Source organism: Alteromonas hispanica, assembly GCF_010500915.1.
Taxonomy (GTDB): Bacteria; Pseudomonadota; Gammaproteobacteria; order Enterobacterales; family Alteromonadaceae; genus Alteromonas; species Alteromonas hispanica.
In genome coordinates, this window is record NZ_JAAAWP010000002.1 from 115,344 (window position 1) to 346,029 (window position 230,686).

Annotated in this window: 199 protein-coding genes, 5 tRNA genes, 1 other RNA gene, 1 pseudogene and 1 riboswitch (2 of these 207 only partly in view); of the genes and pseudogenes, 164 read left to right on the forward strand and 42 right to left on the reverse strand. The window is 43.3% G+C overall.

Going from position 1 to position 230,686, the window contains the following annotated elements; translation table 11 throughout:
* A protein-coding gene (gene syd, locus GTW09_RS03450; protein WP_163110124.1) for a SecY-interacting protein crosses the window boundary here: on the forward strand, positions 1-367 show its 3' portion. Its footprint begins 188 nt before the window's first position; 367 of the gene's 555 nt are visible here — the last part of the coding sequence; its start codon lies off the left edge, out of view; it ends in the stop codon at positions 365-367.
* Between the two features lie 66 nt (positions 368-433).
* Here syd and GTW09_RS03455 read toward each other — a convergent pair whose 3' ends face one another.
* A complete protein-coding gene (locus tag GTW09_RS03455) occupies positions 434-727 on the reverse strand; it encodes a hypothetical protein (protein ID WP_163110126.1) in 294 nt (97 codons plus the stop codon).
* 315 nt (positions 728-1,042) lie between these two features.
* On the opposite strand from GTW09_RS03455, the gene GTW09_RS03460 reads away from it, so the two are divergent.
* From GTW09_RS03460 to GTW09_RS03470, 3 genes are all read left to right on the forward strand, one after another.
* The gene (locus tag GTW09_RS03460; protein ID WP_071978830.1) at positions 1,043-1,408 is read left to right on the forward strand and encodes a DUF3192 domain-containing protein; all 366 of its coding nucleotides are present in this window, start codon (positions 1,043-1,045) and stop codon (positions 1,406-1,408) included.
* A gap of 257 nt (positions 1,409-1,665) precedes the next feature.
* On the forward strand, positions 1,666-2,313 hold the full coding sequence (locus GTW09_RS03465) for a GNAT family N-acetyltransferase (RefSeq protein ID WP_163110127.1): 648 nt from the start codon (positions 1,666-1,668) through the stop codon (positions 2,311-2,313).
* Between the two features lie 221 nt (positions 2,314-2,534).
* Positions 2,535-3,233, forward strand: a complete 699-nt coding sequence (locus GTW09_RS03470) for a response regulator transcription factor (RefSeq protein WP_163110129.1) — start codon at positions 2,535-2,537, stop codon at positions 3,231-3,233.
* Positions 3,234-3,293: 60 nt separating this feature from the next.
* Here the strand turns inward: GTW09_RS03470 and GTW09_RS03475 are convergent, their stop codons facing one another.
* Positions 3,294-4,451 (reverse strand): AMP-binding protein, encoded by a 1,158-nt coding sequence (locus tag GTW09_RS03475; protein WP_163110130.1) that lies wholly within the window; start codon positions 4,449-4,451, stop codon positions 3,294-3,296.
* Positions 4,452-4,615: 164 nt separating this feature from the next.
* Here GTW09_RS03475 and GTW09_RS03480 point away from each other — a divergent pair, with 164 nt between their 5' ends.
* The 5 genes from GTW09_RS03480 (at position 4,616) to GTW09_RS03500 (ending at position 11,039) form a co-directional block, all read left to right on the forward strand.
* Positions 4,616-5,353 carry a PAS domain-containing protein gene (locus GTW09_RS03480; RefSeq protein ID WP_163110132.1) on the forward strand — a complete coding sequence of 246 codons (738 nt, stop codon included), beginning with the start codon at positions 4,616-4,618 and terminating at the stop codon, positions 5,351-5,353.
* Between the two features lie 17 nt (positions 5,354-5,370).
* Complete coding sequence (locus GTW09_RS03485) at positions 5,371-5,718, forward strand: PAS domain-containing protein (RefSeq protein WP_163110134.1); 348 nt, start codon at positions 5,371-5,373, stop codon at positions 5,716-5,718.
* A 77-nt stretch (positions 5,719-5,795) separates the two neighbouring features.
* The gene (locus GTW09_RS03490; protein ID WP_163110136.1) at positions 5,796-7,100 is read left to right on the forward strand and encodes a methyl-accepting chemotaxis protein; all 1,305 of its coding nucleotides are present in this window, start codon (positions 5,796-5,798) and stop codon (positions 7,098-7,100) included.
* A gap of 18 nt (positions 7,101-7,118) precedes the next feature.
* Complete coding sequence (locus GTW09_RS03495; RefSeq protein WP_163110138.1) at positions 7,119-8,792, forward strand: aromatic amino acid ammonia-lyase; 1,674 nt, start codon at positions 7,119-7,121, stop codon at positions 8,790-8,792.
* A 12-nt stretch (positions 8,793-8,804) separates the two neighbouring features.
* Positions 8,805-11,039 carry a PAS domain-containing protein gene (locus tag GTW09_RS03500; RefSeq protein ID WP_163110139.1) on the forward strand — a complete coding sequence of 745 codons (2,235 nt, stop codon included), beginning with the start codon at positions 8,805-8,807 and terminating at the stop codon, positions 11,037-11,039.
* A gap of 833 nt (positions 11,040-11,872) precedes the next feature.
* On the opposite strand, the gene GTW09_RS03505 is transcribed toward GTW09_RS03500, so the two are convergent.
* Positions 11,873-12,175: a DUF3301 domain-containing protein gene (locus GTW09_RS03505; protein WP_071978847.1), complete on the reverse strand. Its 303-nt coding sequence runs from the start codon at positions 12,173-12,175 to the stop codon at positions 11,873-11,875.
* Between the two features lies 1 nt (position 12,176).
* The gene (locus GTW09_RS03510; RefSeq protein ID WP_163110141.1) at positions 12,177-13,235 is read right to left on the reverse strand and encodes a DUF3549 family protein; all 1,059 of its coding nucleotides are present in this window, start codon (positions 13,233-13,235) and stop codon (positions 12,177-12,179) included.
* 351 nt (positions 13,236-13,586) lie between these two features.
* Here GTW09_RS03510 and GTW09_RS03515 point away from each other — a divergent pair, with 351 nt between their 5' ends.
* The 3 genes from GTW09_RS03515 (at position 13,587) to GTW09_RS03525 (ending at position 15,253) form a co-directional block, all read left to right on the forward strand.
* Positions 13,587-13,925 (forward strand): YqcC family protein, encoded by a 339-nt coding sequence (locus tag GTW09_RS03515; protein ID WP_100971112.1) that lies wholly within the window; start codon positions 13,587-13,589, stop codon positions 13,923-13,925.
* Between the two features lie 62 nt (positions 13,926-13,987).
* Entirely contained in the window at positions 13,988-14,761 is a 774-nt protein-coding gene (locus GTW09_RS03520; RefSeq protein ID WP_239059281.1) for a pseudouridine synthase, read from the forward strand.
* A gap of 42 nt (positions 14,762-14,803) precedes the next feature.
* Complete coding sequence (locus tag GTW09_RS03525) at positions 14,804-15,253, forward strand: flavodoxin domain-containing protein (RefSeq protein ID WP_071978850.1); 450 nt, start codon at positions 14,804-14,806, stop codon at positions 15,251-15,253.
* 81 nt (positions 15,254-15,334) lie between these two features.
* Here GTW09_RS03525 and dapD read toward each other — a convergent pair whose 3' ends face one another.
* The 3 genes from dapD to map all read right to left on the reverse strand — a co-directional run bounded on the left by dapD (position 15,335) and on the right by map (position 20,002).
* Entirely contained in the window at positions 15,335-16,159 is an 825-nt protein-coding gene (gene dapD / locus GTW09_RS03530; RefSeq protein ID WP_071978851.1) for a 2,3,4,5-tetrahydropyridine-2,6-dicarboxylate N-succinyltransferase, read from the reverse strand.
* On the reverse strand, positions 16,156-18,807 hold the full coding sequence (gene glnD / locus GTW09_RS03535) for a [protein-PII] uridylyltransferase (protein WP_163110144.1): 2,652 nt from the start codon (positions 18,805-18,807) through the stop codon (positions 16,156-16,158). The genes dapD and glnD overlap by 4 nt, the downstream gene beginning before the upstream one ends.
* Positions 18,808-19,207: 400 nt before the next feature.
* Entirely contained in the window at positions 19,208-20,002 is a 795-nt protein-coding gene (map, locus tag GTW09_RS03540; protein ID WP_163110146.1) for a type I methionyl aminopeptidase, read from the reverse strand.
* A 355-nt stretch (positions 20,003-20,357) separates the two neighbouring features.
* Between map and rpsB the strand changes: the two genes are divergently transcribed.
* The 17 genes from rpsB (at position 20,358) to tilS (ending at position 40,033) form a co-directional block, all read left to right on the forward strand.
* Positions 20,358-21,089: a 30S ribosomal protein S2 gene (gene rpsB / locus GTW09_RS03545; RefSeq protein ID WP_071978853.1), complete on the forward strand. Its 732-nt coding sequence runs from the start codon at positions 20,358-20,360 to the stop codon at positions 21,087-21,089.
* Between the two features lie 116 nt (positions 21,090-21,205).
* Positions 21,206-22,078 carry a translation elongation factor Ts gene (gene tsf, locus GTW09_RS03550; protein ID WP_071978854.1) on the forward strand — a complete coding sequence of 291 codons (873 nt, stop codon included), beginning with the start codon at positions 21,206-21,208 and terminating at the stop codon, positions 22,076-22,078.
* Positions 22,079-22,357: 279 nt separating this feature from the next.
* Positions 22,358-23,098 carry a UMP kinase gene (gene pyrH / locus GTW09_RS03555; protein WP_071978855.1) on the forward strand — a complete coding sequence of 247 codons (741 nt, stop codon included), beginning with the start codon at positions 22,358-22,360 and terminating at the stop codon, positions 23,096-23,098.
* Positions 23,099-23,119: 21 nt separating this feature from the next.
* Positions 23,120-23,677 (forward strand): ribosome recycling factor, encoded by a 558-nt coding sequence (gene frr / locus GTW09_RS03560; protein WP_071978856.1) that lies wholly within the window; start codon positions 23,120-23,122, stop codon positions 23,675-23,677.
* A gap of 9 nt (positions 23,678-23,686) precedes the next feature.
* The gene (gene uppS / locus GTW09_RS03565) at positions 23,687-24,469 is read left to right on the forward strand and encodes a polyprenyl diphosphate synthase (RefSeq protein WP_163110148.1); all 783 of its coding nucleotides are present in this window, start codon (positions 23,687-23,689) and stop codon (positions 24,467-24,469) included.
* Positions 24,470-24,523: 54 nt separating this feature from the next.
* On the forward strand, positions 24,524-25,387 hold the full coding sequence (locus GTW09_RS03570) for a phosphatidate cytidylyltransferase (protein WP_071978858.1): 864 nt from the start codon (positions 24,524-24,526) through the stop codon (positions 25,385-25,387).
* The gene (ispC, locus tag GTW09_RS03575; protein ID WP_163110150.1) at positions 25,387-26,574 is read left to right on the forward strand and encodes a 1-deoxy-D-xylulose-5-phosphate reductoisomerase; all 1,188 of its coding nucleotides are present in this window, start codon (positions 25,387-25,389) and stop codon (positions 26,572-26,574) included. Before GTW09_RS03570 ends, ispC begins: the two co-directional genes overlap by 1 nt.
* Positions 26,568-27,920, forward strand: a complete 1,353-nt coding sequence (rseP, locus tag GTW09_RS03580; protein WP_163110151.1) for a sigma E protease regulator RseP — start codon at positions 26,568-26,570, stop codon at positions 27,918-27,920. The genes ispC and rseP overlap by 7 nt, the downstream gene beginning before the upstream one ends.
* A 58-nt stretch (positions 27,921-27,978) precedes the next feature.
* Positions 27,979-30,456 (forward strand): outer membrane protein assembly factor BamA, encoded by a 2,478-nt coding sequence (gene bamA, locus GTW09_RS03585; RefSeq protein WP_163110153.1) that lies wholly within the window; start codon positions 27,979-27,981, stop codon positions 30,454-30,456.
* 72 nt (positions 30,457-30,528) lie between these two features.
* A complete protein-coding gene (locus GTW09_RS03590) occupies positions 30,529-31,044 on the forward strand; it encodes an OmpH family outer membrane protein (RefSeq protein ID WP_163110155.1) in 516 nt (171 codons plus the stop codon).
* A gap of 172 nt (positions 31,045-31,216) precedes the next feature.
* The gene (gene fabZ / locus GTW09_RS03595) at positions 31,217-31,666 is read left to right on the forward strand and encodes a 3-hydroxyacyl-ACP dehydratase FabZ (protein WP_071978863.1); all 450 of its coding nucleotides are present in this window, start codon (positions 31,217-31,219) and stop codon (positions 31,664-31,666) included.
* A gap of 1 nt (position 31,667) precedes the next feature.
* Positions 31,668-32,438, forward strand: coding sequence for an acyl-ACP--UDP-N-acetylglucosamine O-acyltransferase (gene lpxA, locus GTW09_RS03600; protein WP_071978864.1), 771 nt, complete (start codon positions 31,668-31,670; stop codon positions 32,436-32,438).
* A gap of 2 nt (positions 32,439-32,440) precedes the next feature.
* The gene (gene lpxB / locus GTW09_RS03605; protein WP_163110156.1) at positions 32,441-33,589 is read left to right on the forward strand and encodes a lipid-A-disaccharide synthase; all 1,149 of its coding nucleotides are present in this window, start codon (positions 32,441-32,443) and stop codon (positions 33,587-33,589) included.
* Positions 33,582-34,157, forward strand: a complete 576-nt coding sequence (rnhB, locus tag GTW09_RS03610) for a ribonuclease HII (protein WP_100971129.1) — start codon at positions 33,582-33,584, stop codon at positions 34,155-34,157. The genes lpxB and rnhB overlap by 8 nt, the downstream gene beginning before the upstream one ends.
* Before the next feature lie 45 nt (positions 34,158-34,202).
* On the forward strand, positions 34,203-37,667 hold the full coding sequence (dnaE, locus tag GTW09_RS03615) for a DNA polymerase III subunit alpha (protein WP_163110157.1): 3,465 nt from the start codon (positions 34,203-34,205) through the stop codon (positions 37,665-37,667).
* 68 nt (positions 37,668-37,735) lie between these two features.
* Positions 37,736-38,692 carry an acetyl-CoA carboxylase carboxyl transferase subunit alpha gene (gene accA, locus GTW09_RS03620; RefSeq protein ID WP_163110160.1) on the forward strand — a complete coding sequence of 319 codons (957 nt, stop codon included), beginning with the start codon at positions 37,736-37,738 and terminating at the stop codon, positions 38,690-38,692.
* Between the two features lie 30 nt (positions 38,693-38,722).
* Positions 38,723-40,033, forward strand: a complete 1,311-nt coding sequence (gene tilS / locus GTW09_RS03625; RefSeq protein WP_163110162.1) for a tRNA lysidine(34) synthetase TilS — start codon at positions 38,723-38,725, stop codon at positions 40,031-40,033.
* A 152-nt stretch (positions 40,034-40,185) separates the two neighbouring features.
* Here tilS and GTW09_RS17735 read toward each other — a convergent pair whose 3' ends face one another.
* Positions 40,186-41,085: a diguanylate cyclase gene (locus tag GTW09_RS17735; protein ID WP_163110164.1), complete on the reverse strand. Its 900-nt coding sequence runs from the start codon at positions 41,083-41,085 to the stop codon at positions 40,186-40,188.
* A gap of 264 nt (positions 41,086-41,349) precedes the next feature.
* On the opposite strand from GTW09_RS17735, the gene GTW09_RS03635 reads away from it, so the two are divergent.
* Complete coding sequence (locus GTW09_RS03635; protein ID WP_203565618.1) at positions 41,350-43,281, forward strand: monovalent cation:proton antiporter family protein; 1,932 nt, start codon at positions 41,350-41,352, stop codon at positions 43,279-43,281.
* 110 nt (positions 43,282-43,391) lie between these two features.
* On the opposite strand, the gene GTW09_RS03640 is transcribed toward GTW09_RS03635, so the two are convergent.
* On the reverse strand, positions 43,392-43,625 hold the full coding sequence (locus tag GTW09_RS03640) for a hypothetical protein (RefSeq protein WP_163110168.1): 234 nt from the start codon (positions 43,623-43,625) through the stop codon (positions 43,392-43,394).
* A 519-nt stretch (positions 43,626-44,144) separates the two neighbouring features.
* On the opposite strand from GTW09_RS03640, the gene tadA reads away from it, so the two are divergent.
* Positions 44,145-44,684 (forward strand): tRNA adenosine(34) deaminase TadA, encoded by a 540-nt coding sequence (gene tadA / locus GTW09_RS03645; RefSeq protein ID WP_163110170.1) that lies wholly within the window; start codon positions 44,145-44,147, stop codon positions 44,682-44,684.
* Between the two features lie 271 nt (positions 44,685-44,955).
* Here tadA and mltF read toward each other — a convergent pair whose 3' ends face one another.
* Positions 44,956-46,338 (reverse strand): membrane-bound lytic murein transglycosylase MltF, encoded by a 1,383-nt coding sequence (gene mltF / locus GTW09_RS03650; protein WP_163110172.1) that lies wholly within the window; start codon positions 46,336-46,338, stop codon positions 44,956-44,958.
* Positions 46,339-46,510: 172 nt separating this feature from the next.
* Here mltF and purL point away from each other — a divergent pair, with 172 nt between their 5' ends.
* Positions 46,511-50,398 carry a phosphoribosylformylglycinamidine synthase gene (gene purL, locus GTW09_RS03655; RefSeq protein ID WP_163110174.1) on the forward strand — a complete coding sequence of 1,296 codons (3,888 nt, stop codon included), beginning with the start codon at positions 46,511-46,513 and terminating at the stop codon, positions 50,396-50,398.
* A 183-nt stretch (positions 50,399-50,581) separates the two neighbouring features.
* On the forward strand, positions 50,582-50,722 hold the full coding sequence (locus GTW09_RS17440; RefSeq protein ID WP_198033550.1) for a hypothetical protein: 141 nt from the start codon (positions 50,582-50,584) through the stop codon (positions 50,720-50,722).
* Positions 50,723-50,863: 141 nt separating this feature from the next.
* Here the strand turns inward: GTW09_RS17440 and smrA are convergent, their stop codons facing one another.
* The 3 genes from smrA to GTW09_RS03670 all read right to left on the reverse strand — a co-directional run bounded on the left by smrA (position 50,864) and on the right by GTW09_RS03670 (position 53,193).
* Positions 50,864-51,451 (reverse strand): DNA endonuclease SmrA, encoded by a 588-nt coding sequence (smrA, locus tag GTW09_RS03660; RefSeq protein ID WP_163110176.1) that lies wholly within the window; start codon positions 51,449-51,451, stop codon positions 50,864-50,866.
* Positions 51,452-51,871: 420 nt separating this feature from the next.
* Positions 51,872-51,947 (reverse strand) — tRNA-Arg (locus GTW09_RS03665).
* Positions 51,948-52,011: 64 nt separating this feature from the next.
* Positions 52,012-53,193, reverse strand: coding sequence for a flagellar assembly protein T N-terminal domain-containing protein (locus GTW09_RS03670; protein WP_163110178.1), 1,182 nt, complete (start codon positions 53,191-53,193; stop codon positions 52,012-52,014).
* Between the two features lie 359 nt (positions 53,194-53,552).
* Here GTW09_RS03670 and GTW09_RS03675 point away from each other — a divergent pair, with 359 nt between their 5' ends.
* Positions 53,553-54,050, forward strand: coding sequence for an LPP20 family lipoprotein (locus tag GTW09_RS03675; protein ID WP_071979708.1), 498 nt, complete (start codon positions 53,553-53,555; stop codon positions 54,048-54,050).
* Between the two features lie 75 nt (positions 54,051-54,125).
* On the opposite strand, the gene flgN is transcribed toward GTW09_RS03675, so the two are convergent.
* The 3 genes from flgN to flgA form a co-directional block, all read right to left on the reverse strand.
* Complete coding sequence (gene flgN / locus GTW09_RS03680) at positions 54,126-54,557, reverse strand: flagellar export chaperone FlgN (RefSeq protein ID WP_163110180.1); 432 nt, start codon at positions 54,555-54,557, stop codon at positions 54,126-54,128.
* 159 nt (positions 54,558-54,716) lie between these two features.
* Positions 54,717-55,046 (reverse strand): flagellar biosynthesis anti-sigma factor FlgM, encoded by a 330-nt coding sequence (flgM, locus tag GTW09_RS03685; RefSeq protein WP_071979706.1) that lies wholly within the window; start codon positions 55,044-55,046, stop codon positions 54,717-54,719.
* A 103-nt stretch (positions 55,047-55,149) separates the two neighbouring features.
* Entirely contained in the window at positions 55,150-55,878 is a 729-nt protein-coding gene (gene flgA / locus GTW09_RS03690; protein ID WP_163110182.1) for a flagellar basal body P-ring formation chaperone FlgA, read from the reverse strand.
* Between the two features lie 216 nt (positions 55,879-56,094).
* Between flgA and GTW09_RS03695 the strand changes: the two genes are divergently transcribed.
* The 13 genes from GTW09_RS03695 (at position 56,095) to flgL (ending at position 68,952) form a co-directional block, all read left to right on the forward strand.
* Positions 56,095-57,024, forward strand: a complete 930-nt coding sequence (locus tag GTW09_RS03695; protein WP_071979704.1) for a chemotaxis protein CheV — start codon at positions 56,095-56,097, stop codon at positions 57,022-57,024.
* 15 nt (positions 57,025-57,039) lie between these two features.
* Positions 57,040-57,870 carry a CheR family methyltransferase gene (locus GTW09_RS03700; RefSeq protein ID WP_071979703.1) on the forward strand — a complete coding sequence of 277 codons (831 nt, stop codon included), beginning with the start codon at positions 57,040-57,042 and terminating at the stop codon, positions 57,868-57,870.
* A 180-nt stretch (positions 57,871-58,050) separates the two neighbouring features.
* Positions 58,051-58,482 carry a flagellar basal body rod protein FlgB gene (gene flgB, locus GTW09_RS03705; RefSeq protein WP_163110183.1) on the forward strand — a complete coding sequence of 144 codons (432 nt, stop codon included), beginning with the start codon at positions 58,051-58,053 and terminating at the stop codon, positions 58,480-58,482.
* 2 nt (positions 58,483-58,484) lie between these two features.
* The gene (flgC, locus tag GTW09_RS03710) at positions 58,485-58,907 is read left to right on the forward strand and encodes a flagellar basal body rod protein FlgC (protein ID WP_163110184.1); all 423 of its coding nucleotides are present in this window, start codon (positions 58,485-58,487) and stop codon (positions 58,905-58,907) included.
* A 31-nt stretch (positions 58,908-58,938) separates the two neighbouring features.
* The gene (locus GTW09_RS03715; RefSeq protein WP_163110186.1) at positions 58,939-59,625 is read left to right on the forward strand and encodes a FlgD immunoglobulin-like domain containing protein; all 687 of its coding nucleotides are present in this window, start codon (positions 58,939-58,941) and stop codon (positions 59,623-59,625) included.
* A 14-nt stretch (positions 59,626-59,639) separates the two neighbouring features.
* Positions 59,640-61,025 carry a flagellar hook protein FlgE gene (gene flgE / locus GTW09_RS03720; protein ID WP_163110188.1) on the forward strand — a complete coding sequence of 462 codons (1,386 nt, stop codon included), beginning with the start codon at positions 59,640-59,642 and terminating at the stop codon, positions 61,023-61,025.
* Positions 61,026-61,270: 245 nt separating this feature from the next.
* A complete protein-coding gene (flgF, locus tag GTW09_RS03725) occupies positions 61,271-62,014 on the forward strand; it encodes a flagellar basal-body rod protein FlgF (protein ID WP_163110190.1) in 744 nt (247 codons plus the stop codon).
* 56 nt (positions 62,015-62,070) lie between these two features.
* Complete coding sequence (gene flgG / locus GTW09_RS03730) at positions 62,071-62,859, forward strand: flagellar basal-body rod protein FlgG (protein WP_071979697.1); 789 nt, start codon at positions 62,071-62,073, stop codon at positions 62,857-62,859.
* A gap of 11 nt (positions 62,860-62,870) precedes the next feature.
* Positions 62,871-63,563, forward strand: a complete 693-nt coding sequence (gene flgH / locus GTW09_RS03735) for a flagellar basal body L-ring protein FlgH (RefSeq protein ID WP_163110192.1) — start codon at positions 62,871-62,873, stop codon at positions 63,561-63,563.
* Positions 63,564-63,579: 16 nt separating this feature from the next.
* On the forward strand, positions 63,580-64,695 hold the full coding sequence (locus GTW09_RS03740; RefSeq protein ID WP_071981255.1) for a flagellar basal body P-ring protein FlgI: 1,116 nt from the start codon (positions 63,580-63,582) through the stop codon (positions 64,693-64,695).
* 12 nt (positions 64,696-64,707) lie between these two features.
* Positions 64,708-65,664 (forward strand): flagellar assembly peptidoglycan hydrolase FlgJ, encoded by a 957-nt coding sequence (flgJ, locus tag GTW09_RS03745; protein WP_163110194.1) that lies wholly within the window; start codon positions 64,708-64,710, stop codon positions 65,662-65,664.
* A 14-nt stretch (positions 65,665-65,678) separates the two neighbouring features.
* Positions 65,679-67,721: a flagellar hook-associated protein FlgK gene (flgK, locus tag GTW09_RS03750; protein ID WP_163110196.1), complete on the forward strand. Its 2,043-nt coding sequence runs from the start codon at positions 65,679-65,681 to the stop codon at positions 67,719-67,721.
* A gap of 7 nt (positions 67,722-67,728) precedes the next feature.
* Positions 67,729-68,952 carry a flagellar hook-associated protein FlgL gene (flgL, locus tag GTW09_RS03755; RefSeq protein WP_163110198.1) on the forward strand — a complete coding sequence of 408 codons (1,224 nt, stop codon included), beginning with the start codon at positions 67,729-67,731 and terminating at the stop codon, positions 68,950-68,952.
* A gap of 111 nt (positions 68,953-69,063) precedes the next feature.
* Here flgL and GTW09_RS03760 read toward each other — a convergent pair whose 3' ends face one another.
* Positions 69,064-70,047: a hypothetical protein gene (locus GTW09_RS03760; RefSeq protein WP_163110200.1), complete on the reverse strand. Its 984-nt coding sequence runs from the start codon at positions 70,045-70,047 to the stop codon at positions 69,064-69,066.
* A 240-nt stretch (positions 70,048-70,287) separates the two neighbouring features.
* Between GTW09_RS03760 and GTW09_RS03765 the strand changes: the two genes are divergently transcribed.
* From GTW09_RS03765 to GTW09_RS03800, 8 genes are all read left to right on the forward strand, one after another.
* Positions 70,288-71,124 (forward strand): flagellin N-terminal helical domain-containing protein, encoded by an 837-nt coding sequence (locus GTW09_RS03765; RefSeq protein WP_163110202.1) that lies wholly within the window; start codon positions 70,288-70,290, stop codon positions 71,122-71,124.
* A gap of 884 nt (positions 71,125-72,008) precedes the next feature.
* A complete protein-coding gene (locus tag GTW09_RS03770) occupies positions 72,009-72,848 on the forward strand; it encodes a flagellin N-terminal helical domain-containing protein (protein WP_163110204.1) in 840 nt (279 codons plus the stop codon).
* A gap of 774 nt (positions 72,849-73,622) precedes the next feature.
* Positions 73,623-74,459 carry a flagellin N-terminal helical domain-containing protein gene (locus tag GTW09_RS03775; RefSeq protein WP_163110206.1) on the forward strand — a complete coding sequence of 279 codons (837 nt, stop codon included), beginning with the start codon at positions 73,623-73,625 and terminating at the stop codon, positions 74,457-74,459.
* Positions 74,460-74,543: 84 nt separating this feature from the next.
* Positions 74,544-75,026 (forward strand): flagellar protein FlaG, encoded by a 483-nt coding sequence (locus tag GTW09_RS03780; RefSeq protein WP_239059268.1) that lies wholly within the window; start codon positions 74,544-74,546, stop codon positions 75,024-75,026.
* A gap of 12 nt (positions 75,027-75,038) precedes the next feature.
* Positions 75,039-76,469: a flagellar filament capping protein FliD gene (gene fliD, locus GTW09_RS03785; protein ID WP_163110211.1), complete on the forward strand. Its 1,431-nt coding sequence runs from the start codon at positions 75,039-75,041 to the stop codon at positions 76,467-76,469.
* A 13-nt stretch (positions 76,470-76,482) separates the two neighbouring features.
* Entirely contained in the window at positions 76,483-76,911 is a 429-nt protein-coding gene (fliS, locus tag GTW09_RS03790) for a flagellar export chaperone FliS (RefSeq protein ID WP_163110213.1), read from the forward strand.
* Positions 76,908-77,228: a hypothetical protein gene (locus GTW09_RS03795; RefSeq protein ID WP_163110215.1), complete on the forward strand. Its 321-nt coding sequence runs from the start codon at positions 76,908-76,910 to the stop codon at positions 77,226-77,228. The genes fliS and GTW09_RS03795 overlap by 4 nt, the downstream gene beginning before the upstream one ends.
* Positions 77,225-80,572 (forward strand): 6-hydroxymethylpterin diphosphokinase MptE-like protein, encoded by a 3,348-nt coding sequence (locus GTW09_RS03800; RefSeq protein WP_163110217.1) that lies wholly within the window; start codon positions 77,225-77,227, stop codon positions 80,570-80,572. The genes GTW09_RS03795 and GTW09_RS03800 overlap by 4 nt, the downstream gene beginning before the upstream one ends.
* A 98-nt stretch (positions 80,573-80,670) precedes the next feature.
* On the opposite strand, the gene pseG is transcribed toward GTW09_RS03800, so the two are convergent.
* A complete protein-coding gene (gene pseG, locus GTW09_RS03805; protein ID WP_163110219.1) occupies positions 80,671-81,735 on the reverse strand; it encodes a UDP-2,4-diacetamido-2,4,6-trideoxy-beta-L-altropyranose hydrolase in 1,065 nt (354 codons plus the stop codon).
* Between the two features lie 385 nt (positions 81,736-82,120).
* Here pseG and pseI point away from each other — a divergent pair, with 385 nt between their 5' ends.
* The 18 genes from pseI (at position 82,121) to GTW09_RS03895 (ending at position 101,511) form a co-directional block, all read left to right on the forward strand.
* The gene (pseI, locus tag GTW09_RS03810) at positions 82,121-83,170 is read left to right on the forward strand and encodes a pseudaminic acid synthase (protein ID WP_163110221.1); all 1,050 of its coding nucleotides are present in this window, start codon (positions 82,121-82,123) and stop codon (positions 83,168-83,170) included.
* Complete coding sequence (locus GTW09_RS03815; protein WP_163110223.1) at positions 83,170-83,742, forward strand: GNAT family N-acetyltransferase; 573 nt, start codon at positions 83,170-83,172, stop codon at positions 83,740-83,742. Before pseI ends, GTW09_RS03815 begins: the two co-directional genes overlap by 1 nt.
* A gap of 1 nt (position 83,743) precedes the next feature.
* Positions 83,744-83,995, forward strand: a complete 252-nt coding sequence (locus GTW09_RS03820; protein ID WP_163110225.1) for an acyl carrier protein — start codon at positions 83,744-83,746, stop codon at positions 83,993-83,995.
* Positions 83,995-84,741: an SDR family NAD(P)-dependent oxidoreductase gene (locus GTW09_RS03825; protein ID WP_163110227.1), complete on the forward strand. Its 747-nt coding sequence runs from the start codon at positions 83,995-83,997 to the stop codon at positions 84,739-84,741. The genes GTW09_RS03820 and GTW09_RS03825 overlap by 1 nt, the downstream gene beginning before the upstream one ends.
* On the forward strand, positions 84,738-86,147 hold the full coding sequence (locus GTW09_RS03830) for an AMP-binding protein (protein ID WP_163110229.1): 1,410 nt from the start codon (positions 84,738-84,740) through the stop codon (positions 86,145-86,147). The genes GTW09_RS03825 and GTW09_RS03830 overlap by 4 nt, the downstream gene beginning before the upstream one ends.
* Positions 86,141-87,217, forward strand: coding sequence for a LuxE/PaaK family acyltransferase (locus GTW09_RS03835; protein WP_163110231.1), 1,077 nt, complete (start codon positions 86,141-86,143; stop codon positions 87,215-87,217). The genes GTW09_RS03830 and GTW09_RS03835 overlap by 7 nt, the downstream gene beginning before the upstream one ends.
* A 2-nt stretch (positions 87,218-87,219) precedes the next feature.
* The gene (locus GTW09_RS03840; RefSeq protein WP_163110233.1) at positions 87,220-88,410 is read left to right on the forward strand and encodes an acyl-CoA reductase; all 1,191 of its coding nucleotides are present in this window, start codon (positions 87,220-87,222) and stop codon (positions 88,408-88,410) included.
* 258 nt (positions 88,411-88,668) lie between these two features.
* A complete protein-coding gene (locus tag GTW09_RS03845; RefSeq protein WP_163110236.1) occupies positions 88,669-89,619 on the forward strand; it encodes a thiamine pyrophosphate-dependent dehydrogenase E1 component subunit alpha in 951 nt (316 codons plus the stop codon).
* Positions 89,606-90,670, forward strand: coding sequence for an alpha-ketoacid dehydrogenase subunit beta (locus tag GTW09_RS03850; protein WP_163110238.1), 1,065 nt, complete (start codon positions 89,606-89,608; stop codon positions 90,668-90,670). The genes GTW09_RS03845 and GTW09_RS03850 overlap by 14 nt, the downstream gene beginning before the upstream one ends.
* Positions 90,670-91,848, forward strand: coding sequence for a DegT/DnrJ/EryC1/StrS family aminotransferase (locus tag GTW09_RS03855; protein WP_163110240.1), 1,179 nt, complete (start codon positions 90,670-90,672; stop codon positions 91,846-91,848). The genes GTW09_RS03850 and GTW09_RS03855 overlap by 1 nt, the downstream gene beginning before the upstream one ends.
* On the forward strand, positions 91,848-92,786 hold the full coding sequence (locus GTW09_RS03860; RefSeq protein WP_163110242.1) for an NAD-dependent epimerase/dehydratase family protein: 939 nt from the start codon (positions 91,848-91,850) through the stop codon (positions 92,784-92,786). The genes GTW09_RS03855 and GTW09_RS03860 overlap by 1 nt, the downstream gene beginning before the upstream one ends.
* A complete protein-coding gene (locus tag GTW09_RS03865; protein ID WP_163110244.1) occupies positions 92,779-93,717 on the forward strand; it encodes a GDP-L-fucose synthase family protein in 939 nt (312 codons plus the stop codon). The genes GTW09_RS03860 and GTW09_RS03865 overlap by 8 nt, the downstream gene beginning before the upstream one ends.
* On the forward strand, positions 93,711-95,021 hold the full coding sequence (locus GTW09_RS03870; protein WP_163110246.1) for a glycosyltransferase family protein: 1,311 nt from the start codon (positions 93,711-93,713) through the stop codon (positions 95,019-95,021). Before GTW09_RS03865 ends, GTW09_RS03870 begins: the two co-directional genes overlap by 7 nt.
* A gap of 16 nt (positions 95,022-95,037) precedes the next feature.
* Complete coding sequence (locus GTW09_RS03875; protein ID WP_163110248.1) at positions 95,038-96,561, forward strand: glycosyltransferase; 1,524 nt, start codon at positions 95,038-95,040, stop codon at positions 96,559-96,561.
* Positions 96,536-98,272, forward strand: a complete 1,737-nt coding sequence (locus GTW09_RS03880; RefSeq protein WP_163110250.1) for a methyltransferase domain-containing protein — start codon at positions 96,536-96,538, stop codon at positions 98,270-98,272. Before GTW09_RS03875 ends, GTW09_RS03880 begins: the two co-directional genes overlap by 26 nt.
* 29 nt (positions 98,273-98,301) lie before the next feature.
* Positions 98,302-99,810: a B12-binding domain-containing radical SAM protein gene (locus GTW09_RS03885; protein WP_163110253.1), complete on the forward strand. Its 1,509-nt coding sequence runs from the start codon at positions 98,302-98,304 to the stop codon at positions 99,808-99,810.
* Positions 99,800-100,510, forward strand: coding sequence for a sugar phosphate nucleotidyltransferase (locus GTW09_RS03890; RefSeq protein ID WP_163110255.1), 711 nt, complete (start codon positions 99,800-99,802; stop codon positions 100,508-100,510). The genes GTW09_RS03885 and GTW09_RS03890 overlap by 11 nt, the downstream gene beginning before the upstream one ends.
* Positions 100,511-100,518: 8 nt before the next feature.
* A complete protein-coding gene (locus GTW09_RS03895) occupies positions 100,519-101,511 on the forward strand; it encodes a GHMP family kinase ATP-binding protein (RefSeq protein WP_163110257.1) in 993 nt (330 codons plus the stop codon).
* Between the two features lie 75 nt (positions 101,512-101,586).
* On the opposite strand, the gene pseF is transcribed toward GTW09_RS03895, so the two are convergent.
* From pseF to GTW09_RS03920, 5 genes are all read right to left on the reverse strand, one after another.
* The gene (gene pseF / locus GTW09_RS03900) at positions 101,587-102,279 is read right to left on the reverse strand and encodes a pseudaminic acid cytidylyltransferase (protein ID WP_163110259.1); all 693 of its coding nucleotides are present in this window, start codon (positions 102,277-102,279) and stop codon (positions 101,587-101,589) included.
* A gap of 53 nt (positions 102,280-102,332) precedes the next feature.
* Positions 102,333-103,499, reverse strand: a complete 1,167-nt coding sequence (gene pseC, locus GTW09_RS03905) for a UDP-4-amino-4,6-dideoxy-N-acetyl-beta-L-altrosamine transaminase (RefSeq protein WP_163110261.1) — start codon at positions 103,497-103,499, stop codon at positions 102,333-102,335.
* Positions 103,496-104,497 carry a UDP-N-acetylglucosamine 4,6-dehydratase (inverting) gene (gene pseB / locus GTW09_RS03910; protein ID WP_163110263.1) on the reverse strand — a complete coding sequence of 334 codons (1,002 nt, stop codon included), beginning with the start codon at positions 104,495-104,497 and terminating at the stop codon, positions 103,496-103,498. The genes pseC and pseB overlap by 4 nt, the downstream gene beginning before the upstream one ends.
* Positions 104,498-104,571: 74 nt before the next feature.
* Positions 104,572-105,543 (reverse strand): glycosyltransferase family 9 protein, encoded by a 972-nt coding sequence (locus tag GTW09_RS03915; protein ID WP_163110265.1) that lies wholly within the window; start codon positions 105,541-105,543, stop codon positions 104,572-104,574.
* A 28-nt stretch (positions 105,544-105,571) separates the two neighbouring features.
* Positions 105,572-106,684: a hypothetical protein gene (locus GTW09_RS03920; protein WP_163110267.1), complete on the reverse strand. Its 1,113-nt coding sequence runs from the start codon at positions 106,682-106,684 to the stop codon at positions 105,572-105,574.
* A 529-nt stretch (positions 106,685-107,213) separates the two neighbouring features.
* Here GTW09_RS03920 and GTW09_RS03925 point away from each other — a divergent pair.
* From GTW09_RS03925 to ppnP, 36 genes are all read left to right on the forward strand, one after another.
* On the forward strand, positions 107,214-108,008 hold the full coding sequence (locus GTW09_RS03925; RefSeq protein WP_163110269.1) for a flagellin: 795 nt from the start codon (positions 107,214-107,216) through the stop codon (positions 108,006-108,008).
* A 195-nt stretch (positions 108,009-108,203) separates the two neighbouring features.
* Positions 108,204-109,676: a sigma-54 dependent transcriptional regulator gene (locus tag GTW09_RS03930; RefSeq protein WP_163110271.1), complete on the forward strand. Its 1,473-nt coding sequence runs from the start codon at positions 108,204-108,206 to the stop codon at positions 109,674-109,676.
* Positions 109,677-109,813: 137 nt separating this feature from the next.
* Positions 109,814-111,016: a sensor histidine kinase gene (locus GTW09_RS03935; protein ID WP_163110273.1), complete on the forward strand. Its 1,203-nt coding sequence runs from the start codon at positions 109,814-109,816 to the stop codon at positions 111,014-111,016.
* An 18-nt stretch (positions 111,017-111,034) separates the two neighbouring features.
* A complete protein-coding gene (locus GTW09_RS03940) occupies positions 111,035-112,378 on the forward strand; it encodes a sigma-54-dependent transcriptional regulator (RefSeq protein ID WP_163110275.1) in 1,344 nt (447 codons plus the stop codon).
* A gap of 281 nt (positions 112,379-112,659) precedes the next feature.
* Entirely contained in the window at positions 112,660-112,989 is a 330-nt protein-coding gene (gene fliE, locus GTW09_RS03945) for a flagellar hook-basal body complex protein FliE (RefSeq protein ID WP_163110277.1), read from the forward strand.
* A 12-nt stretch (positions 112,990-113,001) separates the two neighbouring features.
* Complete coding sequence (gene fliF, locus GTW09_RS03950) at positions 113,002-114,699, forward strand: flagellar basal-body MS-ring/collar protein FliF (protein WP_100971218.1); 1,698 nt, start codon at positions 113,002-113,004, stop codon at positions 114,697-114,699.
* Between the two features lie 12 nt (positions 114,700-114,711).
* Complete coding sequence (fliG, locus tag GTW09_RS03955) at positions 114,712-115,752, forward strand: flagellar motor switch protein FliG (protein WP_163110279.1); 1,041 nt, start codon at positions 114,712-114,714, stop codon at positions 115,750-115,752.
* Positions 115,753-115,813: 61 nt separating this feature from the next.
* Complete coding sequence (gene fliH, locus GTW09_RS03960) at positions 115,814-116,596, forward strand: flagellar assembly protein FliH (protein WP_071979661.1); 783 nt, start codon at positions 115,814-115,816, stop codon at positions 116,594-116,596.
* Positions 116,589-117,926 (forward strand): flagellar protein export ATPase FliI, encoded by a 1,338-nt coding sequence (gene fliI, locus GTW09_RS03965; RefSeq protein ID WP_163110281.1) that lies wholly within the window; start codon positions 116,589-116,591, stop codon positions 117,924-117,926. Before fliH ends, fliI begins: the two co-directional genes overlap by 8 nt.
* Positions 117,927-117,958: 32 nt before the next feature.
* The gene (gene fliJ / locus GTW09_RS03970) at positions 117,959-118,405 is read left to right on the forward strand and encodes a flagellar export protein FliJ (RefSeq protein WP_071979659.1); all 447 of its coding nucleotides are present in this window, start codon (positions 117,959-117,961) and stop codon (positions 118,403-118,405) included.
* Positions 118,406-118,748: 343 nt separating this feature from the next.
* Positions 118,749-121,091 carry a flagellar hook-length control protein FliK gene (locus GTW09_RS03975; protein ID WP_163110283.1) on the forward strand — a complete coding sequence of 781 codons (2,343 nt, stop codon included), beginning with the start codon at positions 118,749-118,751 and terminating at the stop codon, positions 121,089-121,091.
* Between the two features lie 149 nt (positions 121,092-121,240).
* Positions 121,241-121,777 carry a flagellar basal body-associated protein FliL gene (gene fliL / locus GTW09_RS03980; RefSeq protein WP_163110285.1) on the forward strand — a complete coding sequence of 179 codons (537 nt, stop codon included), beginning with the start codon at positions 121,241-121,243 and terminating at the stop codon, positions 121,775-121,777.
* A gap of 75 nt (positions 121,778-121,852) precedes the next feature.
* Positions 121,853-122,917, forward strand: a complete 1,065-nt coding sequence (gene fliM / locus GTW09_RS03985) for a flagellar motor switch protein FliM (RefSeq protein WP_163110286.1) — start codon at positions 121,853-121,855, stop codon at positions 122,915-122,917.
* A gap of 16 nt (positions 122,918-122,933) precedes the next feature.
* The gene (gene fliN, locus GTW09_RS03990) at positions 122,934-123,341 is read left to right on the forward strand and encodes a flagellar motor switch protein FliN (protein ID WP_071979655.1); all 408 of its coding nucleotides are present in this window, start codon (positions 122,934-122,936) and stop codon (positions 123,339-123,341) included.
* A gap of 28 nt (positions 123,342-123,369) precedes the next feature.
* Positions 123,370-123,804 (forward strand): flagellar biosynthetic protein FliO, encoded by a 435-nt coding sequence (gene fliO / locus GTW09_RS03995; RefSeq protein ID WP_163110288.1) that lies wholly within the window; start codon positions 123,370-123,372, stop codon positions 123,802-123,804.
* The gene (gene fliP / locus GTW09_RS04000) at positions 123,797-124,555 is read left to right on the forward strand and encodes a flagellar type III secretion system pore protein FliP (RefSeq protein WP_163110290.1); all 759 of its coding nucleotides are present in this window, start codon (positions 123,797-123,799) and stop codon (positions 124,553-124,555) included. The genes fliO and fliP overlap by 8 nt, the downstream gene beginning before the upstream one ends.
* 8 nt (positions 124,556-124,563) lie before the next feature.
* Complete coding sequence (gene fliQ, locus GTW09_RS04005; protein ID WP_163110292.1) at positions 124,564-124,833, forward strand: flagellar biosynthesis protein FliQ; 270 nt, start codon at positions 124,564-124,566, stop codon at positions 124,831-124,833.
* 33 nt (positions 124,834-124,866) lie between these two features.
* A complete protein-coding gene (gene fliR, locus GTW09_RS04010; protein WP_071979651.1) occupies positions 124,867-125,646 on the forward strand; it encodes a flagellar biosynthetic protein FliR in 780 nt (259 codons plus the stop codon).
* 63 nt (positions 125,647-125,709) lie between these two features.
* Positions 125,710-126,834: a flagellar biosynthesis protein FlhB gene (gene flhB / locus GTW09_RS04015; protein WP_163110294.1), complete on the forward strand. Its 1,125-nt coding sequence runs from the start codon at positions 125,710-125,712 to the stop codon at positions 126,832-126,834.
* A gap of 222 nt (positions 126,835-127,056) precedes the next feature.
* Positions 127,057-129,156: a flagellar biosynthesis protein FlhA gene (gene flhA / locus GTW09_RS04020; RefSeq protein WP_163110296.1), complete on the forward strand. Its 2,100-nt coding sequence runs from the start codon at positions 127,057-127,059 to the stop codon at positions 129,154-129,156.
* Between the two features lie 30 nt (positions 129,157-129,186).
* On the forward strand, positions 129,187-130,692 hold the full coding sequence (gene flhF, locus GTW09_RS04025; protein ID WP_163110298.1) for a flagellar biosynthesis GTPase FlhF: 1,506 nt from the start codon (positions 129,187-129,189) through the stop codon (positions 130,690-130,692).
* Between the two features lie 5 nt (positions 130,693-130,697).
* The gene (locus GTW09_RS04030) at positions 130,698-131,564 is read left to right on the forward strand and encodes a MinD/ParA family protein (RefSeq protein WP_071979647.1); all 867 of its coding nucleotides are present in this window, start codon (positions 130,698-130,700) and stop codon (positions 131,562-131,564) included.
* Positions 131,561-132,292 carry an RNA polymerase sigma factor FliA gene (locus tag GTW09_RS04035; protein ID WP_071979646.1) on the forward strand — a complete coding sequence of 244 codons (732 nt, stop codon included), beginning with the start codon at positions 131,561-131,563 and terminating at the stop codon, positions 132,290-132,292. The genes GTW09_RS04030 and GTW09_RS04035 overlap by 4 nt, the downstream gene beginning before the upstream one ends.
* 35 nt (positions 132,293-132,327) lie before the next feature.
* Positions 132,328-132,711: a chemotaxis response regulator CheY gene (cheY, locus tag GTW09_RS04040; protein ID WP_025254383.1), complete on the forward strand. Its 384-nt coding sequence runs from the start codon at positions 132,328-132,330 to the stop codon at positions 132,709-132,711.
* Positions 132,712-132,745: 34 nt separating this feature from the next.
* The gene (locus GTW09_RS04045) at positions 132,746-133,501 is read left to right on the forward strand and encodes a protein phosphatase CheZ (protein WP_163110300.1); all 756 of its coding nucleotides are present in this window, start codon (positions 132,746-132,748) and stop codon (positions 133,499-133,501) included.
* A 12-nt stretch (positions 133,502-133,513) separates the two neighbouring features.
* Positions 133,514-135,757 carry a chemotaxis protein CheA gene (locus GTW09_RS04050; RefSeq protein WP_163110302.1) on the forward strand — a complete coding sequence of 748 codons (2,244 nt, stop codon included), beginning with the start codon at positions 133,514-133,516 and terminating at the stop codon, positions 135,755-135,757.
* A 47-nt stretch (positions 135,758-135,804) separates the two neighbouring features.
* The gene (locus tag GTW09_RS04055) at positions 135,805-136,935 is read left to right on the forward strand and encodes a protein-glutamate methylesterase/protein-glutamine glutaminase (protein WP_163110304.1); all 1,131 of its coding nucleotides are present in this window, start codon (positions 135,805-135,807) and stop codon (positions 136,933-136,935) included.
* A gap of 29 nt (positions 136,936-136,964) precedes the next feature.
* Positions 136,965-137,729 carry a ParA family protein gene (locus GTW09_RS04060; RefSeq protein WP_163110306.1) on the forward strand — a complete coding sequence of 255 codons (765 nt, stop codon included), beginning with the start codon at positions 136,965-136,967 and terminating at the stop codon, positions 137,727-137,729.
* A gap of 6 nt (positions 137,730-137,735) precedes the next feature.
* Positions 137,736-138,581, forward strand: coding sequence for a chemotaxis protein CheW (locus GTW09_RS04065; RefSeq protein WP_163110308.1), 846 nt, complete (start codon positions 137,736-137,738; stop codon positions 138,579-138,581).
* A 16-nt stretch (positions 138,582-138,597) separates the two neighbouring features.
* A complete protein-coding gene (locus GTW09_RS04070) occupies positions 138,598-139,089 on the forward strand; it encodes a chemotaxis protein CheW (protein ID WP_071979640.1) in 492 nt (163 codons plus the stop codon).
* Between the two features lie 71 nt (positions 139,090-139,160).
* Positions 139,161-139,595 (forward strand): DUF2802 domain-containing protein, encoded by a 435-nt coding sequence (locus GTW09_RS04075; protein WP_163110310.1) that lies wholly within the window; start codon positions 139,161-139,163, stop codon positions 139,593-139,595.
* Positions 139,596-139,775: 180 nt separating this feature from the next.
* Positions 139,776-140,714 (forward strand): homoserine O-acetyltransferase MetA, encoded by a 939-nt coding sequence (gene metA, locus GTW09_RS04080; RefSeq protein ID WP_071979638.1) that lies wholly within the window; start codon positions 139,776-139,778, stop codon positions 140,712-140,714.
* A 3-nt stretch (positions 140,715-140,717) separates the two neighbouring features.
* A complete protein-coding gene (locus GTW09_RS04085; protein WP_163110312.1) occupies positions 140,718-141,785 on the forward strand; it encodes a homocysteine S-methyltransferase family protein in 1,068 nt (355 codons plus the stop codon).
* A 9-nt stretch (positions 141,786-141,794) separates the two neighbouring features.
* The gene (metH, locus tag GTW09_RS04090; RefSeq protein WP_163110314.1) at positions 141,795-144,419 is read left to right on the forward strand and encodes a methionine synthase; all 2,625 of its coding nucleotides are present in this window, start codon (positions 141,795-141,797) and stop codon (positions 144,417-144,419) included.
* Positions 144,420-144,468: 49 nt separating this feature from the next.
* The gene (locus GTW09_RS04095) at positions 144,469-145,053 is read left to right on the forward strand and encodes a DUF938 domain-containing protein (protein WP_163110317.1); all 585 of its coding nucleotides are present in this window, start codon (positions 144,469-144,471) and stop codon (positions 145,051-145,053) included.
* A 161-nt stretch (positions 145,054-145,214) separates the two neighbouring features.
* The gene (ppnP, locus tag GTW09_RS04100; protein ID WP_071979637.1) at positions 145,215-145,499 is read left to right on the forward strand and encodes a pyrimidine/purine nucleoside phosphorylase; all 285 of its coding nucleotides are present in this window, start codon (positions 145,215-145,217) and stop codon (positions 145,497-145,499) included.
* A 53-nt stretch (positions 145,500-145,552) separates the two neighbouring features.
* On the opposite strand, the gene GTW09_RS04105 is transcribed toward ppnP, so the two are convergent.
* Positions 145,553-146,458 (reverse strand): LysR family transcriptional regulator, encoded by a 906-nt coding sequence (locus tag GTW09_RS04105; protein WP_163110319.1) that lies wholly within the window; start codon positions 146,456-146,458, stop codon positions 145,553-145,555.
* 11 nt (positions 146,459-146,469) lie between these two features.
* A complete protein-coding gene (locus GTW09_RS04110) occupies positions 146,470-147,411 on the reverse strand; it encodes a hydrogen peroxide-inducible genes activator (RefSeq protein WP_163110321.1) in 942 nt (313 codons plus the stop codon).
* A gap of 153 nt (positions 147,412-147,564) precedes the next feature.
* On the opposite strand from GTW09_RS04110, the gene GTW09_RS04115 reads away from it, so the two are divergent.
* The 3 genes from GTW09_RS04115 (at position 147,565) to betI (ending at position 150,716) form a co-directional block, all read left to right on the forward strand.
* Positions 147,565-148,227: a carbonic anhydrase gene (locus GTW09_RS04115; RefSeq protein WP_163110323.1), complete on the forward strand. Its 663-nt coding sequence runs from the start codon at positions 147,565-147,567 to the stop codon at positions 148,225-148,227.
* 12 nt (positions 148,228-148,239) lie between these two features.
* Positions 148,240-149,883 carry a SulP family inorganic anion transporter gene (locus tag GTW09_RS04120; protein WP_163110325.1) on the forward strand — a complete coding sequence of 548 codons (1,644 nt, stop codon included), beginning with the start codon at positions 148,240-148,242 and terminating at the stop codon, positions 149,881-149,883.
* A gap of 254 nt (positions 149,884-150,137) precedes the next feature.
* Positions 150,138-150,716, forward strand: coding sequence for a transcriptional regulator BetI (betI, locus tag GTW09_RS04125; protein ID WP_071979632.1), 579 nt, complete (start codon positions 150,138-150,140; stop codon positions 150,714-150,716).
* Between the two features lie 241 nt (positions 150,717-150,957).
* Here betI and GTW09_RS04130 read toward each other — a convergent pair whose 3' ends face one another.
* Together GTW09_RS04130 and GTW09_RS04135 are read right to left on the reverse strand one after the other, a co-directional pair.
* Positions 150,958-153,036, reverse strand: a complete 2,079-nt coding sequence (locus tag GTW09_RS04130) for a M13 family metallopeptidase (RefSeq protein ID WP_163110327.1) — start codon at positions 153,034-153,036, stop codon at positions 150,958-150,960.
* A gap of 19 nt (positions 153,037-153,055) precedes the next feature.
* Positions 153,056-154,264 carry a GNAT family N-acetyltransferase gene (locus tag GTW09_RS04135; RefSeq protein WP_163110329.1) on the reverse strand — a complete coding sequence of 403 codons (1,209 nt, stop codon included), beginning with the start codon at positions 154,262-154,264 and terminating at the stop codon, positions 153,056-153,058.
* A 205-nt stretch (positions 154,265-154,469) separates the two neighbouring features.
* Between GTW09_RS04135 and GTW09_RS04140 the strand changes: the two genes are divergently transcribed.
* From GTW09_RS04140 to GTW09_RS04180, 9 genes are all read left to right on the forward strand, one after another.
* Positions 154,470-154,919, forward strand: a complete 450-nt coding sequence (locus tag GTW09_RS04140; RefSeq protein WP_071979629.1) for a regulatory protein RecX — start codon at positions 154,470-154,472, stop codon at positions 154,917-154,919.
* Between the two features lie 225 nt (positions 154,920-155,144).
* Positions 155,145-157,742, forward strand: coding sequence for an alanine--tRNA ligase (gene alaS, locus GTW09_RS04145; RefSeq protein ID WP_163110331.1), 2,598 nt, complete (start codon positions 155,145-155,147; stop codon positions 157,740-157,742).
* 132 nt (positions 157,743-157,874) lie between these two features.
* Positions 157,875-158,066: a carbon storage regulator CsrA gene (gene csrA, locus GTW09_RS04150; protein WP_032094439.1), complete on the forward strand. Its 192-nt coding sequence runs from the start codon at positions 157,875-157,877 to the stop codon at positions 158,064-158,066.
* A gap of 351 nt (positions 158,067-158,417) precedes the next feature.
* A tRNA-Ser gene (locus tag GTW09_RS04155) sits at positions 158,418-158,507 on the forward strand.
* 39 nt (positions 158,508-158,546) lie between these two features.
* Positions 158,547-158,623: transfer RNA gene (locus GTW09_RS04160), tRNA-Arg, on the forward strand.
* Positions 158,624-158,675: 52 nt separating this feature from the next.
* Positions 158,676-158,752 (forward strand) — tRNA-Arg (locus GTW09_RS04165).
* A gap of 189 nt (positions 158,753-158,941) precedes the next feature.
* Complete coding sequence (locus tag GTW09_RS04170; protein ID WP_071979627.1) at positions 158,942-159,241, forward strand: OadG family transporter subunit; 300 nt, start codon at positions 158,942-158,944, stop codon at positions 159,239-159,241.
* Between the two features lie 15 nt (positions 159,242-159,256).
* Entirely contained in the window at positions 159,257-161,161 is a 1,905-nt protein-coding gene (gene oadA, locus GTW09_RS04175) for a sodium-extruding oxaloacetate decarboxylase subunit alpha (RefSeq protein WP_163110333.1), read from the forward strand.
* 3 nt (positions 161,162-161,164) lie between these two features.
* The gene (locus tag GTW09_RS04180) at positions 161,165-162,295 is read left to right on the forward strand and encodes a sodium ion-translocating decarboxylase subunit beta (RefSeq protein WP_163110335.1); all 1,131 of its coding nucleotides are present in this window, start codon (positions 161,165-161,167) and stop codon (positions 162,293-162,295) included.
* 106 nt (positions 162,296-162,401) lie between these two features.
* On the opposite strand, the gene GTW09_RS04185 is transcribed toward GTW09_RS04180, so the two are convergent.
* Genes GTW09_RS04185 through pspF form a run of 6 tightly spaced genes read right to left on the reverse strand, consistent with a single transcriptional unit; the run spans position 162,402 to position 168,956 of the window.
* Positions 162,402-163,208, reverse strand: coding sequence for an ATP-binding cassette domain-containing protein (locus GTW09_RS04185; protein ID WP_071979624.1), 807 nt, complete (start codon positions 163,206-163,208; stop codon positions 162,402-162,404).
* Positions 163,205-164,200, reverse strand: a complete 996-nt coding sequence (locus GTW09_RS04190) for a peptide ABC transporter ATP-binding protein (protein ID WP_071979623.1) — start codon at positions 164,198-164,200, stop codon at positions 163,205-163,207. Before GTW09_RS04190 ends, GTW09_RS04185 begins: the two co-directional genes overlap by 4 nt.
* Position 164,201: 1 nt before the next feature.
* On the reverse strand, positions 164,202-165,095 hold the full coding sequence (locus GTW09_RS04195) for an ABC transporter permease subunit (RefSeq protein ID WP_163110337.1): 894 nt from the start codon (positions 165,093-165,095) through the stop codon (positions 164,202-164,204).
* Positions 165,082-166,113 (reverse strand): ABC transporter permease subunit, encoded by a 1,032-nt coding sequence (locus GTW09_RS04200; RefSeq protein ID WP_338024919.1) that lies wholly within the window; start codon positions 166,111-166,113, stop codon positions 165,082-165,084. The genes GTW09_RS04195 and GTW09_RS04200 overlap by 14 nt, the downstream gene beginning before the upstream one ends.
* On the reverse strand, positions 166,110-167,843 hold the full coding sequence (locus tag GTW09_RS04205) for an ABC transporter substrate-binding protein (RefSeq protein ID WP_163110339.1): 1,734 nt from the start codon (positions 167,841-167,843) through the stop codon (positions 166,110-166,112). Before GTW09_RS04205 ends, GTW09_RS04200 begins: the two co-directional genes overlap by 4 nt.
* A gap of 3 nt (positions 167,844-167,846) precedes the next feature.
* Entirely contained in the window at positions 167,847-168,956 is a 1,110-nt protein-coding gene (gene pspF / locus GTW09_RS04210) for a phage shock protein operon transcriptional activator (RefSeq protein ID WP_163110341.1), read from the reverse strand.
* A 319-nt stretch (positions 168,957-169,275) separates the two neighbouring features.
* Here pspF and pspA point away from each other — a divergent pair, with 319 nt between their 5' ends.
* From pspA to maiA, 7 genes are all read left to right on the forward strand, one after another.
* On the forward strand, positions 169,276-169,959 hold the full coding sequence (pspA, locus tag GTW09_RS04215; protein ID WP_071979618.1) for a phage shock protein PspA: 684 nt from the start codon (positions 169,276-169,278) through the stop codon (positions 169,957-169,959).
* 71 nt (positions 169,960-170,030) lie between these two features.
* A complete protein-coding gene (gene pspB, locus GTW09_RS04220) occupies positions 170,031-170,270 on the forward strand; it encodes an envelope stress response membrane protein PspB (protein ID WP_071979617.1) in 240 nt (79 codons plus the stop codon).
* The gene (pspC, locus tag GTW09_RS04225) at positions 170,267-170,716 is read left to right on the forward strand and encodes an envelope stress response membrane protein PspC (RefSeq protein WP_163110343.1); all 450 of its coding nucleotides are present in this window, start codon (positions 170,267-170,269) and stop codon (positions 170,714-170,716) included. The genes pspB and pspC overlap by 4 nt, the downstream gene beginning before the upstream one ends.
* Before the next feature lie 190 nt (positions 170,717-170,906).
* Positions 170,907-171,707, forward strand: a complete 801-nt coding sequence (phhA, locus tag GTW09_RS04230; RefSeq protein WP_163110345.1) for a phenylalanine 4-monooxygenase — start codon at positions 170,907-170,909, stop codon at positions 171,705-171,707.
* A gap of 235 nt (positions 171,708-171,942) precedes the next feature.
* Positions 171,943-173,499 (forward strand): transcriptional regulator TyrR, encoded by a 1,557-nt coding sequence (gene tyrR / locus GTW09_RS04235; RefSeq protein ID WP_163110347.1) that lies wholly within the window; start codon positions 171,943-171,945, stop codon positions 173,497-173,499.
* 254 nt (positions 173,500-173,753) lie between these two features.
* The gene (locus GTW09_RS04240) at positions 173,754-174,764 is read left to right on the forward strand and encodes a fumarylacetoacetate hydrolase family protein (protein ID WP_163110349.1); all 1,011 of its coding nucleotides are present in this window, start codon (positions 173,754-173,756) and stop codon (positions 174,762-174,764) included.
* A gap of 49 nt (positions 174,765-174,813) precedes the next feature.
* On the forward strand, positions 174,814-175,467 hold the full coding sequence (gene maiA, locus GTW09_RS04245) for a maleylacetoacetate isomerase (protein WP_163110351.1): 654 nt from the start codon (positions 174,814-174,816) through the stop codon (positions 175,465-175,467).
* A gap of 110 nt (positions 175,468-175,577) precedes the next feature.
* On the opposite strand, the gene GTW09_RS04250 is transcribed toward maiA, so the two are convergent.
* A complete protein-coding gene (locus tag GTW09_RS04250; RefSeq protein WP_032094572.1) occupies positions 175,578-176,045 on the reverse strand; it encodes an Lrp/AsnC family transcriptional regulator in 468 nt (155 codons plus the stop codon).
* Positions 176,046-176,239: 194 nt separating this feature from the next.
* On the opposite strand from GTW09_RS04250, the gene GTW09_RS04255 reads away from it, so the two are divergent.
* On the forward strand, positions 176,240-177,298 hold the full coding sequence (locus GTW09_RS04255) for a Glu/Leu/Phe/Val dehydrogenase (protein ID WP_163110353.1): 1,059 nt from the start codon (positions 176,240-176,242) through the stop codon (positions 177,296-177,298).
* Positions 177,299-177,381: 83 nt separating this feature from the next.
* Positions 177,382-177,478: signal recognition particle sRNA small type (ffs, locus tag GTW09_RS04260), an RNA gene on the forward strand.
* 29 nt (positions 177,479-177,507) lie between these two features.
* On the opposite strand, the gene GTW09_RS04265 is transcribed toward ffs, so the two are convergent.
* A complete protein-coding gene (locus GTW09_RS04265) occupies positions 177,508-177,813 on the reverse strand; it encodes a late competence development ComFB family protein (RefSeq protein ID WP_071979610.1) in 306 nt (101 codons plus the stop codon).
* A 300-nt stretch (positions 177,814-178,113) separates the two neighbouring features.
* On the opposite strand from GTW09_RS04265, the gene GTW09_RS04270 reads away from it, so the two are divergent.
* From GTW09_RS04270 to GTW09_RS04325, 12 genes are all read left to right on the forward strand, one after another.
* Positions 178,114-179,211 (forward strand): tryptophan 2,3-dioxygenase family protein, encoded by a 1,098-nt coding sequence (locus tag GTW09_RS04270; protein WP_163110355.1) that lies wholly within the window; start codon positions 178,114-178,116, stop codon positions 179,209-179,211.
* 324 nt (positions 179,212-179,535) lie between these two features.
* Positions 179,536-182,817, forward strand: coding sequence for a TonB-dependent receptor domain-containing protein (locus tag GTW09_RS04275; RefSeq protein WP_163110357.1), 3,282 nt, complete (start codon positions 179,536-179,538; stop codon positions 182,815-182,817).
* Positions 182,818-183,168: 351 nt separating this feature from the next.
* Positions 183,169-186,066, forward strand: a complete 2,898-nt coding sequence (locus GTW09_RS04280; RefSeq protein ID WP_163110359.1) for a TonB-dependent receptor domain-containing protein — start codon at positions 183,169-183,171, stop codon at positions 186,064-186,066.
* Positions 186,067-186,132: 66 nt separating this feature from the next.
* Entirely contained in the window at positions 186,133-187,047 is a 915-nt protein-coding gene (locus GTW09_RS04285) for a class I SAM-dependent methyltransferase (protein WP_163110361.1), read from the forward strand.
* A gap of 4 nt (positions 187,048-187,051) precedes the next feature.
* Positions 187,052-188,866: a putative 2OG-Fe(II) oxygenase gene (locus GTW09_RS04290; RefSeq protein ID WP_163110363.1), complete on the forward strand. Its 1,815-nt coding sequence runs from the start codon at positions 187,052-187,054 to the stop codon at positions 188,864-188,866.
* Between the two features lie 24 nt (positions 188,867-188,890).
* Complete coding sequence (locus GTW09_RS04295) at positions 188,891-189,589, forward strand: 2OG-Fe(II) oxygenase (protein WP_163110365.1); 699 nt, start codon at positions 188,891-188,893, stop codon at positions 189,587-189,589.
* A gap of 308 nt (positions 189,590-189,897) precedes the next feature.
* A complete protein-coding gene (locus GTW09_RS04300) occupies positions 189,898-190,659 on the forward strand; it encodes a DUF3450 domain-containing protein (protein ID WP_071979608.1) in 762 nt (253 codons plus the stop codon).
* A gap of 6 nt (positions 190,660-190,665) precedes the next feature.
* On the forward strand, positions 190,666-192,024 hold the full coding sequence (locus tag GTW09_RS04305; protein ID WP_163110367.1) for a MotA/TolQ/ExbB proton channel family protein: 1,359 nt from the start codon (positions 190,666-190,668) through the stop codon (positions 192,022-192,024).
* 1 nt (position 192,025) lies between these two features.
* Entirely contained in the window at positions 192,026-192,550 is a 525-nt protein-coding gene (locus GTW09_RS04310; protein WP_071979606.1) for a MotA/TolQ/ExbB proton channel family protein, read from the forward strand.
* Positions 192,551-192,561: 11 nt separating this feature from the next.
* The gene (locus tag GTW09_RS04315; RefSeq protein WP_163110369.1) at positions 192,562-192,960 is read left to right on the forward strand and encodes an ExbD/TolR family protein; all 399 of its coding nucleotides are present in this window, start codon (positions 192,562-192,564) and stop codon (positions 192,958-192,960) included.
* A gap of 1 nt (position 192,961) precedes the next feature.
* Complete coding sequence (locus GTW09_RS04320) at positions 192,962-193,573, forward strand: energy transducer TonB (protein ID WP_071979604.1); 612 nt, start codon at positions 192,962-192,964, stop codon at positions 193,571-193,573.
* Between the two features lie 2 nt (positions 193,574-193,575).
* Positions 193,576-194,841, forward strand: coding sequence for a tetratricopeptide repeat protein (locus GTW09_RS04325; protein ID WP_163110371.1), 1,266 nt, complete (start codon positions 193,576-193,578; stop codon positions 194,839-194,841).
* Between the two features lie 48 nt (positions 194,842-194,889).
* Here GTW09_RS04325 and GTW09_RS04330 read toward each other — a convergent pair whose 3' ends face one another.
* Entirely contained in the window at positions 194,890-197,280 is a 2,391-nt protein-coding gene (locus GTW09_RS04330) for a GNAT family N-acetyltransferase (RefSeq protein WP_163110373.1), read from the reverse strand.
* A 60-nt stretch (positions 197,281-197,340) separates the two neighbouring features.
* On the opposite strand from GTW09_RS04330, the gene GTW09_RS04335 reads away from it, so the two are divergent.
* From GTW09_RS04335 to GTW09_RS04375, 9 genes are all read left to right on the forward strand, one after another.
* Positions 197,341-197,766 carry an acyl-CoA thioesterase gene (locus tag GTW09_RS04335; protein WP_071979602.1) on the forward strand — a complete coding sequence of 142 codons (426 nt, stop codon included), beginning with the start codon at positions 197,341-197,343 and terminating at the stop codon, positions 197,764-197,766.
* A 155-nt stretch (positions 197,767-197,921) separates the two neighbouring features.
* A riboswitch (TPP riboswitch) is annotated at positions 197,922-198,026 on the forward strand.
* Positions 198,027-198,082: 56 nt separating this feature from the next.
* Positions 198,083-200,194 (forward strand): TonB-dependent receptor, encoded by a 2,112-nt coding sequence (locus GTW09_RS04340; protein ID WP_163110375.1) that lies wholly within the window; start codon positions 198,083-198,085, stop codon positions 200,192-200,194.
* A gap of 12 nt (positions 200,195-200,206) precedes the next feature.
* The gene (locus GTW09_RS04345; protein ID WP_163110377.1) at positions 200,207-200,470 is read left to right on the forward strand and encodes a hypothetical protein; all 264 of its coding nucleotides are present in this window, start codon (positions 200,207-200,209) and stop codon (positions 200,468-200,470) included.
* Entirely contained in the window at positions 200,470-201,117 is a 648-nt protein-coding gene (pnuC, locus tag GTW09_RS04350; protein ID WP_163110379.1) for a nicotinamide riboside transporter PnuC, read from the forward strand. The genes GTW09_RS04345 and pnuC overlap by 1 nt, the downstream gene beginning before the upstream one ends.
* Entirely contained in the window at positions 201,074-201,916 is an 843-nt protein-coding gene (locus GTW09_RS04355) for a phosphotransferase (RefSeq protein ID WP_338024920.1), read from the forward strand. The genes pnuC and GTW09_RS04355 overlap by 44 nt, the downstream gene beginning before the upstream one ends.
* Positions 201,917-202,030: 114 nt before the next feature.
* Positions 202,031-202,107: transfer RNA gene (locus GTW09_RS04360), tRNA-Trp, on the forward strand.
* Between the two features lie 267 nt (positions 202,108-202,374).
* A complete protein-coding gene (locus tag GTW09_RS04365) occupies positions 202,375-202,929 on the forward strand; it encodes an alanine acetyltransferase (protein ID WP_163110383.1) in 555 nt (184 codons plus the stop codon).
* A gap of 6 nt (positions 202,930-202,935) precedes the next feature.
* Entirely contained in the window at positions 202,936-203,427 is a 492-nt protein-coding gene (gene rimI / locus GTW09_RS04370) for a ribosomal protein S18-alanine N-acetyltransferase (RefSeq protein WP_163110385.1), read from the forward strand.
* 206 nt (positions 203,428-203,633) lie between these two features.
* The gene (locus GTW09_RS04375) at positions 203,634-204,560 is read left to right on the forward strand and encodes a DMT family transporter (RefSeq protein ID WP_163110387.1); all 927 of its coding nucleotides are present in this window, start codon (positions 203,634-203,636) and stop codon (positions 204,558-204,560) included.
* Positions 204,561-204,892: 332 nt separating this feature from the next.
* Here the strand turns inward: GTW09_RS04375 and GTW09_RS04380 are convergent, their stop codons facing one another.
* Positions 204,893-207,877 carry a TonB-dependent receptor plug domain-containing protein gene (locus tag GTW09_RS04380; RefSeq protein WP_163110389.1) on the reverse strand — a complete coding sequence of 995 codons (2,985 nt, stop codon included), beginning with the start codon at positions 207,875-207,877 and terminating at the stop codon, positions 204,893-204,895.
* A 190-nt stretch (positions 207,878-208,067) separates the two neighbouring features.
* Positions 208,068-208,955 (reverse strand): LysR family transcriptional regulator, encoded by an 888-nt coding sequence (locus GTW09_RS04385; RefSeq protein ID WP_163110391.1) that lies wholly within the window; start codon positions 208,953-208,955, stop codon positions 208,068-208,070.
* Between the two features lie 161 nt (positions 208,956-209,116).
* On the opposite strand from GTW09_RS04385, the gene GTW09_RS04390 reads away from it, so the two are divergent.
* From GTW09_RS04390 to GTW09_RS04410, 5 genes are all read left to right on the forward strand, one after another.
* On the forward strand, positions 209,117-210,292 hold the full coding sequence (locus tag GTW09_RS04390) for an MFS transporter (protein WP_163110393.1): 1,176 nt from the start codon (positions 209,117-209,119) through the stop codon (positions 210,290-210,292).
* A gap of 275 nt (positions 210,293-210,567) precedes the next feature.
* Complete coding sequence (gene prfC, locus GTW09_RS04395; RefSeq protein ID WP_100971234.1) at positions 210,568-212,157, forward strand: peptide chain release factor 3; 1,590 nt, start codon at positions 210,568-210,570, stop codon at positions 212,155-212,157.
* Between the two features lie 9 nt (positions 212,158-212,166).
* Positions 212,167-213,897: an arginine--tRNA ligase gene (gene argS, locus GTW09_RS04400; protein ID WP_163110395.1), complete on the forward strand. Its 1,731-nt coding sequence runs from the start codon at positions 212,167-212,169 to the stop codon at positions 213,895-213,897.
* A gap of 238 nt (positions 213,898-214,135) precedes the next feature.
* Positions 214,136-214,711 (forward strand): NADPH-dependent FMN reductase, encoded by a 576-nt coding sequence (locus tag GTW09_RS04405; RefSeq protein WP_071979595.1) that lies wholly within the window; start codon positions 214,136-214,138, stop codon positions 214,709-214,711.
* A 295-nt stretch (positions 214,712-215,006) separates the two neighbouring features.
* Positions 215,007-215,228, forward strand: a complete 222-nt coding sequence (locus GTW09_RS04410; RefSeq protein WP_163110397.1) for a hypothetical protein — start codon at positions 215,007-215,009, stop codon at positions 215,226-215,228.
* A 441-nt stretch (positions 215,229-215,669) separates the two neighbouring features.
* Here GTW09_RS04410 and GTW09_RS04415 read toward each other — a convergent pair whose 3' ends face one another.
* Positions 215,670-216,830 carry a DUF2891 domain-containing protein gene (locus GTW09_RS04415; RefSeq protein ID WP_163110399.1) on the reverse strand — a complete coding sequence of 387 codons (1,161 nt, stop codon included), beginning with the start codon at positions 216,828-216,830 and terminating at the stop codon, positions 215,670-215,672.
* A gap of 42 nt (positions 216,831-216,872) precedes the next feature.
* The gene (locus GTW09_RS04420; RefSeq protein ID WP_163110401.1) at positions 216,873-217,919 is read right to left on the reverse strand and encodes a PLP-dependent cysteine synthase family protein; all 1,047 of its coding nucleotides are present in this window, start codon (positions 217,917-217,919) and stop codon (positions 216,873-216,875) included.
* 280 nt (positions 217,920-218,199) lie between these two features.
* On the opposite strand from GTW09_RS04420, the pseudogene GTW09_RS04425 reads away from it, so the two are divergent.
* The 6 genes and pseudogenes from GTW09_RS04425 to GTW09_RS04450 all read left to right on the forward strand — a co-directional run bounded on the left by GTW09_RS04425 (position 218,200) and on the right by GTW09_RS04450 (position 225,889).
* Positions 218,200-219,419: pseudogene (locus GTW09_RS04425) on the forward strand (endonuclease/exonuclease/phosphatase family protein).
* A gap of 152 nt (positions 219,420-219,571) precedes the next feature.
* Positions 219,572-222,466 (forward strand): ligand-binding sensor domain-containing protein, encoded by a 2,895-nt coding sequence (locus tag GTW09_RS04430; protein WP_338024921.1) that lies wholly within the window; start codon positions 219,572-219,574, stop codon positions 222,464-222,466.
* Positions 222,417-222,893 carry a hypothetical protein gene (locus GTW09_RS04435; protein ID WP_163110405.1) on the forward strand — a complete coding sequence of 159 codons (477 nt, stop codon included), beginning with the start codon at positions 222,417-222,419 and terminating at the stop codon, positions 222,891-222,893. The genes GTW09_RS04430 and GTW09_RS04435 overlap by 50 nt, the downstream gene beginning before the upstream one ends.
* A gap of 90 nt (positions 222,894-222,983) precedes the next feature.
* Positions 222,984-223,847 carry a type 2 periplasmic-binding domain-containing protein gene (locus GTW09_RS04440; protein ID WP_163110407.1) on the forward strand — a complete coding sequence of 288 codons (864 nt, stop codon included), beginning with the start codon at positions 222,984-222,986 and terminating at the stop codon, positions 223,845-223,847.
* Between the two features lie 62 nt (positions 223,848-223,909).
* Positions 223,910-225,403, forward strand: a complete 1,494-nt coding sequence (locus tag GTW09_RS04445) for a methyl-accepting chemotaxis protein (protein ID WP_163110409.1) — start codon at positions 223,910-223,912, stop codon at positions 225,401-225,403.
* Between the two features lie 36 nt (positions 225,404-225,439).
* Positions 225,440-225,889 (forward strand): DUF2177 family protein, encoded by a 450-nt coding sequence (locus GTW09_RS04450; protein WP_163110411.1) that lies wholly within the window; start codon positions 225,440-225,442, stop codon positions 225,887-225,889.
* Between the two features lie 60 nt (positions 225,890-225,949).
* On the opposite strand, the gene GTW09_RS04455 is transcribed toward GTW09_RS04450, so the two are convergent.
* Positions 225,950-227,002, reverse strand: coding sequence for a fatty acid desaturase (locus GTW09_RS04455; RefSeq protein ID WP_163110692.1), 1,053 nt, complete (start codon positions 227,000-227,002; stop codon positions 225,950-225,952).
* Positions 227,003-227,094: 92 nt separating this feature from the next.
* On the reverse strand, positions 227,095-228,237 hold the full coding sequence (locus tag GTW09_RS04460; RefSeq protein WP_338024922.1) for a flavin reductase family protein: 1,143 nt from the start codon (positions 228,235-228,237) through the stop codon (positions 227,095-227,097).
* Positions 228,238-228,499: 262 nt separating this feature from the next.
* Here GTW09_RS04460 and prfB point away from each other — a divergent pair.
* Both prfB and lysS read left to right on the forward strand, forming a co-directional pair.
* Positions 228,500-229,598, forward strand: a protein-coding gene (gene prfB / locus GTW09_RS04465) for a peptide chain release factor 2 (protein WP_163110413.1) whose coding sequence is annotated in 2 segments (ribosomal slippage) — positions 228,500-228,574 and positions 228,576-229,598 — 1,098 coding nt in all. Because the reading frame shifts where the segments join, the coding sequence is not laid out codon by codon here.
* 23 nt (positions 229,599-229,621) lie between these two features.
* Positions 229,622-230,686: the 5' portion of a lysine--tRNA ligase gene (gene lysS, locus GTW09_RS04470; RefSeq protein WP_163110415.1), read on the forward strand. Its footprint extends 486 nt past the window's final position; 1,065 of the gene's 1,551 nt are visible here — the first part of the coding sequence; its start codon is at positions 229,622-229,624; its stop codon lies beyond the right edge, outside the window.

Genomic DNA, 230,686 nt, shown 5'->3' on the forward strand with positions numbered 1-230,686 from the left:
TGTAGCAGCGGCGCTCGAACTCGAATTGGATGAGGCTTACTGCAATTATTTTACGCGTTATTTTAGCAATAACCTCATAGCCCACGCGCCTCAGGGGAAATGTGAATTGCTGCAGGTGTGGAACGAAGACGATTTTGAGAGGCTACAGCAAAACCTTATCGGTCATTTATTGATGAAGCAACGTTTGTCGCAGCAGCCTACCTTGTTCTTTGGTCTGACTGATGAAGACGATTTTATTTTAACTGTTATCAATAGCACCGGTGAGGTAGCGCTTGAACAAGTAGGTCAGGAACCAAAAGAAATTTTAGCGCCCTCATTAGCCGAGTTTCTGAGCGTATTAAAGCCCGCACCACCGCAAAATTCATAATAGCTGAATATAAAGTCTGAAATAAAGCCCGGTATTAGAGTTATCCCTTTTCTTGTAATACTTGAGCTAGCGCGCCTGCAATATCCGAGCTAGCGCAGTCTTCAGTTCACTTACCTCTTGCTCAAGAATATCGACACGGTTTGCAAGGGATACTCGCTCATTTTCAGTAGATGAATTTGACTTTGTCTCAACATTGCTCGTACTTGGCTTGCTGGCGTTAAACCGCTTAATAGCCTCGATTGCTTCAGTAACGGATGTTTTGAAAGGCGCTTTAGAACGAAGAATTCCAACAGTAGGTGTTTTTCCATCTTCGTACATTTTATGGCAAAGAATAATCAGTTGGTTGATGTTGTTGCTCATAATTGAGTGCTTAATACCTTAAAACTAGAGTTTTGCGCAGCGGTTGATCATCAAAATGACTTTTCTTACTGCACAATAATATAAATGAAAAATACTAATAAGTTGTGATAGTTACTAATTGTTGCGGCTTTTAGCATGCCTTCGATTTTTAAAATTTAACAAAAACAAAGTCTTACATATTGGCGTCAATTTTGATTATCAGTTCATAGTTATCAACCTGAGACCATCGTTCACTCGTCACAAATAACTTATACACCCATTCGTTGATCTTGGGCGAACTGATGGAAAAATGCTAATAATAATTAAGGAATATACATGAAAACACTCATTTTATCTGTTGCAGTTGCATCCTCTCTTTTGCTTTCTGGCTGTGTGGTGTCGGTAGGGGGAGGATCAGACAGTCACTATGGTAGTGACTGGGAAGACAGAGAGTTTAATAATCGTAAACACATTGCAAATTTAGAAACAGGTGTGGGTTATGAGTCAGTTCTCAGAAAAATGGGAGTAGCTGATTTCAATGAACTTTTTGAAAAGGCAGATGGTACATATCGAGTACTCTATTATCGCACGCAAAAAACAATGGGTGATGGCGTCACAACGAAAGATGAATGCACGCCTTTGGTATTCAAAAATGGTGATTTGGTTGGGTGGGGCGACAGCGCTTACAGTTTAATGCGTTAGTCGTCACGGATAACTAGCATAGATAGGATACACTTGTTAATAAAAGGTTAACAGTTGGCTGGTTTTCGCGTAGGCTAATCATTATTCAGTCGGTCAGCGTAATAATTAGTAAATGTTGTTAATGATTTATCGAAAGGGTTATTCATTTGCGCTTTTGATCGCGGTTTATAATTCTTTTCACGTCGTAGAATAATAATGATATTCCAGACTGATTCTTAAATTAGCCTGCTTAAATTAGCCTAAATGGAGGCCTGCTTATGGAAATCGAATCGAACGATGTTGCTTTAGTACCTTCAACTGAAAGTGTCAAAGCAATTTACCTTTCAGTTGACGATTTAAAAGTGGCGGCGTCTATTCTTTACAATGCCTATGTTGACGACCCGCTGTTTATAGATATCTTCCAAGCAGAAAAAGAAGGCTATGAAAGCAGGCTGCGCTCAGCTATACGCGAAGAAATTAATGCGTTCTGGGTTGCTGAGCAACCCATGATCGGTTTATTTCAGCAAGAACGCCTAATTGCTGTGGCGTGTCTTACTGCTCCCGATGCAGCTTTCGGAGCTGGGCGATACTGGCACTGGCGTTTACGCATGCTTCTAACAGCTGGGCTCTTTGGTACCAAGCAAATGCTTGAAAAAGAAGAGAAGGTAAGAACACTTGTACCGGCGAAGAACTTTCATATGCTCAGCTTTATCGCTGTCCATCCAGATTACCAAGAGCATGGCTTAGGCCACATATTGCTCGGTGCCATCGACAGTGTGGTTGAGGATGATGAAAAGAGTGAAGGAGCCGCGGTGTTTGTAACAGTTGAGAAGCACAAATCATTTTTCGGCGACGACAAATACCGCGTTGTCGGCAACTTGTCTCTATCGCACGTCAGTGGGGCGGTCATGTTCAGAGGCAAATAGTGTTCCGCGCTAGTACTCCTTATTTCATGTAGCTGTAACGCCTTTTTGTTTAAGAGATGGAGGTTCTGCTTTTAAAACGCAGATAGGCTCAATGTATATGCTAGATGGCGAGACGTTATTTATCGGAAATAAAAGCATTTGCGTCTCTGGATTCGCTAAATGTTTAAAAGTAGCCTAAACCTTCTAATATTCATATTGCCTCATATTGGCGAAACAGAGCAATGATTCATTCTATTTTATACGTTGAAGACGACTATCAACTGGGTGATGTGGTTGAGGCGTATTTGGACGCGAATGGTTATCGAGTGACACATTGTAAAAATGCTCAACAAGCACTTCAGGAAGCCAAGCACAGAGAATTTCACTGTGTAGTTTTAGACTTGACGCTACCCGATGAGGATGGCTTGGTTGTGCTTCGCAAAATTAAGGGATTACGGCAGATCCCAATAATTATTTGCTCGGCGAGAAGTAGTGTTGAAGATAGGGTATCAGGCTTAGAATTTGGTGCTGATGATTACCTAAGCAAACCCTTTTCATCTAAAGAGTTGTTGTTGCGTATTAAGAAGCTAATTGAACGATGGTCGTTCACTCAGAAACAGAGCGACAGCTTCAAAGTTGGGAAATTTACTCTTGATACAAGCCGAAAAGCGTTGATTGGCTCCCAGCCCAGCGAAAATATTTCCCTTACCATTGGCGAGTATGTATTGCTTGCTCTACTTGCAAGAAAGCCGGGTACGGTATATTCAAGAGAGCAGATAATTGACAGTGTCTCAGGCGTTGAGGGCCCAGAGAGCACAAGGGCTGTCGATATCTGTATTTCTAGATTGCGAAAAAAAGTTGAAGCCGACCCAAAAAAACCAGCGGTGATAAAAACATCTGTTGGTTTTGGTTATTATCTCGAAAATAGAACTCCTGAATAAATAGACGTTCAAAAAAATAACGTTTTAACAAGGTCGCTCCTAATATCCATCAGAGCTATGTTAATCCCAGTCGCATAGTTTCCCCATTTCATTCTTTGGTATCTGTCGGCCAAATGTAACGTTATGGACGCTAACTAATGCACCCAGTTTACGAATAAGGCTATCCATTACATTGGAGCTATTTGCAGTATTATCTAATGCAACAAAAAGCTTCACTTCATTATTAATGTTTGATTGGATAACACGAACAGCAACGTCATTTACCTCAGGTATTAGTGATACTTCGTATTTGATATCGTTTGGACAAACGTTGTAGCCATTAATTTGAATTTTACTATCAAGTCTTCCGTCCACCCTAAAATGTCGGTTGTCTGAGAAAGACAGGTTATCTTGAACTGCTAAGCAAACATCTTTATTAAACACTTTGTTATTAACACGACAAAGAGTGGGTCTAAGGGAATATTCTGGCGAGTCGCCCGCTCTCAACCCAATTCCCCCTGTTTCGGTAGCTCCATATATTTGAAGTGCTGTTTTATACTCACTATTGTGAAGATGCTGCAGTATGTCAAAGTCTAGCGGAGCGGTGGAGAGAACTAAGTGCGTACTACTTTTACTTGTGTCTGGAAGCCTGTCAAGTAAGTGAGTCATTGCCGGCACGCTTATCATTAACGTTGAATCAGTGATTTCGAGGCTATGAATCATTGTTTTTTGAACGGTGCAAGCACTGACATTGGCTACTTTAGGTAAAATTACTGTCCATATGAAACCATATATATGTTTAGTAGGCACAGTGCTTAATATGTGAGAGAAGTCGGGCAGCATACATATCCAATCCTCTGCTTCACGGATTAATGAGCTTAATGAATGAATAACCTTTTTGGGTTTTGACTCTGAGCCTGACGTGTAAAAAGTTATAGCTGCATCATCATCGTTCATCGCTTGCGCACAAAGATCAGCTAGCCCACTGATATTTGGAGAAGCCAAGAGGCTATTGATTTTGTCTTCATCATGAATATTAAAAAATTCGCAAATGTAGCTTAACGCTTGGTATGTCGCCAATGAGTCGAGAAGCCATCTGTTTCGGTTATCAACTTGTGTTGCACAGTCGACAATATCTTTTTCGCTGAAATCACGATACATACAAGCTTGAATTATCAGTTCGATAATAAGCCGCTTTATTCCTTCATCCTCTCTACTCCAACAATATCTATTATTCATTTTCTCAACCCCCAGCTCAGATTTAACTGAAAGTATAGACCGCTTTAAACGCTAAATTTGCATCGAAACATGTTTGAAACATCGAAGAAAAAACATTGAAAAATCTATCAGCCATGCTCCACCTATCGCAACACGGTAAATTTATTTTGCTATAGGAGATGACGATGAATGAAGAACAGCTTTTAGAGTTTTTATACATAGCGCCTGTCGCCCTCATCAAATTTGATGAGGGCGGAAATGTCAAAATGGCTAATCCACGGGTAGCACAGCTGTTTAATCGCTACGCACCTGGCGGCTATTTTGCCAATTTTTTCCAATTTCTAGATGATGAGTTACCGGATCTCAAAGAGGCCATTGCTAGCTATGGTGCTGAGCACGGACAAGTGATGGAAAACCAGCGATATTGTATGAAGGCTCCAGCTAGCGACGATGGAATTGCAAGCGATGAGTTATGGATGGATGTTACGGTCGTAAGGCAGGATAAAGACGAATTTATCGCTTCGTTAAACAACGTAACGAACCAAGTAAAAATTGAATCTGAAAAGTTTATTGCGGAACAAAAACTGTCTCGTGTTTTTGAGTCGGTAAAACAACATGTCATCTTCACAATGACCTCGTCAGGCGTAATAGACAGCTGGAATACCACGGGTGAAACCTATATCGCTAAACGTGATGGGGCTATCGGTAAGGTGCTTTCGCAATTATTCCCACTTTCAATAGCAAAAAACGCAGAATTGTTAAGTCAAACCCTCGAGGCTGGCGAGATCGCCGAGCCCATTTCGTTTAAAGACCTTGAAAATAATACTCATGATGCACGTTTGTGTATTTCAACTATTCGAGACCAAAGAGGAGCTCATAGAGGCTTTTCTGTGGTATTGACCTTTGGCGCACAGCCACATTAATTCTATTGGAGATAATTATGAACTTCGCGAGTGTAACAATCGACCAACTCAATGCTGCTTCATCACCAAACTTCAACGCTGCTAATTTTGGTGTCGTGAAAATGTCACATGACGGAAAAGTGACGGGGTATAACGAGAACCAGGAAAAGCATACTGGAATGTCTAAATCTGCTGTTTTGGGTAAGCACTTCTTTACTCAAGTAGCGCCCTGTACAAATAACTTTATGGTGGCACAGAAGTTTGAGAATGAGCGTACGTTGGATGCCAAGATCCCGTACACCTTTACGCTGAAAATGGCACCAACGCCAGTGACACTTCGAATGCTAAAAGATGATCAAAATCAGTATTTGCTGTGTGATTGGTAGCTTTGTGATTGGTAATAGTGTTGGGCGCCTTAGCGGCGCCCACTAAGCCAATTCGCGAAATGCGAACGGAGGTTTACATGTCTAAGATCTATAGAATTTTAATATCATCATTTATCACTTTTGTTGCCTTAGCAATAGGGTGCGTGTTGTTTGCGATCGGAAACGATATGTTTGGCTTTGTCTTATGCGGTGCTAGCGCAATTTCACTAGCGATATCTGGGTGGCTACACTACTCACAGGTTGTAAAACCCATAGCGCACTTAAATACACTGATTGAAAAAAATGTTGATGGGTTTAATACCATTTGTAAAAAACAGGGTTTCAATATCAACGATGACTGCGTGATTGAGAAAATCACTGAACTGTTAAGAGAGACTAATCGAGATAACGGTGAAATTTTAGAGGCTTACCGAGCCGACCACTCTATCGTTGAAAAAGTGAATAAAGAGATGGAAGCAATGGTGATGTATAACGACCACGTTATTGCCATTGACGAGGAGCATTCGTTTGATCCGGAGTCTGTGAGAGGCGCCTTTGAACAATCAGAAAATGCTGCAGATTACGCTACCAGTACTTTTGAACAAATTTACATGTCTATTAACAACCTTGGCACCAGTTATTCAAATATTAATGAGCACTCACAAACGCTAAAATCAAGCACCGCAGAGAGCGTAGAGCTTGTAGATTCAACGCGTCAAAGTATTAGTGAATTAGCCGAAAAAGCGAGTGAAATTACAGAGTTTACCAACTCTATCGCAGACATCGCGAGAATGACCCAGCTTTTAGCGCTGAACGCGTCAATTGAGGCCGCGCGAGCGGGAGAATTAGGAAGAGGGTTTGCCGTCGTCGCCGACGAAGTGAAAAAATTAGCCGAGCAAACTGACCAGGCGACAGCAAAAATCTCCCAAATTTCGGCATCAATTTTGGAAAGTAGCGCTCATTCTGCATCATCGATGGTGCTTATTGATGAAAAAATAAATACGGTAAGCAGTACGCTTTTCTCAGTGGTTGACACAGTTGAAAGCCAATGGAGTGACGTTCAAATGCTGCTTGGTCAGATGGGGCAAACTGCGGGTACTGTTAGTGGTTTAAAAGGTATTTTGCAAAGCTCATCCGCCGAGCTTGAATCGCATTTTGTGATGCTGGATGGTTTATATAATTTTGCCCGAGAAAGCGCGGTGTCTATAGTCAATCTAAGAGAAATTCTCGGGTTGGAGAATAGCGCAAATAGCGATGAAGCAAATCCGATATTGGAGCTTAATGCGGAGGGCGAGCATCAAGAACAAGAAGATGAACTCGCGAGTAACGATTTAGATGTTTCTGAATCAAATGACTCCTCCGAAAGCTCGCCAAACACAAGTTCGTCTCCCGTATGTGCGTAACCAAAAAGAGTATAGACAATGTCCAATCTTGCTAAAGCGATAAACAGTGACTTAATGACTTCTCATTGTGGGCGATTCTACATCGATGGAAAAAATATTACTCTGAATACGTTTTCAGACTTTGTAGATGGGCGTTCGTCGGCGCATGTAGCGCCTCAATTAGATGACACCTTTTTTAATGAAAGTATCAATATCCTGAATCATTCATTAGCAAGCGGTCGAAAAATCTACGGAGTAAATACACTTTTTGGCGGCATGGCTAACCAAGAATCATCAGATGCCATTACGCTGCAAAAACAGCTCATCTTGTCTCACTTAAGTGGTGTAGGAAATGCACTCCCTGATGAGGACATTAAAGGGGCCATGTTACTAAGAGCTAACTCACTGTGTCACGGTGTTTCCGGAATTAGAAAAGAGATTGTTGAGCGTTATTTAATGCTAGCTAACAACCACGTTTTACCACTAGTTCACGAGTTTGGTTCTATTGGAGCTAGCGGCGACCTTGTTCCTTTATCTGCTATGGCGGCAGCTGTGTGCGGTATATCAGAACAAAGCAAATTGAAAGTGAAAGGTGAGTATAGCAACTCGATAGCAGTGCTTAATAAACTTGGCCTAACTCCTTTTGAATTAAGACCGAAAGAGGGGCTTGCGCTAATCAATGGCACTTCAGTATTAACAGCAATAGCGGCAAATAACTGCAATAAGCTATCTAATTTGTTTGCGCTGCACGTAAATATTCAGACGCTCATTGCCGAAATTATGGAGTGTGATGTCAATCCATTTAGTGACTTTATTCAGAGAAACCGGCCTCATCCAGGTCAAATAGCAATAGCAAAATTATTGAGGGAGTCTCTTTCGAAATCGAAAATGGTAAGAGAGAAGTCTCAAATTGAAGCTGATCTAATGAATAATGATCTCATTCAAGATAGATACTCGATTCGCTGCATGCCCCAATATTTAGGCGCAATTATCGAAGACTTGTTTGCTATTGAAAAAACAGTACAAATAGAAATGAACAGCGCGACGGATAATCCGCTTATTGATACAGAACGACAAACACACGTTCACGGCGGTAATTTTCTAGGCCAACACATCGGTATGGCGATGGACAAACAACGTATATGCGTTGCTTTAATGGCAAAGCACAATGAAGCTCAGCTTGCCATGTTGGTAGAGCCTTCTTTTAGCAGAGGGTTGAACCCCTCGTTATTAGATGAAAAAGGGAAGGGAGTTCATGTTGGTATAAAGCCATTACAAATATTAAGTAATTCGCTCACGCCGCTGCTAGAACACAAAGCTAACCCTTTATGTACGCACTTCCCTATTCACGCAGAACAATTTAATCAAAATTTAAACTCTCAAGGCTTTGGCTCAGCACAGTTAACAAGAGAAAGTATCACCATTTTCACTAAGCAAGTGGCTGTAATGTGCATTGTAGTGGCGCAAGCAGCCTGCCAGAGATCGAATCAAAAAGGCGACTGGAAAAAGGACCTTTATTCGCAACGCTCAAAAGATCTACTACAGTCTATAAGTAAAGTTCTCGATGTTGACCTTTTCTCATCAACCTCGCCAGTAGAGTCTTCATCGAGTGGAAATTATAGTGCTTGGTTAGAGCGTTTAACTTTTGCAATTGAACATAACAAACTTCCAGGTGCTAAAAGTATTGACTGGGAAAATATCGAGTTAACTTAATGGGGAAAGATAGTGAAATCCAACAGCTTGGCGCATTTACTATCCCAACATAATGTAGGTTGCTTAAATTTTACAATTTCTCGCCTATTAGACTATTTAGCCTATAGCGATGAGCAGTTTGCCTTAAACAATGATGACAACTTGTGTCGGCGCATAGTTCATACTGCTAAGTGGTGTTTATTGCATAATAGTTCTCATCACTATGATGAGATTTTTTTTGATTGTACCCCTGATGTATCAAAGATTTTCTCTCGACAGTTTTCTTTTTCTGTCCTTGAAGGGCGTGTTTTATTAGAAGTGTCTGACTTACATAATTACTCCCAGCGTATTCTCACTGGTCATTTTGAATCTACTCTGTTTAATGCCATTTCTGATGCCATAGTGCTAACCGAAGCCGATTGCATAAGTAGGCCGGGCCCTCGAATTGTTTTCTGCAATGATACATTCCTTGAAATGACAGGATATGACAGGCATGAAGTATTGGGGCGGTCTCCACGTTTTCTCCAAGGAGACAAGACTAGCACAGCTATCACATCCGCAATTAGAACATCGCTTTCTGAGTGGAAGAGTTTTAAAAAAACTCTTACTAACTTTACAAAAAGTGGAAGCCCTTTTGAAGTTGAGTTGCATATATCCCCGGTTAAGGATGACACGGGCTGGTATTCTCATTGGATCAGCGTTCAGCGGGATGTGTCAGGCCATAAGCAGGTGCTGGACTATATACACAAAAGCAACATGATCCTTAAAACATCAAAGATTGGGTGCTGGTATTTTAACTTTGAGCATAACTATCTGTTTTGGGACGAGCAGATGAAGAAGATTCACCAGAATACACACGCAAAAACACCCGCAAATATAGAGGAATGGGCGGCGCTTGTTGCTACGCAACATACAGATCGGTTTAACATGAATGTCATTCGAGGGATGTCTGGAGAGTCAAATATTGATTTTGAGTATGCCATCTCCACTTGCGAAGAAGATTTACGCTGGTTACGAATAAAAGCCGAGAGAATGAAAGCCGACGATGAGAACTATCAGTCACTTGCCGGCGTGTGCTTTGATATTACTGATGAAAAAGCATCGCTACAGGCAATAGAAAATCACAGAAAGATTGCAGAAAAAAAAGCAAAGTTAGCACTGCTCGGCGAAGTGGCTGCCGGTGTTGGCCATGAGATTAATAACCCTCTGTGTGTTGTCACCACGTCAATAGACTTACTTGAACTAGACTTAGCAAGAGGTATTCGTACGCAGAGTCATTTTGAAAGCCTCACTTCGAGAATGAAGGACGCGTGCACAAGAATTGCAAAAATTGTTGATGGGTTAAGAAATATAACATCGGTAACAAGAGAAAGCGGTGAACTTACATCAGTCAATATAGTTAAATGCATTAAAGAAACTATAGAAATGCTAACTAAACTTTATGCATTGGAATCTATTACGTTAACGCTAGTTGTCGACTCTCCCATTAGTGAGTATGAGGTACATGCGGACTATTCTGGTTTACAACAAATTTTAATAAATCTACTTTCAAATGCTAAACACGCTGTGCAGGAATTAAATGATGATCGCAAAGTTATTCAGGTCGTAGTGCGTTCGCATAAAAGTTACTGTCAGTTGGATGTTAAAGACATGGGGCTGGGGATAAAAACCGATATGCGCGCCCGGCTTTTTGAACCATTCTCAACTAATAAACCCGTTGGCGAAGGGTCTGGACTCGGACTTTCGATATCGAAAAATTTGATTGAAAGCTATGGAGGCAAAATAAGTTTTACAACAGGGAAAAATGGCACTTGTTTTTCTTGTCAATTTATTAAAGGTCGTATCCATTTGGCCCACAAGGATGAAGCGGTTACTCAATATCGCAAAGATCATGTACTCGTTGTTGAAGATGATCCTGCCGTGGGGGCAAGCATAAAAGCACTAATCTTAGCTATTGGAGGCGAATGCACCCTCGTTGAAAATGGAGCAGATGCATTGTCGCTAATAGCATCGACGAGTGATGCTGAATACGACGTAATACTCACTGATATTAAGATGCCAATACTCGATGGGGTGCACTTTCTCCAAACAATCAAGCACAAAAAACTCGCGCCTAAAGCGAGAAAATACATTATGACAGGCGATGTATTTAGTATATCAGAAGAGAGTGCCACTCATATATCTACCCTAGCGAATGGTATTCTTAAAAAACCGCTAACTCTTTCCGATATGACTCAAGTTCTCTCTGGCTTGGACGCTATTGCTTAGGCATAACCATTGTCATGAGTATTTTTCACCAAAGTCAAAAACGGCTCAAGCAAATGTAAGATATCTCCTACAAAATTTGTGAGCATTACTCCTTTTTTTATGAAGTAATTTTTTAGACTAAAGTCTAAAGCGCATGATTTATAATAATTTTTTTGTTTTTATACAAAAGTAGCAAACGATCACTTCTTAAAACTTTGTAATTTCATATAGCAGTAATATGCAAAGCCTATATTATTTGTCTCGTCACAAGGAAACACGATGAGTCAGGATGATTTACACGGATGACCTAGGACAACTTAAGGATAAGATTCTTGCAGGGCAGTAAGAAAAAGGAAATGGAAAAAGCGACGGATGCTTTTACAGGATGTAAGGGACTTAAGGATATACGCAGAGAGAAGGACCACAGTTGGACGTGGGCAAGCAATTGATTATTGTTTGTATTTGAAAAGGACAAGCGGACAGGGATAGGTAAAATTAGGGAATTTATCAGGAAAGTATCAGGGATGACACTCGCTACAGCAGGATGTGTAGCTTATAAGGATTGATGGAAAGGATGTCGGCGGAGTCCGACAAGGACAGCCCTAGGAATGGGGAACGCTGCAGAATGGATTTGCAGTTTAGAGGGAACAAAGGAAAGGGACCCACGAAGGGATTTGTGGCTCACAAAAGGTATTGTGAGAAAAGATGGAAAGGGGCGAAGACGGATTCTGATCGGGAAGATTTTTATCGCAAGGGATCGCGGAGAGGGATGCTCAAAATTCTGGAAAAGGGAAAGTTTTATGACTTTCCCTTTTTTATGTCCGATTCAAACATATGAAGCCGAATGGCCTGCATTAAACACGATGCGGCGGCAAATCAGTTCGCATAATTCGACTTCCTACCAATTCTACTTCTCCACTGTATCTGTCTTCTCCGTTGCTGGAAAACTCGAACATAAAAACACTATTCCAATCTGGTTTTCCGTACTTCAATGAAATTCGTGTTTTCACCCTCGCGACGCTTAACAGCTGAAGCTGGTGTTTGTCACAGTATTGTCTTAAATACGTATTGGTCTTTTCCGAGATTTCTCTTATTCGCCAAAATTGATAGCTTACGAATGCGATACTTAGCCACAACACGAGTTCTAAAAGCGTCATATTATTTTCCCGTTTGCGCAAACAGTTTGTTGAATGCAGAGGCTAATTCTGCGGGCCTGTCAGGTGAACGAAGAAGTGATAAAACTTGCCGACGTAACTTTGGAATCTGTACCAAGTCAGAAAAGAAACCGGAAAATAATGCGCCGGCATGTTCGCTTTGATTATCTGCTTTGGCTGCCTGTGTTAAAAACAATGTAAGGAGTGAGTCATCCATTTGTTCATAATGGCGAGCGGCGATGACACTCAGGATATCTAAGCGAGCACAGCTCTCGTTCTCGAGCACTCTTTGTAAGACGCTGTGCACATCTTGGTCAAATGAACCGGTAGATAGAGCACGTAAAGCGGCAAGATTAACTTCACTTGTGTGATTACTGCTGAAAAAGCGTGTGGTAATAAATTCTTTCATGGTAGCGCTTAAAGGCACATATTCGAGCATCTCCATGAGCGTATTCAAAAATACTTCAGAATATAAGGTCGAGTTTTTGGCAACAGCTTTTTCTAACATGTCTTGCTTGCTGTGTTTTGGTAAAGAAGAGGCAAAGTCTGCAACGCTTTGCATTGACAAACGCTGCCAATCTACTAACTGCGGCGCTTGAATATAGGCTTCTACTTGCCTTGCTTCATCACTCAATGGTTGTAACAGTGCTTGCTTAACCGCTGCGTTGAACTGGGCGAGTAGGGATTGATTGGGCACAAAAGAGTAGGGGTTGTCCGGCAGCTTTTGGGCCTTTTCTGTGTCTTCTAAAATTGACTGACCTAATGCATCTACAATTATATCAAGAAAGTGATTTCGAGCTGCCGAAACTACCAATCCTTGCTCATCTGTAGGAAGTTTAACAAACCAAATGTAGTGCTCTGACGATGCGTTTTTATTCCAAAAAACAATTCCAAACCACGCGTGTTGCTGTCGAGGGAATGGCACATAGGCTTTGCCATTCTCAATATCTAAGAATGTTTGATTGTCGGTCAGTGTTAGCCTTCGCCCGATATCAAATACCTTGTATTCTGTACCAGCGTGGAGTAAAAACTCGCTGATGGAATTAATTGTGTTTGCGCTCATCAAAACATCCTAAATACTGCAAATTACCACTGGGTTCTCGTTAAAGCTCTGTAAATGAACTCTATAATAACGTTCTAGCACACCGACCTGCACTTCGATCTCAAATACCGAGCAGACAGCAGCGCCGAGAAAATAGCACCGCCCCAAAATCAATAGCGATTAGTTTATCACAGATAAATTATTGTCTGTCACGCGTCTATCTCTAGAATCATTGCGGTGACAGTAATTTTTGAAGGCTGGTATACTGATAACTCTTAAAAGTGCCTAACAAGGCCGAGCGTTTTGGCTTACTCTAATTTATGCTGCTCGTTGGAAAAATTCACTTAAAAACTCCTCGTTGGAAACTGACATATGACACCCGGTAAACAGGCTATTCTAAATGCCCTTGAAGCATTGGCATTATCGATGAGAAAAGAGGGGGTATGGCCTTCAACTAGTCCTTCTAATGAAGCGCTAAATAGCACTGTTCCTTTTGCGGTTGATGCTATGGATTTTGAGAGCTGGCTAGCTTTTATATTTATTCCAAAAATGTCGCAACTAATTCATTCTGATGCCGCACTGCCTGAGATGGAAATCACGCCGGCGGCTCGGCTGTATTTGGAAGACAGGTCAACCCCTATCATTAAGCAGATAGCGGCTATAGATGGTTTAGTTCAGACAGCGAGAGTTGAGCAAGGAATGGCCCAATGAGAGAGGACTCGCAAGAGAAGCTTGGAGAGAAAGATACCGGCCAAGGCGAAAGTAGAGAAGGCATGTCTGCCAACAGTCGCTCCGTTGAAATAAGTGCAACACCTCATCCGTTAAAAATTTTGTATCAAGACCAGGATATTGTTGCTATTGAGAAGCCGCCTGGCATGTTGGTGCATAGAAGCCCAATAGATAAACACGAAAAAGTATTCGCTGTACAAACCTTGCGAGACCAAATTGGTAAGCGCGTTTTTCCTGCACATCGGTTAGACCGACCTACGTCTGGCGTTCTTCTATTTGCCTTCGATGGTCAGTTAGCTGGTGAGCTTGGACAGCAGATGATGCAAAAACAGGTGCATAAGACCTATCATGCTGTGGTGAGAGGGTTTGTGCATAATACTGGATTCATTGATTACGCACTTAAATACAAGTACGACAAAATAGCAGACAAGCACAAGCGGCCACAGCAGCCACCGCAAATAGCGACAACAGTGTATGAATCTGTAGCTTGTTATGAAGTACCACAGCCTGTCGGAAAATATCAAAGTGCGCGATTTTCATTAGTAAAATTATCACCAAGTACGGGCAGAAAGCATCAATTACGTAGGCATTTAGCACATATCCGTCACCCTATTATAGGTGACACGACCCATGGCGACGGAAAGCAGAATAAATTCGCTAAGTCGCACTTTAGTTTTAATAATTTGGCCTTAAACTGTACAGGTATGGGGTTCTATCATCCAACTTCTCAAAAGTGGGTGACAATATCTTCAGATTTTCATCATGAAATGGCGATGTTTATACGTCGTTTAGAAAACTTTCGCGTTGTTCCTTCGTAAAACGTTGTAGCAAGGTTTATAAAACAGTTAGTAGGGGTAGTAATGAGTACATTGAAGATAATAGCGGGCACAGTGTATGGGAACGCGCAGCATGTCGCTGAACAGGTAGAAGAAAACTTAGCTGAACAAGGCGTAGATTGCGAGCTTGAAAGCGACCCGTCGGTTGAAGATTTTACTGATGCAGACGCTATATTAATTATCACCTCTACAACAGGGCAAGGGGATGTTCCACCTAACCTTGAGTTTGTTTTTTCAGACTTAAAGGACGACGCGCCCCTGCTGAAAGACAAACCCTTTGCTGTTGCCGCCCTTGGCGATAGCAGCTATGGGGAGAGTTTCTGTGGTGCGGGTAAACAATTTCAAGCGCTTCTTGTTGAGCTGCAGGGCAAGCCAGCTTCTGAGATGCTAGAGGTGGATGCAATGGAAACCCTTGAGCCTGAAAAAGATGTGGTTGATTGGGTAAACAGTATAAAAGACAAACTTTTGTCATAAATTGTTGAGGCAAAGGCATTAAAAAGGGGCGCTAAAGAATGTTAGCGCCCCTTTTTTATTTATTTTTCAGAACAGTTTTAATTACTCTACGCCGCGCAACAGGGCATTGATTCCTACTTTAGCGCGGGTTTTGGCATCTACTTTCTTAACGATTATGGCAGCGTAAAGGCTGTATTTACCATCTGCACTGGGTAAGTTTCCAGATACCACTACCGAACCTGCAGGTACGCGTCCGTAGTGGATCTCTCCAGTTTCACGGTCATAAATACGCGTACTTTGACCAATATAAACACCCATTGAGATAACCGCGCCCTCTTCAACAATAACGCCTTCTACAATTTCAGAGCGAGCGCCGATAAAGCAGTTATCTTCTATGATGGTAGGGTTTGCTTGTAATGGCTCTAGTACGCCACCAATACCTACACCACCAGAAAGGTGAACGTTTTTACCGATTTGTGCACATGAGCCAACAGTTGCCCATGTATCTACCATAGTACCCTCGTCAACGTAGGCGCCAATGTTGACATAAGACGGCATTACTACTGCGTTTTTGCCTACAAATGTACCGGTACGAACTGCTGCTGGTGGCACTATACGAGCGCCATCTGCAACAAATTGTTCATTTGTGTAGTTGGTGTATTTTAATGGCACTTTATCAAAATACTTGCTCTCGGCGCCGTCAATCATTTCGTTGTTGTGAAGTCGGAAAAAAAGCAACACAGCTTTTTTCAACCACTGGTGAACTACCCATTCCCCTGCAATTTTCTCGGCGACTCGAGCTTGACCGCTGTTTAGCAGTGAAATTGCTTCTGCAACGGCGTTTCTTACCTCGTCAGGAGCTTCATTTGGGCTAATGGCATCGCGGTTTTCGAAGGCGTCTTCAATAATGGCTTTCAATTCATTCATGGTATTGTAATATCTTCAAGTTGGTCGAGTTTAAACAAGATACGCTTTTTCAAGCTAACTTGTTGTTCTTGGGTTAATGCGGTGCCAGCCTCGTTGCTGACGATAAAAATGTCTTCGGCGCGTTCGCCGATGGTTGCTATTTTAGCAAGCTTTAATGTCATGTTGGTGTCAACAAACGCGTGGCCAATTTTAGCTAAAATGCCGGGCGCGTCTAGTGCTTCAAGCTCAACAAGTGTCGCCTCGTCGTTTAAGTTAAAAAAGCGCACCTTGGTAGGAACGTCTAATTGCCTCATCTGACGGGGTAGCTTTCGCTTATTTTCGTGGGAGCGGCCAGGTTTTTCTAACTGAGTAGAGACGGCTTTTTCTAGCGACATGATACGAGACTCAGATGAAAGACGTGTACCGTCATTTTCTAACACTATCATGCTGTCGAATACGTAACCGTCTCGTGTAACGGTAACGTGTGCATCGTGGATAGAGCAATTTCTGCTATCTAGTACAGAGGCAACCTGTGCGAATAATGCCTTTCTGTCTTTGCCATAAACGAATAGTTCCGTTCCACCCTTGGCGCTATTGTCATTGGCTCTAACTAATAAAGCGTCGTTATCTGGCGTTAACCAATCTTCCTGAGCCGTTATAATTTCTTCCGTATGCCAGGCCACCTGTGTTGGCTTAAAACGCACAAAGTAGTCATCGTCCAAACGCGCCCAGAGAGCGTCTACAGAAACAGGGCTGATAGCCCGCTCTTGCAATATTTGTCGCGCTTGATGTTTGTGCGTGGCAACTCGTTCATTAAGCGTCACCTGACACTGAAGACCGTTATCTAAAGCCTTTTGCGTCATGAGATATAATTCTCTTAGCAAAGATGCTTTCCAGTCATTCCACAAGTTATCATTGGTGGCACGAATATCTGCAAGCGTTAATGTATAGAGCAGGTTCAAGTGGTTGTGGCTTCGTATTGCGCTGGCAAACTCACTGATGACATCCGGATCGTAAATATCTCTTCGCTGAGCGACTACAGACATCAGCAAGTGATTTTCAACAAGCCAAGCAATCATCTCTGCATCGGACGATGGAACATTATGAAGTTCGCAAAATGTGGCTACATCCTTGGCACCAAGTTTCGAGTGATCGCCATTGCGGCCTTTCGCTATATCATGAAAAATAGCGGCGATATACAACACTTCTGGTTTATCGAGATGTCGGCAAATTCGGCCACATCGGGGAAAGTCTTTATTCTCTTTCGAAAAAAAGTAATTAACATGCTTAACAAGCCTATGGGTGTGCTCGTCAACAGTGTAAGCGTGAAACAAATCAAACTGCATCATGCCCACAATAGCGTCCCACTCAGGTAAGTAGGCCTGAATAATTCCATATTGATGCATTATGTCCCAACCAAAATTAAAAAAGTCGGGTTGTTTCATCAGCATCATAAATTTCTCACGACACGCTGGGCGCTCGACATAATAGGTACTTTCAAATTCCCTATGGGCATTGCGCAGTTGGCGAATACACGTGGTGCTGAGGCCCTTTACATCTGGTGTATTGGTTACCAGATGTAAGAAATCGAGAATGGCTTCAGGAGTCGAGAACACCCGCTCATGGCGAGGAGAAATCATGTAATCAAGAAGCTCGAAGTCTTCATTGATAACTGCACTGTGTTGAACGCTTTGATTCAGCATGTCGTATTTAAAACGCTGAAGCAGCATTTGGTTGAGCTCTGTTACACGAGCCACAGTGCGAAAGAAGTCTCGCATCATCTTTTCTACTGATGATTTACCTTCTTCACCGTAGCCCATCATCTCCGCTACATCTGGCTGATAATCGAATAATAGACGGTTTTCGCTTCGCTGGGCAACCAAGTGGAGTGCGCAGCGCATTTTCCAAAGGTGCATGCGGCAGGCGATGAGCTCACTGTGTTCTTGTTCAGTGAAGTAACCATGACCTACCAAGTTCCAACCATCATATTCTTTAAAATGTTTCTTAGCTACCCAGCCAATAGATTGAATGTCTCGAAGACAACCAGGATTCTCTTTTATGTTGGGTTCTAAGTTGTATGCAGTGCCGTTAAATTTGGCATGTCGTTTTTTCTGTTCTTCGTATTTAGCAGAGAAAAACGCTTTACTACTCCACGAATTTCTTCCATTCGCTTCTTCCCAAAGCTTCTCAAAGGTTTCTTCGCTACCGGATAGAAGGCGACTTTCAACCAAATTAGTGGCAATGGTAATATCATCTTTTGCGAGCTTAACGGTCTCTTTAATCGTTCGCACCGACTGGCCAACATCTAATTTGATGTCCCACAACAGAGTAATAAAGCGACCGACTTTGTCTTGTGCATCGGCGCTAAGCTTCTTCTTACTAACAATAAGTAGATCGATATCTGAATAAGGCTGTAAATGACCACGACCGTACCCACCGACGGCACAAAGCGATAAATCGTTGATAGAACCTAGGCCGAACAGTTGCCACAAATGACAAAGCAGTGCATCGACAAATTGTGCTCTGCCTGTCACTAGTTGATTGACAGGAGCGGAATTAAACGAGTCTGTAATCCACGCATAGTTTTTCTCAACGCATGTTTTGATTTTAGGAATGTCATCAACACTACTAATACTGTCTATTTCTTGGATTAGAGATTGGAGCGTCAAACTGCACCTTTGGATTGCTTAAGTGTAAACGCTATAAACTTTATCACGATTTAGCACAAAATCGCAGTATCGATTGGGTGCATATTTTAGGTCTATTTATGAATAAATATGGAAAAACGTTATAGCGTGGTGAATGATTGTCTAAATCGTCGTTTTTGTTCCGTGAGCAATATCGAAAAAAGTGGGTAGAGAGCAGCACTAAACGCTATTTCATAAGGCAATTTCACCTGCACAAAATAGTAAAAGCAGGAACGAGACGAAGCCCAAAACTAAGCGCTAATTAAGCGCTAATATAGGTTCCAAAAAAAGCTTGGTTATCAAAAAGCTTGGTTATCGTCGTCAATAGCCAAGCTCTTAACTCGTATGAAACTTTTATTGAAATGGCTCGAAAGCGTAACAGCTATTTGTGAGAAATAACGCGAGGTAATGTTTCTTCTTCTCTCAACGTAAGTACCTCAACGCCGTCTTCAGTAACTAGCAGCGTGTGTTCCCATTGAGCGCTTAAGCTTCTATCTTTCGTTACCACAGTCCACTGGTCTGGAAGTACTTTGGAATAGCGCTTACCTGCATTGACCATAGGTTCGATAGTAAAACACATACCCGGTACTAACTCTTCGCCTGTTCCTGGTTTGCCGTAATGCACTATTTGTGGTTCTTCGTGAAAACTGGAGCCAATACCATGACCGCAATATTCTCTAACTATTGAATAGTTATGCGCCTCTGCATGAGTTTGGCAGATATGCCCAATATCACCTAAACGCATGCCAGGTTTAACTTGTTCAATGGCTTTGTATAAAGACTCTTGCGTTACACGAATAAGACGCTCAGCCAGAATAGTAGGTTTGCCCACAGTAAACATCTTTGATGTGTCGCCGTGATAACCGTCCTTAATAACAGTTACATCTATATTAATGATGTCACCATCTTTTAGCTTTTTGTCAGACGGAATACCATGACATATACAATGGTTCACCGAAGTACACACTGATTTAGGAAAAGGTGGGTTGCCATAGTTTAGCGGCGCAGGTATCGCTTTTTGTTCGTTCACAATAAAGTCATGACAAAGCGTATTGAGCTCATCGGTCGTTACGCCTTTTTTTACATGGGGCGTGATCATAGTAAGAACTTCGGCTGCTAGCTTACCAGCAACGCGCATTTTTTCGATTTCATCAGGGGATTTGATAATTGCTGCCACAATGCCTCTCAATAATCGTCTTTTGATTAATAAACAGTTTTACGCAGTATATCACCAATATGACCACTATTGGATATGCAGTAAACATGCGTTCAACCGTCTTTCAGAAAATAATGACAAACAACAGGCAAGCAGGGCTGAAAACTTGTTACCACTAAAGCTTTATGGTATAAAGCGCGCGCCCTGACGGAAAGCTCGTATTTCTTTGTGAAAGCGAAGTCGTCGTAGAGGGTATATTTCTTATTAAAACACACATATACCGACACTTGTTATCGGGGTGTTCACACTATCGTTTTTCGCTAGGGTGAATCGATACAAGGGGTATATGGAGGCCTAACCCCAAGAGGAAAATAAAATGGCTAATGTTTCTATGCGTGACATGCTGAAAGCCGGTGTGCATTTCGGTCACCAAACTCGTTACTGGAACCCAAAGATGAAACCTTACATCTTTGGTGCTCGTAACAAAGTTCATATCATCAACCTTGAAAAAACAGTTCCACTGTTTAACAACGCTTTGAACTACATCTCAAGTGTTTCAGCAAAAAAAGGTAAAATCCTTTTTGTTGGTACTAAACGTGCCGCTGGTGATGCGATAAAAGATGCTGCTGTAAAATGCGACCAGTTCTACGTAAACAAGCGTTGGTTGGGCGGTATGTTGACTAACTGGAAAACAGTGCGCCAGTCAATCAAGCGTCTTAAAGAGCTTGAGCAAAAGAGCCAAGACGGAACGTTTGAAAAGCTAACCAAAAAAGAAGCGCTTATGCTTCAACGCGAAATGGATAAGCTTGAGAACAGCCTTGGTGGTATCAAAAACATGGGCGGTCTTCCAGACGTAATCTTTGTTGTTGATGCAGACCATGAGCACATTGCAGTTACAGAAGCACGTAACCTTGGTATCCCTGTTGTTGGTGTTGTAGATACTAACTCTAACCCAGACGGTGTTGATTACATCATCCCTGGTAACGACGATGCTATCCGCGCTATCCAACTTTACTTGGACGCTGCTGCAGACGCTGTTAATTCTGGTCGCGAGAGCAACCTTGAAGTACAAGCTGAGCAAGACGACTTCGTAGAAGCAGCAGAGTAATTCTGTACACTCGCTGCCAATTTAAATTGGAAGCGAATTTGCTACGAGACGTATTGAGAGGGGCGATTAGCCCCTTTTACCTAACGAATTTATATTTATTGCTGAGGAATTGAAAAATGGCAGTGACTGCAGCACTAGTTAAAGAACTGCGCGAACGTACTGGCGCAGGTATGCTGGATTGTAAAAAAGCGCTTGTTGAGACAGATGGTGACATTGAATTAGCCATTGAAAACATGCGTAAATCAGGTCAAGCAAAAGCGGCTAAAAAAGCAGGTCGTATTGCAGCTGAAGGTGTTATCCTAACTAAAGTTGAAGCGGGTCGCGCGACTATGCTTGAACTAAACTGCGAAACAGACTTCGTTGCTCGCGACGAGAGTTTCCTTAAGTTTGGTAATGACCTACTTGAATTAGCTTCTGCTAACAACATCAACGACATCGAAACACTTAACGACGCTGAACTAAACGGCTCAAAAGTTAGCGATGCACGTGACACGCTTGTAGCAAAAATTGGTGAAAACATTTCACCTCGCCGCGTTATCAACGTTGAAGGTGACACACTAGGTGCTTACGTTCACGGTGGTCGTATTGGCGTTATCGCTATTCTTACTGGTGGCGACGAAGAGCTAGCTAAAGACGTTTCTATGCACGTTGCAGCGGCAAGCCCTCAATATGTTAAGCCTGAAAACGTTCCGGCTGAAGTTGTTGAGAAAGAAAAAGAAATCCAAATCGATATCGCAATGCAGTCTGGTAAGCCAGCAGACATCGCTGAGAAAATGGTTGCAGGTCGTATGAAGAAGTTCACTGGTGAAGTGAGTCTTACTGGCCAACCTTTCGTTAAAGATCCGTCGATCACAGTTGCTGAACTTCTTAAGAACAACAGTGCAGACGTTATCAACTTCGTGCGTTTTGAAGTAGGCGAAGGTATCGAGAAGAAAACTGAAGATTTCGCAGCAGAAGTAGCTGCGCAAATGGAAGCCGCTAAGAAATAATTGAGCGTTTTTCTTTTGCATTCAGAGAATGTCAGATAAACTAAAAGCACCTCTTCGGGGGTGCTTTTTTATAGTCGAATCTCTTTCTATTGCAGCGGTTTCACGTTAGTGTGAGTGACGTTTTTGCAAGTCATTTGAAAATACGGCTTTGAAGCGGCGCTGGGTTAATAAAGCATAAACCTTTCAAAAAACTAACGCGATTTGTTCTATGTTTTTTCATGCTAAGGCATGTATTTAAAATACATAGCACAAACCGGGTTTACGAGGACATATCGAATAATGAGTATCACACCTAAATCAGCATATCGACGCATTCTGTTAAAACTTAGCGGTGAAGCCCTTATGGGTGAAGAAGGCTTTGGCATAGACCCCAAAGTGCTAGATAGAATGGCACAAGAAATTAAAGAGTTGGTTGAACTTGGTGTTCAAGTGGGCCTTGTTATTGGTGGCGGTAACTTATTTCGCGGCGAAGGTTTAGCAAAAGCGGGTATGAATCGCGTAGTAGGCGATCATATGGGTATGCTAGCTACTGTGATGAACGGTTTGGCAATGCGAGATGCACTACACAGAGCATTTGTAAATGCACGCATGATGTCAGCAATTCCTTTAAACGGCGTTTGCGATGCGTATAATTGGGCAGAAGCAATTAGCTTACTGAAGTCTGGTAGAGTCGTTATTTTTTCAGCAGGTACCGGAAACCCATTTTTCACAACGGATTCCGCTGCGTGCTTACGCGGAATTGAAATTGAAGCAGACGCCGTATTAAAAGCGACTAAAGTCGACGGTGTTTATAGTGACGACCCGGTTAAAAATCCAGACGCTACCCTGTACGAGCACCTCAGTTATAATGAAGTGCTGGATAAGGAACTAAAAGTAATGGATTTGTCAGCGTTTACTTTGGCTCGTGACCACAGCCTTCCAATTCGCGTTTTCAATATGAACAAACCCGGCTGTCTTAAGCGTGTTGTAATGGGCGAGAAAGAAGGCACCGTAATTAGCCACGCTGGCAATGATAAGTAAAGACATATAGGACACACAACAGTGATTGATGAAATTGAATTAGATGCGCAAGAGCGTATGGAAAAAAGCGTAGTGGCGCTCAAAGGCCAATTTAGCAAAATTCGCACGGGGCGCGCGCACCCAAGCCTGCTAGACGGTATTATGGTGCCGTACTACGGTGTAGATACACCGCTAAAGCAAGTGGCTAATGTAATTGCTGAAGACAGCCGTACGCTTGCCTTAACTGTGTTTGATAAATCAGCTATCCAAGCAGTTGAAAAAGCTATCATGCAGTCTGATCTTGGGTTAAACCCTATGAGCGCTGGCGGTTCTATCCGTATACCACTTCCGCCGTTAACTGAAGAGCGAAGAAAAGATCTTATTCGCGTAGTTCGCAATGAAGCGGAAGGTGGGCGGGTTGCTATCCGCAATATTCGCCGCGACGCAAACAGCGATATCAAAGAGCTGTTGAAAGAAAAAGAAATCAGCGAAGACGAAAGTCGTGCAGCTGAAGAAAATATCCAGTCGATCACTAACGAAATCATTAAGAAAGTTGACAGTCTACTGGCTGACAAAGAAAAAGAATTAATGGAAGTATAAGTTAGTATTATGATTGGAAAGCGTTTAAACGCAGCCAAAAAGACTAGCGTGATAGGGCCAGCACCAGTTGCTGGCCCTAAACACGTTGCTATCATTATGGATGGCAATGGTCGATGGGCGCAGAAGAAAGGGAAAATTCGTACTTTCGGTCATAAAGCGGGTGTGGAATCTGTAAGAAATGTGGTGCGCTTTGCGAGAAAAAACGCCATTGAATCGCTTACTTTATTCGCATTCTCAAGTGAAAACTGGAAACGGCCGGAAGAAGAAGTAAGCGTACTTATGGAGTTGTTTAACCTTGTGTTAAATAGCGAAGCGAAGCGGCTCCATAAAAATGGTGTACGCCTCCAAGTTATTGGCGATTTAAGTGCTTTTGACTCTAAATTAGTCGAAAAAATTCGCAAAGCGGAAGAGATGACGCAAGACAATGCGGATTTAATACTTAACATCGCAGCGAATTATGGCGGGCGCTGGGACATTGTAAATGCGACTAAGCAGTTGGCAAATCAAGTCAAAGCTGGCGACATAGATGCAGAAGACATTGACGAAGCCATGTTTACCCGGTTCACGTCTACCGCAAACCTCCCCGAATTAGACCTTCTTATTAGAACTGGTGGCGAGCACCGTATTAGCAATTTCCTTTTGTGGCAATGTGCTTATGCCGAGCTTTTCTTCACCGATGTTCTTTGGCCAGATTTTAATGAAGACGAGTTTCAACGTGCTGTTGACGATTTTAACGTTAGGCAACGTCGCTTTGGCCTTACTGGTGAACAGGTTATCGTTTCTGATGATTAACCTCATTCAGAAGATTGTCGGCTTCATCCTGATTATCACAGCCAAGGGCAAATTATGCTAAAACAACGAATAATAACTGCATTAATTCTTGCGCCAACAGCGTTATACGCCATATTGTTCCTACCTATTTTTTGGTTCGAAATTGCTATTGCCGGTGTTGTAGGTATTGGCGCTTATGAATGGGCAGCCATGGCTGGCGTTTGTGAACGTCCTAAAAAGCTTCTTTTTATGGCTGGCGCTTTTGCTATATGTATCGCGCTTTCTTTTGTTGTCGATGCTAGCGTGATCTGGTATCAGGGACAGTTACATAGTTTATATACCAGTATCCTTAGCGTGGCAGTGATTTGGTGGGGGGCCTCGCTTGCTATGGTGTTAGCTTACCCTAAATACTCCAAATTTTGGCGAGACAGCAGGGTTGTTCGTACCGTTTTTGGGTTGTTAACACTTATTCCAACTTGGGTGGCGGTGATAGCACTGAGAACAAGTCTGCACGACGTAGACCCTTTCTACGGCGCGTCCCTTATTTTTTATGTGCTTGGCATTGTATGGGCAGCCGATATTGGCGCCTTTTTTGTGGGCGTGAAATTTGGTCGACACAAGCTTCGTCCGAATGTATCACCCGGGAAAAGCCTTGAGGGACTACTAGGTGGAATTGCTGCATCGTTTGCCATTATCGCATTCGCGGCGCTGCACTATCAGGTGGAGCCTTCTCGCATTTGGCTGCATTTAGCCATTGGTGGAGTAACCGTGGCAGTGTCTGCTCTTGGCGACTTGAACGAAAGTATGCTCAAGCGCTGTGCCGGTATTAAAGATAGTGGAAAAATTCTACCTGGGCATGGCGGTGTGCTTGACCGCATAGACAGCCTTACGGCTGCGTTCCCTGTCTTCGCGTTTTGTTATGTTACTTGGATGGCGTAATGCAGACAGTCACCGTTTTAGGGGCCACGGGCTCCATTGGTTGCAATACTCTTGATGTAATTAATCGTCATCCTGATAAGTACCGTATTTTCGCCATAACCGGTAACAATCAGCTGAAGCTGCTTATGGAGCAGGCCAACAAATGCTCCCCACGCTATGTGGTTATTGCCGATCCATTGCACTACAGCGCGGCACTAGAGCTAGCAAAGCAGTATCAAGTTGAAGCTGAAATTCTGTGTGGACAGCAGGCATTAGAAGACGTTTCAAGCGCTCCTGAAGTTGACTCAGTTATGGCCGCGATTGTGGGAGCCGCGGGCTTGCTACCTACTATGGCTGCGGTGAAAGCAGGAAAGCGCGTGTTGCTGGCAAATAAAGAAGCGCTCGTGATGTCTGGCGCACTCTTCATTGACGCCGCGAACAAAAGCGGTGCTCAAATACTGCCAATTGACAGTGAACATAACGCGATTTTTCAATGCTTACCCCACAATTTTACCTACGGCGACTTAGGTAACTCAGGTATTGAAAAAATTCTACTTACAGGGTCGGGCGGCCCTTTCAGAGAAAGAGCGCTTGATACGTTTGGCAGTATCACGGTTGACGAGGCCAGCACTCACCCCAATTGGTCAATGGGGAGAAAGATTACAATAGACTCTGCCACCATGATGAATAAAGGGCTTGAGTTTATCGAAGTATGTTGGCTGTTCGGCGTTAAGTCCAAAGATATAGACGTCGTTATTCACCCTCAAAGTATTATTCATTCCATGGTGCAATATGTTGATGGCTCTGTGATCGCTCAGATGGGAAATCCAGACATGCGCACACCTATCGCCTATGGATTGGCTCACCCTCAGCGTATAGAGGCTGGCGTCAAGCCGCTCAATTTTAAAGAGATTGTTGATTTTAGCTTTAAAACCCCTTGTTATGAGCGTTATCCAAACTTGAAGTTAGCCATAGCAGCCTGTGAAGCTGGCCAATGTGCCACCACTAGTCTCAATGCGGCTAACGAAGTTGCTGTAGAGCACTTTTTGCACGGAAATATTAGTTTTTGTGACATCGCAAAGGTTAATGAAGCAACGCTTAACGCGATGTCGATGGTAGAAATGAACTCCATTCAGCAATTATTAGAACAAGACTCGTTGGCAAGAGTAAAAGCAAACGAGTTAATCAGAGGTAAATTTCAGTGCTAGCATTTTTTTGGAGCCTAGGCGCATTTATTCTTGCCCTTGGTATTCTTGTTGCCGTACACGAGTGGGGCCATTTTTACGTGGCCCGCAAATGCGGTGTGCAGGTAGAACGTTTTTCAATTGGCTTTGGCAAGCCTATTTGGCGCAGGCAGGGTAAATCAGGTACCGAGTATGTTATTGCCATGATCCCATTAGGTGGATACGTGCGCATGCTCGATGGGCGTATAGACGATGTCCCTCCAGAACTCGAAGAAAAAGCGTTTAATCACAAGCCGGTGCTGCAGCGCATGGCTATTATTGCGGCCGGCCCTGGCGTAAATTTTATATTTGCGTTCTTTGCCCTTTGGCTTATGTACTTAGTTGGGCTAGAGACAGTAAAGCCGGTGGTAAAAGCTGTCGAAGATAACAGTATTGCGGAAATTGCAGGCGTAAAAGCGGGCGATGAAATTATTAGTATCGATGGCCGACGCACACCAGATTGGGAAGCCGTTAATTTGGAAATGGTTTCCAACATCGGTGGTGAGAATACGGTAGTAACGGTCAGAAATGCATCAAATAACGAAAAAGAAGTGACATTTAACCTGACTACTTGGAACTTTGATCCAGATATTGAGTCTCCACTAAGCAGTTTGGGTTTAACGCCATTTCGACCCGACCCAACATTAACCGTGGGTTTTGTTGGAGAGAGCAGTGCAGCGCAAGAAGCCGGCCTTTTGCCAGGTGATAAAATTACTGCGTTAAATGGCGATGAGCTTTCATCGTGGAATGCGTTAGTAGATGTGATTGTTGATAATCCCGGTGAGACTATTTCTCTTGCAATTGAAAGGGATGGACAACAACGCACCCTACGTGCCACGATAGCGCGCCGCGATACAGCACAGGGGCAAAGTGGGTATCTCGGTGTAAGCCCAACGTTTGAGCCTTGGCCTGAGGGGTATGTGTTTACGCATCAGTATGGCATTATAGAGGCTATAGGAATTGCGCTAGATAAAACATGGCGCTTAATGACACTCAGTGTCGAAATGATAGGAAAGTTACTTACTGGCGATGTGTCAGTTAAAAACTTAAGTGGGCCTATCTCAATTGCTCAAGGAGCAGGTACAAGTGCCGGTTACGGGCTTGCGTACTTCTTGAGTTTTCTTGCCTTAATAAGCGTAAATTTAGGCATTATAAATTTATTACCCCTGCCTATGCTCGATGGTGGTCATTTGATGTTTTTCATCGTGGAATGGATCACCGGCAAGCCTGTGCCTGAAGCGGTACAGGAATGGGGTTACCGAATAGGTGGCGTGCTTCTGTTTATGATTATGGGTATCGCTATTTTTAACGATATTGCTCGCATAACCTGATGAGAGTCAGGAAGTACAAAACAGCAAATATGAAACGCGGCCAGGAAAAGAAAAATAGATGAAGTTAAAACAGTTAGTAGCAGCCGGATTAGTATTATCCAGTGCTAGCTTTGCCAATGCTGCGGCGCAAGACAGTGAATTCGTAGTACAAGATATTCGAGTTGAAGGGTTACAGCGTGTAGCACTTGGTGCGGCGTTAACCTATCTACCTGTACAGGTAGGTGATGAGCTAAATACATTTCGTGTAACACAGCTTATCCGCTCGTTATATTCTTCCACTCACTTTGAAAACGTTGAAATTTTACGAGATGGTAATACTCTTGTTGTTCGCGTATCAGAGCGCCCAACCATTAGTAATATCATCTTTGAAGATAACGATGATATTAAAGATGAACAATTACAAGAGAGTCTAGACGGTAACGGTGTGAGAGTGGGTGAACCGCTCGATAAAACGGTACTCACTTCAATTGAAAACGGGCTTAAAGATTTTTTCTACAGTATTGGTAAATACAACGCTGATGTAACCGCTATTGTTACTCCATTGCCCCGTAATCGCGTCGATTTAAAGCTTCTTTTTGAAGAAGGCGACGCAGCAGAGATTGAGCAAATCAATATCGTTGGTAATGAGTTGTTTTCCGATGAAGAGTTAATGGAGTCGTTTGAACTTCAATACGATACTCCATGGTGGGACTTTTTATCTGAAACGCGCTATCAACAGCAAACGCTGCAGGGCGATATGGAGTCGTTGAGAAACCATTATCTCGACCGTGGTTATTTGCGTTTCAATGTCGATTCTACACAGGTGTCCATGACGCCAGAGAAAAGCGGCATTTACGTTGCCATGAACGTGACAGAGGGCGAGCAGTACACTATTTCCGAAGTGGAGCTTGTCGGTGATGTTCTTGGGCACGAAGAATATATAGAGCGTGTGTTACCGCTTACGCCTGGTGAACTTTATAACCAAGCAGAAGTGACTTACACAGAAGAGTTTATAAGTAAGTACCTTGGCCGATTTGGTTATGCGTATCCTACTGTGACTACTGTTCCTGATATAAATGATGAAGACAAAACGGTAAAACTGACTCTGTCCGTTGATCCAGGTAAGCGTATTTACGTTAACCGTATTAAATTTAACGGAAACGTAGTTACTGCCGATGACGTCCTTCGCCAAAATGTGAGTCAGATGGAAGGTACTTGGTTATCCAATAGTCAGCTTGAGGTATCAAAAAGCCAACTGTCTCGTCTTACTTATATGGAAAACGTAGAATTTGAAACAGTACGAATTCCGGGATCAGAAGATAAAGTAGACGTTAACTTTAACGTTAAAGAGCAGCCTTCTGGCTCATTTAACGCAGGTATCGGTTACGGCGACAGAACGAAATTGAGTCTGCAAGCGGGTATACAACAGGACAACTTCCTAGGTACCGGTAAACGAGTAGGCCTTAACCTAAGTACAGTTTCTTATCAGAAGTCAGCGCAAATAACCTATAACGACCCTTATTTCACGATAGACGGCATCAGTTTAGGTGGAAGTATCGGGTACAGCGAATTTGACGGTTCCGACTTTAACGTTATTCAATACAACTCGAAACGTTGGTCTGTAGGCGCAAACATTGGTTATCCAATTAACGAAGTAAACCGTATTAATTTTGGTCTTACATACAGCAATGTAGAGCTTTTCAACCGTGGATTTTACGAGCAAACCGAACGTTTTTATAATCAGTTCCCTGATGGCAACGATCCTGACGCGGCGGTAAAATACGACAGTTACTTAGCTAGCGTAAGCTGGAGTAGAGTGACTTTGAACCGCGGTTTGTTTCCAACTGCAGGTTCATCACAGCGCGCTTCGTTTAGTGCAACAACACCAAATTCAGATGTAACCTATTTTAAGTCTGTGTTTGACGGTAAGTGGTACTTCCCACTATCACGCAATCAGCGCTGGTCGTTCCTTGCCCGAATTCGTTTGGGGTATGGTAACGGTTATGGCGACATTGACGGCAATGAGCAAATTCTTCCGTTCACCGAAAACTTCACCGCAGGTGGTGCAGATTCACTTCGTGGGTTCGAAAACAATACCGTGGGGCCTAGAGGTTTGCTAGTGTCATCACCGGGTAATATCGTTGGTCCAGACGGCGAGACATTCCCGAGCGACCCTGCCGATGCCGTGATATCTTGGTCTCGACAGAGCCTTGGTGGTAACGCAATGGCACTTGGTGGTATAGAGCTTATTGTACCGACGCCATTTGTTGAAGCTGATATGGACAACTCAGTACGTACAAGTTTGTTTGTGGATGTGGGTAACGTATGGGATACTGAGTTCGATTTCGACCGATTCAGTCAGTTAGAGGTGAGCCCGAATCAGCGTGGTGAGCTATTGGACTATTCTGATTGGACTCTGTATCGTAGTTCAGCAGGTGTGTCTGTTCAGTGGGTATCACCCATGGGGCCGATGGTATTTAGCTTCTCTAGAATGATACGAGAGCGTGACGGTGATGATGCGAGATTCTTTACCTTCAACATCGGTCAAACTTTTTAAATACTTTTTAATTAGAAAAGCGGGCTCGCACTTCGTGTGTCCCAAACAAGAAGATACAAAAAGGAGTTCCCTTTGAAACAGTTGGTTAAACATATCGTTGCAGGTGCAATGTTAAGTAGTGCACTAGTCAGTACGTCAGTAATGGCAGAACAGAAAATGGCCGTGGTGGACGTGCAAGGTATTTTCCAAGCTATGCCTCAAGCTGCTGAGATTCAAAACGCTATTCAGTTAGAGTTTAAAGATCAGTTAGAAGAAGTTAATCAACTTCAACGTGACGGCCAGTTCTATGCAGAGCGCCTTCAGCGCGATGCGGCTACAATGAGCGATGCAGAAAAGAAAGAACTAGAACAAAAGATCTTATCTGTTCGTGAAGAGCTTTCTAAAAAGGGTCAGCCTCTTCAGCAGGACATTCAGCGTCGCAGCAACGAAGAGCGTAACAAGTTGTTAGGTCTTATTAAGCAGGCTATCGATTCAGTAGCGGCTAAACAGGGTTACGACCTTGTTCTTAATGCTGGTGCTGTTGCGTTTGCAAAAGAAGAGCACGACTTGTCTGAGCAAGTTCTAGAACAGGTTAGCAAAGCTAACTAAAACATTGCCACGGCTGGTAGTGTGTGACAATTCATCAGACCAACAACCGAAAGGTGTTGGTCTGATTTGTTTTTCGCGTTTAACAGCGTATGGTTGCCGCCGAATTTAGTTTTTACGGCGAGTTTGACCATAAATCAGTTGCTAGGTCATGCTTGAATACAGGAGAAAGTTTTTGGCCAATTCACTTAATACCATCGAAATACAGGAAATAATGGCACTTTTGCCTCATCGTTATCCTTTTCTGTTAGTCGATCGTGTCACCGACTATGTACTCGGTGAATCAATAAAAGCTTATAAAAATATTACGATAAATGAACCTTGCTTTACGGGGCATTTTCCTGGCCAGCCTATTTTTCCAGGCGTACTTATTTTAGAAGCAATGGCCCAAGCGGCAGGCGTTCTTGGTTTTAAAACCATGGGGAAAAATGACAGTTTGTATTTATACGCGGGAATAGATAATGCGCGTTTTAAGCGTCCTGTTGTGCCTGGTGATAAGCTTGAGTTTGACGTGGCATTAGTGAAGGAAAGAAGAGGGATCTGGAAGTTTAAAGGTACTGCAACTGTCGAGGGAGACTTAGTTTGCAGTGCAGAATTTATGTGTGCGATGAGAGAGATAGCATAACGTGATCCATCCAACTGCGGTAATTTCAGATAGCGCAACCATTGGTGAAAATGTCACTATTGGCCCGTTTTGTGTGGTAGACGATAACGTAACCATTGGTGATGGTTGCATATTGAAATCACACGTAGTTGTTCGCGGTAAAACGCGAATAGGCAAAAACAATAAGTTTTTCCAATTTTCGTCAATTGGCGAAGATTGCCAAGACAAAAAATATGCCGGCGAACCCACGGAACTTATCATTGGTGACAATAATGAGTTTCGCGAGGGCGTGACTGTTCACCGCGGTACGGTTCAAGATGAAGGTATTACAAAAATAGGCTCTAGAGGCCTATTTATGGTAAATGCCCATATCGCACACGATTGTGTGTTAGGCGACGATATTATTGTTGCCAACAATTGTGCAATCGCAGGTCATGTGCACATTGACGATTTTGTTATTGTTGGTGGTGCAGTGGGTATTCATCAATTCTGTAAAATTGGTGCTCACGCTTTCCTCGGCGCCGGAGGTATCATTTTAAGAGATGTCCCTCCTTTTGTGATGGTGAGTGGGCACAAAAACATTCCCCAAGGTATTAACTCCGAAGGCCTCAAGCGTAGAGGCTTTGAAAAAGATGAAGTGCTGGCGATAAAACGTGCGTATAAGGTTATTTACCGAGCAGGCAATACTATCGAAGAAGCCATAGAGGCACTTGAATCTCCAGCGAAAGACCACGAAAGCGTAGCCCGTATGGCTGACTTTCTTCGTCATGCCGAGCGGGGCATTATTCGATAATTATGACCAAGCCATTACGTATCGGTATGGTGGCCGGAGAGCCCTCTGGCGATGTACTCGCTGCCGGAATGGTGGCTGAACTGAAACGCCAATACCCTGGTGCCATCATTGAGGGAATTGGCGGGCCAAATATGCAGGCCCAGGGTTTTAAGACATTATTTGACATGGAAACCCTGTCGGTAATGGGGCTTGTCGAAGTTATTTCTCACCTTCCCGCAATTCTAAAAGTTAAAAAGCAGTTGCTCGCGCATTTTGAACAATACCCACCTGATATTTTTGTCGGGATAGATGCCCCAGACTTTAATTTGCGTGTTGAAAAAGCGTTGAAAGCTCGAGGTATAAAAACACTTCACTATGTCAGTCCTACAGTATGGGCATGGCGAGAAAAGCGTATCCACAAAATAGCAAAAGCTGCTAATCGCGTTCTCGGACTGTTCCCTTTTGAACAGAAAGTGTATGACAAGTATAAGGTACCTTATACCTTTGTTGGCCATACAATGGCAGATATCATTGCCATAGAGCCAAATCAAAAAGAGTCGAGAATAGCGCTGGATCTTGAGCTTGATAAACCCGTGTTAGCTGTGTTGCCAGGCTCGCGAAGAGGTGAGGTAGAAACGCTTCTTCCAGTATTTCTAGAAACGATTGAAGCTATCCACAAAAAGCGCCCCGATATCCAATTTGTGATACCCGCAGCAAATGATCATCGCTTTGAGCAAATCGAAACGTTTTTATCACAGACTAATGATGCATTAGCGCGATTACCTATCCATATTACGAACACAACGTCACGAGATGCCATGATTGCCAGCGACGTAATATTGTTGGCTTCGGGTACAGCCACCTTAGAGGCAATGCTGTGTAAACGCCCTATGGTGGTTGCTTATAAACTCGCCCCGCTTACACATAAAATAATGCAGCGTCTTTACAAAGCACCTTACTTCGCTTTACCTAATCTATTAGCTAACGATGAAATCGTGCCTGAACTTCTTCAAGAGCAGGTAAATGCTGAGAATATGTGCAGCCAGCTTCTTGAATTTTTCGAAAGTGATAATTCAGCGCTTATTTCCCGTTTCACCGAACTCCACCATACGCTAAAATGTGACGCTGATAAGACAGCAGCAAAAGCGGTAGTGGAGGAGTTAGTTGGATAAATTAATAGCCGGTGTAGATGAGGTAGGCCGCGGTCCGCTGGTGGGTGATGTTGTCACCGCAGCCGTTATCCTTGACCCTTCAAATCCTATTGAGGGCCTGAACGATTCTAAAAAACTAAGTGAAAAAAAGCGCGTTGCTCTAGCACAAGAAATTCGAGAGAAAGCGCTTTACTGGAATATTGGCCGAGCTAGCCCCGCTGAAATTGACAACCTCAATATTCTACACGCCACTATGCTGGCTATGGTTCGCGCAGTAGACGGACTGCAAGTTACTCCAGATTTTGTTCGAGTGGACGGTAATCGCTTGCCTGATTGGAACTACCCATCAGAAGCGATTGTAAAAGGTGATGGCCTACATCAAGAAATATCGGCTGCATCCATCATTGCGAAAGTGGAGCGCGATAATGATATGCTGGCACTTCACGAAGCTTATCCTCAATATAACTTTGCAGGTCATAAAGGCTATCCTACAAAAGCACATTTTGCGGCGTTAGCCGAATTTGGTGTGTTAGATTGTTATCGTAAGAGCTTTAAGCCGGTCAAGGCAATGCTTACGGGTAATAGTTAGTTTCGTAAAACAGATAAAGCGCCGCAAAATAAAAGAGAAAAAATCATGTCTTCGCCATTTATTCATTTACGTGTACACAGCGACTATTCAATGATGGATGGGCTTAATAAGGTTAAGCCTATTTTGAGTAAGGTTGCCGAGCTAGAGATGCCAGCGGTGGCCATTACCGATCAAATGAATATGTGTGGCTTGGTGAAGTTTTACTCAGAAGCTCACTCCCGCGGTATCAAACCCATAATTGGCACCGATTTTTGGGTAACCAACGAAGTATTTGGTGACGAACCATTCAGGTTGACACTGTTAGCTATGAATAACGAGGGCTATAAGAATATTACCGTTCTTATCTCTAAAGCCTATTTACGCGGTCATCTTTCCCACCGTGCGGTGATTGACCAAGAATGGCTTGCTGAACATAGCGAAGGTATTATCGTGCTATCTGGTGGTTTGCATGGCGATGTTGGCGTAGGGCTTACCAAAAATAACATCAAGCTGCTTGATTCCTCTTTGCAATTTTATAAAACCCATTTTCAAGATCGTTTCTATTTAGAGTTAGTGCGCACTGGCCGCCCGGGCGAAGAAGACTATTTACACCGAGCAGTGGAATTTGCCCAACAGAAAGACTTACCGGTTGTTGCGACTAATGAAGTTTGCTTTATCGATAAAGAGGGCTTCGAGGCGCACGAAATTCGGGTGTGTATTCACGATGGCTACACGTTAGATGATACCCGCCGACCTAAACGCTATAGCGAGCAGCAATATCTTCGTACCGCAGATGAAATGATAGAGCTGTTTAGCGATATTCCCGAAGCCATAGAAAACACCGTTGAAATAGCAAAGCGTTGTAATGTGACGGTTCGTCTCAACGAATATTTCTTGCCCCAGTTTCCAACAGGAGGCATGACAACCGAAGACTTCTTGGTCAAGGTCTCTGAAGAAGGACTTGAGGACAGGCTTGAGTTTTTGTTCCCTGATGAAAACGAGCGAAAAGAAAAGCGCCCAGAGTATGACGACCGTCTTCGCGTAGAGCTTGAAGTGATTAACCAAATGGGTTTTCCCGGTTACTTCCTCATCGTGATGGAATTTATCCAATGGAGTAAAGATAACGGAATACCCGTTGGGCCAGGTCGCGGTTCAGGTGCCGGTTCGTTAGTGGCTTATGCGTTAAAAATTACCGATCTCGACCCCCTTGAATTCGATTTGCTTTTCGAGCGATTTTTGAACCCCGAACGTGTATCTATGCCCGATTTCGACGTTGACTTCTGTATGGACAGACGAGATGAGGTTATCGATCACGTTGCTGAGCTTTATGGCCGCCAAGCAGTATCACAAATTATCACCTTTGGAACGATGGCGGCAAAAGCCGTGGTGCGTGATGTCGGCCGCGTGCTAGGTCACCCCTATGGGTTTGTTGATAGAATTTCAAAGCTTATTCCTTCCGACCCCGGTATGACACTAGAAAAGGCGTTCAAAGCAGAGCCGCAATTACCTCAAGTATACGAGCAAGACGAAGAGGTAAAAGACCTCATTGATATGGCGCGTATTTTAGAAGGTGTTACTCGTAACGCAGGAAAGCATGCCGGTGGTGTGGTTATCGCACCAACAACTATCACTGATTTTTCGCCGCTTTACTGCGATGATGAGGGTAAAAACCCGGTCACCCAGTTTGATAAAAACGATGTAGAGACCGCGGGGCTGGTCAAGTTTGACTTCTTAGGGCTTAGAACTCTGACCATCATTCAGTGGGCTATCGATATGGTCAAAGAAGGCAAAAATATCGATATCGACATTTCTGCTATACCTCTCGCCGATCCTAAAAGTTTTCGTACTCTTCAAAATGCTGAAACCACCGCAGTGTTCCAGCTTGAGTCTCGGGGCATGAAAGAGTTAATCAAGCGCCTTAGACCAGACAGTTTCGAAGATATCATTGCACTGGTGGCGTTGTTCCGCCCCGGCCCACTGCAGTCGGGCATGGTAGATAACTTTATCGATCGTAAGCACGGCCGGGAGGCTATTTCATATCCCGATAAAGATTATCAACATGAGTGTTTGCAAGAAATTCTAGAGCCAACCTACGGCATTATTTTATACCAAGAGCAGGTTATGCAGATTGCCCAGGAAATGGCAGGCTATTCCCTTGGCGGCGCTGACTTACTTCGTCGGGCAATGGGTAAGAAAAAGCCAGAGGAAATGGCTAAGCAGCGAGGCGCTTTTGCTGAAGGGGCAAAGGGAAATAATATTGACCCCGACTTGGCCATGAAAATTTTCGACTTGGTTGAAAAGTTTGCAGGTTACGGGTTTAACAAATCTCACTCTGCGGCATACGCTTTGGTGTCATACCAAACTTTATGGCTAAAAGTACACTATCCGGCTGAGTTTATGGCCGCTGTTATGTCTGCTGATATGGATAATACAGACAAAATAGTGACCCTAGTAGACGAATGCGAGCGCATGGGTATTGAGATTTTACCGCCAGACCTTAACGCCGGAAAATACAAATTTACGGTAGATAGCAAAGGCCGCATTGTTTACGGAATTGGCGCTATTAAAGGTGTGGGTGAAGGTCCTATTGAGGCCATCATTGAGGCCCGAAATAGTCACGGTGCGTTTAAAGATCTGTTCGAGTTTTGTGCAAAAATAGACACCAAGAAAGTAAATAAACGAGTTTTAGAAAAGCTAGTATTGTCTGGTGCAATGGACAATTTAGGGCCGCACAGAGCGACGCTGATGGCAACACTGCCAGAGGCTCTTGCTGCTGCTGGGCAGCATGCGAAAGCTGAGTCTTTCGGTCAGTCAGATATGTTCGGGCTTTTAACCACAGAGCCCGATGAGGTAGAGCAGGCATTCGCCGATGTACCAGAGTGGCCTGAGAAAGTCTGGCTTGAGGGTGAAAAAGACACTCTAGGTTTATACCTTACTGGGCATCCAATAAATCAGTACGCCGATGAACTTCGTTATTACACCGATGGTCGCCTTGTGGATTTAAAACCGACAAATAAAGATCAAATGGCTAGTGCCGTTGGTCTGGTGCTTGGTGTTAGAGTGATGACAAACAAGCGCGGACGCCGGTGGGCAATAGTGACACTGGATGATAAGAGTGCCAGAATGGACGTACGTTTTTTCCCCGATACTTACGAACAGTTCGAAAGTGTGTTGGAAACAGACAAAATATTGCTCATAAAGGGACAGGTCAGCTTTGATGATTTCTCTGGGGGCAATACAATCACCGCCCGTGATGTTATGGACATTGTTCAGGCACGAGAGAAAAACGCGAAAGCGCTGGCGATAAAAGTAGATACCCAGACGCTTGAAACGAAAAAAATGAGTCAGATGCAATCTATTCTACAGGCATTTAATGGCGGCAGTTGTCCCGTTCAAATGGCGGTTACACACCCAGATGCTGAGGTAACGTTAGCATGTGGTGCTAAATGGTATGTAACGCCGGAGGATCAACTATTGCACGACCTCAAACAGTGTTTGGGAGAAAAAGCCGTTTCAATTCTCTACCATTAATGGTCAGAGTTCGATAGATTGGACAACTCGCGTTTGTATAAACGAGCGTAGAAAGAATAGGACATAAAATGAGCATACAGTTTTTGGACTTTGAGCAACCCATAGCCGAATTAGAAGCAAAAATAGAAGAGCTAAGGTTGGTTAATCAAGGTGGTGAGTTCGACGTAGGTATTGAGGAAGAAATAAATAAGCTGCGTGGCAAAAGCGCAGATCTGACTAAAAAGATTTTTTCTGACCTCGGGGCATGGCAGGTTTCTCAACTAGCCAGGCATCCAATGCGTCCTTACACGCTAGATTACATTCCACGAATTTTCACCGAATTTGATGAGTTGGCGGGCGATAGAGCCTTTGCTGACGACAAAGCTATCGTTGGCGGACCGGCCATGTTAGACGGCCAACCGGTTATGGTTATTGGTCATCAGAAAGGTCGTGATACCAACGAAAAAGTCAGGCGCAACTTTGGTATGCCTAAGCCTGAAGGTTACCGCAAGGCACTACGCCTGATGAAAATGGCTGAGCGCTTTAATTTACCTATTATTACCTTTATCGATACTCCGGGCGCGTATCCGGGAGTTGGCGCTGAAGAGCGCGGTCAAAGTGAAGCCATCGCTAAGAACCTATTTGAGATGGCGGAGTTAACGGTTCCGATCATTTGTACTGTTATCGGTGAAGGTGGATCTGGCGGCGCGCTAGCTATTGGTGTTGGCGACAGAGTGAACATGCTTCAATACTCAACCTATTCGGTTATTTCACCCGAAGGCTGTGCGTCTATTTTGTGGAAAAGCGCAGAAAAGGCACCATTAGCTGCTGAGGCAATGGGTGTAAGTGCACCGCAGATAAAAGAACTTGGGCTTATCAACAGCATTGTTGAAGAGCCTTTAGGTGGCGCGCATCGTGATCATGACGGTATGGCCGCCAACTTAAAAGCAGTGTTAAAGCAGCAGCTAAGCCAGCTTAAAGAGCTTGATAACAGCAAGCTGTTGGATGAGCGCTATCAGCGCCTTATGTCATTTGGCTATTGCTAATCAAAGTATGAAAACGATGTTCCCTCAACAATGACGAATGTCATTGTGCAGATTAGTGATGCTATTGCTGCAAGTCTTTTAGAGGCTAACCAACCATTAGATGCTCCCCTCGTTATCGCGTATAGCGGGGGCGTTGACTCCTCAGTACTCCTTCATGCCGCATTAGAATACCGAGAGCAGCATCACTGTGATTTACACGCAGTGCACGTTCATCACGGCCTTAGTGATAACGCAGATGCCTGGACTAAGCATTGCGACCTGCAGTGTCGAATAAACGATATTGAATTCCATTCTAAAAAAGTCGACGTAGATACTTCAGCGAGAAAAAGCATCGAGGCCGAAGCAAGAAAAGCGAGATATCATGCTTTGCTCGATGTTTGCCAACAAATTGGCGGTGTTTTGCTACTTGGACAACACAGTGAAGATCAGCTAGAAACCGTGCTGCTGCAGCTTAAACGAGGAGCAGGACCGCATGGACTCGCGGGAATGGCAGAAGCCCAGTGGCGAAATAACACCTTGGTTTTACGACCAATGCTGAATCTAAAAAAGCAGGATATTGTGAGTTTTGCCCGAGAGGAAGGTTTAAGTTGGGTTGAAGATGAGTCTAACTTTGAAACAAGTTTCGATCGCAACTTTCTGCGAAATGACATCATTCCCCATTTAGTTGCCCGCTGGCCAGAACTGGCAAAAACCGTGAGCCGTAGCGCGCTTCTGTGTGCCGAGCAATCTCATTTAATTACTGATGCAGCTGCAAGTTATTTAAAGCATTGTCAGTTATCACCCACACAGCTCGATGGTGCAGCGTTAGCGGAGTTATCTGTATCCTGGCGTAAGGCGGTTATTCGACTGTGGTTTACGCAAAATGGGCAGTTAGCGCCATCAAAAGCGCAGCTTGAAGAATTACTCTCTATGTTAAATGCAAAGCAAGATGCTACACCTGAGATGACGTTTAAGTGGGGCAAAGTAGCGCGGTCGAACGGTGATTTATATTGGGTACCAAAGCGCACCCTAGACATTCCTAAAACGCTCTCTTTTGAAAATAATAAGCCTGTTCTTCTTCCGTGGCTCTCGCTTGAGGTGACTGTGAAGGTTGACGATGCCCAATCGACAATATCACTTAAGACTGATATGCGTAGCCTCAAAATTAAACCAGAACACTCTGGTGTGTCTAAAGAGTTAAAAAACTGGTTTAAAGTCTGGAAGATACCTCGTTGGGAGCGAGAGGGGGTACCTGTTATTTTTGTTGGGGAAGAGCCTGTTGCTTTAATCGTACATGGCGAGTGTATGTATTTAAACAATAATCTTGGTGTCGACACGCAGGTGCACATAGAACATAAATAGAACGCGTTTTTTGCGGTGATAAGCAAAATAAGCCTTGGCACAGAGCATCAAAAAAGACACGTCTTCCTTAACGGCAAATTATTGCCTCTAGCCAAAGCGATAATTACTTATTCAGCCTAAGTTTTTATACTCTTTATGTTTATTTGTTCTTGTTAGGCCGCTTGATAATCATTCTTTCCTGAATTTTTAACCTTATACAATGCGCTATCGGCACGGTCGAACATGCTGTTGGTACTGTCGCCTATACGATAAAGGGCACCGCCTAAGCTGCATGATACGCCAAGTTTGGCCAAATACTCAGAGGTGCTGATGCTCGTTTTAATGCGTTCCGCTGCGCACGACAGCTGTTGGTCGGTCTGACAATCTAAGATACAGCAGAATTCATCGCCGCCAAATCTAAAGGGTTCGTCCTCATCACGCAATACGTTAACCAAGTGTGTAGCGACATGAGCCAGAACTCTATCTCCCTCACTATGACCGAAGTTGTCGTTAACTTGCTTGAAATTATCAAGGTCGAGCACCAACAGTGAAAACGGTTCGTCTCTGCGTTGGGCCCAACTGCGCTGCCTCATCATTGACTGCTCAAAAGCGATACGATTTCCCAAGCCCGTTAGTGCGTCCTTCGTTGCCATTCCTTTCATGCGCAAATGTGAAACCGCATGTTTTGCTTGTTTCCCAAATAAATCATGTAGTTGGAATAAAATTTCTCGTTGCGACAAGGATAGGGGTGAGCTAATGTAATAATAAGCGTGAGCTTGTTCGCCGCTGCTTGATGCAGAGCCTTGTAATGGTAAATCGATGAGCGTTGAAGATATTTTTGCGTTACCGAACACCCAACGAGAGTCGAAGTCGGTCAAACTTAGACCGGCAACGGGAAGCAGTGCATTGAGCTGTTGAAAATATAAGGTTCCAAGCTCTTCAAGCTCAAGCGTCGAAAGTAGCCGATTGATAAACAAGGTCAACTCAGCAACAGAAAGTCCATGTGCTTGTGACTCTCTTGGATAAAAGCTGCTATGGTGTGTGCTATCGTATACTGTCGTTGAAAATTCCACGGCGTACCCTTTTTCGCAATATTTTGCATCGGTTGTGTGTCAAATCACTGACACAAAAGCTAGGTTTGCCGTCATGCGTAGCCAAAGACGGCAAAGATCGTCATAAACTAGAGCCTAATTGCTCTGAAACGTCGTCATTCGAGACATCTAACTATGAATTAGCAAACTAAGTGCCAATTCTTTTTTGACGCTGCTGTGCTCTTAAATTTAACAACAAATAACGGAGTTAACGTGGGAACGAGCTTTATAAATATAGTTATTCTAATGTTTATATCTGTGTGTGCTGTTGCCATCTTTAAGCGCGTACATCTACCACCAATTCTCGCTTACCTTTTTGCGGGCGTTCTCGCCGGGCCACAAATCTTATCTGTTTTTGCTCATCCCGAGCAGATGCATCTTCTTGCTGAAGTCGGCATTGTTTTTCTGCTATTTTCACTGGGTCTGGAGTTCTCCTTACCCAAATTGCTTGCTATGCGCTCCTTAGTTTTTGGTGTGGGCTTAGGTCAAATGGTTATTACGACTGCTGTGTTTACGTGTATTCCCTATTTTTTTGGCTTATCCCTTAGCGCATCAATCATCGTAGGGGGCACACTTGCGTTAAGTTCCACAGCCATTGTTATCAAGCAAGCCACGGAAATGGGAATTCTGAATAACAGGCGCACGCAACTCGCTATTAGTATTTTGCTTTTCCAAGATCTTGCTGTGGTGCCATTTCTTATCGCTATTCCATTGCTGGCACAAACAGGAGAGGTCAGCATCGCGTTAGCGCTCGGTGAAGCGTTGCTTAAAGGCGTTTTCGTCATCGCTTTTCTGATGTCGGTGGGTAAGTGGGTGCTTCCTTGGGTGTTCAGGGAGGTGGCGAGAACACGAACCGATGAACTGTTTGTGCTAACCACTATTTTAATTGCGCTATTGGCAGGTGGGTTAACCTACTATTTTGGTCTATCAATGGCGCTGGGTGCGTTTTTAGCGGGAATGATGCTGGGAGAAAGTCAATACAAGTATCAGCTAGAGGCGGATATTCGACCCTTTAGAGATATCTTAATGGGTTTGTTCTTCGTTACGGTTGGTATGCAGCTCGATCTCACCGTGTTGTGGGACAGTCTATTCGAAATTGTTTTTGGCGTGTTTGCATTGATGCTAGTGAAAGTCATATTAGTTAGAGTGGCGTCAATGCTGGTAAAAACAGATCCTATCGACGGTTGGTCTGCTGGCGTTAAACTCTGCCAAATTGGCGAATTCAGCTTTGTTATTGCAGCCCTTGCGACAACCCACGGTGTGCTAACCACCCAGCAGTCCTCGCTTATTATAAGTATGGGGGTCATTAGTATGGCCTTAACGCCATGGTTAATGAGTAACAGCGTAGTGATTGCGAAACGTATCGTGAAAAGCGATATGACGCTAACTGACGATGACTCTCCCACAAGGCATGATACGCTGAGTAACCACGTTATTATTTGCGGCTTTGGGCGTGTCGGACAATCAGTCGCGAGAATGTTGAAGATGGAAGGCATTAAATTTGTGGCCATTGATATGGACCCTGTTCGTGTGCACGAGAGTCGTAATGCCGGTGAGCCTGTCGTGTTTGGCGATGCCAGCCAGAAAGATATTTTAATTAGTGCTGCTATTGAGCAAGCTAAATTAGTGTTAGTTACGTTCGACCAAGTCGATAAAGCTAAGCAGGTGATTACGCAGGCAAGAACTATTTCAACAACAGATGTTATGGTGAGGACTAAGCGAGATTATCAGCTAGACAGTCTCTATTCTGCAGGTGCAAACCAAGTTGTGCCTGAGTTGCAAGAGGGCAGCCTTATGCTCGTTTCCCAAGTGCTGCATTATGCCGGCGTTCCTATGTCTAGGATCCTAAAACGAGTGCGCGCAGAGCGTAAAGGACGTTACGACCATATGCACGGCTTCTACCCTGGTGAAACCACTGAGATAACTTATGGCACAGAGGATAAACTTGAGTTTATTCACGCTGTTGTATTATCTGAGCACGCGGCATATGTCGGCAAGCCCATAAAGGATATTGATTTTGCGCGAATGCGCGTAACGGTGAAAGGATTACGCAGAAACGGTAAAGAAGTAAAAGAGCCCGATGAAAACGCAGTATTACAGGCGCACGATGTGCTCGTTATTGCGGGCAAGCCTAGACGCGTAGAGCGAGCAGAGCGCAAACTTCTCGAGGGCAATTAGCCCTCGATGATAAGTAGCGCAGTCAGCCCTCGTTTATAAATAAAGCAATTAGCCGACGCTTGTGAATGCCGGCGTTTGAAAATATAGGGTAGTGCGAGTTAGATAGCTTTCTATGCAACGCGGTCTTTTTCTAGGTCAGTAAACTGCTTTTTCAGGTCATACTTTTCGTCTGTAACTATTTTTTCTAACACAGAAACTCGCTCTTTCAATTCGGCAATTTCTGCTTTGTACGTACCTAACTCCTTGTCATTAATCTTCTTTTTACTTTTGTCTTTTGCAGTTTCAATAATACTCACAAGCGCCCAAGCACAAATAGCAACGATAGCAATAGCAGTTAAATTCACAGTGTGATCCCTCTCAAACAGTTTTAAAAAAGTGTAGTCGATAACAAGAAACTTGTCTCGTTTAACTAATTTAGCTAGCCAACCAGTACACGCTTTTTGTTACTATACGCAAAATTTTGACGCCTTTAGTAGAAAACGCAGCACGTAATTTTTTGGTATTAGGCTGATAGTTGGCAGATTATAGGCAGATAGAAATCTATCAAACATTGGCCTTCCACAGTTTCATTGTGCTATCAGCGTCTACATGCTTTGCCGTGTCTAGGGTGAAAAGCGTGTATCTACGTTTTAATAATTACTAAGCAAGCTTACTGCCATTTTTAGAAAACTCATACTTATTAGTGGGTTAAGAAGTATTTTTGAATTTTAGCAACCTTGTCATTGATGAAACTCACCAATCTAAATAGTGAGTTTAACGAACTAGTAACTAAAATCGTCAAAATAATGAGTATCAAAATAGTAGTCAGTTTGAGCCTTGAAGGTATGTTGCCGCAAGTAAATGAAGAAACGGTAAAAGAATAAATGGTTAACGAAAAAACGATGCTGTCTGTTAATACACCTACAGAAGAGAACGATGTTTTCTGGATGAAACATGCCTTATCGCTAGCAGACAAGGCTGAAGCTATTGGTGAAGTACCTGTGGGAGCCTGTGTTGTCATCAATGGAGCCGTGGTCGGAGAAGGATGGAATACGCCGATACGAGATCACAATCCTACAGCACATGCAGAAATACATGCGGTTACTCAAGCGGCGAAACATATCCAGAATTACAGACTTATCGATGCTACGCTTTACGTTACGCTAGAGCCCTGTTCAATGTGCGCAGGCATGTTAATACATGCAAGAGTCAAGCGGGTGGTTTTTGGTGCGTGGGACGCAAAAACCGGCTCAGCAGGCTCTGTTATGAACTTGCTCCAGCATCCGGCGTTAAATCACCAGGCTGAAATTGTTTCGGGAGTGCTTGCCGATGAATGCGCAGAGAAGATATCAGCTTTTTTTAAAAAGCGAAGGCAGGAAATTAAAGCGGCTAAAAAAGCAAAAAGAGCACAACAACAAGATTAGTCTGTGCTTCGTGTTAACTGTGTGAACATGTCGTTGGTAACGTATAGTCTGCGTCTATGCAATACTTTCTGGTGACTGCGTTTTATAAGCAGTCTGCGTCTGTTAGTGTTTTTCAATCTAACTCCTTTTTTCATAAATCTATTTTTCTTCATATAAACTTCCTTAATTAACAATGCTGGGAAGTTAAATGACGGATATGTCATTCTAATTTCGCAATTAACCTACGGTACAGAGATGACATTTAAATGACATATTTCAATAGCCAATAGACTTATATTTTATCTTGTTCATCGAGCCACACTAAGCTGTCGTAGTAACGACGAATATTTTCAACATACTGGAGTGCTTCATCGCCACGAGCATAGCCATAGCGAGTGGTACGGTAATACTTCTTCTGTCGCAGTTGAGGCAACCTCCTCTTTACATCTACCCACAAATCTGGGTTGCCACCTTGACGTTCGGTAAGCACCCTCGCATCTTCTAAATGACCCATTCCTATGTTGTAGGCGGCCATTGCCATCCAAGTTCTATCTGGGCTGCCAATTCGCGCAGGAATTCGACTTAATAGACTAGCAAAATAGCGAGAGCCTCCGCGAATGCTCTGCTCAGGGTCAACTCTGTCGCTAACATCCCAATCGCTTGCAGTATCTAGTGTGAGCATCATTAAGCCTCTCACACCAGTACGAGAAACCGCGTTGGGTTCCCAGTGACTTTCTTGATAGCTCATCGCGGCGAGAAGACGCCAATCTAAGTCGCCAGAATATTTTTTGAATAAGGGCAGATATTGCTTGAGCGTAGACTCTGCTGCGTTCTTAAATGCTCGACTGTCGACGTAATCAAACTGTCGAATATGGCCGAAATACTTATCTTCTAAAACAGTAAACCAACCGGATTGATGTACAGTTCCAAAATATTCGATAATGGCGGCTTTCACAGAGTCGTCTTGGTTAAGGGGCATTGCCCACGCCATTGGCATCTCGCTTTGAAGTGTTTTTGCAACAGCCAGACTAGGGTAACGCCTGCGCTGAAGTGCAAGACGGTTACTATCGGCGATAGTGTAATCGATGTCACCTAGCGCCACTTGTTGTAGCAACTCTTCAGAATCAGAATCTTCGGTAGTGACTATAGCTGTTTGTGAATCTGGTTTTTGCTGATCAGCCAGTAATTGATTGAGTATGTGAACCTGACTACTTCCAGATACAGCGACAATGGGGGATGAGAGGGTTTGAATATCTCTTGGTCTGTCTGTTCCCGCCTTGAAAACAAGCTGCTGCTCAACATACTGATATGCTGGTCCGTAGGCGAAACGTTGCTGCAAATCTGATGTCACTGCATCTCCTGTTGCAACAATGTCGAGGTTGCCTTCTTCAAGCTGCTCAAGCATGACCTCGTAACTGTAAAACGGATATAAATCTAGCGTTACGCCAAGAAAGTCTGCAAACCCTGCCAGCAGTTCATATTCGAACCCCTGTGGCCCACCTGCGCCATTGTAGAATGTGCCAGCACCATAAACAGTGCCCACTTTGATAGAGTTCCTATCGAGTAGTTGTGACAGTGCAGTGGGCACAGAGGGGGCACTGCAGCTGATAGATATAATAGAAAGTAGGAGTAGGGCATATGTACGAATGTGCTTTTTATAGCGTTGTGCCTGCATAGCGCTTTTCTTATTGTTAGTTAAAAAATTTTCAAAAAAAATTCATGTATGGGCGTATTGAGGTTACCAAGTGACCATAATTGCTCTATAATCCGCGCCGAATTACTCATCAATCTAAGAGGCAACGCGTCGCATTGGTGGTCGTTGTTTCCAAACAACCAGGTAAAGCACTATGTTGGTCCTTCGAGGCGCTCCCGCACTATCAGAGTTTAACCAAACTAAACTGATTGCAAAGCTGGGTCAATCCGGCGTTAAGGTTAAAAACCTTTACAGTGAATATGTTCACCTAGTAGATTCTCAAGGTGGTTTGTCTAAACAGCAAATAGAAATACTAGAGAAATTGCTCACTTATGGGCCCGCAAGGCAGACGCAGTCGCCTTCTGGAACTCTTTTCTTTATCACTCCTCGCCCCGGCACTATCTCTCCTTGGTCTTCAAAAGCCACCGACATTGCTCACAATTGCAGCCTTGAAAATATTAACCGCATTGAACGTGGTTGTGCATATTACGTAGATACTGAAGAAGCGTTGAGTGAAGCGGACTTTGCTTTGATTGCCAGTTTCTTGCACGATCGCATGACAGAGTCTGTATTCACACATACCGATGACGCCAACGTATTATTTGCTCAAGCAACAGCAAAAAGTTTCACTTCGGTTGAAATACTAGAACATGGAAAAGGTGCGTTGATAGCAGCTAATGTGTCTTTAGGATTAGCCCTTGCTGATGATGAGATTGATTACCTGTTTGACAGCTTTACCACATTGGGAAGAAACCCAACCGACGTAGAACTTTATATGTTTGCTCAAGCAAACTCTGAACATTGCCGTCATAAGATATTTAACGCTAGCTGGACGATTGATGGAGAAGATCAGGAAAAGTCTCTTTTCAAAATGATCAAAAACACCTATGAGATACTGCCAGATAATGTGTTTTCTGCTTACAAGGACAATGCTGCAGTAATGGAAGGATGGCAGGCTGGCCGATTTTTCCCTAACCCCCAATCTCATCAATATGAATACCATCATGAGAATATCGATATTCTTATGAAAGTGGAAACTCATAACCACCCTACAGCCATTTCTCCCTTCCCCGGCGCCGCAACAGGTTCAGGTGGAGAAATTCGCGACGAGGGCGCCACAGGTCGCGGCTCTAAACCTAAAGCAGGCTTAGTGGGTTTCACTGTTTCAAACCTTCGTATTCCTGGGTTAGAGCAGCCATGGGAAACCGAATATGGTAAACCTCAGCGCATTGTTAGTGCACTCGATATTATGACGGAAGGTCCGTTAGGTGGCGCTGCGTTCAACAACGAATTTGGCCGTCCAAACCTTTTGGGTTACTTCCGTACCTACGAACAGGAAGTGAATAGCTTTAATGGCGTAGAAGTGCGTGGTTATCACAAGCCAATCATGCTAGCCGGAGGTTTAGGGAACATCCGCCGCGATCAAATTGAGAAAGGTGAAATTACTGTAGGCGCTAAGCTTATTGTTCTAGGCGGTCCAGCAATGAACATTGGTTTAGGTGGCGGAGCAGCGTCATCTATGGCATCGGGTCAATCTAACGAAGATTTAGACTTTGCTTCAGTTCAGCGCGAAAATCCTGAAATGGAACGCCGCTGTCAAGAAGTTATCGATGCGTGTTGGCAGCTAGGTGAAAATAATCCAATTCAGTTTATTCATGATGTCGGTGCAGGTGGTTTATCAAATGCCTTACCTGAACTTGTAAGCGATGGGGGGCGTGGCGGTAACTTTGAACTTAGAAAAGTGCTGTCTGATGAGCCAGGGATGACACCACTAGAATTATGGTGTAACGAGTCTCAAGAGCGATATGTAATGTCTGTGGCGCCGGAAAATATGCCTGTTTTCGAGGCAATTTGTCATCGCGAGCGAGCGCCTTTTGCAGTTGTGGGTGAAGCTACAGTTGAGGAGCACTTAAACCTTAACGACAGTCAATTTGATAACAAACCTATCGATATGCCTTTAGATGTATTGCTAGGTAAGCCGCCGAAAATGCATAGAGATGTTACTTCGGCCACATCACATTCTCCTGCATTCGATGACAGCGGCATCAGTATAAGTGAAGCAGTATCACGTGTGTTGTCGCTTCCTACTGTGGCGGAAAAAACCTTTCTTATCACAATTGGCGATCGCTCAGTAACAGGGTTAGTTCATCGCGACCAAATGGTTGGCCCTTGGCAAGTACCTGTAGCCGATGTAGCGGTAACGGCGAGTGCTTTCGATACGTACCACGGCGAGTCAATGGCTATGGGTGAAAGAACCCCTGTTGCCTTGTTGTCTCATGGCGCCTCTGCGCGTTTGGCCGTTGGCGAAGCGCTAACCAATATTGCCGCGTCTTACATTGGCGATATCAAGCGTATTAAGCTATCAGCAAACTGGATGACAGCGGCAGGGCATCCTGGTGAAGACGCCGGTCTTTATGAGGCTGTTAAAGCGGTGGGTGAAGAACTTTGTCCTGCGTTAGGACTCACTATTCCGGTAGGTAAAGACTCCATGTCGATGAAAACAGCATGGCAAGACGATGGAGAAGAAAAGGCAGTAACGTCGCCGCTATCTTTGGTAATTACTGCTTTTGGCGCGGTGAAAGATATCCGCAAAACGCTAACACCTCAGCTTAGAACAGACAAGGGCGAAAGCAAGCTTTTACTTATCGACCTTGGGGAAGGCAATAACCGCTTAGGTGCAAGTTGCTTAGCGCAGGTTTACAATCAGTTGGGTGATAGTCCAGCAGATGTTGTTTCTGCTCCTAGGCTAAAAAGCTTTTTTGACGCCATGCAGAGATTAATTGGCCAAGACCTGGTCCAGGCTTATCACGACCGTTCAGACGGTGGTCTGTTTACAACTGTGGCTGAGATGGCTTTTGCAGGCAAAACTGGAGTAACAATAGCTCTCGATAAATTGTCTGGTAGTGATATCTCTGTCTTGTTTAACGAAGAGCTTGGTGCTGTTATCCAAGTGCTAGACCGCGACATTGAAAAGGTGAGTGCTGTATTAGCTGAAAACGACATTGCTGCTATTACGCACGAAATTGGCACTGTTAATACCACCGACATGATTGAGTTTAATCGCAATGGGGTGGCAGTATTCGCTGATAGTAGAGTCGCAATGCGAACTACATGGGCTTCAACCACCTTTGAAATGCAAAAACTGCGTGATAATCCGCAATGTGCTGAACAAGAACATATCGCCAAGCAGGATGCAAAAGATCCGGGGCTACATGCTGTTTTATCTTACGATGTAAACGAGGATATTGCTGCTCCATATATTGCTAAGGGCATTAAACCGAAAGTTGCGATATTAAGAGAGCAGGGCGTGAATTCTCATCTTGAAATGGCTGCTGCTTTCACTCGAGCAGGTTTTGATGCGATTGATGTTCATATGAGCGATATTTTGTCCGGACGACGCTCTCTTGAAGATTTCGCTGGGTTAGCAGCATGCGGCGGTTTTTCATATGGTGACGTGTTAGGTGCCGGTGAAGGCTGGGCAAAATCAATCTTGTTTAACAGCATGGCAAGAGATCAGTTCGAGAGTTTCTTTACTCGAGATAACACGTTTAGCTTGGGTGTATGTAACGGCTGTCAGATGTTGTCGAATTTGAAGTCACTTATTCCTGGTACCGAACATTGGCCACACTTTGTTGCGAATCAGTCGGCTCGTTTTGAAGCTCGTGTCGCTATGGTGGAGGTGACTAAGTCTAATTCTGTACTTCTCGACTCAATGGCCGGCTCTCGTATGCCAATTGCGGTTTCGCACGGTGAAGGACAGGCTGAGTTCGCGTCTGAGGATATGCTGAAAGCCGCTGGTGAACATGTTGCGCTTCGATACGTGGACAATTATGGTAACCAGACCATGCAGTATCCAGCTAACCCGAATGGATCGCCACAAGGGATCACGGGGTTAACATCAGCAGATGGGCGAAGCACTATTATGATGCCGCATCCTGAGCGTGTATTCAGAGCGGTAGCGAATTCATGGTGCCCTGATGATTGGCAGGAAGACGGAGCGTGGATGCGTATATTCAGAAACGCCCGTAAGTTTGTGGGGTAATCATTTAGGGGGAATTAGTGTCAAACCATTGGCTTAGGTGTCAAAAAGTTGTTTTTAACCCTTGTCATAGGTTTGTCACTGATCTATTGTAGTGCAGCACGGAACGCTATTAGGTTACAGGAGTTGAATTGGGTTGCACTAGCAATTGGTAACAATGCTAGTTTAAATAATAAGAGACGAACAATGAATCGTTCCTCAAAAGGGTTTGGCTTGACTGGAGTCGCAGTGGCAGTGGTGTTGATGTTTATCACTGCTGTATTTAGTACTTCTGCGAAATCTGCTGAAGCTCCAACAACGCTAAGTGTGCAATCTTCAGTTAAGTAGTCTGAAAAATTAATAAAGCCCGCAATGAGGTCACTCACGGCGGGCTTTAATCATTCTGAGCAAACCTACTTATTTACTTCAAAGAACGTATCTAGGTTCTGTTTTAGTCGACTTTCATAGTAAATCAATCCAGTAAACATCTCAGCCTTTTCTGTTTTTTTCTCTATTTATTAGCTTTTGTTGCGGATGCTTTTTTAGCAGAACATAGGTAGCGCCAAAACCTCCGTGCATAGGCTGTGCAGTGTGAAACGCAATAACCTTCTCAAGTTCACGCAACCAATGGTTTACATAGCTTTTCTTTAAACCGGGGAAAGGCTTACTGTTTTCACCTGTTCCATGCTTCACAATGAGTGCCCGTATACCCCGTTCATGACCTGCACAAATTTGCTTGTAAAGAAGCTCTCGGCTTTCTTGCAGTGTTTTACCCGCTAAACTGACAGCCAGCTCGAGAGGGTATTTACCTAGCCTTAACTTTTTAAATACGCCGTCTTGAATTCCCGGTTGCTGAAACTGAATAAATTCATCGGGAGGTACTGGCTTTACACCTTCCATACTTAATGGATTTTTGAGCGTATCGCGAACCTGTATTTGCTGAGAGGCTCGCTTTTGTTTTTCAGCCAGCGCTGCGTCGGGGTCATGCAGTAACGCTTTGTCGTTAGAGGTAATGGGTTTTACATCTTGCATTTCAGCAAAAAAAGAATCTAGCTCTTCGCGTTCGAAATGGCTCATTAACATTCCCCTTGTGAATACCTTGAATCTGCACCGAGCGAATAAAAAGACTCATAATGCTTACTAAGGATAGTTTTATACACTAAAACACAATGTAGGGATTAGCTAATAACATTTAAATAGGAAGCTAAAAAATAGCGCCCGGTTCATTGAGCATTTCTATCACGTCCCAGACGTCTTTTGTGCCATCCTCTGTTTCTGATTCATTACTTTCAGATGAACAGCACTCACTTAAGTTATTCATATTATTCTTTCGGTTCATAAAGCTACTTTTTATTAAAGTATTACCCACTTTATGCAAATAACAAAAAATAATGGGGGCCAGACAAGTTTTACCTAAGAGACAATGGATGAGATTCTTTACAATGAAATGCATTCACGCTGAAAAGATGAGTACTATGGCTTAATACCCTTCGGTGGTGGCGTCCCCACGAGGACTCGAACCTCGATCAGCGGCTTAGGAGGCCGCAGTTTTATCCTGTTAAACTATAGGGACACAGCACAACATTATACTTAGATAAGATGAATACGGAACCCTTTGGTTTACTTACTTTTTATCTTCATTTTTTCACTACAAAGTCATTTTCTTGAATGTTGGCTACAAGTCCAGACTGTTTGTGAATAATAGTAGAAGAATTAGCAAACGTATTTTCGACAACAAATGTACCGGGGTAGAGCGAGTATTGGAGGAATTTTTTACCCTTGTTGTCCATTATCTCTTTTGCCTGATATAGCATTAGCTCATCATTTTCTTCTATACCATTATCCCTTCCAAGAGAAATAGAAATGATATCTCCTGCTACATTGATTACACGTCCGGTCGTTGGCTGACACGCAATCGATTCTTTAATATCTTGAATAGCGTCAAGTAATAAATCTTGAGTTTTTCGGCCGTAAATAGACTGCCAAAAATAATTTGAATGCTCGTCAATTTGCTCAAATCGGTCGAAGGTCCACTCTGCATGTGTATTATATGATTTGGTAAATAATCTTCCGCCATTGATGCCATCAAAGACTTCTAATGTAATAGCAAAGTATCTATCTACTTTGTCGTCGCTCCATGGGGTGAATACTGAGGCGGGTTGTCTATCAATACTCAAGTCATCGATAGTGCCGATGATAGCGAACTGTGAATTACCATATTGTGCTAGCGAGCGAACATTTTGTTCAGTGTACTCGCTTTTAAACTTCGCAGTATGAGGAGCAATATAGGCAAGCCTGAGGTTATCAGTGGTTTCAGACATAAGCTTGGCAAACTTATTCGTTACAGCCTCATCAAAATGTCTAATATTACCTTCTGTTAGTTGCTGCCTATTTGGGATTAAAAAGTATGTAGTGGCGAAAAGTTTTTTATCATTACCTGCATTACATGTTCTGGTTGCTGGAAATATATCTGCTCTAATACTGACAGTAAAAATCTCGCCATTGTATCTTTCATCGATAATTTCAATTTGTTCTACTTCGCCATTACTGCGAATTGTCAGTTCTTCGTTTTCTAGAAGCCCATTTGTGAGCTGTTGAACACTATTCACTGATGCTCCGGAGAAAAGCATGGCTTGCTTGAGCGCTTCTTCAATAGCTTCTCGCTTCGCCGCTTCTTTATCGCCATTTAAGATAATTGCCTGACCTTTGGCTTCATACCACATGGCATGCGCCTGCCCATGTAAAAAGGCCACTAGGCAAACCAATGCCACGACCGCATTAAGCAGCATGACATAAACTTTCGATTTGTTACTTAACATGTCGACCTCTTGATATTACTTAGGTGCTAATCCAGAAGCATGTTTAGCTAGAATTGGCTTTAAAAGAAAGTAAACGTAAAGCGAAATTCAAACTTTGCGCTGAGATACCAGAGCACATGACCTAAGTTATGCTAGAACAATGCCATATCTTTACTGAGAAGTGCCTTAATGCAATTAGGTGGAAATATTGGAAGGGGTTTACCAGTGTAAAGATGTTTAGGTACAAATTTTGCTTTTCTTTTTTGTCACATACGTTAAAACGCAAGCTAGGGTGCTAAAGCACTTCACTCTTGTCAGAGTTCTAAAGCAATACGAGAAGTGGCAACCAAAAGGCAATAGCTAAGACAGGAATATGTGTCATGAAGTTACTAACAGTCCATACATCAACAGTGAGTGCAATAGTGAGAACAATCATCCTATTTATTGGCGTTACTATGGGGCTTACAGGTTGCGGTGTTATTGATAAACATATTGAGTGGGAAAGTGTCGAGCCAAATACGTATCCTGTGCTCACCGCTGTTGGTTATGCGCCCATCGAGTCTCAGCAAGGTAGCAATGCAAATGTAAAGCGACTAATGGCAATGAAGGCGTCAAAGCTAGAAGCTTACCGAGAGCTTGCAGAGCAAGTTTATGGCCAGCGTATCGAAGGTTCGCAGTCGCTTTCAAGCTTAGTAGTGAATAGCGAGTCTTTACGAGCTTCTGTAGACGGCGTTATTCGAGGAGCAAAAGTGGTAAAAACGTATCCAGTGGGAGAAGACACTTATGTCACAGAATTGACGCTGGATATGAAAAGGGTTTACGACATCTATCTGACTACAGCAAAACCCCGTAGAGTTAAAAACGTCACTTATTACTAATTGCTAAATCACTTTAAAAACAACATCGCACCATTATGCGCTTAGCTAGTTATCTACTAGCTATGTAACTACTAGCTAAGCACTTACTCCTGAACCCAAAGTACCGCCTTTAGGTTTTCCCTTCTTATCATAGGTGAGTGATTCTTTTGCGCGCAATTCCATCATTAAATTACGAAGGTGGGTTAGCCGAAGTTGACCCTGCTCAACGGCTTTTTGATTTACCTGTGTGCGGTACTTGCAATCATCGAGAAGAGCCTTTGCTTTTTCTGTAAGCACCTCATCTTCCTCACTATATGTTTGCCCTTGGTCAATTAAGGCTTCGGCCGCTGCATCTATCTTTTGGATGTCTTCTAACAACTGAGCTTTTTCGTCTAACAAAGCCATGAGGGATTCAGCTTCGCGAGAGCTAATTAACTGTAGCTCTCTTTCTAATAGTGCCGACAACGCAGTTAACTTGTCCACTTGGTTTTGAAGTATCGATGTTAAGTTTACTGTTTGCTCGCTCACTGAAAGCTCTCTTTTAAATACGGTGCGTTGAAAAAGATGTTACAGATAGCATAGCACTGTGACTTTCTTTGTAAATGCTGCGGCATATTTCAAGAATACTCACTTGCACCCTCACTACTGAGCACTGAGTGTATTCGCAAAAGTCATCAGCAACGCAAATCACTTAGAACCGAAAATTTCAGCTTCTGCTTTCGCGATCTTGTTCGCCAGTACTTCAGGATTAATTTGGTAGTCACCGCTTTGAATTGCTTTTTTCAAACGGTCCACTTTTTCCTGATTCACTGGTGCTTCAGTACCTTTCTTCTGAACTTGGTTTAACTGCTGAGCAGATTGCGTTAACGAAACGGAATCTTGACGGGGTGCTGGAGCTGCCGTTGCAGTTTTTGACGCAGCTTGCTGCTGCGCTTGTTGTGTCTGATTTTGCTGAGACACCTTACCATTATCAACGGGATTTTTCGGTAACCCATTGTTTATATTGTTAATAGCCATAATAGTTCCTCACTACCTTTTCACCTCTGTATAGGGTATCGGCGAAAGCCCCGTTATCTTTAGCTTTAAATAGCGCAAAAAGGATAGTTTTTCTATGCTAATTTTATAATTGTATCACGACTTTCTCTGTACTGGCGACTCTGGCTATAACAGTCTTTTTAGAGCTTGCGTTAAGTACCTGAATACTATCGCCAACCACGCCATCTTGCTGTGCGATACCCGCAGTTCTCACTTTCATTTTACCTACTTCGGCAGAAATGGTGATCCGGTCACCTTTGCATACAAAGCAAAGCATATTTGCTTGGATTGCTTGGCCATTTGTCGCTCGCCTCTTCATTCTAGCGCCTACCAGCGAGTCAATTTCTGTGAACGTCGTGTAACGGAGTTGACGAACATCCACGCTCGCCATTGTTAAATTCGACGACGATAAAACTGTACCAGGGCTTACTGCCCCGCTGGTAACAACAATATCTTTTGTTCTCGATACTTGGCCGCTAGTAAACAAATACCAATCATTGGTTTCACAACTCACGCGCACCGATATGTAGGACTGCTTCAGTGCGTCTTCTGAAGTGTGATAGCGGTATCCGGCAGAGCACTCAGGGATATTTATCCTATCGTCTATTTTTACTATGGCAACATCGATGTTAGTATCCTGCGAATTTTCAGATAGTTGCGTGATTAGATATTCACGAGCGCCGTTTTCTACAACGCGATGCAAATTTTCCATCGCGAAAGTGGAAAATGACATTACACTCGTTGCGGCACTTGATACTAAAAGTGCACAAACAGCGAGTTTTCTTACATGACTTTTACTATTTTGTTTTTTCATTGTGACTTTTCGTGTTCAGTTCGTGAGTTATTGGCTATGCTTAAGAGGTAAACGCGGGTTTTACCGACAGTTGCTTTTGAGAGTTGTTAACGCTACTGTCATTTTTTTGTCGTTTAATCTGCAAAAACCAAATGATATTGTCTATTTTGTATAGAAATACAAAGATGTAATGTTCATGACGCAATGTTCATGCCCAGAATTACCTAGAGGTGACTTATGTCGGGGATCTTAGATTCAGTTAACCAGCGCACACAGCTTGTGGGGCAGAATCGTTTAGAGTTATTGCTATTTAGATTAAACGGTCGCCAGCGTTTTGGTATAAACGTATTTAAAGTCCGAGAGGTTCTTCAATGTCCTCCGTTAACCTCTATGCCAAAACTCAATCCTTTAGTGCGCGGCATTGCGCACATTCGTGGTCAGACTATTTCGGTAATCGATTTGAGTATGGCAACGAAGGGGCGAAAAATTGAAGATTTATCTAACGCGTTTATCGTTATCGCGGAATACAATCGTTCGGTTCAAGGGTTCTTAGTGGGCGCTGTTGAGCGCATAATTAATACTAATTGGGATGCCATCATGCCGCCCCCGCAAGGCAGCGGAAGAGCAAGCTATCTTACTGCGGTAACTGAAGTCGAAAACGAACTTATTGAAATCCTCGACGTTGAAAAAATACTCAATGAAATTTCTCCGTTAAACGCAGAGGTAAGCTCTGAGGTTGCCGAAGGGTTAACCACTGAAGGGCAAGAAAATAAGATTATTTTCATAGCTGATGATTCTACAGTAGCCAGAAATCAGGTTAAAAAAGCGCTAACGTCACTGGGTCTCGAAATCGAGCTAGCTAAAAACGGGCTTGAAGCACTTAAGCGATTGAAAGAGATTGCCGAAGAGTATGGCGATATTACCAAGCGAGTGGGGGTTTTAGTCTCGGATATTGAAATGCCAGAGATGGATGGATATACGCTTACTGCCGAGATTAAAAACACTCCAGAACTGCAAAAGCTACATGTTGTTCTTCATACATCGCTAAGTGGTGTATTTAACCAAGCTATGGTTCAAAAAGTGGGAGCAGATGACTTCATCGCTAAATTCCATCCTGACGAGTTGGCTACTGCCGTTCAAAAGTGGTTAATGACTGAATGCGAATAACGGAGCACCAACGGATTGATTAACAAAGATGTTTCGCCAGAAAGCTACCTGAAATTTAGACAGTTTTTAGAGAAACAATGCGGGATTGTGCTTGGAGAGAACAAGCAATACCTGGTGCGGAGCCGACTTGCCTCATTACTCTACAAGTTTAAATATAACTCTGCCGACGAGCTGATCAATGTGGTTGTGCGTGGGCACGACCGTGCATTGCTTCAAAGCGTTATTGACGCTATGACAACTAACGAGACCTTATGGTTTCGCGACAACTATCCCTTTGATCTTTTGGTCAAAGAATTATTGCCCAGCCTCGCCAAAACAAATAGACATATAAAAATTTGGAGCGCGGCCTGTTCGTCAGGGCAAGAACCCTATTCGATTGCTATGTCGATTTTAGAGTTTCAACGACAGCGACCTGGTATTTTACGTGGTAGTGTTGACATTGTTGCCACCGACCTATCGTCTGAGATGCTTCAAAAATGCGAACTTGGCGTTTACGATGAGCTTTCTTTAGCTCGCGGTTTATCTCCTCAGCGGCGACAGGCATTTTTTCAGCAACATGAAATGGGCAGAATGCAAATAAAGCCTGAAGTCAGGCGCATGGTAACGTTTAAAAGCTTCAATCTGTTATCGAGCTACGCGGCCTTGGGGCGTTTTGATATCGTTTTTTGTCGTAATGTATTGATTTATTTCTCTGCTGATGTCAAACAGCGGATCCTGCAACAAATTGCCGGTCAACTGCAGCCCAAAGGTGTCCTTTTCCTTGGCGCTTCCGAGTCGATAAGTTCGGCAAGCGAAATATACTCTATGGTGAAATGTCAGCCAGGTCTCTATTATCAGAAAAAATAAAAGTGCTTTATTGCTGAAATTTAAGCACTTTTATCCTTTCCTATCACTTCTTATTCTACTTTTTATATCGTCAATTATTCAACATGGCATTCTGTTTGCTAATTCTTTCACTAAAACGCTAACTGACAATCGATCACAATTTAGTTAGCAGAGGTGTTTGAACAGCAGGGGTCATTTCATATGGCGATCAATTTAGACAAATTAGTTGGGTTCCATGAATCAGCACTGAAAATACGTACTGAGCGGATGGAGGTCATATCTGGCAATCTCGCCAATGCAAATACCCCTGGTTATAAAGCAAGAGACATAGACTTTAACAAAGCAATGCAGTCGGCCATGAACGAAGGTGTTCAAGGCAAACATAAGAGTAGTGGTGGGCTGGTACGCACCAATGAACGCCACTTAAGCGGCAATCCTTCGTCGGTAGCGGCAAATTTCGACATGCAGTATCGCATTCCAACCCAGCCTGACACAGGCGATGGCAACACGGTTGAAGTTCAGTCTGAGAGAAACCGTTTTTTAGACAATGGGCTTCGTTATCAAGCCAGCCTAGAATTTTTGAATGGAAAGGTTAAAGGCATGAAAAAAGCACTTGGCTCAGGAGGGCAGTAGCAATGAGTTTATTTAATGTTATGCAGATATCAAGTATGGGAATGGAGGCGGAAAACGTCCGTCTTAATACCACTGCAAGCAATATTGCCAACGCAAATTCAGTGAGCAGTAGTTACGAAGAAACTTATCGTGCTCGTCATCCAGTTTTTGCCTCTGCGTTACAAGATGCAATGAGAGACCAATCAAAAGGCGTGGGCGTTGAGGTTAAAGGTATTGTAGAGAGTGACGCACCGCTACAAGTGGAATATTCGCCAAACAATCCGATGGCTGATGCTGAAGGTTATATCTATAAACCAAATGTAAACATTGTCGAGGAGATGGCTAACATGATGTCAGCCTCGAAGGCTTACGAGACGAATGTTCAGGTAGCTGATACAACGAAACGCATATTCCGCCGTGTTTTACAGTTAGGGCAAGGACAGTAATGTGCCGTTTGGTTAACGTGAGGAAAAACCAGTGAACACAATTAATAATACCGGGCTTAACACCGACCTCTACTGGCAAGAAGAGAAGGTAAAAATTGCGGATGGCACCGAGCAGCAGCTTAATCAGGAAGACTTTTTCGCAATGCTTACAGAGCAGCTTGCTAATCAGGACCCGACTAAGCCGGTTGATAACGATCAAATGGTAGCGCAGATGACGTCGTTCACTATGGCCGACGGGATTTCTCAGCTCAATGAGAAATTTGAATCGTTTGCCTCTTCTATGACGTCAAACCAAGCACTCCAAGCATCGAGCCTTATAGGTCAGAACGTGCTTGTACAAGGCAATGTTGGCTTTATGGCGAATGATTCAAGTGGGATTTCTGGTGTCGTGGTAAATGAAGAAACGGTCCAGAATATGACTATCACTATCCAAAACCAATTTGGTGAAGTTATAAAAACCATTGATGCTGGTACTCAGACCGCCGGTAATATTCAGTTTGACTGGGACGGCAGAGATCAACGTGGCAACCCTATGCAGCCTGGTGAGTATGTTATTAGCGCCACGGGCGAGGTAAACGGTGAGGGTGTACAGCTTAATACAGCAGTAAACCGTCACGTAGGTAGCGTAAGTCTGGCCGGTAGCGGGCAGGGCGTAATTTTGAATTTGGATGGTGATGTCAGTATTAATCTCGACGACGTCATTCAAATCGGCAGTTAGTAGGAGAACAAATAATGTCTTTTAATATTGCACTGAGCGGCGTTTCGGCCGCGCAAAAAGATTTGGATGTCACAGCCAATAACATTGCAAACGTGAATACTGTAGGTTTTAAAGAATCCAGAGCTGAGTTTGGGGATGTGTATGCAGCATCACTGCTTGCTGGCGGTAAAACCAAAGTCGGTGATGGTGTACTCACGCAAGAGGTTGCGCAACAGTTTTCACAGGGCAGCTTACAGTTTACCAATACATCTCTTGATTTAGCTATAACAGGGAATGGCTTTTTTGCCACTGTGCCAGAGATTACATCTCGAGACTTCTCTTTTACTCGCGCGGGCCAATTCAAACTAGATGACGATAACTTCGTTGTAAATAGTAATGGTGATAACCTGCTTGGTTTTCCAGTAAACGCCGACGGAACAAGCGCTTCAGTTGCGTTGAGTACCACCGAGCCTGTTCGGATCCCTGATTCATCTGGTTCGCCTCAACAAACCTCAGAGGTGGATATTCGAATGAATTTACCTGCAGGAGATGTTGGTTTGGATCCTCAGGATTTTGATCCACAGGATCCACTGACGTATAACGCAGCAACGTCTGTTACTGTCTATGACTCATTAGGCGATAGTCATGTAATGACGTATTACTTCATTAAAGATAGTGCGCCTACCGCAGATAATGAGTGGTATGTGGTAACAGCTGTTGATGATCAATTGGTAGATATGACCGACTCAACAGGGGCAGATACCGACCCTGCCACCGCGGTAAACTCTGTTGGCGGAAATACAGGTAATGCAGTAACTGCTTCAAAACTGTTGTTTTCTCAAGGTGGTGACTTCAACGGAATGGAGACGCCTGACGGACTTCCAACCCTAGACTTTAAAATGCAAACTGAGGCACTAGGGCCAATAATTCTTGCTAACGGTTCTGACCCGAGTCAACAGATAAGCATAGATTTTAATTTAGATGTGAATAACGCCACGCCAAATGAGCCAACTCAATTTGCTTCTGCTTTCGAAGTAACGTCACTTGAGCAGGACGGCCTGCCGGTTGGACGTCTAACCGGTATTGATATTGGTCCCGATGGCTTGGTACGAGCGACATTCTCAAACGGTACATCAGAGCCTATTGTACGAGTTGCACTAGTTCGCTTTTCCAACGAGCAAGGTCTAACGCAGGAGAGTGGAACTCAGTGGAAAGAGAGTATTTTGTCGGGCGAAGCGTTAGCGGGCGAAGCCACCACGGGAACATTTGGTGAAATTAATTCATCTTCTCTTGAGCAAGCAAACGTTAACTTAACCACCGAACTTATCGATATGATCATTGCTCAGAGGAACTTCCAGGCAAACTCTAGAGCGCTTGAGATTAACAACTCGCTCAACCAGACAATTCTGAATATTAGATAATCGCCTAATCTATGATTTGCTGATTTCTAACTCTGAAGAGAAAAGCTTTTGTGGGTTGCTTTTCCTAAGTAAGTTGCTCTTCCAAAGTAAAAAAAGCCGTAGATATCATCTACGGCTTTTTTACAAAAATCTCTTTGTAAAACAATGTGACCTCTTCCTGTTTGTCACTCCTTATCTAAAGTAAAACAAAGTGGCACTTCCTTTGCAATATCTGTGTATGGTTTGAACAGAGTCAAAAGTCAGTCATGGATAAACTTCTTTATATTGCAGCTAGCGGTGCGTCTCAAGACCTTATGGCAACGGGGATTCGCTCTAATAACTTAGCCAATGCGCAAACGACAGGTTTTCGTGCTCAGCTAGAGCAGGCTAGAGCAATGCCGGCGTACGGCGAAGGTTTGCCTACCCGCGTTTTTTCAATGACAGAGAGTCCGTCAAACAATTATGAATCAGGTCCGATGATTAAAACCGATCGCGATTTAGATGTAGCGATACAGGGCGACGGTTGGTTTGCAGTTCAAGATGAAAACGGTCAAGAAGCCTACTCTCGAAACGGCAACTTCAAATTGGGTAGTGACGGAATATTGACAGACGTAAACGGGCGGGCTGTGTTAGGTGATAACGGTCCACTTTTTCTTCCGGTGCCATTAGATAACCTTACTATTGCAACGGACGGTACACTATCTATGAGACAGGTTGGGGCGCCGGCTAACGTTATAGAAACGGTAGGCAGAATTAAACTTGTTAGTCCTAACTATGCCGATATGGAAAGAGGCACAGACGGTTTATTTCATATGAAAGACGGTTCGGTTGCAGACCCGTCAGCCAATGTAAAAGTCATGTCTGGCATGTTAGAGGGTTCTAACGTTAACGCCGTTGAAGAAATGGTAGATATGATCAGTCTGCAGCGTCACTACGAGCTGCAAGTTAAAGTAATGAAGCAAGCGGAAGAACTCGATACCCGCGGCAACATGATGTTGCGAATTTTATAGTCACTCTTATTTTTGATAAATAATGGCGCGCAATGTCGCGTTGTTTGGAGGTTAACATGCACCCAGCACTGTGGATTAGTAAAACCGGATTAGATGCCGCTCAAACCGATGTGTCTGTGGTTTCTAACAACTTAGCAAATGCTTCTACGGTAGGTTTCAAAAAAGATCGCGCCGTGTTTGAAGATTTACTTTATCAGAACATTAACCAGCCTGGCGGACGTTCATCTGCGGATACCGAGCTGCCTTCAGGCCTCATGCTAGGCTCTGGGTCGAAAGTTGTTTCAACACAGAAGGCTCATACACAAGGAAACCTGCTTACCACAGATAATGCGTTAGATTTATCTATTCAAGGACGTGGTTATTTCGAAATTTTGCAGCCCGATGGCACAACAGCGTACAGTCGTAATGGACAGTTTGGTCTAAATGATCAAGGACAAATTGTAACGTCTGGCGCCGGTTATTTGCTTCAACCTCAAATTACAATTCCGCCAGATGCACAGCAGATTACTATTTCTCAAGATGGTCAGGTAAGCGTGAGTATTCGCGGGCAAGCGCAACCTCAACAGTTAGGTCAGATAAATATCGCTGATTTTGTGAACCCCACGGGATTACAGCCTATAGGTCAGAACCTTTATGCAGAAACAGTATCTAGTGGGTTTCCGGTGCGAGGCGTTCCTGGGCTTCAGGGGCTTGGAATGTTAGCGCAAGGTGCGCTTGAAACGTCTAACGTAAATGTGACTGAAGAATTGGTTAACTTGATTGAGAGCCAGCGTCTGTATGAAATGAACTCGAAAGTTATTTCATCAGTGGATCAGATGCTCGGACAAGTTATTCAGCAGTTGTAGGAGTGCTTATTATGCATCGTTTTGGCTTCTTATTATTTGCTCTTGTTGTATTAGCTACGCTATCTGGGTGTGAGAGTACTCCAGAGCAACCAGTACAAGCGAATGATCCTTTTTACGCCCCTATTATTCCAGACTATCCGAAAGAAACTATCATAGAGGATGGTTCCTTGTTCCGTGGACATTTAGCGAGAAGCCTTTATTCAGATGTTACTGCGCGCCAAATCGGTGACATTATCACCGTTGTGCTGAGTGAAAATACTGCTGCTACAAAGTCCGCAAATACCACAACGTCGAGAGAAACTTCTGCCGAGCTTGATCCCATCATTGGTCTTGGAGGCAATGCGGTAAATATTGGCTCCGAATCAATTCAACTTGGCATTGATGGCTCTAATGACTTTGCTGGAGACGCCGCAGCTAATCAAACTAACAGTCTTCAAGGTAGCATATCCGTTACTGTGGTAGATGTATTACCTAACAGTAACCTTGTAGTAAGGGGAGAAAAGTGGATGACCCTAAACCACGGAGATGAATACATTCGACTTACTGGAATAGTCAGACCTCTCGACATAGACCCCGATAACCAAGTGCAGTCTACTCGTATTGCCAATGCAAGAATTCAATATAGCGGTACTGGTTCATTTGCTAGTGCGCAAGAAAAGGGCTGGTTAGCGAAGTTTTTCTCTTCTCCTTGGTGGCCTCTTTAATATGGTGGGTTTTGTTATGCGCTCTTTAGTGGTTCTCATTATTGCATTATGTCTTTCAGGTCTTTCAGGCGCGGCGAGTGCGCAAAGAATAAAAGACGTTGCGTCTATCCAAGGCGTCCGTTCTAACCAGCTTATTGGCTACGGTTTGGTTGTAGGACTTCCAGGTACCGGTGAGCAGAACCCGTTTACCGAGCAAAGCTTTAGAACGATGCTGGCTAATTTTGGCATTAGGATGGACCCTAATATTCGGCCAAACGTCCGAAATGTGGCAGCCGTTGCCGTGCATGCCGAACTACCTGCTTTTAGCAAGCCAGGCCAAACCATTGACGTGACAGTGTCGTCGGTGGGTGAAGCGAAAAGCCTTCAAGGTGGCTCTTTATTACAAACATTTCTTCGCGGTGTAAATGGCGAAGTTTATGCGGTAGCGCAGGGTAGCCTTGTGGTTAGCGGCTTTGGTGCCGAGGGTGGAGACGGTTCACGAATTGTCGTCAATACGCCAACCGTGGGACGAATCCCAAATGGTGCAATGGTGGAGCGAGCAGTTCCAAGTGGTTTTGCCAACGGCGATTCATTAACACTCAACTTACATTACCCTGATTTCACTACGGCTAAGTCTTTGGCAGACACAATTAACGAGCGTTTAGGCGCAAGCCCTGAAAGTGGGTACGTTATTGCTACTCCCATTGATGCTGCATCGGTAAGAGTAACAGCCCCTCGCGATGCCGGTCAGAGAGTTGGCTTTTTAGCCACATTAGAAAACTTCGAGTTCACACCAGCAGATGCTCCCGCCCGCGTGGTGATAAATAGCCGTACGGGAACCATCGTCATTGGCAGTGAAGTCAGGCTTTTACCAGCGGCTATTACACATGGCGGGCTTACTGTAACTATTTCTGAAAATCAGCAAGTAGCTCAGCCTAATGCATTTGCCGACGGCGAGACAGCAGTTACCACACAATCCATTGTAGACGTAGATTTAGCGGATAGTCGCATGTTTAAGTTTGAACCTGGGGTAACGCTTGATCAGCTAGTGCGAGCGGTTAATGAAGTAGGCGCAGCGCCGGGCGACTTAATGGCAATCCTAGAAGCATTAAGACAAGCCGGCGCGTTGCGCGGTGAACTGATTATCATTTAAGGGTAATAGCTAATGGATTCACTCAGTACGAAAGGCCAGCTAGATATGGCTCGCAACGTTCACGACATGGGCAGTATCAATAAGATGCGCGAAGCCATTGCGTCGGGCGATGAAACTGTTTTGCAAGAAGCAGCAGAACAGTTTGAAGCGATTTTTGTACAGATGATGCTTAAGTCGATGCGTAAGGCGCAAGATGCGCTAGCTGATGAAGACAGCCCATTCAATTCTCAGCAGGTAAAGTTCTACCGTGATATGCACGACCAGCAGTTAGCCACCGACCTTACCGCAAACGGTGGTATGGGATTAGCAGATGTAATTGTAAAACAATTAGGGCGCACTGAAGATAGCTACACGCCAGCAAGCGTTATCCGTAGTGATGGCAACCTTTCATCGCTAAATACAGATAGAGCAAAATTTGTTGCACATGCTCAAGACATAGCCCTAGATTCGCACTCAGTAGGTACAAAGAGCGCACATAAAGATGCGATGTTTGACAGTCCTGAGCAGTTTGTAAAGTCGCTAATGCCTCATGCGGAAAAAATAGCAGCAAAGTATGGTTTAGATGCGAAAGCCATTGTGTCTCAAGCTGCAGTTGAGACTGGGTGGGGAAAATTTGTTATCCATTCGGCAGACGGTAAAAGCTCGCACAACCTTTTTGGAATAAAAGCGAGCAGCGATTGGAAAGGCGAGCAAGCCGTTGTTGATACCCTTGAATTTAATGGTTTGATACCGCAAAAGCAAAAAGCGGCATTCAGATCATACGAGTCTATAGGGGAGGCAATGGATGACTACGGTAGATTTATTGCCAGCCAACCACGTTACAGTGATGCGGTGAAAACTGGTCACAACGCACAAGGGTATACAAGAGCGCTGCAAGAAGCAGGTTACGCTACGGATCCGCAATACGCGGATAAGATTATGGCTGTTTATAACAGCGAACGACTTAACACCCTCGTACCGCCGAAATAAGGGAGATAAAACATATGAGTTCAGTAGATTTATTTTCCCTTGCCACTAGCGGTGTTAATGCCAGCGGAAAGTTGCTGCAAACAACCAGTAATAACATTGCAAATGTCAACACACCTGGCTATGTTCGCGAGCGCACTGAGCTAAATAACAGTCAAGTTTTTGGTGTTGAAATTGGAAACACAGAGCGAGTTATCAACGTCTTTGCGCAAAATCAGCTACGCAGAGATATTACTGCGGTAGGCGAATTAGAGGCGTTTTCTTCAAAAGCTTCAGCAATCGATACTCTCCTTGCTGGAGATGCTAATTCAATTTCGAAAGGCTTGAGTGAATACTTTTCAGCACTGCAAACTGCTGCTGATGATCCAACAAATTTAGCATCTCGAGAGCAAGTATTGGGCAAATCTGAATCTCTACTTCAGCGTATGAGAACACTTTCCGATTACATGATTGAAAAAGAGGAAGAGCTAAATCTAGAGTTCACGTCTTTAGTAAACAGAGCAAATACCCTAATTGGCAATATTGGCGACCTAAATGGAAACATTGTAATTGCCAACGGTAACAGTACAAGCGACCAACCCAGCGCGCTTCTTAATGAACGCGATAAGGCAGTTGATGAGTTGTCATCAATAATAGGAATTAATGTAAAAGAGAGTCAATCGCAGAACGGTGCTATAACAATTAATCTCACCTCAGGGGAGTCGTTGGTATTAGATAACGGGGCATTCAATTTATTTGAAGTCAACACAAATGCAGATTTATCGCTAAAGCAGTTAGCTCTTGAGACTAATTTTGGTTCTCAGACCAAAGGCGATGCCTCTTTGCGAGTACAAGAAAGTGATTTAGGCGGAGCCTTAGGCGGCCTGTTCAAATACAGAAATGAAGTGCTTGGGCCAACGATGCGTGATGTAGGGCAACTATCCGTAGCGTTTGCTGACTCGATGAACCAACAAAATAAACTTGGTATGGACCTAGATGGCCAGTTGGGTGGCAATATTTTTGATATTCCTACATTCAGAGGCTTAGCATATGAAGACACTAATGGTGATTATATTGTCACTGCACAAGTCACCGAGGGAATGGGCTCGCAATTAACGGATGCAGATTACAAGGTTGAAGTAAGAGCGGTATCGGCTGGTGTCCCTTCAGAAATTGAAATCACGCTGTTAAACGCTGACGGTACGCCAAAGAAAGATGGCTCAGGCAACGATGTCGTATTTTCCAATTTTGCGGTGTCGTCGGGCTTTAATGAGCTACCTGGTGGAATAGAAGTAGATTTCTCAGGACCTTCTAGTTACACGGTTGGCAACGAGTTCTTGATTCAACCTACGAAAACTATAGCGTCAAAAATCGACTTTAACACTACTCGACCTGAGGATCTTGCGTTCGCTACACCCGTTCGCGGCCAAGCCGATAATACAAACCTCGGTGATGCCAATGTTGTGAATGTTTCGGTGAACAATACAGAGGTTGGAAATTCAGCTTTTGACGGTGCAGGTGGATTACTAAGTACTGCCCCTGCGCAGATTCGTTTCACTGCTGCGGACGCCTATGACGTAATTGATGGCACAGGTTCTGTAGTAGCATCGGTGTCGGGCATTTCTGATTTAAACAACCTTATAAGCCAAGCTGGCATAACCCCTGCCCCCGGTTATGACCTAAGTTTAGATGGTGTGCCAAGAGCAGGGGATAGCTTTTCGATGGAGTACAACACGGATGGATTTAACGATAACAGTAACGCATTAAATTTAGCAGCACTACAAAACGAGAACCTTGTTCAAGTGAGTAGCGAGGCATCGAATACACAACGAACCTTTCAAGATGCCTACGCGTCAATGGTAGGAAGAATTGGTCAAGATGCATCTATGGCAAAAGTGTCCTTAGCTTCTGCAGAGGCAATGCAAGTGCAATCAGAGAACTGGTTTCAGTCTGTCTCTGGGGTAAGTTTAGATGAAGAAGCTGCTAACTTAATAAAGTATCAGCAAAGCTATGCCGCTGCAGCCCGCATTCTCACGACAGCACAAGAGCTTTTTAACACCATATTACAGTCTGCGAGGTAGTTAAAAAATGCGCATTTCGACAAACCAAATTTATGATCAAAATATCCGCTCTATCATGAATAATCAGGGAGAGCTATCTAAGACCCAAGAGCAGTTGGCGTCGGGAAATCGTATCATTACACCCAGTGATGACCCTGTAGGTGCTGCGAAGGTGCTTCGCTTGACGGAAGAAATTGATGAACTTACTCAGTTTCAACGAAATAATGACTTGGTGACTGGTTCTCTTGAACAACAAGAAGCTGTGCTTACCAATATTACAAACTCAATTAACAGAGCTCGAACCCTTATTGTTCAATCTGGTAATGGTATTTTAGCCGATCCTGATAAGCGAGCTATTGGCGCTGAGTTAGAGCAAATAAAGTTAGAAGTGTTTGATTTAATGAACACACAAGATGCTGATGGTAATTACCTATACGCAGGATACCAATCTGGAAATCAGGCATTTACATTTAATCCAGCGGCTAGCGGAAACGCAATATCCTTTTCAGGAGATGCTGGTGTGAGTTTCATTCAGTTATCGAATAGCTCTAAAATCCAATCAACAAGTAATGGGTATGAAGTATTTGAAAATGTACTTTCTCGTTTCAAGTTTTCTGTAACCGGTAATTCTGTTACGAGTTTAGAAAGCGCCTCTGTAAAAGAACAGGGTACCTTTGATACGTTTTTTGATAAGAATTATGACCCTGTAACACCCGCAAATAATAATTATCGCGTTAATTTTTTAGCTAGTGGGCAAGCAGAGCTCGTTAATCAAGGAACGGGAGCCGTGGTGGATACAGTTGGTTTTTCCTCTGGTCAGCCCTTTACCATAAAAGGCATGGAATTTAATGCCACTGCTGTGCCAGGCAATAGCATAGATTTCTCACTCGATACGCCAGAAAAGAAAAGCATGGCACAGTCTATCCATGAAATTCAGGAAATCCTGCTTGATAGCACAATCGATAATAGCGCTTTACAAGAATCGATAGCAGATGCTCTCGTTGGGCTAGATAATGGTCTTGAGAGGTTGTCTCTTGAAAGAGCGTCAATTGGTAGTCGTTTGAATATTGCACAATCGTCTTATGAGACGAATCTCGACATGGAAATAGCCGCAAAAGCATCGCGCTCTTCAATTCAAGATGTTGACTACGCGGAAGCGTCTTCTGAGTTTGCTAAGCAAGAAACTGCACTTAATGCAGCGCTAGCTACTTTCCCTAAAGTGAGTAACCTATCGCTGTTTAACTTCATCTAGCGAGAGCCAACATTTTAAGCAAAATGAACTAAGTGATAAATCAATAGCTATATCATTAAATAGCGTAAAAGTTATGCTTATTTAGGCAATTTGCCTAGTTTCTAACCAGTGTCATATTGTAGTATTCAGTGACTTGACTCCGCACAACTTTGCGAGATAAACACGTGATTGCCCATCAATATGACTAGAATAATACGAGGCATAAAGAATATCGTCGTTAATAACCAACCCTGGATAGCTAGTGTCTCCACCGCTTGGCAGAGTGACTAACTCTGACAATGTTTTCGTTTTGGTATTAAAATGCCATAACCTTGTAGAAAAACTTTCACTGTCCCAATCGACGTGTCTTCCGGCCACCAAAAAGTTTCCGTTTTCCAGTTTTGCCGCTGCCGGACCTCCAATATAAACTCCTAAATCATGCCATTCCCAATCAGAATAGGGAGGTGGAGAAAATCCAAATTGTGCACTGAAAGTATCTGCATCGCGTCGTAAAAAAACATTGGCGTTTCCTTGACCGTCGAATAACAGCGCGCTCTCGTTGGGATAGCCCTTTCCGGATTTTTCTAAGCCAAACACATTTTCTCTATAGCAATGCATAGAGTTATCAAGATTACCCCTGTATAAGCTGATTGATTCAGCTGCTCGGTTGTAGGCAAAGCCGTAAAAATATGACTTATACCTATCACAATTCCAAATCCACCAAGCATCATCTCCAAAGTGATTAGGGGCAGACCAGGTCTTACCATTTGTGGAGCTATAACTCACCATGTGGCGAGAGATACTTCCATTGTCTAGCAAGGTTTTTGCGTAAGCGGTGATGAAAAGGCATTCTCCATCAAACGAGAACTTGGGATCTCGCAGGTCACTTCCTGGTATTTGCAATTCTTGTAGGGTGTTAGACGTCATAGATTTTTTATCAATCTCGCACAACACTATTTTACCGTTGGGGCTGACATGTGTATCTGCTTCTCTGTAAACGCAAAGTAATGATGAAGAAGTACTATCAAACGGGTTTTCACATAAATCTGTAAATGCTGCGTGTTCGGCTGAGCGCGATATGCGTTTTATATTTTTTGTTTTCAAGTTATTTATCACATCGATTCTCTTATCAAAACTCTCTGATTTATATTGTTAAAACCATAGCATTGACGGCAACTAATTTCCTCCTATCGGCAATAATCGTAATTTTTTCTAAAGGGAATTTACATAGTGTCGATACAGTTTGTGAGAGAGCCAGTTCATCAATTACCCCTCAGGTGTTGATGGCTACTAAAACAAAACGTCGGAAAATCCGACAGCCAGCGCACGCTGGACTGAGAGTGTAGGAGAGACTTTATGTCTATGTTCGTCAATACCAATGTATCCTCATTGAATGCCCAGCGTCAGTTATTTGATGTTAGCAATTCTTTGAATACGTCATTTGAGCGTTTGTCGTCAGGCTTTCGCATCAACAGTGCTGCTGATGATGCTGCAGGCTTACAGATTTCAGAGCGAATGACTTCACAAGTTCAAGGTCTGAACCAAGCGGTTCGAAATGCAAACGATGCAATCTCACTATCGCAAACAGCGGAGGGGGCGCTCGAAGAAACAACAACAGCACTTCAAAGAATACGCACCTTGGCAATCCAGTCACAAAACGGTATAAACAGCGATTCTGATAGAGAAGCACTTCAAAAAGAAGTTGCGGCCTTGAGAACCGAAATTTCACGTATTGCAACTGATACAGAATTTGCAGGTGTGGATGTCCTGAGTGGAAGCTTCTCTGCGGCCTTCCTCGTTGGTGCAAATGAAGGCCAGACAATATCAGTGAATTTGTCTTCAGCGAAATTGGATGTAGGTGGTTTTAGTGCTACTGGTCTAGGCATTGCTACGGGGGATGTCTTGGACGCCGGTAATGCTTCTGCGCTAATGGCTGCTGTAGATACTGCTATATCAGGTATCGGAAGCGTACGCGCGACTTTAGGTGCGCTTCAAAACCGTTTTCAGTCAACCATTCGTAACTTGAGCAACATCTCGGAGAATGTTTCTGCTGCGCGTTCGCAGATTAGAGATACTGATTTTGCGACGGAAACTGCTAACCTGACGCGTAATCAGATCTTACAGCAGGCTAGTACTACTGTATTATCTCAGGCTAATCAACGTCCACAAGCCGCGTTACAGCTTCTAGGGTAATCTTTATCATCCGCCGACTTAGGCGAGGATGAAGCCAGGGGGTAGTGACCCGGTGCTTTATATCTTTGTTACAAGCCAGTAATTAAACATAGTTTGATCACTGGCTTTTTTGTAGCCAGTCAAAAAAAGGTTATCGAACACAACACCATATTTGTACTTTCCTCTGAAAACCCTTTCTGCCATTTCCAGCTTGTATTTAGCTTTCCACTAACTTTGATTATTGATACCCCTTTTTTACTGTCGCGCCTAATTAATACACGGGGTGTAAGAACCAAAATCCATATTTCCCTGCAGTTGGATAACATTTTTTTGTTATTGATTGTTTGTAAAAATGTGAAAAGTAGAGGTTTATTTTAATCTAGCTATTTTTTTATCCAAGAATGAAAAAAAGGCTAAAGGAAAATCGTGAATAGGACGATAACTATTACAAAGGGAAGGTAAAGAGTGTTTTTGCTTTCCAAGTGCTAATAAAAACAATATTAAGGCACTAAAAAAGACTCTATTTACGTAAAGCAGATAAAGTAATTTTAATTAAAGGTTAGGAAAATCAATGTTTTGATATGTTAAATTCGCAATTTAAAAAGTTCTAAAGTAATTGCGTTTTAATGTCGATAAATATAAAGGTTTGTTAGCAAGGTGGAACTGCTGACTGGCGAGAATGAAGCCAGGAGGTAGTGAGAGGTTTGAGGTCTGGAACATCAATCTCACCAGCCAGCAAAGAGAAGAGAACTTCTCGTTTAGCAAACTTTATCAGTAGTGTGCTGATAAAGCGTCAGACAAAGTCTGATAATGCTTTTGAAGCACTTAATGTGCCAAGAATCTAATACAACGCGCAGATAAAAAAACCAATAGCGCAATCACTCGAAACTGTTAGGAGAGACCCCATGAGTCTATTTGTAAACACGAACGTGTCATCATTAAATGCACAACGTCAACTATTTAATACTGGGAATAATTTAAATACCGCATTTGAACGTCTTTCATCAGGCTTTCGAATTAACAGCGCTGCAGATGATGCAGCTGGCCTTCAAATAACGGACCGTATGACATCTCAAGTTCAAGGACTTAATCAAGCTGTACGCAATGCAAACGACGGGATTTCCCTTGCTCAGACAATTGAAGGCGCTCTTGAAGAAACAACGACTGCTTTGCAAAGAATGAGAACTTTGGCTATCCAGTCTCAAAATGGTATAAATTCTGAGTCTGACAGAGAAGCACTGCAGAAAGAGGTGACAGCACTTCGCACGGAGATCTCGAGAATAGCTACAGATACTCAGTTTGCCGGAGTTGATGTACTCTCTGGTGATTATTCATCTGTCTTTCTTATTGGTGCGAACGAAGGGCAAACCATATCAGTGAATTTGTCTTCAACAAAATTGGATGTAGGAGGGTTTAGTGCCACTGGTCTAGGCATTGCGTCAGGTGACGTATTAAGTGAAGGCGCTGCTTCAGCATTAATGGCGGATATCGATAGCGCGATTTCTGGTATAGGAAGTGTTCGGGCAAACTTAGGTGCGATACAAAATCGCTTTCAGTCAACTATTCGAAATTTGAGTAACATCGCAGAAAATGTCTCAGCGGCAAGATCTCGCATCAAAGACACGGATTTTGCCACAGAAACGGCAGAACTAACCCGCAACCAGATTCTACAACAGGCAACCACAACAGTATTATCGCAGGCAAATCAGCGTCCACAGGCCGCGTTATCACTGTTAGGTGGTTAACTTTGATTTTAGGCGTAAGTTTGGGAAGGAGTTGAGAGGCCATTCCCTAGGTTAGGATGCGACCAAGAGGTCGCACCTTTGAGAAAGCGCCGACTAACAGGACTGAGAGTGTAGAAGCGTTGGTTGAGAGGCCAGTGTGTCCTACTAAACCCTGCCAGCCGACATAAACTAATTTTGCTCAATCTCCTAACGTGAGCAAATTGGCCGAGACAATATGTTTCGGCCTTTTTTTATAATCGCCGAAATACCCCATCAATTTCAAGTTTCAGTAGAGCAATCCCGTAACTCAAGTATTCATAAGCATGCCCCATGCCATGTTCGTAAAGCGAAGCCTAATACCTATCGCTACATAAACAGGGAATACTTAAAATGTTATTTATTTTCATAAATTCTTTAAGTCATTCATTCCCATTTCGTTCAAAATTTGGTCTTAACACCGACATAGACACGCGCGAAATCAATACCTCAGTTGTATTTACGAGCAGGTTAAATCGGCAATCGATTCGTAATACTTAAAGCGTCAAATAAATATTTTCTGAGTTCTGCTATTTTATAACTGGATAAAAATCAGAGGGTTAAAGCTATCATTTGAAATTTTTAAAAGAGAAATAAAAAAAACGCTAAAGAACCTAAAGGTTCAGCCGATACAAATTGTCGAGGGGTAATTTAATTTACTTTTACAAGAGTTTTGGCGGGGGGTAGTGACTCAGCCAATTTGAACTGGATGAGTTTGAGTGTAAGAACTGACACATCGAACTTATAGGAGGTAATGCAATGTCTTTATTTGTAAATACTAATGTGTCGTCGCTGAATGCGCAGCGTCAATTGGCAGGTGTAAGTGATAATCTCAACACTTCATTTGAGCGCTTATCGTCAGGGTTCAGAATAAATAGTGCATCTGACGATGCTGCTGGGCTTCAGATTTCTGAGAGACTTACGTCTCAGGTTCAGGGGTTAAATCAAGCAGTAAGAAATGCGAATGATGCTATTTCGTTGTCACAAACCGCAGAGGGAGCAGTTAGTGAAATTACAACTAACCTACAACGAATACGTACATTAGCAGTCCAATCACAAAATGGTATAAACAGTGAATCCGATAGGGAGGCTCTTCAAAAAGAAGTGGTCGCATTAAGGACAGAAATATCACGGATTGCAACCGATTCCGAATTCGCAGGCGTAAACCTTTTAAGTGGTAGCTTCTCTGCGGCCTTCCTCGTTGGTGCAAATGAAGGCCAGACAATATCAGTGAATTTGTCTTCAGCGAAATTGGATGTAGGTGGTTTTAGTGCTACTGGTCTAGGCATTGCTACGGGGGATGTCTTGGACGCCGGTAATGCTTCTGCGCTAATGGCTGCTGTAGATACTGCTATATCAGGTATCGGAAGCGTACGCGCGACTTTAGGTGCGCTTCAAAACCGTTTTCAGTCGACTATTCGCAATTTAAGTAACATTTCAGAGAATGTGTCGGCTGCGCGGTCGCAGATAAGAGATACTGACTTTGCTGTGGAAACGGCTAACTTAACCAGAAATCAAATTATCCAACAGGCATCTATCTCAGTGTTAAGCCAGTCAAATCAAAGACCGCAAGCAGCGTTGTCCTTACTTGGATAAGCTATAAAATGAGTATAGACTAAATGGTATAGGACTCTCATACAAATGAGAGTCCCTCTATTTTTTGAGTCGGAGGACAAAATTTTGGAAATTTCTAAAGATCCAATTGGACAGCCAAGTTCATATCCTTCAGTAAATCCAACCAAAAGTTCTGAATTACGCGGCACGAATTTTTTAAACGCTGAAAACCCGACCACCACAGAAACACTTGTAGTTATAGGGAAAGGGCTAAAAAGTTCTCCATCAACTGAGCTGGTATCAAGGTTGCAAAGTTCTACTCAAGCTTCTGAGGACAATGCCGATAAACAGTCAAGTAGTCCAGAAAGGACCACTCTTGACAACGCTGTTTCAAACGTAGACTTGTTTCTCAAAGCGCAAAATCGCGAATTGACCTTTTCTATCGATGAAGAAACAGACCGCTCTATCGTTACCGTTGCTGATGCGGAGTCAGGTGATATAATCCGACAAATTCCTTCTGAAGAGGTGTTGAAGCTTGCTGAACGCATTCGGGATTTACAGAAGGATGTTGGAAAAAATCTTGGGGTATTCATTGATAACGAGGTTTAAGGGGAATTTATTATGACAATCCAGTCTCTTGGTGTGGGTTCCGGTTTAGCGTTAGACGATCTGGTACAGCAACTTCTGGAGGCTGAAAGAAAGCCCAAACAAGATCGTTTAAATATCAAAGAAGAGCGTATAGAGGCTGAAATTTCTGGTATCGGACAAATTAAATCTAAATTTTCTGCCTTTGAGGAATCTCTGGATGAACTTCGCAGCGATAATAACCTAAATGGGCGCGAGCCTACAGTAACTAACCCTTCAGAAGATAATGATATATTAAGTGCGGACGCTTCTAATTCTGCTTTGAAAGGAATTTATGAAATCTCGGTAGAGCAACTCGCTTCAGGAAGTCGAATAACCACTGACGCTGGTGCATTTGCTTCAAGCTCTGACGCAATATTATCTTCTGGAAATAGTTCTCTCACGTTTAGTGTAAGCGATGAGAAAACATTTACATTAGAAATCGCGTCTGGAACTACGCTGGCTGCATTTCGTGAACAAGTTAACAGCGCAGAAAACAACTTCGGTGTCACAGCCAATATTATTGACACAGGAACTAGTGCTGGTCCCAGATTAGTTTTCACTTCTAGTGAGTCAGGTTTAGGTAACGACCTCGTTATCAGTAATGATAATGGGGCCCCCGAGCTAGATCGTCTGTCGACTTCAGGCGGAACAAGCAATATTTCTAACGACAATATTCAACAAGCTCGCAATGCTATAGCCTACGTCGACGGCATTGAAGTACAGAGTAGTACAAATAAATTTGAAAATACTATTCAGAACGTTGAATTCGAAGTAAAAGAAGTTTCACCAAAAAATTCAGTAGGTGAAATGCTCACTTCAAAACTCAATATAGGATTTGACAAGGAAGGTTTAGAGCAAAAAATAAAGGATTTTGTCGATAACTACAATTCGCTAATGGAAGAGATTGATACGCTGTCTAGTTATGGAGAGTCTGAACTAGAGGAAGATGGCGCTCTAGCCGGTGATTCGCTTTTGCGTGGAATTCAAACAGGCCTTGCATCAATAGTCGGTGACAACGTAGTTAATTCAGCGCTAGGTGGCCTATTTCAGATAGGAATTGAGTTAGATAAGGATGGAAAGTTGGAGATTGGAAGTTCAGATTTTGGTCTCGGCAGTGGTGAGGACCGCCTCAATGATGCATTAGAGGACAATTTCGATGAGATTGCGAAGTTGTTTACTGATTCCGAAGGTGGCATCGCTACTCGTCTCTATGAATTTACAAGAGAGTATACTTCCTCAGGCGGTCTGTTAAGTTTTCGTGAAAAAGTGGCAAAAGACTCCAGAGATGACGTTTTTAGCGAACGTGAAACTTTAGAGTTAAGAATGCTAAATTATGAACAAGTATTACGGGATAAATATCTCAATTTAGATCAAACAGTCGCGAGATTAAATCAAACGGCCTCTGCGCTTCTGTCATCATTATAAAGTAGGGGGATCTATGTCACTTAAGGGCATAAACGCTTATAAAAAGGGGAATCTCAAAGAAGAGGTTGCGACCGCTGATCCGCATAAATTAACATTGATGTTAATGCAAGGAAGTTTGGATCGTATAGCCTATGCGAAAGGAGCGATGGAACGTAAGGACTTCGTTTCCAAGGCTGAGTATATTTCAAAAGCTAGTTCAATTATTTTACATCTTCGTGATACGTTAGACAGAGAGATAGGGGGAGAGTTTGCTGAGAACCTCTTCGCTCTATACGACTATTTTATAGATAGGCTTAATTATGCTCACGTAAATAATGAAATTCGATGTTTGGACGAGGTTTATAACCTACTATCACCGATCAAAGATGCTTGGGCTCAAATACCTCAAGAAGCTAAGTTAGAAGCTTTTGAGAAGCAGGGTCGAGATAGAGCCGCAATGTGAGTATCCAAAAGGTATCTGAATTAAACCATACCCATACATCTCCTTTCATCAGGGCTCTAAATCTCAAACTAGTCGAGACTCTCCATGAAGACAGCAGTAACTATGAGAAAATTGAAAGATTGGTAGCCCTGAGGCATTTTTTGGTAATTCGGCAATTGAAAAGGCTTGGTGAGGCTGAACAAAAGCTTTTTGCTGAGAAGGAGTTAAGAATCAATGATGACCTGGTTAAGCTTATGACTGATTTGCTTGAAAACGCAAAAGAGGACCTTGTAGAGTTTAAGCGTTCCCATAGGGCGGTGAAGAGATATAAAGAATGATGCTCAAGAATATTAACTTTTACTTAGCTGAGAATGAGAAGCATCAAAATTTTATAGAGAATAAAGTCTCTACCAATTTAAAACAAAACGAGATAAAAAGTTTAAGTGTTTTCAGAAGGCTTATGCCTGCGTTACATGCCAGGATTATCGAGAAAAAAACTAGCTCCAAATCTATCTTTGTAAATAAGGATGAAGAGCTTGATATCGTTGACTTATCGACTGGTACAGCGTTATACGGCGACGATGTTTCTAACAGCATCAAAACTCACCTTCAAATGTTCATTGAGAATCCTCCTAGGTTGACGCACGAAAGTAAGAGCATCAAGAGCCAAAAGTTACCAGAGAACGTTGATGTGCTAGTAATCTTTGGAGTCGGGTTAGGGCTTCACATTTTAGACGTTGTTAAGGCTTTTAAAGTCAAGCATTTAATTATCTACGAACCAAATATTGATTATTTAAGGTGCTCTCTTTATAGCAATATATGGCCCCAAACCTTTAATGTCGCTAAACAAAAAGGAACCATGATTTACCTTCAAAGCGAGATGGACGGTACCAGCATCTTTGAAGATATATGTTCCTTAAATCGCACAACAAACTTTGATTCAGTCTATTACTACCAACACTACCACTCCTTAATTTTTGACGACGTAATAAAGCATCTTAATGAGATGACATTGACTGGTCTCGAAAAAGCACTTGTGACGACACGAAAGCAATTATCATTTATAGATTTTATCACAGAGTGGCCGCCTCTCGTAAGAAGTAATAACTGGTGTGAATCTAATTTGGACCTCAATAGATTCGAAAAAAACTTGAAAGCGTTCGAGCGTTATTTTCCGAATATTGCACAAGATTTTTCTGAGTACACTGCTAATAAGTGGAAGCCATTAGCTAATAGTAATGGAGAGGTTAACGTTTTTCATGTTCAGACAATGGTTCCGTTGTACAGTGAGGAGCCTAAAAGAGACAGTGAGCGCGCAAACGCCCTTTTCAAAAAGCGACCAAACAAAGAAAAGCTCATCTTAGGGTATTCAGGGGGAAAGCTCTCACATTATTCACACTATAAAATGGTAAAAAAAATTCAAGATAACTTATCTGATATTTCAGAAAAAGCCGAAGAGCTCCCCGAGGTGGTGAAATCGTTATTAGTTTTCGGGGTCGGTGTCGGATATCAAATTGAAGAGTTATTAAATGATAGAAAGGTAGAAAAGTTATTCGTTTGTGAGCCCAACAGAGACTTTTTTTATGCATCTCTCTATGCCATTGATTGGAAAAGCTTGTTGGAGAGAATAGATAGAAACCAGCAGCGCGTGTACCTTAACATTGGTGACGATGGAACTAATTTGGTGAGGGATTTGTTAGGCCAGTTTCATGCAATAGGAACTCATACGATAGCGAATACCTATTTGACAATAGGTTATGAAAACCAAGCTCTGTTGCCAGCTATTAATAGGTTGAGAGAAGATCTTAGATTAATTGTTGCCATGGGAGAATATTTTGAGCATTCTCGTTTTAATCTTTCACATACAGAGTGGGCTATAGAGAATGGAATAAGGTTTCAACACAAGCCGAAGGTTATTGCAGGGGCTAGAAACATACTCGATGTTCCTGTATTTGTTGTTGGAAATGGACCGTCGCTAGACAAGCTTTTTAATGTAATTAAATATGAGCGCGAAAACGCCATTATCATATCATGCGGTACAGCTTTACAGGCGCTATACTCAATTGGAATTGTTCCGGATTTTCATGCTGAGATCGAAATTAATCGAGATTCCTTTGACTGGTTAAATCGAATTGATGATCCAGAGTACCTTCGTAAAATTGCTTTAATTAGTTGTGCAGGTGTTCATCCAGATACTTCCTCCTTATTTAAGAGTACATTATTAACACTTAAAAGCGGCGAATCATCTACTTTCTTAACACAAAAAACCTACCGAGAAGATAACCTAATTAGCCTTAGGCATGCATACCCAACAGTTTCAAACTTTGCTGTTAATTGGACTTTAGAATTAGGTTTTAAACAATTATATTTGTTTGGGGTCGACCTGGGTTTTGCAGATAGATCTCAACATCATTCAATGGCTTCAGGTTATTACTCTCGCAAAAAAGGTGAGCTTTATGATTACTTTTTGCATAACGATACATCGTTGCTTGTAAAAGGTAACTTCCAACCACTCGTTAATACAAAGTATGAGTTTAAAATGTCAAAGCTTGTAATGGAAAACTGTATTAATAGTTATCCGAGGGTAGATGCATATAATTTAAGTAATGGTGCTTTTATTCACGGATGTAAGCCGCTTCATAAAAAAGATTTACTTATCACGAGTTCCGATTCAGAAAAGAAAAAGGCTTTAGAGTGGGTTCTAAATTGTAACTTCGCTCAATTGGATACGGTCAATGGAAAAATACTTTACTCAGAATCTTTCTCTGATGAAGATTTGATAAATGATATTGACTCGTTGAAGTTACTTTCGGTGAAAAGCATAAAAAGCTATAAGGATTTAGAGCATTTAATAGAAGAGCATCGAGTTTTATTAAACCAAAGCTACTCTGACCAGAGGTCTAAGTTTTATTTTTTGTTCAACGGTTCCGTAAATTATTTAAACAGCATCCTTACAAAGCTAATGTATGTCTCTGATTTAGAAATAGTGGTCGAAAAATCTTCTGCTGTCATGGCTTTTTGGCAAGAATTTATTAACGCTGCAACTTTAAGCCTGTCAATTTATCCCAGTGAACTCGACTCAATGTCAAGCGCACCTAGAGATCGTCAAGAAGCTCTGTTGAGGCGTTACTTTTCTCAAAATGAAATAGTTCTAGAGTCTAATACGAATAAACACGAATTAATAGAATTTAACAAAACATTGAATATTAAATTTGATGCTGATCAATTCCGACATCACTATCGGGTTGAAATTGTAAAAAACATTTATGACATTAACAACATAACTTCCAAAACTGGTAAAACAGCTTTTATCGTCGATGATGTTTCTACTTTGGAAATGTGTTTAAGCCGCAACGTTTTCATTGATAATAATGTAGTTGTATTCTTTCCCGCTGACAAAACAAAGGAAGGGCATCTTTCAAAACTATTTTATGTTTCTGTTTTGGCTCTAGTTAGCACAAAGAAAGTGCAATTAGTTGTTCCAAAACTCGATGATTTGTCTTGGCTTTATAATTTTGAGGAAAAAACGTTTTCAATTAATCAGAGCAACACTATGACTTATGAAACAAGGGATATGGTCGTTTTTACTTCTGAAGTATTGGAATCAGAAGACTTAGTTAATGGCGCGGGAGATCGATTTTGGTTGTCTTTTGATTATAATTTATCTAATTTGTCCTCCTGAATTCAGCCTGCTACTGGCAGCTTGATACGGAAACAATTGCGTCATGTTGGATTTAGGCTTGTTGATAAACACCACATTATCTGATTGATAAACACACCTCAACTATGCGGCGCCAATTGAAAAGTGTGAATTATTTCCTCACATATTTTTGGTGTGCCTTTCCCTGAAGGTATAATGGATTTGGCGTTATTGCTCATATCATGAAGGATAGTAGGTAAGCGCAATAAATCCGCCATCCGCCCAGCGAGTTGTTTGATTCCTACCTCATCGAAGTGCCCTATATAATCACACACGTTTTTATCTGCTAAACATTGAGAAGTTTCTCTTTGGTTGTCTGCAACACTGATGATTATGGCGGGGAGCCCTGTTACGCACCGTTCCCAGTGCATACTTCCTCCTGCACCTATCATTAGCGTAGCTGTTTGCATTAAGTGAGACATATTTCTGCTATTGATATGAAGATGAACCTTATGAATGGTCTTATTATTGATACACCGGATTTGTTCGCTAATTTCGTTCCGAGCTTTATGGTTATCGTTTATCACCACATTTGCTTCAATACAATTATCGTCCAGTAATCGTAATGCATTAAGCGCAAACATTGTCATATTGTGGGGATCGCTTCCACCAAAGCAGATTAGTATTTGACGAGGAGCTTTACATTGTACTTCTGATAAAGCGTAAAACTCCTCTCTAAGAATTGCGTAGCTTGGCCCTAATAACAAGCGACAACTCTCGTTTACTAACTCGTTGTAGCGATCTTTATAGTTTTCTAAAAAGTTAGTATCAAGCAATAAATGGCAGTCATGCATACGATTCGCTAAATCATCAATAACCATAACTTTGAGGTTACGATTGGTAAGTGTTTGCTCGAATACCCTGTCCAATTGATAGTGGTCAACAATCCAGACATCAGCCTTGATATGGTCAACAGAGCTCTCGACAGTATCAACAACACTGTGCAAGAAGCCATTCTGGCGATACAAGCTAACCAGTAGCTGAGCGGATTTTGTACTGACGAAGTGAAAATCGGCTTTAATTCCTAGTTGTTTCAACCGTTGTTTAAGCCCTATGGCTAAAGTTACGCATCGCATTCCATGCCCTGCGCCTATTGTCTCTGAAGCATCAACACGAAACGCGATGTGCAATGACCTGGTTACCATTGACGTAATAGTCCTTATATTCCTATGTTCTATAGAAAGTGTAACACAGCGGATAGCGAGCATACCTACTTAGTAATATTCAAAAAAACGCAGCAATGAAGAAATTGAGCAAGAAATGGGTGAATTTACACTATTAAGGTAACTGTCAGTATGTGGTGGCAATATATACGGCTAGTTTGGCTGATATGGCTTACTGGGAGCTAAAGTTTTCATACTAATGTACCGATAAAGACACTGTGAATCAGCAGAGAAAAGACGCACTCTGCAAACAAATGAAGAGTTTTTTGCATACGGTAAGTCTTTAAAAGTAAGATACCGGCAAAACAATAAAAAAGCAGTGGCGAATCGTTAATACGTCATTGCGCAATTAAATGGTATTCGTTTTATGAAAAAAGTAAAACTCGGACATCGGTTAGTAGGCGCCTCTCACCCACCTTTTGTTATCGCTGAGTTATCAGGCAATCATGGGCAGTCATTTGATAAAGCTATCGAACTCGTTGATTTGGCCGCTGATTCGGGTGCCCATGCCATAAAGCTCCAAACCTATACACCAGATACGATCACCCTCAATATTCATGAAGGCGAGTTTTTTATTAGTGATCCCAATAGTCTCTGGAAAGGGAATTCTTTGTATAATTTATATGCTAAAGCAATGACCCCATGGGAATGGCATAAAGACATTTTTGAACACGCAAAAAGCAAAGGTTTAATTGCGTTTAGCTCTCCTTTTGATCTTACAGCAGTAGAGTTTTTAGAGTCTTTAGATGTACCTTGTTACAAAATAGCTTCGTTCGAAAATACAGATCATGGGTTGCTGGAAGCCGTGGCAAAAACGGGCAAGCCTGTGATTTTGTCTACGGGTATGGCTAGTCAATCTGAGCTCGCCGAGTCGGTGGAAGTACTACGAGAGAATGGCTGCTCCGAATTGGTATTATTGAAATGTACTAGCAATTACCCGGCCCGTCCGCTAGATGCCAATTTACGCACCATCCCTCATTTGACTGATTTGTTTAATTGCCCAGCTGGACTTTCTGATCATACCGAAGGTATAGGTGTAGCTGTGGCATCGGTAGCCTTGGGGGCAAGTGTTATCGAGAAACACTTTGTTTCAAATAGGAACGAAGGCGGCGTTGACGCAGAATTTTCTCTTGAGCCATTCGAATTGAAAATGTTAGTGGATGAGGTACGGCGTGCATACGACGCTTTAGGGGAGGTTTTCTATGGCTGCACAGATAAAGAAATAGTGTCAAGAATGGATAGACGGTCGCTGTACATTTCGAAAGATATGAAAGCCGGAGAAATTTTAACAAAAGAAAATTTGAGGTCGGTAAGACCTGGGCTAGGGTTACCTACCAAATATTTACCGTTGTTACTCAGCAGAAAAATATTGAAAGATGTTAAAGCGGGCACGGCAATGTGTTGGGAACTGGTATAGTGAAAAAGTTGCAGACAATGTGGCACCAAGAAACAATCAATGCATTTAACGTTGTGTTAAAACCGGTGATGATTGACGACCTTGAATTATTAAGGGAATGGAGAAATAGACCTGATATACGTCAGTATATGTTTGAACAAAATGAAATTTCTTCAGTACAGCAGCGACAATGGTTTTCAAAAGTCAGTGTCGATAAAACACAATTGCAATTCGTAATCTGCTACAAAGAAAAACGAATTGGCGCTTGCAACCTAAAAAGCTCGAATTCGGTTGCGATTGACGCATGTATAAGTGCTGAGTCAGGAATGTATATAGCAGATAACAAGTATCGCGGTACTATACTCGCTTTTTTCGCGGCGCTCGCATTAAATGAGTTTGCCTTTTTAAGCCTTGATTTACGCGCCATTGTTGCAAAGGTGAAGAGAAGCAATGTAGGCGCATTGCGTTTTAATGAGCAACTAGGTTATGTCACCGATGATTACCAGTCGAGTGAAGAGGTGATCAGTTTAACGCTAGTCTCTGAAGCACATCAGCGAGCCGCTAGAAACTTCGCAAGATTTATTAGGAATTAAGATGAGTAATGAACCCACAAATAACGAGAAGCTGATTTCATCATTCGCCACATCATTAGTGATCCCCGAATCGCAAGTAAGCGAAAGTCTCGCGTACAATACGATTAACGAGTGGGATTCAACGGCACATATGTTATTGATTGCAGAGTTAGAGAACACATTCAATGTGATGTTGGATACTGATGATATTATTGACTTAAGTTCGGTGAATAAAGCGAAAGAGATATTGGCTAAGCATGGAATAACATTTTAATGAATACCAGTGCACCCATCACTCTTATCACGGGCGCGAGTAAGGGAATTGGTCGGGCGTGTGCGTTAATGTTTGCTGAACAGAAACACGAATTAATACTCGTAGCAAGGGACGGCGAAAAACTCGCCGAGGTTACTGAAGCATGTAAGAATTTTGGAGCGATAGCGCACTACTTTGTGACCGATCTTAGCGATAGCCAATCAGTAGTTCAACTTTTCAAAAATATCCAATGCTTACTGGCAAATCGGCCTTTAAGCAATGCTATTCATTGTGCTGGGCAAATGCGAGACGCTATGTTGAGTATGACACGTGTAAACGATGTAGAGAGTCTATTGACGATCAATGTAGCAGCGTCTATACAAATTTGCCAACTTGTGAGTCGTTTGATGATCCGTTATAAAACAGGTCATCTTCTATTAGTGTCATCAAAGGTTGCTGAAGTTGGTTCCCCTGGCCAATCTGTATATGCAGCAACAAAAGGTGCTATTTCTTCGTTTGTAAAATCACTAGCAAAAGAACTTGGTCCAATAGGTATTAGAGTTAATGCGATTTCACCTGGATTTATTGAAACAGATCTTACTGCTCACTACTCTTCACAAAAAAAGGAGCAATTGAAAGAAAGCATTAGCTTACGACGTTTGGGGCAGGCGGAAGATGTAGCTTCTGTCGCTAAATTCTTATGTTCAAAAGAGGCTGCTTATGTAACCGGACATATAATGTCGGTCGACGGCGGATTAAGCTTGTGACTGATGCAGCCCGGCCTTACACCTTTGTACATCGACTAGATCGATTTGGTGAACACCCAGCCTATTACTTACCGAGTGGTGAAGTGATAAGTTACGCTTATTTGGAAAAACTTGTTGAGAAAAAAGAAAAGCGGCTTGATGAAATTATTCCTGTGGGTTCATTAAGTGCATTGTCGTTTAGTACAACACTAGATAATGTGGTCACCTATATCGCAGCATTGCGTTTAGGAAGAGCGTTGCTTTTGTTGTCTCCTAGGCTATCTGAAGAAGGCAGGACTCGGCTCCTAAAAAAACTAAAGATTGCGATCTTCATAAACGCAGATGGCACTGTGGTAGAAACAGGCTATACCCAAAATGTACGCAGGGATTGCGCATTAATGTTAAGCACTTCTGGCAGCTCAGGTTCACCTAAGTCGGTTATGCTAACATTAGATAATTTACACGCGAATGCCTGCGCTATCTCTCAGTATTTACCTATTGTAAATGAAGATAGAGCCATTACTTCGCTGCCACTTTTTTATTCATATGGTTTGTCTATATTAAATAGCCATTTGTATAAAGGAGCGTCAGTTTTACTGACTGAAGCGCCGGTTCTAAGTAAACTGTTTTGGAATCAATTTAGCAAGTTTGCAATAAGTAGTTTATCCGGCGTCCCTTTCCACTATCAACTCTTTCGTCAGTTGCGATTAGAGCGACAGGCATACCCGCATCTTCGTTACTTCACTCAGGCAGGCGGAAAGCTAACGCAAGTTCAGGCTGATTATGTGAAAACCCTGTCAAACCAGTTCAAAATACCCGCATTCCTCATGTATGGGCAAACCGAAGCAACGGCACGTATTGCTTATTTACCGCCGCACCTACTCAATACCTACTCAGATTGTATTGGGCGTGTAATCCCGGAGGGCGAATTGCTTATCCGTGATTTGGACACTAATAATAAAATTACCGCCCCTTATGTGGCGGGTGAGCTGTGTTATCGTGGACCAAATGTGATGCTAGGGTATGCAAGTTGTGCGAGAGATTTATCTTTGAACGAGCGCGTAAGTGAACTTAGAACGGGGGATATTGCAGAGCAACTACCGAATGGTTTATTCCGTATTGTCGGTCGATTGAGCAGAATGATTAAGATTCAAGGCCAGCGGTTGCAACTCGATGATATTGAAGTGATATTATGCAAATTTAATGTGCCACTATGCTGCTATGGAATGGATGATCTACTGATTATTGGTTACGTAGGAGGTGACAATGATCTCGCAGAGCAGATAACGCATTATCTTAGGGAGTCTTTAGCTATTCATCCTTCATTTATTAAAGTTGTCAAACTGGATTCAATCCCGTTACTGGCAAATGGCAAAGTAAATTATCAGAGCCTGCTTCTAGCTGCTAAAGAGTCATTATCATGTTGATAGAGCAAGCCCCCTATGAGTTAACGGTAGCAAAGAAAGCGCCTTTGCTATTAGCTCAACTAAATAGTTTAACTGCCCATCACCGTGAATTCTGTAGCGAATATGAATCTGTTGTGACTGCTCAATGGCCTAACTATGCAGTGGCGAACCAACTAGCAGCAGTTCCATATCTCGCGGTTAGTCTTTTTAAGCATCTCTCGTTAAAGTCTATTCCAGACAGTGAAGTGTTTAAAACTCTTTACTCTAGCGGTACGACAGGGAATCCGTCAAAAATTGCCTTAGACAGGGAGACGGCCGGACTCCAATCGAAGACACTAGTAAAAATTATGCAACATTGGTTGGGGAAAGAGCGCAGACCGATGCTAATTATAGATAAGCCCTCCATATTAGATGCACGTAATAGCTTTTCCGCACGCGCGGCAGGGATTAAAGGTTTGTCATTCATGGGGCGAAACCATTGCTACGCGCTAAATGAAGACATGAGTGTAAATATTGATGCCGTGCAGCAGTTTTGTTCCGAGTTTGCGGCTAAACCAGTACTTGTGTTTGGTTTCACTTTTATGGTTTGGCAGTATTTCGTCGAGCAGCTGAAACAATCGAAACAGCGAATATCGCTACCCAATGCTATTCTACTCCATAGCGGGGGATGGAAAAAACTTGAAGATCGCGCTGTTGATAATGCTACGTTTAAACAAGCCGTGTTGGAACACACAGATATTCCAAAAGTGCATAATTTTTACGGATTGGTAGAGCAAGTTGGGTCAATTTTTGTGGAGTGTGAACAAGGGCACCTACATTGTTCGAGTTATTCAGATGTATTAGTGAGAGATGCTGAAACCTGGCACCCATTGCCGCTAGGTAAAGAAGGTATTTTGCAACTGATGTCAGTTTTGCCTAAGAGTTACCCAGGACACAGCCTACTAACAGAGGATAGAGCAGTAATATTAGGGGAAGACGATTGTCTTTGTGGCAGAAAAGGGAAGTATTTCAATATTAAAGGGCGACTACCTAAAGTTGATATGAGAGGTTGTAGCGATACTTTTACTCCAACAGTTAGGGAACGAAGCTGACTATGTCATGGACCACATTCAATCCGCCTAGCGTAAAAGCAAAGCTATTTTCAAGTTTTTCAGAACAGGACATAGCGTACTGCGATGCACTATCTGCTCTTATTCTCAAAGAGCCCCAAATAAGAGAATTTCCAGATTTGGTTGCCTTGGGCTTCTGGTTAAGAAAATCTAATCTATACAATTTACTTAAACCCTATCAATACGCTAGCTTCAATAGACAGCCCCTAGGCATGCTCTATCACAGCGCGCCGGCGAACGTAGACAGCCTATTTGTCTATTCGGGGATCCTTAGTCTGCTGTGCGGAAACAAAAATGTCATTCGTTTGTCTAGTCGCAGGGGCACAAGCTCAAATATTCTAATTGAGAAAATTTGTCAGCTTGCCGACGATTTTCCGGAACAAAATGCACGATTTCAATTGATTCAGTGTGACTATGACAACAGTGAACTTATTGCCCTGATAAATAGTGTTGAGGGTAGGGTATTATGGGGCTCCGATGAAGCGATTATTGCGCAAAGAGCAATCCCCATGCCCGCCCACGCGAGAGAGATGTGTTTCGGTAATAAATTTTCGCTGTGCCTGCTCGATGCAAAAACAATAATGGCTGAGCCTGAAGCTAAATTTGGACAGTTCGTTCAATTCTTTTACAAAGATCAAATGACCTTTTCGCAACAGGGATGTTCGTCAGCAAAGGCCATTGTGTGGCTTGGAAGTAAAGAGCAAATAGGCGATGCTAAAAAGCGTTTTTGGCCTGCACTGATAGAGTTAGTTCGGCTAAAGCAGCCATTTTCTGATAGTGAGCACTATCAAGCGCTTTTGGCTGCACAGCAAATTGCAGCAAATGCAGGAAATGCGTTCGAGCTTATCCAAGAACGAGGCATAACCCGTTTGGGGGTGTCATCTATAAGCCCTTTTTGTACTAACGCCCATAAGGGTAGCGGCTTATTTCTAGAACTGAGTTTAGCCTCTTTTGAGCAACTGAATCCGATGCTAAAACCCGCTAATCAGACACTCTCTGTATGGGGAGTGGAGCCTAAGTTATTACACGAATGGTTAACCACAGTTCAAACAGGGGTTGATAGAGTCGTGCCTGTTGGTGAAGCTTTAACCTTTAGTATAAATTGGGATGGCGTTGATCTCATCGATCAATTTAGTAGAAAAGTCAACTTACACAAGAGTTTCTCTTTGGAATAACGCTGCGATTAAAGAAGTTGCGGAAACAGTCGATTAATATTGATTGAAGCACAATAGGGAAGCTGCGTTTATTTGAGAAATATATAGGCTACAAATTGGCTGAGTACGGGTGTAGGTATTAATTTCAACGCGAAACCTACATAGTACTGTTTAGGCTATGAATGATTTTAATAATGACGTGCACATTTTTACCTACGGTAAAAATGTGCACGTCTAGGTCACTAGATTTAGTTATTTAGCAACGAATTGGTTTCAAATATGAATGAGTATAAACCTGTAGATGTGCGTCTTTATGAAAAAGTTGCGTTAATACGAAGAGTAGAAGAAGCCATAGCGGAAATCTATCCGAGCGATAAAATTAAGAGCCCTGTACATTTAGCTATTGGGCAAGAGTACATTTGTGCCGCAATAATAGAAGAGTTGTTGGCCACGGATTATGTCTGTGGGACTTATAGGGGGCATGGTGTCTATCTGGCTAAAGGTGGTGATCTTAATGCCATGATGGCCGAACTCTATGGTAAAAAGACAGGGTGTGCCGAAGGACGCGCTGGCTCTATGCACTTAGTTGATGCTAAGCAAGGAGTTATTGGTATGTCAGCTGTTGTAGGAACAGGAATCCCAGTGGCTGTTGGTCATGCCTTGGCTATAAAACAAAAGAAACAGAATGATGTAGTTGTGGTATTTATGGGGGATGGTGCAACGGAGGAAGGGTGCTTCAGTGAAAGTATAAACTTTGCAGCCATCCATAAATTACCCATTTTATTTGTTTGCGAGAATAACCAATTAGCAATTCATGAACCGATAGAAAAGCGATGGGCAACGCCTAAAATCAAAGAAAGAATGGCAACCTACGGTATCCCGGCCCATCAGTTCTCCGAGCCGGACATATTTTCTATTTACGACTATGCAAAAACCCACATAGAAAGAATGAGACAGGGAGAAGGCCCTGCTTTCATGGAATGCATCACCCACCGTTGGAGTGAACACGTGGGCCCAAATGAAGACTACGATCAAGGCTATCGCTCTATTGAAGAGAGCATAGCTTGGCGAAAAAAAGACGTGTTTTTGTCGTTAGGACAATCCCTAGATCCTGAAGTTCGCGCGATGGTTGACAAGCGAATAGAGCAAAAAATCGCAGCTGCAATCGACTTTGCCGAAAATAGTCCGTTTCCCGAGCCAGAGGAGTTGTACAAGTATGTCTACGCTTGATAATAATCGTTTGCTTAAATACTACGAAGCGGTGAATGAAGGTTGTGAACAGGCAATGCAGGAAGATGATAGTGTCTTCCTGATGGGTCTTGATGTCGATGATCATAAAGGCATTCAAGGTTCTACTCTTGGCTTAGTGGATAAATTTGGGCCCGAACGAGTGTTTACGACGCCCTTATCTGAAGATGCGATGACTGGCGTCGCTATCGGTGCAGCCATGGCCGGGCAACGACCTATCCATGTTCATATACGTATGGATTTTTTGATGCTTTGCATGAACCAGTTGGTGAATATTGCTGCAAAAAGTCACTACATGTACGGCGGCACGGTACAAGTACCTTTAGTCGTGAGAACGATTGTGGGGAAGTCATGGGGGCAAGGTGCACAGCACTCTCAGGGCTTGCATTCAATGTTTGCTCATATTCCTGGATTAAAAATTGTTGCTCCATCGAATGCTTATGATGCAAAAGGGTTGATGATTCAGGCAGTTAGAGATAACAATCCTGTAATTGTTATGGAGCACAGATTATTGTATGGCACGGAAGCTTATGTGCCTAAAGAACCTTATTCCGTTGAGTTTGGAAAATCAAGAGTTATTAAAAACGGTAACGACATCACGATTGTCGCTATTTCAAGCATGGTAGCAGAGGCGATAAAAGCAGCCGAACTGTTAGCCGAACAGGGTATGAATGCGGAAATTATTGACCCAGTTACGATTTCTCCATTAGATTCTACAACTATAGAAAAGTCAGTGAAAAAAACCGGACGTTTATTGATCGTCGATAATGCTTGGTTGAATTGTGGTATCTCTGCTGAAATATCTGCAAGGGTGGCGGAAAGCGATATAATAACGCAAAAAGTAAAAATAAGACGGTTAGGTTTCGCCGCAACCACGTGCCCAACTACGCCGAGCCTAGAAAATGTTTTCTATCCCTCACCCAAATCAATTGCCATTGCTGCAAGCCTCCTTTGTGATCCATCAAACACTTGGGAACCTACAGAGCAACAATGTGAATTAGCGTATCAGAAAAATTTTAAAGGACCATTTTAATGTCATATAGTTTAGCTGCCCCAACATGGGGAGATGAAGAGCTTGCTGCGTTACAGAAAGTTATCGATTCGGGCTTTTTTACTATGGGGCCGATTGTCTCTGAATTCGAGAAGCAATTTGCTGATTACCACGATAAAAAGCACGCTATCATGGTCAATTCGGGCTCTTCAGCAAATCTCCTTTCAGTTGCGTCTTTGTTTTTTAAGCAAAATAATCCTCTTCAAAGAGGTGATGAAGTCCTTGTGCCTGCGCTCAGCTGGGCAACCACCTATCATCCGCTTCAGCAGTATGGTCTTAAAGTTCGTTTTGTTGATATAGAGTTAGACACATTGAATATTGACCCAACGTTATTGCGAAGCGCTATTACAGAAGATACGCGAATGATTCTTGGTGTTAGCATTTTAGGCAATCCTGCGGCTCTCGACGTAATGAGAGAGATAGCTGACGAAAATAATCTCTATTTCATGGAAGACAATTGCGAATCTATGGATGCGGAGATAAATGGTAAAAAAGCCGGTACCTTTGGTGATCTAAACACCTTTAGTTTCTTCTTTTCACACCATATTTCTACGATGGAAGGTGGGATGATCTTAACAGACGATGATGAACTTGGTGAAATTTGTCGCTGTTTAAGGGCGCATGGATGGACTCGAGATCTTCCTGAAGACTCTAAGTTATTCAATAAAAAAGAAAACGATCTTTTTGAAGCATATCGCTTTATTTTGCCTGGTTACAACGTGAGACCGACTGAATTAAATGCAGCCGCCGGTATTGAACAGCTACAGAAGCTTCCAGAATTTACTAAAGCAAGAAGAAAAAATTTAGCCACTTTTACGTCGCTATTTGCCGATGATGAGAGGTTTATCATTCAACGAGAGAACGGTGCGAGTTCTAGCTTCTGTTTTACCATAATTTTAAACCCAGAAATGAAACTGGACCGCAGTGCTATTTTTAATGCGCTTAAAGATGCAGGCATCGGATTTCGTATTATCACCGGCGGTAACTTCTTAAGGCATGATGTAATCAAATATTATGACTACTCTGAAGCATCACCTATTATAAATGCTAACATTGCCCACGATTACGGCTTTTTCGTAGGGAATCACCCCTTTGATCTAACTGAAGATATTAAGAAGCTTTACATGGTACTGGATAAAGCAGCAAAGGAGACGCGCTAATGGCGTTTAATGTTTTAGTCACCGGCGGAGCAGGATACCTTGGTTCAATATTGGTTCCAGAGTTATTGAGTAGAGGGCATAAAGTTACTGTTTTAGATAATTTTATGTTCGCCCAAGACTCACTTAATGCAGTGTGCTTCAATCCTAATTTTTCGGTAGTTAGAGGGGACTGTCGAGATAAAAATTTACTGGCCCAATTAATTAAAACTCAGGATGTTGTCATACCTTTGGCTGCACTAGTAGGGGCGCCTTTATGTGCTCGAGATGAAATAGGTACTATAACAACAAACCGTGATTCGGTTGTTGCGTTAAGTAAAATGCTAAGCAATGAGCAAATGTTGTTAATGCCAATAACGAATAGTGGATACGGTATTGGAGAAGAAGGTAAGTTCTGTACTGAAGAAAGCCCTCTAAACCCCATTAGTTTATATGGTACGACCAAAGTTGAAGCTGAAGAAGCGGTGTTAAGTCGTTCGTCTTCCATTAGTTTCAGGTTAGCAACTGTTTTTGGTTTTGCCCCTAGAATGCGTCTTGACTTACTGGTGAATGATTTTGTTTACCGAGCGGTCAAAGATAAAGCACTAGTTTTATTTGAGTCGCATTTTAAACGAAACTATATCCATATTCGAGATGTAGCACGCGCGTTTATCCATGGTATTGACAATTTTGAAGCGATGAAGGGCGAAGCCTATAATGTTGGCTTGTCCGATGCGAATTTATCCAAATTAGAACTTTGTCAAAGAATTCAGCAACAAGTACCGAAGTTTACTTTCTTGGAAGCCCCTATAGGAGAAGATCCAGATAAGCGTGATTACATAGTGTCCAATGAAAAAATTGAAGCTACAGGCTTTCAGCCACAGTTTTCATTAGACAAGGGAATTGCTGAACTTGTTAAGGGGTACGAAATGATTTCAAATACCCGATACAGTAATGTCTAAATTTTTTGATCTAAATAATAAAAAAGTTTTTATTGCGGGACATACAGGGCTAGTTGGTAAGGCACTTACCAGAGCGTTTGCTTACTTTAACGTCGAAATAATAACGGCTAACAAAAGTAATCTAGACTTAAGAGCTCAGGCGGATGTCTGGGAGTTTATTGCTGAAAAAAAACCTGATGTAGTCATCTGTGCGGCAGCAAAAGTGGGCGGTATCGAGGCCAATCGCACCCAGCCAGTTGAGTTCTTGTACGATAACTTAATGATTGCAACAAACTTAATACGTTCATGTGCCGAGTTAGGGGTTGAGCGGTTTCTTAACCTTGCATCTAACTGTTTCTATCCGAGGCTTGCAGAACAGCCAATTCAAGAGGCAAGCTTACTAACTGGACCACTTGAACCTACAAACGAAGCATATGCTATTGCTAAGGTAGCAGCTACAAAACTAACAGAGTATTATGCTCGGCAGTATGACCTTAAGTATTTCACACTAGTACCCACTAGCCTCTATGGTCCCGGTGATCACTTTAATGATAAGCGAGGTCATGTAATTCCGGCTTTGTTAAATCGGTTTCATAAAGCAAAGTTAGATGAGAGAGGTGAGGTTACTTTGTGGGGGAGTGGAGAGCCAACTCGAGAGTTTTTATATGTGGATGATGCTGCAAAAGGAATGCTGCACTTTTTACAGCATTATGAGGGGGTCGAGCCCGTTAACTTATGCGGCGGAGAGATCATCTCCATCAAGGAGCTAGGCTCAGCAATTGCTGCCGTGACCGGGTACTCTGGAAAAATCCTGTGGGACTCTTCTAAACCTGATGGGATGCCCCACAAGTCACTTGATAAAACACTTTGCCAGCAATTTAAATGGCGACCTGAAGTTGACCTTACAACAGGTCTTACAATGACATACCAAGACTACTTAAAACAATGTTAGAAAGTCCAAGAACTTTTTTTGCCATCCATTTGTTTGAAACAAAGCCTTATGAAGATTCCTCTGGCAAATTAGAGGTTAGGGAGCCTATGGTTCAGTCTGGCTTACTTGGTGAACATGAAACCTATGCATTTGGTTGGCAAGAGGCAGATAGTGAAGATCTAGTAAGTCAATCTGTAGACTACTGCTTGTCTAAAACTGGTCAGGCTCCTGTCGTGGTTTATGGCGCTGGAGCTCATACAACACAATATTGGAAGTTTATCAGTCGTCTTAACGTTGTTGCTATTGCTGATAAGAATGAAAGACTCTGGGGTAAAAAGCTAAATGATTTACCCATAATACCACCTCAAGATATATGCTCTTTTAGTTTAAATGTACTGATTTCTAGTCGAGCTTACGAAGATAATATACATACAGAGTTATCCCAACGATACCCGGCGGCAGCGCTTTTCAAGCTTTATGGATCTGAGTTTATGGCTGCTGCGTTGGGAAGGTGGTGCGAAGAACTAGAATCACGTATTTTGATATTTAAGCCAGACCTTTTAGTGCATACACCTACCCACGTAAAAGAAAATATCCCCAAATCATTTTTCCTTAAATTAAAAAAATATCTACCTCAGTTGAGAATTTTAACCATCTGGTGGGATTATGATGAAGAGAATGAAGAGTCGGGATATTTGGATTACGAAAGAGATGTATTAGATTATGCGGACTTGGTCATTGAAAACTCTAATGCCAGTCGCTTAGAAAAAATGTATCAAAGACTAGTCCCATACTGTAAGCATACCAATCCTGAGCGAGTCATTTTTCATCCAACGTGGTTTGATCCATCAATTTTCTATTATGACGATAAAAAAACTAGATCTTATGCGGTTTCTATGTTTGGTAGTATTGTTGGAGAAAGAGAGTTTTGGCTAAATATATTAAAGGAGTCTTTTGGCTCAGATTTCAATCATTTTGGGGGAGTTTCAGGGAAACATAGGAAGCCTATATCAACCTATGAATACGCTGAGTTGCTCAGAGAAACTAAAGTTGTCATCAACTCTCAAACATACAGCTTTAGGTCTCAGTGCAAAGGGAAAGTTAGAGAGGCTCTACAGTGTGGTGCAATTCTACTTGAGCAACAAAATGACGAAACAAAGGCATTTAATGACTTATTCGGTCCTTTCAATATACATTACTATAATTCAAAGGAAGAATTAATTAATAAGGTTGATAGCCTGTTAAAATCAAAGGAACAAGCAGCTAGAGTCGGGGCAAAAGAGGTATGCTGTAAGTGGACTATGAAAGTCCTAGAGCTTTTATAATACTTTAGGAGAGAGTGTGGAAAATAGATATGACATAACAGACCTGACTGTTGTTATACCAACAATAGGAAATGAGCCCTCTAGGTTGCTTCGTCTTCTAAAGCACTTAAGGAATGCAAATGAACTGATTAAAATTTGTGTTGTTTGGGATGGTCATAAGCCTCCTACAACAGAATTAACTAAAAAAGTTCAATTTTTATATCATTGTAAACTTATAGTGCATGATAGTAATAAGGGGCTTTCTGCCGCAAGAAATACAGGTCTAGATCATATTTACACTAAACTTGGTACTTTCATTGATGATGATATATTTCCTGATCCAAAATGGTACGAACATGTTTTATCGTTTCATAATAAACATACAAATGAGGAAGAAGCCTTAGTAGGGAGAGTTACTTGGGAAAAGACTGATTTTGAAAATACTCTAACTCGTTGGTATGAGGAGGTTGGAGGGTGGAGTATTTTCACGAGCTCTAGAAGCCTAAATCAACTATCCAACTTTTGTGGGGGGGTTACTTCTTTTAAAACACTCTTTTTTAAAAATATTAAGTTTAACGAGGGTTTCACTAGGTATGGCTGTGAAGATATTGAGTTTGGTACACGTTTTTTTTCAAACGGTGGCTCACTTTATTTAAATAGGGAGCTTGTTGGTAGACACTATAAGGTTTTAACCTTAGAAAGATATATTAATGAACATATTTCTGCTGGGTTTTCGAAAGGATTATTAGCTCACCTCCATCCGGATGATTTTTTTGACTATAGTTTTCATAAAAAAGCCTGTGAGAAAAAAGAGCAAATAAATTTCATAAATCATTTATCTGAAATAATTAAATATATTGATTGCAGGGAAGGTGGTGGTTTTAATTTGGATTATAATTCCTTTATGGGTGTTCTAACCAATGCATGCCTTCTACATGGCTACTTTGAATTTTTTAAACTTGATGTGTTTGAAAATGATGAATTTCTTCTTAACAAAAACAATGAAAAAGAATACATACCATATGCATTAACTTTTTTTCTAAATGAGATTCTTGCGGAGAATGATTTAGAGTCTATCAAAGTGATGCAGAAGAAAATGCCGTATTATTTTGAGCCCTTCCTTGTCGAGTCTAAAGTTATAAAAAGTAAGGAGCCAATAACGAGGTTTTTGCGAATAAACTCCAACAAAACTTTATCGAATAATGTAAAAGGTACGATTAATTCTATTAAAGATAAGAATGTCTTCTCTTTATCCGAAAGCCTAAATGCAAGAGAGCTTTTCAAAACACTGATGTCCACCCAATATAAACTCTCTATACGGGAACAGATCGATCTAATATGCCAAATCCTCAATAAAGACCCAACTTTTGTCAGTGCTTATCTACTACTATTAAAAGTTAAGGAATTAGATGAACCTACAAAAAAAATTATTGGCTCGGTTTGTGCACACTTTGCATCTATGAGACCTGAAGCTGAAAAACGTAGACATTTGAAAGAACTTAGCTTATTGATGGATCAAAATGGAGAGCAGAGAATTGAAAGTTTTACTAGTACCGATTGAGTTTTCAACTTGGAATCAAGCGCGGGCTTGGTCTTATACCGGTGCATACGCATTTATCGATGGTTTAAAAGCTAATGATATAAATTACACGTTCGCACCATTAATAGTAGGGCAAGATGGCAATGTTAATACTGCTTGTTTAGATTTTGTGCGTAACAAAACCGCCGAACATTATGATCAAGTCTGGGTTTGGTGTGTACATGGTACGCTTCCAGATAGTTATTGGGAATGGTTTTCAAAAGTAGCTGATCTTTCTGTAGGGGTTTTGATGGAATCACTTACATTTGAAAGTTACGAGCTCACTGAGTTCCCTCATCTTAAAAATAGAAGGGAAATTGTTCTAGAACAATTAAAAAATTTTGATAAAGCACTTGTTTGTAGTGAATCAGATGCAGTTATTGTACATGAAGAATTAGGGATTGAGGCGACTTGGTACCCGCCAATGATACCTGAAGAGTATGTTAATTTCCGAGAACCTCCTACTTCTGACTCCGCTGTATTTGTTGGCAGCAACTATGGTAAAAGAAGGGAGTACCTAAATGACTCTAAACTAAGCGAATTGTTGACAAGGCCTCACTTGCCTGAAAGAGATACAGATCTACCTTTTGTATTTGACAATATTCTAAGTGAATTGCCTCACGCTTTCAAAAACCATCAGGAGTTCGAATCCTTCCGATTAGACCTAATTGCTATACGTAAAACTTTGTTTGAGCTGCACTTAGAAGGCCTTAGAATGGGTTTTGCCAATGTTAATCTTCCTTCAATTCTAAAAGGGTTTGCTGGAAGGGTTGTTGAGTCAATGTGTGCGTCTGTACCAGTTGTTTCGTGGCTTCCTCCCGGTAAGGAGCAAGGCAATTTGTTTGAGAAAAATGAAGATATTTTGTTTTTTTCATCAATAAATGAGTGCATTGAGTCACTTGATTTACTGAAAAATAACTTAGAGTATCGCGACAGAATCACTACGAACGCTAGAAACAAACTTCTAACCAGGCACACTAGCAGAATACGAATAAGGCAGCTTTTGATTTGGATACAAAATGGAAAACGTATTAACTACAATCGTAGCCAAGCTTATTGCCCTTCATTAGAAGAGTCTTTGTACTACAAAGAACTATTTGTTAAAAACCAATCATGGAATCGCCTTGAGCCTAACTCAGATGAGCTTTCAAGATGGCAAGTAATTAATAAATTTCTTGCTGAAACACACCCAATTGCTAATGAACGTTTAAACATCGCAGAAATTGGATGTGGGCGTGGCTGGTTGTCGAAACTTATGTGCAAATATGGTGAGGTCACAGCATTAGATCCAATAGGGGATGTCATTCATTATGCAAAGTCAAACTATCAGGGTATCAACTTTATTACAGGCAGTGCAGAACTACTGGAGTTTTTAGGTTTAGATAATTCATATGATGTAGTCGTTTCGTCTGAAGTATTAGAGCATATAACTGACAGCCAAAAGCCAAACTTTATAAAATCTTTGGTCAACATATGCAAGCCGGGGGGAAGTATAATAGTATCTACTCCAAGAAGAGATATTTTAGAAGACTGGATAAATGAGTATGGTGTACCTAATCAACCTACTGAGGAATGGATTTTTGAAGCTGACTTGACAGAGCTATTTATTGAGGCCAACTGCACTAGTCTAAAATTAGAAAGAGCATTTTTAATGGATATTTATCAAATACACTTATTCAAAAAGAAGCCTTAATAATTATACCTATCGATATGGTGATAAATATGAGCAATCTTATTGTAGTTAACCCAGGAGGAAGAGATAAAATCTATCAGTCTCTTGGAGAAAAACTTACGGCTATCGAACCACCTCTTTGGACCAGACTTGTTGCTGGTTATTTAATTGATAGAGAGGTTCCTGTGCAGATTATTGACACTGAAGCAGAAGCTCTGGGTGTCAAAAATGCGGCGCAAAAAATTAATGACTTAGCCCCTAAACTCGTTGTAATAGTCGCTTTTGGCCACCAACCATCCGCATCAACTCAGGTTATGACTGGTGCTTCAGATCTAATTGACGAGCTAAAACTTATTAACTCTGAGGTTAAAACGCTTTTAATTGGCGGTCATGTTACAGCCTTACCCCAAGATACACTTGATAAAACGCAGGTCGACTATGTATGCCAAGGCGAGGGTACTGTTACCTCTTTTGAGCTTTGGCAAGCGCTTGATAATCAGATTCGTATTGAGGAAGTCAAAGGGCTTGTGTATAGAGAGCAAGGTGGGGAGTATTATTACGGTCCTAAGGCAAAAATCTCTGATGACTTAGACACAGATTTGCATGGAAATGTCTGGCATTTACTACCGATGGAAAAGTACCGAGCTCATAACTGGCAATGTTTTGGTCAGTTTGAGTCAAGGCAGCCATATGCCTCTATTTACACTACACTCGGCTGTCCTTACAAGTGCGTTTTCTGTTGTATTAATGCCCCATTTGATACAAATAAATATCGTACTCGTAGTCCAGCAGCGGTTGTTGAGGAAATAAAGTATCTTTACGAGGAGTATGGGGTCAAGACATTCAAAATTATTGACGAAATGTTTGTCCTAAAAAAGAACCATTATATTCCGATTTGCGAGATGCTCTCTGAACTTCCCTTTGTTGATGAGCTCAACATATGGGCTTATGCGAGAGTGGATACTGTTAGGGAAAACACGTTACCATTGCTGAGAAAAGCGGGGATAAGATGGTTAGCTTTAGGAATAGAATCTGGAAGTGAAGTCGTTAGAGATGGCGCGAAAAAATCTTTCTCTCAGGATGATATAAGAAATATCGTGAAGCAGATTCAAGAAGCTGATATTAATGTTATGGGGAACTTCATTTTTGGTTTGCCCGATGATGACATGCAAGCCATGCAGCAAACATTGGATTTAGCTTTGGAACTGCAATGTGAATTTATCAACTTTTACTCAGCAATGGCGTACCCAGGTTCAAAACTCTTCATAGATGCGAAAAAATTAGGGTGGAAGCTGCCAGCATCTTGGGCTGGCTTTTCTCAACACAGCTACGACTGTCTACCTCTACCTACTAATCACGTATCCGCTGCTGATGTACTCGCTTTTAGAGACAATGCATTTCACTATTATTTTCAGAATCTCGACTATCTGAGGTTTGTAGAAAGCAAATTCGGTGTGGAGACACGGGCGCATATTGAAGATATGGCAAAGACTCGGCTTCGTCGGAAGATAGTTGAAAGGGAAGCAAACAAAATTTCTGTTATAACTGATGAAAGCTGAAGGAACCGTCATACCCACGGTTGTAGTACTGGCGGGAGGATTGGGAACAAGGCTAAAGAAGGTTGTTAGCGAAACACCTAAGGTTTTAGCAAAGATTAACAGCAAACCTTATATTGAACACCTACTTAATTGGTGTGAGAGTCAGAAAGTTAATCATGTTCATTTTTGTCTCGGTTACAAAGCGCAACAAGTGATTGAATGGTTAGAGACGTTTGATAGTAATTTGGTGGTTTCGTGGCAAGTGGAAGCTCAGCCTAAGGGGACTGGTGGTGCAATATGCAATGCTATCAATTATTTGAGCGAAAATGCCCAGGCTAAAGAGCTTCTTGTATGCAATGGAGATACATTTGTCAGCTTTCAACTTGCAAAATTCGTTTCTTTAAGTCGCGACATTGGTGGTGGCATGCTCACTACTAATGTATCGAATGCTTCGCGTTATGGCTCGGTAAAGATAACAGACGGGCTGCTCTCTTCCTTTTATGAAAAACAACAGATAGATTTTCCCGGGGTAATAAATGCCGGCTGGTATTATTTAGGGGAATACCACTTGTCCCATTTAGCCTCCCAACCCCTCTTTTCATTTGAAAAAGAATATTTAATGAGTTCTTCTCGTCCGCCGATAAGGTGTGTTAACGAAGGGGTCAATTTTTTAGATTTTGGTACGCCAGAGAGCTATATTCGCGCTCAAGAACTTTTTTAGAGGTAGCAATGATAATTACTAGAACTCCATTTAGGGTCTCTCTATTCGGAGGTGGCACCGATTACCCTGCCTGGTATTTAGAGAATGGAGGCGCGGTGGTTGGCACTACCATTGATAAATACTGCTATTTAAGTGTTCGTAAGTTGCCCCCTTTTTTTGAACATAAACATAGAATCGTTTACTCGAGAATAGAAAATGTTAGTAATGTTTCAGAAATTAAACACCCAGCAGTTCGTGGTGTTTTGGAAGAGTACCCAGTAGATTATGGCGTGGAGATACATCACTTTAGTGATTTACCAGCGCGTTCAGGTCTTGGTTCAAGTTCAGCCTTTACAGTGGGGTTAATAAACGCAATGAGGGGGCTAGAGGGACGTATTTCTTCAGCGTCATTTTTAGGTAAAGAAGCAATAAGGGTTGAGCAGAATGTTATAGGTGAAAAGGTAGGTTCACAGGATCAAGTGTGGGCTGCGAACGGCGGTACTGGTTATATTTCATTTAATCAAAATGGTACCATTGATGTTTCGAAACTAATTATGAGACCTGGCAATCACTCAATACTAAACGATCATATTCTATTGTTTTTTACCGGCTTCACTCGCATCGCTGAGACTATTGCAACCAAAAAAATAAATAACGTGTCGAAGAAAGCGGGGCAGTTGAAAACACTTCATCAAATGGCTACCGAAGCAAGGAGTATTCTAGAGTCAAAAGCCCCTGATTTCGATAATATTGGCTATATGTTAAATGAGGCGTGGCAGCTAAAACGTGAATTAGCAGACGGCGTATCTACTACAGCAATTGATGGAATTTACGAACGGGGTAGAAGAGCTGGAGCCCTAGGCGGCAAGCTCTTAGGCGCAGGGGGGGGCGGCTTTATGATGTTTTTTGCACCACCCCATAAACATAATGCTATTAAAGCTGCGTTGTCGGAATTTATCCATGTTAATTGTAATATTGGAAGTGAAGGAAGCAAAGTAGTGAGCTATGAGCACTATGAATAGTGTTCAAGCCGAATAACTGATTAAGGAATACTGGGCAGTGAGATAGCTGTATCGAATGGGGAGGTGCTCTATTGACTAAGTTTGCAGTAGTTTATACAGCAACTCAGCTCTTTTCCAGTCAGCCTCTGTATCTATGTCCTGAACTAAATGATCCGGCAATACCACCATTCTAGATTGCAAGCCAAAGACTTGTGACTTTTCGTCAAGCCACCTACTATAATGGCCGCAATACAGCTGGCCAGCATCGTGATAAGTGGTCTCAAGATCTTGAGATCGCTTCGTAATCGCGATTTTATCAAATGCTGTAACTCCGCCATCCGGCATTTGAAGCAAAGCTCTCTGGATAGGAAATGAAAACCGAGCGGCAGTGAAGACATATTCCAAATCGTCAGATTTTTTCAATTTTTCAATGCAAGTATCAATGAGCTGTGAAGATAAAAGGGGCGAGGTTGCGTATATACAGGCGCAATTATCGAGTGTCCACCCATCTTCTAATAACATGGAGATGGCATGACGGACAACGGGGGCTGTCCCAGTATAGTCATCTGCCAAAGCTGCGGGACGCATAAAAGGCACATCTGCACCATACTCAATGGCAATATTAGCAATTTCTTCGTCATCGGTTGAAACAACAACTCGTTGAATATGCTCACTTCTTAGCGCATTGTCTATAGCGTGAGCTATCATAGGCTTGCCACAAAAGGGTTTTATATTTTTTCGAGGAATACGCTTACTTCCTCCCCGAGCCGGTATTATCGCTATGTTCATATTATCCTTCGCTAGCAAAGCAATCGATTGGCTTATTGAATTGAAACTATTTATTACGTTTGAGAATTAATTAACGCTATTAATGTATCGGCAATGAAGTCTGTTTGTTCAGGCTTTAAATTTGGAAAAATGGGAAGCGTAAGTGCATCTCTGTAATAGTTTTCTGCATTCGGAAAGTCTCCCTGCTTAAACCCTTTAGCGATATAGTAAGGCTGCATGTGAATAGGGATATAATGCAGATGAGCGAATACACCTTGTTCTCTCATCTTTTCTACAAGCACACTTTTTTGATGTTGAGACAAATTAGCAACACGTACTACGTATAAGTGATAACTGCTGAATGATACTGCATTAACTAAAAGCGGATTAACCAAATCGCACGCTTCAAATCTTTTGTTATAAAGATCAGCCACTTTGTTACGCTTATCAATAAAGGAGTCAAGCTTTTTTATTTGGCTAAGCCCAAGTGCGGCTTCAATATCATTCATTCTGTAATTGAAGCCTAATGTAATCTGTTGGTAGTACCAAGGGCCATGAGGTGGATTACTCATAAGCTCTGGGGCATTAGTAACGCCATGACTACGAAGCAACCGCATCTTGTCAGAAAGTGACTTTCGATTTGTGACCGCCATACCGCCTTCCATTGTGGTAATTATTTTCACTGGATGAAAGCTAAAAACGCAGATGTCAGAGTGTTCACAACTACCAATAGCATTATTTCGATATTTTGCACCAATAGCATGAGAAGCATCTTCAATTACCTTAAACTGATATTTTTGGGCGAGTTCTGCAATGCGAGCCATGTCACATGGTTGGCCTGCAAAATGAACGGGAATAACTACCTTGGGAAGGCGGTTTTGGACGGCAGCATGGGCTAATTTATTTGCCAACTTTTCAACGCACATGTTTCCTGTACTAATGTCGATATCAACAAAATCGATATTAGCGTTACAGTAGAGTGCACAGTTGGCAGAGGCTACAAAAGAATTTGGCGATGTCCAAACTATATCGCCATGACTAACATCTAGCGCTAGACAAGCGATATGTAATGCAGATGTTGCACTGTTAACCGCGATGCCGTATTTCGCTCCGCAGTATGAAGTTAAAGCACGTTCAAACGCTGGTACGCGGGGGCCTTGTGTTAGCCAGTCTGATTTTAATGTCTCGACTACGGCGTTAATATCAGCATCATCTATAAGCTGGCGGCCATAGGGGATCACTTTCTAGCTTCCTCATTGAATGCTGAAATTTCGTCTACAGAAAGAAAGTGAGGATTAGAGTTTGAAACATATTCAAAAATTTCATCAACAGACTTTCCTTTTTCGTTTAGAGCGTTGCTAGTAAAGTCGTTACTACGCTGAAAAAATTTAATGGCTGGCGCTATAACGAAATGGTCTTTAAATTCAAATGTGTGAAACGCCATATCACCAGGACACATCATCTCGTGTAATTTTTCACCGGGGCGAATACCCACTATTTTAATAGGTATATCTGGTGCCATTGCTTTGGCTAGATCTGTGATCCTGATCGATGGAATTTTGGGAACGAAAATTTCCCCCCCCAGCATACGTTCGAAATTTTTTAATACAAAATCGACACCTTGCTGGAGAGTAATCCAAAACCGAGTCATGTCTTGGTGTGTGACAGGAATGTGGTCTGTACCGTTTTCTATAAGGCTTCGAAAGTAGGGGACAACCGACCCTCTTGAGCCCACAACATTGCCATAGCGAACGACTGAAAATCGAGGCTTATTTGCACCAACCATATTGTTTGCGGCAACGAATAATTTGTCGGATGCTAGTTTGGTTGCGCCGTATAAATTAATGGGATTTGCGGCTTTATCGGTAGAAAGTGCGATTACTTTTTCAATGCCATTATCGATTGCAGAGTTGATAACGTTTTCAGCACCGTCAATATTCGTCTTGATGCATTCAGTGGGGTTATATTCTGCTGCAGGGACCTGCTTCATCGCGGCTGCGTGTATAACGAAGTCGACATCCTGCATGGCGCGTGTCAATCGTTCTTTGTCTCGAACATCACCAATAAAAAAACGCATACACGGAGCATTGAATCTCTGCTGCATCTCAAACTGCTTTAGTTCATCACGCGAATAAATGATCAGACGTTTTGGCTTGTAGCGTGATAACAAGGTTTCGGTATACTTATGCCCGAAAGAACCTGTTCCGCCCGTTATTAATACTGACTTATCGTTAAACATAATTCATCCGCAATTTTCTATAGTTATCATACTATAATACCACTTTTAGACTTTGTTACTCTAAAACGTTATTTTTATGACAAAGCTCTCATTATATCTTCTACTAATTTTTTAGGTTCAATATGAGCAGAACTCATTGGTGTGTGAAAGTCTGGCTTAATGGTTCTGGGGTCTACAGTGCCGGATATAACAAATGATTTGCAACCTACCGATTTTCCAAACCATTGAGGAGCTGAAGGGACGGTTACCAATAGGTTGGATGCTCTGAGTTTTGAAAGTGTTTCTTCCAAAGGCACAGAGCCATCGAAACCAGTCCATATGTATACTCCTTTCTCCTCTAAGGCATTGCGCAGTTCTTTTCCATAGGGGTAATTGCGTTCGCTGGTTCTAGCATTTAATGCCAGTGCGATAACCGGTTGATTTTGTCTCTTTTCTTTTAGTTGGTGGCAGGGTTCCACTTGTATGCTCATATCAAAATCTATATCGTGAAATTCACAGCATGTTCTTAAGAAGAACTCTGGGTATCCATTTTGCGGTGACAACCCCTGCATCCACCAATAACTGTTCCATTTTTTCATAGAATCCCAAGAACTCTCAATATAGTTTCCCGGTTGATTAACATACGCAGGGTTCAATGTTTTGTTTTGAAGTCTTTTGACTAGTTCTGATATGGAGATGTTGATGAAGTTACCGACAACATTTTGTCCTGAATCATATAGGAAGCGAGCTAAAAAACAGGGCATAAACCATGTATCTAAATTGATTATTTTTGTGTATTTAGAAGATATTATATCTTCTGCTAGGGTCAGGAAAACATTCATCGCGCTTATTATATCATCAGGCCATTCATCTTTTTCTAAGCTTATAACATTGACACTTTCTTCGGCGAGTGTGATGACTTCTTTTCCTGCAGCGAAGGTTAGGAAACTAAATTGCGAGCTGCTAGGGTGGGTTGCCATCAAATGTCGCAATGCTGGAATGCCAATAGATGTCACATCTCCTAAACCTAACATACGGATTATTAATATTTTTTCCTTTTTTAACACTGGGAGATTCCTTAACATTGATTGTTACTTACTCAAGTGAGGCATTTTCTAACGGTGCAGAAAACAATGAGGATAGCCTTTGTGTCAACGTATGATGAGATTGTACTTCTAGCTTTCCTTCAACAATTATCTGAGAATAACGAGCCTCATCTTCGAAATGTTGAGTGAGTGTAACGTCGACAACGCCCTTTTTTCGCATTGCTTGATTAACGTAAGGGGATTTAAAGGTCATCACAGGGGGTCCACACACCAAAGGATAGATAACACGCTCGTGTATACCTTCCTCAAACCCTGGCGACTGATGTAAAACCCACTTTGACAAGGATATTTCTTTACACAGTTTTGTAAAGTCAATTGCTTCGTAATATTGGTGGTAGTCAGTTACCTTGGAAAATTTCTGAGAATCGCGCCCTATCACTTTTAGTTTGGTCCTACGTGATGCAAACTCAAGTAAACATAATTCACGGTCACGTGCACGAAGGTACTGGTCGACCAACACAGCTATACGTCTAATATTTTCATTGAACCTTGTTCTGGCAGGTGAAAAGGCCGTTGAAACCACACCTATCACTCTCAAAAAGTCTGTAACGTTTGTTGATGCTTCAATCGCTTCACCCAATTGGTCCCAAACTGGTCTCAATGAATTTTTTAAAAGTTCGCTACTCATGAAAGATATGGGAAAAAGGATTTCCTGATATTTTCTGTCATATCTCGTTTTCGGATAGATTTTTTCGCAGTCCATAACTGCATGTGGAAAAAAGTATGCACTATGCCCTAACTGCTGCATCAATGAAACATGCTCCTTAGAAACGCATAGTATATTGACTGGATGCCCGAAAAAGCGCGGTAAAACGTGAATTGGGTTGTCTACGCAAAAGACAAAAGCAGGTTTGTTTTTGGCGAAGTCAAGAGTGTTGAACGACGAGGATATTTTTCCTAATCCGTTACCATTAAAACTAAATAAATGTTCGTACGCTTCAATAGGTGCTAATTCCTTATAGCCCTCAGAGATAGTTTCGGCGCTATCACAGTATAGAACGTCAACTAAATAACCCATAGTTTCCAACGCTCTTTGAATGCCATTGAAAAAGTGCGTAACCACGGAGTATTGGTTTTTGGTCATCAATAACAAGCTTCTCACTGTTTTTATTCCTTTTTGCACACTTATAATTGTCGCTTAACTCTGCATGAACAATTGTGGCGTTGTCCTATTACCATCTCGTAAAATATCAAACTCTTCACACATTTATTTGTAGTTATACAGTTTTCGAAATATTTTTGTTTATCTTATATTTTCCTTAAAATATTGCCACTATGGAGTTTGAAAATTGAGATTTGATCTCGAATGGGTACGCTTTGTGCTTTTAGCTCAATTGGTGGAACGATAACCAAACTACTAGTAGATATATTAACGTAAAAAATCGATTTATAATTCTAATCGCTCATAGGTGAAAGAATTTGATTTATTTGTTAATAAACTGCGCCTCGCAGTGGTGCGCATAAACTTTTCTAAAATTCTCCAAACAACGATTCTACCTCATTGACAGAGCAAATATTTTTTAAGGTATAACTTGGCGTGTAAAGTTATCAACTGATATGCGAAAGAGTGATTATATTTTATTCAGTGTTCTGCTATACTTCATAACTATTGCGATGTTGAGGGAAATCCCATGAAAGTAGATAATTTATCTTCGTTCACTTTAAGCCAAGTGCAAGAAAAACAAGAGTCTTTGTTTGAAAAACTCGCCTCTGGCAAGAAGGTCAATAACGCGCTGGATGATGCTTCTGCCCAACAAATCATCGACCGCCTAACCTCGGAAGTTGAAGGCAATCGCCAAGCTGTCAATAATGTGTATAACGGCATCTCAGTTGCACAGGTAGCAGAGGGCGGGCTAGGTAGCATTAATTCCGACGTTGATAGAATTCGTGAGCTTACTATTCAGTCAGGTAATGGCATTTTAAGCTCAGGCGATCGCCGCGCAATTCAGTCTGAAATTACTCAGCTTCAAGAAAATATCTCGCAAACTATCGAGCAAACCAATTTTGCTGGTAAGCCTCTTTTGTCAGACAACGGCTCGCTAAATTTTCAAGCTGGTGCAAGCTCCGAACAATCTATCAGTGTGCAAACGCAAGATATAGCGGCTCAGTTAGGTGGCGTGCTCAATATTGATATTACATCGGGAACCAGCGTTAATGATGCTTTATCGGCAGCTGATTCTGCGCTTGAAATAATTGGTGGCGCTAGAGGCGACCTTGGTGCAACCCAAAACCGATTTGAAAGTGCAGCGAGAACGCTAACACAAGCTAATGTTAACACCGCTGAAGCGCGCAGCAGAATACAAGATCTTGATTTTGCACAGGCTTCCTCGCAGCGTGCATCGAACGATGTGCAGTCGCAAGCTGCCCTAGCTGTTCAAGCCCAAGCTAATCAGCAGGAAGGTCAGGTACTGGCGTTACTTAATTAATCAACGTTGCATTTGATGCTGCATTTTAAGTATCGCCAACAGCGATATTTTCTACAAATTAACCAAAAGAAGCAGGGTAACCTGCTTTTTTTATTGCTATATTTCCGAAAACATTGGTTGCAGAGTTATCTTTTACCGTTACAATTTGCTTATGCGCTACACTATAAATAATAACAAAGCGTCATTGGGGAATAGATGAAGGACATATTGCTGGTTAGTGATAATCAGGAACTTATTCAAAATTTAGAAACTATAGTGACCTTCATGGGAGAATCGTGTTTATCACGAGGACTCAGTGATTGTCATGAGTATCTTTCTAAATCCGGCGCAGACGCTGTACTCATCGAGTATGCGTGTGAAACCACTGTCTCACAATTAGTTGAAAATTTTCCTCACATACCTTTTGTTGCGCTGGTTCAAAATGAAGGGCAGGCCAACGTTAACTGCAATATGGTGAGCGTGTTAAGTACGCCACTCACCTATCCCGTTCTTACTCAAGCTATCCACCGCTGCCAAGAGTATTCAAGCCGTAAACCTAACTTATCAAGAACAGCAGGTACAAAAACACGCTTGTTTCGAAGTCTCGTGGGTAAAAGCGACCAAATACAAATTGTTCGCCGCCTGGTGGAGCAGGTTGCACCCACCGACGCCACAGTGCTAATCCTTGGTGAGTCAGGCACTGGTAAAGAAGTGGTTGCGCGAAACGTTCATTTTTTCTCTGAACGAAAAGACGGCCCGTTTATACCCGTTAACTGTGGTGCTATTCCGGGAGAGCTTTTAGAAAGTGAATTGTTCGGTCATGAAAAAGGCGCTTTCACTGGAGCCATCAGTGCTCGAAAAGGGCGCTTTGAATTAGCCGAAGGCGGCACCCTGTTTCTTGATGAAATAGGCGACATGCCGCTTCAAATGCAGGTAAAGTTACTTCGGGTTCTGCAGGAGAAAACCTTTGAGCGAGTGGGCGGGAACAAGCCTATCAAGTGTAATGTTCGTATCGTTGCTGCTACACACCGCAATTTAGAAACGATGATCAGCGAAGACAAATTTCGCGAAGATTTATATTATCGCCTCAATGTTTTTCCAATAGACAGCCCAGCTCTTCGCCAGCGAAAAGACGACATTCCGCTTTTGCTGCAAGAAATCAACAGTCGAATAAAGGGCGATGGAGTTGATGGGGTTCGCTTTACAGAAAGAGCTATATCGTCCCTGATGGAACACGAGTGGGCGGGTAATGTGCGCGAGTTGTCTAACTTGGTTGAACGCCTTACTATTTTGTACCCTGGTCAGATTGTGGATGTCAGCGACCTTCCGCCGAAATATCAATATGGTGATACGGCAGCCTACGAACCGGATTATCCGGAGGAAATTCTTGAGCGAGAAGCATTTAATGATTTATTTGCCGAGTCTGCTGCACAGGAAAGATTAGAGGAAGAAGCGTCTCAAACAGCGTCTGAAGAGACAACTTCAGAGAGTGTGGTGTCGTCTACATTGCCTGAAGAAGGTGTTAACCTGAAAGAATATTTGTCAGAGCTTGAGGTAACGCTGATAAAACAAGCGTTGGAAAGTCAAGATTGGGTTGTCGCAAGGGCTGCAGATAAATTAGGGATGCGCAGAACCACACTAGTAGAAAAAATGCGGAAATACGATATCCAGCGCACGGAAGAAGCGTAACGTCATCTATTTGACGTTTCTCAAATTCCCGTTTTTTCTCTCCTATCATTTTGAAATTTATAGAAAAATAAAACTGGCACATCTTCTGCTTGAGTAAGTTCATATTTCGTTAACGTCTGCATTTTGACGAGGGTAATATGGCTTACGACAGCTCACAATCAATATCCGAATACGCGGCCTCAAGCTTTGTTTTTCACGGTGTGAAAAACAAGCGAGAGCATACATTCACATCAACTGATTACAGCGCACCCAATAATAAGCTCTCTTCTTCAGAAGAGTTAACCTCTTTACGATTGCAAGCTAGCCGCCTCGAGCATCTTTTACAGGTGATGCCAGCAGGCGTTATTGTTCTAGACGGTAAAGGTATTGTCCGCCAAGCCAACGATCAGGCTAAAGCGTTACTCGGTGAGCCTCTCGAAGAAGAGGTGTGGCGGAGTATCATTACGCGCTCTTTTAAGCCACGAGCAGATGATGGCCATGAAGTATCACTTGCTGATGGGCGAAGGGTAAAGCTATCTATTACTCCACTTGAGAACGAGCCGGGCCAGCTAATTGTTATCACCGATCTTACTGAGACTCGTGAACTTCAAGCGCGTGTAAGTCATATGCAGCGACTATCCTCATTAGGTAAAATGGTAGCTTCTTTAGCGCATCAAATACGTACACCTTTATCAGCAGCGGTTCTGTATGCATCTAACCTCAAGAGAAAAAACCTACCAGAGAGTGCTTCTCAGCAATTTGCCCATAAACTTACCGACCGCCTTAAAGATCTTGAAAGCCAAGTGAACGATATGCTGCTCTTTGCCAAATCAGGCGAGCAGCAAGTAGTTAGTCAAATTTCTCTTTCTGAGTTATTTAACGCCATTGAGCCAAGTGCCACTGCCATGGCGACACAAGAACAGCAAGCATTGTCATTTAAAGGTTTCGACACTCCATTAACCTTAACCGGAAACTTAACGGCTCTCCAAGGTGCAATATTGAACCTTATCCACAACGCCAGCCAGGTAACACCGAAAGGGTTTGAGATTATCGTTCAAGCGAATCAGATTAATGGTGCTTTGGTGATAGAGGTCATCGATAGAGGGGAAGGCGTGCCCAATGCGATAAAGTCGAAAATATTTGAGCCGTTTTTTACAACCAAGACTCACGGAACAGGTTTGGGGTTAGCTGTTGTTAAGTCAGTGGTAACTGCACACGATGGCTCAATACATATTAGTGATGCGGAAAATGGGGGCGCGTGTTTCAGCATCAGTTTGCCTTGCCAGCCTTCATCGGGCGATAAGTTATCAGAAAATGCTGAGCTTGGAAGAAAAAGTACTGTGATGACGAATGTCGCGTAATACAACGGGAGAACTCCAATGTCTAAAACTACTATTTTAATTGTTGAAGATGACGCAGGTCTTCGCGAAGCGCTCCTCGATACGCTATTGCTTGGCGATTACGACGTCATAGATGCCGATTGTGCGGAGTCTGCACTTATGATCCTTTCCGCTAGAAAAGTAGACTTGGTGGTGAGTGATATTCAAATGGGTGAAATGAGCGGTCTTACTCTGCTAAAGAGCATTAAGGCGAAGTATCCAAGTATGCCAGTGCTACTAATGACAGCCTACGCCACAATCGATGATGCGGTGCAGGCCATGAGAGATGGCGCTACAGATTACCTATCGAAACCTTTTGCACCGGAAGTGTTGCTGAATTTAGTGGGGCGTTATGCACCTGCACAAAAAATAGAGTCGCGCACACCAATTGTTGCAGATCCCTCTAGCATCAAGCTTCTTGAGCTATCTCGTAAGGTAGCAAAATCAGAGGCCACCGTTATGGTACTTGGGCCTAGTGGCTCAGGAAAAGAGGTGATATCACGCTACATACACGATCAGTCAAATCGCAGTGAGTCGCCTTTTGTCGCTATTAACTGTGCCGCTATTCCTGAAAATATGCTTGAAGCAACCTTGTTCGGTTATGAAAAAGGTGCATTTACTGGCGCTGTACAAGCCTGTCCTGGAAAATTCGAACAAGCGCAAGACGGCACATTACTTCTCGATGAAATCACAGAAATGGATTTAGCTCTGCAGGCCAAGCTGCTACGGGTATTGCAAGAGCGAGAGGTAGAGCGATTGGGCGGTCGAAAAACAGTAAAACTGAATGTGCGAGTTATTGCAACGAGTAACCGAGATTTACGTAAAGCGGTTGATAATGGTGAATTCAGAGAAGATTTATACTATCGACTTAACGTGTTTCCTATTGAATGGCGTCCGCTAGCGCAGCGTCCAGGCGATATCGTGCCACTTGCTGAGCACCTCATTCAGCGCCATGCAAGTCAGCAAGGACTGGGTAACATAAGGTTGAGTGCAGCAGGGCGAAGCAAGTTGTCTCAATATCAATGGCCTGGAAACGTACGTGAGCTTGAAAATGTTGTACAACGAGCGCTTATTTTGTGCGAGAACGGTGAAATTGATTCAAGTGATTTGATGATTGATGAAAGCGTAGCACTGTCAACAGACACGAATAGTGCTATTGAACAAAATGAGGATAGCCACCTCGGCTCAGAGTTGCGCTATCAAGAGCACCAGATAATTTTGGATACGCTAGCTTCCTGCAACGGCAAACGAAAAGATGTAGCAGAAAAGTTGGGAATTAGCCCAAGGACACTTCGTTATAAGCTTGCTCGTATGCGCGACGACGGCATTGAAGTGCCAGCCTAACGTTAGAAAGATTATTTACTCAAAAGCCACCGTCATATCGGCTTAACAATTTAGGTACACTAACCGTCATCAACATAACTTTTTGATGACGGTTTTTTTGTTGTCTTCAGTAACTGCACATATCACTCTCAGCCGCCATTATTTTGGCTCTCTGCTCTTATTCTTTGCAACTATCTGATTTTATTTGTTTTTACAAGTTGGCAAGCCCTTTGCAAAACCTTCTTTATATAATGAACATGCGACCAAAAGTTGTCGCAACGCACTGATTCTTAGGAGTGGTTATGGACGTTAAAGCCAACAGTTTGTATCAAGAAATGCAAAATATGATTGGGCAAACTCGTCTTCCAGTAAACGAGCTGCAACCAACTAACGAAGTCAATACATCGGCAAGCGAATTTTCTACCTTGCTAAAAAATGCAGTAGATGGCGTAAATAGCATGCAGCTGGAATCAAAAAATATGACGCAAAGGTTCGAAATGGGCGATCCTAACCTGAGTCTTGCTGAAGTTATGCTGGCGAAAGAGAAATCAGGTATTGCCTTTGAGGCAACGGTTCAGGTGCGCAATAAAGTGCTTGAAGCATACAAAACAATAATGAATATGCCGGTTTAGGTGGAGTAGGTTATGGCTGAGGCTACAGGCACAAATTTATCTGTTCCAGATCAGGGCGTTGGAATGGACAGCGAGCCGGAAAATAAATCTGGCTTTATGGATACACTAGGTAGCGCAGACATGATGCGCCAGATGGCGCTGGTTGTTGTGTTAGTTATCTGTGTGGCCATTGCTATCTTTATTCTAATCTGGTCACAAGAAGCGGATTATCGTCCTCTTGCAAAAATGGAAACTCAGGAGCTGATTGAAACTCTTGATTACATGGATGCAAATCAAATTGAATACAAGCTTGAAGGTAACACCATTTACGTGAGAGCCGACGAATTTCAAAACATCAAACTTGGAATGACACGCCAAGGCTTAAATAACCCTACGGAAACTGGTACCGACATTATCATGCAAGATATGGGGTTTGGTGTCAGTCAGCGGGTTGAAATGGAAAGACTAAAACATGCCCGCGAACAGCAAATAGCATCCACAATTCAAGATATGGCAAGCATTCAAAAAGTACGTGTGTTACTTGCGATGCCGAAAGAAAATGTTTTTGCTCGCAGGGAGAAAAAAGCCTCTGCAACCGTGGTTCTTACTGCGAAACGGGGCTCTGTGATAACCGGCGAAGAAGTGGATGCCGTTGTTGATATTGTTGCGTCTGCGGTACAAAATTTAGATCCATCAAAAGTCACAGTTACAGACAGCAACGGTCGTTTACTTAACTCAGGCTCACAAGATTCATTAAGTGCAAGAGCGCGTAAAGAATACGAAATTGAACGCCAACGAGAGCAAGAGTATTTAGAAAAGATTGATGCCATTCTTATTCCTGTACTAGGAATTGGTAATTACACTGCCCAAGCAGATGTTTCAATGGATTTCACCGCTATGGAGCAGACACAGCGCAGCTACAATCCAGACTTGCCAGCAGTTCGCAGTGAAATGATTGTAGAAGAAAACAGCGTTGGAGGCGGTGTTGGTGGTATTCCAGGCGCACTGTCAAATCAGCCACCGTTAGACTCAAATATTCCTGAGAACGCTACAGGCGGCGCAGCTCAACAAACAATGCCGGGCAGAACGGCAAAAGAGTCAACACGAAACTATGAACTTGATACCACTATCAGCCACACTAAAAAGCAGTCTGGCGTTATTCGTAGGTTAAGCGTCTCTGTTGCTGTCGATTACACGCAAGTAGCGGGCGAGGACGGCACTATGGTTCCTGCGCCACGTAAGCAGGAAGAAATTTTGAATATTCGCCGCCTCTTGCAAGGTGGTGTGGGCTTTGATGTCACTCGCGGAGACTCTCTAGAAGTTGTTAGCGTGCCCTTTATGCGCATGGACACCGGGGAAGTTGAAGATGTGCCATTATGGGAGCAGCCAGGCTTTTTACCTATTCTCAAGCTTGTCGTCGGTGGATTGGTTATAATTGTATTAATTATCTTTGTCATTCGCCCCATGTTGCGCCGTCTAATTAATCCAGACGAGACCAAAGAAGTTGAAGATTTTGATGCAGACGAAGGCTTAGATTTAGGTGATGATACCATTAGTATGTTATCTACTGACTTTGATGAGGGTCAAGTTGGGTTTGCCGCCGATGGCTCGTTAATGTTACCTGACTTACACAAAGATGAAGATGTATTAAAAGCCGTGCGTGCCCTAGTTGCGAACGAACCAGAATTGTCAGCCCAAGTTGTAAAGGGCTGGTTGATGCAAGACGAGTAGTGAGAAATTATTATGGCTGAAGAACTTGCCAATGTTGAAGAACAATCTTACGACGTTAGTAAACTAGAAGGCGTTGAAAAAGCTGCAATATTGCTTTTGAGCTTGTCGGAAGAGGACGCTGCGCAAATACTTAAGCACTTAGAGCCGAAGCAAGTGCAAAAGTTAGGCACCGAAATGGCTAAAGTCGATGACATGACGCAAGCCAAGATCACAGCGGTGCACAAGCATTTCATCGAAGAAATTCAGAACTACAGTACCATTGGTTTTCAAAGCCAAGATTTCGTTAAGCGAGCACTTACTGCCGCTCTTGGCGAGGATAAAGCCGCCAATCTTATCGATCAAATCCTTATGGGAAGCGGAGCGAAAGGTCTCGACTCGCTCAAGTGGATGGATTCCAAACAGGTTGCTAGCATTATCAGAAACGAGCATCCACAGATACAGACAATCGTACTGTCTTATCTAGAGCCAGAGCAAAGTGCAGAAATACTCGCCCAGTTCCCAGAAAAAGTACGCTTAGACTTACTCATGCGCATAGCAAATCTTGAAGAAGTGCAGCCAGCAGCATTGCAAGAGCTTAACGAAATCATGGAGAAACAGTTCGCGGGACAAGCCGGAACGCAAGCAGCGAAAATGGGCGGCCTGAAGTCTGCAGCGAACATCATGAACTACTTAGATACCTCTATTGAAGGTCAGTTGATGGATGCAATTCGCGAACAAGATGAAGAAATGAGTCAGCAAATTCAAGATCTTATGTTCGTGTTTGACAATCTTATTGATGTGGATGATAAAGGTATTCAAGCTATTCTTCGTGAAGTTCAACAAGACGCCCTGCTTAAATCAATCAAAGGCGCAGATGAAGAACTTAAGGATAAGATCATGCGCAATATGTCCAAGCGTGCGGCTGAAATGCTCCAAGACGATCTTGAAGCGCTCGGGCCTGTGCGCATATCAGAAGTGGAAGTGGCACAAAAAGAAATACTTTCTGTGGCTCGCCGACTTTCTGATTCTGGTGAAATTATGCTTGGTGGCGGAGGCGGCGAAGAGTTCTTGTAAGCTCAACGCCCTAACTTAACTTTACAGCCTACGCTTAATATTTTTAAATTTGAGAACCGTAATGTCTACAAACAAAAGTTTCAGTGAAAGCGAAGCAAATGATGCTAAAACATGGGACTTACCTTTTGTTGAAGATGCAAACGCTCGAAAAAAAGATGCGACCACCAACGCACTTAACCGCCGTTCTGATTGGAAATATGAACCGCCTGAAGAAGTTGAAGAAATTTCTCCTCCTACCGCTGACGAAATAGAAGCCATTCGACAAGCGGCCTTTGATGAAGGACACAGCGAAGGCAAAGCAACAGGTTATGAAGAGGGTAAAGCCCAAGGGTTAGAAGAAGGGCTTGAAGAGGGGCGCGAAAAAGGACATGAAGAGGGTCTTGCAAAGGGCTTAGAAGAAGGACAGTCTCAAATCGCGAAGCAGACCGAGCAGTGGCAAATGTTGGTGGAAAAACTTCACGACCCGCTGTCTCAGGCTAACGACGATACTCGCGATCAACTGGTAAAGTTAGCAGTCACGCTTGCTAAAGCCGTTATCAAAACTGAAATAAGTACCAATAATGACGTCATTGTTCAGGCACTGAGCGAAGGCATTAAAGCGCTTCCTATTAATCAAAACGAATACCAGATACACCTGAATCCAGATGACATATCGATTATTCAAGAGCATTTTTCTGAAGAAGAAATGACAAAAAAAGGTTGGAATTTGGTAGCGTCTCCTAACATGGAACGTGGCGGATGCGACATTGTTACTACGCAAAATGCGGTGGATGTTTCTGTGGAGCGGCGTTGTCGTGAAGTGATTGAGCGCTTTTTATTAAATCAAGGGCTCAACGATGACTAGCCCTTGGCACACGCATTTTGAATCTTTAACCAAACAAGTCACTACGGTGCCAATTGTTGCAGCGGGAAAGCTAGTGCGTGGAATTGGCCTTACATTAGAAGCCGTAGGGTGTCAGCTTCCAGTAGGCAGTCAATGCTTAGTACAAACGATTGAAGGCGAAATTGAAGCAGAGGTAGTTGGTTTTGGTGATGATATTACCTATTTAATGCCTACTGAAGCTGTAAGGGGCATTGTGCCTGGTAGTAGGGTTATGCCGCTAAGTCGCCAGAGTGGATTGCCTGTTGGCATGTCGCTATTAGGGCGCGTGGTTGACGGGAATGGACAGCCTCTCGATGGATTGGGAGAAATAGAAGCAGAGCACCGCGCACCTACCACCCGACCACCCATGAATCCATTAATTAGACGACCAATCAACGCCGCTATGGATGTTGGTGTAAGAGCGATAAATGCACTTAACACTGTGGGTGTCGGCCAACGGATGGGACTATTTGCTGGCAGTGGCGTTGGTAAAAGTGTTCTTTTAGGCATGATGACACGGGGCTGTGAAGCCGACGTGGTTGTTGTTGGGCTAGTTGGTGAACGTGGTCGCGAAGTAAAAGAGTTTATTCACGATATCCTTACAGAAGAAGAGCGCAAGCGTGCTGTTGTGGTTGCCGCTCCGGCAGATACGTCGCCGTTAATGCGTCTAAAAGGATGCGAAACCGCGATGACAATAGCAGAGTACTTCCGTGATAAAGGGTTGAAAGTGTTGCTTCTTATCGACTCTCTCACTCGTTATGCCATGGCTCAGCGGGAAATAGCGCTGGCGGTAGGAGAGCCGCCTGCAACGAGAGGTTACCCGCCATCAGTGTTTGCGCGCCTTCCAGCTCTTGTAGAGCGAGCGGGAAACGGGAGTGAAAAGCAGGGTTCCATTACCGCCTTTTTTACAGTGCTTACAGAAGGTGATGATTTACAAGACCCGGTTGCCGATGCTGCTCGCGCAATACTAGACGGTCACGTAGTGCTTTCTCGCTCTTTGGCAGATAGTGGCCACTACCCAGCTATTGATATTGAGTCGTCGATAAGTCGAGTAATGCCGCAAGTGGTCAGTGAAGAACACCAACTCATGGCTAGACGAATTCGCCAGGTATATTCTCACTACAAGCAAAACCAAGATCTTATATCTATTGGCGCATATGCAAAGGGGTCAGATCCACGTATCGATCTTGCAATAAGAGCAGAGCCTGCCATTAATGCATTCCTACAGCAGGGGATGAAACAGGTATTACCCTATGATGAAAGCTTAGAGGGTATGGCTGCGTTGGCCAAAGGCTTAGGGCAGGGCCAGTGAATATGAACCAAGCATTGAAAGGCGATTAGATAATGTCTAAACAACTAGAACGTTTAGCTGAATTCGAAAAAGAGAAAGAACAACGTGAGTCACGCTTTTATCAACAGGCGCAGCTTAACGTGAATCAGCATAAACAAAAGCTAGCGAGTTTAGAGCAATATCGCGTTGATTATATAAAAGGTATTCAGCAAACCGGACAATCGGGTGTAACAGCTACTTATTACCAACAACACCTTTCTTTCGTGGGTAAGCTCGATAAGGCGTGCGAACAACAAATGCAAGTCATTGCTCAAGCAAAGATGGCAGCAGATCAGCGCAAGCAAATGTGGCTTAAACAACAACAAAAGGTTAAGGCCGTTACGCTTCTTCTCGACAAAAAGCGTTTAGCGAAAGAGAAAAAAGAGGCAAAAGCTGAACAAGCCATGCTCGATGAGTTCGCTACGCAACGTTTCATAAGATCTAAAAGCTCCTCTTTTTAGCACGTCTTAATTCCGTGCTTCCCCATTAAAATTACGCAGTTCATGTAAATTTAGTACTCGCTAACAAATCTTCTTTTTAAATAATTGGCGCGGCCTTTGCAAAGTTCTCACTGTCTTTGAATGACGTTTAACAAAGCGGTTGGTTTTGACGGCGTTTTTCAGAAATTGCGACACGCTTTTAAACCGTTGTAGATGCAAAAAAGATACTAAAAACACAGTAGTAATATAAATATAGATTAAAAAGTATTACTAATCAGTTGGTTAAAGTTTGCCTTGCATAATTACAGCGATACAACAAATTTATCACCCATTTGATGGTGGAAGTGTAGGATGGTAGAGAATTATGCAACAAGTTGCCGCAAATAAAACAGACATTGCCGCATTGCCCTTTTCGGCGACATCTACGGCTAAAGCCGTGGGTAACGGTTTAGATAGCCACTCGCAAGGACAAAATAGCGAAGCATTTAGCAGCCTTTATCAAGAAGCAAAATCTGGTGGCCGTGATTTTGTATTAAATGAAAACGCCGGTCGAAACCACAGCGAAAGCGCACATAATATAAAAGCCAATACAAATAGGCGTGAAAATAGCGTTAATAACCGCACTGAAGCCAATTCAAGTGCGGCAAGTGACGAAACCTCTTCTCATGAACGCATTCCGTCTGAAGGGCAAACCTCTAACGCTCGAGAGTCAAAAAGACAAGACGTTGAATCTACTCGTGAGGGCGAACTTAAAAGTAATAATCATTCTAAAGAAGCATTCTTTGATAAAAATACAGCGCCAAAAACCGGAACTGTCTCTTTGAGAGAAAAGGAATACTTAATCGGTGGTATGGACAATAAAACTTCAAATACTGATTCAGATGCAGAACTTTCAGCTTTGGATCTTCACGGAAATTTGAGTTTTTCACAAGAAGTCCTGTCACAAGATTTTCTGTCACAAGATCCGTTGTCAAAAGAAGCCATGCCCAATAGTACAGACTGGATTGCATTAGTGGAGGGAATTACCAAAGGTGGAGTAGGAAAAGCTGCTGGAGAACTTGAGGCCCTAACTAATGGAAAGATGCCCGCTGAGTTTAGTGCAATGGATAACAGCGAAATTACTGACGTTTTATCTGATCTAATAACCCAGTTGAAATCTCTAGAAGATGAAAATGTTAAAGTCAATCCAGCGATCACAGACAAGTTAAGCACTCTAAGCAACCTGTTAAATAAACAGGTTGAGAGTGCTGAAGCAAAAGGCGGAGTGAGTAATGAAAGTGAAGATAACCTCAGTGTACTTCTAGCACAACTCACGAATTCAGAGTCCTTAGCTGAACAGAAAGGCAATGAACGCTCAAGCCTCGAACAAGGAAGCGAAGAAGCACAAAATCTGGCATTGTCCGACCTAAGTGATGAAGAAAGTACGCAGAACGAACTTCTACTAAGCTTAATAAACGATGCTCTTAAAGAAAATGGGAATGACAGACTCAGTCAAGCATTGTCGGCAGCCAACGCGGGTGAAAAAGCAACAGTGCAACATGGCGCTAATCTTGACAAGCTTCACGAGGGCATTCAAAACATAGGCGAAGAAACTCAAGGTTCAATGTCAGTGTCTGGTGGTCTTACTCAAGAGCTAACACAAGAACTAACTCAAGAGCTTGAGCTAGCAACAGTTAATGAGGGAGAGTCTATTGCCGCCGATTTGACCGGTGTTACTGGAAAGATAAGTTCATCATCTGCGGCCGTTGATGGAGAAAGTATCACAGCATCAGGTATGAAGCCTTCAACTGAAAAAGCAGTAGAAGGTCAGCAAATTGAAACGGGAGCACTCGAAACACAAGACGATTCTCTTTTAATGGCTATCAGCAAGCTAAGCCCTGAAAGTGCTCAGAAGGCAACTGAAGCCCTTGCCGAACGTATGGTTGCGCTCGTGCCTAATAGTCAACAGCAGCAGGCTGTGAAGTCGAACATAATTGCTGGTATCAACGAGTTTCAAAAGCAGGTAGAGCAGGGGCATCAGCCGGGCATTGACCTTTCGGCCATTGTTGCAGATGCAGCAAAAGACGCTTCGCTGTCTGCTGAAGTATCAAGCGCCCTTAATGCAAGAGTAGAGACTCAGGCTGGTCAGTTTATGCAGTTGATGACCAATGCACAAAATAGTATTCAGCAAATGGTTCAACAGCAGTTTACGCACGCAGATGCCGCCATTAATGAAAATAACCAAATTCGTTCAGAATCGTCAAAATCTCAACAGCAATTCGATGGGTTCGATAAAGCTGTCAATATTCATAAGCCAGAGGGGCAGCAGCAACTAGGCGAAAAAATTCGTTGGATGGTGAATGCCAGAAACACGATGGCAGAAATTCGACTCGACCCGCCTGAATTAGGCAGTATGCAGGTGAGGGTTAATGTACAGGGCGAAGCGGCCAGCGTGAGTTTTGTTGTACAGTCTCAACAAGCTAAAGATGCGCTTGCTGAATCTATGCCTAAGCTTAGAGATATGCTGTCTGAGCAAGGAATTGAATTAGGCGATGCGCAGGTAAGAAAAGATAACTCATCAAATAGCGAAAGTGGTCAGCAACTTGCAGGGCAAAATGGAAATAGTGGTAGTCAGCGTTCAGAAAATGACGTTGAGCTAGATAATGGGCATGTAATAGAGCAGGCCGTTACCCGAGAAGCGAAAGGCGGTATAGATTTTTACGCCTAGGCTTCATTTAATTAAGCATAGACTTTTTGGCCAACCAATCACTGAAAAGTGAAAAAACAAAAATATGTCAAAATATGACTAAGGCAGCATTGCGATTTTGACATGAAGCTTGATAATACAAGTTTTAACGTATTTAAGAAGAGATACACATGGCTGATGAAGAATTACAAGTAGAAGAAGGCGGCAAGAAGAAAGGTAAAATGATGCTTATCATCATTATCGCGCTTGTACTTGTTGGCGGTGGAGCAGGTGCTTACTTTTTCCTTTTTGCCGGTGACGATGAGCCTGCGGCAGAGCAGCTGCCCGAGGCTGCAGAGACAGCATCAGCGCCTGCAGCAACGGGCGCTAACGCTGAAATTGGAACCGCATTGTATGTCGCCATGCCGAGGCCTTTTGTATTTAATGTGCCCAGTAGCAGCGGTCGAGATAGATTAGTGCAAATTAAAGTACAGCTTCTTGTGCGTGGGTCAGACAATGAAGAGCTAGTAAAAACACACATCCCTTTAATTGAGGGAACCTTGTTACAAGCCTTTAGTATGTCTAACGCAGATGACTTAGTGACGGAAGCCGGCAAAATTGAGCTACGTGAGCTGGCGGTCACCGAGGTTAAAAAGGCACTTCAGGAAAATGACATTGGTAGCAACGTGGTGGAGCGAGTGTTATTCACTGGCTTTGTAATGCAGTAGTTGCATGTGTAATTTTCATGCAGCAGTTTATGCAATAATTTACGCAGCAATTTATGCAAATATGGGTAGAGCACTGTGAGCGATTTATTATCTCAAGATGAAATCGACGCCCTTTTACACGGGGTTGACGATGTAGAGGAAGAAGAGGTTAGTGCGGGTGGTGCTGACTCTGACGCCTCAACGCTCGAATACGATTTTTCCTCGCAGGATAGAATTGTTCGTGGGCGTATGCCTACCCTCGAAATCGTTAATGAACGGTTCGCTCGTCATATGCGCGTTAGCCTATTTAACATGATGCGCCGTTCTGCTGAAGTGTCGATTAACGGCATTCAAATGATTAAATTCGGCGAATACATTCACACCTTGTTTGTTCCAACCAGCCTGAATATGGTGCGCTTTCGTCCTTTAAAAGGCACTGGCCTTATTACAATGGAAGCGCGTTTAGTATTCATTCTCGTTGATAACTTCTTCGGTGGAGACGGTCGCTATCATGCAAAGATAGAAGGTAGAGAGTTTACTCCCACAGAGCGTCGTATTATTCAAATGCTTCTCAAGATTATCTTTGAAGATTACAAAGAAGCATGGGCGCCTGTAATGGACGTTTCTTTTGAGTATTTAGACTCGGAAGTAAATCCCGCTATGGCGAATATTGTAAGCCCCACAGAGGTGGTAGTAATAAGCTCGTTTCATATAGAGCTCGACGGCGGCGGTGGCGATTTCCATGTGTCCTTGCCATACTCAATGTTAGAGCCAATTCGCGAGTTACTCGACGCGGGTGTACAAAGCGACAAAGAAGACACCGACCTGCGCTGGAGTAAAGCGCTTCGCGATGAAATCATGGACGTTAAGGTGGCGTTAACCACGCACATGCTAGATGTAGACGTTCCGCTAAGAGACGTTATGGAGTTCCAACCAGGTGATATTATTCCAGTTGAGATGCCAGAAACTATCACAGTGCTAATAGAAGATTTACCCACCTTTAGGGCTAAGCTTGGTCGCTCAAGAGACAACTTAGCGTTAAAGATTGTAGAAAAAATCGCAAGGCCGACTTCAGTGAAGTCTGAGCTGCAATTATTAACCCGTGGCGGGCGCATTATCGATAATGATGCTGAGCTACAAGTACTCGAAGAAGACCTGTAAGGTAAGGGGAGTTCCCATGAGTGAAGACGGTATGGACGATTGGGCTGCGGCCATGGCTGAGCAGGCTGATGCTGAGGCAGAGCAAGAAGAAGGTGAGAACGATGATGTTCAAGTTGCCGAACTAGATGAACTGACCGATGATGCGCCGATAACACAGGAAGAGAAAAAGAAGCTAGATACTATTCTCGATATTCCGGTTACTATCTCCATGGAAGTAGGCCGTAGTCAAATTAGTATTCGAAATCTGCTACAGTTGAATCAGGGTTCTGTGGTGGAACTGGATCGCGTAGCCGGTGAGCCACTAGATGTATTAGTAAATGGCACGTTGATTGCTCATGGTGAAGTAGTAGTAGTCAACGACAAGTTCGGTATTCGATTAACGGATGTTATTAGTCAAATTGAGAGAATCAAGAAGCTCAGATAAAACTTCTTACAAAGTAAGGGGTTGCGCAATGCTGCCCCTTTTTATCAGCCAAATTGCTGGCGCACAAACTACCCAATCTATTACCAATCCCACATCGGTACTGTCAATTTTCCTCTCTTTGTTGGTGGTGGTTGGCGTTATTTTCGCGCTTGCTTACGTTATGCGTCGATTTAATGTCACTGCAATGGGAAGCAATCACATGAAGGTGGTGGCGAGTATGGTGGCGGGCACTAAAGAAAAAATCATGGTGATACAGGTAGGCGATGAACAGCATCTCATTGGTGTAACCAGTCACAATATTTCCCACCTTAGCAAGCTAGACAAAAATCTAGAGGTTCCCCTTAAAGGCACAACAACTAACGGCCATGACGCCTTTAAACAAAAGTTAGTGGCGGCTATGGCAGGAAAGTTAAATCCACAGACTAATGATAACAAGCAGAAGGAAGACTCAAATAATGCGTAATATCATTCTTTTACTGCTTGCTCTTGGCTCACTAGTCTTGTTTGCAGAGCCAGTACAGGCGCAACAGGGGATATCGGCGGTTACCGTAACCACTAACGAAGATGGCACCCAAGATTACACCATGACATTGCAGGCGCTGTTCATCATGACTGCGCTCAGTCTAATCCCTGCATTTATCATGATGATGACATCGTTCACACGCATCATAGTTGTACTTTCTATCCTTCGCCAAGCTATTGGTTTACAGCAGTCTCCTTCCAACCAAATTCTCATAGGGGTAAGCTTGTTTCTCTCTATGTTCATTATGGCGCCAGTGTTCGACGAAATTAATGAGCGAGCGTTGCAACCTTATTTGAACGAGGAAATGCCAAGTATAGACGCCCTTGAGCAAGCTAAGGGACCAATGCGGGCTTTTATGCTGTCTCAAACCAGAGTGAAAGACTTAGAAACATTCGTGCGAATTGCCGGTGATGAGGGTAAGTATGCCGATACTGATGAAGTTCCGCTTACAATTCTCATACCCGCGTTTGTTACTAGTGAACTTAAAACTGCCTTTCAAATAGGCTTTATGCTGTTTATTCCATTCTTGATTATTGACCTGGTAGTCGCTTCTATTTTGATGGCAATGGGGATGATGATGCTTTCGCCTATGATAGTGTCGCTGCCATTTAAGCTAATGCTCTTTGTTTTGGTTGATGGATGGAATCTTATTTTTGGTACCTTAGCCACTAGCTTCGGTATGGGCGTTTAGGGGGGCGTATGTCACCAGAAGTCTTTGTCGAAATACTCAGAGAAGCCATGTTTATGGTTATTATGCTCGTGTCTGCGGTTATCGTACCTAGCTTAGTTGTGGGCTTAGTCGTTGCGGTTTTTCAAGCGGCTACCTCTATCAACGAGCAAACCATGAGTTTCTTACCCCGTTTATTGGTCACACTTTTAGCGCTGAGTTGGGGCGGTAATTGGCTAGTACAGCAACTGATGGATTTCACGTTTCACATGGTTGAAATGATCCCTCAAGTTGTTGGGTAGCGATATTGTTGCTATGGTTATTCGAGGTTTTTAGTGGAAGTTGAGTTAGCCACAATCAATCAGTTTTTAGCCGACTTGATCCTGCCATTCATGCGAATAAGCGGGCTGTTTGTTGCTATGATTGGTTTAAGTGCAAAGTCTATCCCGCCTCAGGTTAGAGCACTATTAGGGATAATGCTCACATTAATTATAATGCCTGTAGTACCTCCTTCGCCTATCGATAATTTAGTCAGCCTCGGTACTTTCCTTATCATAATTCAACAGTTGCTTATCGGAATAGCAATTGGCTTTATATCCATGATGGTGCTGAATACCTTTGTTTTAGCAGGGCAGATAATTGCTATGCAAACGGGTTTAGGGTTTGCGTCAATTGTCGATCCGGTCAACGGTATAAATGTACCCGCGGTTGGGCAGTTCTATCTCATTTTAGCAACGCTGCTGTTTTGGACGCTAGACGGTCACTTGTCTATGATTCAAATGATAGTGATGAGTTTTGAAGCCTTTCCTATTGGAGAAGCCTGGTGGACAGGAGAGCAGTTTAAGGGAATTGCCCACTGGGGCGGCTGGATGTTTATTTCCGCGGTTACTCTCTCCTTAGCGCCTATCGTATCTTTACTCGTGGTTAATTTAGCCTTCGGCGTAATGACAAAGGCGGCGCCGCAACTGAATATTTTCAGTATTGGTTTTTCTATTGCACAGGTTATGGGGCTGCTAATTATATGGATAACACTCAGTAATTTTACGGCGCACTTTGAAACCCAGTGGATGCGAGCACAGCAATATATGTGTGAATTATTGAGAATTTGCCCATGAATACTTTTTGTTATTGAAGGCTATCTGTTTATGAAGAGCATCAAAAATAGGCGAAGACGTTAAATGGCAGATTCAGCTGAAAAAACAGAAGACCCCACGGGGAAAAAAATTGAGGATGCCCGAAAAAAAGGGCAGCTTGCCCGATCCCGAGAATTGTCTACCACGTTAGTTCTTATCGTCAGCGCGGTTATGTTTTTGTTTGTCGGTGGGTGGATTGCTGAGTCAGTGTTTTCTCTTACCCAGCGCATGTTTATTCTCTCTCGTGATGAGACATACGACACCACACATATGTTTGCAGCGTGGGGTGAAGCATTCACCACAATAAGTGCCCCCGTACTGCTTTATATGATAGTGGCTATGATCGCTGGAATTTACGGGTCTATTGCGTTAGGTGGCTATAACTTTACATGGGATGGCGCGAAACCCAAAGGTTCAAAAATGAGCCCTATTCAGGGTTTCAAGCGTATGTTTGGAACCAACGGCCTGGTAGAGCTATTAAAATCTATCGCAAAGGTAATCACCATTATTGGTATGGCTATCGCGGCGTTACTCTTCTTTCAAGACGAAGCTCTTCACCTTGATATGGAGCTTTATCCAGGCAATATATTTCACGCCCTAGATATGCTCAAGTGGGCGTTTCTTCTCCTTGTGTGCGGCATGATACCCATTGCGCTTATTGATGTTCCCTATCAGATGTATAAGCACAATGAAGAAATGAAAATGACTAAGCAAGAGGTGAAAGACGAACGCAAGAACGCCGAAGGCGACCCCATGGTTAAAGGTCGTATTCGCCGTTTGCAATATCAAGCTGCCACCAAAAGAATGATGCAAGAAGTACCTAATGCTGATGTGGTGGTGACCAACCCAACCCACTTCTCTGTGGCTATAAAATATGACGATAATGGAAACAGAGCGCCGGTGGTTGTAGCAAAAGGTGCTGACGAGTTAGCCATGCATATTCGAAAAATTGCTACGGCCAATGACGTACCCCTTATTCCTTCACCTATGCTAGCTCGCGCTATTTTCTATTCCACAGAAGTCGACGACGAAGTGCCTAACGCATTGTTTATGGCTGTGGCACAAGTACTGGCCCACGTTTATCAGCTTAAAGCTCACAGAGCCGGAAAGGGCAAACGCCCTAAACCGTTAAAACGGGACCTTCCTATACCACCAGAATACCGACGATAACGAAACGCTTAAACTTAAAAGTTGTAGGCTATAACCTTCATTGTGCCCAGATGTTTTGGATATAAGCTTCTGTTTAATAGTGGTTAAAAAACTACTCTGGCACGTTTTCTTCAAATAGCTCTCTCTAAGCAATAAGTAAATTACTAAAGCTGGCACGTTAGTTGTAATGCAACTATCAGATTAACGTTAAGCGTCAATTTTCTGATAGAGAGACACCCAACGATGCAGTTATCCGGTTATCTTCAGCGGTTCGATAAGAATCAGTTACAAAATTTCACCGCTGGCTTAGGTGCACCTGTAGTTTTACTCGCTATTATGGGGATGGTTATTCTCCCCATGCCGCCTTTTCTCCTCGACGTGCTGTTTAGTTTTAATATCGCACTGTCGTTAGTGATTATTCTTGTAGCAGTATTAACACAAAAGCCTGTAGATTTTGGTATTTTTCCACTGGTCTTGCTTATCGCAACCGTTTTAAGACTTGCACTAAACGTCGCCTCTACGCGAGTTGTTTTATTGTATGGTCATGAGGGTGGTGATGCGGCGGGTAAAGTCATCGAGGCCTTTGGTGCTGTGGTAATTGGTGGTAATTATGCCGTGGGTATCGTTGTATTTGCCATTTTGCTAATTATTAACTTTAAGGTTGTTACTGCTGGTGCAGGGCGTATATCTGAAGTAAATGCTCGCTTTACCCTTGACGCCATGCCGGGTAAGCAAATGGCAATAGATGCCGACTTAAATGCGGGTTACATCGACCAAGACCAAGCGCGGGAGCGCCGAGAAGAGATAACAGCAGAAGCAGACTTTTACGGCTCAATGGACGGTGCGTCAAAATTTGTAAAAGGTGACGCCGTTGCCGGTCTATTTATCATGCTTATCAATATCGTGGGCGGATTATTTATTGGCATGATTCAATACGATCTCTCGTTTGGCGATGCCATTGAAATTTATACGTTGCTCACCATCGGTGATGGGTTAGTGGCACAAATACCCTCTCTTTTACTCTCCGTTGCAACCGCAATTATAGTTACTCGCGAAAATGAAACCCAAGAAATGGGTAAGGAAATTCGTGGGCAGCTTGGAAACAATCAAGCTTTATACATAGCATCAGGGGTTTTATTTGTGATGGGTATTATTCCAGGTATGCCCCATGTTGCATTTTTAGGGTTCTCTGCTCTTACCGCTGGAGTAGCCTATCTTCAGACCCACAATGCCAAGAAGAAAGCTGCTGAACCACAGGTGCCGGATACACTCTCTAGAGATGAAACCGTGGCACCAGAAGTTAAAGAACTTGGCTGGGATGATGTTCAGCAAGTCGACACCATTGGGCTTGAGGTAGGTTATAGGCTGATTCCGCTAGTTGATAAATCCCAGGGTGGTGAGCTGTTAACCCGCATTAAAGGCGTACGTAAAAAACTATCTCAAGAACTCGGGTTTCTTATCCCACCAGTACACATTCGCGATAATTTAGATTTAGAACCCAATACTTACACTATCGCTATGCTGGGAGTGACTATTGGAGACTCGGTGATAAGTCACGATGAAGAACTCGCCATCAACCCTGGCCAAGTTTTCGGGAAGCTTGAGGGGAGAGCGACAAAAGATCCTGCGTTTGGCCTAGATGCCGTTTGGATAAAGCCCAATAAACGCGAGCACGCTCAAACTCTTGGGTATACGGTGGTAGACGCGGCCACAGTGGTTGCTACTCATTTAAGTCAACTACTTACCAACAATGCCTATCAACTGCTTGGACACGAAGAGGCCCAACAACTACTCGACATGTTAGCAAAGCAGCATCCTAAATTGGTTGAAGGTTTGGTGCCCGATATATTGCCGTTAAGCACGGTAGTAAAAATACTGCAAACATTACTGTTCGAAGGTGTTCCTATTCGCGACATGCGTACGATAGTGCAAACATTAAGTGAATATGGCACTCGTAGCCAAGATCCAGATGTGTTGGTGTCAGCGGTACGTATTGCGCTTAAACGGCTTATTGTTCAGGAAATCACGCAGGGTGCCAAAGAGATACCTGTCATAACCTTGGCGCCAGAGTTGGAACAGATGTTGCACCAGTCACTTCAAGCAGGTGGTGAAGATGGTGCAGGTATTGAACCTGGTCTTGCAGACAAGTTACAAAAGTCCTTGCAGCAAGCCAGTCAGCAGCAAGAACTAGAGGGAGAGCCCGCAGTGTTACTGACTTCTGGAATGCTAAGGCCGGTGCTATCTCGCTTCTTAAAATATTCTGTTGTTGGGTTACATGTTCTTTCCTATCAAGAAGTACCTGATGACAAACAAATAAAAATAGTCAGTTCGGTCGGTCAATAATCTGACACTGGGGCGAGTGGAGAAGTTGCAATGAAAATAAGACGTTTTTTTGGCAAAGACATGCGCGAGGCGCTAAGCCAAGTTAAGGCTGAGTTAGGTAGCGACGCGGTTATTATGTCCAATCGCAAAGTGGCAGACGGTATTGAACTGGTTGCCGCTTATGACAAAGAGCCAGAAGCAAAGCTCAATATTTCCAAAACCTCGTCAAAAGGGTCAGCTAAAAGTGCTACACCGAGTTTGAGCGAAATCATTGGCGATGATGGTCCAGACAGCTTAAAAGCATTACTGGAAAAACAGCATAGCGGTGCAGCACCTTATAACCAAACTGCAGCGCCAGGTGACTCGTCTGCGCACCTTGGCTCGGCCTCGTTAAATAGAAATTCAGAAGCGAATGTTGACCAGCCGGCTTCAGTAAATGCCCAGCACGCCAATAATATTGCATCACATCTCGACTTCTCAGATGCGTTTATTGACGAGGTGGAAGCGCAGCAACCTGCAAATGGCTATTTTAACAGCCGCGACGCTAATGCCCGAGAATTTAATGCTTCAAAAATGAATGAAGACGATGCGTTCCCCAAGCATCAGGCTTCAAGCATAAAAAATGATGTGCCAACTCAGTCTGCAGAACTCGCTCAAATAAAAGAAGAACTCGCGTCTTTACGAGGTGTTCTTCAACACCAAGTTGCAGACTTAATGGAAGCAAAACAGAGCCGTCAAAAACCCGTCCATCAATATCTTATTGCTCGTTTAACTGAAATGGGGCTTAGCAAAGCATTATCTAAGCAGTTAATCAGCTATACTCCAGGGCATTACAATGAACGAGACGCATGGGTTTATCTTCTTAACCTATTGGCTAATCGCATAAATGTAACAGGAAACGATATACTCACTGCACAAGGTGCGGTGGCATTAGTCGGGCCAACAGGAACGGGTAAAACAACTACTGTGGCGAAACTGGCCGCACGCTATGCGCAAAAGTATGGCGCCGACTCTGTTGCTATGATTACCATAGACACATACAGAATTGCTGCATTTGAACAGCTAGCAACTTACGGTAAAATTATTGGTTGTACTGTGAGAAAAGCGCAGTCGAGTGAAGAACTTGCAGATTTATTGTTTCAACTTCGCCATAAGCGACTAGTATTGATTGATACGGCTGGTTTTAGTCAACGAGATAGCCGACTAATTAAACAAATTAAGCATTTTGACAATGGTCAGATGCCGCCAGTGAAAAAATATTTGGTAGCGCAAGCTAATACACAATATCCTGCGTTACAGAGAATTATTAAGGCCTATGATGACATCGAGCTAAGTGGTTGTATTTTCACTAAGTTGGATGAGTGCTATTCTTTAGGCGAAGTGCTTAGCGCGGCAGTTGAGTACCAGTTACCGGTTAGTTATGTCACCGACGGTCAAAAAGTACCGGAAGACATTAAGATTGCAGAAGCGAAATCTTTAGTTTCCGCTGCTGCAAAGCTTTATAAAAAATATGGTTTGGATCATACTAGTAATAACAACGATATTAAAACAGCATAAGTAGTATGATTGACGACCAAGCGAGTAGCTTAAGAAAAATGAAGCAATCACGGTTAATCAAAGTTATCGCCGTCACCGGAGGCAAAGGTGGCGTTGGTAAAACAAATATCACGCTTAACACGGCAATTGCTATGGCTAAGCAGGGCAAACGTGTGATGGTGCTCGATGCCGATTTAGGATTGGCAAACGTAGACGTCATGTTAGGGCTTCGCGTTGAAAAAAACCTTTCTCACGTTTTGTCTGGTGAATGCACCTTAGACGATGTACTTGTCACTGGCCCTCACGGTATAAAGATTGCGCCTGCTACATCAGGCACTCAGTCGATGGCAGAGTTGTCTACAACACAGCATGCGGGTCTTATTCGTGCATTCAGCGAACTGCGCTCGCCGATAGACGTATTGCTTGTTGATACCGCGGCCGGTATCTCAGATATGGTGCTAAGCTTTGCAAAAGCCTCTCAGGACATCATGGTAGTGGTGTGTGATGAGCCCACATCACTTACCGATGCGTATGCGCTTATAAAACTACTCAACCGCGAACACGGGGTTTTTCGGTTTAAAGTAGTCGCCAACATGGTTAGAGATGTGCGTGAAGGCCAAGAGCTTTTCAGCAAGCTAAGTAAAGTTACCGGGCGCTTCTTAGATGTTGCGCTAGAATTAGTGGCAACCATACCATTTGATGAAAATATTCGTCGTGCGGTGAGAAAACAAACAGCTATTGTTGATGCTTACCCAGGTTCACCAGCATCAGTAGCAATTAGTCAGCTAGCTAATAGGGCGGCATCCTGGCCAATCCCAACTCAGCCTGGCGGACACTTAGAATTTTTTATTGAGCAGTTAATCGCAGAAAAAGCAGTAGGGAATCAACGTTGAATAGTAAGGCGGCCGCTTATCAACAACAAACTGATAAGTCGCAGTTAGTAGAGCGACATGCGCCCCTAGTGAAGCGCATAGCACATCACTTAATGGCAAGATTGCCAGCAAGTGTGCTTGTTGACGATCTTATTCAGTCTGGAATGATTGGCCTGTTAGAAGCTGCACGGAACTTTGACGGTTCGAAGGGGGCAAGTTTTGAGACCTTCGCAGGCATTCGTATCCGCGGTGCTATGCTAGATGAAATCCGCAAAGGAGATTGGACTCCGCGCTCTGTTCATCGAAATGGACGGGCGATTACAGAAGCGATTTCGCAAGTTGAAAGCGAAACGGGCAGAGATGCAAGAGATGTTGATATTGCCACTAAACTTAACGTGAGTTTGCAAGATTATCATCAGATGCTCAATGAGGTAAACGCAGGGAAGTTAGTTGGGATTGAAGATTTAGGTGTCTCTGAGGACGTTATCACTACCGAGCAAAGTCGAGGAAGCGATGCTCCCCTTGAAGACCTGATGCAAGGCGCGTTTCAAAAATCATTGGCCCAAGCAATCACTACTTTACCCGAACGAGAAGCGATAGTGCTTTCCTTGTACTATGATGAAGAACTGAATCTTAGAGAAATTGGTGAAGTTCTTGATGTAAGTGAATCGAGAGTGAGTCAAATTCATAGTCAGGCCATGTTAAAACTCAAATCACGAATGAAGTCGTGGCGAGCTGACGAAGAATAGAAATTAAAACAATTAACCCCTCAATGGAGGCTATTTTGGATAAGAGCATGAAGATTCTTGTGGTAGACGATTTCTCTACCATGAGACGTATCATTAAAAACCTATTAAAAGATTTGGGTTTCGCAAACATCCAGGAAGCGGACGACGGAAGTACGGCGTTACCCATGCTACAACAGGGTGATTTCGATTTTGTTGTGACCGACTGGAATATGCCGGGTATGCAGGGTATCGATTTGCTTCGTGCAATTCGTGCCGACGATAAACTTAAGCACCTGCCGGTACTGATGGTAACGGCGGAAGCGAAGAAAGAGCAGATTGTTGCCGCAGCGCAAGCTGGGGTTAATGGCTACGTAGTTAAGCCTTTCACAGCCGCTACGTTAAAAGAAAAGTTAGATAAAATATTCGAACGTTTAGGTTGATCCAGACGCTCACCAGAGAAACGAGGTTTACTGGATGACAACGAATGCAAACGTTCCATTATCACTAGAAGAAGCTAAACAGCTTGTTGTTTATCTTGAAGCTGGGGATAACGCTTCAGCCAATGCGCTCTTTGAAGCAGCGTCGATGAAAGAAAACGTAGAGCTTTTTGCCGAGGTTGGAAAGCTTACCCGTCAACTTCACGACGCGTTAAACAACTTTCAAATAGATGATCGCATCAAGAATTTAGCCACAGATGATATCCCTGACGCACAAACCCGCCTAACTTACGTTATTGAAGAAACTGAAAAAGCTGCTAATACTACAATGGATGCGGTTGAAGCCAGCATGCCAATTGCCGAGTTGCTTTCATCTCGCATAGAGAATGTGATGCCAGAGTGGAAAAAGCTCATGACAAGGCAAATTGAAGTGGGCGAATTCAAGGCCTTGTGCAAAGATTTAGACGAATTGCTAGAGGAGGGGGCTTCTCAGTCAGCTAAACTTACGCAGTTGTTGACTGAAGTGCTGATGGCACAAGGTTATCAGGACCTTACCGGTCAGGTAATTCGCCGTGTTATCGACTTAGTGAAAGAAGTCGAAGAAAGCTTAGTTAACATGCTTACCATGTTTGGTGAGCGGGACGGTTCAGAACAAACTAAACCATTACCTAGCAAAGCCGATAAGGTTGATGGTGTACAAGCAGAAGGGCCAATTATTGACGCTGAGTCTCGCGATGATGTTGTATCTGGCCAAGATGATGTTGATGATCTTCTGTCTAGCTTAGGTTTTTAGGGGAGCGGGCGCATGTCGTTTGATGTTGACGAGGAAATACTACAGGACTTTTTGGTTGAGGCCGGAGAGATACTTGAACAATTACAAGAACAGCTCGTTGATCTTGAGAACAATCCTGAAGATGCGAATTTGCTAAATGCAATTTTTCGCGGATATCACACGGTAAAAGGTGGTGCGGGGTTTTTGTCCCTCACTGAGCTTGTTGAAATTTGTCATGGTGCTGAAAACGTTTTTGACGTAATGAGAAACGGACAGCGCACACTGACACCAGAGCTAATGGATATTATTCTGCAGGCTACTGATGTCGTTGTTGACATGTTTGAGAAAGTTAAAGCGCAGGAGCCGCTTGAGCCGGCTGATGCACAGCTTGTAGACAAATTGCATAAGTTAAGTCGCCCAGAAACACCAGACGAGGAAATTTTTGATGATGCTCCCGCTCCACAAGCTGCTGAACCTGATTTCAGTTCGGAGCCTGAACTGGAGTTGGTTGAAGCGACGCCATCTTCATCAAGTGACAATACCTCAAAAGGCGACGGTGAAATTGACGAAATCACCGAAGACGAGTTTGAAGCTTTACTCGATGAGCTACACGGCTCATCTGCGCCAGGTAAGAGTACTTCGCCTAAGCAAGAAGCTGCACCAACTCCCAGCGCGGGCAGTACTTCAGCTTCAGACAGCAACGCAGAAGATATTACCGACGACGAATTTGAAGCTCTCCTTGACGACCTTCACGGCAAAGGCAAATTTAGCGCAGCAGAAGAACCTGCAGCGCCAGCCGCACCACCAGCCCAAAATGCTTCATCAAGCGATGATGAAATCACCGATGACGAGTTTGAGGCTCTGTTAGATCAGCTTCATGGTTCAGGACAAGGCCCCACAAACCAAGCATCAAGTGCACCAGAAGCGGCAGCGGCGAAAGCACCAGAGCCTGCTGTGGACAAAGCAGCGACTGACGCGATTCAAAAGGCCAAGCAGGCGTCACCCACTCCAGCGAGCACACCTGCACCAGCTGCTGCCAAAGCAGAGCCAAAAGCGCCAAGCCGTGAAGGCGCTAAAAAAGACGACAAAAAATCACCATCTTCGCCACCTGCTGAAACGACAGTTCGTGTAGATACCAAGCGTCTCGACCAGATTATGAATATGGTAGGCGAATTGGTATTAGTGCGAAATCGCTTAATTAGTCTCGGCATTAACACCAGTGACGAAAGCATGTCTAAGGCGATAGCAAACTTAGACGTTGTTACCGGCGACCTTCAAGGTGCGGTAATGAAAACCCGAATGCAGCCTATCAAGAAAGTATTCGGTCGTTTTCCTCGAGTTGTAAGGGATTTGGCGCGAAGCCTTAAAAAAGAAATTACGCTAGAACTTGTAGGTGAAGAAACAGATTTAGATAAAAATCTGGTAGAAGCATTGGCCGATCCACTTGTTCACTTGGTGAGAAACTCCGTGGATCACGGCGTTGAAATGCCGGATGAACGTGCTGCGGCTGGCAAACCACGAATGGGGACGGTTAAGCTTTCTGCTTCTCAAGAAGGTGACCACATACTGCTTACTATCGAAGATGATGGTAAGGGGATGGACCCAGAGAAGCTAAAAGAGATTGCGATCAATCGCGGCGTACTAGACGCAGACGCGGCAGCACGTATGTCAGATGTGGAAGCTTTTAACCTTATCTTCGCACCAGGTTTTTCTACAAAGACAGAGATAAGTGACATATCGGGTCGTGGCGTTGGTATGGATGTGGTGAAAACCAAAATCAATCAACTCAACGGTACGGTTAATATCGACTCACAGCTTGGTAAAGGTACCCGTTTAGAAATAAAAGTACCGCTGACGCTGGCAATATTGCCAACGCTTATGATCATCGTGGGTAAACAAACCTTCGCTTTGCCCTTGGGCTCAGTAAGCGAAATTATTAATATGGACATCAAAAAGACCAACACAGTTGATGGCCAGCTAACCATGATTGTTCGCTCAAAAGCTATACCGCTCTTCTTCCTTGGCGATTGGCTGATTCGAGGCCAAAAATCAATAGATAGAGAAAAAGGCCACGTGGTTGTGGTTCAGGTGGGCACTCGTCAAGTGGGTTTTGTGGTTGATGCGCTAATAGGTCAAGAAGAGGTAGTCATTAAACCGCTTGATGCATTATTGCAAGGAACACCTGGTATGGCAGGCGCAACAATTACGTCAGATGGCGGTATAGCGCTTATTTTAGATATTCCGAGCCTTCTAAAACGGTATGCTCGTAAGCCCTAACAGTAATCTTAATAACAAAGGCTTACAAACAATAGGAACAGTAATCCATGGTCTTTAAAGTCCTGGTCGTGGACGACTCAACATTTTATCGTCGTCGAGTGAAAGAAATTTTAGACGAAGATAGAGAGTTAGAGGTTGTAGGTGAAGCGAGAAATGGTAGAGATGCGTTAGATAAAATTGACGCATTGTCTCCAGATGTGATCACAATGGATGTTGAGATGCCGGTGATGGATGGTATCACTGCGGTGAAGGCTATTATGGCAAAAAAGCCTATTCCTATTCTCATGTTTTCTTCATTAACGCATCATGGGGCTCAAGCCACGCTTGATGCGCTTGAAGCTGGCGCACTCGATTTCCTACCGAAAAAGTTTGAAGATATATCGCAAGACCGCAAAGATGCCACACGTTTGTTATGCACCAAGGTGAGACTCATTGCGCGTAGAGGGATTGGGTTAAAGCGTCCAACATTTCGCTCACAGGAAACCCGTCGATTACCGCCTAACGCACCTAAACAGGCGTTTTTTAAAACGTCAGGTTTACTTTCTGGGCACAAAGATGCGGCAAAGCAGCCAACTGTGTCCTCGGTCAGAGCGTCAGGGAAGCGGTATAAATGTTTAGCTATTGGTGCCTCAACGGGCGGTCCAGTAGCTCTGCAGAAGGTACTTATGCCTTTGCCAGCAGATTTTCCATATCCAATTCTGCTGGTACAGCACATGCCAGGAACCTTTACCACGGCCTTTGCCCAGCGCCTAGACGCGAATTGTGATATTAGCGTGAAAGAGGCAGAACATGGTGACATCCTCATGCCTGGACAAGCCTACTTAGCGCCCGGCGGAAAGCAAATGCTAATAGAGACTGTGGGCAGTCAGAAAAAGATTTCAATTGTAGATGCAAGCATTGCAGATAAAGTAAATTACAAACCTAGTGTCGATTTGACATTCAGTTCGTTAGAGAGAGCTTTCTCTGGAGATGTTTTAGGCATTATCTTAACGGGAATGGGCGCAGACGGTCGAGAAGGTTGCAGAAAGCTCAAAGAAAAGGGCGCTACAATTTGGGCCCAAGATCAAGACTCTTGCGTGGTGTACGGAATGCCCCAAGCGGTTGCTGTGGCAAATATCTCGACTCAAAATATAAATGTTGATGATATGAGCAGCTGTATTCTTACAGAAATGATGTAGTGAATGGATAGCCTAGTGGGTTTGTTGTCATGAAAGTGTGGACAGTCGCGAATCAAAAGGGTGGGGTAGGAAAAACAACCACCACGGTAAGCTTGGGCGGCTTGCTAGCGCAGCAAGGAAAACGGGTACTGTTGATTGATACCGACCCTCACTCTTCGCTAAGTTACTATTTTGGCATTGATGCTGAGGCGCTAAGTCAATCTGTTTACGATATTTTTATCAAGTCCAGTAGTCTTACTGCCGATAACGTAATGGATTGTTTGTGCCCAACAAAGCTAGATAATCTTTATGTTTTACCGGCAACTATGGCCCTTGCCACTCTCGATAGAACCATGGGAAGCGAACAGGGTATGGGGTTGGTGCTGAAAAAAGCACTCGCGAAGGTCTACCATGAATTCGACGTTGCCATTATTGATTGCCCGCCTGTACTCGGTGTTTTAATGGTGAATGCTCTGGCTGCATGCGATAAGGTGATTGTACCCACGCAAACAGAATATTTAGCGCTAAAGGGGTTGGACAGGATGATCCGCACAATGGAGATAATGGGGCGTTCATTAGGTAAATCCTTCGATACGTGCATTATTCCAACCATGTTCGATAAAAGAACAAACGCCGCTTTAGCATCGCGAAAGCGATTGATGAACGACTATGGTGAACGAGTTTGGCATGGTGTTATTCCGGTAGACACGCATTTTCGAGATGCGAGTTTGGTTCAATTACCAATATCAGCGGCGTATCCCAAAACCAGAGGCGTCGCAGCTTATGGAAAACTGCTCGAAGAGTTGGAGAAATAAATAGCAATGAGTAAGCAATCTCCATTTGCCCGTGAAGACGTTATGGAAGACTACCTAGATAGCCTGCTTAAAGAGCCCGCTGTATCAGTAGGTGTCAGTGCAAATCAGGTAGTGTCCGATAATGTGGAAATGGATGATGCAACAGTAAGAGCTGCCAAACTTTTAGAGCAGGCATCACAGCATATCGCTAATGAACCTCTTGTCAAAAGTGATGTTCCGCTTTCGCAGAATGTTGAAATAATTGAGCCTGCGGTAGCGTCAGAAAAAAGCACTACTGTAGAAGATGAGCTGAATACCGAAGAAGTGCAAATACGAGAAACTCGTGTTGAAGACGATATCACTCCAGCAGATGAAAACGCCGCACATGCGCAAACAAAAATTGCACTAAAGGATAGTCTAGATTTTCGCTTTCAAGCATTATTCTTTGAGGTGGCGGGTTTAACACTTGCGGTTCCATTAACTACGCTTGGTGGTATCCACCAAATTGATAAAATTGCACCACTTTTTGGAAAACCAGACTGGTTTATGGGTGTAATGTTACACAGAGAGTCTAAACTGAATGTAGTAGACTCAGCGAAGTGGGTGATGCCAGAGAAATATAACGAGGCACTTGCTGAATCTCTCGACTATCGTTACCTAATCATGTTGGGAGAAAGTGCATGGGGGTTGGCTAGCGAAAAGCTGGTAAACACCGTTAATTTAACAAAAGATGATGTCAAATGGCGCGAATCTACAGGTAAACGTCCTTGGTTAGCAGGGATGGTTAAAGAAAAGATGTGTGCATTAATTGACGTTGAAGAATTAATATCTATGCTTAACAAAGGCTTAGGCAGCAACGACCAGACGCCATAGTACGGGAGCCAGGTTCATGAGCGATGAAAAAATGAAAAATAACGGTACGGACACCAACGATGAAGTCCTTCAATGGGTGACGTATCGCCTAGGTGATGAGACATACGGTATTAATGTTATGCAGGTACAAGAAGTCCTGCGTTATACCGAGATAGCACCGGTTCCGGGCGCGCCTGACTATGTATTGGGTATCATCAATCTGCGTGGTAACGTGGTTACCGTTATTGATACGCGAGCGCGCTTTGGTTTACCGCCTACGGAAGTTACCGATAATACAAGAATTGTTATTATCGAGTCAGACGAGCAGGTGGTCGGCATACTGGTGGACAGCGTAGCAGAAGTGGTTTACTTGAAATCTTCTGAAATCGACAGTGCGCCTAACGTGGGCACTGAAGAAAGTGCTAAGTTCATTCAAGGTGTTAGTAATCGCGATGGCGAGCTTCTTATTCTTGTTGACTTGAACAAGTTACTAAGCGACGAAGAATGGGATGAACTAAGTAGTATTTAATTTAAAGCGAAGCTGACGCTGATTGCGTCAGCTTTTTCTTTGTATCTCTTCCTCAGTTAGGTGTGTAGCACATGGATTTGCAGCTTGCTGCTCCTTCTCTTGTCGAAATTATCATTGCTGTTGTCCTTCTTGGGCTTATTGCGGTTACTTGCGTGTTATACGCAAACTTACGCCGCACGGCTGGGTTGTTAAAAGAATTGCAGGGTAGCATGACAAGCGAACTTGCAGTGATGTCAACAAAAGTAACCGATGCGAATAATCAACAAACAGAAGCGCAGGCGAGAAGTTTGGTAATAAGCAAGCATTTACAACGCATTGAAGAAAAACAACAAGAGCTGGAAAGTCAGGTTCGCGACCTCAAATTTCAAGATCCTTCTTTAAAGTTATATCAGCGTGCTGCAGATCTAGTTAAAAAAGGTGCGAGTATAGAAGAAATCATAGAGTCTTGTGATATACCTCGTGCTGAAGCCGAAATGTTGGTAATGGTTCACAAGTCGCAAAAATAGTGAATATCACGAATATATGAGCCGTTAATTGCTCACCTTCAGTGCGCTAGCGGATAACTAATTTTTGTAGCACTCTCGGCAGGCACTCACTTTCTGTTTAGACGTCTAGACGTAAAGATGTTGACATATTCATAGTATTCGCCACAATACAGTCATCGCAATCTTCGACTGGAGTTAATTATGCCAATCCGTATTCCTGTGCAACTTCCTGCTCAGAATGTCTTACTGGGTGAAAATATATTCACCATGGATATGGATAGAGCATCAAGTCAGGAAATTCGCCCTCTTGAAGTTGGCATTCTTAATTTAATGCCAAACAAAATTGAGACTGAAGTGCAGCTGTTGCGCTTGCTGTCGAATACTCCCCTTCAAATCAATGTAGATTTTATTCGCATTGACAATCAGGCGCCCAAAAATACGCCGCAGTCGCACATGGATGCGTTTTATCACGAGTTTTCCAGTGTGGCGAACAAAAAATACGATGGTTTAATTGTAACTGGTGCCCCCCTTGCGCTACTCGACTATGAAGACGTGAAATACTGGGATAATATGACAACAATTCTAGAGTGGGCTCAGCGTCACGTTAATTCTACGCTTTACTTATGCTGGGCTGCACATGCAGCTATGTATCATTTTTACGGGGTAACGCGGCAGCTGCGAGAAGAAAAGTTTTCAGGTGTTTATCAGCATAACGTCAACGACCCGAACAACGAATTACTCAGAGGGTTCGACCCAACATTTTCAGCGCCACATTCTCGCTATGGCCATATCGATACCTCACTGTATAACGGTGTAGAGGGGCTTAACGTTGTAGCCGAGTCGGATGAAGTTGGAGCCTATATTGTAGCGTCTGAAGACAAGCGAATGGTGTTTGTCACCGGACACCCTGAGTACGAAGCAGAGACGTTGAAAGATGAATATTTACGGGATCTGAACTCGGGTCAAAACCCGGCGATACCTAAAAATTATTTCACTGACAACGACCCAACCAAGTCGCCAATAGTTCAGTGGCGCTCTCATGGAAGTTTGTTATTTACAAATTGGTTAAACTATTACGTTTACCAAACTACACCTTACGATCTGAGTCAGTTAGCTGAAAAATCACAGCCAAAGAGGTAATGAGTGAAAAACGTTTTTGATTCAAATGCACAGGCAAGTTTAGCCGGTGCAGCAAAGGAAAGAATTTTAGTGCTTGATGGTGCTATGGGCACCATGATCCAACAGCACAAACTGGAAGAGGCTGATTACCGCGGTGAACAGTTTGCTAACTGGCATTGCGATGTTCAAGGTAATAACGATCTTCTTGTCCTCACTCAGCCTGATATTATTTATCAAATCCATTGTGATTATTTAGATGCAGGCGCTGACATTATCGAAACAAACACGTTTAACGCCACCACTATCGCTATGGCCGACTATGATATGCAGGCCACATCTCGCGACATAAACGTGGCGGCAGCAAAGCTAGCTAAAAAGGCGGCAGCAGAATATACCGCTAAAACACCAGATAAACCTCGTTTTGTTGCTGGCGTGCTAGGGCCCACTAATCGCACGGCATCGATTTCTCCGGATGTTAATGACCCCGGGAAACGCAATGTTACCTTCGATGAATTGGTGGAGGCTTACAGTGAATCAACAGAAGCGCTAATTGAGGGCGGAGCCGACCTCATTATGCTGGAAACTATTTTCGATACATTAAATGCAAAAGCAGCGGCGTTTGCGGTTGAGCAAACATTTGAAAAAGTAGGCGTTACCTTACCAGTCATGGTATCGGGCACAATTACCGATGCCTCCGGTCGCACGCTTTCTGGCCAAACAGCGGAAGCGTTTTATTATTCGATGCGTCATGTTAACCCGTTTTCTTTCGGCCTTAATTGCGCACTGGGTCCAGACTTGCTCCGTCAGTATGTTGACGAAGTAGCGGCTATCGCCGAATGCTTTATTTCTGCCCACCCTAATGCAGGGTTACCAAACGAGTTCGGAGAATATGATATGGAAGGGCCTGAAATGGCCACACATATCAAAGAATGGGCTGAGTCAGGGCTGGTTAATATTGTGGGGGGGTGCTGTGGTAGCACGCCCGATCATATTCGGGATATTGCAGAGGCAGTAGCAGACATTAAACCTCGAGAAGTACCAGCTTTTGAACCAAAAATGCGTCTGTCAGGCCTAGAGCCGTTTGTACACTAGGAGGGCAATATGAGCGCAGGATTTTCTACATTTATTAATATTGGTGAGCGAACGAACGTTACCGGTTCAGCTCGCTTTAAACGACTTATATTAGAAGGCGATTATGAAGCTGCCTTAGACGTTGCACGCCAGCAAGTCGAGAGCGGGGCACAAATAATAGATATCAACATGGACGAGGCCATGCTTGATTCTAAGCAGGCAATGGTGACGTTTTTAAATCTTATTGCGTCTGAGCCTGATATTAGTCGTGTACCTATTATGATTGACTCTTCAAAATGGGACGTGATTGAAGCTGGACTGAAATGTGTCCAAGGTAAAGCTATCGTTAACTCTATCAGCTTAAAAGAAGGTGAAGAGGTATTTCTCGCCCAAGCAAAGAAAATTAAACGCTATGGCGCTGCAACGGTAGTAATGGCCTTCGACGAAAAGGGACAGGCAGATACGCAAGCGCGTAAAGTAGAAATTTGTCAGCGAAGCTATAAGGTTCTAACAGAAGAAATTGGTTTCCCTCCAGAAGATATTATCTTCGATCCCAACATTTTTGCTGTAGCAACGGGTATTGAAGAACACGACAACTACGCTGTAGATTTTATTGAAGCCACTCGCGTTATTCGCCAAACTTGCCCTCACTCCCATATATCAGGCGGTTTATCGAATATCTCGTTCTCTTTTCGCGGCAACAACCCGGTTCGCGAGGCCATGCACTCTGTATTCTTATACCACGCTATTAGAGCCGGTATGGATATGGCAATAGTTAACGCGGGTCAGCTTGAAGTTTATGACGAAATTCCACAAGCGCTTCGCGAAGCTGTAGAAGACGTTATTTTAAATAGACGCAGCGATGGCACAGAGCGCTTGTTAGATATTGCGCCACAGTTTCAGGGCGACGGCAAAGCCGCTGCAAAAGAAGATCTCTCATGGCGAGAGCAGAGTGTAAACAAGCGTTTAGAACACGCTCTCATAAAGGGTATTACCGACTATATTATTGTCGATACTGAAGAGGCTCGACAGCAAGCAGAGCGTCCTCTTCATGTTATTGAAGGGCCATTGATGGATGGCATGAATGTAGTAGGGGACTTGTTTGGTGAAGGCAAAATGTTTTTGCCACAGGTTGTGAAGTCTGCGCGAGTTATGAAAAAAGCGGTTGCTCACTTGCAGCCCTACATCGAAGCAGAAAAGTCAGATGACAATAAGAGTAATGGGAAGATATTGCTCGCAACGGTAAAAGGTGATGTACACGACATTGGTAAGAATATCGTAGGTGTTGTACTGCAATGTAATAACTTTGAAGTCATCGATATGGGTGTGATGGTACCCGCTGCAAATATTCTTCAAAAAGCCAAAGAAGAGAATGTGGACATGATAGGTTTGTCGGGCCTTATCACCCCATCTCTCGATGAAATGGTACACGTGGCAAAAGAAATGGAGCGACAGGGCTTTGATATGCCGCTGTTAATTGGCGGAGCTACCACGTCTAAAGCTCACACCGCAGTGAAAATAGAGCAGAATTATCACGCACCGGTTGCTTATGTACCTAATGCAAGCCGCGCCGTGGGAGTGTGCCAGAAGCTACTCAATAAAGGCTCTAGAGATATCTATGCGAAAGAGCTAGCGAAAGAATACGATACCGTGCGCGAGCAACACGCGCGCAAGAAGCCGCGCAGTAAACCCGTCACGTTAGAAAAAGCGCGGGAGAACAGCTGTCAGGTTGATTTTTCCACACCGCCGGTAACACCTGCAAAGCTTGGTGTGACACCTATTACCGCTGATCTAGCCACATTGCGTGAATACATAGATTGGACTCCTTTCTTTTTAACTTGGTCACTGGCGGGTAAGTACCCCCGTATTCTAGATGATGAGGTGGTCGGTGAAGAGGCAACTTCACTGTTTGCCGATGCGAACGCAATGCTAGACAAAATCATTGCAGATAAAAGCTTGCAGGCAAAAGGGGTTATTGGGTTGTTCCCTGCCAATAGGTTGGGGGATGATATTGAGATTTACGCAGATGAGAGCCGCACTACTGTGAAAGGCGTCGCCCATCACCTGCGTCAGCAAACCCAGAAGGACAAATTTGCCAACTACTGCCTTGCCGACTTTATTGCGGATAAAGAAAGCGGCATTGCCGATTATGTCGGTGCATTTGCAGTGACTAGTGGTATAGGTGAAGACAGTCTAGCGGACACTTATATAAAAGCGGGCGATGATTACAACGGGATCATGGTTAAAGCGGTAGCTGATCGACTCGCTGAGGCCTTTGCTGAATATCTACATCAACAGGTTCGACTGAAATACTGGGGATATGCGCCAAATGAAACTCTGAATAACGATGAGTTAATAAGAGAGAAGTACCAGGGTATTAGACCTGCGCCAGGCTATGCTGCATGTCCAGAGCATACTGAGAAGCAGCTTATTTGGGATCTGCTTGCTGCCCAGGAACATACCGGGATGAAACTTACCGAGAGTTACGCAATGTGGCCGGGAGCGTCAGTGTCCGGGTGGTACTTTGCCCATCCAGAGTCCAAATACTTCGCAGTAGCAAAAATTCAAGCTGACCAAGTTGAAGACTATGCGAAGCGTAAAAACTGGACGCTGGAAGAAGCTGAAAAATGGCTGGGGCCAAATTTAAGCGATTAGAGCCCGCTAACTGCCGCTGTCGTTAATAATCAGAATGGATGACAAAGTTATGGATAAGCCATTTAGTCAAGCATGTGAAAACAACAAGCGCCCTATTTTAGACGTGTTAAAAAGGGCGTTTGCTAACAGTAAACAGGTGCTTGAAATTGGCAGTGGTACTGGCCAACACGCGTCATATTTTTCTGCTCATTTGCCTCATTTATTGTGGCAAACAAGCGACCAAGTACATTATCACGACGGAATTAATGCATGGGTAAGTGAGTCTTCACTACCCAACTTATCGAAGCCAATAGCCTATACCGTTGGGGTTGATTCATTTCCTGAAGGTAGTTTCGACGGGGTTTTTAGCGCCAATACCGCCCATATAATGCAGAAAGACGAAGTAGAATTGTTGATGAAATCGGTAATGAACCACTTGCCCAAAGGGGGAGTGTTTTGCCAATACGGGCCTTTTACCCAAGCTGGGGCTTTTTCATCAGCAAGTAATGAAGAATTTCATAAATCGCTTGTTGAGCGAGGCTATGGCGGTTACCGTGATATTGACGACCTGTTGAGTTGGGCGCCAAATTTAACGCTTAGTGAGCAAATATCGATGCCAGCAAACAATATGATGCTCGTTTGGACTAAAAGCTAGGTCAAAAGCGCGCTAGTAAACCCCCTAATTTTCTTCATACATAAACTCATAAACGCAATGCTCTAAAGCATTGCGACAAATCGCACGGCAAAACCGCCAATGCAACAATGACGTTTTAACTTAAAACGTTCTTTTTCTTAAAACACAGATAGGAACACACCATGACATTTGCAGTGAATCACTACTTTGATAACAAAGTCACCTCAATATCATTTGAATCGGCTAGCGGGCCTTGTACATCGGGCGTTATGTCGCCAGGGGAATATACTTTCGATACGACCAAAAAAGAGCTTATGAAAGTTGTTGAGGGCGAACTTACAGTAAAACTACCAGGCAGTGAAAGTTGGGAGTCTTTTCCAGCGGGCACCGAGTTTAATGTAGATGCGAATGTGTCTTTTGATGTCAAAGTGTCGTCAGCTTCGGCATACCTTTGTTTTTATAGCTAAGCGCATTGTAAGCTAGGTATTCTATACATATATAGTTATTGTGCACGGAGGCATTACTCCGTGCGTTTTGCTTGTTTACCTTGCTCTATGGCCATAGCAACGAAACTGTCAATAAACCCTAGTGTATCTGACTGTTTCCTATGCCCCACGTACAAGGTTTTCTCTAAACCCTTCTCGCCAAGAGACCTATATATAAGGCTCTCACATTCTTTCGATTCTTCTACAAGCCATTTCGGTAACGCAGTTACTCCTCTGCCTGCCGCCACCATTTGTAAAATGATCTCAGTCGTTTCTATTGTTTTATGGCTTTTCACCGACGCGTTGGCAGGCGTTAGAAATTGCGAAAAGATATCTAGCCGACTTCTCTCTACTGGATATGAAATAAGTGTTTCTTTAACTAAATCTCGCGGTGTTATAAATGCTTTATCGCCCAGTTCATGGTCGTTGTGCATCACTAATACCTGCTCGTAACTAAAAACGGGCGTATAAGTAATGGCATCTAAATGCAAAGGGTCAGGGGTGATCAACACATCAATATCATACCCATGCAATGCCTGAAGCCCACCAAAGGAAAAGGCCCTTCGTACATCCACATCAACATCTGGGAACGCTTTTAAAAAAGGCGCCACTATTTTGAGCAGCCATTCAAAACAAGGGTAGCACTCCATACCAATACGCAAAATTCCCTGCTTTCCCTGTGCAAATCTACGAAGCTGCGATTCGGTATGTTCGAACTGAGGTAGTATGCGCTGAGCCAGGCCCAGCAAACTCTCTCCTGCCTGAGTGAGTATTAAACGCCTTCCCTCTTTTTGCCACAAAGGAACGTCAAACTCATGCTCTAGTTTTTTCATAGCATGACTTAGCGCTGATTGTGTCAAAAACAACGACTTAGCTGCTTCAGTCATTGTGCCGTGTGTTTGTATTGCTTTTACAATACGCAGGTGTTGTCTATCAATCATTCAATAAAGCCCTAATCACACATACTTACAGCATCTGCCAGTCTCGCCTCGATAATCCGCTTTAGAATTATGGATATCTCTCGGAATGTTTGTCTGCTTGGTGAGGTATTTCGCCATGCTAGTGAATGCTGCCTTTCTATAGGCATATCTGCAATTTCACAGACATGCAGAGCCTCAGGTTTGTGCAGTTCTGAGTGAATATAAAGGCCGGGCAAAAATGCCACTCCCATTCCCATCACAACCATTTGCCTCAATGTATCTAAGCTCGTTCCTTCGTAATCACGCTGTAAATCTGCACCAATATCTTCGCATATTCGCTGTACCTGATGATGGAAATGATGTCTATCTTCCAGCGTAAGTATTTTTTCACCACTGATATCCTGTGGTTGCACGAAGGCTTTACCGGATAGGAAGTGGTCAGAAGGCGTGACAAATTTAAGTGGCTCTTTGAAAAGGGGATAGGTAATTAATTGGGAGTTTTCTGTCGAAAGTGGCGACAAAATCAGGTCATATTCTCCTCGTAATAAACCGTGTTGTAGATCATCTGGAGAGGCTTCCCTGACGTAAAATCTCAACCCCGGTTTAAGTTTGTGTAAGTCAGGTAGCACAAACGGAAGTAGATAAGGGCCTAGTGTAGGTGGAATGCCGAGGCGATAGGTAATGATTTCCCCTTTAGACAGATCTCTAGCCATTTCGGTAAAACGTTGAGTTGATTGCAATACCTCTTCTGCACTCGCTAATAAGGCTTTACCTTGCGGTGAAAGTAGGGTTCCAGTGCGGGAGCGCTCAAAAAGCGTTAAACTGAGTGTGTCTTCCAACGCATTTATTTGGCTAGTCAGCGTGGGTTGGCTAATACCTAGTGCACCGGCAGCCTGTCGAAAATTGAGATATTTAGCAACAGCTACAAAGTAGCGTATCTGGTTAAACGAAGGGGCTTTGCCGCCTAATTGCATGCTGATATTTCCTACTTTCGACTATATTTTTCAATAAAAAACGCTAGCGTGATAGCAATTGGGTATCACGAGCTACTATATTAAACTATTAATCTATCAAGTGACACTAGAGTATTAACATCATTATAACTATTAAAATACCGGGAGTATTCTATGGATCATGTTTTTTCAGGTGTTACCAAATTTCAAAAGGAAGTGTACCCTAGCAAAAAGGCGACCTTTCAAAAGCTAGCTAATGGTCAAAATCCAGAAGTTCTTTTCATTACCTGCTCAGATTCTCGCATCGACCCCAACTTAGTGACCCAGACAGAGCCGGGTGAGCTATTTATCTGCCGTAATGCGGGTAACATCGTGCCACCGCACAGTAATCAAACAGGCGGTATGACAGCGTCTATCGAGTTTGCCGTTGCAGCGTTAGGCGTTTCTCACATTGTTGTTTGTGGACACACAGACTGCGGCGCTATGAAAGGGGCAATTAACCCAGAAGGGCTTGATTCTCTACCTCATGTAAAAGAGTGGCTAGGTCACTGCCGTGCAGCCACTGATGTGGTAAAAGAGCGCTGCGGTCACGATAAATTGTCTATTGACGATTTAGAAGCCGTAACCAAAGAAAATGTACTTCAACAAATACAACACCTTCGCACTCACCCTGCGGTTGCAGCAAAAATTGCAACGGGTCAAGTTGAACTTCATGGTTGGGTGTATAATATCGGTAGCGGTGACATGCTTTGTTATAGCAGTGAAACCGGTGACTTTATCACTATGGATCAGTCAGAAGCTGAAGCTAGATTTAAACGTGCAAACGCTGCTGAATAAGAGGGAACATTTGTGGTAAAAGTTAATTTTTCAAATTTAAGGGGTGATCTTACTGGTGGTTTAACCGCCGGTATCGTTGCATTGCCCTTAGCGCTAGCACTGGGTGTAGCTTCAGGTCTTGGGCCTATGGCTGGCCTGTACGGCGCAATTGCAGTGGGCTTTTTCGCTGCACTTTTTGGCGGTACACCCGCTCAAATTTCTGGTCCAACGGGCCCTATGGTTGTTGTGCTGGCGGGCTTGTTTGCAAGTCTATCAGGTGACGCTAGCTTAATTTTCACAGCAGTGATGCTAGCCGGTGTTTTCCAAATAGCCTTCGGATTATTTGGCGTAGGACAGTACATCCGTCTTGTTCCTTATCCAGTGATATCTGGCTTCATGTCAGGGATAGGCGCTATCATTATTATTCTGCAAATTGGTCGATTGCTTGGCCATGAGCCTCCTGGTGGAACAATTGGTGCCCTTTCTTACCTTCCAACCGCGTTGGCCGATATCAATTTCTCTACACTAGCGCTTGGTTTGGGTACGCTTATCATTGCTTATAAATGGCCTGCGTCGCTAGGAAAGTATGTTCCTGGTGCTTTAGCGGCACTAATTATCGGTACCTTAGTGAGTTTGGCATTAAGTGTACCTGTGCTTGGAAATATTCCAACGGGTTTACCAAGCTTACAGCTACCTGTATTCGACCAAAGTAAACTATGGTTGGTGATAGAAGCTGCGTTCGTACTAGCGTTGCTTGGTGCAATAGACAGTCTGCTAACGTCTCTTGTTGCGGATAACATGACGCGTACCCGCCACGACAGTAACAAAGAACTTATTGGTCAAGGTATTGGTAATACATTTGCAGGTTTAATTGGCGGTATCGCTGGCGCAGGTGCCACCATGCGTACCGTAGTTAATATTCGTAGTGGCGGTAAATACAATGTGTCGGGTATGGTGCATGCACTCGTATTGCTTGCCATCGTGTTGGGTCTTAGCCCACTTGCAGCACAGATACCGCACGCAGTACTTGCGGGTATTCTGGTCAAGGTTGGCCTAGACATCATTGACTGGGGTTACCTAAAACGTGCTCACAAAGGCCCAAGATGGGACTTCGCTCTAATGCTAGTAGTGCTGTCTTTAACGGTGTTTGTAGACCTTATCACCGCAGTAGGTGTTGGTGTGGTACTTGGCGCGCTAGCGTATGTTAGGCAGGTTGCGCAATTGCAAATTGAAGAGCTGCAAAAAATACCTCAAGAGCTCAACGACCCGAAAGAGAACGCATTGTTTGAAGAGCTTAAAGACAAGGTTTCTATCTTTAGCTTTGGCGGCCCGCTAAGCTTTGGTGCTGCAGCAGACCTTGGCCATCGCGTTCGCGAACGAGTGCCTGCAGGCTCTCAGTTCACTATTCTAGACTTCTCTCGCGTACCGCTTATGGATGTTTCTGCCGCAATGGCGGTTGATACGGTAACCTCTGATGCTCTAGCGGCAGGTAGGCAGTTAATATTGTGCGGAGCCAATGAAAAGCTGAACAAGGTTTTAGAAGGGGTGAATGAAGCTCATCCAGGCATACCTAATTTTGAAACTTTGCATGAAGCGTTGGTATTTGCAAAAAAGAAAGTGGGCGGTAATGGTGATGCCGACGATCAAGCGCCTTTAAAAGCAGCCGCTCAATCTTAATTGATGCTACGCGGTTAAGAGTAGACCGCTAAAGCAATGTTTCATATACAAAGCTCCCTGTTCTTCACGAACAGGGAGCTTTTTTATTTGTGAGTTTAATTGTGTCGTTTATTTTTGTGCAACAATCGCATTTTATGCCTTACTGAGTGAAGTTAGTGGAATAAAGGGGTGTTGATATTTACAATGCGTGCATAAAATTATGAGGCATTTAACGCACAGAGACCCGCGTTAAGTTGATAAGCAGGAGTGGTAGTATGCCCAAAGTCGGTATGGAATCGATTCGCAAAAAACAGTTAATAGATGCAACCTTAGCTGTCATGGCCGAAGTGGGGTATCACGGCACAACAATTAGCTTAATTAGCAAACGAGCCGGGTTGTCGTCAGGCATTATAAGCCATTATTTCGGCGATAAGCAGGGCCTGATTGAAGCGACGATGCGTTATCTTTTAGAGGCGCTAAAAATAACCAAAAAGATTTCAGACCCTCTAGCTCGCATAGATTTTATAATCGAAAATAACTTCTCTCAAACGCAAGGGGCAGCCTCCGCAACTAATACATGGTTTAACTTTTGGGCTCTTTCACTTCATAATGAAAACTTGCACAGGCTTCAATGTATTAATCATAAGCGTTTAGAGAGCAATTTAGCCTTTAGCTACCGTCAACTTTTGCCAAAAGCACATGCAAGACATGCAGCGGCATCAACGTCTGCATTAATTGATGGCTACTGGTTACGCTATTCTATGGGAAGCGTTGGACACGGCGATTTTGCAGAGCCAGTCACTCGAATCAAACAATACGTAAGAGACTTGATAGCACAACACGGCAAATCGTAAGTTTTGTTATTTTAGGCTATTAATCAGCCTTAAACCTAAATCAAAAGTGCTATTCAAATCCGGGGCTTACATTACAGATCTGGTAACGTTTTTACGTAACTTCATCGCTAAATTACCCTAGGCCCAATAAAAAAGGCATCATAGATTACTATGATGCCTCTTAACCTAAGCAGTTTAAATCATGTATAGCAGCTGAACTGAATCCGTCCTAGTTCAGCTGAATACAGTCTTTCAATACCTATTACCAAATACGTACGCGCTCTTCTGGAGCAAGGTACAGTTCATCGCCAGGCTGCACGTTAAACGCTTCATACCACGCATCGTGGTTACGAGGTGCTTGTGCACGGAAGCGCCCTGGAGCGTGAGTACCTGCGCGAAGCTGATTTAGCATACTTTGCTCAGTACGTTTTTCTTTCCAAACTTGAGCCCATGCTAAGAAGAAGCGTTGATCGCCAGTAAGTCCGTCGATAACAGGTGCTTCCTCACCGTTAAGGCTTAACTTATAAGCGTGATATGCCATTGCCAGGCCGCCCACATCCCCGATGTTCTCGCCTAAGCTGTTTCTACCGTTAACAAAGTTGCCTTCTATTGGCTCATATTTGCTGTACTGTTCTGCGAGCGCGTCTGCTTTTTCTTCAAATGCGGCGCGATCTTCGTCTGTCCACCAATTAGTTTGAATACCGTTTGCATCTGACTTAGAGCCTTGGTCATCAAAACCATGTCCCATTTCGTGTCCAATGACGGCACCAATTGCACCATAGTTAACCGCAGGGTCGGCATTGGGATCGAAAAACGGAGGCTGCAAAATAGCAGCAGGGAATACAATTTCGTTGAACGAACTGTTGTAGTAAGCGTTAACTCGCTGTGGTGTCATGCCCCAACGCTCACGGTCGGTTTTTTTAAGTTCACGTTCAACAGACTCTGCATGGAAGAATTCACGTAAATTGCGAACATTACCAACCAGGTCGCTATCACTAATCGTGACGCCATCAAAAGACTGCCACTCATCTGGGTAGCCAATTTTCGGGCGGAAAGCCATCAGCTTTTCTTTTGCGTTTACTTTTGTTTCTTCACCCATCCAGTCTAGTGTGTCTATGCGCTCACCCAATGCGGCGCGAAGATTTTCAACCAATTCGGCCATCTGAGTTTTAGAACTTTCAGGGAAGTACTCATCAACATAAATTTTGCCTATTGCAAAGCCAAGTGACTGGGTGCTAGACATCTGGCTTAGCGCGCGCTTCCAGCGCGGACGTGGCTCTTGCTGACCGTTTAACGTGCGACCGTAAAAATCGAAGTTGGCCATATAGACATCTTCTGAGAGCAAGTCCGCATTATTAGAGATGGTGTGATACTTAAGGTACGATTTCCAATCTGCAAGGTCTGCTTGATTGATAAGCTTGATGACATCTTTCACCGGTTCTGGCTGAGTGATGTTTAGCTCAGGTACTTGGTAGTCCATTTGTGCGAAGTAAACATCCCAATCAAAGCCAGGGTAAGTATCAGTAAGCTTACTGCGCTCTATTTGGTTAAGAGTAAGATCGCGGTTACGGCGTTTTTCACGCGGCCACTGTACTTCTGCCAACTGAGTTTCAAGGGCCATAATATTTGCCGCTTTTTCAGCAGCGTTCTCTTCGCCAGCAAGGGTAAGCATCTCTTCAATATGCGCAACATAGGCTTCGCGAATTTTTACAAATCGCTCGCTATCGCTTAAGTAGTAGTCTCTGTCAGGTAAACCTAAGCCACCCACACCAACGCTTAGCTGATATTCGTTAGGATCGAGTCGGTTATACCACATACCACCGCCAATAGGCGTGCTGTAACCGTATAGCCAGCTTTTACCAAATGCTGCGGTCAGATCTTTTGTGCTTTCGATGTTGTTAATGGTGTCTAACACATCGCTGATCGGAGCTATTCCTTTTTCATTGATTGTGTCTGTGTCCATGAATGAAACATAAAAGTCTTTCACTAACTTTTCGTCAGCATTCAGGTTTTCTTTTTCTGTTAGCCCGTCAATAATGGTTTTTACTTGCTCTTCACTGCGCTCTGCAAGTGCCGTAAAGGCTCCGTAGCGAGTTTTGTCAGCGGGTAGCTCATAGTTGTCGTACCAAGTGCCGCTTGCATACATAAAGAAGTCGTCACCAGGCTTCACTTGTTCGTTGCGTGCAGAAAGGTCTACACCGAATGACCCCAGTTCAGCTTCCGCTTTTGTTTGTTCCGCAGTCTCTGCTTTGGTCATCTGTTCTTTTGCTTGTTCTGGTTGACCACAACCGGCAAGGCCTAGTGATGCCGCAACTGCTACGGCTAATAATTTATATTTCATAAGATTTCTCGTTTTGATTTTATGTGTCGTCGTTAGGATGAATGACACTTTTTGTTTTTAAAGTAGGCACAAATTCCTGATTAAAAGGTAAAGCATTCTGTGCCTGATTAAAATAGTGAACGATATGTTGGTTTTCTTGCTGTAAAAAATTTGCGACAGCATCGTGAAAAGCAAACTCTAAAAGCTGATGTTTAGATTTACAGTAAACGGGTTCAAAGCCCCGGAGTATTTTGTGCTCGCCCTGGGTACCGGGGTTAAAGTGAGGTAGCTTGTTGTTAATGGCGAACTCTATTCCCTCAAAATAGCAGCAGGCAAAGTGCAAGCTATCAACCTGCTTTAACGCTCCCCAATATCTGCCGTAAAGGCCTGAGCTGTCATAAAAAAATAGGGCGCTGGCAATGGGCACTTGGTGTTCTTCGGCGGTAACAATAAGAATGCGTTCGCTCATCGTGTTCACCAGGGTTTCAAAAAATGCTTTGTTAAGATATCCCACATGACCGCTTCGTTTTAGATAAGTCGATTGATAGCACTTAACAAAGAAAGAGAGAGTGTCTGCATCAATACTACGGCCAGTTCGATGTGAAAAGCGGATCCCTTTGTCTAACAGCGCTTTTCGAGTTTTGTTAATAGATTTTCGCTTTCTTGACGTCAGTGCGCTAAGAAAGTCATCGAAACCGGCATAATTGTAGTTATGCCATTGAAACTGAACGCTGTGGCGAGTTAAGTATTGGCGTTCTTCATCGAGAGCCTGGTCTTCATCTTCGCCGACAAACAACCAGTGAAGAGAGGAAAGGCTTTCACCGAATCGAGATTCACATTCTGTCTTCAATGAATTGCCAATATCCTGAACGAGATCAGCGCTAAGTAGGTTTTCCTCTTTTACTAATAGTCGTCGTCCCGTAACCGGTGTAAAAGGTACCGCCGCAATCCATTTAGGGTAGTATTCCAATCCATGCTGATGATAAGCGTTGGCCCAGGCATGATCGAAGACGTATTCTCCGTAGCTATGAGTTTTGAGGTAGCCGGGAGCGGCAAGAACAATTCTGCCCTCGCGTTCCACCGTAACATGAAAGGGCTGCCAACCCGTGTCGCCTCCGCAGCAACCAGAAACCTCTAATGCGCTTAAAAATTCATACTGAAGAAAAGGCCCAGCATTGTGTGCAAGCTGGTTCCACTGTTCTTTCGCAATGGTTGCTATGCTGTCATGTATTACTATTTTTTCGTTCATTGATTTACGCGCATTGTTATTTCAGCAGTAATTTTGCGTTAGGGGGTGCGACTCTCAAGCGGTAAAGCTAGAATGTGCTCGTTATTTATGGCTACTTGTTATTGCGGACTTTCTTTATGACAAAAACCTTTATGACAAAAACGACACGCCACGTTTATATAAAACAAAATGTTTACGAAAATTGATAAGGGGCTAGTTCACAAAAATGTCAGAGTTTGACAGAAAGATCATTATTGACGCGATTACTCGCATGCTGGCACGACGAGAGCATAGTTACAGTGAGGTAGTGCGCAAGCTTTCTCAAAAGGGAATTGAAAGCGATGATTTCCTGCCCATATTGGATGAATTTCGCAACAGAGACTTGCAAAGCGATCACCGGTTTGCCTGTAGCAGAGCGCGCACGCTTTACTTAAAGGGGAAGGGGCCTAGAGTCATAAAGTTAGATCTGCAGCAATACGGCGTAGATGAGGGCATAGTGCGAGACGCGCTTCTTGAAATAGAAGCCGATTGGTTTGAAAGCGCGAAAAAAGTAAAGACCAAAAAGTTCGGTGATTTTTTTGAAACCGATTACGCACTGCGCCAAAAGCAAAAACGCTTTCTACAATACCGGGGTTTTTATCAAGACCATATCGATTACGCAGTGAGCAACGAGTAAGCACCCAAACACCCTCAAATTAGCGAAATATATGACAGATTTGCGCCATTACAAAGCGTCTTACACTTAACAGAAATGACTGAATCGTGGTATTGTTGCGCAAATTTGTGCGAGATAAACACAACTGTTTGTGAATATCCCTTTGTTAACATTTCGCTCGGCAGTTATTTCTGAGGAAATGTTTCGCACCGTCCCATTACTAGTATAAAGGAAGTTAGGTTTTCAATGACAATATCAACTGCTGACTTACGCAATAAGTTTATCGATTATTTTAAAAGTCATGGCCATCACGCCGTAGCAAGCTCCTCACTCGTGCCGGCAGACGACCCTACGCTTCTTTTTACTAATGCAGGTATGAACCAGTTCAAAGATACGCTTCTTGGTGCTGATAAGCGAAGCTACAACCGCGCGGTTTCATCACAGCGCTGTGTTCGAGCTGGCGGTAAGCACAATGATTTGGAAAACGTAGGTTATACAGCACGTCACCATACTTTCTTTGAAATGCTAGGTAACTTTAGCTTCGGTGATTATTTCAAAAAAGAAGCCATTGAGTTTGCGTGGACTTTCCTGACTAAAGAAGTAGGCCTACCGAAAGAAAAGCTGTTAGTTACGGTTTACTCTGAAGACGATGAAGCTTTTGATATTTGGGAAAACCACATTGGCGTTCCTAAAGAGAAAATTATTCGCATAAGTACATCTGACAACTTTTGGTCTATGGGTGATACCGGACCTTGCGGCCCTTGTTCTGAAATCTTTTACGACCATGGTGAACATATTTGGGGTGGCCCTCCTGGAACGCCAGAAGAAGATGGTGATCGCTTTATCGAGATCTGGAATCTTGTATTCATGCAATACAACAAGCAGGCCGATGGCAGTATGGAGTCGCTTCCGGCACCTTCTATCGATACGGGAATGGGACTAGAGCGCATTTCTGCAATACTCCAGAATGTACACAGTAACTATGAGATAGACTTGTTTCAAAACCTTATTAAGTCAGCGGCTGATATCGTTGGTACCACTGATTTGGAAGACAAATCGCTGCGCGTTATTGCTGATCATATTCGCTCTTGTAGTTTCTTAATTTGCGACGGGGTAATGCCATCGAACGAAGGTCGTGGTTACGTTCTTAGAAGAATTATCCGCCGAGCTGTACGTCATGGTTACAAACTTGGCGCAGACGACATCTTTTTCTACAAGTTAGTTGCATCTCTAGCGAGTGAAATGGGAGAAGCCTATCCGGAGCTTGTTGATCAAAAGCCAGTGGTTGAAAAGGTACTTCGTGTAGAAGAAGAGCAGTTTAGCAAGACACTAGCTCGCGGCATGGCAATGCTTAACGATACGCTTGAGTCGTTAAAGGGCGATACTATTCCAGGCGATATCGTATTTAAACTCTACGATACCTACGGCTTCCCAGTTGATTTGACCAACGATGTTGCCCGCGAGCATGAGCTAAAAATAGACGAAGCAGGCTTTGAAGCCGCAATGCAAGAGCAGCGCGCAAGAGCACAACAAGCCAGTAACTTTGGAACCGACTACAACAGCAGGTTGGTGGTAGAGCAAGAAACTGCTTTCACCGGCTACACGGAAGTTGAAGGCAGCGCTACTGTCGTTGAACTTATTGCTGACAATGAGTTTGTAAGTACCTTAGAAGACGGCCAAGAGGGCGTAGTGGTGCTAGATAATACGCCGTTTTATGCGGAAAGCGGTGGTCAATCGGGTGACAAAGGAGTTTTACGAGTTGCTAATGGCGAGTTTGTGGTTTCTGACACACAAAAAATGGGTAAAGCCTTTGCTCATAGAGGCGTGGCAAAAGGTACGGTGAAGAAAAAAGATACCGTTAAAGCTGCTATTGATATTGCAAACCGAGAATCGATTAAAAAGAACCATAGTGCAACGCACCTTTTACACGCGGCACTGCGTGAAATTCTTGGCGACCACGTCACACAAAAAGGCTCTCTTGTTGAGGCGCCTCGAATGCGTTTTGATTTTTCTCATTTCGAATCGCTTTCTGCACAGCAAATTGCTGAGATTGAGCGAAGAGTAAATGCAGAAGTAAGGGCTAACCATGCGCTAACCACTCAACTTATGGAACTTGAAGATGCTAAAGCGTCAGGTGCCATGGCATTATTCGGTGAAAAATACGACGAAAAAGTTCGCGTTGTTACCATGGGGCCATTCTCAGTAGAACTTTGCGGTGGTACTCACGTTGAAAGAACCGGTGATATCGGTCTTTTCAAAATAGTAAGCGAAGCCGGTATAGCCTCAGGCGTGCGTCGGATAGAAGCTGTCACTGGCGAATATGCAATAGAAATGATTCAGAACCAGCAAACCACGCTAGCTTCATTGTCTGCAATGTTGAAAACAGACCCAACTAATGTAGTAGATCGCGTGTCTGTATTGCAAAGTCATACTAAAGAATTAGAAAAATCGCTCACTGCGGCGAAACAAAAACTGGCAAGTCAGCAGGGTGCTGATATGCTTAGTAATACGGTAGAAATAAACGGTGTTAAGGTACTTGTTGCGAACCTTGAAGGTGTTGAGGCCAAGTCGTTACGTTCAATGATGGACGATATAAAGAACCGAATAGGCGAAGGTATCGTAGTATTAGGTGTAGCAAACGAATCTAAAGTTAACCTGATTGTTGGCGTAACCAAAAAACTTACCGGGCAAGTTAAAGCAGGTGAATTGGTTAACTTTGTAGCCTCTCAGGTTGGTGGTAAAGGCGGCGGTAGGCCAGATATGGCTCAAGCTGGTGGAGACCAGCCGGAAAATCTTAATAAGGCGTTAGATTCGGTTAACGCTTGGTTACAAGATAAGCTATAATGATAAGTGCATATAACAGTGAGTTTTTGAAGTGACACAGAGACAGGGAATCACTGTGCTTCCGCTGGGTCGTGCCGGCGAGTAAGCGAACTATAATGGAAACGTTAAATATAAAGGAACAGGAGCAAGCGAATGCTTATTTTGACTCGTCGAGTTGGTGAAACGCTTATGGTTGGTGACGATGTTACTGTTACTGTGTTAGGCGTAAAAGGGAATCAGGTACGAATAGGTGTTAACGCACCAAAAGAAGTTTCTGTGCACCGTGAAGAGATATATATGCGCATTCAAGCTGAAAAGGGCGGACAGCCCGATTCCGCAGAGTAAGCGTTAATAGAGCTTCACTGGGGAAGGTCGGCGCACGCCGGCCTTTTTTGTTGGTGTTTTTATTATTGTTGCGTCACCTTGATGTAGAACCGCTATACCTGCGTTAACACGCCGGGATTACCAACGTTTTAAGTCTCGCTGAGTGGGTAGGCATCTATACACATATATATGCACAGCGGTATAAGCCATTTTATGCATGGCATTCTTTGAAATCGTGTTTATACTGTTTAACCAGCATTCAAATTACGTGTTTTTTAAACGAATCGTTTAAAATGACAGCGGACGAACACTTTCTTCCTAAAAAAGGTTTGACTCAAGCCAGTGAATCCGTAAAATGCATCCCGCACTCAAGGAGAGGTGGGTGAGTGGCTGAAACCAGTTCCCTGCTAAGGAACCGTACGTTAATTCGTACCGAGGGTTCGAATCCCTCCCTCTCCGCCATTATTCGTTGATAGTGGCGGTCGACAAAAAGTTTATTGCGCGTGTGTAGCTCAGCTGGATAGAGTACCTGGCTACGAACCAGGCGGTCGGAGGTTCGAATCCTTCCACACGCGCCACTTATTTGAAGCGTCACCTTTCGATGTAAAAATTGAAAGTAAAACAGTTTACGCGTGTGTAGCTCAGCTGGATAGAGTACCTGGCTACGAACCAGGCGGTCGGAGGTTCGAATCCTTCCACACGCGCCATATAAGAGAGCCCACCTCATTGAGGTGGGTTTTTTTATGTCTGTCAAAACAGCATGCTATGGGGTAGTCATTTCTCTTACTCGTCCTCCCTCTATTTCCTCGCTTTTTACTAAATGTTCCTTAGCTTTGTTGAAGTTTGAGTAACCCCGTGATAGTTATTTAACCACAACAACAAACTTGTGAGCACGCATGAATACCGATTCTGTTGCTAGCCTTCTATTAGAGGCCGCTTCTTTAATGCTAATAGGCATGGTGTTTGTCTTTTCTTTTCTTGGCTTGCTTATATTAGGCATTCATTTAATAGCGAAATTCTGTAGCGTATTTCCAGGCGAAGTAGCCTCAGAATCAGTTGTGGCTGACAGAAGGGCTAATGCGCAACAACCAAGCGTTGAAGGTTCAATCACTGATGGCTCAGGCATCGAAAAGAATGTCATCGCCGCAATTTCTGCCGCTATACACGCACATCGAAAAACCAATAAGAATTCATAATTTCAAGGATTTACCATGACTAAGCCTCTTGCCCTTACTGAGCTTGTTTTACGTGATGCGCATCAATCGTTACTGGCAACCCGAATGCGTATTGAAGATATGCTTCCCATTGCAGAGAAATTAGACAGCGCTGGTTTCTGGTCTGTAGAGTCATGGGGAGGAGCAACCTTTGATGCTTGTATCCGCTATCTGGGAGAAGATCCTTGGGAGCGCATTAGACAACTAAAAAAAGCGATGCCCAACACCAGACAACAAATGCTGCTGCGTGGACAAAATCTCCTGGGGTACCGGCACTATGCCGATGACGTAGTAACGCGCTTTGTTGAACGAGCACACGAGAGTGGCGTCGATGTTTTCCGAATTTTCGATGCAATGAATGATATCCGAAACCTCAAAACAGCGGTTAAAGCCGCAATCGACAGCGGAGCACATGCTCAGGGAACTATCTCCTATACAGTAAGTCCTGTTCACGGTTTAGAATTGTGGTTAGACATGGCCAAACAGTTGGAAGACCTTGGTGTACATTCCATATGCATTAAAGACATGGCAGGTTTACTCAAACCCTATGAATGTGAGGCATTAATTTCGGGGCTAAAAGAAACAGTTCACGTGCCCATTGCTATGCAATGTCACGCTACTACCGGGCTCAGTACTGCAACTTATCAAAAAGCCGTTGATGCGGGCATTGATATGCTTGACACCGCAATATCCTCTATGAGTATGACCTACGGGCACACCGCCACTGAAACCATGGTGTCGATTGTGGAGGGAACGCAACGAGATACAGGCATCTCGCTGCCACATTTAGAAGAGATTGCGAGCTATTTTCGAGAGGTAAGAAAGAAATACAGTCAATTTGAGGGCAGCTTAAAGGGGGTGGATGCGCGTATACTTCTCGCCCAGGTTCCCGGTGGTATGCTAACGAATATGGAAAGCCAACTTAAAGAGCAAGGAGCAGAAGATAAGTTTGAAGAGGTGCTAAAAGAAATTCCTCGAGTTCGTGAAGATCTCGGCTTTATACCTCTTGTTACGCCGACGTCACAAATTGTAGGTACTCAGTCGGTATTAAATGTATTAACCGGCGAACGCTATAAAAGTATCACTAAAGAAACCGCGGGGGTGCTAAAGGGTGAATATGGCGCTACCGCCGCACCCGTTAACTCTGAGTTACAAGCGCGTGTGTTAGATGGCAGTGAGCCGATAACATGCCGACCTGCTGATAATATCGAGCCAGAACTTGATAAGCTTGAAAAAGAGTTAGACGAGCTAGCGGACAAAAAGAACATAACGCTGTGCGACGCCAAAATTGATGATGTGCTGACTTACGCACTTTTTCCTCAAATTGGGCTTAAATTTCTGACTAATCGCGGTAATCCTGATGCTTTTGAGGCGCCCCCCGGAGTCTCTGATGCAGCGCCTGCTAAGACATCTACACAAGATGATAAATCAGCAGATGCAACAACTGCGTCTAACACTATTGGTTTGAATGAGATAGGTTCTAATAACGGGGCTTCTGAAAACATAGCATCAGAAAACATAGCCTCTTACGACGTTAATGTTGATGGTAAAGTATACCATGTAGAAGTGGCCCCATCTGGAACGCTTACCAGTGTTACATCTGCAACCTCAGGCGCAGCGCAAAATGAAACACCCAAAGAGGTTTCATCGCAGACCACTTCATCGTCAACCCCTGCATCATCTCAGGTGAGTGAGTCTATCGATGCGCCTTTGGCTGGGAACGTGTTTAAAATTCTCGTTCGCAAGGGAGATTCCGTTTCAGAAGGCGATGTGGTGATCATATTAGAAGCGATGAAAATGGAGACGGAAATTCGCTCTGCCTATACAGGTACAGTGAGCGATATTCTGGTGAATGATGGCGACGCCGTAAGCAGTGGGCAGCCACTGATTGCGTTGGGGTAGTACATGGATAAGTTACTATTGCTTTGGGAAAGTACTGCGCTTGCCCATTTTGAAATGGGACAGCTTGTTATGATGCTAGTGGGGTTCGGCTTGCTCTACTTGGCTATTGTAAAGAAGTTTGAGCCGCTATTGCTACTGCCCATAGGCTTTGGCGCGTTGCTTACTAATATCCCCATAGCCGGCTTTTCAGAGGCCGGTGGGTTGCTGCATTATATTTACAAAATTGGCATAGATACCGGAGTATTTCCACTGCTTATTTTTATGGGCGTTGGTGCAATGACTGACTTCAGCGCATTAATTGCTAACCCTAAAATGCTGCTGTTAGGGGCCGCCGCTCAGTTTGGAATATTTGCCACTCTGTTTGGTGCTATTGCATTGAATTTGTTGCCCGGATTTGAGTTTACGTTAAAAGATGCCAGTGCAATCGCCATTATCGGCGGCGCGGACGGTCCTACAGCCATTTTTTTGGCATCGCGATTAGCACCAGATTTATTGGGAGCAATAGCCGTAGCCGCTTATTCGTATATGGCGTTAGTTCCCATTATTCAGCCTCCTATTATGAAAGCGTTAACCTCAAAGGCTGAGCGCGAAATAAAGATGGGGCAATTACGATTTGTGTCCCAGCGAGAAAAAATCATTTTCCCTCTGGCGGTATTGTTTCTTACTATTTTATTCTTACCTGCAGCAACGCCCCTTGTTGGTATGTTTTGCTTTGGAAACTTAATGAAAGAATGTGGGGTGGTAGACCGCTTAAGCAAAACGGCTCAAAATGAACTTATTAATACAGTCACCATATTTCTTGGTCTTGCGGTTGGTTCGAAACTGTCAGCAGAAGCTTTCCTTACGGTAGAAACCCTCGGTATTCTTGGTTTAGGGGCTATCGCTTTTGCAATTGGTACCGCCACTGGGGTACTTATGGCCAAGTTAATGAGCAAACTGAGTGGCGGAGATATTAATCCGCTCATAGGTGCTGCAGGTGTTTCTGCTGTGCCAATGGCAGCTAGGGTGGTAAATAAAGTGGGCCTGGAAGCCAATCCTCACAATTTTCTGTTGATGCACGCCATGGGCCCTAATGTGGCAGGTGTACTTGGCTCGGCCGTTGCCGCAGGAATACTTCTCGCGTTGGTAGGTTAATTATCTATGCGGACTGATGGTACAACATAATTTGTCTCTTGGACTGACGTAAAATCGTCCTCAATTCAGATATCAAAAACGGTGCTTAATGAGGCACCGTTTTTTGTTATCGAATGGTTTGCTGGGGTACGAGAGAATGGTAAGCCGTAACCAATTTTTTGGTTCTGGTATGCTGAGGCCAGCGGAAGATTGTTTCCGTTTTGCCCTCTTCAACAATTTGCCCTTTTTCCATCACAATCACTTTGTCTGCGATGTGACGCACAATTCCCAAGTTATGACTAATAAAAATAAAGGCTAACCCAAGCTCTTGCTGTAAAGCCAATATTAAGTTCACGGTTTGTGAGCGTATGGAAGGATCTAACGCAGCAAAAGGCTCATCTGCCACAAGTACTTTAGGTTTAAGCATTATTGCTCGTGCTAACGCAATGCGTTGTTGTTGACCGTCTGAAAGCATATTCCTATAGAAGTAATAGTGCTCCCGTAACAGGCCCACTTTAACCAGAGTATCTTCTATCACCTCTTTACGCTCAGAGGCATCTAGCTGAGTATTCAAACGCAAAGGTTCATCAAGAATGCGTCCAACGGGCACCGATGGATTCATGGTTTCACTACTATGTTGTAAAATCATGCGAATGTCATGAGTGCGCTTGCGTTGACCATCTTTAGATTTATATTTGGCTAAATACTTGTGTTCATTAATTTCTATTTCACCCTCGTCGGCACGAACGGCGCCCACAAGCAGCTTTGCCAATAGTGATTTACCAGAGCGGTTTTCGCCAATAATAGCCACGGTTTCGCCTCGTTTAACGGTAAGCTCAATGGGGCCCAATTTAAAAACTTCAGGGCGCTTTAACCAACGCTTTTTTTCATTGTGCAAAAAGGTTAATTGCTTAACGTGCATTACGTCGGTCATAGCTTCTCCATATGTAGCGGAAAGTGGCAACTATAACTGTGGTCGTGAATTTTGCGTACTACAGGCGTTTGAACGCATGCGCGCTGAGCTCTCGGGCATCTCGGTCCAAGTCGACAGCCAATGGGTAAATGTTGCAAAGTAGGAATTGATCCAGCAATAGTCGGCAGGTGAGACTTAGGAGGTAAATCTTTCCTAAAGCTCGGTGCGCTGTCTAGCAAAGCCTTTGTATACGGGTGCAGTGGACGCTTTTTAATATGCTTCATTCTGCCAGATTCAACGGTTTGTCCAGCATAAAGCACCGTCATGGTATGCGACATACTGGCAATGGCAAGCAGGTCGTGACTCACAAACAAAATAGATAAAGAACGGGTTTGGTTTAGTCGAGTAAAGAGCTTTAGAATTTGTGTTTTGGTTGTAGGCTCCATTCCTCGTGTGGGATCGTCTGCAATAAGAAGTGTAGGTTGAGACACAAGCGCCATGGCAATCATAAACTTTTGACCAATGTCTGCGGGTATTTGATGGGGATAGGCACTTAAATAATGCTTATGGTGCTTAATTCCTACTTTATGAACAGTACTGATGGCAATTTTTTTACGATGCTGAGCTCGCTGCCAAAACCAGTTTCCCTGAACAAACTCACTGGGAATACTCTCTTCTAGTTGCTCTCCTAGTGTGGCAGAGGGGTCCAAACTCGCTTGGGGATTTTGGAAAACCACCGCTATCTCACGACGCATAACTTCCCGACGCTGCTGAGCCGACATGCCCAGTAAGTTATCACCATTCCAGCTCATTCTATCTGCAGTAAGTGTCCACTCTGTGGGAAGAGCTCCGCAAATTGCCGCCACAATTAAACTCTTACCAGAGCCTGATTCTCCAACCAACGCGCGAATTTCGCCGCTGCTTACAGACAGGTTGACCTTATCTAATGCCTTAATAGTGCCCTCACTGCTGTGCATCTCTAGCGTCAGGTTTTTAATATCTAACATTGGCATTTTAGTGATTAACCCTTTTTCTTAAGGCAGAACGGAGTCCGTCGCCTACTACATTGATTGAAAGCACGAGAAGAAAAATCGTCATTCCGGGTAGAGCAACATTCCATGGAGCTAAGTAGGTTACATCCAGACCATCAGATAAAATGGCACCTAATTCAGGTAGCGGAGATTGTGCGCCTAAATTTAAAAAGCCAAGAGCCGCTATATCGATTACTGCTATTGATAGCGCAATAGTACCTTGAACTACTAGCATTTCAGTCATATTGGGTAATATTGAGTAAGTGAACAATTGCCACTTGTTTGCACCATCAAGCTTGGATGCCACAATATAGTCTTTTTTCATTTCACTGCGCACAAGGCTGCGGGTATGATGAACAAACTGAGGAATGAGAGCCAACGTAATTGCCCACATACTATTGACCAGCCCAGTGCCGAATATAGCAACGATGATAATAGCAATGAGTAATGTTGGAATTGCCATAAGCGCATCGGGAAAGTGATTGGCAATACTTGAACGCACACCGCGAAGCATGCCTGCAAAAGCGCCAAGGCTTACGCCAATTAGCATAGCGATTACCACCGTAATAAAGGCGGAGCCCAAGGTAATACGACACCCATAAATAACTCGAGTAAATAAATCTCTTCCCAGCGAATCGGTGCCGAAGAGATGAGATATGGAGCCATTACCCATCCAACTAGGCGGTACTAAAAGGCCGTCTATGTTTTGTTCATTGGCACCGTATGGCGTAAGAAGCGGTGCGAAAATAGCAAAAATCACAAATATGGCAAGCAGCACAGCGCCTGCCATAGCAATGTGGCTGGCTCTAAACGCTCGCCATGTACGTTGCCAAGGAGAGGGGTGAAACTCTTCTTCGTACAAACTAAATTGCGGCATGCTCGTACTTCTCTCTGCTTGGATCTATAAGTCTGTTGAACATATCAACTGTAATGGTGAGCATAATCACCAGCGAGGATACCGCCAGCATTCCCACGCGAAGAGCCGGATAATCCCGTTGATAAATAGCCTGAATGAGCCAGTTGCCAATACCAGGCCATGAGAAAAGAGTTTCCACAATCATAGTATTAGTGATAAGCGTGGTTATTTGAATAGCCATTAGCGGCAATATGGGAAGCAGCGCGTTTCTGAGTATATGCCTAAAAAAAATCTGCCCCCCAGACAATCCCCTAGACATTGCGGCGGCGATATAAGGCTGGTTTTTTGCGTCAATCACCGAGCGTCTCGTGATTCGCACTATCGATGCTGTAGATATAGCACCAATGGCAATAGTAGGAAGTGTGAGATGAGACATAGCATCTTTAAATGCTAATCGCTTGTTCTCTAAATCTGAGAGTAAAATGTCTATTAATATAAACCCACTCACGGGCTCAACATCAAATAACAAGCTTATTCTGCCTGAAAGCGGTGCCTTATCTAACTGAAGACTGAAAACGAGTATGAGTAATAATGCAAACCAAAATACCGGAAAAGAGTAAGTTGTAATGCTGGTGGTGTTAATGATGTAGTCGGAGGAAGAGTAGCAACGCATGCCAGCATAGTATCCAAGCGGAATACCAATAACCAGTGCCATCAACATGGAGTAAGTGGCTAACTCAATAGTAGCCGGCATGGCAATTCCAATTTCTTCGCGCAGTGGTATGCCGGAAGTAAAGCTGTAACCCCACTCGCCACTAAACAAGTCTCCCATGTAATAGAAAAACTGAACTAAGTAAGACCGATCTAGGCGAAATTGCTTTTCCAAAGCGGCTCTTTGTTCGTCGTTAGCCGGCACAATACCAGTGAGATTTGCCAGTACATCACCGGGAAATAGATACGCGAGCGAAAACGACATCACCGCCAACACCAGAAGGGTTAGCACAAAAAGAATGCTGTAGCGAGCTAGGATCCGAATCACAGTACTTTTTCTACTCCACCAAAACGAACGCCACCAAAGGGGTTGATGGTCATCCCTTTTACCTCATTTCTGTATGCTTGATAGCGATAAGCGTGTGCAATTGGAACAAGCGGAAGGCGTTCAAACATGAGTCTATTTACTTGATGATAAATGGCTCTTCGTTTGTCGAGATCTTCTGTTTTTAACGCTTCATTAATTAGCCTATCATAATCTTTGTCGCACCACATGGCTCGGTTTGTGCCAGAGGGGATAGCACCACAACTCAGTAGCGGGCGATAAAAGTTATCCGGATCGCCGTTATCCGCAGACCAGCCAATTAATACTGAATCGTGCAATCCTTCCTGCAGGTGTCGCCTAAACGTTTTCCAATCATAAGTCACAATGTTGGCTTCTACGCCGACTTCTCGCAGATAACGTTGAATCAGTTCTGCCATTTTCATCGCGTTAGGGTTGTATGCGCGTTCTACCGGCATTGCCCAAATTGTCATTGAGAAGCCCGGCTCAATTCCCGCTTCGGCGAGCAGTCTTCTCGCTAAAACGGGGTTGTATGCTGTATCGTCAGCGTCGTTTTGATACGCCCAACTAGCCGCCGGTAGAAGACTTTTAGCTCGGGAAGCACTGTCGAAATATACGGCTTCAAGAAGCGTGTTTTTGTCAATTGCAATGGCTAAGGCACGTCTTACATTTGGGTTGTCGAAAGGGGCCCGTTGAGTATTAAAAGCCCAAAAACCAATGTTCAAGCCAGGCTTTTCAGCAAGGGTTAAGTCTTCTCTATTTCTTATAACTTCAAGCTCGGTTTGCGCCGGAAAAGCGGTAGCGTCACACTCTCCAGTCATCAGCTTTGCCAGCCTTAGAGAGCTTCGAGGCGTAATATCAAAAATAAGTTGTTTTACGCTAGTGTCGGCATTGGCTACTCCAAGCTCCTCATTGTTATCTTTAGTATTGTCCTCGGTGTTCCCTTCTATACCTTCATCAATATTTTCAGTAAGGGCATTTACGCCAGCATTAATATCTCGGCGCCAATAATTTTCATGATGAAGGTATTTGATATAGCTATCTTTTCGAAAGCTTTCGAATTTATACGGGCCGGTTCCAACAGGCAATTGATCAATCTGGCTTGGGTTGCCTTCTTTAAAAAGTTGAGAGCCGTACTCCTGAGACAAAATCACAGAAAAATCAGTAGCCAAGTTAGCTAAGAACGAACTGTCTCTGCGTTTCAACGTTATTTCTACGCGATAGCCATTTACTCTTTCTACATTAGCTATGTTGTCGGCTAATCCTAAGCTTTCAAAATAGGGATAGCTTCCATTCGAAACGTTGTGAAATGGATGAGTGGGCAATCGCCATCGATTAATGCTGAAGAGCACGTCGCTGGCGTTAAAGTTACGAGAAGGGGTGAAGTAATCGGTATTGTGAAACTCAACATCTCTGCGTAATTGAAAGGCATAAGTTAAACCGTCGTCTGACACCAGCCAACTGCTAGCGAGGCTAGGAACAATACGGCCAGAGTCTGGATCGAAGTCGAGTAATCTGTCGTAAAGTTGATGCGATGTCGCATCAGATGTTGTGCTTGATGTATCAAGCTGCGGGTTAAATGTAACTGGGTTACTCTCAGAGCAGTAAACCACACCAGTGCTGTAAAAGGGTTGCTTGTTTTGCTTTGCGCAAGACACCACGCACACTGCCGTTAAGGCACATACTGCAACGCGTTTTAACATACTGGCTAACATCAATTAATCCTCACTGATTTGTGCAGATGAGTCTAAGAGATTGTACTTTTTCAAGTAACCTCTTAGCTGATGATACGTTAGGCTCAGTTTTTCTGCTGTCTTTTTCTGATTAAACTGACTGTCTGAGAGAGCTTGTTTGATAATATCAATCTCAAATTGCTGTGAGCGTTCTTTAAGATCGATGGGGTAATCTGTGGGCAGTGAACTTTTGGTAGAGGAAACCTCCTGAACCGTGTCTGCCACGTTAGCAGGTGCTGCCTCAGGCTTAGGGGCTTCTTTGGTGGTACCGCTTGTTACTCTATCCTGAGTGCGAACTCTTCCCTTTGGTCTAAATGCCGACTCGAAAGGGTCTAAAACGATCTCATGTACCGGAAGATGCGGATTATTCGTTCTGTAAACAGCACGCTCCACTACATTTTTTAATTCGCGAATGTTACCCGGCCATTCGTATTCGAGTAATGTGCGCTTGGCCTTTTCAGTAAAACCACTGAAAAGCTCCATTTCCATTTCTCTTGCCATATTGATGGCAAAGTTTTCAGCTAACATCATTATGTCTTCTCTTCGTTCGCGAAGAGGAGGAATGGTAATAACGTCAAAAGCAAGGCGGTCGAGTAGGTCCGCTCTAAACTCACCGGCATCGGCTAAGGCGGGTAAATCTTCATTGGTAGCAGCTATCAAGCGTACGTCAGTTTTTACCGACTTACTCCCTCCAACACGTTCAAACTCACCGTATTCCACCACGCGCAACAGCTTTTCTTGAATTAGCCCCGACGTGTTTGCAAGTTCATCAAGAAAAAGTGTGCCGTTATGCGCAACTTCGAACCTACCTTCTCGCCGCTTAGCTGCACCCGTAAAAGCTCCAGCCTCGTAACCAAATAACTCGCTTTCTAGTAAGCTTTCGTTTAATGCTGCACAATTCAGCTTTACGTAATTCTGATCCCAGCGCTTCGATAAAAAGTGCAGGCGTGCTGCAATTAACTCTTTACCTGTACCGCGTTCGCCAATAACTAACACCGGCTTGTCTAGTGGGGCAATTTGTGAAATTTGCTCTAATACTTCTAAGAAACTATTTGCTTGTCCTAGCAAATTGTCTTGCTGGCGATACCTACTCATTAAATCTCTCATTAGTTAGTCATTTCGACTAACAAATAGTGTAGAACAAAAAAAATTGATAAACGAGTATTATTTGAAATTAAAAAAAGGCTGAAATTTTAATCGCTTACAGGTTTGATAAGGTTGGCAAGCATATTGAATAAACATACCAACAAGTATTTTGAAAAGCGACATACACAAGAAGGGTAGTTTTCAATACAAAATAATCAGTATCAGTGGTCCACTAAGACTTTCACGTATCAATAGTGTACTTAAACAGGTTCAGTCATATTTTCTCAAGATTACATGATGACCAGATTTCTATTAAGAGGTAATTATTATGGGTATCTTCTCGCGTTTTACAGACATTGTGAACTCAAATATCAATTCGCTTTTAGACAAAGCGGAAGATCCGGAAAAGATGGTAAGACTTATCATTCAGGAAATGGAAGACACGCTGGTTGAAGTGCGCTCTGCCTCAGCAAAGACCCTTGCAAACAAGAAAGAGATTGTTAGTCAGATTTCTAAATATGAGAGCGATGCCGCAGACTGGCAGTCAAAAGCAGAGCTTGCATTAAGCAAAGACAGAGACGATTTAGCAAGAGCAGCGCTGCAAGAAAAGAAAAAGTCTGCAGACGCAGCAGAAACGTTATCAAACGAACTCGCTAACGTTGAGGCGCAAATTAGCAAGCTACAAGACGAGATAGGTCAGCTTCAAGAAAAGCTTGCCGATGCGAAAAGCCGTCAAAAAACCATTATTATGCGTCAAAAGACAGCGAGTTCGCGTCTTGAGGTTAAGAAAACTCTCGATAGCAGCAAGGTCGATAACGCAATGGGGCGCTTTGAGCAGTATGAGCGTAAAATTGACGATTTAGAGTCGCAAGTAGATGCCTATGACTTGGGCAGAAAATCGTTAAACGATGAGTTTGCTGAACTGGAAGCTGGTGACAAGGTTGATGATGAGCTTGCTGCGCTTAAAGCAAAAATGAAAAGCGCCAATAAAAATACTGAAAAATCTGAATAAATAATAAGAACTTGCGTCCAGCTTCGCGACTAAGCGAAGCTGGTAAATCAGAGACTGTTGGAGAATTCGAGATGGAAGAAGGAATGATTGCGATATTAGTAATGCCTTTAGTCGTGTTTACTATTTTTGTCGCCCCAATTTGGTTAATTTTGCACTATCGAAGTAAAAAACAAGTGAATCAGGGCCTAAGTTCTGAAGAGTATGCAGAGTTAAGTGCGCTGGCTGACAAAGCTGAGAAAATGAGTGAACGTATCGAGACTCTTGAATCTATTCTCGATAGTGAGGCTCCAGAGTGGAGGAATAGAGCATGAGAAATGGAAAGCAGCTCTATCGCAATTCAGACACCGCAAAAATAGCCGGAGTATGCTCAGGTATTGCTGAATACTTTGGATTAGAAACATGGCTTGTAAGGATCCTCGTTGTCACCGGTTTCTTTTTATTAGCCGGTCCGTTCATCTTTGTTGCGTACATAGCCGCTTGGTTTATCTTGGATAAAAAACCTAAACACCTAGAGGGCAGCAAAGCCGCCCCACAGGAGTTTTCAAAGGGCAAGGGCTGGGTAAATCCTGCCAGCAGCCAGACAAGAGATTCAAAAGTGGAAGTGAAAACCAAGGTTTGGCAAGCCGGTGAGCCGCCGAGGCAAGCATTTCATGACATAAAAAAACGTTTTGAAAAAACCGAAGTTCGGTTACGTAAAATAGAAACTTATGTCACCTCAAAAGAATACCAGTTAAACAGAGAAATTAGCAGGCTGTAACTTTAGCTCATAGTAACAAGAAGCCACCTCATGTAGGTGGTTTTTTTGTTTTTAATCAGCGCTTTATGGCTTCATGTAAAAACATTGTTACAGTGTTTCGAGCAGCTCAATATAGTGGAATGCTTTTCGGAAGGTTCTTTTTGGTTAGACTAACCATCAAGTTAATCAGCAATTTATTGGTTTAGAAGTTATGCCAAAAACAACGCAATATGCATCGCGAGAATCTGACGAAAAAGGTCATATAGCCTGGTCGCAAGAAGAAAATCAGATATGGTCTGAGCTTTACGCACGGCAAATTCCGTTAGTGAAAGAGCGAGCGTGCGATGAATATATAGACGGTTTGAACCTGCTGAATTTGAGTGAGAATAGCATTCCTCAATTGCCGGATATCAACAAAGTGCTCAAAGAGAAAACCGGATGGCAAACTGCTGAAGTGCCCGCGTTAATTCCATTTGGAGAATTTTTCCGCCTATTGGCGAACAAGCAATTTCCAGTAGCTACCTTTATCCGCTCAAGAGAAGAGTTTGATTATCTTCAAGAGCCCGATATTTTCCATGAGGTTTTTGGTCATTGTCCATTATTGACTAACCCTGCTTTTGCGCACTTTACCCATACCTACGGAAAGCTTGGCCTTGCTGCGAGCAAGGAAGACAGGATTTATCTTGCACGCCTGTACTGGTTTACCGTCGAGTTTGGTCTAGTGAAAGCAAAGGACGAGTTAAAAATTTATGGTGGCGGTATATTGTCGTCCCCAGGTGAGACCATTTATGCGCTAGATAGTGATGTGCCTGTGAGAAAGCCTCTATCGGCTCTGGATGCGCTAAGAACGCCTTATCGAATAGATATCATGCAGCCCCTGTATTATATACTCCCAGAATTTGATCATCTTTTTGAACTGGCAGAGATGGACATTATGGCGCTTGTTGCTAAAGCTAAATCGCTAGGTTTGTTCGAACCCTTGTTCGAGCCGAAAGAGAAAAAAGCAGGTTAATGTTAGGTGTTAGAAACTGCCCAAAACATTAATAGTCTTGGCTGTATATTAACCGAAAGTGTCTAAATCGCTTCAAACTTATTAAAGAAAGGGAGACAGAATATGTCTCCCTTTTTTGGTGGTAATATTTTTCCTACTGTCCCGTTTTTTAATTTTTAGTAACAATTATCTTGTTATCTTTTTGTAAAAGTATGATATCCTGTACATATATCTTTACAAATAAATAATTTACCCTATGCGACTAGAAATCAGCTGTCAGGACCGTCTTGGTATTGCTCAAGACGTACTGGATATCCTCGTAAACAAAGAAATAGACTTACGCGGAATCGAAATAGATCCGGTAGGAAAAATCTTTCTTAATTTCCCAAACATTGAATTTGAAGATTTTCAACATCTCATGCCCCAAATTCGTAGAATTGACGGTATCGACGATGTCAAAACCACGTTATTTATGCCCGGCGAGCGTGAAAAAAATCAACTGTCGGCCATACTCCGCACATTGCCAGACCCAGTATTTTCTGTAGATGCAAAAGGCCGTATTCTTCTTTGCAACGAAGCGGTGAGTGCAGGATTAGAGCTTCCCTCAGAAACAATAATCGGCATGGAGATAAGTGAAGTTGTCAAAGGTTTTAACTTTACGAAGTGGATGGACGGTAAAGCGCCCGGCCCGCAATCGTCAAAAGTAAAATTTATTCAACAAGATTACCTTGCAGATATGTTGCCCATTACTGTAGCTGATGGTGAGCAGAAAAGTATCATGGCGGGAGCCGTGGTTATTTTGAAATCTGAAATGCGGCTAGGCCAGCAGTTTACTGCTTTTCACCAGTCTCCCACAGACAGTTTTGACAGGTTTGTCACTCAGTCATCTTTTATGAAACGCGCTGTTCATGAAGCAAAACGCGTGGCTGATTTAGACGCGCCCATTTTGATTTTTGGTGAAACCGGTACAGGTAAAGAGATGATAGCGCGGGCTTGCCATCAGTCGAGTCGGCGCAGTGAAGGCGCTTTCCTTGCTCTAAACTGTGCGTCTTTACCAGACAGCGTGGCGGAAACCGAACTATTTGGATGTGCCGCTGGCACTTACAATCAGTCAAGCGGCAAAGTGGGTCTGCTTGAGCAGGCCAAGGGGGGAACACTACTACTAGACGAAATTGCAGACATGTCTTCCCAGCTTCAAGCTAAATTACTTAGGGTGCTAGAAGACGGCGAGTTCAGAAGAGTAGGGGATGCACAGCCGGTTTCTGTGGACGTACGTTTTATTTGCACAACCTGTCGAGATTTAGGTCAGCTAGTAGAAGAGGGGCGATTTAGAAAAGAGCTTTACTATCGCCTTAACGTGTTAAGCCTTGTTATGCCGTCGCTGAAAGATAGAAGGCAGGATATTGTGCCGTTAGCCGAGTCATTTATTTTGCAGCACAGTACCAAGCTAGGGCGCAGACCTGCGAAATTAAGTAAGTCTTGTGTCGACTTCTTACAGCAATATCCATGGCCTGGAAATGTAAGGCAGCTACAAAATGCGCTTTATCGCGCTCTGTCGCTTCTTGATGGGAAAGAAATTACCAAAGAAGATATTCAGCTGCCTAGTTGTGCTCCTAGTGTTACGTATATTGATGAGAACTTTGAAGGGACACTTGACGAAGAGGTGAAAAAATTTGAAAAAGACCTCCTCAAGCGTCTTTACCCTTTTTACCCAAGTACTCGCCAACTGGCAAAAAAGCTGGGGTTAAGTCACACGGCGATAGCAAACAAGTTACGAGAATACGGCATAAATAAAGCGACGGTAAAACTCTAGGCTTCACTTTAATACGCTGTTAATTTGTTCTTTTTAGCTAAGTGATTATTGCCGATATAGACGTGTTGTGTTTGGTTTACAACACGTCTACGGCAAGCTAGCTTAGGTGTTTACCTGCCATTTTCATAATCTACGCGTACACCCTTTCTTACACCCACGATAAACTTGTGCCTCTACTTACTTCTCTTTCACCCGCATGTAATGGCATAAATGTAACTATTGTTAAAATACCAATTGTTTATCGAGGAAAAATAATGAAATTTGCAACGTATAAAAACGAAAGCCGAGATGGAATCTTGATGTTGGTATCACGAGATTTAGCAAGGGCCTGCGAAGTTAGCGACATTGCACCTACAATGCAACATGCACTCGATAATTGGCAAGAGGTTGCTCCGCAACTGCAAAGCCGCTACGAGCAATTAAACGACAATGTTGGCGATAGTGTTTCTTTCGACACGAGCCGATGTGAGTCTCCACTACCCAGAGCATACCAATGGGCAGACGGCAGCGCCTATGTTAATCATGTTGAATTGGTGAGAAAAGCTCGCGGTGCTGAAATGCCAGAAAGCTTTTGGACCGATCCACTGATGTATCAAGGCGGTTCAGATGACTTCATTGGCCCTAATGACGATATCATTTTGCCCAGTGACGAGTGGGGAATCGACTTTGAAGGTGAGGTGGCCGTTGTTACTGATGATGTACCAATGGCGTGCACACCTGAGCAGGGCGCCGAGCGCATCCGTTTAATCATGTTAGTAAACGACGTGTCTCTTCGTGGACTTATTCCAGGCGAGTTAGCGAAAGGATTTGGCTTTTTTCAATCTAAACCTGCTTCTAGCTTCTCCCCGGTAGCCGTGACACCAGATGAATTAGGTGATGCCTGGCAAGACAGTAAAGTGCATTTACCGCTGCGTTCTATTTATAACGGCGAGTTGTTTGGCAAGCCTGAAGCTGGCCAAGACATGACGTTTAACTTCGGTCAGCTCGTTTCCCATGCAGCTAAAAGTCGCAATTTAGGTGCCGGTGCAATTATCGGTTCAGGTACGGTGTCGAACAAACAGGGAACAGAACATGGTTCAGCTATCTCGGAGGGCGGCGTAGGTTATTCCTGCATTGCTGAGGTGAGAATGATTGAGACAATTCGAGACGGCAAACCGTCAACCCCATTTATGCAGTTTGGCGACCGTATTCGCATGGAAATGCTCGACAAAGATGGCGTTAGCATTTTTGGTGCTATCGAACAGCAAGTTAAGCCGTTGCGCTAAAATTTAATGCTATTTTCAACCCTGTTTAATGTATGGGAGCAACAGTGAGATGAGTATTAAACTGTATGGCTATTGGCGCTCTACGGCAACGTATAGAGTTCGAATCGCACTTAATTTGAAAGGCGTAGAATACGAATACGTGCCGGTTCATTTAGTGGCTAACGGCGGTGAGCAGCACAGTATGGATTATGCGCGCCTAAACCCTGCTGAACTTGTGCCTACACTGGTCGATGAAGACGAAGATATCATTTTAAACCAATCGCTTTCTATCGTTGAGTATTTAGACGAGCGGTTTGACAGCGAGCATCAACTCATACCAGAGCACAAAAATGAGCGAGCTCGGGTACGGGCCCTCGCGCAAGATATTGCCTGCGACATCCAGCCTGTAGGTAATTTACGTGTATTAAACGCACTTAAAGGAAGCTTTGATGCAAGCCAAGACGATGTGGCAACGTGGGCGGCCCACTGGATTACATTAGGCTTTGATGCTATTGAAAAGCGACTTCAAACCCAAGCAGGGAAGTACTGCTTCGATTTCAACGTTACTATGGCTGATATTTGCCTGGTGCCGCAAGTTTACAATGCAAAGCGCTTTAATGTTGATATGAACCACTATCCGCTTATCAGCAAAATTGCAGATAATTGCAACGAATTAGATGCGTTTGAAAAGGCAAAACCAGAAAACCAAGTGGATGCTACGTGAACGTTGTTGTCGAAGTGAAGTAAAAAGAAGCTTGTTTTAAAGCAAATAGTCGAAACGACATTCAATTTTAAGGGGCCTACGATTATGTGGCCCCTTCTTTATTTGTATATCTACTGACGCTTAATCGGCAGTTCTGTCGTGTTCTTCACCTGTTTAAGCGCGAACGTGGAGCTTAAATGATCAACCAAAGGTAAGTGAGTCAATTTGGTTTTTAGTAAAAATTCATACTCTTCAATGCTCTCAACAATGACTTTCAGCAAATAATCTTTCTCTCCGCTGGTCGTATGGCATTCGACAATTTCGTCGATGTTTTGTACCGCAGTTTCAAAGTCTGTCAGCGAGTCGCCATCGTGATTCTTTAGTGTGACGTAGATAAAAACCGACACGCCTAAATTTAACTTTTTACTGTTGAGTAAGGTGACTTTACCTAAGATGATACCGTCGGCTTCCATCCGTTTTACGCGGCGCCAACATGGTGTGTGAGAAAGTCCTACTTGTTGACTTAAATCAGCCATAGAAACTGTGGCATCTTGTTGTAGGACGCGCAAAATTTCACGGTCAAACTTATCTAATTTCATAACAGCTATTTCCATCATTCTTATGATAGCTATTATATAGTAAAAAAAATTATAGGATAGCTGTCCTAGTAAAATAGTATTCATTTCCTTTGTCTTTCGGTTTACAAAAACCATGTAAGAAACTCGCAACGCTTGTCCTCAGAGTCTTCGGCTAGACTAGAGCGAATAATCGGCAAATAAAAAATAGGGAATGTATGTCAGTCTTCGATCACTCAGAATTCGATAATCATGAGCACGTGGCTTTCTATCACGATGAGAAAGCGGGGCTTAGTGCAATAATTGCTATTCATAATACTAACCTTGGACCAGCGCTTGGCGGGTGCCGTATGTGGCCGTATGTAAATAGTAGCGAAGCGCTGACTGATGTGTTGCGATTATCAAAGGGCATGACATACAAGGCAGCACTGGCAAATCTTGAACTCGGGGGGGGTAAGTCAGTTATTATTGGCGACCCTAGAAAAGCCAAAACACCTGAAATGATGCGAGCAATGGGTAAGTTTGTTGATTCGTTAGGCGGCAAATACTTTACTGCGGAAGACTCGGGTATTGCGGTAACCGATTTGCAAATCATGGCAGAAGAATCTGACTATATCGCTGGTGTTAGCGCAAAGTATCACTACGCTGGAGAAGAGGCGAATGGCAATCCAGCACCATCGACGGCATACGGCGTTTTTGTTGGGCTTAAAGCGTCAGTAGAGTTCGGTTTAAAGCGCAGCTTAGATGGTGTATCTGTTGCTATTCAAGGAATGGGACACGTTGGCTACAGACTAGCCAAGCACCTTTACGAGGAAGGCGCGAAACTTTACGTTGCTGACATCTTCCCTGAAGGTCTAGAAAAAGCCGAAAAAGAGCTAGGTGCTACAGTAGTTGCCCCAGAAGACATACTAAGCCTTGATGTAGATGTACTTGCACCTTGCGCATTAGGGGCGGCGATAAACGACCAGACGTTGCCAGATATCAAAGCGAAAGTCATTGCAGGCGCGGCAAATAATCAGCTAGCCAGAGAAGAGATGGGTGAGCTGCTAAGCCAGCGAGGCATTCTGTATGCGCCTGATTATGTTATTAACGCTGGTGGCGTTATTGATATTTTCCATCAGCGCATGGAATCTAGCTCGAATGAAGCATTGCGTGCACACATTGAACAAATTGGCGACACGCTTAAAGAAATATATGTTCGCGCCAAAAAAGAAAATACAGCCACCAACCGCATTGCAAATGTAATAGCGGAAGAGAGATTTTCTAATAAGGCTTGAAACTTAGCATTCAAATAGTCATAATGCGCCCCGCAATTAGGAGGGCGCAAGCGACTCGCTAATTGCAGTTTTCTATGGTGGGCTTTTGGTCCTCCCGCAATGATACTCTGTGAACTCGGTCAGGCCTGGAAGGGAGCAGCCGCAGCAGACGACTCATGTGCCGGGATGTGGCTGGAGGCCTGCCACCCAAACTCCTCACATAATTACAACTAGTCTGCTTGTTCTTCTTTTTGTGACTCGCTTCTTTCAGCGTCATGTTCGGCATCATTCAAAAACCGCAGCGCTTTGCTTATGGCATACTCCACGTTCATTTCCATTTGTTTCCGTTCGCTCTGAGGCAGGTAAAATGCCATGTCTACTTCAAACCTAATATAGCGGGGTGGCACTTGATTCAGTGCCAAACAGCACAAGTCTGCAAGATAGTCTGCCGACTTTGATTTATCCAATCCTAACTTTGCTATTCGCTCCAAAACCAAATGTTCGTAATAGTTATGAATATCATCATCAAGTTTCATTAAATTTACCTCTCATCCGTTGGGTAACCGCCACTCGCTGCGGTTCAGCAAAAAATTTGATAGCGCGCTTAAATGTATGCATATCGCTCAAATTGCACACTTTTTTCTACAGTCGTTTACGTTACTCAATACACAGTGCCCTGTCACTATTAAGGTATAGCTTGTATTCTATATAAGTCGAATACGCCACAATGAAAAATAAATAAAGGGAAAATTTAATAGAAAGAAAAGCGAAAATAAGTGGCAAGGTTTAGATAAAACGGCTTCGCGTATATCAGTACCCAGACAGAGACAAACATTATGAAAAAGAATATAGAGCCCTGCTATTACGGTGACTACTTACAGTTAGACAAAATCCTCGGCGCACAAAAACTACAAAGTGAAAAGTATTCAGATGCAGCGCACGAGGAAATGCTATTTATTATTGTGCATCAAGTTTATGAGTTGTGGTTTAAACAAATTCTACACGAACTAAACGCCACAATTGATACGTTCAACCAAGAGGTAGTGAAAGACCAGCAGCTCACTCAGGTTGTGTATCGCCTGCAGCGAGTGATTACCATTCAGCGATTAATGAATGATCAAATTGCGGTAATGGAAACCATGACGCCACAGCAGTTTCTTTCATTTAGAGATTATTTGGTGCCTGCCTCTGGTTTCCAAAGCATTCAATTCAAGCGGTTGGAAATTTCGCTTGGGTTAAAGCGAGAGTTTCGCGTCGATTTTGATAAGCAGAGTTTTTATAGTCGCCTAACAGATGACGACAGAGCATTGCTTGAAGGCTTAGAGAAAAAGCCTAGCCTATTCGATTTGGTCGATAAATGGCTATCAAGAATGCCATTACTAAAAACCGATGATTTCGACTTTTGGGAGTATTATAAAAAAGCCACCGCAGAAATGCTTACCGATGACCACGACACAATATCTACAAACGACACTCTCTCAACTGCAGATAAGCGTCAAGAGCTGAAAGATTGGCAGTCTACCAAAGAAAACTTTGATGCACTGTTCGACCATGAAAAGTTCGAAAAGCTGCGCAAAGAAGACAAATTTAGGCTTAGCCACGAAGCCTTATTGTCAGCCTTATTTATAAAGCAGTATTCTGAAGAGCCAGTATTCAATCTACCTTTTCAACTTATTACAGCATTAACTGAAATTGATGAACAGCTAACCATCTGGCGTTATCGGCACGCCATGATGGTACAACGAATGTTAGGAACCAAAATTGGTACCGGTGGGTCTTCTGGTCATCACTATTTAAAACGCACTACTGAGTCTAATCGTATATTTCTCGATTTTTTCAACATGGCTACTTTTTTGTTGCCAAAATCGGCCTTGCCTGAGTTACCGAATGCCATAAAACGAAAGCTTGGATTTTACTTAAATTCGATAAGCTAAGACTCAAGCGTCGACTTTTTTGACTGTAAAAAGCTTTTTCTCGTTTTCGATAACGCTGCTTTATGGCTACTTTTTATACTTTAGTATAAAAAGCAACCATACATTAAGAAAAATGTAATAAAAAAGTGTTTTGTACGCAAGGCTTTACAATTCGTGACTTTTTTCAAAAAAAAATTGAACTTTTCAGCATACACTTGTACCACTGCGTATTGACCCCCTGACATTTTTTGTATTAAGTAGGGAAAGGGCGCAAGCCTTAACAAAAATATTCGCAAAAGCGAAAAACAACACACAAATAAAAATACTAGGTCCAGGGAGACTTACATGTTTAAAAATTCTAAGTTGGCTACGTCAGTCAAATTAGCTTGCGTATTTGGTTCTGCACTCGCAGTATCAGCAAGTAATCTTGCATTGGCACAAGAAGTCACTAACGACGACGCAACTGCTGAAGAAGCGGTTGAAAAAATCACGGTTACGGGTTCTCGTCTTCGCCGCGTTGAAGTGAGTGAAAGCGCTCCAATTTTCTCTTTTGGTAATGAAGATATACAGGTGCGAGGTTTTACAAACGCTGCTGATCTTTTAAACCAATCTCCACTTTTTGGTGGTTCATTGACTCCAGAAGGCGATCAGGCCGCGGCAAACGCTGGTCAAAACCAGGCTAACATCTTCGACTTAGGTACACAGCGTACGCTAACGTTAGTGAACGGCCGTCGTATGGTTAGTTCTCAATCTGCTTCAATTGGCGGTGGTCAGGTAGATATCAACACTATTCCTGTTGCCCTTATCGACCGCATTGAAGTTGTTCCACTAACCGGTGCTGCAACTTACGGTGCGGATGCTATCGGTGGTACTGTTAACGTAATTCTCAAAGACGATTACGAAGGTTTCGAAGTCACCGCTCAATATGGTGACAACGATGCGGGTAACGCAAGAGAGTTCCAGTTTAGTATGGTTGGCGGCGGAAACTTCGACGATGGACGTGGTAACATCACGTTTGGTGCCGAGTATACGCGTACCGATGGTCTTCTAGAGTGTGAGCAAGATTTCCTTTGTAACAACAACCCAGGTTCTGGCGGTACTACAAATGAATTTTTAGACCGCAACGGAGACGGTGCAATTGACGACGTTAATGGCGACGGTGTAATTGATGATGCCGATCTACAGTCTGTTTCTTTGTTCTATGATGAAGTAAACCTTCAGCTGTTCACAGATTTCGGTGCTGTTACACCGGCCTTTGCTGGTTTTGCGCCTAGTGTGGGTAGTGGTGCTTGGCCAGATGGCAATTTCTATGAGTTTACTCAAGACGGACAAATTCAGCAGTGTAACGCCGGACCTCGTCTTCCTTCGGGCCGTGCGTTGCTTGAAACCTATGACGATGGCCGTGGAAATATTTGTAGCATCGATTTCTTCGACAGCGTAAGCCAAATTCGCTCGCCCACTAGCCGTCACAACTTATACGCGTCATTTAACTATGACTTACTTGATAACCTGCGCTTCAAAAGCGATGTGGTTTATGCAAACACAAGTGGCACAGAGCTAGTAAACCAAGGTGGTTTCCAAACAGGTTTCTTCGGCGGTACTTCTGCTGCCATCACATTGCCAACATCAAACCCATTCTTGTCACCACAGGCGTTATCTGCAATGCAAGATGCAGGTCTTGAAGGCGATCAGTTCTCTGTACACCGCTTCAACAATGACTTGGTTTCATTAGGTGGTAACTCTAATGAAACGCACACATGGCGTATCAGTAATATCTTTGAAGGTGAATTCGAAGCTCTAGACAGAGATTTTTACTGGGATGTGTCTGTTGTACACGGTCGTTCTGACGTTAATATCAGAACAACGGGTATCGTTGATGGACGTTTCCTAAACGCTGTTGATGCACGAAGTGTTGATGACGAAATGCTAGAGACTATCCGTCAAGAACGCGGCCTAGATACTCTTGATGATGCACTATTAGCGCTTCAAAATGCACGTTCCGCTTTCACTGGTGGTTTCCAACGCGGCGATATCATTTGTGGTGCTTATGCAGATCTAGCTGCAGGAACACTTGAAGGATTTAATTCACGTGCTTCAGGTTCTGGTTTGACAGATGAAGATTTACCGTTCCTAGATGGTTGTCAACCTCTAAACCTGTTTGGCTCTCAGGCATCACCTGAGTCGCTTGACTTCATTACCGGCGGTTCGCAAATGTCTCAAGCGAGTAACATGCAAACTGTTTATACTGCCAACTTAGGTGGTACAGCGTTTGAACTACCTGCTGGTCCTCTTGACTTCGTAGTTGGTGTTGAGCGTCGTATTGAGAAAAGTGAATACGAGCCAGCAGTTGGCGGAAGAGTACCTATCACACGTAGTGCTATCGACCGTCCTGTAAACGGCGGCTACGACACTAACGAGTGGTATGTAGAATTCGTAGCACCTGTTATCTCATCTGATATGGATATTCCGTTTGTTCAATACTTTGAGCTAAGCGGCGCGTATCGTAATCAAGAGTTCAACACAAGTGCGCCAGCTGGTTTCCAAGACCGTACAACCGAAGAAGACGTTGTACAAGCGAGCTTGAAGTGGTTGGTTAATGACGAAGTATCATTACGAGCCACATATGCAACTGCATTCCGTAACCCGTCTATCAACGAGTTGTTCCAGCCTTTACAACAAGCGTTTATCTCTGGTGACGATCCTTGTGATGCGCGTTATGTTGGCTTAGGTCCTAACCCTTCTGCACGTAAAGCAAACTGTGAATCATTAGGTATCGATACTGACACCTTCACATCAAGCATTTCAGATGGAACAATTTCAACAGGTTACGTGTCTGGTAACCCAGAGCTTGGCGCTGAAACCAGTACGTCATACACTTATGGCCTAGCTTGGACACCTGAGTATGTTGAAAATCTTCAAATTGGTTTAGATTATTATAACCTTGAAATTGAAGGTGCTATTAACGACGTAACGTTTGAAACACTAGCGGCTAACTGTTACGACTCGCCAGATTTCCCTAATGAGCCGGCGTGTGACACCTTTACTCGTGGTGATGATTTCCAAGTTATTCGTGCTGGTAACCGTCCTGCAAACGTTGCGTTAGCAACATTTGAAGCTGTTTCATTGTCTATTTTCTATAGCTATGATTTAGGTGAATACGGTCAGTTAAGATTCCAGTCTGCGACTCAACATAACATCACTAATGAGAACCAAGCGACAGCGACGTCAGAAGTTCAAGAAGACGTGGGTGATTTCGCAGATCCTAAGTGGACTGGTACGTTCGACATCAACTGGTTCTATGAAGATTGGTTCGTGAGTCACCGTGTTCGCTGGCAGAATGAAACACTTATTGACGCGCTAGAGCAGCAGTTGTATTCATACAACTATGAGCGTCAAGAAGATGGTTCACTAACTGGTAACTTCACTAACGAGAACTCGTCACGTTTCCTACACGACTTGAGCATCGGATACACAGCAGGTACGTCTACTACAATTCAGTTAAACATACAGAATTTACTAGACAGAACTGCTGACGACCTTAGTGCAACGTCGTTCGGATTCAATCAGTTCGGTTTAGACGAACGTTTAGGCCGTCGATTCAGCCTACGTGTTAACCATAAGTTTTAAGTAAAAAAGCTTAGTACTCTTCAATAAACATATTGCGGAGTATGAAAAGTAAACAAAGCCGCTCTTTTTCGAAGGGCGGCTTTTTATTTTTTCACTTTTGCGAAAAAATTTAATAAATTGCGTAAGATGTTAAATGCTATGAGTTTTTGTAAACCACGTATTTAAATTTGTACAAATAATGCAAAAATATGAAAAAAAATTGAACTTTTCTTCTGTTTCGATATGCATGCTGTGTTGACCCCTCACTCTTGTTGTGGGTATTATCCCGACCGAGGTTTTCACCTTAACTATAATAAATCGTTCTAAACGACTCATAACTACCTAAAAGTCGGGTAGCCCAGGGAGACATACATGTTTAAAAAATCAAAAATCGCCACTTCTGTTAAGTTGGCGGGAGCGCTAAGCTTCGCTGCTGCGGCCAGCATTAGTGCACCAGTTTTCGCACAAGAAGACGCACAAATCGACGAAAAGAGTGTAGAAAAAGTTCAGGTTGTTGGTTCGCGTATCCGTAAAGTTGACTTCGTAAGTAACGCGCCAGTAGCTACTGTTGGTATCGAACAGTTCGAACTAACTAACTCGGTAAACACTGAAGCACTTCTTAACACACTACCTCAAACTATCCCGGGCCTTGATCGTTCATCGAACAACCCAGGTGGCGGTATCGCTACTGTTGACCTTCGTGGTTTAGGTACAAATAGAACATTGGTTCTAATCGATGGTATCCGCGCTGTACCTAGTACTTCAGGTGGTACGGTTGATATCAACACTATTCCAGCTGCACTAATCGAGAATGTTGAAGTTCTTACTGGTGGTGCATCAGCGGTATATGGTTCTGACGCGGTAGCGGGTGTTGTTAACTTCGCACTTAAAAAGAACTTTGAAGGCGTAGACTTCAACACAAGTTTTGAAACTACTGAAGAAGGCGATGCTGAAATTTGGAACGGCTCATTAACGCTTGGCGGAAACTTCGCTGATGACCGTGGTAACGTTGTTGTAAGCATGCAGTACACTGAGCGTTCAGCTCTTTTTGCTGACTCTCGTGCAATATCAAGCGTGGCGCTAGATGATGCAACAGACGAAAATGGTAATCTTTTCCTTGAACCATTTGGTTCATCAGGCGTTCCTGCAACGTCTATCTTTACAACTCTTCCTGACAATTTCGGCGGTGCTGCAATCTTTAACCAAGATGGCTCAATTCGCCCATTTGTACGCAGTGGTCAAGAAAACGATTTTTACAACTTTGCTCCAGTGAACTACCTTCAGTTACCACAGCAACGTCATAACATTACTGCAATGGGTCACTTTGAAGTGAGTGATACAGCTGAGCTTTATATGCGCGGTAGTTTCGCAAACAGTGATGTTCCACAGCAACTTGCTGCGACGCCTATTTTCCAAACGTCTACGTTTACACTAGACGGCAACCCTTTCATCGACCCAAGTGCTCAGCAAATCTTGTCTGACGCGGTAGGTGGTGACGTTGACACCGATGGTGATGGTATTGCAGATACGGGTCGTGCATTTTTACGTCGTCGTCTTCTAGAAGTTGGCCCACGTATTGTTGAAGATGACAATACCATGTTCTCAATGCTAGGTGGACTTCGTGGTTCGTTCGGCGATTCAGCGTGGACTTATGACGCATACTTCCAAACTGGCCGTGTAAACCAAAACTCTATCCAACTTGGTAACGTAAACCGCGGTCGTTTCGACCAAGCGCTTCTTTTAGCCACTGATGAAAATGGCGATGTTATCCTAGATGCAAATGGTAACCCTAGCTGTGCTGATCCAGGTGCAAATGGTTCACTAGTAGGTTGTGCGCCTATGAACCTATTCGGTGAAGGTAACATTTCTGACCAAGCGGCTGACTTCCTTCGTACACGTGTTAACTCTACGTCAGAGTACGAGCAGAAGCTTTATGGCTTTAACATCAGCGGCGACACCATGGATTTCTTCGAACTTCCAGGTGGTCCAGTTGGTTTAGCGTTTGGTTTCGAGCGTCGTGAAGAGAGCTTCTCTTTTGACCCGTCTCAAGACTTAGCAGCAGGGACGATTGCAGGCTTTAACGGTTCTGCTCCAGTATCTGGTGAGTTTGACGTAAACGAATACTTCATTGAAGCATACGTACCGCTTGTAGAAGGTCTTGAGTTTGCCGAACTTATCGATTTAGAACTTGCTTACCGTTATGCTGACTGGTCTACAGTAGGCGGCGTAGACGCATTTAAAGTTGCCGGTTCTTGGACAGTAAACGACGTAGTTCGTGTTCGTTCAAGCTTTAACCGTGCAGTACGTGCGCCAAACATTGGTGAATTGTTCTCTCCTCAGAACGAAGGCTTCCCGCCTGCTGAAGATCCATGTTCTTCGCAAGCTACTAACCAATCAGCTGCGGTAAGTGCAATTTGTACAGCCACTGGTGTTCCAGCAGATGCGTTGTTTACACCGACGTTAGATGCTGTTTCTGGACAGACTCGCCAAGTAAGTGGTGGTAACCCTAATCTTCAAGAAGAATCTGCTGATACTATGTCACTTGGTTTAGTTCTTACACCTATGGACGACCTCAACGTATCAATCGATTACTTCGATATTGAAATTGAAGACGCGGTATTCGGCTTTGGAGGTGGTACTAATAACGTGCTACAAACATGCTATGACCCAGAGAATGAGCTAGGCGGAATTGGTTCTGCATTCTGTGACGTGGTAAACCGTCGCCCAGATGGTTCAATTGATTTCGTAGAAATCTTAAGCCAGAACGTTGGTTCAATTAAGCTTACTGGTTTTGACGTTGTTGCCGATTATGCTGCGGAAGTCGCTGGTGGTAACATGCGTGTTAATTACCTTGCTACTTACACAACTGAAAGTTCTTTCCAGTCATTCGCAGGTTCTGAAGTTGTTGATTGTGCTGGTACGTTCGGTAATACCTGTGGCGAGCCTACTCCAGAATACGTACATCGTATGACGGTTAGCTGGGGCATGGATGACTTCGATGCACAGCTATTATGGCGCTTTATCGGCGCCACTGAAGATGATGACGCAGACGAAGTATACTTCCAAGAAGACACTGGCTCATTCAGCTACTTCGACCTTTCTGGTACTTACCACTTAGGCGAAAACTATCGTTTGAATGCTGGTATTCGTAACCTGTTCGACCGTGAAGCGCCTCGCTTCGGTGGTAACGCTGAACAGTCTAATACGTACCCAGCAACTTACGACGTGTTCGGAAGAACTTACTTCGTAGGTATCACTGCTAGCTTCTAAACTTAGATGTTAGATAAAAAGGTGGGCATTCATGCCCACCTTTTTTTTTACGTAAAAAGGTAAATGATGAACTCCATAGATGAATGGAACTGCTATTGGAAAAATCCAGTACAGTCTGACGCCCTGTTTACAGATGCTAATGGCAAAGCAATAAGTGACTTCGTGGTTTTTTGGGATACTCTTTTGGGCAATAGAGAAAACGAGCAAAATGTTTTGGACATAGCCTGTGGCTCTGGTGCATTGTTCAACAGCGTTTCTAATCTAAGTCAAAGTCATTTGGCGGGGTTAGATTGCAGTGAGCATGCTCTTAAACTTTTTTCTCAACGTTTTCCAAAAGCCCGTACAATAATAAACACATCTCTTGAACTACCTCATAAGGTTGTAGAAGCTTTTGACCTTCTCGTTAGTCAATTTGGCGTCGAGTACCTTGGAGTCAATACTATTGGTAGATTACCTAGTCAACTCAAGCAAGGCGCAGAATTTGTTGGCCTTTGTCATTACAAAGGTGGACATATTGAAAGTCGATATGCACTGGAGCGAAAAGCAATCACGCTTCTATCAGAATTAAATGCAGTGCAAGAGGCGAAAGAAATAGTGGATAGATTATTCTCTAGAGACGACTTGAGTACAGATAGTAGTGCTGATAATTTGAAAAATAACTTCTTCAAAACCCTCGAGGCACACAAAGAGCATTGGAATGCTGGTACGCTGCATTTTGTTCAGGGAATTTACCAATTACTTACCCACTATAAGCAGTACAACAAAACAGATATATTAGCTTGGATAGAGGGAATGGCAGATCAACTTGAGGTTGCCCGTCAGCGGGTTACTGCTATTTGTGATGTCGCACTTTCAGAGCAAGATATTGGAGAGATTATACGTTTATCAAACTGCAAACCTTCCGATTGGGTTGCTCGTCCTTTTCATATGGCTAATAGCAAGCTTCCTGTAGCCTGGGAGCTCAGATACAAAAAAGTGTAATACTATGTATGATCTTCAGACTACGCTCAGCCTTCACCAGCAGGGTAAAATAGACCTTGCCGCAAAAAGTTATCGTGCACTACTTGCGAAAAATCCCAACGATATTAATGTCAATTTTCTTTACGGCAAATTACTCAACGACACACAACAATTCGAAACTGCAAAAGCACTTCTTAATAAAGCTTTCTCAGCCTTGCCTGATAATAAGAATATTCTTTTTGAGTTCGCCAAATGTTTGCTATCGCTAGGAGACGCAAGGCAGGTGATTTCTGTTATCGGCAGTCGGTACAAAGAGTCTGTCGACTTATCCAAGCTTCTGCTACAAGCTCAGCACCGAGTTGGCACAAAAGAGCAGCTAAAAGAGCGTTATAAGCATTTACTAGCAACTTGGAGTAATTCACCAAGAATAATGATGCAAATGGCTCAGCTAAGCGATGAAGACGGCGATTTAAATATGGCTGACCAAATATATAGCCAAATACTCAACATTGAGCCTGATAATGTCCTTGCTCTGCACAATTTAGCGACAGTTAAAAGACGCCTAGAGATGCCGAGTGACGCCCTTCTGCTTTTAAACAAAGCACAGCAACTAGGGCTAGATTCGTTCCAACTCTTCCACAACATGGGTAATGCATACTCTGATCTAAACAAAATAGACAAAGCTGTGGCTGCGTATTTAAAAACAATTTCGATAAATCCTAATTACATGGAGAGCTATAAAAACCTTGTAGCACTTTATGCAGAGTCGGGGAATATAGGCAAGGGAATTAGTCTTTACGAGAACGCATTGTCAAACATTAATTATTCAGCCAATGCCATATCTCAAAACACTTTTCAAAAAGAGTTAGTTGTTGAATTAATAAAAGCTTACACCCGAGTCGGGAAAACAGAAAGGGCAACAACACTTATAAATGACTATTTTGCAGACGAAGACGTCGATGAAGAGGTGATATTAGCGAAAGCTAAGTTGCACGATATGAATGGAGAGTTAACAAGAGCCTTCAATGTGCTGGCGTCTTCTCAGTCAACTCCCGTTATTTTGCAGCGTGCGGAATATGCATTGCGTAGCAACAATGTGTCTTTTGTATTTGAGAACATGCCGAAACTCGCTCTCAACAAAGATTCAGCTGTGCTAGCAAAAGCCTATCTTACAATTGCTGAGCGAATGAGTGGCGTAAATGGTCATCGGCAAACCTACTGCCAATATGAAGAGCTGGTTAAATCATATCAATTACCAGAAAACATTCACGACAATGGTGTTGTGCCGTTCTGCAAACAATTAGCAGAATTTCTCTCTGCGCAGCATACTGCTAAATTAGCTCCCTTACAGCAAACGCTAAATGGTGGCACGCAGACACGGGGTAACATATTTGGTCAAACGGACAACGCATTACTTTTAAAATTGAAAAAGTTTTGTGAGCACTCAATTAGCGAGTATTTAAGCAAGCTTTCAGCGTTTGAATCTCCACATCAGTACCTACCCAATGCGACAAAGGATTTTAAGTTTATTGGTGCTTGGTCGGTTAATTTGAGTAATCAGGGGTATCACACTAACCATGTGCACCCAGAGGGTAACTTAAGTGCGGTGTTTTATGTTGATATACCCGACGATCTTGATATCGAAAAAGAAGAAGGGCATCTAATTTTTGGTAAGCCCAATTTTAAACTACCGCTAGCTCTTCCTCATGAATATTCAGTTGCACCTCAAGTAGGTAAGCTGGTCATTTTTCCTTCCTATTTTTGGCATGGCACTATTCCATTTCATTCATCTGGTAGGCGTCTGACCATAGCCTTCGATGTTTCACCAACTTATAAATAACTAACGACACATATCGAGTAAAAAATGAATTTTCCATTTAATGAAAAAATTAATTTGAATGACTTCAAAGAGCCCTTTCTTACTGATCAAAAACTTCGTGTTTGCGACATTTTGTCTTTTGAAGAAGCAGCTCACTTATACCAAGCGTTGAGTGAAAATGTGACTTTCGATACTGCTATGGCGGTTGATGGCAAAAATATAGTGGTCTCTGCTGAAGAGTGGAAAGCGTTGAAGGACGAACAAAGAAAGCAAATCTATTTTAGTCTCATGGAAAATGCGGCGAAAGGAAATGGCTTTTCTTACGGGCGGCGCTACATTACTGAAAATGAGGCTAATACAGTACTCAACAACTTCTTTTCAGCGTTAAATAGCGAAAGGGTATTGAGCGCTATGAGTGAAATGACTGGGGTGGGAGATTTGAATTATGCCAGTATGCAGGCTACGCGGTTTGTACCTGGCCAATTTCTTACTCGTCACAAAGATGTGGTGGAACAAGAAGGAAGAAAATTAGCTTACGTATTTAACTTGTCGCCAGAATGGCATCCAGACTGGGGCGGATTGCTGCAATTCTTTAATGAAGATGGTACTACCACTGAAAGTTGGACTCCGAATTTTAATACCCTAAGCTTATTCACAGTAGAAAATATTCACAGTGTAACTTATCTCACACCGTTTGCTAAAAAACCACGATATGCTCTTACAGGCTGGTTTGGTAAACGATAACGCAACAAATTTAAAATAGAAAACGTGTGAAACTTTAAATGGGTAAGTAACAAAACCAAAGTACGAAGTTGTGCTTTCTGGGGTGTCTGTTTTTTGTTCAGGCAACGCCCCATTTCCTTGCTAGCCGTGCAGTGTTGCTTGACTAACCCTTACATTCCATGTGAGTATAATAGGTTCGTGGTACTGGTTAGCACCACAGGTACCACATTTTTGAAACAACATTGTAAAAATTTAATACGCCCCTTGCCCGAATATTTTCCTATCGGCGAGGATTCAAATAAGAAATTTGGTTGGGAACTATGTCCAAAATGAGCAAGAGAACTCTTATTGCTTCTACTGTTATGGGTGCATTCGCACTAACAGGTAGCGCAGTCTCTGCAGATACGCTTGAAGATCTTCACAGAGAAGAAGCGAAAATTCATGCGGCTGCGGCGAAATCGCAAGAAAAAATCAACACGTTGTTTGAACAATCTCAAGAGCTACTTGTAGAGTATCGTCAAACAGTAGATCAGACAGAAAACCTAAAAGTCTACAATGATTATCTAGCTAGCCTTGTTGCTGACCAGCAGCGCGGCATCGATTCTTTGCAGCGTCAAATTGACAGCATCGAAGAAACTAAGCAGGGCATTGTTCCGCTTATGTTCCGTATGATCGACAGTCTAGAGAAGTTCATCAAACTAGACCGTCCTATTCACCTTGAAGAGCGTCTTCAGCGTGTAGAACGTCTACGTGACCTTATGGCTAACTCTAACGTTACTGTTTCTGAGCAGTTCCGTCAGGTTCTTGAAGCATACTTAGTTGAAGTTGAATACGGCACTAAGATCAATTCTTACCAAGGTACGATTGATGATGCAGGTACAGAAGTTACTGTTGACTTCTTTAACCTAGGCCGTGCAGCACTAGTAGCGCTTTCACTAGACCAAACTCACGCGTGGGTATGGAATAACGAGAGCCGCACATGGGAAAAACTTGGTGATGAATATCTTTCATCAGTTGTTGATGCAGTTAAGATGGCTAACAACGTCATTCCTGCAGATCTAATCAAACTACCAATTAGTGCAGCGGAGTAATTGTTAATGAAACCAGTATTCAAATCTCTTTTAGCCGCTGCAACAGTTGCAGTTGCGGCAACCGGAGCACAGGCTCAGGAAGCAAAGAGCCTTAAGGATCTGTTAGACCAGGTCCAGCAAAATCGTGTATCTGAAGCACGTCTAGACAAACAGCGTGAGGCGGAGTTCCAATCTGCTCGTGCTGATAAGCAGGCGCTTTTAAGAAAAGCACAAAGCGAACTTAAAGCCGAAGAAGATCGTGGCGATCGTCTACAGCAGCAATTTTCTGATAACGAAGTAACGTTGAACGAAAAGGCAGCTGAATTAGACCAAGCAACAGGTACTCTTGGCGAAATGTTCGGTGTTGTTCGTCAAGCATCTTCTGAAGCTTACGGTCGTATCTCTACATCAATTGTTAGTGCTCAGTTTGAAGGCCGCGGTGAATTCCTAGCAGCAATGTCTGAAGACTCTAAAGGCCTTCCTAACATTCAAGAACTAGAAGACCTATGGTTTGCACTTCAAAAAGAAATGACTGAAGGCGGTGACGTTGTTAAGTTCACTACTGAAGTAGTAAACCTAGACGGTGGTTCATCACAGCAAGAAATCGTTCGTATCGGTACGTTTAACCTAATCGGTGAAGACGGTTACTTGGCATACGATCCTGAAGCAGAAGTTGTACAGCCTCTTGGCCGTCAGCCTGATGCGCACTTTGTAGCGTCTGCTAATGACCTAATTGATGCAACGTCTGGTCTTGTACCTTTCTATGCTGACCCTTCACAAGGTGCAATTCTTGGCCTATTGAAGCAAAAAGCAACTATGTCAGAGCGTTACCACGCAGGTGGCCCAGTTGGTTATACCATCACGCTAATGCTAGCTATTGGTCTATTGATTGGTGTGTATAAACTGATCACGCTTACTATTGTTGGCGGCAAAATGCGCTCACAGCTTAAGAATGTAAGCAACCCTTCTGAAGGCAACCCTCTTGGTCGTATTCTGAAAGTATACAAAGAGAACAAAAATGCCGATGCAGAAAACTTAGAGCTTAAACTTGATGAAGCAATTCTTCGTGAACTTCCACGTATCGAAAGCGGCATTAACGTAATTAAGATCTTCGCAGCAATTGCACCATTACTTGGTCTACTTGGTACAGTACTTGGTATGATTGAGACGTTCCAAACCATCACATTATTCGGTACTGGTGACCCACGTATGATGGCAGGAAGTATCTCAATGGCTCTTGTAACTACTGCTCAGGGTATTATTGCGGCACTTCCGCTAATTCTTACTCACAGCATCGTAGCTTCTCGCAGCAAGTCAATCATCCACATTCTTGATGAGCAAACAGCGGGCATCGTTGCTGCTCATACAGAGTCGGAGAAGGCGTAATATGAATTACCTGATTGGATTATTCGAATCGGTCAGGGACTTTATCGCTACCGGCGGTGACGTACTTTACTTCGTTGCTGCCGCGCTCTTTCTCATGTGGGTTTTAATGATTGAGCGTTATTGGTATTTAACCTCTGTTTTTCCAAAGGTGAAGAAAGACATCATCGCTAAATGGGATGCACGAGCTGATACCACTTCATGGTATGCGCATAGAATCCGTGACGCGTGGATTTCTCAAGCGTCAGACGACCTAACCGCAAGAATGCTGATAATACGCACCATCATTGCAATGTGTCCTCTTATTGGACTACTTGGAACGGTAACCGGAATGATCAGCGTTTTCGAGACAATGGCCACACAAGGAACCAGTAATGCACGTCTTATGGCTGCTGGTATCTCTATGGCTACAATCCCAACTATGGCGGGAATGGTAGCAGCGCTATCTGGACTGTTCATCAGTTCACGTCTTGAAGCGAAAGTGAAGCTGGCAAGAGAAGGGCTAGTTGATAGCCTGCCACATCATTAGAGAGAGAGATTATGGCTCGAAAAGTCAGAACCGAGGAAGAAGATGCACAGATAGACATGACTCCCATGTTGGATATTGTCTTCATCATGCTTATCTTCTTTATCGTTACCACTGTTTTCGTTAAAGAAGCAGGGATTGAAGTTAACAAGCCAGATGCGAGCCAGGCGGTTCTTCACAAAAACGCCAACATTTTTATCGCCGTAACTGAAGATGGAAACGTTTGGTTAGATAAACGTGAAGTAGCGCCGGACAGCGTAAGAGCGAATATTGAAAGACTGCTTACCGAGCAGCCAACTGACTACGTAATCATCCAAGCTGATGTTAAAGCAAAGCATGGTTTAGTAGTTGAGATAATGGATCAGGTTAAAGCCGCTGGCGTTAACCGAGTCTCGGTAGCGGCAAGGGGATAAGATGTTACGTATAATTGTATCTATATTATTAGGTGCTGGTGTTGCATTTGCCCTATTCGTTCTAATGGCTAAGTTGATTGAAAACTCATCTAGGCCTGCAGACGAAGTGCCGCCTGCGCCAGTGATCGATATTGTGATGCAGGAACCAGACGACCAGACGCAAACGCGTCAACGTGTTCCGCCTCCACCTCCGCCTCCACCGCCTCAGCCTCCAAAAATGGAGCAAGTTGAGCCGGAAGCTGCGGAACCTGACACAGACGGATTTAGCCTAGCTATTCCAGCTGTAGACACAGGTGGTGTTGGTGTAAACATTGGTGGCGTTGGTGCAATGCAGCGCGATGGTGAAGCAACGCCTATCGTTCGTATCGATCCTAAGTATCCACCTCAAGCGGCGCGTGATGGCCGTGAAGGTTGGGTTAGGTTGTCGTTCACTATCAACGAAGTTGGTGGTGTTGATGATATCGAAGTTATCGAAGCTGAACCAAAGCGTATTTTCGACCGCGAGGCACGCCGTGCCCTTCGCAAATGGAAATACAAGCCTAAGATTGTTGATGGCAAAGCTGTTAAACAAACTGGTATGTTCGTACAACTAGACTTCAAACTGGAGCAATGATTATGATGATACGTTCATTTAAAATGTCAGCTGTTGCTTTAGTGCTAGGCGCGGGGACGATGTTCACATCGTCTGCTGCCTTAGCGCAGTCTTCTGCAGTGGTGTGTCCTGGATATGAAAAGGGCAAAACTACGCTGGTAGGCGAGCGTACTGGTAAAAAAGTACAGAAAGCGTTTGAGTTTTACAATGAAGACCAAGTCGATGAAGCGTTGAATATCCTATACGATATCGACCCTTCTGATGATTTTGACAAAGCATATGTAAAACGCTTCATTGGTAACCTACTTGCTTCTCAAGAAGGCAAAGGGATGAAGGCTTACGGTTTCTTGGCTGATTCTGTTCAGCCGAAGGTACTAAACGATCTGGAGCATTCTCAGACTCTCAAGTTATTGGGTGATTTGAGTATGCAGGAAGAGAAGTTTACTGACGCCGTTAAGTGGTATAACGCGTGGATGGATTTCACTTGTAAAGAAGACGCCGATGTATATACGCGTTTGACTCAAGCTTATTATGAATCTAAGCAATTAGACAAGATGATAGAGCCAGCAGATAAAGCAATAGCTTTATACGAAGAGCCAAACAAAAACCCGTATGTATTGAAACTGACGTCTTTCTACGAGCGTAAGATGTATCCAGAAACTGTGGCTGTGGCAGAGGAACTTGTACGCAAATTCCCTGAAGAGCCGCGTTGGTGGAGTCAGTTAGGTTTCTTCTATCTTTCTGTTGAAGATTATAAGAAAGCTTTGTCAACATTCGAACTTGCTTACATTCAGGGTTATCTTGAAAAAGAAAGCGAGATAAAAGCACTTTCTCAACTTTACCAAACAAATGGCATGCCGTATCGCGGTGCCAAGGTTATGGAAAAGTACATGAAGTCCGGCTTGCTTGAAGAAGATGAAAAAATGTTAGCTAGTCTAGCTAATGCTTATCACTCTGCGAAGGAATTCAAAACAGCGGCGTCGCTTTATGGTAAAGCTGCTGAGATGAGTTCTGATCCAGAGCTTTACAAAAAGCAAGGCACGCTTTTACTTGTTGCTGAAGACTATAAAGGCGCTATTAAGGCATTAGAAAATGCGCTAGATAGAGGCGTTGAAAAGCCTGCTAAAGTTCACTTCACACTTATGGAAGCGAATTTCTATGCGGGTAACTTCAAAGAAGCCTTCAGACATATTCAAGAAGCTAAGAAAGATCGCTCTCTTCGCCGTAACGCATCGGCGTGGGAACCTTATATCAAGGAAAAAGCGAAAAATCGCGGCATAAGCATTTAATCGATTTGCTTGTTCAAAAAGCCTCCTCACGGAGGCTTTTTTGTTTTACTAATCCTTTTGACTTTCTACATTACACAAAAAGCGCTGTACTAAGCATTTGAGGCTATTATTAGTCTCCTTTTTTCCTGAGGTTTCTATAACGCCTGCCAGTGTTGCATAGTTGAGTTCTTGCTTTGATAACAAGGGTATTAGTTTTTCACTAGTGCATTGGGGGTAGGTTGCGAATATTGCATCGTGAAAGCAATCGCCAAAGTTGATTGAGCTCGCCTGGTGTTTAGAACAATTATCTTGCCGCTTAATCGTATTGTTATATCTACACGCATTTTCGGATATAGATTTTGCCAGGGAAGAGACTATAGGCCAAACGCTTTCTAGATGCCTATATCCGCTTACAAAGTGCGATAGCTTTTTGATGTACAGGTCTTGCAACTGGTAGCTAATATAAGTGAAAGGAAGTTGTTTTCGGTGACTCTCATAGATATTGTTAAGTATAGACTCTTCTTCTTTTGCGCGGCTTGAAAGAGAATAAATGCTTAGCGCACTCACTTCTCCACTAGCTTTATTTCTTTTTTCACCCCTATACACGCACTTGAAATGATTGGCATCCCAAAACATATTTACATGTTCGTCGATTCCGTAAGAGGTAGTTAAAAAATCCACTTTTTTTCTGCTTGCCGCCTGCTTTATCTCACTAAGAATAGCTTTACCAAATCCCTTTCTTTGATACTTAGGGTGTACAGCAATACGGTTGATACGCCAGTAGGTTAACGCAGCATTTTTACCATTAGCGGTGAGCAATGTAATTCGTTGAGCGCTCAAGTGACCTTTAGGTCTTCGTTTCCCTATGGCAATATCATCCCCCAACTCTTGAAGCGCATTACCGCCTTCTTTATTGACTACCGCGGCGCCCACAACACGAGAATGTTGAAAGTGCACGAATAAAATAAGGTCAGGGCTGTCCATTAGGCGCATGAGATCGTCTGGTGAAGTTTGATAATGCGCAAGGGCTAATAAACTCATTACTTGAGAAAGCTCAGCCTCGCTAAGACGGGTAAACGCTGTAGCCACTATTTTTGGCTGTATATTTAGCACATTGTTTTTTAAATGATTTTCAATACTGGTCTTTTGATTATCTACTTTGTCGTTAAGTTGCTTCTGTCTCAACTCGTCAGTGCTGTTAGCAGAATTAGCCGATAACTCATTAGTTGATGAAGCGTTAACGTCTTCAAACAAGAACACACCTCTTAAAAAGTCCTCGATAGGATCATTTTCCAACCAGCGCAGTGGCGTTGTAAGTTCTATCTGATTAAGGTCGGTGCTTTTTGTGCGTTTTAGGAAGTTGGTTAAACGCGGCATAAGTTTATGCAGGAAGCCACTTCCGCTCCCCTCATAACCTTGAATAGTGGTGCTTAATACCCAGCTACAGTTTTTTTCAACAATTTCAAAAAGCATAGGCAGAGGAAAGGAGGCGGCTTCGTCGATAAGGATAACGTCATTATTACCTTGCTTAAGCAGTGTATTATCGGGGGCCATCCACTCGATAACACCATCTCCCAATATGTACTTTTTATCAGAAATTTTACGCATCTTTAGAAGCTGAGTACTTTCTGATATCTTCTCAAATTTGTTAAAAACAACATGTACATTGTCTATAAGGGTACTCGTTAACAACACCCGTTTGCCTTTACACAACAGGTACCAAGCAAATATACCTAATAATGTCGATTTTCCGCGGCCTCTTGGCGCAGAAACAATTGTGTTTAGATTGCCGTTGCTATATCGCTCACAAAGTACGTCAAATGCCTGCTTCTGTTGGAATGACAGAAAATGAACACTCCTATTTTCAAAGTCATTTTCTACCAAACTCATGCTGCTCTGTTCAATCTTAAAGTTATCACTACGTGATGAGACAGTCATAGACTGTGCGTTTGGTATGTAAGTATTTTCTTGGCTGTGAAGGGCTACTCGTTTGTCAGCGTTCAAGTGCTGTACAACCCTTGTTATATAGGCACTGAAGTTAATTGAATAACCATGAGAAATAAAAGGGAAGTCGTGTTTATACGGCCATGTCTTAAGTGCTGGGGTTACTAAAATTAAACAGCCAGACTTTTTTACAGTTCCAGCTAGGGCCATAACGTTGCCCGGGCTGAATGATTCATGGCAATGTAAAATACCGATATCTCGTTCAGAGCCTAAAAGCATTTTTCTGTTTTTACCTTTTAGTTCTGAGCCGGTAAAGGAATCTACCTGAATATATTCAGGGATATTGTTCATCAAAAAACTAAGGCTGCTACGACAGAAGGCTTCATCTCCCGATATAACAAGTATGCGCCTGTGATAATCAATAGGTTTGCTTCTTAATGCTGGGTTGCCCATATCGAGCTTCGACTCATAGCTATCAAGGGTAAGAAGCCATTCGCGTAATTGTTGTAGCGCCATGTAAAGTTTTTTTCGGTATAATTAAAGTTATATAGTAGCGATTTATATTAAGGAATTCGAATGCGCTTTCTCTCTCGGCGTTTGGTTATGCCCAACGATCTTAATTATGCCAACTCATTGTTTGGCGGTAGAGCATTAGAGTGGATTGACGAAGAAGCCGCCATATGGGCGATATGTCAGCTTGAAACCAATTGTTTGGTTACCAAGCACATTGGTGAAATTAGTTTCGAATCGCCAGCAATGCAGGGCGATATTGTTGAGTTTGGTTTAGAGACCAAAGCGGTGGGGCGAACCTCTATTACCGTAAGTTGCCTTGTGCGTAATAAAGCGACGAAAAAAACAATTTGTTTTGCCGACGATATTGTTTTTGTAAAAGTTGACCCAGAGTCAAGACAGCCTACTGCCCACGGAAAAACATTAGAGGGGCTAATAGCGCAAACCGATGATGAAGTTCGCAGATTAAATCTGAATATAGATAAAAGCTGAAGGCCGAATGCAAGCGCATGTAAATTTTCAAAGCGTTTTGAATTTTTAATAAGTTAGAAGAAATATGAACTTAGCTTAACGCTTGCTGTGCTTGACCGAACAGAAGGAGGTGGTAAACTCCGTCGCGTTCGTTATTTTTCATTGATTTTTAAACGAATTATACCAAGGGGTGTCCGTTTTACGGTCTGAGATCCACAACAGTGGGAACCCTTAAACCTGATCCGGATAATACCGGCGTAGGAATGGTTTACAATATAGCCTGATCACCTGCCGTTAACCCCGGGTCTTTTTTCTTATTAAGAGAACAAGAGATCCTATGTACAAACAATTTTTCACTCTATCCTTAGTTGCATCCTCTATTCTTGGGCAAGCAAGCTCTGCGTTTGCACAAGCGAACGTTACTGAAAATGTTCAAAATGACGCTGTAGCAGCACAAGAAATAGAAAAGATAGTCGTCACGGGCGACTTTCGTCAAACCACACTAGATCAGCTTAGCACCAGCGCGACTATTCTGGGTCAAGAACGCCTGCGCAGTAGACAGCCTTCACATATCGATAGCGTGTTAAACAGCATTCCCAATGTAAACTTTGCTGCGGGTGCGTCTCGCGGAAGGTTTATTCAAATTCGCGGTATTGGTGAAAGAAGTCAGTTCGCAGAGCCGATTAATCCATCAGTAAGCTTTATCACCGATGAATTCGATTTTTCAGGTTTAGCCGCAGCGGGCATTATTTTCGATACTAAGCAGTTAGAAGTATATCGAGGACCGCAGGCGACGCTTTATGGAACAGGAGCTTTAGCGGGTGCGGTAAAACTATCGAGCAACGATGTAGGCAGCAGCGCACCAGATTATGTAGAAGCCCGAGTTGGTAACAAAGATAGCTATCGTGTTGAAGCGGCTACCGGCGACGACATCAATGCGAATTGGGGATATCGAGTTGCCTTAGTGCATAACAGAAGTGATGGCTTTGTTGAAAATACCTTCTTAAATAGAGACGACACCAATAACATAGATGAAACCGCAATGCGTGTGGCAGTTGAGGGTAATGTAGATAAAAACACCACTCTGGCACTTGCTTATCGCTGGTATGACATCGACAACGGCTATGATGCGTTTTCTTTAGACAATGACAATAGAACGCTTTCTGACGAGCCGGGTTTTGATGAACACCAAACCCATGCTGTTAGCGCTCGCTCAACAACAGCAACACGCGCTGGTGACCTTATTGTGATAGCTACCCATGCTTCTCACAACATAGCCTATGGTTATGATGAAGACTGGACATTCACGGGCTTCCATCCGTTTGGATACACCTCTTTCGACGCCTACTTTCGCGATGTAGATACTCAAACTGGGGAAGTGCGCTTTGTATCTTCAGAAGATGCTGCGCTATTTAATGGCAAAATAAACTGGACCGTGGGGGCCTTTTACAAAGGCACCGAAGAGAAGCTGTTGCGCCAATATACCTATCTAAGCGGTGATTATGCTAGCGAGTTTGCGCCTACCACTACAGCACTTTATTTGCGCACAGAAACTCATTTACAAGATGATTTAACCTTAATTGCAGGCGTTCGTGCAGAAAATTACGATTTTGAATTTGCTGATAATCGTGGTTTAACTCGAAGTAATGATACCAATATGGTGGGGGGCAAAGTCGCTCTTCAATACACCCGTGGAGACCATTTTTATTATGGAAGTATCTCAAGAGGCTTTAAAGGCCCGGGGTTCAATCCAGACAACAGAGTTAATGAAGACCAACGTTTCTTCGACGAAGAATATAATTGGAACTATGAAGTCGGTGTTAAAGGTCCGCTTCTTGTTTCTAACTTAACAGCCCGTGCTGCTATTTTTTATATGGACAGAACCGACACACAAGTGAGCGACTTTGATGTTATAACTCGCGAAGATGGTACCGCTGGATTTGTAGATATAATCGATAACGCTGATTTAGGCACAAATAAAGGGGCTGAACTTGAGCTATCGTGGCTTGCTTCCGATGTGTGGCAAATTAGCGCGAGTGCCGGTTACCTATCGGCCACGTTTGAAGGTTATACACTAGCAGACGGTACTGTGGTTGATGAGCAACGTCAGGCACAAGCTCCTAAATGGACTGGCAACTTATACAGTGAATATGCGCTTACAGATGCTATTACATGGCGAGTGGATATAGATTATAAAGATGAATACCGCTTTTCTGATGGGCATGATGTGACTGCGCCTTCCACGACGTTAGTAAACTCAGAGATTGTTTTTGTTAACGGCAATTGGCAAACCTCGGTTTGGGTGCAAAATGCGTTTGACAGGGAATACTACACGCGGGGCTTTGGTGGTTTTAGTAACGATCCCAGGGATGAATATGCCTTTGAAGAGCCTTACTATCAGTTGGGAAATGGTCGACAGTTTGGCGTTACTGCTAAATACGAATTTTAAAGGGGTAGGTTTATGCAAGTTATGGTTGAATTGTCACTGTATCCACTGGTGAATGAATACATTCCGCCTATTCAGCAATTTATTGACAGACTAAATGGCTACGAGGCGCTGAATGTAACAACATGCTCAACAAGCACGCAGGTTACTGGCGATTACACAGAGGTAATGACGATTTTAGGCGAAGAAATGCAGCGCATACACGAAGAAGTAGGGCAGGCCATTTTCGTTGCTAAATTTCTTAATTTTGATGCAATGCAAGCAAGAAAGTCCTCATAGTGCAGGACTTTCTTTCAAGCTTTTATACTCAAATAACCGCGACCTCGCCATTAGAGTGGGTAGCAGTCGTATTGGCATTGGCTTATGTCGCACTCGCGGCAAAGCAAAATAGTTGGTGTTGGCTTTGCGCATTTGTCAGCACCGCTATTTATACTTGGTTGTTTTGGCAAGTTACCTTGCCTTTTCAAGCGGCGCTAAATCTGTTTTACATGGTAATGGCGGGTTACGGATATTATCAATGGTCGAAGGGAAGCACGGCAGACGGAGGCGTCAAGAAGGTTCATTCTTGGGCGCTTTGGATCCATAGCCTAATAGTGCCTGTGATGTTGCTACTTGCGTATGGTCTATCTTCGGTAGCAAGCTCTCAATTTAATAGTGAGTACTTACTGCTTGATGCCAGTATAAATTTACTGAGTGTGATAACGACATTTATGGTTGCGCATAAAATTCTTCAAAATTGGGTCTATTGGTTCTTTATCAATCTCGCTTCGGCCTATCTCTATTTACAGGTTGGCTACGCGCTTTCAGCTTGCCTTTTCTTGGGCTATGTTGGTTTCTCAATATTTGGTTACTATCAGTGGTTTACGCAATGGAAAGCTCAGAGTGAAAATAGAATACATTCTCAGTCAGTTACACGAAGCGCTTAATTTGACCCCTGAAGCGACACTGCACAAGTGTCCTTCAGGCGCCGTAAATCATGTTTACCAATTGTGTGATGTTAACCTTCACGCAGCAGTTAAATGGCTGGGTGACGACGACTTTAGCGGCGTTAACAGGCAACAACAGTTTCAACTTCAGAAATCTTTGTCTGACTTAGGTGCTGCTCCTGTGCCTTTTTGGTTAAGCGAAGATGCAACTATCTGGGCTGAACAATGGGTACATCAATCGGAAGGTCAAGTCAAAACGGGAGAGGCAGATAAAGAAAAGGGCACTCAGAGTCACGCGTCTCTTACCCCAGCTAAAATGGCCAAGGTGCTTGCGCAATTGCACGCTTTGCCAGTTGATGGCCCTAAGCTGCATTTGCATGAAAGATGGCACCACTATATCACCATTGCAAACCTCGATAAGCGCAGTGATTTATTTTGCAAAGCATGTGACCTCGAAGATGCAGTCATACGCAGTGAGAACGATAAACGCGATGTGGTGCTTTGCCATAACGACTTGCTTGAAGCCCACGTATTGGAATATTCCAGTTCGCCTCCTATGGTTGTAGATTGGGAATACGGTGCAGTGGGTAACCGTTATTTCGACATTGCGTCATGCTGTTTGATAAATTCATATACGCACAATGAAAGCCTAGAATTGATATCTGCTTATGCTGATATTGTGGGGATAAGTTATAAAGCAGCGCTACAGCAATATTCACTTTTTGAAAAAATAGTAAGTGTAACCAATGCTCTTTGGAGCGCTGCACTGGTGAAAACATCAAGTGATAAAACGGTTTGAAACGTCGGCTAGATGGAAAATTAAACGTTTTGAGCGTAATTTAAGCATGAGTGTAGGAGAGTCAATAAAAAGGCTTTACCTTTTCAAAGTCATACGTATAATTCACTTCGCGCTAGGGGTGTAGTTCGAATTGGTAGAACAGCGGTCTCCAAAACCGATGGTTGGGGGTTCGAGTCCCTCCACCCCTGCCACTCTTCCTCTTTCTTTCCAGTTGCTATTCGTTTCATATTAAATTTTTTTGCCTCGATTATTTTATTATAGGTTTGATGGAACCGATTAGTCGTTCAATATTCCTATTGATTAAAGTAAACTAACGGATACCACGTGAGTTGTTTTTAGAGTTAATTCTTTTCTTTACTTGCGTATTTTTTCAGTTTGACGTTTGTATAAAGCGGTCGGTTTTTTACGACTCTCTTTTCTGATTCTCTTTATTGCTCTCTCTTTCTCTGGAGAATGTTATGCATTTATCGTTATACCAACACGCAATTTTACAAGAGATGGGGATCCCTGTTTGGATGTCCAAAGAAGCGTATATATCGTCTCTAAAAAGTGAAACTAATAGGAACGAAAACGAGAGCGGCTCCAGCAGAGACGCGATTGCCTCTCAAAAAATTGGAGGCAATGAGCAATTCGCCGTCTCTCAGCCCATATCTCAGGAAGAAAAGCAGTCTCGTTTGGAGCAATTGCGTGCAAATGTTGGAGGTGCACCTAAATCTAAACCCAAGCCTAAGCCTACAGTTATGCCGCAAGAGATCTCAACTGCTCAGTCTCAACCTTTGGGAATACCGCTTAGTGCGCAACAAAAAGCCATCAGTGCAGAGTGGTTGTCCGATATTACTTTAGCATGTGTACAGTTGGGACTTGCTTCCAATCAAATGACAATTTTGCTTGGTAAATCGCTAAATATTCACGAGGATGTGATTGTTTTGCCAGTACCGCCTGACCGACTCTCTGGAGCACAAAAACGCGCGCTTTGGCATGAGCTCGTTAAAGTAAGCCAAGTAAAAAGGTAAGGCTACATGTCAACGTTGCATTTAGTGAGTACGCAAACTGAGAGTGATAATTTAGTTCAAGCTCATCACATCCATCAATCTGTACAGATAGAACCCTGGTCTTATGCGACCTTTGAAGATTGCTTTACCCCGCCTTATTACGGTGTTCTTGCCTTTGAGGCAAACAAGGTGGTTGGTTTCGCTATTGTGCTTGAGGTGCTCAGTGAAGCTACGCTAATGGATATTGCTGTTGATGAAAGTGTAAGAGGTAAAGGCGTTGGAAAAGCACTTTTAAGCTTTGTTTTACAGCGTTCTCATCATAATGGTATGGAAGAGATGTGGCTTGACGTACGAGAGAGTAATCAAGTCGCTATATCGTTATACGAAAAGCTCGGTTTTCATTATATCGACACACGCAAGAACTATTATCCTACAAGAGATGGTAAAGAGAATGCTCTCGTCATGAAGTGGAGTGCAGTGGGAGTTAAAGGTTTATCAAGAGGTGCAATTAAAAATTGACCGTTTAGTCAGTTTTTTGGTTGCGTATTGTCATTCCCCCATTTTATTCAACTTCTTTTTAATCTATAGTCGCGGCACTTCAATGTAGTGCGCTGCGAGTACCTTAGTTGGTTTGATCTAGCTGTGCTCATTGACTAAGCGCCACTCGTTTATCAAGCGTATATTATTAAATAATGCGTAACTTTGTTTCTTTGGATTACAAATCTATGTCTACCCGGCACATATCAAATGACGCACAGTCGAAAGGCATTAAAATGCTATTAGTTGCTGTGCTTTGTCTGGGGTTTAATTGGCCTGCAATGAAGGTGGGTTTAGAGATAGTTACGCCGCTTTGGATGGTAAGTCTTCGATTTTTGCTCAGCATACCCGTTTTGGCACTTTTCGTTATGTTAACAAAGAAGCGAGCTCCCATTTTACACCGCAAAGATCGTGCTGTTATTGCTGTTGTCGCGCTTTTTCAGTTTATATTGTCGATGGGGCTAATTACGTTGTGTCTTCAATTCATTCCGGCAGGAACGGCAAGTATATTAATTTACACCACCCCGCTATGGATGCTGCTTATCGATACGCTTTGGTATCGTCAGCAGGCAACGTCAAAGCGATTGATACTTACTGCTGTCTCTACCGTTGGTTGTGCAATGATATTGTTCGCCTCAGGTGAGCCCGGAGCAAGAGTACCGCTACTGGGGATGTTAGTTGCCTCGGCACTCTGGACCATCGCCATCCGCAGAGTGTCTTTTCACCGCTGGCACGGGAGTGTTATTGAAGCAGTATTCTGGCAGTTTGTAATTGCTGGTGCTGCTATGCTGTGCTTCGCTATTGCTTTCGAGCCCTTTCCCGACTTTGCGCAATATAATGCGTTAAATTGGCTGTTACTAACCTATATAGGACCTGTTGCTACTGGACTCGGATTTGGCTTAATGGTCGCAGCCGGACCAAAGCTAGCACCTGAAAAAATTGTACTAATTTCTACCTTAACGCCAATAGTTGGCTACGTCAGTTCAGTGCTAATGCTAGATGAAGTTTTGCTGCCTTTGGTTGTAGCTGGTGCCGTTTTAATGATAGCGGCACTTGTAGTGAATGGTATGCCTACCAAAACGCTTAAAAAGTTAGCTAGACTGAATCGCCCATAAATTTATATTAATTTACAATATGTTTCTAACGCCTGTGTACGCTCTTTTACCAAAGATTCTAGTATAGCGTTTTGTTCACTTTTCATTTCTGCAACGGCCTTCTCAGCGTCGCATTCTTTTTACCTTCGTATTCCTTTATGTATAAAAAAAATTGCAAGACGCTATGTATTTTCAAAGCTGTCGTGTGAAAAAAAGGTGGCCTCACGATAGCAAAGATTTTTGAACTCCGATTTAAATTAAGACAAAAAAAAGCCCGAGAATATCTCGGGCTTTCACTACATGTTTGTATTTTCAACTTATGTTCTAAACGTATTTTACAACACAGTTAAGTTTTAGAACTTACCTCTTAAACCAGCAAAGAAGTTTGTGCTTGTATCATATACAGTTGGGTAAGTGTTACCGTTACCTAGCGCTGGGCCAGCACCTGAGTATACAGGAGGCTGTTCGCCAAGTAGGTTAAGTGCACCAACAGTAAACTCGAAGTTATCTGACATGTAATAAGTTGCCGAGATATCTAGGTAGTTAATCGCATTGAATCCAGTTTCTAGTGTATCACCTTCATCATCGTTATCTGTTGCACCGAAGTGTCTCCAAGTAGCTGTAATATCGATGTCTAGCTCAGTATTCCACGTTGCCATAAATCTGTGACGGTATTCTGGGTTTGGCGCACCACACGCGTTACCGAAGAAGCCCGCACATTCTACTGCATCACCACCAGGGAAAGGTACTGTATCTAGCGCATCAAGCAATGTTGCTGCGTAATCTAGTTTGATATTGCCAAGTTCAGTATCGAAGTTATAACCAACTTGTAAATCAACACCCGATGTTTCAAGCGTTGCAATGTTCAAGTTTGTTTGCTGGAAACCAACACCAAACGTACCCGCTGCTAGTGAACCAGCAGATGAACGTGTGATTAGGCTACAGAATGTTGGATCACCAGATTCTAGACAGTTATCAAAGATAGTCTGTGCTGGAATACCAGCAGAGATAGCATCATCAACTGTGATATCGAAGTAATCGATACTAATTGAAAGGCCTTCAATGCTTTCTGGTGTAATAACTGCACCAAACGTTACTGTATCAGCAGTTTCTGGAGATAGGTTAGGGTTACCACCAGTTAGAGACTGTGTCTGTCCAGAAATAACGTCAAGGATACTGCCATACTGAGCAGCGGTTACACCAGTGCGTGCACAAGTTTCTAGTGACGCAATAGGGTTACTACCAGCACACGGATCGTAAAGCTGCTCGCCGCTTGCATCAGTACCTTTAGGACTTAGGTTTGGAAGACCTGTGTTTTGACCTGTGAACAAGTCGATTACGTTAGGAGCACGCACCGCGCGTTGGAACTGAGCACGTAGCTTAACGTCTTCAACAGGTGTCCAAGACAACTGGTATCCGTATGCATTAGTATCGAAGCTGTTGCTTGTACCATTACCGTTAGCGTCATAATCAGAGAAGCGATATTGCGCACTTAGGACTAATTGCTCAGCAAAAGGTGCGTCAGAAAGTAAAGGAACTTGCGTTTCTAGGAAGAACTCGCGAACTTCAATAGAACCTTCAACCGCAAGAGTCGCACCACCTACACCAGTAAAACCACCGCCTTGAATTTGGCTGATTTCATCTGGTGAAGAAGCGAGCGTATCTTTACGATACTCAACACCCATCAATAGGCCAATGCCATCGTCGGCTGTCGGCAATTTAATGCCGTAGTCACCTAGGTTAGCTTGGATGTCTGCGCCAAATACTTTCTGTGACGTTTCACCATTAACAATACCGATACCTTGGATGAAATCTAATTGGTCTTGTGTAACTTGGCTTTCACCGCCCGGGCGTTGGAAAATGTTGTAAGGAACACAGCCGCCAGACTGGTCTGTACACACAACGTTACCATCAGCATCGGTGGTTGCAAGTAGCGCTTGCTGTAGGTTAGCTACAACAAAATCGTTTGTAGATGCGCTTTGGTCGCGAGTCTCTGAGATTTGACCAAATAGGTTCCAAGCCCAAGTGTCGTCGATATAGCCTTTTAAGCCACCCACGAAGCGCCATGTGCTGTTTTCTAGGCGTGAATCACGAGGGCCACCCTCAACGTTACGGTGTGAAGCGGTAATACCGCTCACGATTGCGTCGTTGGCAATATCATCGGCGGAGCAGCCAAAGATATCTGTAAACGCTATACCGTTGTTACCTTGAATAAGTGGGTTACCACAGTTTATGTCGTATGCGCCAATACCAAATGATGCACTAGGAGCAATCTGGGCATTACTGGTGTTGTTGATGAACGAGAAATCGGCATAAGCTTCAAGGTTCTCAGTTAAATCATAATCGCCTTTCGCGTAAAAATGATAACGCTCAGAAGGACGTTGGAAGAAGTTTTGCGCACCAAAGTTAAAGGTTTGCGCAGGTCCACCAGCATAAGGAACAATGTTGCCATTTTCTTCTTGGAACGCAAAGCCACCTGGGCCACCGAATAAACGGAAGTTAGCAGAACCCACACAGCCTAAGCCTTCAAAGCTAGAAGCACCACTGCTTTGGCCAAGTGTACATGCAGAAAACACGCGGTCTGCTTGAACAATTTCATCACGGTCTTCATAAGAAGCGTAAATAGTTACGTTACCTTTACCGTCGCCCGTAGATGCACCAAACATGGTATATATAAGGGTTTCGTCACCATCCATGGTTGAACCAGGAATAGGTTGGTTACCTGCGTTTAATACGCCTTCGTAAAGACCATTGTCGTTGTCTGCATAGTTTGAACTAAACTGACCACCGAACTCAACGCCTTCAAAATCGTCGCGTAAGATGAAGTTAGCTACACCACCAACCGCGTCTGAACCGTATACCGCCGATGCACCACCGGTAAGAATATCAACACGTTCAAGCATTTGAGTAGGCACTAAGTCGACGTTTGCCGCCGCAGTACCAGATGAACCATATGGAAGGCGTTTGCCATCAATAAGCACCAGGGTTCTGTTAGCACCAAGACCACGCAAGTTCAGCGTTGCTGTACCTGTTGCGCCGTTTGACACTTCAGAAGCCTGACCTGCGAATACCTGTGGTAATACGTTAACGAAGTCTTCTACACGCAAGTTACCACGAGCAGCAGCCTCTGCGCCTGATACACTTAGTACCGGTGTAGCAGCTGCAATGTTAGGGTTTGAAAGAAGGCGAGAACCCGTCACCTCAATTTTTTCGACTTTTTCGTCTTCACTGTCTGCATCTTCTTGTGCAAACACATTACCAGATAGGGCTATTGAAGCCGCAGCTCCAAAAGCGCAAGCTAGTCTTACTGACTTAGCCAGCTTGTGGTTTGTAAACATTGTAGTCTCCCTAGACTGTGTGTTGTCTTAGAACTTTTAATTTTTTTAATGTGTGCGTTTTTTTTGCGCACATCTAATGTATACACAAACTTGCTTTATAATCAACTGAGCTATTTAATATTTACGAATTATATGACTTTTTTTGAACTTTTTTGTTTTGCTGGAATGTTCTGGCTTCTCAATAACTCAACTAAAGTCTAAGCCTCGGTTGAATAAAATTTAGAAACGCAGAAATTCTTGAGGAGACAGTGCTGTTTTTATAATAAACAGCTTGAACCGCTTCTCTTCGATTTGGCGTAATGATTTCGTCTTCAAAAACGGAAGTTAACGTGCCGGCAGCGATGTCTTTGTGCACCATAAAATTAGACATTAGTGCTAAGCCCTGACCCTCAAGACACAATTGTCTTATTGTTTCACCACTTGAAGCAAGCAGGTTGAAGCTCAACGATACCCCTTTTTTCAACGGCCATTTATTAAGGTTGGGTGTATCGCTAAATCCTAAAAGTTTGTGGTTGCTAAGGGTGCTAATGTCACTTTCGATGGGGTTATGCTTTAAATATTCTGGGCTTGCGACTATGTGTAGTTTACTGCTACCGAGCAGTCTAGCGTATAGATTTGAATCACTCAGATCGCCTATTCGTATGGCAATGTCAGTCTTATGCTCAAGTAGATCGATGATGTTGTCATGGCTATTAATCTCCAACCTAATGTCAGGGAATGCTTTATTGAAGTCGCCAATGAGTGGTGCGAGTTGATGAAGCACGAACGGGCTTGCTGCATCCACTCTCAATTTTCCCGAAGGAGAGCGCTTCAGCGATTGTAATGCCTCCTCTCCGCGCTCTAAGGTAGTAAGGCCATCCCGCACTGCCTTTAAGAAGATCTCACCCTCTTCAGTTAACTCTAGCCTTCTTGTCGTCCTGTTCAATAAAGTGACATCTAGCGTCTTCTCCAAGCGAGTCACAGCTCGACTGACCTTGGCAACTTGCTGATTGAGTAGGTTAGCCGCACTGGAAAAACTTCCTGTGTCTATAACAGTAATAAACGCTTCTAAATCTTCTGTTTTTGACTTAACTGGCATTTTATTCCTTATTTTTTCAAAAGCTACAAAAGTATATTGTCATTGTTGCTGTTTTTTGCAAGAGATAAAGGCGCAATACTCTAGCTACTTTTTAATCATCTTGTTTGGCGTCGTTAGGCAACACCTTAGGCGCAGAAGATCAAATTTGTTGAGGATAAATTATGCCTATTGCGTTATTCGCACTAACATTGAGTGCATTCGCTATCGGTACCACCGAGTTCGTTATTGTTGGCTTGGTGCCCACCATTGCCGGGGATCTTGGCGTATCATTACCCAGTGCAGGGCTACTCGTTAGCTTGTATGCATTGGGAGTGGCCATTGGAGCCCCTGTTTTAACTGCGCTTACCGGAAAGTGGAACAGAAAATATGTTCTGCTAAGCCTGATGGCGCTATTTGTTGTTGGGAATATGTTGGCTTGGCAGGCACCAAGTTACGAAAGCCTAATTTTAGCTCGAGTTCTTACCGGCTTGGCACATGGCGTATTTTTTTCCATCGGCTCAACAATCGCTACAGGGCTGGTGGCGAAGGATAAGGAAGCCAGTGCCATTGCTATTATGTTTACCGGGTTAACTGTGGCGCTTGTTACTGGGGTACCTTTGGGTACTTGGATTGGACAGAGCTTTGGGTGGAGAGCCACCTTCTTAGTCGTATCAGGACTGGGTACCCTTGCCCTTATCGGTAGTGCGATTTTGGTGCCAAATAATTTAAAACAAAGTAAACCGGCTACGCTTAGTGAACAGATGAAAGTGTTAGTCCAGCCTCGCCTAGTGTTGGTTTACCTTATGACTATTCTTGGGTATGGCGGCACATTTACGGCATTCACCTATCTAGCGCCTATTTTGCAGGAAGAGGCCGGTTTTGCTTCTTCTGCTATCAGCCTCATTATGCTGGTTTATGGCGTTTCGGTGGCTATTGGCAATATTTACGGCGGTAAACTGGCGGATAGGAAGGGGCCGGTTAACGCCCTCAGTATTATCTTTACGATACTGTCAATAATATTATTCGCGCTTACGTTTACCATGCACAACAAAATTGCTGCTGTGATTACTGTTCTAGTGTGGGGAGGCTTTGCATTTGGAAGTGTTCCCGGATTACAAGTATACGTAGTTCAGCTCGCCGAAAAATACACACCAAACGCAGTTGATGTGGCTTCTGGTTTAAATATCGCTGCTTTTAATATCGGTATAGCTTTAGGCTCAATTGTCGGCGGTTCTATAGTGGACGGTTTCCAGTTAAGTGACACTGCCTGGATAGGAGCGTCGATAACATTGCTAGCACTAGCAGCTACGCGCTATAGCGGCCGCTTAGATAGACAGTTGGCGTCGAAAGTTGCTTAGTTTTTAGGCTAAGGCTGTTGGTGCAAATGACATTCATCAAACCTGATGTAAAAAAATTGTTGTTAAAACCAATGGCCTTATCTTCAAAAAAAGGTACTAATTACTCGTTCAACGTGCAAAACAGAAGGTAAAAGCAACCATTCATTGTTTAACGAGGCAAGATAAGAGAAAATAGCGCGCATTAATGAGTAATTAGACAGATTTATTGCGCAAAGCGTGAATTATCGGCTTTTGATGTGCTTTTCAAATCTGTGTCAAACCAAAAGAATGCATACATGGCAAACCAAGATTTTCTCAATGAAATCAGTAAGCGAAGAACTTTCGCTATCATCTCGCACCCAGATGCGGGTAAAACAACGATTACCGAAAAAGTATTGTTATTCGGCCGCGCCTTGCAAACCGCCGGCACCGTAAAAGGAAAAAAGTCTGGGCAGCACGCAAAATCAGACTGGATGGAGATGGAAAAGGAGCGTGGTATTTCCGTAACAACCTCGGTTATGCAATTTCCTTACAATGACCATTTGGTGAACCTGTTAGATACTCCTGGTCACGAAGACTTCTCAGAAGATACTTATCGTACGCTCACGGCTGTGGACTCCTGCCTGATGGTAATTGATGCTGCAAAAGGGGTAGAGGATAGAACGCGTAAACTAATGGAAGTCACCCGTCTTCGCGACACACCCATCATCACCTTTATGAACAAGCTAGACCGTGACATTCGCGACCCTCTGGAGTTACTCGACGAAGTTGAGACAGAACTAGATATTCTTTGCGCACCTATCACCTGGCCTATTGGCAGCGGTAAGAGATTCAAAGGTGTTTATCACTTGTATCGCGATGAAACGGTTTTATACCAGAGCGGTCAGGGTCACACTATTCAAGAAGTTCGCACCATCAAAGGTTTAAATAATAGTGAACTTGATGAAGCGGTAGGTAGTGAGCTGGCTGATACCTTGCGCGATGAGCTTGAATTAGTACGCGGGGCGTCTAATGACTTCGATAAAGAGCTATTTTTAGAAGGACAGCTAACACCTGTCTTTTTCGGAACTGCATTGGGTAACTTTGGTGTAGACCACATGCTTGATGGACTTGTTGAGTGGGCACCAGAACCATTGGGCAGAGAAACCGAATCTGGGACCGTCGACAGTAAAGACGAAAAATTTAGTGGTTTCGTGTTTAAAATTCAGGCCAATATGGATCCAAAACATCGCGACCGCATTGCGTTTTGTAGAATTGTCTCAGGCAAATACGAAAAAGGCATGAAGATGCGCAACAGTCGCCTTGGCAAAGATGTTCGCATATCTGATGCGTTAACGTTTTTAGCCGGCGACCGCTCGCTGCTAGAAGAAGCCTATGCCGGCGATATTATTGGTCTGCATAATCACGGTACTATACGCATTGGTGACACTTTTACATCGGGCGATAATTACCGTTTTAGCGGCATCCCCAACTTTGCTCCGGAATTGTTTAAGCGTATTCGCTTGAAAGATCCACTTAAGCAAAAACAATTGTTGAAAGGCCTTATACAACTTTCAGAAGAAGGTGCTGTTCAGGTGTTTCGCCCGCTAGCCAACAACGACCTTATTGTTGGTGCCGTTGGGGTGCTTCAGTTTGATGTGGTGGTTGCTCGTCTGAAGGCTGAATACAATGTCGAAGCCTTGTACGAACATATCAATGTGAGCACAGCACGTTGGGTTTATTCCGATAACGAGAAGAAGTTAGACGAATTCCGACGCAAAGGCGAACAAAACCTTGCCCTAGATGGTGGCGATAACCTTACCTACATAGCACCTACCATGGTGAACTTGCAATTAGCGCAAGAGCGCTATCCCGATATCCAGTTTACGAACACGCGCGAAAATTAAGAATACACTATGAATATACATGCTCTATTAGTTAACAGATTCAGTGAAGCACTTCAAAAGATGGGTGTGGAAGATGCCCCCGTTCCTGTTTCGCGCAGTGCTCGTCCTGAGTTTGGTGAATATCAATTTAACGGTGCCATGGCGCTGGCTAAGCAACTTCGTCAAAAGCCTAGGGACATTGCAGAGAAAATTGTTGAAATTGTTGAACTTAATGACGTTTCTAACAAGCTGGAAGTGGCCGGCCCAGGTTTTATTAATATTCATTTGAGTGACGAGTGGCTTGCTGGCCAATGTGAGAGCGCATTGGCTGATAAGCGCCTAGGCGTTGCAGAGGCGTCTAAACAGAATATTGTTGTAGATTATTCTTCACCAAACTTAGCTAAAGAAATGCACGTGGGGCATTTGCGAACCACTATTATCGGTGACGCGGTAGTGAAGGTGCTCGAGTTTTTAGGTCATAAGGTCATTCGCCAAAATCACATGGGTGACTGGGGCACGCAGTTTGGTATGTTATTGGCCCACCTTTCAGACAAGCTTCAAGAGGAAGTTGCAGAAACGGCACTGTCAGACTTAGAAGACTTTTATCGTGAAGCAAAGGTTCGTTTTGATGAAGAAGACGGCTTTGCTGACCGCGCTAGAGAATACGTTGTGAAGCTTCAAGGCGGAGATGAGCAGTGCTTAGCACTTTGGGAGAAATTTATCGATGTATCGATTACCCATTCGGAAGAAGTGTATAAAAAACTCAACGTAAGTCTAACCCGCGACGATATTATGGGCGAGTCTGCGTACAATGATGACTTGGCCAATGTTATCGCAGATCTTAAAGCCAAAGGTATTGCCGTTGAAGACCAGGGCGCACAAGTAGTTTTTATTCCTGAACTTGCCGATAAAGAGGGTAACCCTGCGGTTTATATCGTTCAGAAATCTGGCGGTGGATACCTTTATGCTACTACCGACCTTGCAGCGATGCGCTATCGCAGCGGCACGCTTAATGCCGACCGCACGCTGATTCTTACTGATGCTCGTCAAGCTCTGCACTTTAAACAAACAGAAATTGTAGGTCGCAAAGCGGGCTTTATGCTTGAAACCCAATCCTATGAGCACTGCCCGTTTGGCATGATGTTAGGTAGCGATGGCAAGCCCTTCAAAACGCGTACGGGTGGAACCGTTAAGTTGGTAGAGTTGCTCGACGAAGCTATTGAACGCGCGGGTAAACTCATTGCTGAACGTGACAATGACTTAAGCGAAGCCGAATTGAATGAAGTTGCTTATAAGGTAGGCATCGGTGCGGTTAAGTATGCCGATTTATCTAAAAACCGCACCACTGATTATATGTTTAACTGGGACTCTATGTTGAGTTTCGAGGGGAATACAGCGCCTTATCTGCAGTATGCTTACACTCGCGTGAAGAGTTTGTTTAGAAAAGCGAATGTAGATATGGCATCGATGCCGGTGGATATTTCATTGGTTGAAAAGCAAGAGCACGCGCTAGCGGTTCTTCTTTTGCAATTTGAAGAAGTTATTAGCATGGTTTCTCGCGAGGCAACGCCGCATATTCTTTGCACATACTTGTACGATGTGGCCTCGGCCTTTATGACGTTCTATGAGGCGTGCCCAATGCTTAAAGACGGTATAGAGCCCTCTGTTCGTGATAGCCGATTAGCATTGTCAGCTTTAGTTGCCAATACACTAGAAAAAGGTTTGACTCTTCTCGGTATTGAAACACTGGAAAAAATGTAATCTACACCATACATTACGCAGTACAAAAATAGTGTGAATCAAAGATATTAGGCTGTCAGTAGTGTCAGCCTTTTCTTTTTAAAGACAACGCTATGCTAGGTCGTGTTGAACTTTGCTGCAAAAATTTACAGCAAAGAACGGTGCGTCTTAGTAACGCTAATTTTGAAAAGCGTCTTTATTGGTGAGAGCTGATATTGATACCAGTTAAAAAAACGACAGAACAACAATAGGAAGACCAATGACGAAAATACTCGCATTCGCAGGCAGCACTCGAGACGGATCATTTAATAACGCGATTGTAAAAGTAGCGGCACAAGGAGCAAAAGAGGCGGGCGCTGAGGTCACGCTTATCAGCTTGGCTGATTATGAAATGCCAATATTTAATGAAGACGAAGAAGCCGAGTTTGGTATTCCAGAGAACGCATTAGCGTTTAAAGCATTATTAATGGAGCATGATGGGTTTCTTATTGCTTCGCCTGAATATAACTCTAGCTATCCTGCTTTGCTTAAGAATGCTATCGACTGGGCTTCTAGAATGAGTGAGGGCGAGAAACCACTGCAGGCTTTTAAAGGTAAAGTAGCAGGTATTATGGCTGCATCTGCTGGTGGTTTAGGCGGCTTGAGAGTGCTGGTTGTGCTAAGAATGCTGCTAGAAAATATCGGTATGGTAGTTAACCCAAATCAAAAAGCCATTGCGAAGGTCAACACATTGCTTGATGACTCTGGCAACGTTAGCGACGAAAAAACAATTAAGCAGCTTAAAAACTTGGGCAAAGAAACGGCTGAACTTGCGCGCAAGCTTGCTGACAAATAGTTCAACGTTCTTGCCAATCGCATTTCTAGTTTTAGATTTATTTTAAGACATAGGCGCAGATTTAGAGCTGCGCTTTTTCGTTTTTCTGTGCTTATCTCAGCTTTTTTCCTTGAACCATCCTAGACGCAAATCTCCAGATCCTGGGCGCAGGTGAGTCAGGTTTTTGCTTTTGTTATTCCATTTATTTTATAGGCTTAGGTACAGTAGAAAGCGGGAGAAACTTAGGCATACTGTAGCTGAAAGTTTAATTATTGAGCTTTTTTGAAAATGGAAGCTATTTACAAAGGAATAAATAATGAAGGAATTGATAAGTTCAGAGATAGATGCTGTGTGTGGTGGAAATAGCGCAAGACGACTGGAAATTCAACGAATAAGAGAAAGCCGGACTGGCGGGAGACGCGACAACTCTAGGTTTAATTGCATAACTGCAAGTGTTGTAGGAGCCAGTTTAGGCATTTTTGGAGTTGTTGGTGCAATGGCTGGTGCTGGTTTTGGTGCTTATGTGTGCTCCCAGTAAAGCCAAAAATTTGCGGGATGCAGTAGTGTATCCCAGCTTTTTTTAAAAATTTGAGTTTAAAGGAACACTATGAAAACGTTTTTGTTTAACAGCACCTTTGTCGCTCTTTCCTCATGCTGGGGCTGGTTCGATCAGAACCTTTGGTTTCTATTTGCGCTCTTGGTACTCATTAAAATTGAAATGGCTGCCAATGCCTCTGAAAATGTTAGATTTAAGATTCAAAAGAACAGTATTTAGTCTATTCATTGCCAGCCGTTGTGCCGCGCTTTAGCGAATTCAATCAGCAAGACCAATTAGCAGTATCAACTAGTGAAGCTAGCTCATTGACTGGCAATGTCGATCTTGTTGCAAACACTCATGAGTTGTTTAGATTCAATCAGCAAATGAGTGTTCACTTTAGCTATCAGGTGTATTTTCCTACAGCAACGTCAGGGCAGGTGTTTACTCAATACCTCTCGATGTTTCTAGATAACTGGCAAAACTGCCAAGCCAATGGCTTCCCATATAGTGCATATCCTCTAGCACGGCGTTTAACCCGGCGTCGCGATGTGCTTGCATTACATTTTGCAGTGCGCCAACTCGCGGATCGTTAGCATCTAAAGCGTTTATGATGCCCTCAATCATCCACGCTCTACTTATATTTAAACCGTCTAAATGTGCCAACTTACCATCAGATTTATCGGTTACCGCGGCAGGCTGCAACCAGTTATTGCTAGTGCTAGTTAGCGTTGGGAAAAAGTCAGTAAGCCATTCGCCGTATTCTTCTTTAGACATCACGCGACGCATTAGGTCTGCCTGTGCTAAACAAGGCGACAGAAAGTCTTGCCCTGATGGTTCGTAGCTTATTGGACAGCGGGTATCACTCTCATAATAATCTTTTATTCTTGATGTGAGTAGGGCTTCAAAGGATTCACTTTTTGCAATACGACTCCAATCTAGCATTAAGCCAAAGGCAAAAGCAGTTTGGCTGTGTTCTCCTGTGCGTATGGGGTAAGCGAGCTTAGGTAGCCAGCTTTCTATACGCTCAACAATAATGTTTTCTAAAGGCTTAAGTCGCGAAAGCCATGTGGTTGCTTCAGGTAACGGCGACTGGCGCAACTCAGCGGTTAATTGTAAAAACCATGCAAGACCGTAAGGACGTTCGAACGCCTTGTTATTAGGCCGTTGTATCGTCGCTATTTCACCTTCGATATTTTGCTGGCTAAAGCTTTTGTTCAAGCTGGCAATAATTGAGTCGGTTGCAATGTTATCGCCGCCTGTATTCAACATGCGAACCAATAACCAGTGACCATGCACGGAAGAATGCCAGTCGAGACAGCCGTAAAATGCAGGATAAAGTGCTTTTGGCGTCTTTGCATCGGCATCGCTGCTCATCGTGTGCTTAATAATATTAGGATATTCTTGATGGATACATTGCAGTGCGAGGTTTGAAAATACCTTCTCGTAGCCGCTGTCCTTTTTATTCACACCTTTACTCTGAGCATTAGCTGCACTAACAGCGCTATTTGTGTAGGCACTGGCACTAACACTACTACCACTGACACTGATAAAAAATGAGATGGCGGTAAAAGTGAATAGAATGGCGTTATCGACCTTTCGCATAATGTTTCCTTGCAAGTAAATGTGGAAATAACGTGTAAGAGATTAACCCACTTCTAGGGCGTTTAATATCTCTTCATATTCACCAGTACAACCTATTTCTCTGTCAATCCACTCGCGATTGTAATAGGTATCTAAATAACGCTCTCCGCTATCACACATAAGCGTCACAATAGAGCCCTGCTCACCGTTTTCTAACATTGACTGGGCAACTTTCAGTGCACCCCATAAATTTGTTCCCGTTGATGGCCCTGCATTAATACCCAGCGTATCGTTTAACCAGTGCATTGTGGCAACGCTGGCTGCATCAGGCACTTGAATCATATCGTCGATTACATCGCCCTGAAATGAAGCTTCCACTTTGGGTCTTCCAATTCCTTCAATTCTGCTGCCTCTATTTGCAGTAAGTTTACCGTTACCCTGTTTGTAGCTATCAAAAAACACAGAGTACTCAGGGTCTACAACTATTAACTTCGAGGTTTTACCTTTAAAGCGAATGTATCTACCAATCGTTGCGGAAGTGCCGCCGGTTCCGGCACTCATTACAATACTGTGAGGAACAGGGTAGGGCTCTGCCTGCATTTGGTGAAAAATGCTTTCAGCGATATTGTTATTACCCCGCCAATCTGTGGCTCGTTCAGCAAACATGAACTGGTCCATAAAGTAACCATTGTGTAATTTAGCAACTCGAATAGCCTCATCATGCATTTGGGTTGGGCAATCGACAAAGTGGCACCTGCCGCCAAATTGTTCAATAAGCGCAATTTTTTTCTGTGCAGTAGAGCGGGGCATTACTGCAATGAATGGAACGCCGATCATTCGAGCAAAGTAGGCTTCAGATACTGCTGTACTGCCTGACGACGCCTCAACAACAGTGGTGTGTTGATTAATTTTGCCGTTACACAATGCATATAAAAATAGTGAGCGGGCGAGGCGATGTTTTAAACTGCCTGTGGGATGTGTACTTTCATCTTTAAGGTAAATGTCTATACCATCAAGCTTGAGAGCTTCTAGCTTGATAAGGTGCGTGTCGGCCGAACGCTGATAATCTGCATTTATTTTTTTAACCGCTTGAGAAACCCAACTCGACATAACGAAATCCTTAAAAAACGTGGATACAAAAAACTATTAAAAAGTGAAATTCAGGTTAGCAGTGGTTGATGAGTCTTTTTTTCTTATTTTTCTAAAAATGATAGTTAGTGTGCGATATTATTCTATTATATAAATTTTTTTTGCGGGTAATTGCTTTTCTGCTGTTTTGGTCATTAATTGGGAGTGATAAAAAAGTTTGGTATTGTTATAAGCAAAAGGTGCATTCTGTATAAATTTAAAGAGGCGATGAGTGAGACGGATTCAGGTATTTACATTGTCGATGCTATTACTAGTGCAGTTGTTAATCGTATCGCCACTGTGTTTTTCACAGACAACATTAAAAGTAGCCACTTTTAATGTAAGTATGGAGTCTGGCAACTACACAGCATTACTTTCTAATGCAAAAAAGACAGGCACCCAATTTACGACTTCACCGCAAGAGCCCTTGTTTGGTATTAAGGTGCTACAGCATGTGTTGAGTACTGGAGAGCACCCCCAAGTTCGAAATATTGCTGAAATTATTCAACGAGTGAACCCGGATGTACTGCTTTTAAATGAGTTCGATTATATCGAAGATAAAGCCAAGGGTATTGATGCTTTTATTGCAAACTACTTGAATATTTCTCAATATGGACAGCGTGCAGTGGATTATCCCTACAGCTATATAGCGCCAGTGAATACGGGTGTAGCTACGCCTTTCGACCTTGATAACAACGGCAAGAAAGAACAGATTGGCGGCGACGCACAAGGTTTTGGGCTATATTATGGGCACTACGGCATGGCCATTTTGTCGAAGTATCCAATAGAAGAAGAGAGCATACGCACTTTCCAGCGTTTTAAATGGCATCATATGCCTCATCCGCAAAAACCGTTCATGCCAGATGGTTTAGAGGGCACGCCCAATGCTAGGCCTTGGTACAACGAAAAAGAATGGGCTGAGCTTAGGTTGAGTTCAAAATCTCATTGGGATGTACCTGTGTTGGTTGATGGTAAAACTATTCATATTTTGGCAATGCACCCAACACCTCCTACCTTCGACGGGGCAGAGGACAGGAACGGCAAACGCAATCACGATGAAATTCGATTTATGGCCGATTACCTCTCTCCAGATAAGGGGGCATACATTTATGATGACAAACTTGAAAAGGCAAGCTTAAAGGCGGGTGCCAACTTTATATTAATGGGCGATTTTAATGCGGCAGACACGGGAGATAAATATCGACCAGGTGTCATTGAACAATTAATAAATCACCCGCTGGTGGCAAGTGACATTGTGCCTAAAAGTCTGGGCGCTGCAGAATCTTTCGACAGTGAATATAGCGACCGCTTTACGGCAAGCTGGGGGGCGAGGGTAGACTATGTATTGCCATCGAAAGGGCTTAACATTAAGGGGGGGGCGTGTTTTGGCCCACAAAAAGCAGCGAACTTTATAGGCTTATAGAGAACAGAAATGCAAGCTCAGACCATCGTTTAGTGTGGGCGTCAATTTCATTACCCTAGGACGTGTGGAGCGCTATAAAAATGTACAGCAAAGTTCAACATGTTTAAGGAAAAAGCTGTAATAAATGATCAGATAAAGCTAGCCAGTATTTTTCAGTTACGTTATTTTGAATACGTTAATGACTAATTTGGCGTTGTCAAAAGAGCATCCCGTGAAGTATTTTTCTTTCTCGTTGTTTTTATTTTCCGCAATTGTCTCTTCCTTGCCGACAAGCAGCTTAGCGAGGGCTTCGGATATTGTTCCTCTTTTCCGATATTTTCCACAAACGTGGAATACTCAGAGCGGCTTGCCTCACAACAGTATCAATGCGCTAGCTCAAACGTCAGATGGCTATATTTGGGCTGGAACATGGGAAGGGTTAGCGCGGTATAATGGTGCAACATTTGATATTTACACACGGGGTGAAAATACCGGTTTGCCCGATTCTGGTATTCGCAGCCTTTTCACTCCTCCTAAAAATAATGAGATGTTGGTAGCGGGAAGCAGAGGTGGGTTTACTGTGTTAAAAGATCGTCGCTGGAATGCGCAAAAACCAGCGAGCTCTATGATTAATCATGCCTTTGAGAGTAGTGATAATTCAGTATGGCTGGCTCTTGAGGATGCTGGCCTTGAAGTCAGATTTTCTGACGGAAGCGAATCTCGATACTTAACACATACTAGCGCTTACCGCGTAATCGAGGATAAGGATAAGCGAATTTGGGTTGCTACAAATATCGGTTTATACCTTTACAGTGAGGGTAAAATCGAATTGGCTTCGCCGACCCATGAAGCGCTCGCAGGACCCACCTTTACCCTCGCATTAGATCAAAGTGGCCGAGTATTGGTAGGCACAGAGCAAGGGGTTTGGCGACATACCGCGATTGGATTTTCAGTTCTTCACAGCGGGTTAGTTAATGAATCTGTCAGCAGTATTTTGCTTGATAGTCAAAACAGTATCTGGATTGGTACCATTAATCATGGCGTTTACCGATTAAGTCAAATAGGACTTGAGAAACTTGACGCCAAAGTAGGCCTCCCAAATAATCGCATCTTCTCTTTACTTGAGGACGTTGAAGGCACTGTTTGGGTAGGGACTAACGGCGGTCTTTTCAGTTTGCGTCGTGCCCCATTCACTACATTCACAAAAGATCAAGGCTTAAGTGGTGACTACATAAGAGCGGTGTTAGAAGTTGATGATAATTCAGTTTTAGTGGGGAGCAGTAGCGGGCTTGATATATTAAAAAATGAGAAGTTCCAATCGGTTTCGTCGCCGCTAGGTCGTCCCATATCCATATTAAGCTTAGCCAATCGTGACAGTCAATCTGTATTAGTCGGCACCTACACAGATGGTGTTTTACTGTACCGAGACGGTGAGTTAATTCCGTTTTTAGACCGCTCAAATGGTCTGCCAAGTAACGAAGTACGCGCTATTTTAAAGGCTAAAGACGGACGTATCTGGTTTGGCACTGCGCAGGGCTTGACGAGCCAGTCGCTTGACGGAAGCCTACTTCATTATAACGAAAATGATGGTTTGCCTGCACATTTTATAATGGGGCTTGCCGAAGATAGGTTCGGTCGTATATGGATTGCTACGGGAATGGGTGTTGCGTACATTGAGAGCAGCGTTGTGCATAACCTTACTTTTCCTGAAACATCTGACGCACAGTATGCGTTTAGCTTTCATGCCGATACGGATGGTATTTGGATGGCAACAGACCGAGGCGTTGCGTGTTTTAACTTTGCTTCCCAAGCAGTCACTTTCATAGGAAAATCGCAAGGTTTGCCGGTGGATAAAGTGTTTGCCATTGGCTTCGATCAGCGAGGAAACGCTTGGATTACGTCAAATCAAGGCGTGTTTTTAACATCTCGCGAAGATCTTTTAGCGAGTATAAATCGCTCAAAAAGTCAGCTGCGGCTTGAACATTTCAAAGAGGAAGATGGCCTTAAAAGCAGGCAAATCAATGGAGGATCACAACCGTCACTCTTCATAAGCGAAAGCGATAACGTGTGGCTGGCATCAGCAAAAGGTCTTGCAAACACTACATCACAAAGCCTAGCGCGCATAAATAGCTTTTCTATACCAGTTACTATAGAAGAAGTTCAGCTTGATGGGCATGTTGTCTCATCATTCAAAGGCGATGGTCCAATTATAGTCTCCCCAGATACGAAACGTATTACTTTTAAATATGCAGGTTTAGGGTATGCGATGCCATCGCGAATCGAATATCAGACAATTCTAGAGGGGTATAACGATAGTTGGTCAGCTCGCGGACAGGTAAGAATAGCTGAATATACTAATTTATCGCCAAACAACTACTTTTTTAAAGTGCGGGCTCGTTACCCTGACGGTGATTGGCAAGAGGTTGATGTGCCCCTTGTATTAAGTGTACAACCGCGGTTTACACAAACTTATATATTTAAAATTGTGATCGTAATAACTTTATGCGGGCTTATATGGTTAGCATTCAGATTGCGCTTTCACCATTTAAAAAGAACCGAATCAATACTGAGAAAGCGAGTGTCGGAGCAGACAAAGTCGCTTGAATTACAGACGCGGCAGTTCGAGTATCAAGCAACTCATGATGAATTAACTGGTATTGCCAATAGAAGAGCTTTCGACAAACACGCGCTTGACCTATTTAGGCTGGCAAAAACCAGCAGTTACTCACTTTGCTTGGCCATTATCGATATTGACCACTTTAAACAGGTAAATGACTGTTATTCTCATATGGTAGGAGATCAAGTAATAAAAGAAGTCGCATCTTTGATTGCAAATTCGATTCCCCATGATGCTTTATGCGCTAGGTGGGGAGGCGAAGAGTTTACCATATTGTTGTCCCGTCACGACACGGACCAAGCGCTCGATCAGTTAGAAAGTATTCGAAGAAAGATAAAAAAACACGATTTCGGTTACATTGCTAACAACCTAACTATTACTGTGAGTGCAGGGTTAGCAGATATAAACCTTGCTAGCGATTATGACCGGCTTCTTAATCATGCAGACCAGGCTCTTTATTATGCAAAACAACAAGGACGAGATCAGGTTGTCGTTTACAAGCATTCGTAATTTTTACATTTCTTGTCAGATAATCGGTCTTTCTTACGTGTTGCTATTAACGCTTACCGCTTGCGGAGCGAAACCACCGCCTGCGTTATTGGCAGAAGACATAGAGAAAATAGAGCATGTTGTCGATCCAAACTTACCACTGGTTCAAAGAGCGTACGCTATTCCACACAAAAAGGTATGCGAAGAGGAAGGTGGTGAGTGGAAAAAGCTGGGAATGCAACAGCATGAGTCTTGTGTTCTTCCTGCAAACGATGCGGGGAAAGCGTGTACAGATAGTACTCAATGCGAGGTTGCTTGCGTAGTTCAAGCTGTAGATGCTGAGCCTGGGACTCGGCAGGAAGGGGTGTGCCTGCAATCTACCAATCTGTTCGGATGTCATGCGTATATGTCTAACGGTATAGTCGAACCGACGTTGTGCGTAGATTAAAAGTGACGTTTTTCTGGTCTCAAAGCGCGAAGTTGCCATCTTTGTACTATGATTGCAAAATTGTATTTATTTCAAACGGAAGCTTGATTAATGAAGGTACGGCGACAGACATTTTGTTTACTACTCAGTTATCTCCTCTCTGCTTTTCTCTTCTCAGTAAATGCACAAACGATAGTGGTGCCCAAAGTGCAAGGGGAAAAGGAGCAAATCCTTTACGATATTTTGGCGCTTGCGCTTAGTAAAAGTGCGCCATCAATAAGCTTATCAACCTTACCTGAAGTGCTCAATGAGGCGCAGTTAGTCAGTGAAGTTGAATCGGAAAGTGTCGATGTCATGTGGTCTGGTGGCGACAAAGAAAAAGATGATCGTCTTCAGGCCGTGCGCATTCCTGTTTTAAAAGGGCTGCTTGGACACCGCATTTTCTTAATTCGCGAGCAAGACAAAGCGCGTTTTGCCACTATTCAAACGTTTGAAGATCTGCTGGAATTTGAAGCTGGACAAGGACGGTTTTGGGGCGACACACAAATTCTAAAGAGTGCCGATATACCAACGGTTACAACCATTAAATATAAAAACTTATTTCCAATGTTAGAGGGTGGGCGGTTTGACTACTTTCCGAGAGCCCTCCACGAACCCTTTATAGAAGCTGAAAATCACAAAGATCTCGACTTAGTTGTGGATAGCAATGTTATGTTGGTTTACCCCTATGCCATGTATTTCTACGTCAATAAGAATGACAAAAGACTGCATAACCTCATATACCGTGGGTTTGAAATGGCGATAGAAGACGGAAGTTACGACGAACTCTTTTTCAGTAACTCCATGATTCAGGATGTGCTCACAAAGGCAAATATTGCCCAGCGAACCGTTTTTAGAGTGGGTAATCCTCATCTACATCCTGATACACCGCTAAATAGAGACGAGTTTTGGTTAGATATAGAAAACTTAAAATAATGGTCTCTTAGAGTAACACTTAATACGAGTTCAGTTGTTTAAGTAAATTTACGGATGAAAACATGCAATCGATAAAACAAAAATCCATGGTTACCCTTTCGCTCGTTTCACTTGCTGTGATGGTAGTGGTGTTTGGGTTTGGTTACTTTGCTACCAGTCAGTATTTTGAGGAGCAGTTAGAAAAAGATATGCGCGACACGAACCAAGCGCTGTCCATTGTTATGCAAGAACCGATATTTGCATACGACAACGAGCTAACCAAAGACATACTGACTTCCTTTGTGGCATATCCTCACATACTGAAAATCGAGGCCTTTGATCACAGAGGAAAGGCGATTGCGAACGCCGTAGATAAAGAGGCTGATGCGCAGCCACACGATATCAGCAAAGCGAAAGTTGCGATCACGTGGGAGGGTAAAAAAGAAATAGGCTATCTTCAAGTCTCCTACCTTTTAGACACCAACCAAGCGCTCTTGTCCTCAGCTAAGTGGATGTTTTTATTTATAGGCTTGGTTTTAATTGCTGCTCTAGGCGCTACCAATTGGGTTGTTTTATCACGCTATGTGATTGCGCCTTTAAGTAAAGTGTCAGAAGCAATGTCTGAGATTGCTCAAGGCGGAGGAGATCTTACGCGGCGCTTAAATACTCAAACGAATGATGAAGTGGGCGAGTTGGCAAGTACCTTCGATAAGTTTGTAGCGAACTTACAAATGCTAGTGAAAGATATTGTCGAAAACGCAGAGCGTCTCTCGGTATGTGCCGAACAGATAAGAACTCACTCTGACAACAATGTGACTGAAACTCAGCTTCAGTTAGCCGAAATTGAGGAAGTATCGGCTGCTTTAAGCCAGATGTCTAAAGCTACTGAAGAGGTGTCTCATAATGCGGTGCAAACGTCGGATAAAACCAAAAGCTGTAATCAGTTGGCAAGTTCGGGTAATCAGATAGTTCAGAAAACCGTGGATGATATTCACAGTTTGGGTGAAAGTATCGGCGAGACTTCGACTAAAATTTCGGAATTAAAAGAAAAAAGTGAGCTGATTAATACAGTGCTTACTGTAATAAAGGGCATAGCAGAGCAAACTAACTTATTGGCTCTTAATGCAGCCATTGAGGCGGCGAGAGCCGGAGAGCAAGGTCGCGGGTTTGCCGTAGTGGCCGATGAAGTGCGGGCGCTTGCGCAACGCACTCAAGACTCTACAAAAGAAATCGAAGTTATTATTAACGATTTACAAACTTCATCCGAAGGGGCAAATGTATTAATGTCCACCACGAAAGATAGGTTAGGGGATACAATCGAAGAGTCATCACATGCGATAGCAGCTCTTGAAGATATTATCCGCAATATACAAATCATTAATGATATGAATTCAGGGGTGGCGACTGCAACCGAAGAGCAAAGCGTGGTGACAACCAACGTTAATACCAAAGTGTCTTCAATAAATGAACTAACCAACGATGTGGCGAAAAATGCGAAGTCATCAACGGTATTAACCGAGCAATTAAGTGTATTGAGTCAACGTATTAAACAAGACTTGAACAGTTTTAAGGTGTAGATTTCTTATTACCCAATAAACACTGGAAGTGATGTCTTGCTTAGCAATATCGTTCATTTTGCAAAAAACATTGTTGTCTCGCTGTTAGCTATCTTTATATGCTTTGGCGTTCTCGATTTTCTCTGGTTAGGTATTATCGCTGACAGCTGGTATCAAACTGAAATGGCGCCACTGTTGCGATCACAGTTTATAACGTGGCCATGGTTGGTATTTTATGTAATGTATGGCTTTGTTGTGTTTGTGCTAGCAGTAGTAGCAAACCGTGACAAGTCGCTGTTATATGCCGGAATTGATGGTGCCTTACTGGGTCTTGCGAGTTACGGTGCTTATAATCTTACCGCATATAGCATTATCGACGGGTTTACTTTGTTTATTATGCTTATAGATTGGGCGTGGGGTACATTCCTAACCAGCGCTAGCGCAATGGCAGGCTGGTTAGGGTTCAAAGCAGCGCTACGAAACTATAAGCAGCGCTACGGAAATTAGCCAGCGCTACGAAATTAGCCAGCGCTACGAAATTAGCCAGCGCTGAGAAAATAAGCTGGGCTACGGAAATGAGTAGCGCAAGATACGTTTAAGCACGCTTGCGTACTGCTTAAAAAATCCGCCCGTGTTGTAGTGCATGCCATGATCTCTAAAAATAGCCTGCACTCTTGGGGCCATCTCTCTGTATCGGCGTGCAGGGATATCTGGGAACAAATGATGCTCTATCTGAAAACTCAAGTGGCCGGTCAGCACATGAAAGAGTTTGCCGCCTTTTATGTTTGAAGACCCCAGTGCTTGTCGGTAATACCATTGCCCTTGGGTTTCATTCACACAGTCTTCGGCATTAAAAGTTTGCACATCACCGGTGAAATGCCCGCAGAAGATAATGGTAGACGTCCATAAATTCCTCAGTAAATTAGCCGCTAAGTTACCAGTGAAAACATACAAAAAGAATGGGCCAGCCAATGCAGGAAATAATACATAATCTTTAACTAATTGGCGGGCTCCTTTACTAAAAAAGCGACGCTTTAGTTCTGAATGTGATATTTGGTTTTTGCGATTATCTTTCTTTTTACCAAAAAATACCCGCTCTGCTGCCATTTCATGGTACGACACGCCCCATTGAAACAGTGCACTTAACAGAATGTAGGTAACAAACTGCCACAGATTTTTTATCCGCCAGCGAAAGTCATTCGATAAACGCAGTAAGCCGTAACCAAAGTCTCTGTCTTTGCCTATGATATTTGTGTAGGTGTGGTGTTCGTAATTATGAACTCTATTCCAACTTGAGCCATCACAGGCAATATCCCATTCGTATGCTTTTGAGTTGATATGCTTATCGTTCATCCAGTCGTATTGACCGTGCATAACATTGTGGCCAATTTCCATATTGTCCAAAATTTTAGCAGTCGCTAAACTCAGCACACCAAAAACCCATAGAAGAGGCTGAAGAAACCCTAAAAAGAGGAAGATTCTACCCGTCCATTCACACGCTCGCTGGGCTAAAATAACGCGTCGAATATAGACTGCATCTTCCTCACCAAGTTTGCTTTTTATTTCAATTTTAACCCCGTCCAGTTGTTCTGCTAATTTTTCATAATTGGGTGTTGAGATGTGTTTAGTCGGGGCAACGTCACTGGTACTTGCCGATGCCTTTTCTTGTGAAATGAACGTATCGTTAATGGCAATTTTATTACTTGTTGTTATCATGCTTGAAGCTCCAAATCCGTGACCGCTTGTGACACACAAAGCTGAATTAATTGTTCTGCACTATCAGACAGTGCCCCAGTACGAGTATCGCGAACTACCCCGCGCTTTTTCACACATTGACATTGATGACAAATTCCCATTCCGCAGCCATAGGTCACGGGCTGATTCGCTTCTAACAATTGCTCAAGCAAGGTTTGCTGATTGTTTACTGATAGCGTATTACCGTTGTGGGTGAGTGAGAAAGAGGTAGCTTCGTCACTCTTCTGAGAAACGTCATTTAGAGAGACTGTGGGAAAAGCGGCGAAATGTTCGCTATCCAATGGCGTCTTGGTGATTAACTGCATGCGGGCAACGTCTTCGTATAGTGACTGAGGGCCACATACCATCCAGTGAGAATTAGCGTGTTCAGCTAAATGATTTTCTACATCTCCGTCTTGCTGTCGACTAAGAAGCTGGTAGCTAAAGTTTCCATTTTTACGCTGATAAACTTCCAGCTCGTCTGTAAGTAGGTGTTCATTTTCCTTGGCGAAATACAACAAATGCACAGTAGGTTTGGTGTGGGTCATTAACGCCATATCGTCGAGCATAGCTATGAAGGGCGTAATGCCAGAACCGCCAGCTATCATCAAAATAGATGAGGCGCGTTTTTGGGGTTCTTGTGAATGCGCAGCATTGTGAGTGTTGGCGAGTGCAGAACGATTGTCGCTGGGCCTACTTTCATTCGGGAAAAGGAAGTTACCCATAGGCGCAGAAATATTGACCCAGTCATTACATGACAGGGAGCCTAAATAAGGTGTTAAGGCGCCGTCTTTTTTCGTGCGAATAACAAGTCGGATATCGCCAGACGTATTTCTGCTGCTTTGACCACTTGCAATGGTAAACACGCGGCTTACCAGTTTCCCGTTTATTTCAAGCGTTATTGAAATATGTTGTCCTGCACAATGACTTGGCCATTTTTTTTGTGGAGCAAGGGTAAGCTGCAATGTTGTCTCATCAAGAGGCGATACCGATTTTACCCGAGCTCGATAATAGCCATCTCGCCACGATGGCTTGATAGATTGAACCACGGTTTCCCAATATCCCGCCCACGTTGAATGGTGGAAGAAAATTGATGTGGCTTTGTTTATTAATGTTTTCACTATTGCTTTTGCGCTCTTTATTTATAGTCTTTGTATTTCAGTTTTGCGTACACTTGTACGCTCACTCGGCGCACAAGTGTAAGCTTAAATAAATAAAAAGCAATAGGGTGTTTATTAAATAGTCAAAATTAATCGGTGTGAACAGATGTAAATATGCAGTGTAATTTCTGTCTTATTTGCCGCTTATTTAAGAGGGGCTCTATCAAAATTGCGCTAAATTCGGTAATATCCGCGGTCTTAATTTTTAATTGATAAGCGGACTATGTTTGAAGTTAACCCGGTTACTAATGCGATAAAAGACATCCGCGAGCGCACCGACGCGCTTAGGGGGTATCTTTGACTTTGATGCAAAGTCGGAGCGTTTAGAAGAAGTAAGTAGAGAACTTGAAAACCCAGACGTGTGGAATGAGCCAGATAAGGCTCAAGCGCTGGGGAAAGAGAAGGTAGCACTAGAGCAAATTGTGGAAACTATTCACAATTTAGATCAGGGCACCGACGATGTGGAAGGTCTTGTTGAACTGGCCGTTGAAGCCGAAGACGAGGAAACTTTTGAAGAGGCGCAGAGCGAACTCAATAGTTTGCTAGAAGCGCTAGAGAAATTAGAGTTTCGGCGCATGTTTTCTGGTCCTAACGATGAGAATGATTGTTACATTGACATTCAATCAGGATCTGGCGGTACAGAAGCACAAGATTGGGCCAATATGCTGCTACGTATGTATCTTCGTTGGGGTGAAGCTCATGGTTTCAAAACCGAGCTCATCGAAGTGTCAGACGGCGACGTAGCAGGTATAAAAAGTGCGACATTACGGATACAAGGCGAGTATGCCTTTGGCTGGCTGCGCACAGAAACAGGCGTTCATCGCCTTGTACGTAAATCGCCATTCGATTCGGGCAACAGAAGACACACATCGTTTTCTTCAGCCTTTGTTTATCCTGAAGTCGATGATGATATCGATATCGATATCAATCCTTCGGATTTGCGTATTGATACTTACCGTGCTTCTGGCGCAGGTGGACAGCACGTTAATAGAACAGATTCAGCGGTGCGTATTACTCACGAGCCAACGGGTATTGTGGTGCAATGTCAGAACGACCGCTCGCAGCACAAAAACAAAGATCAGGCTATGAAGCAGTTGAAAGCTAAACTGTATGAGTTTGAACTGCAGAAACAAAATGTTGAAAAACAGGCAATGGAAGACAGTAAGTCTGACATTGGGTGGGGGAGTCAAATACGCTCTTACGTTTTAGACGATTCTCGCATAAAAGATTTGCGTACCGGCGTTGAAACACGCAACACTCAGGCCGTGCTAGACGGCGGTCTGGATAAATTCATTGAAGCTAGCCTGAAATCAGGGCTGTAGACCGAACAACGAAGTGAAAGGTTATGACTGACCAACAAACTGACGATAATAAATTAATTGCTGAGCGCCGTTCAAAGTTAAGCGCTATTCGCGAACAGTGCCGTGCCAACGGCTTTCCAAACAGCTTTCGTCGCGAAAATTACGCTGATGAGTTGCAGGCTAAGTTCGGTGAATTCGATAAAGAAATTCTGCAAGAGCAGGGTAACAAGGTAAGTATTGCTGGCCGTATAATGGCAAAGCGCGGTCCATTTATGTTGCTTCAAGACATGACTGGGCGCATTCAGGCCTATGCTGACAAAGACACGCAAAAAGCCCTTAAAGCTAAATACGGTGCGTTGGATATTGGTGACATTATTGGCGTAGCGGGTGATTTGCACAAATCAGGTAAAGGCGACCTTTACGTGAATATGGAGCAATACGAACTGCTTACCAAAGCGCTTCGTCCGCTGCCAGAAAAGTTCCACGGCTTGAGTGATCAGGAAACTAAATATCGCCAGCGCTATGTAGATCTGATCACCAGCGAGCAAACCCGTAAAACCTTCATGATCCGAAGTAAAATTGTGAACGGTATTCGCAATTATCTGACCAAGCGTGACTACCTAGAGGTAGAAACGCCAATGCTACAGGTTATTCCAGGTGGCGCTACTGCGAAGCCATTTGTTACTCACCACAACGCGCTAGACATTGATATGTACTTGCGTATTGCCCCAGAGCTTTATTTGAAGCGCTTGGTCGTTGGTGGGTTTGAACGCGTGTTCGAAATTAACCGTAACTTCCGTAACGAAGGCCTTTCAACTCGTCATAACCCAGAGTTTACCATGCTTGAGTTCTACCAGGCGTATGCAGACTACAATGACCTGATGAACCTTACCGAAGATATGCTGCGCACATTGGCAGAAGATATTCTTGGCACCAGCATAATCAAGAATACTACGAAAGACGCTGAGGGTAATGTCACGTCTGAAGTAGAGTATGATTTTGGTAAGCCGTTTGAACGCTTGAGCATGGGCGATGCTATTCTAAAATACTGGCCTGAAGCCGATGAAGCGGCCATTCGCGATCCAGAGGCAAACCTAGATTCGCTAAAA

What these genes read in the sequence shown, in the direction of transcription:
- GTW09_RS03455 (WP_163110126.1), bottom strand. Translation starts at nt 727, where the DNA reads ATGAGCAACAACATCAACCAACTGATTATTCTTTGCCATAAAATGTAC.
- GTW09_RS03460 (WP_071978830.1), top strand. Translation starts at nt 1,043, where the DNA reads ATGAAAACACTCATTTTATCTGTTGCAGTTGCATCCTCTCTTTTGCTT.
- GTW09_RS03465 (WP_163110127.1), top strand. Translation starts at nt 1,666, where the DNA reads ATGGAAATCGAATCGAACGATGTTGCTTTAGTACCTTCAACTGAAAGT.
- GTW09_RS03470 (WP_163110129.1), top strand. Translation starts at nt 2,535, where the DNA reads ATGATTCATTCTATTTTATACGTTGAAGACGACTATCAACTGGGTGAT.
- GTW09_RS03475 (WP_163110130.1), bottom strand. Translation starts at nt 4,451, where the DNA reads ATGAATAATAGATATTGTTGGAGTAGAGAGGATGAAGGAATAAAGCGG.
- GTW09_RS03480 (WP_163110132.1), top strand. Translation starts at nt 4,616, where the DNA reads ATGAATGAAGAACAGCTTTTAGAGTTTTTATACATAGCGCCTGTCGCC.
- GTW09_RS03485 (WP_163110134.1), top strand. Translation starts at nt 5,371, where the DNA reads ATGAACTTCGCGAGTGTAACAATCGACCAACTCAATGCTGCTTCATCA.
- GTW09_RS03490 (WP_163110136.1), top strand. Translation starts at nt 5,796, where the DNA reads ATGTCTAAGATCTATAGAATTTTAATATCATCATTTATCACTTTTGTT.
- GTW09_RS03495 (WP_163110138.1), top strand. Translation starts at nt 7,119, where the DNA reads ATGTCCAATCTTGCTAAAGCGATAAACAGTGACTTAATGACTTCTCAT.
- GTW09_RS03505 (WP_071978847.1), bottom strand. Translation starts at nt 12,175, where the DNA reads ATGACGCTTTTAGAACTCGTGTTGTGGCTAAGTATCGCATTCGTAAGC.
- GTW09_RS03510 (WP_163110141.1), bottom strand. Translation starts at nt 13,235, where the DNA reads ATGAGCGCAAACACAATTAATTCCATCAGCGAGTTTTTACTCCACGCT.
- GTW09_RS03515 (WP_100971112.1), top strand. Translation starts at nt 13,587, where the DNA reads ATGACACCCGGTAAACAGGCTATTCTAAATGCCCTTGAAGCATTGGCA.
- GTW09_RS03520 (WP_239059281.1), top strand. Translation starts at nt 13,988, where the DNA reads ATGTCTGCCAACAGTCGCTCCGTTGAAATAAGTGCAACACCTCATCCG.
- GTW09_RS03525 (WP_071978850.1), top strand. Translation starts at nt 14,804, where the DNA reads ATGAGTACATTGAAGATAATAGCGGGCACAGTGTATGGGAACGCGCAG.
- dapD (WP_071978851.1), bottom strand. Translation starts at nt 16,159, where the DNA reads ATGAATGAATTGAAAGCCATTATTGAAGACGCCTTCGAAAACCGCGAT.
- rpsB (WP_071978853.1), top strand. Translation starts at nt 20,358, where the DNA reads ATGGCTAATGTTTCTATGCGTGACATGCTGAAAGCCGGTGTGCATTTC.
- tsf (WP_071978854.1), top strand. Translation starts at nt 21,206, where the DNA reads ATGGCAGTGACTGCAGCACTAGTTAAAGAACTGCGCGAACGTACTGGC.
- pyrH (WP_071978855.1), top strand. Translation starts at nt 22,358, where the DNA reads ATGAGTATCACACCTAAATCAGCATATCGACGCATTCTGTTAAAACTT.
- uppS (WP_163110148.1), top strand. Translation starts at nt 23,687, where the DNA reads ATGATTGGAAAGCGTTTAAACGCAGCCAAAAAGACTAGCGTGATAGGG.
- GTW09_RS03570 (WP_071978858.1), top strand. Translation starts at nt 24,524, where the DNA reads ATGCTAAAACAACGAATAATAACTGCATTAATTCTTGCGCCAACAGCG.
- ispC (WP_163110150.1), top strand. Translation starts at nt 25,387, where the DNA reads ATGCAGACAGTCACCGTTTTAGGGGCCACGGGCTCCATTGGTTGCAAT.
- bamA (WP_163110153.1), top strand. Translation starts at nt 27,979, where the DNA reads ATGAAGTTAAAACAGTTAGTAGCAGCCGGATTAGTATTATCCAGTGCT.
- lpxB (WP_163110156.1), top strand. Translation starts at nt 32,441, where the DNA reads ATGACCAAGCCATTACGTATCGGTATGGTGGCCGGAGAGCCCTCTGGC.
- dnaE (WP_163110157.1), top strand. Translation starts at nt 34,203, where the DNA reads ATGTCTTCGCCATTTATTCATTTACGTGTACACAGCGACTATTCAATG.
- accA (WP_163110160.1), top strand. Translation starts at nt 37,736, where the DNA reads ATGAGCATACAGTTTTTGGACTTTGAGCAACCCATAGCCGAATTAGAA.
- tilS (WP_163110162.1), top strand. Translation starts at nt 38,723, where the DNA reads ATGACGAATGTCATTGTGCAGATTAGTGATGCTATTGCTGCAAGTCTT.
- GTW09_RS03635 (WP_203565618.1), top strand. Translation starts at nt 41,350, where the DNA reads ATGTTTATATCTGTGTGTGCTGTTGCCATCTTTAAGCGCGTACATCTA.
- tadA (WP_163110170.1), top strand. Translation starts at nt 44,145, where the DNA reads ATGGTTAACGAAAAAACGATGCTGTCTGTTAATACACCTACAGAAGAG.
- mltF (WP_163110172.1), bottom strand. Translation starts at nt 46,338, where the DNA reads ATGCAGGCACAACGCTATAAAAAGCACATTCGTACATATGCCCTACTC.
- purL (WP_163110174.1), top strand. Translation starts at nt 46,511, where the DNA reads ATGTTGGTCCTTCGAGGCGCTCCCGCACTATCAGAGTTTAACCAAACT.
- GTW09_RS17440 (WP_198033550.1), top strand. Translation starts at nt 50,582, where the DNA reads ATGAATCGTTCCTCAAAAGGGTTTGGCTTGACTGGAGTCGCAGTGGCA.
- smrA (WP_163110176.1), bottom strand. Translation starts at nt 51,451, where the DNA reads ATGAGCCATTTCGAACGCGAAGAGCTAGATTCTTTTTTTGCTGAAATG.
- GTW09_RS03670 (WP_163110178.1), bottom strand. Translation starts at nt 53,193, where the DNA reads ATGTTAAGTAACAAATCGAAAGTTTATGTCATGCTGCTTAATGCGGTC.
- GTW09_RS03675 (WP_071979708.1), top strand. Translation starts at nt 53,553, where the DNA reads ATGAAGTTACTAACAGTCCATACATCAACAGTGAGTGCAATAGTGAGA.
- flgM (WP_071979706.1), bottom strand. Translation starts at nt 55,046, where the DNA reads ATGGCTATTAACAATATAAACAATGGGTTACCGAAAAATCCCGTTGAT.
- flgA (WP_163110182.1), bottom strand. Translation starts at nt 55,878, where the DNA reads ATGAAAAAACAAAATAGTAAAAGTCATGTAAGAAAACTCGCTGTTTGT.
- GTW09_RS03695 (WP_071979704.1), top strand. Translation starts at nt 56,095, where the DNA reads ATGTCGGGGATCTTAGATTCAGTTAACCAGCGCACACAGCTTGTGGGG.
- flgB (WP_163110183.1), top strand. Translation starts at nt 58,051, where the DNA reads ATGGCGATCAATTTAGACAAATTAGTTGGGTTCCATGAATCAGCACTG.
- flgC (WP_163110184.1), top strand. Translation starts at nt 58,485, where the DNA reads ATGAGTTTATTTAATGTTATGCAGATATCAAGTATGGGAATGGAGGCG.
- flgE (WP_163110188.1), top strand. Translation starts at nt 59,640, where the DNA reads ATGTCTTTTAATATTGCACTGAGCGGCGTTTCGGCCGCGCAAAAAGAT.
- flgF (WP_163110190.1), top strand. Translation starts at nt 61,271, where the DNA reads ATGGATAAACTTCTTTATATTGCAGCTAGCGGTGCGTCTCAAGACCTT.
- flgG (WP_071979697.1), top strand. Translation starts at nt 62,071, where the DNA reads ATGCACCCAGCACTGTGGATTAGTAAAACCGGATTAGATGCCGCTCAA.
- flgH (WP_163110192.1), top strand. Translation starts at nt 62,871, where the DNA reads ATGCATCGTTTTGGCTTCTTATTATTTGCTCTTGTTGTATTAGCTACG.
- GTW09_RS03740 (WP_071981255.1), top strand. Translation starts at nt 63,580, where the DNA reads ATGCGCTCTTTAGTGGTTCTCATTATTGCATTATGTCTTTCAGGTCTT.
- flgJ (WP_163110194.1), top strand. Translation starts at nt 64,708, where the DNA reads ATGGATTCACTCAGTACGAAAGGCCAGCTAGATATGGCTCGCAACGTT.
- flgK (WP_163110196.1), top strand. Translation starts at nt 65,679, where the DNA reads ATGAGTTCAGTAGATTTATTTTCCCTTGCCACTAGCGGTGTTAATGCC.
- flgL (WP_163110198.1), top strand. Translation starts at nt 67,729, where the DNA reads ATGCGCATTTCGACAAACCAAATTTATGATCAAAATATCCGCTCTATC.
- GTW09_RS03765 (WP_163110202.1), top strand. Translation starts at nt 70,288, where the DNA reads ATGTCTATGTTCGTCAATACCAATGTATCCTCATTGAATGCCCAGCGT.
- GTW09_RS03770 (WP_163110204.1), top strand. Translation starts at nt 72,009, where the DNA reads ATGAGTCTATTTGTAAACACGAACGTGTCATCATTAAATGCACAACGT.
- GTW09_RS03775 (WP_163110206.1), top strand. Translation starts at nt 73,623, where the DNA reads ATGTCTTTATTTGTAAATACTAATGTGTCGTCGCTGAATGCGCAGCGT.
- fliD (WP_163110211.1), top strand. Translation starts at nt 75,039, where the DNA reads ATGACAATCCAGTCTCTTGGTGTGGGTTCCGGTTTAGCGTTAGACGAT.
- fliS (WP_163110213.1), top strand. Translation starts at nt 76,483, where the DNA reads ATGTCACTTAAGGGCATAAACGCTTATAAAAAGGGGAATCTCAAAGAA.
- GTW09_RS03800 (WP_163110217.1), top strand. Translation starts at nt 77,225, where the DNA reads ATGATGCTCAAGAATATTAACTTTTACTTAGCTGAGAATGAGAAGCAT.
- pseG (WP_163110219.1), bottom strand. Translation starts at nt 81,735, where the DNA reads ATGGTAACCAGGTCATTGCACATCGCGTTTCGTGTTGATGCTTCAGAG.
- pseI (WP_163110221.1), top strand. Translation starts at nt 82,121, where the DNA reads ATGAAAAAAGTAAAACTCGGACATCGGTTAGTAGGCGCCTCTCACCCA.
- GTW09_RS03820 (WP_163110225.1), top strand. Translation starts at nt 83,744, where the DNA reads ATGAGTAATGAACCCACAAATAACGAGAAGCTGATTTCATCATTCGCC.
- GTW09_RS03825 (WP_163110227.1), top strand. Translation starts at nt 83,995, where the DNA reads ATGAATACCAGTGCACCCATCACTCTTATCACGGGCGCGAGTAAGGGA.
- GTW09_RS03835 (WP_163110231.1), top strand. Translation starts at nt 86,141, where the DNA reads ATGTTGATAGAGCAAGCCCCCTATGAGTTAACGGTAGCAAAGAAAGCG.
- GTW09_RS03840 (WP_163110233.1), top strand. Translation starts at nt 87,220, where the DNA reads ATGTCATGGACCACATTCAATCCGCCTAGCGTAAAAGCAAAGCTATTT.
- GTW09_RS03845 (WP_163110236.1), top strand. Translation starts at nt 88,669, where the DNA reads ATGAATGAGTATAAACCTGTAGATGTGCGTCTTTATGAAAAAGTTGCG.
- GTW09_RS03850 (WP_163110238.1), top strand. Translation starts at nt 89,606, where the DNA reads ATGTCTACGCTTGATAATAATCGTTTGCTTAAATACTACGAAGCGGTG.
- GTW09_RS03855 (WP_163110240.1), top strand. Translation starts at nt 90,670, where the DNA reads ATGTCATATAGTTTAGCTGCCCCAACATGGGGAGATGAAGAGCTTGCT.
- GTW09_RS03860 (WP_163110242.1), top strand. Translation starts at nt 91,848, where the DNA reads ATGGCGTTTAATGTTTTAGTCACCGGCGGAGCAGGATACCTTGGTTCA.
- GTW09_RS03865 (WP_163110244.1), top strand. Translation starts at nt 92,779, where the DNA reads ATGTCTAAATTTTTTGATCTAAATAATAAAAAAGTTTTTATTGCGGGA.
- GTW09_RS03870 (WP_163110246.1), top strand. Translation starts at nt 93,711, where the DNA reads ATGTTAGAAAGTCCAAGAACTTTTTTTGCCATCCATTTGTTTGAAACA.
- GTW09_RS03885 (WP_163110253.1), top strand. Translation starts at nt 98,302, where the DNA reads ATGAGCAATCTTATTGTAGTTAACCCAGGAGGAAGAGATAAAATCTAT.
- GTW09_RS03890 (WP_163110255.1), top strand. Translation starts at nt 99,800, where the DNA reads ATGAAAGCTGAAGGAACCGTCATACCCACGGTTGTAGTACTGGCGGGA.
- GTW09_RS03895 (WP_163110257.1), top strand. Translation starts at nt 100,519, where the DNA reads ATGATAATTACTAGAACTCCATTTAGGGTCTCTCTATTCGGAGGTGGC.
- pseF (WP_163110259.1), bottom strand. Translation starts at nt 102,279, where the DNA reads ATGAACATAGCGATAATACCGGCTCGGGGAGGAAGTAAGCGTATTCCT.
- pseB (WP_163110263.1), bottom strand. Translation starts at nt 104,497, where the DNA reads ATGTTTAACGATAAGTCAGTATTAATAACGGGCGGAACAGGTTCTTTC.
- GTW09_RS03925 (WP_163110269.1), top strand. Translation starts at nt 107,214, where the DNA reads ATGAAAGTAGATAATTTATCTTCGTTCACTTTAAGCCAAGTGCAAGAA.
- GTW09_RS03930 (WP_163110271.1), top strand. Translation starts at nt 108,204, where the DNA reads ATGAAGGACATATTGCTGGTTAGTGATAATCAGGAACTTATTCAAAAT.
- GTW09_RS03935 (WP_163110273.1), top strand. Translation starts at nt 109,814, where the DNA reads ATGGCTTACGACAGCTCACAATCAATATCCGAATACGCGGCCTCAAGC.
- GTW09_RS03940 (WP_163110275.1), top strand. Translation starts at nt 111,035, where the DNA reads ATGTCTAAAACTACTATTTTAATTGTTGAAGATGACGCAGGTCTTCGC.
- fliE (WP_163110277.1), top strand. Translation starts at nt 112,660, where the DNA reads ATGGACGTTAAAGCCAACAGTTTGTATCAAGAAATGCAAAATATGATT.
- fliF (WP_100971218.1), top strand. Translation starts at nt 113,002, where the DNA reads ATGGCTGAGGCTACAGGCACAAATTTATCTGTTCCAGATCAGGGCGTT.
- fliG (WP_163110279.1), top strand. Translation starts at nt 114,712, where the DNA reads ATGGCTGAAGAACTTGCCAATGTTGAAGAACAATCTTACGACGTTAGT.
- fliH (WP_071979661.1), top strand. Translation starts at nt 115,814, where the DNA reads ATGTCTACAAACAAAAGTTTCAGTGAAAGCGAAGCAAATGATGCTAAA.
- fliI (WP_163110281.1), top strand. Translation starts at nt 116,589, where the DNA reads ATGACTAGCCCTTGGCACACGCATTTTGAATCTTTAACCAAACAAGTC.
- fliJ (WP_071979659.1), top strand. Translation starts at nt 117,959, where the DNA reads ATGTCTAAACAACTAGAACGTTTAGCTGAATTCGAAAAAGAGAAAGAA.
- GTW09_RS03975 (WP_163110283.1), top strand. Translation starts at nt 118,749, where the DNA reads ATGCAACAAGTTGCCGCAAATAAAACAGACATTGCCGCATTGCCCTTT.
- fliL (WP_163110285.1), top strand. Translation starts at nt 121,241, where the DNA reads ATGGCTGATGAAGAATTACAAGTAGAAGAAGGCGGCAAGAAGAAAGGT.
- fliN (WP_071979655.1), top strand. Translation starts at nt 122,934, where the DNA reads ATGAGTGAAGACGGTATGGACGATTGGGCTGCGGCCATGGCTGAGCAG.
- fliO (WP_163110288.1), top strand. Translation starts at nt 123,370, where the DNA reads ATGCTGCCCCTTTTTATCAGCCAAATTGCTGGCGCACAAACTACCCAA.
- fliP (WP_163110290.1), top strand. Translation starts at nt 123,797, where the DNA reads ATGCGTAATATCATTCTTTTACTGCTTGCTCTTGGCTCACTAGTCTTG.
- fliQ (WP_163110292.1), top strand. Translation starts at nt 124,564, where the DNA reads ATGTCACCAGAAGTCTTTGTCGAAATACTCAGAGAAGCCATGTTTATG.
- flhB (WP_163110294.1), top strand. Translation starts at nt 125,710, where the DNA reads ATGGCAGATTCAGCTGAAAAAACAGAAGACCCCACGGGGAAAAAAATT.
- flhA (WP_163110296.1), top strand. Translation starts at nt 127,057, where the DNA reads ATGCAGTTATCCGGTTATCTTCAGCGGTTCGATAAGAATCAGTTACAA.
- flhF (WP_163110298.1), top strand. Translation starts at nt 129,187, where the DNA reads ATGAAAATAAGACGTTTTTTTGGCAAAGACATGCGCGAGGCGCTAAGC.
- GTW09_RS04030 (WP_071979647.1), top strand. Translation starts at nt 130,698, where the DNA reads ATGATTGACGACCAAGCGAGTAGCTTAAGAAAAATGAAGCAATCACGG.
- GTW09_RS04045 (WP_163110300.1), top strand. Translation starts at nt 132,746, where the DNA reads ATGACAACGAATGCAAACGTTCCATTATCACTAGAAGAAGCTAAACAG.
- GTW09_RS04050 (WP_163110302.1), top strand. Translation starts at nt 133,514, where the DNA reads ATGTCGTTTGATGTTGACGAGGAAATACTACAGGACTTTTTGGTTGAG.
- GTW09_RS04055 (WP_163110304.1), top strand. Translation starts at nt 135,805, where the DNA reads ATGGTCTTTAAAGTCCTGGTCGTGGACGACTCAACATTTTATCGTCGT.
- GTW09_RS04060 (WP_163110306.1), top strand. Translation starts at nt 136,965, where the DNA reads ATGAAAGTGTGGACAGTCGCGAATCAAAAGGGTGGGGTAGGAAAAACA.
- GTW09_RS04065 (WP_163110308.1), top strand. Translation starts at nt 137,736, where the DNA reads ATGAGTAAGCAATCTCCATTTGCCCGTGAAGACGTTATGGAAGACTAC.
- GTW09_RS04070 (WP_071979640.1), top strand. Translation starts at nt 138,598, where the DNA reads ATGAGCGATGAAAAAATGAAAAATAACGGTACGGACACCAACGATGAA.
- GTW09_RS04075 (WP_163110310.1), top strand. Translation starts at nt 139,161, where the DNA reads ATGGATTTGCAGCTTGCTGCTCCTTCTCTTGTCGAAATTATCATTGCT.
- metA (WP_071979638.1), top strand. Translation starts at nt 139,776, where the DNA reads ATGCCAATCCGTATTCCTGTGCAACTTCCTGCTCAGAATGTCTTACTG.
- metH (WP_163110314.1), top strand. Translation starts at nt 141,795, where the DNA reads ATGAGCGCAGGATTTTCTACATTTATTAATATTGGTGAGCGAACGAAC.
- GTW09_RS04095 (WP_163110317.1), top strand. Translation starts at nt 144,469, where the DNA reads ATGGATAAGCCATTTAGTCAAGCATGTGAAAACAACAAGCGCCCTATT.
- ppnP (WP_071979637.1), top strand. Translation starts at nt 145,215, where the DNA reads ATGACATTTGCAGTGAATCACTACTTTGATAACAAAGTCACCTCAATA.
- GTW09_RS04105 (WP_163110319.1), bottom strand. Translation starts at nt 146,458, where the DNA reads ATGATTGATAGACAACACCTGCGTATTGTAAAAGCAATACAAACACAC.
- GTW09_RS04110 (WP_163110321.1), bottom strand. Translation starts at nt 147,411, where the DNA reads ATGCAATTAGGCGGCAAAGCCCCTTCGTTTAACCAGATACGCTACTTT.
- GTW09_RS04115 (WP_163110323.1), top strand. Translation starts at nt 147,565, where the DNA reads ATGGATCATGTTTTTTCAGGTGTTACCAAATTTCAAAAGGAAGTGTAC.
- betI (WP_071979632.1), top strand. Translation starts at nt 150,138, where the DNA reads ATGCCCAAAGTCGGTATGGAATCGATTCGCAAAAAACAGTTAATAGAT.
- GTW09_RS04130 (WP_163110327.1), bottom strand. Translation starts at nt 153,036, where the DNA reads ATGAAATATAAATTATTAGCCGTAGCAGTTGCGGCATCACTAGGCCTT.
- GTW09_RS04135 (WP_163110329.1), bottom strand. Translation starts at nt 154,264, where the DNA reads ATGAACGAAAAAATAGTAATACATGACAGCATAGCAACCATTGCGAAA.
- GTW09_RS04140 (WP_071979629.1), top strand. Translation starts at nt 154,470, where the DNA reads ATGTCAGAGTTTGACAGAAAGATCATTATTGACGCGATTACTCGCATG.
- alaS (WP_163110331.1), top strand. Translation starts at nt 155,145, where the DNA reads ATGACAATATCAACTGCTGACTTACGCAATAAGTTTATCGATTATTTT.
- csrA (WP_032094439.1), top strand. Translation starts at nt 157,875, where the DNA reads ATGCTTATTTTGACTCGTCGAGTTGGTGAAACGCTTATGGTTGGTGAC.
- GTW09_RS04170 (WP_071979627.1), top strand. Translation starts at nt 158,942, where the DNA reads ATGAATACCGATTCTGTTGCTAGCCTTCTATTAGAGGCCGCTTCTTTA.
- oadA (WP_163110333.1), top strand. Translation starts at nt 159,257, where the DNA reads ATGACTAAGCCTCTTGCCCTTACTGAGCTTGTTTTACGTGATGCGCAT.
- GTW09_RS04180 (WP_163110335.1), top strand. Translation starts at nt 161,165, where the DNA reads ATGGATAAGTTACTATTGCTTTGGGAAAGTACTGCGCTTGCCCATTTT.
- GTW09_RS04185 (WP_071979624.1), bottom strand. Translation starts at nt 163,208, where the DNA reads ATGACCGACGTAATGCACGTTAAGCAATTAACCTTTTTGCACAATGAA.
- GTW09_RS04190 (WP_071979623.1), bottom strand. Translation starts at nt 164,200, where the DNA reads ATGCCAATGTTAGATATTAAAAACCTGACGCTAGAGATGCACAGCAGT.
- GTW09_RS04195 (WP_163110337.1), bottom strand. Translation starts at nt 165,095, where the DNA reads ATGCCGCAATTTAGTTTGTACGAAGAAGAGTTTCACCCCTCTCCTTGG.
- GTW09_RS04205 (WP_163110339.1), bottom strand. Translation starts at nt 167,843, where the DNA reads ATGTTAGCCAGTATGTTAAAACGCGTTGCAGTATGTGCCTTAACGGCA.
- pspF (WP_163110341.1), bottom strand. Translation starts at nt 168,956, where the DNA reads ATGAGTAGGTATCGCCAGCAAGACAATTTGCTAGGACAAGCAAATAGT.
- pspA (WP_071979618.1), top strand. Translation starts at nt 169,276, where the DNA reads ATGGGTATCTTCTCGCGTTTTACAGACATTGTGAACTCAAATATCAAT.
- pspB (WP_071979617.1), top strand. Translation starts at nt 170,031, where the DNA reads ATGGAAGAAGGAATGATTGCGATATTAGTAATGCCTTTAGTCGTGTTT.
- pspC (WP_163110343.1), top strand. Translation starts at nt 170,267, where the DNA reads ATGAGAAATGGAAAGCAGCTCTATCGCAATTCAGACACCGCAAAAATA.
- phhA (WP_163110345.1), top strand. Translation starts at nt 170,907, where the DNA reads ATGCCAAAAACAACGCAATATGCATCGCGAGAATCTGACGAAAAAGGT.
- tyrR (WP_163110347.1), top strand. Translation starts at nt 171,943, where the DNA reads ATGCGACTAGAAATCAGCTGTCAGGACCGTCTTGGTATTGCTCAAGAC.
- GTW09_RS04240 (WP_163110349.1), top strand. Translation starts at nt 173,754, where the DNA reads ATGAAATTTGCAACGTATAAAAACGAAAGCCGAGATGGAATCTTGATG.
- maiA (WP_163110351.1), top strand. Translation starts at nt 174,814, where the DNA reads ATGAGTATTAAACTGTATGGCTATTGGCGCTCTACGGCAACGTATAGA.
- GTW09_RS04250 (WP_032094572.1), bottom strand. Translation starts at nt 176,045, where the DNA reads ATGAAATTAGATAAGTTTGACCGTGAAATTTTGCGCGTCCTACAACAA.
- GTW09_RS04255 (WP_163110353.1), top strand. Translation starts at nt 176,240, where the DNA reads ATGTCAGTCTTCGATCACTCAGAATTCGATAATCATGAGCACGTGGCT.
- GTW09_RS04265 (WP_071979610.1), bottom strand. Translation starts at nt 177,813, where the DNA reads ATGAAACTTGATGATGATATTCATAACTATTACGAACATTTGGTTTTG.
- GTW09_RS04270 (WP_163110355.1), top strand. Translation starts at nt 178,114, where the DNA reads ATGAAAAAGAATATAGAGCCCTGCTATTACGGTGACTACTTACAGTTA.
- GTW09_RS04275 (WP_163110357.1), top strand. Translation starts at nt 179,536, where the DNA reads ATGTTTAAAAATTCTAAGTTGGCTACGTCAGTCAAATTAGCTTGCGTA.
- GTW09_RS04280 (WP_163110359.1), top strand. Translation starts at nt 183,169, where the DNA reads ATGTTTAAAAAATCAAAAATCGCCACTTCTGTTAAGTTGGCGGGAGCG.
- GTW09_RS04285 (WP_163110361.1), top strand. Translation starts at nt 186,133, where the DNA reads ATGAACTCCATAGATGAATGGAACTGCTATTGGAAAAATCCAGTACAG.
- GTW09_RS04290 (WP_163110363.1), top strand. Translation starts at nt 187,052, where the DNA reads ATGTATGATCTTCAGACTACGCTCAGCCTTCACCAGCAGGGTAAAATA.
- GTW09_RS04295 (WP_163110365.1), top strand. Translation starts at nt 188,891, where the DNA reads ATGAATTTTCCATTTAATGAAAAAATTAATTTGAATGACTTCAAAGAG.
- GTW09_RS04300 (WP_071979608.1), top strand. Translation starts at nt 189,898, where the DNA reads ATGAGCAAGAGAACTCTTATTGCTTCTACTGTTATGGGTGCATTCGCA.
- GTW09_RS04305 (WP_163110367.1), top strand. Translation starts at nt 190,666, where the DNA reads ATGAAACCAGTATTCAAATCTCTTTTAGCCGCTGCAACAGTTGCAGTT.
- GTW09_RS04310 (WP_071979606.1), top strand. Translation starts at nt 192,026, where the DNA reads ATGAATTACCTGATTGGATTATTCGAATCGGTCAGGGACTTTATCGCT.
- GTW09_RS04315 (WP_163110369.1), top strand. Translation starts at nt 192,562, where the DNA reads ATGGCTCGAAAAGTCAGAACCGAGGAAGAAGATGCACAGATAGACATG.
- GTW09_RS04320 (WP_071979604.1), top strand. Translation starts at nt 192,962, where the DNA reads ATGTTACGTATAATTGTATCTATATTATTAGGTGCTGGTGTTGCATTT.
- GTW09_RS04325 (WP_163110371.1), top strand. Translation starts at nt 193,576, where the DNA reads ATGATGATACGTTCATTTAAAATGTCAGCTGTTGCTTTAGTGCTAGGC.
- GTW09_RS04330 (WP_163110373.1), bottom strand. Translation starts at nt 197,280, where the DNA reads ATGGCGCTACAACAATTACGCGAATGGCTTCTTACCCTTGATAGCTAT.
- GTW09_RS04335 (WP_071979602.1), top strand. Translation starts at nt 197,341, where the DNA reads ATGCGCTTTCTCTCTCGGCGTTTGGTTATGCCCAACGATCTTAATTAT.
- GTW09_RS04340 (WP_163110375.1), top strand. Translation starts at nt 198,083, where the DNA reads ATGTACAAACAATTTTTCACTCTATCCTTAGTTGCATCCTCTATTCTT.
- GTW09_RS04345 (WP_163110377.1), top strand. Translation starts at nt 200,207, where the DNA reads ATGCAAGTTATGGTTGAATTGTCACTGTATCCACTGGTGAATGAATAC.
- GTW09_RS04365 (WP_163110383.1), top strand. Translation starts at nt 202,375, where the DNA reads ATGCATTTATCGTTATACCAACACGCAATTTTACAAGAGATGGGGATC.
- rimI (WP_163110385.1), top strand. Translation starts at nt 202,936, where the DNA reads ATGTCAACGTTGCATTTAGTGAGTACGCAAACTGAGAGTGATAATTTA.
- GTW09_RS04375 (WP_163110387.1), top strand. Translation starts at nt 203,634, where the DNA reads ATGTCTACCCGGCACATATCAAATGACGCACAGTCGAAAGGCATTAAA.
- GTW09_RS04380 (WP_163110389.1), bottom strand. Translation starts at nt 207,877, where the DNA reads ATGTTTACAAACCACAAGCTGGCTAAGTCAGTAAGACTAGCTTGCGCT.
- GTW09_RS04385 (WP_163110391.1), bottom strand. Translation starts at nt 208,955, where the DNA reads ATGCCAGTTAAGTCAAAAACAGAAGATTTAGAAGCGTTTATTACTGTT.
- GTW09_RS04390 (WP_163110393.1), top strand. Translation starts at nt 209,117, where the DNA reads ATGCCTATTGCGTTATTCGCACTAACATTGAGTGCATTCGCTATCGGT.
- prfC (WP_100971234.1), top strand. Translation starts at nt 210,568, where the DNA reads ATGGCAAACCAAGATTTTCTCAATGAAATCAGTAAGCGAAGAACTTTC.
- argS (WP_163110395.1), top strand. Translation starts at nt 212,167, where the DNA reads ATGAATATACATGCTCTATTAGTTAACAGATTCAGTGAAGCACTTCAA.
- GTW09_RS04405 (WP_071979595.1), top strand. Translation starts at nt 214,136, where the DNA reads ATGACGAAAATACTCGCATTCGCAGGCAGCACTCGAGACGGATCATTT.
- GTW09_RS04410 (WP_163110397.1), top strand. Translation starts at nt 215,007, where the DNA reads ATGAAGGAATTGATAAGTTCAGAGATAGATGCTGTGTGTGGTGGAAAT.
- GTW09_RS04415 (WP_163110399.1), bottom strand. Translation starts at nt 216,830, where the DNA reads ATGCGAAAGGTCGATAACGCCATTCTATTCACTTTTACCGCCATCTCA.
- GTW09_RS04420 (WP_163110401.1), bottom strand. Translation starts at nt 217,919, where the DNA reads ATGTCGAGTTGGGTTTCTCAAGCGGTTAAAAAAATAAATGCAGATTAT.
- GTW09_RS04435 (WP_163110405.1), top strand. Translation starts at nt 222,417, where the DNA reads ATGCAAAACAACAAGGACGAGATCAGGTTGTCGTTTACAAGCATTCGT.
- GTW09_RS04440 (WP_163110407.1), top strand. Translation starts at nt 222,984, where the DNA reads ATGAAGGTACGGCGACAGACATTTTGTTTACTACTCAGTTATCTCCTC.
- GTW09_RS04445 (WP_163110409.1), top strand. Translation starts at nt 223,910, where the DNA reads ATGCAATCGATAAAACAAAAATCCATGGTTACCCTTTCGCTCGTTTCA.